Origin of the sequence: Arenivirga flava (assembly GCF_030161575.1) — a bacterium.
Lineage (GTDB): Bacteria > Actinomycetota > Actinomycetes > Actinomycetales > Microbacteriaceae > Arenivirga > Arenivirga flava.
The window spans coordinates 2,653,763-2,873,004 of sequence record NZ_BSUL01000001.1; the positions used below are offsets into that span (position 1 = coordinate 2,653,763).

Here is a 219,242-nt window from a genome sequence, read left to right on the forward strand (position 1 = left end):
GTCGCGGGCGAAGCGGCCGCCCGCGTACTCCCCGCGCCGGGCCGCCTCGAGCTGCGCGCTCGCGAGCGCCACCCGGTCGGGATCGATCTCCACACCGACGACCTCGACGTCGGGCCGCACGGCGGCGAGCCGCTCGTGCAGCTCGAGCGTCGTCACGGCGCTGCCGCCGAAGCCCAGGTCGACGACGAGCGGATGCGCGGCCGCCCGCAGCTGCGGCTGCGCGGCGATCCACCGGTCGATGCGCCGCAGCCGGTTCGTGCCGGTCGTCCCGCGCGTGACGTTCCCGATCGGCATGCACCCATCCAACCACCGAGCGGATGCGTCGCCCCGTTCGCCCGTTCGCTCGCTCGCTCGCCCGTTCGCCCGCTGAACGCGCCGTGCCGCACGTGCACCGCCCTCCTCCGTGCGACTCAGCACCGGAGCGACGACTCAGCGGTGTGTTCGATGCCGACTCGTCGCTTCGGTGCTGAGTCCTGCGCGCGCGGTCGTGCTGCCCGCGCGGTCGTGCTGCCCGCGCGGTCGTGCTGCGCGCGCGGTCGTGCTGCGCGCGCGGTCGTGCTGCCCATGCGCCGCCGCCGCGCCCGAGCCGTCCAACCTCGCTGGATAGGATGCGGGCATGACCTCCGCGCCCTACACCCTGATCCTGCTGCGCCACGGGCACAGCGAGTGGAACGCCAAGAACCTCTTCACCGGATGGGTCGACGTCGACCTCAACGAGCGCGGCGTCGAGGAGGGCCACCGCGCCGGCGAGCTGCTGCGCGACAGCGGCCTGCTGCCCGACGTGCTCTACACCTCGCGCCTCAAGCGCGCCATCCGCACCGCCAACCTGGCGCTCGAGGTCGCCGACCGCTCGTGGATCGACGTCAAGCGCAGCTGGCGCCTCAACGAGCGCCACTACGGCGCGCTGCAGGGCAAGGACAAGGCGCAGACCCTCGAGGAGTTCGGCGCCGAGCAGTTCCAGACCTGGCGCCGCAGCTTCGACGTGCCGCCGCCCGAGCTCGCCGACGACAGCGAGTTCAGCCAGGCGCACGACCCGCGCTACGCCGACCTCGGCGACGATCTGCCCCGCACGGAGGCGCTCAAGAACGTGATCGAGCGCATGATCCCGTACTGGGAGTCGGACATCGCCGTCGACCTCGCCGCAGGCAAGACGGTGCTCGTCACGGCCCACGGCAACTCGCTGCGCGCCCTCGTCAAGCACCTCGACGGCATCAGCGACGCCGACATCGCCGAGCTCAACATCCCCACCGGCATCCCGCTCGTCTACAAGCTCGACGAGCAGTTCCGCCCGGTCGAGCCCGCCGCCTACCTCGACCCGGAGGCCGCCGCCGCCGGCGCCGCGGCGGTCGCCTCGCAGGGCAAGCAGTAGTCGTCACCACGCACCGAGCGGAGGGGCGGGGCCGGCATCGGCCCCGCCCCTCCGGCGTCTCCGCGCTGATCGCGAAATCAGCGCGCATCGAGTTGCCGCGAATGGCGGTTTCGCGAGCACGATGGCCACCATTCGCGGCAACTCGAGCGTGCGACTGGGGTTCTCGCCGGGCGCGAGGGTGCACGCGGCGCCCGCTACCCCCGCACGAGCAGCAGCACCGCCAGCGCGAGCATCGTCACCGCGATGAGCCCGTCGAGCACCCGCCACGCGCCGGGCCGCGCGAAGAAGCGCCCCAGGGCGCGCGCGCCGAAGCCGAGCAGCGCGAACCAGGCCAGGCTCGCCGCCGCCGCGCCCGCCGCGAAGAGCCAGCGCCCCGGGTCGCCGTGCGCGGCGCCGAGGCTGCCGAGCAGCAGCACCGTGTCGAGGTAGACGTGCGGGTTCAGCCAGGTGAGCGCGAGCATGGTGAGCGCCGCCACGCCGAGCCGGGTGCGCGGCTGCTCGCCCGGTAACAGCGCCTGCGGCCGCAGCGCGCGCCGGGCGGCCAGCAGCCCGTAGCCGACGAGGAACGCGGCGCCCGCCCAGCGCAGCACCTGCAGCGCCCAGGGCGCGGCGCTGACGAGCGCGCCGACGCCGAGCGCCCCGAGCACGATGAGCAGGGCGTCGCTGATCGCGCAGATGAGCACGAGCGGCAGCACGTGCTCGCGGCGCAGGCCCTGCCGCAGCAGGTAGGCGTTCTGCGAGCCGATGGCGATGATGAGACCGGCGCCGCTGGCGAAGCCGGTGAGGATCGGGGTGATGGGCACGGATCGAACCTAGGCAGCGAGCGGATGCCGGTCCAGCTAACGTTCCTTCATGAGCGTTAGCGATGCTTCATCGACCGATCTGCCGCTCGAGCAGCTGCGCGCGATCGCCGCGGTGGTCGAGGCGGGCAGCTTCGAGGGTGCCGCACGCGCCCTGCGGCTCACCCCTCGGCGGTGAGCCAGCGCGTCAAAGCGATCGAGTCGCAGCTCGGCCGGGTGCTGCTGCGCCGCGGCAAGCCGGTCACGGCCACCGAGTCCGGGCAGGCGGTCGTGCGGCTCGCGCGCCAGGTCGAGCTGCTGCAGCGCGACGCGCGAGCGGCGCTGCAACCCGCCGAGGGCGAGCTCACGAGCATCGCGCTCGCGGTGAACGGCGACAGCCTGGCCACCTGGATCCTGCCGGCGCTCGCCCGGCTCAGCGCGGTGCATCCGCTCGTCTTCGACCTGCACCGGGAGGACCAGGCGCACTCCGCGGAGCTGCTGCGCCAGGGCGCCGTGATGGCCGCGGTCACCTCGGAGGCGGCGCCCGTGCAGGGCTGCGTCGTGACGCCGCTGGCCCGGATGCGCTACCGGCCGATGGCGACCGCGGCGTTCCGGCGGCGCTGGTTCCCGCACGGCGTCACGGCCGAGGCGATCTCAGCGGCCCCGGTGGTGGAGTTCGACCGCAAGGACGACCTGCAGCGCGACTTCGTGCGCTCGGTGCACCCCGGCGCCCGCCCGCCGCAGCACTTCGTGCCGGCGAGCGCCGAGTTCGCCGCTGCGGTGGCGCTGGGGCTCGGCTGGGGCATGGTGCCGGCGATGCAGGCCGAGGAGCACCCCGGGCTCGAGCCGCTCGCCGACGGGGTCGACGTGCCGCTCTACTGGCAGCAGTGGGCGCTCGACTCGCCGGCGCTCGCCCTGGTCGCCGAGGCGCTGCGGGAGGCGGCGCGCTCGGTGCACTGAGCGGAGACGACGAAGCCGCCCCGAGCGGATGCGCGGGGCGGCTTCGAGGAAGAGCTCAGTTGCCCTCTACCGGGATCCAGTCGCCGGTCTGCAGGTACTGCACCTTCTTGGCGATCGAGACCGCGTGGTCGGCGAAGCGCTCGTGGTACCGGCTGGCGAGCGTCGCGTCGACCGTGTCCTCGGCGCCTCCCTTCCAGGTCTCGCCGAGCACCTTGTCGAAGACGCTGAGGTGCAGGTCGTCGATGCGGTCGTCGTCGTTGCGGATCTCCTCGGCGATGCGCACGTCCTGGGTGCGCAGCAGCTCGGCGAGCTTCTTCGCGATCTGCACGTCGAGCTGGCCCATCTCGGCGAACGTCGAGCGCAGGCTCTTCGGCACCACCTTGTCCGGGAACCGGTAGCGCGCGAGCTGGGCGATGTGCGTGGCCATGTCGCCCATCCGCTCGAGGGAGGCGCTGACGCGCAGGGCGCTCACCACGACGCGCAGGTCGCGGGCGACCGGCGCCTGGCGGGCGAGGATGTTGATGGCCAGCTCGTCGAGCTCGACGGCCAGCTCGTCGATGGTCTTGTCGGAGGCGATCACACCCTCCGCGATGCTCACATCGGACTCGGTGAACGCGCGGGTCGCGCGCTCGATGGCCTCCGCGACGAGATTCGCGATCTCGACCAGACGCTCCTGGACCTCCTGCAGCTCCTGCTGGAACAACTCGCGCATGGGCTCCGCCTCTTCACTCTTCGGGATTCGGGTCGCCGTCGTCGGACGGCGCACCGCGAGCCATGCTCGTCAGCGCAGGTGAACGAACGATGACCCTTCGTCGAACAGCATCTAAAGTACCGTCGTCCGGTGGGCGAGTGGTTCGCGCCGCCCCGACGGGTTACTACGCTGAGCCTCATGGATACGCCCTGGCTGGTCCCGGTGGCGCTGCTCTTCGGGGCGGTCGTCGGCGGTGGGCTCGTCGTCCTCCTGCGTGCGGCCGCGCACCGGGGCGAACGAGCCGTGAGCGTGGCGACGGCCGCCGTGCCCGACGGCGTCGACCAGGTCATCGAGATCCTCGAGACCGCCGGCGTCGTGCTCGACGGCTCGAACAACGTGCTGCGAGCCTCGCCCGGGGCGATGGCCTTCGGGCTCGTCTGGAACAAGGCCCTCGTGCATCCGGAGCTCGTCGATATCGTCGACCGGGTGCGCCGCACGGGCGAGCCGGTCGACGAGGAGCTCGAGCTGGCGCGGGGCCCGTTCGGCGACGCGAGCGTCTACCTCGACGTGCGGGTGGCCATGCTGGGCTCGCGCTACGTGCTGCTGCTCGCCGACGACCGCACCGAGAGCTACCGGCTCGAGGAGGTGCGCCGGGATTTCGTGGCGAACATCAGCCACGAGCTCAAGACCCCGATCGGGTCGATCGGGCTGCTGGCCGAGGCGCTCGAGAGCGCCTCCGACGAGCCCGAGCAGGTCAAGCGCTTCGCCAAGCGGATGCGCAAGGAGGCCGAGCGTCTCGGTCGCCTCACGCAGGAGATCATCGAGCTCTCCCGCCTGCAGGCCAGCGACTCCCTCGACCACCCCGAGCCCGTCGCGCTGGACGGCGTGATCACCGCGGCGGTCGATCAGAACCGGGTGATCGCCGAGTCGCGGCGCATCCAGATCGTCTCGGGCGGCGACGACGGCGCAGTCGTGCTCGGCGATGCCCCGATGCTCACGATGGCCGTGCACAACCTCGTCAGCAACGCCATCAACTACTCGCCCGAGGGCACCCGCGTCGGCATCGGCGTGCACTCCCGAGACGGCATCGCCGAGATCGCGGTGACCGACCAGGGCATGGGCATCCCGGAGGAGGACCTCGACCGCGTCTTCGAGCGCTTCTTCCGCGTCGATCCGTCCCGGGCCCGCGACACCGGGGGCACGGGTCTCGGGCTCGCGATCGTCAAGCACGTCGTGCAGAACCACGGTGGCGACATCCGCGTCTGGTCCAAGGCCGGCAGCGGCTCGACCTTCACCATCCGCCTCCCCGAGGCCTCCCACGCGAGCGCGCCCGCGCTCGCCGCGACATCAGGAGAACAGCTGTGACCCGCATCCTCATCGTCGAAGACGAATCGTCGCTCAGCGAGCCCCTGGCGTTCCTGCTGGGCCGCGAGGGCTACGAGGTGACCGTGGCCGCCGACGGTCACGCCGCGCTCGCCGAGTTCGAGCGCCAGAGCGCCGACCTGGTGCTCCTCGACCTCATGCTGCCCGGCATCCCGGGCACCGAGGTGTGCCGCGAGCTGCGCACGCGCAGCTCGGTGCCGATCATCATGCTGACCGCGAAGGACAGCGAGGTCGACATCGTCGTGGGGCTCGAGCTGGGTGCCGACGACTACGTGACCAAGCCGTACTCGACCCGCGAGCTGCTGGCCCGCATCCGCGCCGTGCTGCGCCGCCGGGTGGAGGACCTCGACGACGACGAAGCGATCCTGCAGGCCGGCTCGGTGACCATGGACGTCGAGCGGCACACCGTGGCGGTCGACGGCAAGGAGGTGGCGATGCCCCTGAAGGAGTTCGAGCTGCTCGAGATGCTGCTGCGCAACGCCGGTCGCGTGCTCACCCGCGGCCAGCTCATCGACCGGGTCTGGGGCGCCGACTACTTCGGCGACACGAAGACCCTCGACGTGCACATCAAGCGCATCCGCTCGAAGATCGAGAAGGTGCCCGGCGAGCCTGTCATGCTCGTGACCGTGCGCGGCCTCGGCTACCGCTTCGAGGCGTGACGCCCTGACCCTCCGTTGCGGGGCAGCTGAGTCGGGAACCTTCTCGATATCCTGCATGCCCGACAGCTGACGGAGGAGGGGAGCGGATGGCGCGATCGCCGCGATCCACGCCGCCCCGGATCGCCGCCGCTCGCCTCCGCCCGCGGGCCCCGCTCGAGCCGTGACCGCGATCGCCGTCGCCGTCGCGGACCGTCGGGCCCCCTCGCGGCTGGTCCTCATGCTGCTGGTGGTCGCCCTCGTGGCCGGACTTGCCGGCCTGCTGCCCGAGCGCTTCGCCGGCGCTGCCGGGGTCGTGGGCTCGGTCGTGGCGGAGCTGGGGCGGCAGATGGCCGCCGTGCGACCGCCGACGCCGGCCCGGCTGCCCGCATCGGCGGCGCCGGAGGAGCTCATCCGGGCGCTCGACGCCGGGGCCGCCCCCGTCGCGGCCGAGGCCGCCGCGTACTGGGCGGGGCTCGCCGAGGAGGAGCGGGCCGTGCTGCTCGAGCGGATCCCGGGCGCCATCGGCCGTCTCGAGGGCATCGGCTACGGCGCCCGGGACGCCGGCAACCGCGCGGCGCTCGCCGGAGTGCTGGCCGGGCCGTCCGCAGGCACGGCGACCATGACGACGGCGAAGGCCGTGACCGAGGTGCTCGACGACGTGGAGGCTCGCGGGCTGACCGCCCAGCTGGTCTCCTTCGACGACTCCGAGGCGCTGGACGCCCGCGCCGCGATCGCGATCGGCGACCTCGACACCGCGGACTCGATCGCCTTCCTCGTGCCGGGCATGGACTACACGGTGGGACGGGATCTCGACACGCTGACCGAGGCCGCGCTCAACCTCTACGACGCGCAGACCGATCGGCTCCTGGCGCGGGGCTCCACCGCCTCGCACGCCGTCGTCTCCTGGCTGGGCTACCGCACGCCGGCCGCGGCACCCAGCATCGAAGTGCTGCTCGAGGATCGGGCCGTGGCCGGCGGGGCGCTGCTCGCGGCGGCCCTGGAGGGCGTGCGCGCGGTGCGCGGTGACGCGGCGGAGCTCGCGGTCGTGGCGCACTCCTACGGCACCCGTGTGGCCACCTACGCGCTCTCCGACGGCGCGACGGCGGATGCACTGGTGCTGATCGCCTCGCCGGGCGTGGCGGAGGAAGTCCGCTCGGTCGCGCAGCTCGACGTGCCGGCGGATCGCGTGTGGGCCGCCACGGCGCAGGAGGACGGCCCGGCCCGGCTCGGACTGGGCCTCGGCGCGCTCTTCGGCGGCAACGCCGACCCCGTGGCCGCAGCCTTCGGCGCGCAGGTGTTCGGGCAGTCGTTCGGCGCGGACTACGACCACGGCCTGCTCGAGGTGGAGCTGACGGACGGCGTCCGGGTCGGCTACCTCGACCAGGCCACGGAGTCGCTGCGCGAGATCGCGGAGCTCGCGCTGGCGGCCTGAGCCGGCACCTGAGCCGGGATCAGGCGAGCGCCGCGGCCGCCGCCTTCGCTGCAGCCGGCGCCGCCTCGAGGATGCGCCCGATGGCCCGCTCGTCGTGCGCGGCCGAGACGAACCAGGCTTCGAACACGCTCGGCGGCAGGTGCACGCCGGCGTCCAGGAACGCGTGGAACAGGGCGGGGTACGCCTCCTGCCGCTGCTGCTTGACCGTCGCGTAGTCGAGCGGGGCACGGTCGGCGAAGGCGAAGGAGAACAGCGTGCCGGCCCACTGCACGGTGTGGGGCACGCCCTCGGCGCTCAGCGCCGCGGACACGCCCTCGGCGACCGCGCGGGCCGTCCGGTCGAGCGCCTCGTAGACGTCCGCATCCGCCAGCCGCAGCGTGGTGAGGCCGGCCGCCACGGCGACCGGGTTCCCGCTCAGCGTGCCGGCCTGGTAGACGGGGCCGAGCGGCGCGAGCAGGTCCATCAGCTCGGCGCGACCGGCGAGGGCCGCGACCGGCAGCCCGCCGCCGACGACCTTGCCGAAGGTGACGAGGTCGGGGGAGTAGTCGGCCTCGAGGCCCCAGTAGCCGGCGGGGCCCGCGCGGAAGCCGGTGAGCACCTCGTCGACGATCAGCAGGGCGCCGTGCTCGTGCGCGAGGCGGCCGAGGGCGGCGTTGAAGCCGGGCAGCGGGGGCACGACGCCCATGTTCGCGGCGGCGGACTCGACGATGACGGCGGCGATCTCGTCGCCGCGCGCCGCGAAGAGCGTCTCGACCGCGACCGGGTCGTTGTAGGGCAGCACGATGGTCTGCGCGGCGACCTCGGGCGTCACACCCGCGGAGCCGGGCATCGCCTGCGTGGCCAGGCCCGAGCCGGCCTCGGCGAGCAGGCCGTCGGAGTGCCCGTGGTAGTGACCGGCGAACTTGACGAGCAGGCTGCGGCCGGTCGCCCCGCGGGCGAGGCGGATGGCGGTCATGGTCGCCTCGGTGCCGGTCGAGAGCAGGCGCACCCGCTCGATCGGCGCGAGGCCGTCGACCGCGAACCGCGAGCGGATGAGCTCCGCCAGCTCCACCTCGGCCTCGGTGGGCGCGCCGAAGGAGAGGCCCCGCGTCGCGGCCTCCTGCACGGCGGCGACGACCTCGGGGTGCGCGTGGCCCAGGATGGCGGGACCCCACGAGCCGACCAGGTCCGCGTACTCGTTGCCGTCCGAGTCCGTGATCCAGGCGCCCTTCGCCGAGCGGATGAAGGCGGGCGTGCCGCCGACGGAACCGAACGCCCGCACGGGCGAGTTCACGCCACCGGGGATGACGCCGCGTGCGCGGCGGTAGAGGCCCTCGTTGACCGTGGACTTCATCCGTCCTCCTTGATCCAGTTCGCGGCCTCGACCGCGTGGTAGGTGAGGATCGCGTCGGCACCGGCCCGACGGATCGCGGTGAGCGACTCGAGCACCGCGCGGCGCCGGTCGATCCAGCCGTTGCCGGCGGCGGCCTCGAGCATCGCGTACTCGCCGCTCACCTGGTACGCCCAGACGGGCACGCGGGCGGCCGCGGCGATCTCGGCGAGCACGTCGAGGTAGAAGGTGGCCGGCTTGACCATGACGATGTCGGCGGCCTCGAGCTCGTCGAGCTCGGCCTCGCGCAGCCCCTCGCGGCCGTTGCCGGGGTCGAGCTGGTAGGTGCGGCGGTCGCCCTGCAGCTGCGAGTCGACGGCCTCGCGGAACGGCCCGTAGAGCGCGGTCGCGTACTTGGCCGAGTAGGCCAGCAGGGCCACGTCGGCGAAACCGTGCGCGTCCAGCGCCTCGCGCACCGCGGCGGTCTGGCCGTCCATCATGCCGCTGAGGCCGAGCAGCGGGGCGCCGGCCTCGGCCTGGGCGACGGCCATGCGCTGGTACTGCATGAGCGTCGCGTCGTTGTCGACCCGGCCGTGCACGTCCAGCACGCCGCAGTGGCCGTGGTCGGTGAACTCGTCGAGGCAGAGGTCGGCCTGCACGACGAGCGCGTCGCCGACCTCCTCCTGCGCGATGCGGATCGCCCGGTTGAGCACGCCCTCCGGGTCGATCGCGCCGGAGCCCTGCGCGTCGCGCTCCGCGGGCACGCCGAAGAGCATCACGCCGCCGACGCCGGCGCCCGCCGCGCGCTGCAGCGCGGCGCGGAACGACGCCTCCGAGTGCTGCACGACGCCCGGCATCGACGAGATCGGCTGCGGATCGCGCAGACCCTCGCGCAGGAACATCGGCAGCACGAGCTGGGCGGGGTGCACCCGCGTCTCGCGCACGAGCCGCCGCATCGCCGGCGACGTGCGCAGGCGGCGGGGACGGATGGTCGGTGCGGTCATGCTGCGCTCCGTTTCGTCAGTCGCCGAGCGGCGCGATGTCGCGCGCGCCGTTCGCGAGCAGCTCGTCGGCCGCCCGCTCCGCGATCTCGATCGCGGGGTGCTCGGAGTCGGCGACGTACTGCGCGTGCGAGGCGGTCAGCTGCTCGCTGCCGTCCACGGCGTAGACGCGCGCCGAGAGGAAGATGAGGCCGTCGTCGAGGAAGGCGGTGGCGGCGACCGGCGCGGCGCATCCGGCCTCGAGGCGCGCGAGCACGGTGCGCTCGGCCTCGACGGCGAGGCGCGTCGAGAAGTGGTCCAGGCCCTTGAGGGCCGTGCGCAGCGCGCCCCTGGCGCCCTCGCGCACCTCGATGGCGAGCGCGCCCTGGCCGGGGGCGGTGGGCCACGGGCCGAGCTCGAGCAGCTCGGTCGCCGACTCGAGGCGGCCGAGGCGTCCGAGTCCCGCGGCAGCGAGCACCACGGCGTCGAGGTCCGCGTCCGGTCCCTGCGCACGGGCGAGCCGGGTGTCGATGTTGCCGCGGATGTCCACGACCTCGAGGTCGGGGCGGGCCTTGCGCAGCTGCGCCACCCGGCGCGGCGAGCCGGTGCCGACCCTCGCGCCCTCGGGCAGCGTCTCGAGCGTCAGGCCGTCGCGGGCGCAGAGCGCATCGCGCGCATCCGCCCGCTTCGGCACGGCGCCGATCTCGAGGCCGGGGTGCGGTGCGGTCGGCAGGTCCTTGAGCGAGTGCACGACGACGTCGCACTCCTCGGCCAGCAGCGCATCGCGCAGGGCCGAGGCGAAGACGCCGGTGCCGCCGAGGCTCGACAGCGAGGCGCGGCTCGTGTCGCCCTCGGTCACGACGCGCACGATCTCGATCTCCTCGCCGGTGCGGGCGGCGATCGAGTCGGCGATGGTCTGGGTCTGGGCGAGCGCGAGCGCGCTGCCGCGGGTGCCGACGCGGATCACGGGGCCACCCCCGCCACGGCCGGCTTGAAGCCGAGCCGCGCGTTCTCGCAGCAGCCCGGACGGCACACGTCGAACCAGGGCCCCAGGCCCGTCATCGCCGGCCGCTCGGCGGCAGGGGTGCCGTGCACGCGCTCGAGCACGAGGTCGACGAGGCCGGCGACGTAGGCCGGATGGATGCCCGGCGTCGGCGTGCGCAGCGCCTGCATGCCGTGCGACTCGGCGGTCTGCACCGCCTCGGTGTCGAGGTCCCAGAGCACCTCCATGTGGTCGCTCACGAAGCCGAGCGGCACGATCACGACCGCCTCGACGCCGTCCTGCGCCAGCTCGGCGATCTCGTCGTTGACGTCGGGCTCGAGCCAGGGCTGCGTGGGCGGGCCGCTGCGGGACTGGTACACGAGCTTCCAGGCCACGTCCGCGCCCAGCGTCGTCATGATGTGCTCGGCCACCGCGCGGTGCTGCGCGCCGTACGCGCCCTCGTCGCCGAAGTCCCGGTCCCGGGGTCCGCTCCTCAGGGCGTCGCCGGTCGGGATCGAGTGCGTCGCGAACAGCACGCGGGTACGCGAGGAGGCGATCCCCCGGTCGGCGAACGTCGCGAGCGCATCGCGCACGCCCTCCGCGAAGGGGGTCACGAAGCCGGGGTGGTCGAAGAACTGGCGCACCTTGTCGATGCGCAGCTCGCCTCGCAGGCCGGTGGCGTCCAGCGCCATCGCGAAGTCCTCACGGTACTGGCGGCAGCCCGAGTAGCTGGAGTAGGCGCTGGTGGCCAGCGCGATGATGCTGCGGAAGCCGCGGTCGTGCGCCTCCTGCACCGCGTCCTTCATGTAGGGGTCCCAGTTGCGGTTGCCCCAGAGCACGGGCAGGTCGATGCCGCGGCGCTCGAGCTCGGCCTCCAGGGCGGCCTTGAGCTGGCGGTTGTGCTCGTTGATGGGGCTCACGCCGCCGTAGTGACGGTAGTGGTGCGCCACCTCCTCGAGCCGCTCGTCGGGGATGCCGCGGCCGGCGGTCACGTTGCGCAGGAAGGGGATCACGTCGTCCTGACCCTCCGGCCCGCCGAAGCCGGCGAGCAGGATGGCGTCGTACGCCACCGGGGCCTCGACGTGCGGCGGGCCGCAGAGCGCCGGCTCCGAGGCCGCGAGCACGGCCTGGCCGTTGGTGATGCCGCTCACGCGAGCACCTCGGGCACCTCGGCGGCGGGGATGCGGCGACCCGTGTAGAACGGGATCTCCTCGCGCACGTGGCGGCGCGCATCCGTCGCCCGCAGATCGCGCATGAGGTCGACCAGGTCGGTCAGCTCGTCGGCCTCGAGGGGGAGCAGCCACTCCCAGTCGCCGAGGGCGAAGGACGAGACGGTGTTCGCGATGACGTCCGTGAACGCGGCGCCCTTGCGGCCGTGCTCGGCGAGCATCCGGCCGCGCTCGGCCGGGTCGAGCAGGTACCACTCGTAGCTGCGCACGAAGGGGTAGAGGCAGAGCCAGCCGCGCGGCTCGATGCCGCGCATGTAGCCGGGCACGTGCTGCTTGTTGAACTCGGCGTCGCGGTGCACGCCCATGGCGCTCCAGCTCAGCTCGAGGCGGTCGAGCACGCTGGCGCGGCGCAGCTCGCGCAGCGCGGCCTGCAGGCCCTCCGCGGTCGGGCCGTGCAGCCAGAGCATGAGGTCGGCGTCGGCGCGCAGGCCGCTCACGTCGTAGATGCCGCGCACGGTCACGCCGTCGAGCGCGTCGATGGCGGCCTGCAGCGCCTCGCCCTCGCCGCCGTCGAGGCGGAAGCCGGTCGGGCGGCGGTACACGGCCCACAGCGTGAACGCGCCGGGGGTGGCGGCGCCGGCGGAGGTGTCGATGTCGTTCATCGGTCGTCCATTCTTCCACTAGGTTCCTGCGAGGTGAGTCCGCGCTCGGCGAGCGTGCGGCGGGCGTGCGCGACGACCCGGGCGAGGCCGGTGCCGGCGACCGCGGTGCCGATGCGCACCACGTCCTCGGCGTCGTCGGAGGCGACCGGATGCGCCCCGGCGGGCGCCGGCGTCGCCCACGTCTGCAGGTGGCTGCTCACGAGCATCGTGCGGTCGAGCGCGATCCCGAGCAGGCGCCCGGCCTCCAGCAGCGCGAGGTCGACGAGCTCGTCGCCGTCGAGCGCGGGGAGGGGTAGCTGAGCCGCACGACGTGCCTGCCGGCGGGCAGCGCCTCGGCCAGCCAGGGCCACTTGGCGCTGGAGTGCGTGAGCGCCTTGGCCGCGGTGAGCCGGCGCGCCACGAGCACGCCGGTGCCGCGCGGCCGGGTGTCGAGCGCGGGGGCGTCGAGCAGCAGGGTGGCGATGACGAGCGACCCGGAGTCCGTCGTCGTCGGCGCGCCCGCGAGCACGGTGAGGTCCGCGGCGCCGGGGCCGGGCAGGTCCGAGCCGAGGTGCACCGTGGCGCCGAGCCGCTCGAGGTCGGCGGCGAGGGCCTCGACGAGCGTGTGCATGCCGCCGCGCAGCCCGGCGACGGCGGTGCCCGCGGCGGCGGCGCGCTGCCGGGCGACGGCGGCGCCCAGCGAGCCGGTCTCGCGCATCGCCTCGGCGAGACCCGGCGCGGCGACGGCGAGGGGCATCCGCTCGGGCGGGGTGGAGTAGACGCCGCCGGCGACCGGGGCGACCAGCCGGTCCAGCACGCGGTGCCCCATCCGGGCGATCACCACCTCGGCGAGGCTCGCGTCGTCGTCCACCCGCACGGGCAGGTGCCGGTCGAGGCGCGCACGCAGCACGCCGGCGCGGCCCAGCACGGCGCGCACGCCGGGCTCGGCCAGGTCGCCTGGGATGCCGAGCAGGCCCGTGCGGGGCAGCGGATGCGCGCCCGCCGGTCCCACGAGCCACGCGCCCTCGGCGATCGGGGCGACGCGCTCCAGACCGAGCTCCTCGGCCAGGCCGGCCACGGCATCCGTGCGGGTCGCGAAGCTCTCCGCGCCGACGTCGAGGGCGATCGAGCCGCCCGCGCCGTCGTCGAGGAGGGCGGATGCGACCGTGCCGCCGAGCCGCTGCGTCCGCTCGTGCAGGTGCACGCGCCATCCGGCGCGCGCGAGGTCGCGCGCCGCGACGAGACCGGCGATGCCGCCGCCGGCGACGGCGGCCGTGCGGGTCACAGGGAGTGCACCAGCTCGACGATCCGGGTGAGCACGGTCGGGTCGGTCTCGGGCGGCACGCCGTGACCGAGGTTCACGACGTGGGCGCGCGCGGCGCGGCCGCGCTCGACGACCTCGCGCACATGCGCCTCGACGACCGGCCAGGGGCTCCGAGCAGTGCGGGGTCGATGTTGCCCTGCAGGGTGACGTCCTGCCCGACGCGGCGGGCGGCCTCGTCGAGCGGCAGGCGCCAGTCGACGCCGAGCGCGTCCACGCCGATCGAGCGCATCGCGGGCAGCAGCTCGGCCGTGCCGACGCCGAAGTGGATGACGGGCACGCCGAGGTCGCGCACCGGCTCGAGCGCGAGCGCCGAGTAGGGGGCGACCGAGCGGGTGTAGTCGGCCACGCCGAGCGAGCCGGCCCAGGAGTCGAAGAGCTGCGCGGCGCTCGCGCCGGCGAGGATCTGCGCGCGCAGGAAGGCGCCGGTGAGCCGAGCGGTCCAGCTGAGCAGCGCGTCCCAGGCCTCCGGGTCGCCGTGCATGAGGGTGCGCGCGGGCAGCTGGTCCTTCGACGGGCCGCCGGCGGTGAGGTAGGCGGCCAGCGTGAACGGCGCGCCCGCGAAGCCGATGAGCGGGGTGGAGCCCATCTCGGCGACGGTGCGGCGCACGCCCTCCGCGACGGCGGAGAAGTCGGCGGCCTCGGGGTCGGGCAGCGCGGCGACCTGCGCGGCGGTGGTGATCCGCTCGGCGAAGACCGGGCCGCGGCCCGGCTCGATGGTCACATCGACGCCGGCGAGCTTGATCGGCACGACGATGTCGCTGAAGAAGATGCCCGCGTCCACGCCGTGGCGTCGGACCGGCTGGAGCGTGATCTCGCTCGACATCGCCGGGTCGAGGCAGGCGTCGAGCATGTCGGTGCCCATCCGCAGCTCGCGGTACTCGGGCAGTGAGCGCCCGGCCTGACGCATGAACCAGACGGGCGGATGCTCGGGCCGTTCGCCCCGCAGTGCGCGCAGGAGCGCGGAGTCGCCGGTGGCGGAGCGGAGGAGGGGATGAGCATCGCCGAGAGCGGAAGACGGCATGGTCACCAGGGTACATCGACAAGTCGTAGAAGGTTTAGACTCGTGCGGTGCTCGTCTCCCTGTCCGCCACGCACCGCCGTACGCCCTTCGAGACGCTCGAGCGCCTCTCGGTGACGTCGGAGGACTTCGCGGGCCGACTGGTCGCGTCGAGCGAGGCCGTCAGCGGCGCCGTCGTCGTCGCCACCTGCAACCGCTTCGAGGTGTACCTCGAGCTCGACGACCCGGTGACCGCCGGGCGCGCCGTGGCCCTCGAGGCGACCGCGAACGAGATGCACCGCAGCTTCGGCCTCGACGAGCGCGAGCTCGGCGAGCTGCTCGACGTGCGCACCGGCCCCGAGGCCGTGGAGCACCTCTTCAGCGTCACCGCCGGCCTCGACTCGGTCGTGATCGGCGAGGGCGAGATCGCCGGACAGGTGCGCCGCTCGCTCGAGGACGCCCGCTCGCGCGGCACGACCTCGCCCGAGCTGGAGCGCGCCTTCCAGCACGCCTCGCAGACCAACCGCGGCATCCGCAAGACCACCGCGCTGGCCCACGCCGGCCGGTCGCTCGTGCGCCTCTCGCTCGAGCTCGCGGCCAGCCGGGTGGAGGACTGGTCGGCCGCCCGCGTGCTGCTCGTCGGCACGGGCTCCTACGCCCGCGCCACGCTGGCCGCGCTGCGCGACCGCGGCGTCGTCGACGTCGCCGTGCATTCGCCCTCGGGCAACGGCGCGCGCTTCGCGCTGCCCCGCGGTCTGCGCGACGTGCCCGCCGCAGCGCTCGCGGCCGAGCTGGCCCAGGCCGACCTCGTCATCACCTGCACCTCCTCGGTGCAGGTCGTCGACCGCGCGCTGATCGAGTCCGGCCGGCTGCAGCACGGCGCGCGCCGCCAGCTCGTGATCGATCTCGGCATGCCACGCAACGTCAACCCCGACGTGCGCGGCCTGGAGCTGCTCGAGCTGCTCGATCTCGAGATCATCCGCCTGCATGCGCCGCTCGAGGAGCTCAACGCTACCGAGGACGCGCAGCAGCTCGTACGCCGCGCCGTCGACGACTACGCCGACGCCCGCGCCGAGCAGGCGCTCGCGCCCGCCGTCAGCGCGCTGCGGCAGCACGTGCACGGCGTGCTCGAGGAGGAGATCGCCCGGCTGCGCCGCCGCGGGGGCGACCCCGAGACGGAGGCGGCGATGCGCCACCTCGTCGGCGTGCTGCTGCACGAGCCGAGCGTCCGCGCCCGCGAGCTGGCCCGCGAGGGCGAGCCGGAGCGCTTCATCGACGGCGTCGAGGCGCTGTTCGGGCTCGAGGTCGAGCGTCGCGATCGGCGCGACGAGCGCGGCCCCGGCCTCCTCGCGGTCTGAGCCGCTCGGCTCAGAATCCGAAGGCCGACGCGATCCGCTGCAGCTCTCCCCAGGCGTAGACCGCGAAGAACACGATCGCGCCCATCGAACCGGCGATGAGACCGAGGGTGAGCAGCAGGTGCCGCCACTCGGGGCGGTTGCCGGATCGGGTGCGCTGCGGTGCCGTGGTCATGCGACCAGTCCACCGCGCGGGGTGCGATCCGCGCGTCGGGCGACGGTGCCATCCGCCATCCGCCGAAGGTTGTAGCGCACCCTGACGGGGCACCCTGAGACGACGATGGCGCCGACCCCGAGCGGGACCGGCGCCATCGCGCAAGCAGGGGCTATGCGGCGGGGGCGGCCTGCTCCAGCGCGTCGACCAGGGCGTCGAGGCCCCAGCTCACGCTGAGCGCGGTGGGCGGCGAGACCGCCGCCACGTAGGACGCGCCGACCAGCGGGGCGACCGTGCCGGCCGCGACCTGCGGCAGGGTGGCGGCGGTGCTGCTGGCGAGGTACGTGTCGGCCGTGGCCTGGTCGTCGAAGTAGAGCAGCAGCACGTCGCTCTCGAGCTGGTCGAGCTGCTCGTTGCTCGCGGTGAAGAAGAACGAGCCGTCGCCCGGGTCGAAGCCCTCGAGCGCCGGGGCGTTCTCGAAGCCGAGCTCGAAGAGCACCTCGACCCGCGGATCGGCCGGCGTGTAGCCGTAGAAGGCGCCCTCGAAGTCGGCGGCGGCGATGATGGTCTTTCCGGCGAACTGGGGGTGCTCCTCGGCGACGGTCGCGAGCTCGGCGGAGATGTCGTCGATGATCGCGTCGGCCTCGTCCTCCCTCTGCAGCGCGGTGCCGGCGGTCGTGATGACCTCCTGCCACGGCGTGGACCACTCCTTCTCCGGGTAGGCCACGGTCGGGGCGATGGCGTCGAGCAGGTCGTACTCGTCCTGCGTCACGCCCGAGTAGGTGGCGAGGATCAGGTCGGGCTCGAGCGCCGCGATCGCCTCGACGGGGGTCTCCTGGCTGTTCGGCAGCACGGTGGTCTCGCCGCCGAGGGCGTCGAGCTCGTCGACGACCCAGGGCTCGATGCCCTCCTCGTTCGCACCGTAGGACTGGTAGCTGATGCCGACCGGCACGATCCCGAGGGCGAGCACCGCCTCGGTGCTGCCCCAGCCGAGCGTCACGACGCGCTCGACGTCGGCGGGGATCTCGGCCGTGCCGAGCGCGTGCTCGATCGTGACGGACTCGGCGCCGGGCTCGGCGGCGCCGCCGGCGTCCGGGCCGGTCGTGGCGCAGCCGGTGAGGGCGAGGGCGGCGATCGCGCCGAGTGCGGCGATCGAGCGGATGCGGTTGGTCACGCGGGGTGCTCCTGTGCTGTGAGAGGGGTAGAGGCGAGGGTAGCCTAACCTCACGCTACGCGATCCTGCCGTGGAGCGGGACGGCAGGCGTCGTCAGACGCCGTGGAACCGTCCGATCGGCACGACCATCGGCGAGCCGCACACCGGATCGGCGACGACGCGGCTCGGCAGTCCGAAGGCCGTCTCGATGATCTGCGGCGTGACGACGTCCTCCGGGGCGCCCTCCGCGACGATGCGGCCCTCGTGCATCACCACCAGGCGGTCGGCGTAGCGGGCGGCGAGGTTGAGGTCGTGCAGCACCATCACCACGGTGCGGCCGTGCTCGCGATTGAGCTGCAGCAGCAGGTCGAGCACCTCGAGTTGGTGGGCGACGTCGAGGAAGGTGGTGGGCTCGTCCAGCAGCATCACGTCCGCGTCCTGCGCCAGGGCGAGGGCGATCCAGACGCGCTGCCGCTGCCCACCCGAGAGCTCGCCGACGGCGCGCTCGGCCAGTTCCGCCGTGTCGGTCAGGCGCAGCGCCTCCTGCACGGCGGCGTCGTCCTCCGCGCTCCAGCGCCGGAACAGCCCCTGGTGGGGGTAGCGCCCGCGGCCGATGAGATCGCCGACCGTGATGCCGTCGGGGGCGATGGGCTGCTGCGGCAGCATCCCGACGGCTCGGGCCAGCTCTCGGGCCGGCACGTCGGCGAGGGAGCGCCCGTCGAGCGTGACGGTTCCGCCGGTGGGCGCGAGCAGCCGACCGAGCCCTCGCAGCAGGGTCGACTTGCCGCAGCCGTTCGCGCCGACGATGACGGTGACCCCGCCCGCGAGCAGCTCCAGGTCGAGCTCGTCGACGATGGTGCGGTCGCGGTAGCCGAGGCTCAGCCCCTCCGCCCGCACGATCCGGTTCTGCGCGCTGCGCATCAGCGGCTCCTCTCGCGGTCGCGTCCCGTGGCGAGCAGCCACAGCAGGTAGGCGGCGCCGATCGCGCCGGTGACGATGCCGGCGGGGGCGGCGAGGTTCAGGGGCAGCGCGTGCTGCGCGACCACGTCCGCCCAGACCACGATGAGCGCCCCGACCAGCGCCGTCGCACCGAGCGACGGACGGCCGAGGCCGAGCACCCGCCGCGCGACGGGCGCGGCGATCAGGGCGACGAAGGCCATCGGCCCGGAGGCGGCGGTGCCGGCGGCGGCGAGCGCCACGGCGAGCGCGAGCAGCATCGGGCGCAGCCTGCGGGCCGGTGCGCCGAGGCCCGTGGCGAGCTCGTCGCCCGACTCGAGCAGGCCGAGCGGACGAGCGGATGCGGCCACCAGCGGCAGCAGCGCGGCGAGCACGATCGCGAGCACCGCGATCTCCGGCCACCGCGCGTTGCCGACGCTGCCGACCAGCCAGGAGAGCGCCGTCGCGGCTTCGCGCACGTCGCTCCGCGTCAGCACCCACTCGAGGGCGGACTTGCCCATGAACCCGATGGCGATGCCGGTGAGCACGAAGCGGTAACCGCTCACGCCGGTTCCGCCGCGCAGCGACAGGAGCGAGATGAGGGCCGCGATCACGAGCGCCCCCGCGAAGGCGGAGCCGGTGACGATCCACGGCGCCGCGCCGGCCATGAGGGCCGTGACCGCGGCGACGCTCGCCCCGGTGGTGATGCCGATGACGTCCGGGCTGGCGAGCGGATTGCGCAGCACGCTCTGGAACAGGCCGCCGGCGAGCCCGAAGGCGGCGCCGACGAGCACCGCGAGCACGAGGCGCGGCAGGCGCACGTCGATCACGATGAAGCGGTCGAGCCGCTCGCCCCCTCCGGCGAGCACCTGCAGCACGTCGAGCGGCGTGAGGCCGAAGTCGCCCAGGCAGAGGATGAGCAGCCCGGCGACGAGCAGCAGCGCGGCCATCACGGCGAGCGTCGCACGGGCTCGGCGGCGACGGCCGGAGCCGAGGCGCGCGGGGGCGGCGGTCACAGCCCCTCGCTCCGGTTGCGGCGCAGCAGCAGGATCATGACCGGCGCGCCCAGGAACGCGGTGACGATGCCGACCTCGATCTCGGAGGGGCGCGCGATCAGCCTGCCCGCCACGTCCGCCAGCAGCACGAGCGCCGGCCCGAGCAGCGCCGAAAGCGGCACGATCCAGCGGTAGTCCTGCCCGACGAGCCCTCGGGCGAGGTGCGGCACGACGAGGCCGACGAAGAGCAGCGGCCCGGCGAGCGCGGTGCCGCCGCCGGCGAGCAGCACGATGACGGCGAGCAGCAGCGCGCGCACGGCGCCGGTGCGCTGCCCGAGTCCGCGGGCGAGGTCGTCGCCGAGCGCGAGCAGGTTCAGGGTGCGCCCGCTGAGGAGCGCCACCGCCGCGCCGACGGCCAGGAACGGCCAGATCGAGGCCACGTTGTCGAGGTCGCGCCCCACGAGCGACCCGACCTGCCAGAAGCGGAACCGGTCGAGGGTCTGCTGGTCGCTGAGCAGCACGAGGCTGATCACCCCCTGCAGCCCGGCGGTGAGCGCTGCTCCGGAGAGCACCAGCCGGGCGGGGAGGTGCCGCCCTCGCCGCCGCGACCGACGAGGTAGACGACGACGGTCGCCACCGCAGCGCCCAGCAGTGCGCACCAGAGGTAGCCGAGGCTGGTCGAGACGCCGAGCAGCGCGATGCCGAGCACCACGAAGAGCGACGCCCCCGTGCTCACGCCGAGCAGCCCCGGCTCGGCGAGCGGATTGCGGGTGAGCCCCTGCATGACGGCCCCGGCGAGCGCGAAGGCGATTCCCGCGAGCAGCCCGATCACCGTGCGCGGCACCCGCAGGTCGCGCACGACCGTGTGGTCGTTGTCGCCCGTCACCGGGTCGAGCAGGGCCTGCAGCACGGCGGAGGGCGCTACGTCGCGGGCGCCGAGCGCCAGGGAGGCGAGCAGCGCCAGCGCCAGCAGCGCTGCGGCGAGCACGAGCACCAGCGTCCGCCGGCCGACCCCGATGCGAGCGGCGGATGCGGCGGGCGCCCCCTCGAGCGCGGTCGCCACCTCAGCCGGTCCGCTCGGCGACGCCGAGGCGCCAGTAGCCCATGAAGGCGACCCGCTTGCGGTCGATGCCGGTCTCGGTCACGAGCACGCGCCGCAGCGCCTTGATGGCGGCGGACTCGCCGGCCAGCCACGCGTAGAACGCCCCCGGGCCGTCCTCGGGGCTGTCCCAGAGGATCTCCGCGTCGACGTCGATCTCCTCGACCGGCTGCTGCCGGGCGCCGAGCGCGGGGGCGTAGGCGGCGCGATCGCTCGCGAGCCATCCGCGCAGGGCGGGCTCCAGCCTGCTGCCGTGCGGGCCGCCGTCGCGGGTCAGCCAGGTGATGCGCGCATCCGCTCGCGTGGGCAGATCGATCGGGAAGCCGTCGTCCGGCACCTCGAGCAGCACGCGCGCCACGGTGCTCTCGGGCAGCGCCTCGAGGATGCCGCCCACGGCGGGCACCGCGGTCTCATCGCCCACGAGCAGCACGGAGGTCGCCTCGCCCGGGTGCCAGTCGAGTCCGAGACGGTACCCCTCGCTGCGGTCGTCCGGTCCGACGATGGCGATCCGGTCGCCGGGGCGCGCCTGCGCGAGCCACTGCACGGCGGGCCCCTCGCCGACGTGCACGGCGAAGTCGACGTCGAGTTCGCGGGCGGACTGGTCGATGCGTCGCACCGTGTAGGTGCGGAAGGGGTTGCGGCGCTCCTCGGGCAGCTCGCGCCAGCGCGCGTACCAGCCGACGGGGTCGCCGCTGAGGAAGTCGGGGTCGCCCCAGCCGGTGCCCGGCAACGGGAAGACGAGCTTGATGCGCTGGTCGAGGCCGGCCGTGCCGAAGTACGCGAGCTGGTCGCCGGTGAAGGTCACCCGCACGAAGCCGGGCGCGATCGACTCGACGCGCGCGACGACGACCTCGAACGGGCGGTACGCGGGGCGGTCGTCGCGCAGCACGGCGCGCTCTTCGACTGAGGTAAGCATCACCTCAGTTTCACACACCGCGGGACCGCGGTGGGCGGCAGGGCCCTAGTGGCCCTCCTCCTCCGACTCCTCGGTGCGAGGGTCGTAGGACGGGTCGGTCACGCTGAGCACGTCGCCGTCGAAGTCGGCGGGCAGCAGCGCCTCGTACTCGGGCAGCGAGCCGTCGACCACGGGCACGGTGAGCACCTCGCCCTGCTCGGTGCCGTACTGCACGAACACGTCGAGGTAGCCGCCGATCGAGCCGTCGAGGTCGGTGAAGAGCAGCTGCTCGCGGTCGCCGAAGCTGGTCGTGAACGTCTCGCCCGCGGGGACCCAGAACTCCTCGGTGACGCGCTCGCCGGAGGCGGTCTCGTACTGGAGGCCGAGTCGCGCGGGGTCGTCGCCGAGGTTGGTCACGGTGCCCACGAAGGTCGCGGTCTCGCCGTCGCCCGTCACGAGCAGGGCGTTCTGGACGTCGACGGTGCCGACCGAGCCGGAGACGCCGTCGCTCGGGTCGTAGACCTCGGTGGTCGCCTGGTAGGTGACGAGATTGCAGGCCGAGGCGCCCAGCGCCACCGCGCCGGCGATGGCGACCGAAGCGGCGATGCGTGCTGTCTTCACTGAGCCCTCCCGAGCCGGAATGTGCTGCCCGGGCACGCGGAGGCGCATCGGGCGACGATGGTTCGGCGACAGTCTACGCGGCGTGGAGCGCGGGGCGCGCTTAGGGCACCCTAAAGAGAGGCCGGGGATGCTATCATGGCCTGCACTGGAAGGGACGTACCTACATGCTTTTTGAGGTCGGAGAGACCGTTGTCTACCCCCACCATGGCGCAGCCACCATCACCGAGGTGAAGAAACGCGTCATCAAGGGCGAGGAGAAGGTCTACCTCAAGCTCAACGTCACCCAGGGCGATCTCGTGATCGAGGTGCCCGCCGAGAACGTCGACCTCGTCGGTGTGCGCGACGTGATCGGCAAGGAGGGGCTCGACCGCGTCTTCGAGGTGCTCCGCGCCCCGTTCACCGAGGAGCCCACCAACTGGAGCCGCCGCTACAAGGCGAACCTCGAGAAGCTCGCGTCCGGCGACGTGATCAAGGTCTCCGAGGTCGTCCGCGACCTGTGGCGCCGCGACCAGGATCGCGGCCTCTCGGCCGGCGAGAAGCGCATGCTCGCGAAGGCCCGCCAGATCCTCATCTCGGAGCTCGCGCTCGCGGAGAAGACCGACGAGGACCAGGCTTCGACGGTTCTGGACGAGGTGCTGGCCTCCTGAGCACCGTGCATCCGGCGGGGTCGGTGCCGCCGGATGCGAACCGCTGTGCGCCCGCTGAAGATCGCCCGTGGCGCGCGGCCGCGGTCGACAGGCTGATCGCATGAGCACCCCGCCCGGCCCCCGCGTCGCGGTCGTCATCGTGGCCGCAGGTGAGGGCTCCCGGCTCGGGCTCGGCGAGCCCAAGGCCTTCGTGCCCCTGGCCGGTCGCAGCGTGCTCGCGCACGCGATCGCGCCGCTGGCGGAGCTGCGCGAGCATCCGCTGCTCGTCGTCGCGGTGCCGCGCACGCACGTCGCGCTCGCCCGCGAGATCGTCGCCGGGTCGCCCGCTGCGCACCTCGACGCCCGCGTGGTCGTGGGCGGCGCCACCCGTCAGGCCTCGGTCCGCGCCGCGCTCGACGCGCTCGACCCCGCTGTCGACATCGTGCTCGTCCACGACGCTGCGCGACCGCTCGCGCCCGTCGAGCTCTTCGAGTCCGTCATCGCCGAGGTGACCGCGACCGGTGCAGGCGTCGTGCCCGCGCTGCCGGTGGCCGACACGATCAAGCGGGCGGATGCGGGCGGCGCGGTCGTCGAGACGCTCGACCGCTCCGAGCTGGCCGCCGTGCAGACGCCGCAGGGCTTCCCGCGAGCGCAGCTGCTCGCCGCCCACGACGCCGCGGGCGCCGAGCGCACGGACGACGCCGCGCTCGTCGCCGAGGCGGGGCATCCGGTGCGCATCGTCGCCGGCCACGAGCTCGCCTTCAAGATCACCACGGGCGCGGAGCTCCGTCGGGCCGAGCAGCTCCTCGCCGTCGTGCCCGTCGCCGGCGTGCGGGTCGGCACGGGCGCCGACGTGCATCCCCTCGACGCCGGTCGCGAGCTGTGGCTCGCGGGCCTGCACTGGCCTGGCGAGGCGGGCCTGCGTGGTCACAGCGACGGCGACGTCGCCAGCCACGCGATCTGCGACGCGCTGCTCGCGGCCGCCGGCATCGGCGACCTCGGCTCGGTGTTCGGCACCGACGACCCCCGGTTCGCCGCCGCGCGCGGCGAGGTCTTCCTGCGCGCGACCCTCGACCTGGTGCGGGGCCGCGGCTTCTCGGTGGGCAACGTCACGGTGCAGGTCGTCGGCAACCGGCCGAAGCTGGCGCCCCGGCGCGACGAGGCGGAACGGGTGCTCTCCCGCATCCTCGAGGCGCCGGTGAGCGTCGCCGCCACGACGACGGACGGTCTCGGGCTCACGGGGCGGGGCGAGGGGGTCGCGGCGATCGCGACGGCGCTGCTGCTCGGCCCGCACCCGCTGCCCGCCCGCTGATCAGCCGCTCGCTCCGCTCGCCCCCATCCCGCCCGCCCCCGCCCTCACCCCGCCCGCCCTTCCGCCGTCCGCGCGATACCGAATGCAGGAACGCGCTACGACTCACCCCCGCCACTGCCGCAAAAGCGGCACCAAACTGCTCGCGGGCACGCAGATGCGGCGCTCCCGGCCTCTGTGCCGCCCGTGTTCCTGCATTCGGCACGGTACGCGGGCTGCGGGGGAGCGAAGCACGCGACGTGATGGACAAGATGGGGCGGGTGGAACGAGCCGGCGAAGCGTGAGCAGGGCGGCCTCTGCTGCGGCACGCGTCGAGGACGCGGGCCACGAGGTCGCCTGCGCCGGGTCGTTACACTGAGGCGGTGACGATCCGGCTCTACGACTCCGCGCAGCAGGCGCTGGTCGACTTCACCCCCGGGAGCCGGGTCGGGTGGGCCTGTACGTCTGCGGTCCGACGGTGCAGTCGGCCCCGCACATCGGCCACCTGCGCAGCGCCCTCGTCTACGACCTCTGGCGCCGCTGGTTCGAGCACCGCGGCCTCGCCGTCACGCTCGTGCGCAACGTCACCGACATCGACGACAAGGTGCTCGCGAACGCGACCGCCGACGAGCCGTGGTGGGCGCTGGCGTACCGCGTCGAGCAGCGGTTCGACGAGGCCTACGACGCCCTCGGCATCCGACGCCCGACCTACGAGCCTCGGGCCACCGCGTCCATCCCCGAGATGATCGCGCTCATCCAGCGCCTCGTCGCGAACGGCCACGCCTACGCGGCGGGCGGCGACGTCTACTTCGACACCGCATCCTTCCCCGCCTACGGCGCCCTCACCCGGCAGCGCGCCGACGACATGGAGGCCGCCGAGGACGCGGACCCGCGCGGCAAGCGCAGCCCGCAGGACTTCGCCCTCTGGAAGGGCCGCAAGCCGGGCGAGCCCGACAGCGCCGTCTGGACCACTCCCTGGGGCCCCGGCCGTCCCGGCTGGCACATCGAGTGCTCCGCCATGAGCACGCGCTACCTCGGCCCGGAGTTCGACATCCACGGCGGCGGCCTCGACCTGCGCTTCCCGCACCACGAGAACGAGCTCGCCCAGTCGCACGCGGCCGGCGACCCCTTCGCGCGGCACTGGCTGCACAACGGCCTCGTCAGCACGGGTGGGCAGAAGATGTCGAAGTCGCTCGGCAACTCCTTCTCCGCCGCCGACCTGCTCGCCGGCACCCGGCCCATCGTCGCCCGCTACCTGCTCGCGAGCGCCCACTACCGCTCCACCCTCGAGTTCAGCGAGGCGACGCTCGCCGAGGCCGCGTCGGCCTTCGAGCGCGTCGAGACGTTCCTGCAGCGGGCCGAGCGGATGCTGGGCGCCGTCATCGCGGGCGAGGTCCCGTCCGCGTTCGGCGCGGCCATGGACGACGACCTCGGCGTGCCGCAGGCGCTCGCCGAACTGCACGGCGCCGTGCGCTCCGGCAACGCCGCGCTGGACGCGGGGCGGATGGACGAGGCCCGCGAGCGCGCCGCCGAGACGGCCGCCATGCTCGGTGCGCTCGGCCTCGATCCGCGCGACCCCGCGTGGGCGGCCGGCGGAGCGGGGCCCGAGGCCGCCGCGCTGGAGGCGCTCGTGCGCGACCTGCTCGAGCAGCGGCAGGCGGCGCGTGCCGCCAAGGACTACGCCGGAGCGGATGGCGTGCGCGACCGCCTCGCCGCCGCCGGCATCACGATCGAGGACACCCCGTCGGGTGCGCAATGGAGGATCGATGGCTAAGCCAGGACGACCGGGAACTTCCAAGGGCAAGAAGGGCGCCACGAAGGGCACCGGCGGGAACGGCCGTCAGGCGCTCGAGGGCCGCGGGCCCACCCCGAAGGCCGAGGACCGCAGCTGGCACGTCGCCGGCAAGCGCAAGATCGCGAGGGAGCGCCTCGAGGCCGCCAAGGCCCGCCACGGCGGCGGCTCGGCGGGATCGCGTCCGAGCGGTGGCCAGCGGCCCCGCAAGTCGAACGACGAGAGCGAGATCGTCACCGGCCGCAACTCGGTCGTCGAGGCGCTGCGGGCCAAGATCCCAGCGACGACGCTGTACGTGGCCGCTCGCATCGAGATGGACGAGCGCGTCCGCGAGGCGCTGGCGCTCGCCACGAACCGCGGCGTCGCCGTGCTCGAGGTCATGCGCCCCGAGCTCGACCGCCTCACCGGCCCGGACGCCGTGCACCAGGGCCTCGCGCTGAAGGTGCCGCCGTACGAGTACAAGGACGTCCTGGACGTGCTCGACGAGGTGGAGGGCCGTGGTCGGACGCCGCTGTTCGTCGCCCTCGACGGCATCACCGACCCCCGCAACCTGGGCGCCATCATCCGCTCCACCGGAGCCTTCGGCGGCCAGGCGGTCATCGTGCCGCAGCGCCGCAGCGCCGGCGTCACCGCTGCGGCGTGGAAGACCGCGGCGGGCGCGGCCGCACGCATCCCCGTGGCCATGGCCGGCAACCTCACCCGCACCCTCGTCGCCCTCAAGGAGCGCGGCGTCTTCGTGATCGGCCTCGACGGCGGCGGCGACGTGTCGCTGCCCGGCCTCGAGCTGGCCGACCGGCCGATCGTCATCGTGGTCGGCAGCGAGGGCAAGGGCCTGTCGCGCCTCGTCACCGAGACCTGCGACGCCATCGTCTCGGTGCCGATCGACGCCGCGACCGAGTCGCTCAACGCCGGCATCGCCGCGAGCGTCACCCTCTACGAGATCAGCAAGCTGCGCGCCGCGAAGTAGCCGCAGACGCGAGGAGCGGATGCGGGATCCCGGTGATCCCGCATCCGCTCCGTCGTTCCCGGCCCTCGCCGGGGGGTCAGACCTTGTCGCGCCAGCTGCCGGGCTGCGGCTCGTCCTCCTCGAGCTGCGCGGCGGTCGGCAGGGTGATCGCCCCGGTCGGCGGCTCGATGATGGTGGCCTCGTCGCGCCGGTGCCGCAGCACGTTGTCGACGTAGCTGGTCAGCGCCTCGGCCAGCGGGATGTCGCGGTTCTGGTCCTGCGAGAGGTACCAGCGGTGATCGAGCAGCTGGTGGAACATCTCGGCGGCTTCGAGCTTCCCGCGCAGCTCGCGCGGGATGGAGCGGATCACCGGCTCGAACACGGTGCTGAGCCACTGGTGGGCCACCTGCTCCTCGTCGGCGTCCTCGAGCCCGCGGCGCGCGGCGAAGGAGTCGTGGTCGTTGAGCAGCCGGCGGGCCTGGTTCTCGCCGGCGTCGAGCCCGGTGAGCCGCAGCAGGCGGCGCGAGTGGTGGCCGGCATCGACGACCTTGGGCTGGATGCGCACGGTGGTGCCGCCCTCGTCGGTCTTGATCGCGAGCTCCTCGATGTCGAAGCCCAGGCGGTTCAGGCGCTCCACGCGCTGGCTGATCCGCCAGCGCTCGTTCGACGCGAACGTCTCGGCGCTGGTGAGCTCCTTCCACAGCATCCGGTACTGCTCGACGATGCCGTTGGAGACCTCGACGGGGTCGATCCCCTCCTCGAGGCGCCCGCCGGCCTCGAGGTCGAAGAGCTCGCCGGCGATGTTGACGCGGGCGATCTCGAGGTCGTTCTCGCGCTGACCGTTCGAGAGGCCGCCCTGGTAGAGCTGCCCCGTCTCGGCGTCCACGAGGTAGGCGGCGAAGGCGCCGGCGTCGCGCCGGAACAGGGTGTTCGAGAGCGAGACGTCGCCCCAGAAGAAGCCGACGATGTGCAGGCGCACCATGAGCACCGCGAGCGCATCGACGAGGCGCACGGCGGTGTCGGGGCGCATCGAGCGCGAGTACAGCGCACGGTAGGGCATCGAGAACTTCAGGTGCCGGGTCACGAGCGCCGACTGCAGCACCGCGCCGTCCTCCGTGTGGCGGTTCGTGATGACGGCGACGGGCTCGACGCAGGGGATGTCGAGGCGCTGCAGCGTGCGCAGCATCTCGTACTCGCGCCGTGCCATCTCCTCGTTCGTCTCCTTGATCGCCACGACGTACCCGGAGAGGTTGGCGAAGCGCACGAGGTGACGCGAGATGCCCTTCGGCAGCGCGGCGATGGTCTCGTCCGGCCAGCTGTCGAGCGGTGCGCTCCAGGGCAGGTCGAGCAGTGCGGGCTCGACCTTGGCGGCCGTGATGTTGAGGGATGCGGGCACGGAGGTGGTCTCTCTCGGTGAGCGGTGCGGGAACGGGACGAGCCCGCCCGGATCCGTGCGAAGCGGATGCGGGCGGGCTCGTCGTCAGCGACGGATCGCGGTCAGGCGTGGATCGCCCGGGTGAGACGCTGGCCGCTCTCGAGGTCGAAGGCGTGGATGTGCTTCGGCTCGGGGGTGATGAACACCGACTCGCCGGCGTTCGGGTGGGCGCGGCCGTCGACGCGGGCGACGACGTCGACGCGGTTGCCCGCGACGTCGGCGTGACCGTAGAGGTAGCCGTCGGCGCCGAGCTCCTCGACGAGGTCGACCTGCACCTGCAGGCCCTCGCCGGTGGTCGAGACGACCAGGTCCTCGGGGCGCACGCCCACCGTGACCTGCGAGAGGTTCGTGGCTGCCTGCACATCGCGGTCGAGCGCGGCGACGCCGGTGCCGAAGCGGATGCCGCCGTCGGTCAGGTCGGCCACGAAGAGGTTCATCGCGGGCGAGCCGATGAAGCCGGCCACGAAGACGTTGGCGGGGGACTCGTAGAGGTCGCGCGGGGTGCCGACCTGCTGCAGGATGCCGTCCTTGAGCACCGCGATGCGGTCGCCCATGGTGAGCGCCTCGGTCTGGTCGTGCGTGACGTAGACCGTGGTGACGCCGAGACGGCGCTGCAGCGAGGCGATCTGGGTGCGGGTCTGCACGCGCAGCTTGGCGTCGAGGTTCGACAGCGGCTCGTCCATGAGGAACACCTGGGGCTGGCGCACGATGGCGCGGCCCATCGCGACGCGCTGACGCTGACCACCCGAGAGGGCCTTCGGCTTGCGGTCGAGGTACGGCTCGAGGTCGAGCAGCTTGGCGGCCTCGAGGACGCGGGTGGCGCGCTCCTCCTTGCCGACGCCGGCGATCTTGAGCGCGAAGCCCATGTTCTCCGCCACGGTCATGTGCGGGTACAGCGCGTAGTTCTGGAACACCATGGCGATGTCGCGGTCCTTCGGCGGCACGTCGGTGACGTCGCGCTCGCCGATGCGGATGGCGCCGTCGTTGACCTCCTCGAGGCCGGCGAGCATGCGCAGCGAGGTGGACTTCCCGCAACCGGAGGGGCCGACCAGGACGAGGAACTCGCCGTCAGCCACATCGAGGTCGAGCGAGTCGACCGCGGGGCGAGTGGAACCCGGGTAGAGGCGGGTCGCCTTGTCGAACGTTACAGACGCCATGAGCGTTCTCCTTCTTCACCGGCAGGTACGTGCCGGACGATCCGTTGTGAATGGGAATGCGGGTCTTCATCGCGGGCGACGTCGACCACTGGTGCTCAGTATGGCACCTGCGCGGAAGGGCTTCGCCCACCACCCGTCGGCGAACGGCTCGCGGTGGGTTCCGGATGACGGCCCTGTCGATTCCCAGGCCTCTGCGACTACCATTCCCGGGTTGTCCTGCGCAGCCGGCGAACCCCACCCCTCCTTCCCGCCGGCGCCCCGCAGCAGGAGGAATTCGAGGTACGAGTGAGCAACGGCAATCCCGGCGAGCGCCACGGGCGCCGCGGCGGACACCGTCGCGCCGAGATGCGCGAGAAGGCCCGCGAGCTGCGGCACGCGCAGCGCAAGCGCGACCGTCGCGGGCGCGCGGCCGTCCTGATCTCGATCGTGACGGTCGCCGTCGCGATCGTCGTCGGCGTCACCCTGGTGGTGCTGCAGGGCATCCCGACGCCCTCCGCTGGACCGCGCAACATGGCCAGCGACGGCATCCTCATCAGCGGTGATCTGCAGGCGGTGCGCACCGACGCGCTGCAGCCCGGCGACGAGCCCAGCCCGGTCGCGTCCCCGAGCGCGAGCGCCCCCGCCGACGCGGAGGAGGAGGACGCCACGACCGAGGCGATCGCCGAGGACCCGGTCGCGATCCGCCTCTACTACGACTTCCAGTGCGAGGGCTGCGCCGAGTTCCTCAGCGCCAACGGCGAGCAGCTGGAGACGTGGCTCGGTCGAGGCGCCGCCACCTTCGAGCTGCACCCGATCGTGCTGCAGTCGCAGGGCACGCAATACTCGCAGCGCGCGGTGAACGCCGCGGCCTGCGTGGCCGACCTCGACCCCGACGGCTTCTGGGCGTTCAACGGCGCGCTGCTCGCGGCGCAGTCCGACGAGGGGCTCACCGACGACGAGCTCGTCGAGCTGGCTTCGGGCGAGGCGGTGGCGTCGGGCGAGCTGGAGACCTGCATCCGCGAGCGGCAGTTCCGCACCTGGGTGACCGACGTGAGCCAGCGTGCGCTGGAGGGGCCGATCCCCGACTCCGGCGTCGAGCGCATCACCGAGACGCCCACGATCCTCGTGAACGGGCAGCTCTACTCGGGCGGAGCGGACCCGGTGCAGTTCGCGAGCTTCGTGCAGCAGGCTTCGGCCGAGCGCTTCACGGACGAGTCGGCGACCACCCCGAGCCCTTCGGCCTCCCCGGCGGGCTGAGCCGCGGGCGCTGGCTAGGATGGACCGGTACCGGCCCGCCTCCTTAGCTCAGCTGGTAGAGCACCGCTCTTGTAAAGCGAAGGTCGCCGGTTCGAACCCGGCAGGGGCTCGAACGCCGCGCTCGTCAGAGGGCGGTGAGCCGCCCGTCGACGCGGCGCGGCTTGCGCGGCTTGTCCATCCGGTCCGGGTCCGGGCGGCCGCCGACGTAGAGCCAGCCCAGCAGGTCCTCGTGGTCGCCGAGGCGGTGGAAGCGGCGCACCGCATCCGTCCTCGTGGCGAGACCGGTGCGCCAGAACGCATTCCAGCCCTCGGCGTCGAGCAGCAGGCCGAGGTTGTGGGCGACGCCCGCGGCGGTGGCCTCCTGCTCCCAGGCCGGCACCTTCGGGCTGGGCCGCCGGCTCACGACGAGCGCCAGCAGCAGCGGCGCCCGCAACGGCTTCCGCGCCGTCGACGATGCCTTGTCGCCGACGAGGCCCAGGCCCTCGGCGAGCGCGGCGCCCAGGCCGCTGCGGGCCTCGCCGCGCAGCTCGACGACGCGCCAGGGCTCGTACTCCGAGTGATCGGCCACGTTCGCCGCGGCGGCGAGCAGCCGCAGCAGCTCGTCGCGCCCCGGGGCGTCGTCGGTGGTCTTCGATCGGGCCCTGCGGGCGGCGAGCGCAGCGACGAGGTCGGTGCGCTCGGCGCTCACTCTGCGGCCTTGAACGAGAGCGCGACCGAGTTCATGCAGTAGCGGTCGCCGGTCGGCGTGCCGAAGCCGTCGGGGAAGACGTGGCCGAGGTGCGAGCCGCAGGCCGCGCAGCGGACCTCGGTGCGCTGCATGCCCAGGCTGTCGTCCTCGAGCAGCTGCACCGCCTCCGGGCGCACGGACTCGTAGAAGCTCGGCCAGCCGCAGCCCGAGTCGAACTTGGTGCCGCTCTGGAAGAGCTCGTTGCCGCAGGCCGCGCACGCGTAGAGGCCGGCGCGGTGCTCGTCGAGCAGCTCGCCCGTCCACGGACGCTCGGTGGCCGCCTGGCGCAGCACGGCGAACTCCTCGGCGCCGAGCTGCTCGCGCCACTCGTCGTCGCTCTTGCGGATCTCGTACTCCATGGAGGCCTCCCGGCTCATCGGTGGTGGTCTCCCCAGTCAACACCGTCGCGGCCGCAGGCATTCCGTGCGTCGGATCGGCGCGGCCTGCACGCCGGGAGGGCGGGCGGGGCGCACACTGGGCGCATGCCCGAGAACGTCCCGCTCGCCGAGGAGGACCGCCGCCTGCTCGACTTCGAGGCGGAGTGGCCGCGGCACTCCGGGGCCAAGGAGCGCGAGATGCGCCAGCGCTTCGGGGTGGGGCCGGCGCGGTACTATCAGGCGCTCGACACGGTCATCGACTCCCCGGCCGCCCTCGCCGCGGAGCCGCTGCTGGTGCATCGCCTGCTGCGCTTGCGGCAGCAGCGCTCGCGCAGCCGTGCCGCGCGCATCCTCGGCCGCGTCGAGGACTGAGACCGAACCGCACCCGAGGACCATGACCGCTTTCGAGAAGGACCGCTTCGACGCGATCCCCGACGCCTACCCGCGCGTCGGCGTGCACCGCGCCCGGCCGAGCCGTCTGCGCACGGCGGCGCCGGTGCTCTGGTCCCTGGTCGCGACCGTCGCGCTCGTCGCCGTCGGGATCACCGGCGTGGAGACGTTCTCCGCGCGCTTCTCGGGCGCCGGCTCGACGGACGCTGCGCCGGCCGCGCCCGCCGAGCAGCAGCCGGTCGCCGAGGTGCCCGCGCAGGCGGTGTTCTCGGCGGACGAGAGCATCACCGTGCTGAACGGCTCGACGACCGACGGCCTGGCGACGACCGTCTCCGAGCGGCTGCAGGAGGGCGGATGGACGGTCGGCACCGCCGCCAGCGCGGTGCAGGACGACGTCGCCACCACCACCGTCTACTACGCGGATCCGCTGGACGAGGGCGCTGCCCGCGGCGTAGCCCGCGCGCTCGGCGTCGACGGCAGCGTCGAGCGCTCGGAGGCCTTCCCCGGCTCGTCGCTGACGGTCGTGATCGGCAACGACTTCCGCGTGTGAGCGGAGGCCCCGTGTTACGGGGCTGTTTCCGACGTGTTGAGATGTCGCGAAGCCTCGCCGCTGCGCCCCTCCGGAGCCGTTCCCGCCGGCCCGGCTCGGCTACTGTCGGCCCAGGTCGCGGCGACAGCATCAGCCGCGCCGAGGCGACATCGTGAGGAGCAGGGCATGGCGACGGGCACCGTGAAGTGGTTCAACGCTGAGAAGGGGTTCGGCTTCATCACGGTCGCCGACGGCGGGCAGGATGTGTTCGTCCACTACTCGGCGATCGACATGAGCGGCTACAAGGTGCTCGAGGAGGGCCAGCAGGTCGTCTTCGAGGTCGGCAGCGGCACCAAGGGCCCGCAGGCCGAGGCCGTCCGGCCCGCCTGATCGCCACGGCATCCGACACGCACGGCCCGGACGCCGTCCGCCGCGCGGCGGCCCCGCTAGTGTTCCCGGCGTGACGACCACGGCGAGACGGCGACCGACCACCGCGATCCTGACCGCGGTCCTCGCGCTCGGCCTCGTCGCGGCCTGCTCCGAGCAGCCGGAGCAGCCGGTGCCGACCGCGACTCCGGCCCCGGAGCCGCCCGCCCCCGTGCTCGCCCCGCTGCGCGGCACCGTCGTCGACGGCGAGCTCGGCCACCCGGCCCTGGCCGCCAAGATCGACAACCACGCGGCGGCCCGTCCGCAGATCGGGCTCGAGCGCGCCGACCTGGTGTTCGAGGAGCTGGTCGAGGGCGGCCTCACGCGCTACGTCGCCGTCTGGCACTCCGACGTGCCGGAGGAGGTCGGCCCGGTCCGCTCCATCCGCCCCATGGACCCCGACATCGTCTCGCCGTTCGAGGGGCTCATCGCCTACTCCGGCGGCCAGCCGCAGTTCGTGCGGATGATGGAGGAGGCCCCGGTGGTCAACGTCGTCCACGGCGCCCCGGGCACGGAGGGCCTGTTCTCGCGCACGGCCGACAAGGCGGCCCCGCACAACGTGATCCTGCGCGCGTCCGATCTGGTGGGTCGGCACGCGGACCTGGCCGCGCCGGCGATGCAGTTCTCCTACGCGGCGGACGGCGCTCCGGCCACGGCCTCCGAGGGCGGCGATCCCACGGGTCGGCTCGACCTGGTCTTCTCGCACGCGAGCGGTCCGTCGTGGTCGTGGGACCCGGCGGCCTCCGTCTTCCTGCGCGCGCAGGGCGGCGAGGTCGACACGGACGCCGCCGGAGCGCAGCTCGCCGCGGTCAACGTCGTCACCCTGCGCGTGCCGGTCACGGCGGGCGAGGTGCCGAAGACCGAGCTCATCGGCGAGGGCGAGGCGCTCGTGTCGACCGGCGGCGGCACCGTCTCCGCGACCTGGGTGAAGCGCTCGCCGACCGATCGCATCCGCCTGGTCGACGCCCTCGGGGTCGACGTGCGGCTCGCCGCCGGCAACACCTGGATCGAGCTCGTGCCGACCACCGGCAGCGCGGCCGTCGTCGCTCCGTGACGCCGCGGGACGCTCGTCCCGTGGGAGGTTGCACTCCCCAGAGTGGAGTGCCAGAATCGTCTGGCACTCAGTCATGCCGAGTGCCAAAGCTGTCACGACGTCCGGAAGGGACGAGAAACACACATGGCTAAGATCATCGCTTTCGACGAGGAGGCCCGCCGCGGCCTCGAGCGCGGCCTCAACACGCTCGCGGATGCCGTCAAGGTCACCCTCGGACCGCGCGGTCGCAACGTCGTCCTCGAGAAGAAGTGGGGCGCCCCCACGATCACCAACGACGGCGTCTCCATCGCCAAGGAGATCGAGCTCGACGACCCGTACGAGAAGATCGGCGCGGAGCTCGTCAAGGAGGTCGCCAAGAAGACCGACGACGTCGCCGGCGACGGCACCACCACCTCGGTCGTGCTCGCTCAGGCGCTCGTGCGCGAGGGCCTGCGCAACGTCGCGGCCGGCGCCGACCCCATCAGCCTGAAGCGCGGCATCGAGAAGGCCGTCGCGGCCGTCTCGGAGGAGCTCGTCGCGAGCGCCAAGGAGATCGAGACCAAGGAGGAGATCGCCGCCACCGCGAGCATCTCCGCCGCCGACTCGACCATCGGCGAGCTGATCGCCGAGGCGATCGACAAGGTCGGCAAGGAGGGCGTCGTCACCGTCGAGGAGTCGAACACCTTCGGCACCGAGCTCGAGCTCACCGAGGGCATGCGCTTCGACAAGGGCTACCTCTCGGCCTACTTCGTCACCGACGCGGACCGCCAGGAGGCCGTCTACGAGGACGCCTACGTCCTCATCGTCAACTCGAAGATCTCGAACATCAAGGACCTGCTCCCGCTGGTCGACAAGGTGATCCAGACCGGCAAGCAGCTGCTCATCATCGCCGAGGACGTCGACGGCGAGGCGCTGGCGACCCTGGTGCTCAACAAGATCCGCGGCATCTTCAAGTCGGTCGCCGTCAAGGCCCCCGGCTTCGGCGACCGCCGCAAGGCGCAGCTGCAGGACATCGCGATCCTCACCGGCGGCCAGGTCATCAGCGAGGAGGTCGGCCTCAAGCTCGAGAACGCGACCCTCGACCTGCTCGGCCAGGCACGCAAGGTCATCGTCACCAAGGACGAGACCACCATCGTCGAGGGCGCGGGCGAGGCGGACCTCATCGCCGGTCGCGTCAAGCAGATCCGCCAGGAGATCGAGAACACCGACTCCGACTACGACCGCGAGAAGCTGCAGGAGCGCCTCGCCAAGCTGGCCGGCGGCGTCGCCGTCATCAAGGCCGGCGCGGCCACCGAGGTCGAGCTCAAGGAGCGCAAGCACCGCATCGAGGACGCCGTGCGCAACGCGAAGGCCGCCGTCGAGGAGGGCATCGTCGCCGGTGGTGGCGTCGCGCTCATCCAGGCCGGCAAGACCGCCTTCGAGAAGCTCTCGCTCCAGGGCGACGAGCAGACCGGTGCGAACATCGTCAAGGTCGCCATCGACGCTCCGCTCAAGCAGATCGCCCTCAACGCCGGCCTTGAGCCCGGCGTCGTGGTCGACCGCGTGCGCAACCTCCCGGTCGGCCAGGGCCTCAACGCCGCGACCGGCGAGTACGTCGACATGCTGGCCGCCGGCATCAACGACCCGGTGAAGGTCACGCGCTCGGCGCTGCTCAACGCGGCCTCGATCGCCGGACTGTTCCTCACCACCGAGGCCGTCGTCGCCGACAAGCCCGAGAAGAACCCGGCCCCGGTCGGCGACCCCTCGGGCGGCATGGACTTCTGAGTCCCACGCCACCAAGCAGCACGGAAGGGCCGTCCCCGCGAGGGGCGGCCCTTCCGCCGTTCCCGGGCGGGGTGCCTACTCCCCGGCCCGGAGCTCCCGGATCAGCGCGCCGCGAAGAGGCGGGCGTTCTGCTGCTCCACCTCCTGGTACTGCTGCCCGGCGTGCTGCAGCGCGCGGCTGAGCTGGGCGAGGTTCTCCTCGACCCGCTGCTGAGTGGCCTTCCAATCGGCCACGAGCGCGCCGAAGGCGCTCGAGGCCTGACCGGTCCACGAGCCCTGCAGCCCGGTCAGCTGCGCGTGCAGCGCGGCGACCTCCGCCTGCACCCGCCCGATCGTGCCCTGTGCCGCGCTGGTGGCGGCGAAGACCGCCTCGCTGTCGACCTGGAACCGCGACATGTCATCTCCCGTCGTCCTGCGCCGGGTCGTCCGGCGACGGGAGTCACGCTACGGACGGCGCTCGCCCGCTTCCGGGCCGTCGGAGGCCTCGGTGGAGTCCGCTGCCGGGGCCTCCTTCGGGAGGAGGGGAAGGAGCAACCGGAAGGTCGCACCACCGCCGGGGGTCTCGAGCACCTCGACGCTGCCCCTGTGCTTCGCCACGAGCGCCTCGACGATCGACAGCCCCAGCCCGGTGCCGCCCGTCTCGCGGGCGCGTGACGTGTCGGCCCGCCAGAAGCGCTGGAAGATCTTCTCGCGCACCTGTTCGGGGATGCCCTCGCCGTGGTCGACGATGTCGAGGATCGCCACATGCCGGGTCGGGTCGGTGCCGATGGCGATCTCGATCGGGCTGCCCTCCGGCGTGTACCGGTTGGCGTTGCCGATCAGATTCGTGAGCACCTGCCGGATCTTGTTCTCCTCCGCCAGCACGACCGCCGGTGGCGGCGGCGGGGCGAGGTGCAGGGTGGGCAGCACGATGTCGTCGGTCGCGACCGGCCCGCGCCGTCCTCGCCGCGCGGCCCGCAGACGGGCGAACGTGGCACCCGCGAACGCGATCGGCCCGGTGACGTTCGGGTCGCGCGGCTTGCCGTCCGGGTCGGCGCCACCGGCCGACTCGGGAACGGGCATGCGCAGCGGCGCCGTCGCGGACGGGTCGAGCTCGACGACCTGCACGACGCGTCCGGGAGCGGCCGCCATCGTGTCCCGCGCAGCGTCCTGGGCCAGCGGCACCAGGTCGACGGGGGTCAGCTGCAGGGGCTTGTCCTCATCGATGCGGGCCAGCTCGAGCAGGTCCTCGACCAGCTCGCCCATCCGCTTGGCCTCGGATTCGATGCGGCCCATCGCCTCGGAGACCGCCTCGGGGGTCTGCAGCGCCCCCATCCGGTACAGCTCGGCGTAGCCGCGCAGCGAGACGAGCGGCGTGCGCAGCTCGTGCGAGGCGTCGCCGATGAAGCGGCGCATCTGCACGATGGTGCGATCGCGGTCGCCGAACGCGCGGTCGATGCGGCTGAGCATGATGTTGAGCGAGCGGTTGAGCCGCCCGACCTCGGTGTTCGGGGTCGCCCCGGCGAGGCGCTGACCGAAGTCGCCGCGCGCGATCTCCGCGGCGGTGCGCTCGACCGCGCGCAGCGGTTCGAAGGTCGTGGTCACGAGCAACCGGGTGAGGGCTCCGCCGAGGAGCACGACGGAGATCGAGAAGCCGAAGAAGATCGCGGCGAACTGCGCGATGGTGCTGTTGGTGTCGGCGAGGTTGACGCCGATGACCAGCGTGAGCACATCGGAGGTGCCGGGCACCTGGCGCGAGAGGGTCGTGACGCGCCACTGCGCGTTCAGCGTCTCGTTGCTGAGCGTGCGGGGCGCGCTGAGCTCGCCGTCCGGGGCGAGTCGCAGTTCGTCGAACGTGGGCCGCAGCCGCACCTCGTCGGGCTCATCCGTGAGGTTGTCCTGCACCAGCTGGCCCTGCGGGTCCAGCAGCGCCACGTAGTACGTCAACGGGTCCGACGGCTGGCGGTCGAAGAACTCCGGGTCCGAGATGTACGACGGCAGATCCTCGGCGTACGCGGCGATCTTCCGATCCGCCTCGTCGAGCAGGTAGCCGCGCAGCACCGTCATGGTGCCGACGCCGGCGACGATGAGGCCGAGCGTCACGAGCAGTACGGTCACGCCCGTGACCTTGGTGCGCAGGGAGATGCCCGACCACCAGCGGGAGAGTCCGTCGATCACTCACAACAAACTAGGGCACGGCATCCGACCGGATGCCGTGCCCTCGAGGTTCGCGCCTGGCGCTCAGCCCTTCGCGGCCTTGAGCATGTAACCGAAGCCGCGCTTGGTCTGGATCAACGGCTCCTCGGTGTGGCTGTCGAGCTTGCGGCGCAGATACGAGATGTAGCTCTCGACGATGCCCGCGTCGCCGTTGAAGTCGTACTCCCAGACGTGGTCGAGAATCTGCGCCTTCGACAGCACGCGGTTGGGGTTGAGCATGAGGTAGCGCAGCAGCTTGAACTCGGTGGGGGAGAGCTCGACCTGGGTGCCGCCGATGCTGACCTCGTGCGTGTCCTGGTCCATGCTCAGGTCGCCGGCGCGGATGATCGCGTCGTCCTCGTCGTGCATGGTGCGGCGCAGGATCGCCTTGATGCGCGCCACGATCTCGTCGAGCGAGAAGGGCTTGGTGACGTAGTCGTCGCCGCCGACGGTGAGGCCGGTGATCTTGTCCTCCGTGTCGTCCTTCGCGGTGAGGAAGAGGATGGGGGAGGTGTAGCCGGACGAGCGGAGTCGCTTGGTCACGCCGAAGCCGTTCATGTCGGGCAGCATGACGTCGAGGATGATGAGGTCCGGCTCCTCCTCGATGACTGCGGAGATCGCCTGGGCACCGTTCGCGACCGCACGCACGGCGAAGCCGGCGAAGCGGAGGCTCGTGGTGAGCAGGTCACGGATGTTCGGCTCGTCGTCGACGATGAGGATCTTGGGCCCGTTCATGCCCCTCAGTATTTGCGGGTTCGCTGCATGAATCCTGGGAGCACTTCGAGTGCGAGCGAGGACCGCGCCGAAGATGCGCTCCGCGGATTGTCGCTCAGGCCGCGAGGTCGACGGAGTCGAGGATCGTGTAACTGTACCCCTGCTCGGCGAGGAAGCGCTGGCGGTTCTGCGCGAAGTCCTGATCCACGGTGTCGCGGGCCACCAGCGTGTAGAAGCTGGCCGGGATGCCGCTCCGCTTCGGTCGGAGCAGACGTCCGAGGCGCTGAGCCTCCTCCTGCCGCGAGCCGAAGGAGCCCGAGACCTGGATGGCCACCGTCGCCTCGGGCAGGTCGACCGAGAAGTTCGCGACCTTCGACACGACGAGCACCTTGGTCCCGCCGTCGCGGAACGACTGGAACAGCTCCTCGCGCTCCGGGATCGGCGTCGCGCCGGTGAGCGTCGGTGCGCCGAGCGCTTCGCCCAGCTCCTCGAGCTGATCGATGTACTGGCCGATCACCAGGATGCTCTCGCCCTCGTGCTTCCGCAGCAGCGCCTTGACGGCGTCGATCTTGGCGGGCGCGGAGGCGGCCAGGCGGTAGCGCTCGTCGTCCCCGCTCGCGGCGTACTGCATCCGCTCGTCCGGCGGGAGGTCGACCCGCACCTCGAAGCACGCGGCCGGCGCGATGTAGCCCTGCGCCTCGATCTGCTTCCACGGGGCGTCGAAGCGCTTGGGGCCGATGAGGCTGAACACGTCGCCCTCGCGGCCGTCCTCGCGCACGAGCGTGGCCGTGAGGCCCAGGCGGCGACGCGCCTGCAGCTCGGCGGTCAGCTTGAACACCGGGGCCGGCAGCAGGTGCACCTCGTCGTAGACCACGAGTCCCCAGTCGAGGGCGTCGAGCAGCGAGAGGTGCGCGTACTCGCCCTTCCGCTTCGCGGTGAGGATCTGGTAGGTCGCGATGGTGACCGGCTTGACCTCCTTGAGCTGGCCGGAGTACTCGCCGATCTCGTCCTCGGTCAGCGTCGTGCGCTTGAGCAGCTCGGCGCGCCACTGCCTCGCGCTCACCGTGTTGGTGACGAGGATGAGCGTGGTCGTGCCGGTCGCGGCCATCGCCCCGGCGCCGACGATCGTCTTGCCGGCGCCGCAGGGCAGCACCACGACGCCCGAGCCGTTGGCGGAGAAGTGGTCGACCGCGTCCTGCTGGTAGGGGCGCAGCGTCCAGCCGTCCTCGGCGAGGTCGATCCCGTGCGGCGTGCCGGGGGTGAACCCGGCGTGGTCCTCGGCGGGCCAGCCGAGCTTCAGCAACTCCTGCTTGAGCTGCCCGCGCGCCCACGCCTCGATCGCGATCGTGTCGCCGCCGCGCCGTTCCGCCAGCAGCGGTGCGATGCGCTTCGAGCGCGACACCTCGCGCAGCACCGCGTCGTCCATCGAGCGCAGCACGAGGCCGCCCTCTTCGTCGCGCTCGATGACGAGGCGGCCGTAGCGGCGCACCGTCTCGGCGATGTCGACCTCGACGCTCTGCGGCACGGGGAACTTGGAGTAGCGACGCAGCACGTCGAGCATCTCCTCGGCCTCGTGGCCGGCGGCACGGGCGTTCCAGAGCCCGAGGCGGGTGATCCGATAGCTGTGCATGTGCTCCGGGGCGCGCTCGAGCTCGGCGAAGACCGCCAGCTCGTGCCGTGCCGTCTCGGCGAGCGGATGGGCGAGCTCGAGCAGGACGGTTCGGTCGCTCTGCACGATGAGGGGGCCGTCGGACATAGCGTTCGAGTCTACGCGCGGTGAGCGCCGCGACGGCCGAGGCTCAGTCGGCCGGCTCGACCGCGACGATACGGCTGAGCGGCAGCGTGCGCTCCAGGTCGGCGGCGCGGTCGCGGGCGCGCACGCGGCCACCGGCGATGCTGGTCGGCTCGAGCACGGCCTCGACCGTCCTGTCGTCGGGCATGCGGACGGTCAGCCGCACGAGGCCCTTGCGACGCACGGCGAGCTCGATGCGACGGGCGATCCACCCGGCCTCGTCCTCGGCGGCGTTCGGCGCCGGCAGGGCGGCGAGGCGCTCCACGAGCGCGGCGTACGGCGCGGTGCCGGTCGAGCGCCGCTGCGCCGGCACCGGCCGGCGCGGCGTGACGAGCGCTCCGGCCGCGTCCTCGAGGGCGACCGGGTAACGGGCGTCGCGGAGCGTCCAGTAGAGCACCTCGGGGTCGAAGCGGCTGAGCGCCCGGTGCGGTCCGCTCCGGCGCAGGGCGAGCGGAGCGACGGCCTGGTCGACGAGCACGGTGTCGAGCACGGACGGGTCCTCGGCGTGCAGCACCGAGACCGCGGGCTCGGGCCCCTCGGTCTCCTCGGCTGCGGGCGGGCCGGCGCGCAGGCTGCCGTGGCGACCGGCGGTCGAGCGGATGAGGTACTCCAGCGGCTGCGGTACGCCCGTCAACGAGAGCGCGCCCAGGAATGCGAGCAGGTCGTCCGCGGTCTCGCCGTCGACGAGCGCCTGCTCGACGGTCTCGGTCGTGATGCGGTAGCTGCTCGCGAGTCCGCCGCCCTCCGCGAGCGCGACGCCGCGCAGGCGCCGGTCCAGGTCGCCGCGCAGTGGGCCGGGGGCGATGACCGAGAGGTCGTGCTGCAGGTAGACGCGCTCGACCGGCGCGGGCATGGCCGCTCCGATCGCCGCCTCCGCGTCCGCGTCGCGGCGCTCCAGCACGGCCTGGCCCGCGGCTCCGATCGTGCCGTCGACGGCGATTCCGAGCAGCTCGGCCTCGCCGATCCGCTCCGCGAAGCGCTCGCGCTCCGCCCCGCCGAGCGGCAGCAGCCGCTGCAGCAGCGTCTCCGGCCCGTCGCGCCAGCCGTGCGCGAGGTCGTCGAGCGCGGCGGGAGGGAGTCGACCGCGCCATGCGGCGGCGAGGATGCGCCACCGCTCGGCGGGCCGGGCATCGAGCCAGGAGTCGGCCTCCGCGCCCCGTTCCCACGCGGAGTCGCCAGCGGCGAGCGCGGCCTCGTCGGCGAGCGAGAGCAGCGTCTCGATCTCGGTGCGCGGCCGACCGGTGCGCTCGGCGAGGCGGCGCGCCGCGGGCAGGGCGAGGCCGCCGTGCTGCAGACGGCGCGCGGGCTCGCGGGCGAGCTCGTGCAGCAGCTCGGCGACGCCGCTGACGAGCAGGAAGGCACGCTCGGTGGCCAGGCCGTCGGGCCGTTCCGACGGCTCGACGGCATCGGGGGTGCGAAGGGAGTCCGCTTCCACGCCGCGCTCCGCGAGGCGTTCGGCGACGGCGTCGTAAAGGTGCCATCCGTCGTCCGCCAGCTCGATCAGCGCGAGGTGGTCGAGCCGCTGCGGCACGTCGTGGCCGAGCGATCCCGCAGGGATGCCCGTCTCGGCCGCGGCGAGCTCGAGGGCGAGCGCGAGTTCCGGGCGGACGAGGCGATCGAGGGCTGCGTCGAGGTTGGGACGGCTCAGCAGCGCCTCGGCGAGGTCGGCGTGGTCCTGGACACCGGTGACCGCGGGCGCCCGGCGGAGCAGCAGCGCCCGCAGGTCCTCCGCGGGCAGGGAGCGCAGGCGCGCAGCGAGCGAGAGCGCGCCCCTCACCGGTTCACCGGATCACCCTCGACGCGCCGGCCGCTCAGCCGCGCTTCGCCCCGCGGCTGCGACGCACCATGTTGATGATCAGCAGCGCGAGCACCAGCACGAAGCCGATCGGCAGGCCCACGAGCGGCATGAGGATCACGGTCGGCCAGAGCCCGTCGCTGAAGCCGTCGTCGTTGCCGGCGCCGGTCGCGGTGCCGACGAGCAGGGCGATGAAGGCGAGCAGCGAGGCGCCGATCACCGTCACGATCATGACGGCGAGGATGCTTTCGATACGATTGGTGCTCTCCGGAGTGCTCTTCGCCACGGAGTCAAGGATAGGGGCAGGTACTTGCCCCCGGTGCGCCGCAGGCGCCGCGGAAGGACGTCAGGATGCCCACGGGCAAAGTCAAGTTCTACGACGAGGACAAGGGTTTCGGCTTCATCAGCGGAGACGACGGCCAGGAGGTGTTCCTGCACGCGACCGCGCTCCCCGCGGGGACGACGATCAAGGCCGGCGCCCGGCTCGAGTACGGTCTGGCGGACGGCAAGCGCGGCCCGCAGGCGCTCTCGGTGCGCGTCATCGAGGCCGCGAGCGTGACGCGGGCGAACCGGAAGCCCGCGGACGACATGGCGGTCATCGTCGAGGACCTCGTCAAGCTGCTGGACAACCTCGGCACCGGCCTCAAGCGCGGTCGGTACCCGGAGGGCGCGCAGGGGCGCAAGATCGCCGCGCTGCTGCGCAAGGTCGCGGACGAGCTCGATGTCTGAGCGCCCGTCGCCGCAGGAGGTGGAGATCGCTCGAGCCGGTCTGCTCGAGATCACCGATGCCAAGACGGTCGGCGACGCCTTCGCACGCGTGGACGAGGTGGACGGCGTCGTCTCCGTGCTGTTCCACTGCACGCTCGACGGCTACCCGGGATGGCACTGGACCGTCAGCCTCGCCGCGGTGGACGGGGATGAGCCGACCGTGCTGGAGGCCGAGCTGCAGCCCGGCCAGGGGGCGCTCCTCGCTCCCGACTGGGTGCCCTGGGCCGACCGCCTCGCCGAGTACCAGGCGTCGCAGGAGGCGGATGGCGACGACGCCGACGACGACTTCGACGACGCTTCGGATGAGGACGACTCGGACGACGACTCGGACGAGGACGACGACTCGGATGAGGATGACGACCTCGGCGACGCTGGGGACGACGTCTACGACGGCGTAGACGTGGACGAGCTAGCGCCGGGCTCGCAGGACGACGGCGAGCAGGGCGGCTCCGATGAGGACTCCGATACCGACGGTGACGAGCACCTCGACGCCGATGGCGACGCCGACGGCTCCCAGGACGACCAGCAGGATCAGCGCGGCTGACCAGCCGATGAGGCCGACGACGACCGGGGTCCGGTCGTCCGCGGCCTCGGGCGGCGGCGAGGGCCGCCGCCCGCGCTTGCGCCCGGCGATCATGCCGAGAGGCGCTCGACGACGTACTCGATCGACGCGATCAGCGCGCGGACGTCGTCCGGCTCGATCGCCGTGAAGGTCGCGACCCGCAGCTGGTTGCGCCCCAGCTTGCGGTACGGCTCCGTGTCGACGATGCCGTTCGCCCGCAGCGCCTTCGCGATCGCCGCCGCGTCGACGGCCTCGTCGAAGTCGATGGTGGCGACCACCTGCGATCGGTGCTCCGGGTCGGCCACGAAGGGCGTCGCGTAGCTGCTCGCGGTCGCCCAGCGGTAGAGCTCGCCGGACGACTCGGCGGTGCGCGCCGAAGCCCAGGCGAGACCGCCGTTGCCGTTGATCCAGTCGATCTGGTTCTCCATCAGCAGCAGCGTGCCGAGCGCGGGCGTGTTCAGCGTCTGCTGCAGCCGTGAGTTGTCGAGGGCCTGCTTGAGGCTCAGGAACTCGGGGATGTAGCGGTCGCCCGCGGCGATCCGCTCGATCCGCTCGATGGCGGCGGGGGAGACCAGGGCGAACCACAGGCCGCCGTCGGCGGCGAAGTTCTTCTGCGGTGCGAAGTAGTAGACGTCGGCCTCGGCGGCGTCGAAGTCGATGCCGCCCGCGGCGCTGGTGCCGTCGACGACGGTGAGCGCGCCGGCGTCGCCGCCGACGCGGCGGACCGGCGCCATGACGCCGGTCGACGTCTCGTTGTGCGGCCACGCGTACACGTCGACGCCGTCGAGCACCTCGACCTCGGCGCGCGATCCCGCCGGGGCGGAGACGACGTGCGGCGCGTCGAGCCACGGCGCCGCGGCGGCCTTGCCGAACTTGGCGCCGAACTCGCCGAAGGCGAGCTGCTCGCTGCGCCGCTCGATGAGTCCGAAGGCGGCGGCATCCCAGAAGGCCGTCGAGCCGCCGTTGCCGAGCACGACCTCGTAGCCCTCGGGGAGCCGGAACAGCTCGCCCAGGCCGGAGCGCACCCGCCCGACGAGGTCCTTGACCGGGGCCTGCCGGTGGGAGGTGCCGAGCACGGCGGCGCCGGCGCCCGCGAGGTGCGCGAGCTGCTCGGCGCGCACCTTCGAGGGGCCGCAGCCGAACCGTCCGTCGGCGGGCAGGAGGTCGGCGGGGATGGTGATCTGGGCCATGTCGGGATTCTATGGGCCGGGGCGCTCCGGCAGGCGCGGCGCAGGCGTCCCGCGTCGGTGCCGCGGGATAGGCTTGAGGCTTGTTCGCGCGCTCGACGAAGGGGACCTCCTGATGACCGACCTCATCGACACCACCGAGATGTACCTCAGGACGATCCTCGACCTGGAGGAGGAGAGCATCATCCCGCTCCGGGCGCGCATCTCGGAGCGCCTCGGGCACTCCGGGCCCACGGTCTCGCAGACGGTCGCGCGCATGGAGCGGGACGGTCTGGTGGTGGTCGAGGGGGACCGGCACCTCGAGCTCACCGCAGACGGCCGTCGCAAGGCCGTCGGCGTGATGCGCAAGCACCGCCTCGCCGAGCGGCTCCTCGCCGATGTGATCGGACTCGACTGGGCCTACGTCCACGACGAGGCGTGCCGGTGGGAGCACGTCATGAGCGAGCAGGTCGAGCGCCACATCGTCGAGCTGCTCGGCAACCCGACGGAATCGCCGTACGGCAACCCGATCCCCGGCGCGGACGAGCTGAACACCTGGCCGACCGAGGCCGTCACCACCGGCTACGTCAACCTGCACCAGCTCGTGCAGCGCAGTTCGGAGGCGACCGTCGAGGCGGTTATCAAGCGCCTCGCCGAGCCGGTGCAGTTCGAGCCCGAGCTGCTGGCCCAGCTGAAGCAGTCGGGTGTCGTCCCGGGTGCCACGGCCTCCATCTCGTCCTCGGGCGACTACGTGCTGGTCGAGGTCGCGGGCTTCGGCGACGGCCTGGAGCTGCCCGTCGAGGTGGCCGTGCACATCTACGTCGCGGGCTGACCATCCGCTCGGATCGGATGCGCGAGGAGCTGTCGGCGCGCATGATGCCGGCGTCCAGACTCGTTGTCAATACGCCTCCGGTCCCAGATTGAAGGTGACAGATTGGTAACGCTGGCGTACGATGGGCGAATACTCCCGGCATAGACCCCGTGCTGGAAGAGCTTCGTCGAGGCGTTCCCAAGACCCGTCCCTCGTCGTAGTACCCGTGATGAACGAGTGACGATGGATGGGCGCTGCCGCGGTGGCGTTGGAACGCTGGAGGACATGAGTGTGACGACCGATCACGGCAGAGATCTCGACCCGACGGATCTCCCCACCCCCGGCAGCTCGACCGAGCAGCCGACCGGCACCACCCCAGGCCGCGCAGCGGAGCTCGAGAGCTTCCGCATCGCCCCCGCGGCGGAGGTCGCCCCGACCAGCCGCCGTGCGGCCCGCGAGGCCGAGGCCGCAGCCGCCAAGGCGCGCCAGCGTCGCCAGCCGCGTGCCGCCGAGCGCCCCGCAGGCCGACCCGCTCAGGCGAAGGCGAAGCCGCGCGCCACGAGGAGCCAGCGCAACGTTCGCGGCATCGCCGTGATGCTCCTGATGGTTCCCGCGCTGTTCCTGACCGTCGCGCTCCCGCACACCGCCGGCAGCTTCGGCTCCGGCCCCTCGGCGGCGGCTGCTGCGGCCGACGAGCTCGCCAAGCTCAAGCTCGAGCAGGCGCAGGGTGTGACCGTCGCCTCCGGCGCTCCCGCGCAGACGGTCGAGCGCGACGACTACACCGCGACGAGCGGAGCCGAGCTGCGTCGCGCCGAGATCGCCCAGAACTACGAGGCGTACAGCGGCCCGACGGCCGCGCAGTACCTCGAGAACCCCGCCTACCCGAACTTCAGCCTCAGCGAGGTCGTCAACGTCGGTCTGCAGTACGTGGGCGTGCCCTACGTCTACGGCGGCGCGACGCCGGCCGGCTTCGACTGCTCCGGGTTCGTCAAGTACGTGTACGCCCAGTTCGGCGTGGATCTGCCGCACTCCGTGCCGGCCCAGGCCGCCAGGGGCACCGTGATCTCGGCTGCCGACGCCCAGCCGGGCGACCTCGTCATCTGGAGCGACCACGGACACGACGGCATCTACATGGGCAACGGCAACGTGCTGCACGCGCCGAACCCGTCGAAGAGCGTCATGGTCCGCCCGCTCTACTCCTTCGAGTCCGTGTACTACGTGCGCATCGGCATCTGACCGGTCGGCGTCTCGACGAGGGCCCGCGGCACTACAGTGTGCCGCGGGCCCTCGCGCGTGCGGAGGACCGCATCTCGACCTCGGAGGACCAGCATGAACGCGGGACGAGCGTGACGGAGCCGAGCCGCGATGCGGCGGAGGGGCGCCCGCCCGCGGTGGACCTGCCCGGCGATGGCCCGGTGGACGAGGCTCCCGCGCGGGTGCCGGTGCTCGGCGGCAACCGCGCCCTCGGGGCCGGTGTCGCGCTCGTCGGCTCGATCCTGTTCGCCCTGCTGCTCGCCTCCGGCGGCTCCCTGCTCATCGGGCTCGCCCGGCCGGGCGACGGCACCCGGCAGTGGATCGACGCCTACCTCGCGAACCCGCTGCTCGCGGTGCCGACACTGATCTTCCTGGTCGCGTTCCTCATCCTGACCGCCATCGCGAACCGGGCCGGCTGGTGGGCGTACATCTTCGGCGGCCTCATCGTGGCCGCAGTGGTGTACGCGGGATCGATCGCCGTGCTGCTGCTCCTGCAGGGCGGGTTGCAGATGTCGCTGCGAGGGGCGGTGGACGCCGCGCTGCGGTTGGCGGTGAACCCGGCGCTCGTGCTCGGCGGGCTGCTCGCGCGGGAACTGGTGCTCTGGCTCGGGCTCGGCATCAGCCGCTCGGGCGCGAGGCTCGTGCGACGTCACCGTGCCGCCTTAGACGACTTCGAGCGGCGTGCCGTGTCCGGCGCGTCGCAGCCTGCGGTCGCCGCGCCGCATGAGAGTGTTGACGGTTCCTCCGGTCGGCGGGGCTCATTTGACGGACCTCGGTACGACAGCTAATCTTCTTCAGGTGTGTGCTCTGCGGCGCGCCCGGAGTTCGTGCAAGCGAACCGGGCGGCAGGGCCTCCAGACTCAACAGGCCTCGTGCACCGGGCGGAAGCATCCGTCCGGCGGATGAGGCCGCACGCCAGCCAGCAGTGCAAAGCACGTGTGTACCGCCGGTGGCCGAGATGGCCGGACACGCCCGAGTGCGGGGGTGGGCTGGTCAGAGGAACGCAGCGGGCGCGAAGTCCGCCCGACACCGAGCAGTACGAATCCGAGGAGTAATTCAGTGCCCACCATTCAGCAGTTGGTCCGCAAGGGCCGCAGCCCCAAGGTCACGAAGACCAAGGCGCCTGCCCTGAAGTCCAACCCGCAGCAGCGCGGCGTGTGCACCCGCGTGTACACGACCACCCCGAAGAAGCCGAACTCGGCGCTTCGCAAGGTCGCGCGCGTCAAGCTGAGCAACGGCACCGAGGTGACCGCCTACATCCCCGGCGAGGGCCACAACCTGCAGGAGCACTCGATGGTGCTCGTGCGCGGCGGTCGTGTGAAGGACCTCCCCGGTGTGCGCTACAAGATCGTCCGCGGCGCTCTGGACACCCAGGCCGTGAAGAACCGCAAGCAGGCTCGCAGCCGCTACGGCGCGAAGATGGAGAAGAAGTAATGCCCCGCAAGGGACCCGCCCCGAAGCGGCCCGTCGTCGCCGACCCCGTGTACGGCGCTCCGATCGTGAGCCAGCTCGTCAACAAGATCCTCCTCGACGGCAAGAAGGGCCTCGCCGAGCGCGTCGTCTACGGTGCCCTCGAGAACGTCGCCAACAAGAGCGGCCAGGACGCGGTCGTCGTGCTGAAGAAGGCGCTCGACAACGTGCGCCCGACCCTCGAGGTGCGTTCGCGCCGCGTCGGCGGCTCGACCTACCAGGTCCCCGTCGAGGTCAAGCCCCACCGCGCCAACACGCTGGCGCTGCGCTGGCTCACCAGCTACGCCAAGTCGCGTCGCGAGAAGACCATGACCGAGCGTCTCACCAACGAGATCCTCGACGCCTCGAACGGCCTCGGTGCCGCGGTCAAGCGCCGCGAGGACACCCACAAGATGGCCGAGTCGAACCGCGCCTTCGCGCACTACCGCTGGTAGTCGCCCCGGCGGGATGCCGGCTCCCGGCATCCCGCCGATTCTCGTTCCACCCCTAGCCCCACCACTCCGGAGGACACCGTGGCACAGGACGTGCTCACCGACCTGAACAAGGTCCGCAACATCGGCATCATGGCGCACATCGATGCCGGCAAGACCACCACTACCGAGCGCATCCTGTTCTACACCGGTGTCAACCACAAGATCGGCGAGACGCACGACGGCGCCTCGACGATGGACTGGATGGCGCAGGAGCAGGAGCGCGGCATCACCATCACGTCGGCGGCGACGACCTGCTTCTGGAACAAGAACCAGATCAACATCATCGACACCCCCGGCCACGTGGACTTCACCGTCGAGGTGGAGCGCTCGCTCCGCGTGCTCGACGGCGCGGTCGCCGTGTTCGACGGCAAGGAGGGCGTCGAGCCCCAGTCCGAGACCGTCTGGCGCCAGGCCGACAAGTACGACGTGCCCCGCATCTGCTTCGTCAACAAGATGGACAAGCTCGGCGCTGACTTCTACTTCACCGTCGACACCATCATCAACCGCCTCGGGGCCAAGCCGCTCGTGATCCAGCTCCCGATCGGTCAGGAGTCCTCGTTCGAGGGCGTTGTCGACCTCGTCGAGATGCGCGCGCTCACCTGGCGCGGTGACGCCAAGGGTGACGTGAAGATGGGCGCCGAGTACGCCATCGAGGAGATCCCCGAGGACCTCAAGGAGAAGGCCGAGGAGTACCGCCAGGCCCTCCTCGAGACCGTCGCGGAGAGCGACGACGCGCTGCTCGAGAAGTTCTTCGGCGGTGAGGAGCTCACGGTCGCCGAGATCAAGGGCGCCATCCGCAAGATGACGATCAACTCGGAGCTCTACCCGGTGCTCTGCGGTTCGGCGTTCAAGAACCGCGGCGTGCAGCCGATGCTCGACGCCGTCATCGACTACCTCCCCACCCCGCTCGACGTGCCGGCCATCGAGGCCCACGACGCGCGCGACGAGGAGAAGGTCATCATGCGCCACGCGGACTCGGCCGAGCCGTTCGCCGCGCTCGCGTTCAAGGTCGCGGTGCACCCGTTCTTCGGCCGCCTCACCTACGTGCGCGTCTACTCCGGCAAGATCGACTCCGGCGCCCAGGTCATCAACTCGACCAAGGGCAAGAAGGAGCGCATCGGCAAGATCTTCCAGATGCACGCCAACAAGGAGAACCCGGTCGAGTCGGTGACCGCCGGTCACATCTACGCGGTCATCGGTCTGAAGGACACCACCACCGGTGACACCCTGTCCGACCCGAACGAGCAGGTCGTCCTCGAGTCGATGACGTTCCCGGAGCCGGTCATCGAGGTCGCCATCGAGCCGAAGACCAAGGCCGACCAGGAGAAGCTGGGCACCGCGATCCAGAAGCTCGCGGAGGAGGACCCGACCTTCCGCACCGAGCAGAACCAGGAGACCGGTCAGACGGTCATCAAGGGCATGGGCGAGCTCCACCTCGACATCCTGGTCGACCGCATGAAGCGCGAGTTCAACGTCGAGGCCAACGTGGGCAAGCCCCAGGTCGCGTACCGCGAGACCCTGCGCAAGACGGTCGAGAAGTACGACTACACGCACAAGAAGCAGACCGGTGGTTCCGGCCAGTTCGCGAAGGTGCAGATCTCGCTGGAGCCCATGGAGGTCACCGGCGACACGATCTACGAGTTCGTGAACGCCGTGACGGGTGGCCGCGTGCCGCGCGAGTACATCCCGTCCGTCGACGCCGGAATCCAGGACGCCATGCAGGTCGGCGTGCTCGCCGGCTTCCCGACGGTGGGCGTCAAGGCCACCCTGGTGGATGGCGCCGCGCACGACGTCGACTCCTCGGAGATGGCGTTCAAGATCGCCGGCTCGATGGCCTACAAGGAGGCCGCGCGCCGCGCGAACCCCGTGCTCCTCGAGCCGCTCATGGCGGTCGAGGTCCGTACTCCCGAGGAGTACATGGGCGATGTGATCGGCGACCTGAACTCGCGTCGCGGTCAGATCCAGTCCATGGAGGACGCGAGCGGCGTCAAGGTCGTTCGCGCCAACGTGCCGCTCTCGGAGATGTTCGGCTACGTGGGCGACCTGCGGTCGAAGACCTCGGGCCGCGCCGTGTACTCGATGACGTTCGAGACGTACGCGGAGGTCCCGAAGGCTGTCGCCGACGAGATCGTCCAGAAGAACAAGGGCGAGTGAGCTCCGGCTCACGCGCCTGTAACATAACGCAGTACCCAACCCAGTGGCGGCCCGGGAAGATCCCCGGGCCCGCCGCGACCGAGTCCTGAGGAGGACCCACAGTGGCGAAGGCCAAGTTCGAGCGGACCAAGGACCACGTCAACATCGGAACGATCGGTCACGTCGACCACGGCAAGACCACGCTCACGGCCGCGATCTCGAAGGTGCTTGCTGACAAGTACCCGTCCGCGACCAACGTGCAGCGCGACTTCGCCTCGATCGACTCGGCGCCGGAAGAGCGCCAGCGTGGTATCACGATCAACATCTCGCACGTCGAGTACGAGACCCCGAAGCGCCACTACGCGCACGTCGACGCCCCGGGTCACGCCGACTACATCAAGAACATGATCACCGGTGCGGCGCAGATGGACGGCGCGATCCTCGTGGTCGCGGCGACCGACGGCCCGATGGCCCAGACCCGCGAGCACGTGCTGCTCGCGCGCCAGGTCGGCGTCCCCTACCTGCTCGTCGCCCTGAACAAGGCCGACATGGTGGACGACGAGGAGATCCTGGAGCTCGTCGAGCTCGAGGTCCGCGACCTGCTCGCCGGCCAGGAGTTCGACGAGGACGCCCCCATCGTCCGCGTCTCGGGCCTGAAGGCGCTCGAGGGCGACGAGAAGTGGGTCCAGTCCGTGCTCGACCTCATGGAGGCCGTGGACAACTCGGTTCCGGACCCCGTGCGCGACCGCGACAAGCCGTTCCTCATGCCGATCGAGGACGTGTTCACGATCACCGGTCGTGGCACCGTCGTCACGGGTCGCGCCGAGCGCGGCACCCTGGCGATCAACTCCGAGGTCGAGATCGTCGGCATCCGCCCGGCGCAGAAGACCACCGTCACGGGCATCGAGATGTTCCACAAGCAGCTCGACGAGGCCTGGGCCGGCGAGAACTGCGGTCTCCTGCTCCGCGGCACCAAGCGCGAGGACGTCGAGCGCGGCCAGGTCGTCGTCAAGCCGGGTTCGATCACCCCGCACACGAACTTCGAGGGCAACGCGTACATCCTCTCGAAGGACGAGGGCGGCCGTCACAACCCGTTCTTCACGAACTACCGCCCGCAGTTCTACTTCCGCACCACGGACGTCACCGGCGTCATCACGCTGCCCGAGGGCACCGAGATGGTCATGCCCGGCGACACCACCGAGATGTCGGTCGAGCTCATCCAGCCGATCGCCATGGAGGAGGGCCTCCGCTTCGCCATCCGTGAGGGTGGTCGTACGGTCGGCGCCGGCACGGTGACGAAGATCATCAAGTAAGTCCCCTCGAGGACTTCCGGCGACAGGGGTCGGGCCTTCGGGCCCGGCCCCTTCGTCGTCTCTCCGCGTCCTCGCGGTGCGGCCCAGCGGGCCGGGATGGAGCAGCGCTCCGTTCCGGCCCGCTTCGTCGTTTCCGCGTGAGCTCCCGCGATCTGCCGCGCGAGGGGTCCTTGCGCATTTCTTGAGGAACTCGACCGCGCTTGCGCGTGTCCTTGAGGCGCAGGAGTGCCGCAATGGCGGATGGACGGCCCCCATCCGCGGTACGTGGCGCGCGGCCCGCTCGCTGGTAAAACGACGTAGTGGGTCCGGGCGTCGCCAACCTGCTGGACAGGCGTCGTCCAATCCCGCCTCCAGCGCGCTCATGCCTCCGACGCTCCCGAACGGGGGCTCCCATGCGTTTGCGGCGTCCCCGACCGGGTACGTACCTTCTCCTCCGCCGAGAACCACGGCGATGCAGAAGGACCTCGGATCAGATCTTGAGGAACGGCTGGATCGCCCCGAGCAGGAGATCCACGACCATGCAGGCCACCCGACGCGCACGCACCGCGGCACGACGCACCCGGCGGCTCATCGCCGCCGCCGTGTCGGCCGCGCTCGTGGCCAGCGTCGTCGCGCTCGGTGTGCCCGCCTTCGTGCAGACGGATGGCAGCGCCCCCGCGGCCCGAGCGGTCGAGCAGCCGGTCGCAGCGGCACCGGCGGAACCGACCCCGGTGTTCGTCGAGGACTTCGAGCGCGGGGGCGGCACGCTCCCCGCGCGTCTCACGAACTACGTCGGCGCCGGCGGGAACGCCTATCGTGCGACGGGCAACTGGGCCGCCATCGCCGACTGCAACGGCGTGATCCTGAACTACGCGACCGCGAGCTTCACCAGCAACGGCACCCGGTACTGCTCCACCGAGAACGCCGTGCAGGCGCAGAACAACGCTCGCCGACTGGCCGACGTGCTCGGCCAGGTCGCCGCGGGAACGAACGGTTCCACGTCCGCCACGCAGTCCAACCGCGCGCTCGTGGACTGGACGACGAGCTCCGCGGGCAGCAGCAGCGACGCGGTGCTCGAGACCACCGCGAACGTGGGCGGACCCGCGGCGACCGGCTACTACGTGGTCAGCCTCGACGTCGCCGAGGCCTCCTGCGACTACGGGGGCGGCGCCAACGCCTCCAAGCTCTGGGTCACGGCGAACGCCGGTACGACGACCGCGCAGCGCTTCAACGCCGACGCCATCGCGCTCTGCGCGACCACGGGAGCCGGTTCCTACACGTCGCCGATGGGGAGCATGACGCGGCCGACGGGCGCGAGCTCGGTCTGGGGCGGCGGCGGCGCCTCGGTCAAGGCGGGGCGCGTGTACGGCGACACCGCACTCCTCCTCTCCGCCGCCGAGCGCCGGTCGCTCAAGCTCACGGTCACCAACGCGACGACGACCGGCGACGGCAACGACTTCGCCGTCGACAACCTCCGCATCGCGGACGGCACGCCGACGCTGACGAAGGCGTTCTCGAGCGAGACGGCCTTCACCGGTGCGCGCACGACCCTCACCTTCACCGTCACGAACACCAGCGAGCGCGCGGCGAAGTACGACTGGGGATTCACCGACACGCTCCCCGCCGGGATGAAGCCGGTCGCGGGCTCCTTCGGCGGCACCTGCGTGAACAGCTCCGCGGGCAAGGTCGCCTTCAGCCGGAACGCGGATGCGGCAGCCGGCACGATCACGATCGCCGGCGGCGACCTGCCGCGCAACGCGTCGAGCTGCACCATCACCGTGGACGTGACGGCCGCCGCCGCCGGCACCTACACGAACGGCGCCGCGAACATCGGCAACTCCACGCTGCGTCCGCCGCAGGACGCGACGCTCATCGTGCAGCAGCCGGCCTCGCTCTCGGTGCGCCACGTGCTCCAGCGGGCCGCTGCCGGCGACCAGTTCACGAGCAGCGTGTACTCGGGCACCGAGGCGCTGGCGACCTCGACCACCTCGGGCTCCGCCGACGGGCTCCAGTCGGCGCAGATCTCCGCGCTGCAGGTCCGGCCCGGCGCGGCCTACACGATCCACACCACGCTCGCCGGCGGCGGCGCGGGACTGGGCTACACGACCTCCTACAGCTGCGAGCGCGACGGCGTCGTCATCGCATCCAACCCGGCAGCCGCCTCGGGCTCGATCACCGTGCCCGACGAGCCCGGCGCGCAGATCGTCTGCACCTTCACGACCGCGCCGCGCACGGCGCAGTTCAACTGCGACCCCAACCACTTCTACTCGGTCACCGAGAACGGGGCGCTCGTGCAGGGCGACATCGTCACCGGGACCGCCAGCCAGCTGCGCGCCGGCGCGGACGATGTCTCCGGCATCAACGCGCTGGCCGTGGCGCCGAACGGCTCGGCGGTGTGGGGGCTCTCCCGGACGGCCGACTCGACGGACGTCGCCTACGTGGCGAGGGTCCTGCCGGACGGCTCCTTCTCGGTGCCAGGCGGCGCGTGGACGACCGTCGACAGGAGCGGTGCGGAGGTGCCCGGCGGCATCGTCGCCGGCGCCATCGACCTCGAGTCCGGTCGGTACCTGTTCGGCAAGTTCAACGGCGGCAGCTTCTACCTCTACAGCTTCACCGAGGCGACTCGCGCCTACGCCTTCGTCGGGTCCTTCCCGACCGGCAACGCCGCCGTGGGCAACGGCGACATGGCTTTCGACGCCAAGGGCAACCTCTCCGTGCTCGGAGCCGCATCGAACGGCAGCTCGAACTCGGCCACCATCTACACGGTCACCAAGCAGAACCTCGCCGCCCCGGTGAACGGGGTGCTGACGGTGGGCGCCTCGGTGACCGCGAACCTGACCGGCGCCGAGGCCGGCGGGTTCCCGAACGTCAACGGCCTGGCATTCTCGCCGCGCGGGACCGTGTACCTCTCGAACGCGTCGGGCACGCACGAGTTCGACCCCACCACCTGGAAGCGCGTCGAGGGCACCCGGTTCGTCGGCAGCCCCTCGGTCGACCTCGCGAGCTGCTCGTCGCCGTCGACGGTCACCGTGCAGAAGAACGTGATCGGACGCTCCGCCCCGGCCGACCAGTTCACGCTCGCGGTGCGGAACGGCTCGACGACGGTCGCGACGGCGACGACGACGGGATCGGCCGCGGGGCGCCAGAAGGAGCAGATCGGCCCGTACCCCGCACCGATCGGCACGACCCTGTCGATCGCCGAGTCGATGGCTGCGGGCAGCCCGACGGCCCTGGACGTCTACACCGTCCGCTACGAGTGCTGGGTCGACGGCGAGCGGGTGGCCGACGGCTCGACCCCCGCCGCCGACGTCGCCATGCCCGACCGCTACAGCGCCGCGCTCAACTGCACCTTCTTCAACGCGCCGAAGCCGGCGACGGTCGTCACCGTCCGGAAGCTGGTGCAGGATCCTGCGACCGGTGCATCCACTGCTGCAGCCGGTTGGCGGCTCGGTATGGTCGCGACGGCGACCGCGGGCGTCGCCACCGCGCTGCCGAGCGACACGCCGCAGCAGACCACCGGCCCCGACGGCACCGTCTCGTGGACGGTGCTGCACAGCGACGGCGGCGTCGCCACCGTCCGGGTGTCGGAGGTGCAGCAGGCCGGCTACGAGGTGGTCTCGCTCGCGTGCACGGTGAACGGCGGCGCGGCGACCTACGGGGCCGTGACCAGCCTCGACCTGACCGGCATCGCCGCGAACTCCTCCGTGGACTGCTCGTTCACGAACCGCCCCGTCGCGACCCTCGCCCTCGTCGTCGAGCGGTCCTCGGGCAGCAAGGCCACGACCACGTGGACCGCCTCGGCGACCGGATCGCGCACGGCGCTGGCCGGGCCCGCGGGCGCCGGTGGTGCGCCGTCCAAGACCGTGTCGGCGGGTGTGCCCTACCGTCTCGCCTCGACCGGTCCGGCCGATGCCTCCGACGCCGCGTACGTGGTGACCAGCCCCTGGTCGTGCACCGACGCCGCCGGCGCGGCCGTCGCGGTCAGCGCATCCGGCGACGTCACGGCGACGCGCGGCAGCTCGGTGACCTGCCGGATCGCCTACGGCACCGCGCAGATCACCCTGCTCAAGCAGGTCGTCGACCCCCAGCCGGGCTTCGAGGCCAGGAACTGGACGATCACCGCCACCCCGAACGCCTTCACCGGGCTCGGCGCGCAGTCGAGGATCGGCGCCGAGTACTCGGCCGCGACCGGCGGCAACGCGGCGAGCACCGTCGAGGTCCGCCCCGGGCACGGCTACGCGCTCACGGAGGCGCTGACCGACCAGGGCAGCAAGGTCGCCTACCAGGAGCTGCGCCTCGAGCAGCTCGTCAACGGCGCCTGGGTGACCGTGAGCTCGGCCTCGATCACGGCTCCCGCAGCCGGTCAGAGCGCCGTCTACCGCTTCGTCAACGCACCGATCCCCGGAGTGGTGCTCCCGTTGACGGGAGGGATGAGCACCGACGCCTTCATGATCGCAGGCGCCATCATCCTGCTCCTCGCCCTGTCTGGCGCCGTGGTGCACGGCTCCCGACGCCGACGGAGGAGCACCGCTTGACCCGACATCCGTCATCGCAGCCCCAGCCCCACCACCTCTCATCCCGCAGCAGAACCCGAACCCTGAAGGGGAATCCCATGTCCCGCAAGACCTTCGCCGCCCGAGCGGCGGCCACCCTGGGCGCCGTCGCCATCGGTGCCCTCGCGATCTTCGGCACCGCCGTCCCGGCGAGCGCCGCCGGCGCCAACATCGACGCCTCGCAGACCCGCACCCTGACCGTCCACAAGCACGAGCGCACCGCGTCCAACGGCACCACGCCGGGCACCGGTCAGCAGATCACGGATGCGAACAAGAAGTCCGCCCTCGGCGCGCCGCTCGCGGGCGTCACCTTCAAGGTGCAGCAGATCGCCGACATCGACCTGAACACCACGCAGGGCTGGGCGACCGTCCAGAACCTCACGGCGCAGCAGGCGGCCAACCGCGCGCTCGCCGCCGGCACCTCCGTCGTCACCAACGGCAACGGCGAGGCCGTGTTCTCGAACCTCCCGATCGGCGCCTACCTCGTGACCGAGACCACTGCGCCCAACACGGTCACCGACCGCACCGCGCCGTTCCTCGTCACCGTCCCGACGGCGACGGGCAAGGCGGGCGCTCCGTCCAACACCTGGGTGTACGACGTGCACGTCTACCCGAAGAACGCGACCTCGTCGCTCAGCAAGGTGCGCGTCCCGGCGGCGGCCGGCACCGCTGAGGCGGCGAACGCCGACCTGCAGCGCTGGAGCGTCGCGGCCCGCGTGCCGCAGATCGCCTCGAACGACTCCCTCGAGACCTTCTCCGTGGTCGACACCATCGACACCGCCGTCCTGAAGTTCCTCACCACCGACGCGCCGACGGGCGTGGCCGCGGGCGGCACCGTGAGCCTGACCAACGCCTCGGGCGCCGCCGTCACCCTGACTGCCGGCACCGACTACTCGGTCGTGAAGAGCACCGACGGCAAGACGCTCACCCTGACCTTCACGCAGGCCGGTCGCACCATCCTCGCGGCCAACAAGGGCGGCACCGTCAGCCTCAACGTCCTCACCAAGGCCGTCGCCGTCCCGACGACGACCCCGGCCGGCACCGTCACCAACAACGCCAGCAGCATCATCAAGGCCGCGAACAGCCCTGCCGTGACGAACACCACGTCGGCCACCGCCACGGTCGCCTCGTTCCAGTTCTTCACCTACTCGCCCGTCACCGACAACGGCACGACCACCAAGTCGCCGCTCGCCAACGCCTCGTTCGAGATCTACCCGTCCAAGGCCGACGCCGAGGCCGGCACGAACAAGATCGTCATCGACGGCAAGTCGAGCTGGACCACCGACGCCAACGGCCAGTACACCTTCCCGGTGCTGAACTCGGGCACGTACGTCATCAAGGAGACCAACGCGCCGGTCGGCTTCGAGCTGCCCACGCTGAACATCCCGGACACCACCGCGGGCACCGGCACCACGTACTACGCCGAGCTGCCGCACAACCAGCAGCTCCCGACCTGGGCCCTGCCCTTCACGGGTGGCAACGGCCCCGTGCTGTTCGCGACCGGCGGCGGCGCGCTGCTCGTGATCGCCCTCGGCGCCGCCCTGGTGGCCGCCCGCCGTCGCCGCGGCGCTGCCGAGATCGCCGCGTAAGCTGCACGCATCATGAGCGCGGAGGGGTCGGAGCGGGGTCATCCCGCGACGGCCCCTCCGTCGCTCCCACCGGGCTCGGCGCCGGCCCACACAGGACGGGGCCGCCGCCGGGCCCGCTGGCGTCTGCCGAAGCTGGCGCTCGCCGTGGCGGTCGTCGCCGTGCTGGGCGCCGGTGTCGTGCTCTTCCCCTCCATCGCCGGCTGGCTGAGCCAGGTGCAGCAGGCCGCCGAGATTGGCGCGATCGACGGGGAGATCGAGGACCTGGGACCGGACGCGGTGCAGCAGGCCCTCGCGGGCGCGCGCGCGTACAACGCCGCGCTCGTGGGCGGCGCGGCAGAGCTGCCCGCGAACGAACGGCTGCCGCAGGCCGTCGCGCCGGACCAGGAGGGCGATTACGCCGCGCTCCTCGACGTCGACTCCTCCGGGCTGATGGCCCGGGTCAAGGTGCCGAGCATCGCGGTCGACCTGCCCGTCTACCACGGCACCAGCGAGGCCGTCCTGGAGGAGGGCGTCGGCCATCTCGAGGGCACGGCGCTGCCCGTCGGCGGCGCCGGCACCCACGCGGTGCTGACGGGGCACCGGGGGCTCGCGACCTCCGAGCTCTTCACGAACCTCGACCGGGTGCAGGTGGGGGAGACCTTCACCGTCGAGGTCTTCGGCGAGGTGCTCACCTACCGGGTGACGGACACGCGGGTGGTCGAGCCGGAGGACACCGAGACGCTGCTGCCCGTGCTCGGCGAGGACCTCGTCACCCTGGTGACGTGCACGCCGCTGGGCGTGAACAGCCACCGCATCCTGGTGACGGGGGAGCGCATCCTGCCGACGCCGGCGGCGGATGTCGAGGCCGCGGGTCGGCCGTCCGAGCTGCCGGGCTTCCCGTGGTGGGCCGTGATCCTCGGCGCGGTGCTCCTGCTCGGCACCGTCTACGTCTGGTGGTCCGGTCGCCCGGTGCTCGCCGCAGGAGCGCGCAAGCGCCGTCGACGGGATGCCGAGCACCGCCTGGAGCACGCGCGGGAGGAGCGGATGAACCCCCGGACCCGCCGCGCGGAGCCCCGCCCGGGAACCGCCCCCGCTGAGCGCCGACCGCCCCGCGGAGCGCGACACGCCCGGCTTGCACGGAGTGCGAGCCTGTGGCAAACTTCTTGAGTTCAAGACGCCACCGCTCCGCGTGTGGCTCACTCCCATGGACAGTGCACAATCCAGCGCCTCGAGCGCGAGAGGTTGGGCCGCGGGGAGCAGGACGCAGATTCAATCGACAACCGATGGGCCTGTGGCACCGCCATGCGCTCACCGGTGTGCTCGCCCGTCAGGACGACACGCCCGAGCGCGGGGGTCGGTGAAGAGGACCGGGGAACCGGTTGCTCGAGAGCGGGGCCGGAGCGATCCGGGCCGGCTTTGACAGAAGAACAGTGTGCGAAGCAGAAGTGCTGCAGCAATCCCCTCCATCCGGCCGGATGGAACGGGTACGAAAGAGAGAGAGTCAGACATGGCGGGACAGAAGATCCGCATCCGACTGAAGTCGTACGACCACGAGGTCATCGACTCCTCGGCGCGCAAGATCGTCGACACGGTCACCCGTGCGGGCGCGCAGGTCATCGGTCCGGTGCCGCTGCCGACCGAGAAGAACGTCGTCGTCGTGATCCGTTCGCCTCACAAGTACAAGGACAGCCGCGAGCACTTCGAGAAGCGCACGCACAAGCGTCTGATCGACATCATCGACCCGACGCCCAAGGCCGTCGACTCGCTCATGCGCCTCGACCTGCCTGCTGACGTCAACATCGAGATCAAGCTCTGAGGAACAACGCACTGATGTCTACCGCTACCAAGACCGTGAAGGGCCTGCTGGGCACCAAGCTCGGCATGACCCAGGTCTGGGACGAGAACAACAAGCTCGTTCCCGTGACCGTCATCGAGATCGCGCCGAACGTCGTGACCCAGCTGCGCTCCGAGGAGACCGACGGCTACGTCGCGATCCAGATCGCCGCCGGCCAGATCGACCCGCGCAAGGTCAACAAGCCGTCCGCCGGCCACTTCGAGAAGGCCGGCGTCACGCCGCGCCGCCACCTCGTCGAGATCCGCACCGCCGACGCCGCGGAGTACGCGCTCGGCCAGGAGCTCACCGCCGAGGGCACCTTCGAGGCCGGCCAGAAGGTCGACGTCGTCGGCACCTCCAAGGGCAAGGGCTTCGCCGGTGTCATGAAGCGCCACAACTTCAAGGGCGTCTCCGCCTCGCACGGTGCGCACCGCAACCACCGCAAGCCGGGCTCGATCGGCGCCTCGTCGACCCCCAGCCGTGTCTTCAAGGGCATGCGCATGGCCGGCCGCATGGGTGGCGAGCGCGTCACCGTCCAGAACCTGACCCTGCACGCGATCGACGCCGAGAAGGGCCTGGTGCTCGTCAAGGGCGCCGTCCCCGGTGCTCGTGGCCGTCTGGTCTTCGTCCGCACCGCAGTGAAGGGAGCCTGATCACCATGGCTACCATCGACGTCCTCGACGCGAAGGGCAAGAAGACCGGCACGGTCGAGCTTCCGGCCGACATCTTCGACGTCCAGACCAACGTCCCGCTCATCCACCAGGTCGTGACCGCCCAGCTCGCCGCCGCGCGCCAGGGCACGCACAAGACCAAGAACCGTGGAGAGGTCTCGGGCGCCGGCCGCAAGCCCTTCAAGCAGAAGGGCACCGGCCGCAGCCGCCAGGGCTCCGTCCGTGCTCCCGAGCACACCGGCGGTGGCGTGGTGCACGGCCCGACGCCGCGCGACTACTCGCAGCGCACCCCCAAGAAGATGATCGCCGCCGCTCTGCTCGGCGTCATCTCCGACCGCGCTCGCGGCGAGCGCATCCACGTGGTGGAGGGCTTCGTCGTCGACGGCGCCCCGACCACGAAGGCCGCCGCCGCGCTGCTCGCCCAGGTCGCGACCTCGAAGAACGTGCTCATCGTGCTCCAGCGCGACGACGAGCTCAACCTCAAGAGCGTCCGCAACCTGCCGTCGGTGCATGTCATCTCCGCCGACCAGCTCAACGCCTACGACGTCGTCGTGAGCGACGACCTGGTCTTCTCGAAGGCCGCGTTCGAGGCCTTCGTCGCCAGCAAGTCCAAGAAGGAAGAGGTCAGCGCATGACCGGCTACAACAAGGACCCGCGCGACGTCGTGATCGCTCCGGTCGTCTCCGAGAAGAGCTACAACCTGATCGACGAGGGCAAGTACACGTTCATCGTGGACACCCGCTCGAACAAGACGGAGATCAAGCTCGCCATCGAGAAGATCTTCGGCGTCAAGGTCGCCTCGATCAACACGCTCAACCGACAGGGCAAGACCCGTCGCACCCGCTTCGGCACCGGCAAGCGCAAGGACACCAAGCGCGCCATCGTGACCCTGAAGTCGGGCTCCATCGACATCTTCACCGCGGTCAGCTGACCGGCGGATCGAGAAGGACACGAGAATGGCTATTCGCAAGTACAAGCCCACGACCCCCGGTCGTCGCGGTTCGTCGGTCGCCGACTTCGCCGAGATCACCCGGTCGACCCCCGAGAAGTCGCTGCTGAAGCCGCTGCCGAAGACCGGTGGCCGCAACAACACCGGCCGCATCACCACCCGCCACATCGGCGGTGGGCACAAGCGCCAGTACCGTCTGATCGACTTCCGTCGCAACGACAAGGACGGCGTGGACGCCAAGGTCGCGCACATCGAGTACGACCCCAACCGCACCGCGCGCATCGCGCTGCTCCACTACGTGGACGGCACCAAGCGCTACATCCTGGCCCCGAACAAGCTCTCGCAGGGCGACATCGTCGAGTCGGGCCCGGGCGCGGACATCAAGCCGGGCAACAACCTCCCGCTGAAGAACATCCCCGTGGGTACCGTCATCCACGCGATCGAGCTCCGTCCCGGTGGCGGCGCGAAGATCGCCCGCTCGGCCGGCGCCTCCGTGCGTCTCGTCGCGAAGGACGGCCCCTACGCCCAGCTGCGCCTGCCCTCGGGCGAGATCCGCAACGTCGACGTGCGCAACCGCGCCACGATCGGCGAGGTCGGCAACGCCGAGCAGTCGAACATCAACTGGGGCAAGGCCGGCCGTCTGCGCTGGAAGGGCGTCCGCCCGACCGTCCGCGGTGTCGCCATGAACCCGATCGACCACCCGCACGGTGGTGGTGAGGGCAAGACCTCCGGTGGTCGCCACCCGGTGAGCCCGTGGGGCCAGAAGGAAGGCCGCACGCGTCGTCCCAACAAGGAGAGCGACAAGCTCATCGTCCGCCGGCGCACCGTCGGCAAGAAGCGCAAGTAGGAGTAGAGGAAGATGCCGCGCAGTCTCAAGAAGGGCCCCTTCATCGATGACCACCTGCTTCGCAAGGTCGTCGCGCAGAACGAGGCCAACAGCAAGAACGTGATCAAGACCTGGTCGCGCCGCTCGATGATCATCCCGGCGATGCTGGGCCACACCATCGCGGTGCACGACGGTCGCAAGCACATCCCGGTGTTCGTCACCGAGACCATGGTCGGTCACAAGCTCGGCGAGTTCGCGCCGACCCGCACCTTCCGCGGTCACGAGAAGGACGACAAGAAGGGTCGTCGCCGCTAACGCGGCGACGTAAGGAGGAGAAGAGAATGGTGGAGTCGATCGCACGCGTGCGTCACATCCGCGTCACGCCTCAGAAGGCCCGTCGTGTCATCAACCTCGTCCGCGGCAAGCAGGCGCAGGAGGCACTCGCCATCCTGAAGTTCGCCCCGCAGGCGGCCAGCGAGCCCGTCTACAAGCTCGTCGCGTCGGCCATGGCCAACGCGCGCGTCAAGGCGGACAGCACGAACACCTACCTCGACGAGCAGGACCTCTACGTGTCCCGCATCTTCGTCGACGAGGGCACCACCCTGAAGCGGTTCCAGCCGCGCGCCCAGGGCCGTGCCTTCGCCATCCGCAAGCGCACCAGCCACATCACCGTCGTGCTCGCCACGCCGGAAGAGGCTGCTGCGGCCACGACTTCCAAGAAGGCGGCCAAGTAATGGGACAGAAGGTCAACCCGTACGGTTTCCGTCTGGGCATCACCACCGACCACGTGTCGCGCTGGTTCTCGGACAGCACCAAGGCCGGTCAGCGCTACGCCGACTACGTGGCCGAGGACGTCAAGATCCGCTCGATGCTCAAGACGAGCCTCGACCGCGCCGGCGTCGCCCGCATCGAGATCGAGCGTCAGCTCGGCCGCGTGCGCGTCGACATCCACACGGCCCGCCCGGGCATCGTGATCGGCCGCCGCGGCGCCGAGGCCGAGCGCATCCGCGCCGACCTGGAGAAGCTCACCAAGAAGCCGATCCAGCTCAACATCCTCGAGGTCAAGAACCCCGAGGCCGAGGCCCAGCTCGTCGCGCAGGGCATCGCCGAGCAGCTCTCCGCCCGTGTCGCGTTCCGTCGCGCCATGCGCAAGGGCCTGCAGGGCGCGCAGCGCGCCGGCGCCAAGGGCGTGCGGATCCAGGTGTCGGGCCGTCTCGGCGGCGCCGAGATGAGCCGTTCGGAGTTCTACCGCGAGGGTCGCGTGCCGCTGCACACCCTGCGCGCGAACATCGACTACGGCTTCTACGAGGCCAAGACCACCTTCGGCCGCATCGGCGTGAAGGTCTGGATCTACAAGGGTGACATCACCAACAAGGAACTCGCTCGCGAGCAGGCGAACCAGCGTTCGTCGCGCCCCGAGCGCGGTGACCGCCGTCGTGGCCCCCGTGCCGAGGCGGTCGGAGCAGGAGCTGAGGCCTGATCATGCTGATCCCCCGTCGCGTCAAGCACCGTAAGCAGCACCACCCCAAGCGCAGTGGCCAGGCCACCGGCGGCACCCAGGTGTCGTTCGGCGAGTTCGGCATCCAGGCGCTGACCCCTGCCTACGTCACCAACCGTCAGATCGAGTCCGCTCGTATCGCCATGACCCGTCACATCAAGCGTGGCGGCAAGGTCTGGATCAACATCTACCCGGACCGCCCGCTCACCAAGAAGCCCGCCGAGACCCGCATGGGTTCCGGTAAGGGCTCGCCCGAGTGGTGGGTCGCCAACGTCAAGCCGGGCCGCGTCCTCTTCGAGGTCGCCGGTGTCGACGAGACCCTCGCCCGTGAGGCCCTCACGCGCGCAATCCACAAGCTGCCCCTCAAGGCACGCATCATCAAGCGTGAGGACGGTGACGCGTAATGTCCATCGGATCGAAGGAGCTCGCTCCTGTTGAGCTCGACACCTTCGAGGACGAGCGCCTCGTCGACGAGCTGAAGAAGGCCAAGGAGGAGCTGTTCAACCTGCGCTTCCAGTCGGCCACCGGTCAGCTCGAGAGCCACGGCCGTCTCCGCGCGGTCAAGCGCGACATCGCGCGCATCTACACGGTGATCCGCGAGCGCGAGCTCGGCATCCGGGCCACCCCCGCTCCCGTCGAGAAGGCCCCGGCCAAGGCGAAGAAGAGCACCAAGAAGGCCGAGGCCGCCGAGGCCGAGACCACCGAGACTGCCGAGGAGGCGAAGTAATGGCTGAGACGAAGCAGACCGCCGGACACGAGTCCGCGGAGCACGACGTCAAGGACGCCGACGCCCGCGGTTACCGCAAGACGCGTCGCGGCTACGTGACCAGCGACAAGATGGACAAGACCATCGTCGTCGAGGTCGAGGACCGCGTGAAGCACCCGCTGTACGGCAAGGTCATCCGCCGCACGTCGAAGGTCAAGGCTCACGACGAGCTGAACACCGCCGGCATCGGCGACCTCGTGGTCATCAGCGAGACCCGTCCGCTGAGCGCCTCCAAGAACTGGCGCCTGGTCGAGATCCTCGAGAAGGCCAAGTAGACCCCGGTCTGCTTGAGGAACTAGGAGAACAGCAGTGATTCAGCAGGAATCCCGGCTCAAGGTCGCCGACAACACCGGCGCCAAGGAGCTCCTGACGATCCGCGTGCTCGGTGGCTCGGGCCGCCGCTACGCGGGTCTCGGCGACATCATCGTCGCCACGGTCAAGGACGCGATCCCCGGCGGCAACGTCAAGAAGGGCGACGTCGTCAAGGCCGTCATCGTCCGTACCAAGAAGCAGACGCGCCGTCCCGACGGCTCGTACATCAAGTTCGACGAGAACGCCGCCGTCATCCTGAAGACCGATGGTGACCCCCGTGGCACCCGCATCTTCGGACCGGTCGGTCGTGAGCTCCGTGACAAGAAGTTCATGAAGATCGTCTCGCTCGCCCCGGAGGTGCTGTAAGCCATGGCGAACATCAAGAAGGGCGACCTGGTCCAGGTCATCAGCGGTGCGTCGCAGGCGCGCGGCGGTGACAAGGGCAAGCAGGGTCGCGTCATCGAGGTCCTGGTCGAGCGCAACCGCGTCATCGTCGAGGGCGTCAACTACGTCACCAAGCACGTGCGGGTCGGCCAGACCCAGCGCGGCGCGAAGACCGGCGGCATCGAGACCCACGAGGCCCCGATCCACATCTCGAACGTCGCGCTCGTCGACCCCGAGACCAAGAAGCCGACCCGCGTCGGCTTCCGTACCGAGGACGTGGTGAAGGACGGCGTGAAGAAGACCGTCCGCATCCGCTACGCCAAGAAGTCCGGAAAGGACCTCTGATGACCGACACGACTGCCGCGCCGGCTGGCAAGATCCAGCCGCGCCTCAAGCAGAAGTACCGCAACGAGATCACGGCTGCCCTCACCGAGCAGTTCGGCTTCACCAACCCGCACCAGGTTCCGCGACTCGTCAAGATCGTCGTGAACACCGGTGTCGGCGAGGCCGCCCGTGACAGCAAGATCATCGACGGCGCCATCAAGGACCTCGTCGCGATCACCGGTCAGAAGCCGCAGGTCACGCTGGCCCGCAAGTCCATCGCGCAGTTCAAGCTCCGCGAGGGTCAGGCCATCGGCGCGCACGTCACCCTCCGCGGTGACCGCGCGTGGGAGTTCATGGACCGCCTCGTCACGCTCGCGCTCCCGCGCATCCGCGACTTCCGCGGCCTGAGCCCGAAGCAGTTCGACGGCAACGGCAACTACACCTTCGGCCTCACCGAGCAGTCGGTGTTCCACGAGATCGACCAGGACAAGATCGACCGCGTCCGCGGCTTCGACATCACGGTCGTGACCACGGCGAAGAACGACGACGAGGGCCGCGCGCTCCTGCGCGCGTTCGGCTTCCCGTTCAAGGCCGAATAAGCTCTACCCAAACCCCATCGATCGCACAGGCCGTCATTCGCGGAACGGATGCCGGAACCGGGCGAGAATAGGAACGAATCATCATGACGATGACAGATCCGGTCGCTGACATGCTGACCCGTCTGCGCAACGCCAACCGGGCGTACCACGAGACCGTGTCGCTCCCGAGCAGCAAGCTCAAGTCGCACATCGCCGAGATCCTCCAGAAGGAGGGCTACATCTCCGGCTGGAAGGTCGAGGACGCCCGCGTCGGCCAGACCCTCACGATCGACCTGAAGTACGGCCCCAGCCGCGAGCGCTCGCTCGCCGGCATCAAGCGCGTGTCGAAGCCCGGCCTCCGCGTCTACGCGAAGTCGACGGAGATCCCCCAGGTCCTGGGCGGCCTCGGCATCGCCATCCTGTCCACCTCCTCCGGTCTGCTCACGGACCGCCAGGCTGTCGAGAAGGGCGTGGGTGGGGAAGTCCTCGCCTACGTGTGGTGACCTGACATGTCTCGTATCGGTCGTCTCCCCATCGACATCCCCGCCGGCGTGACCATCGCGGTGGACGGCTCGGCCGTCTCCGTGAAGGGCCCCAAGGGCGAGCTCGTGCTGAACGTCGCGAGCCCGATCCAGGTCGCCGTCGAGGAGAACCAGGTGCTGGTCACCCGCCCGGACGACGAGCGCGAGTCGCGTTCGCTCCACGGCCTGACCCGCACGCTCATCAGCAACAACATCGTGGGCGTCACCCAGGGCTACACCAAGGGCCTCGAGGTCGTCGGCACGGGTTACCGCGTCGCGGCCAAGGGTTCCGGCGTCGAGTTCGCGCTCGGCTTCTCGCACCCGGTCTACGTCGAGCCGCCGGCCGGCATCACGTTCGCGGTCGAGGGCAACAACAAGCTCACGGTCTCGGGCATCGACAAGCAGGCCGTCGGTGAGGTCGCCGCCAACATCCGCAAGATCCGCAAGCCGGAGCCCTACAAGGGCAAGGGCGTGCGCTACGCCGGCGAGGTCGTTCGCCGCAAGGCCGGAAAGGCTGGTAAGTAAGCCATGGCTCTGGGAATCAAGGGCAAGAGCAAGTCGGCGGCCCGCGGCCGTCGTCACCTGCGCCTGCGCAAGAAGATCACGGGTTCGGCCGAGCGTCCGCGCCTGGTCGTCAACCGCTCCTCGCGTCACGTCTTCGTGCAGATCGTCGACGACACCAAGGGTCACACCCTGGCGTCGGCCTCGACGCTCGAGGCCGACCTGCGCGCCTTCGACGGCGACAAGACCGCCAAGGCCCGCAAGGTCGGCGAGCTGCTCGCCGAGCGCGCCAAGGCCGCCGGCGTCACGGCTGTCGTGTTCGACCGCGGTGGCAACAAGTACGCCGGTCGCGTCGCCGCGATCGCAGACGGTGCTCGAGAGGGTGGATTGGACCTGTGAGCGAGATCAACAAGGACCAGCAGGAGGTGGCCACCGTGCAGGAGGCCCCCGTCGAGACCGCGGCTGCCAGCCAGCCCGCGACCGACGACCGCGGCGGACGCCGCGGCGGCGGCAACGGCGGACGCGGCGACCGTGGCGGTCGCAACGACCGTGGTGGCCGTGGCGGCAACCAGCGCGAGGAGAGCCAGTTCCTCGAGCGCGTCGTGACCATCAACCGCGTGTCGAAGGTCGTCAAGGGCGGTCGTCGCTTCAGCTTCACCGCGCTCGTGGTCGTCGGTGACGGCAACGGACTCGTGGGCGTCGGCTACGGCAAGGCCCGCGAGGTGCCGCTCGCGATCTCGAAGGGCGTCGAGGAGGCGAAGAAGAACTTCTTCCGCGTCCCCCGCATCGCCAGCACCATCCCGCACCCCGTGCAGGGTGAGGCCGCCGCCGGCGTCGTGCTCCTCCGTCCGGCCGCCGCCGGTACCGGCGTCATCGCCGGTGGCCCGGTTCGCGCCGTGCTCGAGTGCGCCGGCATCCACGACGTGCTGAGCAAGTCGCTCGGCTCGTCGAACACCATCAACATCGTGCACGCCACCGTCGAGGCCCTCCGCGGTCTCGAGGAGCCCCGTGCCGTCGCCTCGCGTCGTGGCCTCGCCATCGACCAGGTCGCGCCGGCCCGTCTCCTGCGTGCCGAGGCTGCGGCGGCCAAGGCTGCCGCCGACGCGAAGGCAGGTGCCTGATGGCCGCGCGCCTCAAGGTGACCCAGACCAAGTCCGTTATCAGCGAGAAGCAGAACCAGCGTGACACGCTGCGGAGCCTGGGCCTCAAGCGCATTGGCGACTCCGTCGTCAAGGAGGACAACGCCCAGAACCGCGGCTACGTCAACACGGTCGCGCACCTCGTCAAGGTCGAGGAGATTGACTAATGGCTGAAGAGAAGAAGGCCGCGGAGGAGACTCCGAAGGCCCCCGCCAAGAAGCCTGCGGCCAAGAAGCCGGCCGCCGCGAAGGCTGAGAAGCCCGCCGCCGAGAAGGCTCCGGCCAAGAAGGCCGCCGCCTCGACCGCGTCGAGCACGAAGGCCGAGAAGGCCGCTGCGAAGCCGGCCGCCGAGACCGAGCCCCGCATCCAGGTCCTGAAGGCCCACCACCTGCGCCCCGCTGCGGGCTCGAAGACCGCGCGCACCCGCGTCGGTCGCGGTGAGGGCTCGAAGGGCAAGACCGCCGGCCGCGGTACCAAGGGAACCAAGGCCCGGTACCAGGTCAAGGTCGGCTTCGAGGGTGGGCAGATGCCGCTGCACATGCGCACCCCGAAGCTGCGCGGCTTCAAGAACCCGTTCCGCGTCGAGTTCCAGGTCGTGAACCTGGACAAGCTCGCGGAGCTGTACCCCCAGGGCGGCGATGTGACCATCGCCGACCTGGTCGCCAAGGGCGCCGTTCGCAAGAACGAGAAGGTCAAGGTTCTCGGCCAGGGTGACATTGCGGTTAAGCTGAACGTCGCGGTCGACAAGGTCTCGAGCTCTGCGGAGCAGAAGATCGTCGCCGCGGGCGGCTCCGTCAAGTAATACGTCGGAGGGCGGTCCCCATCATGGGGACCGCCCTTTCGCTCGTCGTCAAACGATCTCCCCTGGAGGACTCCGTGTTCCGTGCCATCGCGCGCATCTTCCGCACTCCGGATCTGCGCAGGAAGATCGGCTTCACGCTGGGCATCATCGCCATCTTCCGGCTGGGATCGTTCATCCCCGCCCCGTTCGTCGACTACGGGAACGTCGAGGCCTGCCTCGACCAGAGCTCCACCACGTCGGGCCTCTACGAGCTCGTCAACCTCTTCAGCGGCGGCGCGCTGCTGCAGCTCTCCATCTTCGCGCTGGGCATCATGCCGTACATCACGGCCTCGATCATCACCCAGCTGCTCCGCGTGGTCATCCCGCACTTCGAGAACCTCCACAAGGAGGGGCAGACCGGGCAGGCCAAGCTGACGCAGTACACCCGCTACCTGACCATCGGTCTCGCGGTGCTGCAGTCGACCACGCTCATCACCGTCGCGCGCAGCGGCCAGCTCTTCCAGACCGCCTCGGTGGTGGAGTGCCAGAACCTGCTCACCGACGACGCCTGGTACGCGATCCTGCTCATGGTCATCACGATGACCGCCGGCACCGGCCTCATCATGTGGATGGGCGAGCTCATCACCGAGCGCGGCATCGGCAACGGCATGTCGCTGCTCATCTTCACGTCGATCGCGGCGACCTTCCCGACGGCGCTCTGGACCATCCAGCAGACCAACGGCCTCGAGGTCTTCATCGTCGTCATCCTGATCGGCATCGTCATCCTCGGCGCCGTCGTCTTCGTCGAGCAGTCCCAGCGGCGCGTGCCCGTGCAGTACGCGAAGCGGATGGTGGGACGCCGCACCTACGGTGGCAACAACACCTACATCCCTATCAAGGTCAACATGGCCGGCGTGGTGCCCGTCATCTTCGCGTCCTCGCTGCTGTACCTGCCGCTGCTGGTGACCCAGTTCTTCCAGCCGGCACCGGGCGAGGAGGTCACGCCCTGGGTCGCGTGGATCCAGAACAACCTGGCCTCGGGCGACAACGCGCTCTACATGGCCGTGTACTTCCTGCTCATCGTCGGCTTCACCTACTTCTACGTCGCGATCACCTTCAACCCCGAAGAGGTCGCCGACAACATGAAGAAGTACGGCGGCTTCATCCCCGGCATCCGCGCGGGCCGCCCGACCGCCGAGTACCTCGACTACGTGCTGACCCGGGTGACCCTGCCCGGCTCGCTGTACCTCGGCCTGGTCGCGCTCATCCCGCTGATCGCCCTCGCCACCGTGCAGGCCAACCAGAACTTCCCGTTCGGTGGTGCCAGCATCCTGATCATCGTCGGTGTGGGTCTCGAGACGGTCAAGCAGATCGACTCGCAGCTCCAGCAGCGGCACTACGAAGGACTCCTGCGTTGACCCGTCTCCTCCTCATCGGTCCCCCCGGCGCCGGCAAGGGCACCCAGGCGGTCCGCCTGGCGGACGCCTACGGCATCCCCGCGATCTCGACCGGCGACATCTTCCGCTCGAACGTCAAGAACGGCACCGAGCTCGGCAAGCAGGCCAAGGCCTTCATCGATGCCGGCGACAACGTGCCGGACTCGCTGACCAACGCCCTCATCCGCGACCGCCTGGCTCAGGACGACGCGAAGGACGGCTTCCTGCTCGACGGCTACCCGCGCACCATCGACCAGGTGCGCGAGCTCGACGAGTTCCTGGCCTCGCGCGAGACCGCTCTCGACGCCGTGGTGGAGATCACCGCCGACATCGACGAGGTCGTCGCGCGCCTCGGCAAGCGCGCCCTCGAGCAGGGCCGCAGCGACGACACCGAGCAGGTCGTGCGCCATCGCCTCGACGTCTACCGCGAGCAGACCGCTCCGCTGGTCGACGTGTACAGCGAGCGCAAGGTCCTCGTGAAGGTCGACGGCATCGGCGACATCGACGAGGTCACCGAGCGCATCACCGCCGGCCTCGCGTCGCGCGGGATCGGACCGCGCGACGCGGCATGAGGCCGTTCCGCCGGTCCATCTACAAGAGCCCCGCTCAGCTGCGGCTCATGGTGGAGCCGGGGCTCGTCACGGCGCGTGCGCTGCGCGCAGCGCTCGACGCCGTCGCACCCGGCGTCTCGACCCTCGAGCTCGATGCGATCGCCGAGCGGAGCATCCGCGACGCCGGCGGTGCGCCGAACTTCATGAAGGAGCCCGGCTACCACCACACGCTCTGCGTCTCGGTGAACGACGAGGTGGTGCACGGCGTGCCGGGCGGGCGCGTGCTCGAGGCCGGCGACGTGGTCTCGATCGACTGCGGCGCCGAGGTCGGCGGCTGGAACGGCGATTCGGCCGCCACCGTCGTGGTGCCGGACCCGGGCGGCGACCTCCGCGCCGGGCAGGAGCTCAACCGCGTGACCGAGCAGTCGCTCTGGCACGGCATCGCGGCGCTCTCCCGCGCCGAGCACCTGAACGAGGTCGGCGCGGCGATCGAGTCCTACGTCCGCTCGCAGGAGCGCGACGGCGTGCGCTACGGCATCCTCGAGGACTACGTCGGCCACGGCATCGGCCGATCGATGCACGAGGACCCGCCCGTGTTCAACTACCGCGTGCAGCAGCGCGGGCCGGAGGTCAAGCCCGGCCTGGTCGTGGCCATCGAGCCGATGATCACGCTCGGCACCATCGAGACGGTCATCGAGGACGACGCCTGGACGATCACGACCGAGGACGGTTCGCTCGCCGCCCACTGGGAGCACTCCGTGGCGGTGCACGAGCGCGGCGTCTGGGTGCTCACCGCCGAGGACGGCGGTGCAGCGGCGCTCGCCCCGCTCGGTGTGAGGCCCGTGCCCCTGCACTGAGCGGTCGCCGCCCAGCATCGCCCGCCCGCCCGCTGCCTAGACTGGTGCGGTGAGCTTCTTCCCGCGCCGCGGACGCGCCTCCGAACCGGATCAGGACCCGCGCTCCACGGTGCCCGAGGGCGAGCTCGTCACGCCCGGGATGCGCATCGCGGGCGCCTGGTCGTGGCGCATCCTGGTGGTGCTCGGCGTCGTGGGCGTCGTCATCTTCCTGGTCATGCAGCTGCGCGCCGTGGTGATCCCGGTCTTCGTGGGCGTGCTCCTGGCCGCCCTCCTGAACCCGCTGGTCGACTGGCTGCACCACCGACGCGTGCCGCGCGTGCTGGCCGTCGTCGCCGCGGCGCTCACGCTCATCGCCGTGGTCGGCGGACTCGGCTACCTCGTCACCACCCAGGTGTCCCGGGGCGCCGAGGACCTCAGCGCCCGCTCGATGACGGCCTACGCGGACTTCCAGGAGTTCCTGCTCGACTCCCCGCTGCACGTCACGTCCGAGCAGTTCCAGGAACTGCTCGACCAGGGCGTCGCCTACGTCGAGGCCAACTGGCAGAGCCTGCTCGGCGGCGTCGTGAGCTTCGGCTCGGGGTTGACCGCCTTCCTCAGCGGATTGCTGCTCGCGCTCTTCACCCTGCTGCTCGTGCTGTACGACGGCCGGAACATCGGCAGCTGGCTGGTGCGCCTCTTCCCGCGCCGCGCCCGTGCCGCCGTGCACGGCGCGGCACGCGCCGGCTGGACGAGCGTGAGCGGATTCGTGCGCGCGCAGATCCTGGTCGCCACCGTCGACGCGGTGGGCATCGGCCTCGGGGCCGCGATCCTCGGGCTTCCGCTCGCGATCCCCATCGCGGTGCTCGTCTTCCTGGGCTCGTTCATCCCGTTCTTCGGCGCGATCATCACCGGCACCCTCGCCGTCTTCATCGCGCTGGTGTACCAGGGCCTCTGGCCCGCGGTCATCATGCTGATCATCGTGCTCGGCGTGCAGCAGTTGGAGGGGCATGTGCTGCAGCCGCTCATCATGGGCAACGCCGTGAAGGTGCATCCGCTCGCCGTGGTGCTCGCGGTGGTCACCGGGACCATGCTCGCCGGCATCGCGGGCGCCCTCTTCGCGGTGCCGATCGTCGCAGCGCTCAACAGCATGATCGCATTCATCGCCTCCGGACGATGGCGCCAGCAGTCGAAACCGCTGCCGACGCCGACCGCCGAGACCCGACCCGAGCTGGGCCGTTCATGAGCAAGGGAGCCGCAGCACCATGACCATCGCCCCGAACCCCACGGAGCGGACCACCGCCCCGGTCTTCCCCGGACCAGACCTCGCCGCCTTCGAGCGCGCTCGCAGTGTCGTCGCGGAGGTGGTTCAGCCCACGCCGCTCGAGCACTCCCGCATCCTCGAGCAGCAGATCGGCTCGCCGGTCTGGCTCAAGTGCGAGAACCTGCAGCGCACCGGCTCGTACAAGATCCGCGGCGCGTACCACCGGATGTCGCGGCTCAGCGACGAGGAGAAGGCGCGCGGCGTCGTCGCCGCCTCCGCCGGCAACCACGCGCAGGGCGTGGCGCTCGCGGCCCGCGAGCTCGGCATCGCGGCGACCATCTTCATGCCGATCGGCGTGGCGCTGCCCAAGCTGCAGGCGACGCGCGGTTACGGCGCCGAGGTCGTGCTGCGCGGCCACACCGTCGAGGAGCCGCTGCGCGCGGCGGCGGAGTTCGCCGAGTCGACCGGCGCCGTCTTCATCCATCCCTTCGACCACCACGACGTGGTCGCCGGCCAGGGGACGGTGGGCCTCGAGATCCTCGACGAGGTGCCGGACCTCGACACCCTGGTCGTGCCGATCGGCGGCGGCGGGCTCATCTCGGGCGTCGCGAGCGCCGTGAAGCAGAAGGCCGCGACGCTCGGGCGCACCGTGCGGATCGTGGGCGTGCAGGCGGCCAACGCGCCCGCCTACGCGGTGAGCATGCAGGCCGGTGCGCTCACCGAGGTCGCCGTCACGCCGACCATCGCCGACGGGATCGCCGTGAGCCGCCCGGGCGCCCTGAACTTCGCGATCGTGCAGGAGGCGGTCGACGAGGTCGTCACGGTGAGCGACGACGACACCGCGCGGGCGCTGCTGATGCTGCTCGAGCGGGCCAAGCAGGTCGTCGAGCCGGCCGGCGCCGTCAGCGTCGCGGCGCTGCTCACGGGGCAGGTACGGGACGCCGGCACGACCGTGGCGATCCTCAGCGGCGGCAACATCGACCCACTCATGATGAACCGCGTGATCAGCCACGGTCTCGCCTCGACCGAGCGCTACCTCAAGCTGCGCATCCCGCTGCCCGACCGGCCGGGTCAGCTGGCTCGCACCGCGCAGATCGTGGCGGAGGCGAACGCCAACGTCGTCGAGGTGCTGCACACACGGCACGGCAACGGCCTGCAGATCAGCCAGGTCGAGCTGGAGCTGCACATCGAGACGCGCGGACCCGATCACGCCGTCGAGGTGCTCGAGCATCTGCGCGCGGCGGGCTACGAGCCCCGGATGGACTTCTGACCGCGACGACGGAGGGCCGGATGCGATCGCATCCGGCCCTCCGTCGTCGCACCCCGTCTCAGGGCGTGTAGGTCGCGACCTTGACGACCTCGACCTCGATCTGCTTGCCGTTGGGGGCGGTGTAGCTGGTGCTGTCGCCCTCCTTGACGCCGATGATGGCCTGGCCGAGCGGGCTCTGCTCGCTGAAGACCTGCAGGTCGCCGTCCGCGATCTCGCGGCTTCCGAGCAGGAAGGTGCTCTCGTCGCCGGCGATGCGGGCGGTGATGAGGCTGCCGATGCCGGCGATGCCGTTGCTCTCCGGCGCCTCGCCGACGGTGGCGTCGCGCAGCAGCGCGGTGAGCTGGCGGATGCGGGCCTCCATCTTGCCCTGCTCGTCCTTCGCAGCGTGGTAGCCGCTGTTCTCCTTGAGGTCGCCCTCCTCGCGGGCGGCCTCGATGCGCTTGGTGATCTCGGTGCGCGCCGGGCCGCTGAGCTCGTCGAGCTCGGCCTGCAGGCGGTCGAAGGCCTCCTGGGTCAGCCAGGTGACGTTGTCGTTGCTCATGGTGATGCTCCTCACAGCGCGACCGCGTCGTCCGCGTGCGCTGACCAAAGAAGAGGACCGGTCGAATCCGACCGGTCCGCGGGTTGATCCTTCAGGCTACGGCAGCCAGCACCGGTAGATCAAGGCCGTGTTGGCCGGCGCGGTGGTGCGCAGCGACTCCTGCAGCACCCTCGTGTACCGATCCGAGGCGGGCACGTCCACGACCTTCCAGCCGACGATGCCGTGCCGCTCGTCGAGGGCCTGCACGGCGCAGGACGTGTCGGTGCCGGGGGCCACGGAGAGCTCGAAGGTGATCGACGACTCGCGGTCGGTCGAGACGTGCGCGATGTCGCGCACCTCCATGGTGGGGGAGGTGCCGTCGAAGGCGACCCAGACGACCCACACGAGGGCGGCGAGGATGATGGCTCCGCCGGCGCCGAAGCCGATCAGCCGGTTGGTGCGACGATCGCGGGCGGTGCGGCCGTAGCGGCTCTCGAGCGTGGGGCTCGGCTCGGTCACTGCGCATCCTCGAGGGTTAGGGTTGAGCCCTCAGTGTACGACCCACACCCCCGGAGCCCGCCGCATGCACCCGATCGCCGTCCTCGCGGCATTCCCCACTCCGACCACGAGCCCCGGCTTCGACGAGAACACCGTCACCCCGGGCGTGCAGGGCTTCTTCGCGATCTTCCTGCTCGCCGTCGCCGTGGTGCTGCTCGCGGTCAGCATGGTGCGCCGCATCCGCCGTGTGCGCTACCGGGAGGACGTGCGCCTGCGCCTCGAGGCCGAGGCGGCCGAGGACGACTCGACGCGTCGGGACGAGCAGCAGGGCTGAGCCGGGCGCGCGCCGCGACCGCGCTGACGGCCGAGCGGATGCGGTGCGCAGCATCGCGCATCCGCTCGCTCGGATCGCGGCTCAGCCGCCGTGGTAGGCCGGCTCGATCGCGATGAGCAGGATTGCCGTCCAGTGGCAGAGGAACGCGAGCACCGTCGCGGTGTGGAACAGCTCGTGGAAGCCGAAGACGCCCGGCACCGGGTTCGGGCGCTTGAAGCCGTAGAACACCGCGCCCGTCGTGTAGAGCAGCCCGCCCACGATGACGAGCACCATGGTGGCGGGGTTCGCGTCGAAGAGATCGACCATGTACATGACGGCGGCCCAGCCGAGCAGCACGTAGAGCGGCGTGTAGAGCCAGCGCGGCGCGCCGGTCCAGAAGATGCGGAAGCCGATGCCGAGCGCGGCGCCGGACCAGACGAGCGCGAGCAGCAGCATGCCCTTCTCAGGCGGCAGCGCGAGCACGCCGAGCGGCGTGTAGGTGCCGGCGATGAGCAGGAAGATGTTCGAGTGGTCGAGGCGGCGGAAGAGCTGCTTGGTCTTCGGCTTCCAGTCGATGCGGTGGTAGAGCGCCGAGATGCCGAACAGCAGCATCGAGGTGGCCGTGAACACCGCGGAGGCCAGCTTGGCGGCGGTGCCGTCGGCGAGCACGATGAGCACGATGCCGGCCGCGACCGCGACGGGGAAGGTGCCGGCGTGCAGCCATCCGCGCCAGGTCGGCTTGACCTCCTTCGCGGGCGTCGAGAGCGCCTCGTCGAGCAGCGGGAGGTGGGGCAGGTCCGCGGCCGGCTCGGCCTCCGCGCGCTGAGCGGATGGGCGGTCGTCGGGCCGGGACATGGCGCCAGTGTACGGGAGCGGCAGAGCCCCTCGGCCGGGGTCGATGGGCTAGCGTGAGCCCGTGCCGAACCGCCGCGACCCCGGATTCAGGGGCCTCCTGTACCGGCTCTACCTGCGTCGTCTGCGCCACGCGCTGACCGGCCAGAGCCGGCCCCACCACGTCGCCATGATCATCGACGGCAACCGTCGCTGGGCGCGTCTGCAGGCGCTCGAGACCGCGGCGCACGGGCATCGCGCCGGCGCCGCGAAGATGCGCGAGTTCCTCGAATGGTGCGAGCAGCTCGATGTGAACGTCGTCACCCTGTACCTGCTCTCGGTCGACAACCTCTCCTCCCGGGAGAGCGCCGAGCTCGGCGAGCTCTGCGAGATCATCGCCGACCTGGCGGAGGAGCTCTCGCACGTGCGCGGCTGGCGGGTGCAGCACGTCGGATCGGGCGAGGGCCTGCCCGAGCCGCTGGCGCTCGCCCTCGAGGCGGCGGAGTCGCGCACCACCGGCAACGGCGGTCTGCACGTCAACCTCGCGGTGGGCTACGGCGGGCGGCGCGAGATCGTCGACGCGATGCGCGCCATCGTCGATCACCACGGCCGCGAGGGCGGCAGCCTCGAGGATCTCGCCGAGCGCCTCACCCCGGAGCTCATCGGCGAGCACCTCTACACGGGAGGGCAGCCCGATCCGGATCTCGTGATCCGCACCTCCGGCGAGCAGCGGCTCAGCGACTTCATGCTCTGGCAGAGCGCGCACAGCGAGTTCTACTTCATGGAGGCGCTGGGGCCGGACATGCGGGAGGTCGACTTCCTTCGCGCCCTGCGCGACTTCGCGCGCCGCAACCGGCGCTTCGGCGGCTGATCGCCTCGCACCTCCGTCCCGGACGTTCCCCGGGCGGCGGTGGGAGACTCTCGGCATGACCACGATCGAGGAGTACGCGGGCGGTTTCGACGACGACCCGGGCTACCTGGACTTCGCGGGCTTCGGTCCGCTCGCCGTGGCGGCCGTCGCCGAGCAGGCCGCGTGGGACGAGCTGCTGCGCCGGGGCCGGCACGGGAGCCTCGACGCGCTGCACCGGCAGGACGTCCGGATGCGCGCGGCCGCGTCCGCCCTGACCGGCTTCCGGCCCGACCAGATCAGCTTCCAGCAGAGCACCACCTCGGGGCTCATGCACGCGATGTTCGGGTTCACCGGCGGCGTCGCGCTCGGCGCGGGGAGTTCCCGAGCGTGCGGATCGCGATCGCCCGGGCCGCCGAGCACCTGGGCGGCATCGTGCCGCTGTGGATCGCCGAGCAGTACGGCCAGATCACGCCCGGCACGATCCGCGAGCAGCTCACCACCACGACCCGGGCGGTCGTCGTGAGCCTGGTCGACTACCGCACCGGTGCCGTCACCGACATCGAGGGCGTGCGGCAGGTGATCGGCGACCGGCTGCTGATCGTCGATGCCGTGCAGGGCTTCGGCGTGGTGGATGCGCCCTACGAGCTGGCGGACGTCGTGGCGACGGGCGGCCGCAAGTGGCTGCGCGCCGGGCACGGCACGGGGCTGCTCGCGCTGAGCGACCGCGCGCTCGACGAGCTGCGCCCCGTCTTCTCGGGCTGGAACCGGCTCGAGTTCGTGCCCGGGCAGGACCTCGCCCTCACCGCGCCCGGCGCCGCCGGGTTCCAGGTGGGCACCCCCGAGCCGGTCGCCGAGGCGCGCCTGGCTGCGGTGCTCGAATCGCTGGCGGAGGTCGGCGTGGGCGCGGTGCAGGCCGCCGTGCTCGAGCGCTCCGCTCGGCTCATCGCCCTCGCCGACGAGTTCGGCGTGCCCGTCGTCTCGCCGCGCAGCGAGGTCGAACGCGCCGGCATCGTCGTGCTCGACCCCGGCGCGGAGCGGCTCGCCGCGCTCACCGCCGCCCTGCACAACCAGGGCGTGACGGTCACCGTGCGCGACGGCCGCGTGCGCCTCTCCGCGCACGTGAGCACCGGCGAGGAGACCTTCGGCATGCTGCGGGATGCGCTGCGCGGATACGCGGCGTCGCTCGCGATCGGCGGCCGTTGACCGGGCGTTCCGGTGACGGCGGGCGAATTCATCCGATCGTAACGAGCGCTGGCGCGTCGGCGTCCGGCGATGTCCGCGGCAGGGCGTAGCGTCGCATCCATCAGGCAGGGTGCCTGGTCGAGACGGCCACGCAAGTTCATCTCGATACGCCCCGTGGTCGTCAGGATGACCGGTTCCGGGATGCGGACTCCGCTCCCCGGGAAGGGAGCGGTTGTGTCCGAGCTCGAGAAGTCCACCACCCGAATCCAGGAGATCGGCGGGGCTTCGAGCCCGATCGCCGCGCAGACCGCCGAGCGCACCTACGTGCTCGACACCTCGGTGCTGCTCTCCGACCCGCGCGCGATCTACCGCTTCGCGGAGCACTCGGTGGTGCTGCCCGTCATCGTCGTCACCGAGCTCGAGGCCAAGCGCCACGACCCCGAGATCGGCTACTTCGCCCGCCAGGCCCTGCGGCTGCTGGACGAGCTGCGCGTGGAGCACGGCCGCCTCGACGCCCCCATCGAGGTCGGCGACGGCGGCAGCCTGCGCGTCGAGCTCAACCACTCCAACATGACGGTGCTGCCGAGCGGGCTGCAGCTGAACGACAACGACTCCCGCATCCTCGCCGTGGCGCTGAACCTGGCGCACGAGGGCTTCGCCGTCACCGTCGTCTCGAAGGACCTGCCCCTGCGCGTCAAGGCCTCCTCGATCGGCCTGGCGGCCGAGGAGTACCGCGCCGAGCTGGCGGTGGAGAGCGGATGGACCGGCCTCGGCGAGGTGCACCTCAGCGCGGAGCGCATGGCCGACTTCTACGAGCGCGACGCGCTGCCGCTGCCGGAGGGCGAGCACTTCCCGATCAATACCGGCCTGGTCGTGCAGTCGGACCGCGGATCGGCGCTCGCCCGGGTGACCTCGCTGGGGCGGATGAGCATGGTGCGCGGCGACCGCGAGGTCTTCGGCCTGCGCGGCCGCAGCGCCGAGCAGCGGCTCGCCATCGACCTGCTGCTCGACCGCGAGGTGGGCATCGTGTCGCTCGGCGGCAGCGCCGGCACCGGCAAGAGCGCCCTCGCGCTGTGCGCCGCGCTCGAGGCGGTGCTCGAGCAGCAGCAGCACAAGAAGATCATGGTGTTCCGGCCGCTCTACGCGGTGGGCGGCCAGGAGCTCGGCTTCCTGCCCGGCGACGCGCAGGAGAAGATGAACCCCTGGGCGCAGGCGGTGTTCGACACGCTCGGCGCGGTCGTCAGCGACAACGTGCTCGAGGAGGTCATCGAGCGGGGCATCCTCGAGGTGCTGCCGCTCACCCACATCCGCGGTCGCTCGCTGCACGACGCCTTCGTGATCGTCGACGAGGCGCAGTCGCTCGAGCGGAACGTGCTGCTCACCGTGCTCAGCCGCATCGGCCAGAACTCGCGCGTCGTGCTCACCCACGACGTCGCCCAGCGCGACAACCTGCGGGTCGGGCGGCACGACGGCATCGCGAGCGTCATCGAGACGCTGAAGGGGCACGCCCTCTTCGGTCACGTGACCCTGACCCGGTCCGAGCGCAGCGCGATCGCCGCCCTGGTGACCGGGTTGCTGGAGGGCGGCGACATCGCCTGATCCCGAGCCGACGGGCTCGCGGGGCAGCCCTCCGGCACGACGCCGGAGGGCTGCCCTGCACGTTGTGGAGACGGCGGATGCGGCGCGCCGATCGCGCCTAGCCTCTCGGCATGAGCGCAGCGCCACCGTTCCCCGCCGCGGACGGGGGTCGGCGGGCGTCCCGTCCCGTGCCGGCCCCGCGCTCCCGGCCTGCCGGGGACGAGCGGATGGGCGCGGCGGCACTCCTCGTCGCCTCCGCGCTCGCCGCCTCCGCGCTGCTCGCGCTGGGCGGGCGGGGCGCCCTCGTGCCCGCCCTGCACCTCGCCGCGGTCACGCCGCTGCTCTGGCGCACCGACGTGCGCGAGCACCGGCTGCCCAACCGGCTCCTGCTGCCGAACCTCGCCCTGGCGCTGGCCGCGGCGCTCGCGGCGGGGGCGCTCGGCGACTGGACGCCCCTGCTCGCGGGCTTCGTCAGCGGCGGCGTGCTCATCGCGCTGAGCCTGGCCGGCGGGCTCGGCATGGGCGACGCGAAGCTCGGCGCCGCCCTCGCGCTGCTGCTCGGAGCGCTCGGCGCGGAGGCCGTGGCGCTGGCGATGCTCCTCGCGCTGCTCGGCGGCGGGGCCGCCAGCCTGATCGGTCTGCTCGTCCGGCGGCTGCGCCGGGGCAGGCCATCGCCTTCGGGCCGTTCCTGCTCGCCGGGGCGTGGGCGGTGCTGGGGATGCAGGCGCTGGCGGCGCTGCGCTGAGCGGACGACCGCATCCGCTCGACCGGCGGCGTCACACGGGCTGCGGCGCTCGTACGATGTGGTCGTGACCAATCCCAGCCCCGCCGACCAGCAGTACCTGCACGGCCACCACGAGAGCGTGCTGCGCGTGCACGCCCGCCGCACCGTCGAGAACTCGGCCGCCTACCTCGCGCCGCACCTCAGTCCCGAGCTGCACCTGCTCGACGTGGGCAGCGGCCCCGGCACGATCACGAAGGACTTCGCCCGCCGGCTGCACGCCGGTCGGGTGGTGGGCATCGACGCCGGCGCGGAGATCGTGGCGCGCACGCAGGCCGAGGCGCTCGCCGAGGGGCTGACGAACCTCGAGTACCGCACCGGCGACGTCTACGCCCTCGACTTCGCGGACGACACCTTCGACGTGGTGCACGCGCACCAGGTGATGCAGTACATGGCCGACCCGATCGCCGCGCTGCGCGAGATGCGGCGCGTGACCAAGCCCGGCGGGCTCGTGGCGGTGCGCGACGTCGACTACGGCGGCGTGCGCTGGTTCCCGTGGATCGACGGCATCGAGGAGTGGCGCGACCTGTACGAGAAGGTGGCGCGGCGCGGCGGCGGCGAGCCCGACGCCGGCCCGCAGCTGCTCGACTGGGCGCTGCGCGCCGGCTTCGAGGACGTGACGGCGACCGCGACGATCTGGTGCTTCGCCGACCCGGCGGAGCGGGAGTGGTGGGGCGGCAGCTGGGCGGACCGCGCCCTGCACTCCGACTTCGCCCGCCAGGCCGTCGAGTGGGGACTCGCGAGCACCGACGACCTGCAGCGCATCTCGGACGCCTGGCGCGAGTGGACGGCGGCGCCGAACGGCCTGTTCAACATGCCGCACAACGAGATCCTCGCCCGGGCCTAGCCCGAGCACGGCGGAGGGCCGCACCCCGTGGGGAGCGGCCCTCCGCGTCTGCAGCTCAGTCCTGCGGTTCCACGACCACGGCGAGGTCGCGGGCCTCGTCGTAGCGGATGCTCGTGCCGTCGTCGAGGTCGACGATCGGCCGGCCCTCGAGCCAGGTCAGCGTCCAGCGCCAGCCGTCGGTCGAGTGGCCGGCCGCGCGGTACTCCGCGAGCTCCGCCTCGACGCCGCGGACAGCCTTGACGACCGCCTCGGGCAGCTGGGCCGGCGGGGTCGCGTCGAGCGCCCAGCGCGTGCCGAGCTGCATCAGCCCTGCTCCTCGGCCGGTGCCAGCTCGATCGCGGTGACCGCGACCTCGTCGCCGGCGACGAACTCGAGCTGCTCGATGCGGCCGACCGCGGCGAGATCGCCGGCGGCCCGTGCGATGAGCGGCAGCTGCTCGGTGGGCACCTGCACCGTCGCCGAGGTGACGGGCGTGCGCTGCGAGGCCTTCGCATCCGTCTTCGCCCGGCGGATGCCGATGAGCGCCTGGCCGGTCAGGCCCAGGAGACCGCTCGGCTCGGTCGCCGGCACCTCGTCGACGCTCGGCCAGGCTGCGGCGTGCACGCTGCCCTCGTGGGTCCAGCTCCACACCTCCTCCGTGGCGAAGGGGATGAACGGGGCGAAGAGGCGCAGCAGCACGTCGATCGCGAGGCGCAGGGTCGTGACGGCCGAGGCCTGCGTGGCCTCGTCGGCCCCCTCCGCCGTGCCGTAGGCGCGCTCCTTGACGAGCTCGAGGTAGTCGTCGCAGAAGGTCCAGAAGAACTGCTCGGCGGTCTCGAGCGCGCGCGCGTGGTCGAACTCCTCGAAGGCCTTCGTCGCGGTGGCGACGACCTTCGACAGCTCGGCGAGCAGGTCGAGGTCGAGCGCCTCCGTCGGCGCGACGGGCTCGCCGCCGGTCGACGGCGCGAGCACCGGGAAGGAGTAGACGAACTTGGCCGCGTTGAGCACCTTGATCGACAGGCGGCGACCGATCTTGATCTGCTTCGGGTTCTGCGGGTCGAACGACGCGTCCGTGCCGAGGCGCGAGCTGGCGGCCCAGTAGCGCACCGCGTCGGAGCCGTGCTCGACGAGCAGGCCAGCCGGGGTGACGACGTTGCCCTTCGACTTCGACATCTTCTTGCGGTCGGGATCGACGATGAAGCCGGAGATCGCGGCGTGCTGCCACGGCGCGCGGCCCTCGTGCTCCTGCAGCGAGCGCAGCGCGGTGGAGAAGAGCCAGGTGCGGATGATGTCCTGGCCCTGCGGGCGCACGTCGTAGGGGAACACCAGGTCGAAGAGCTCGGGGTCGCGCTCCCAGCCGCCCGCGAGCTGCGGGGTCAGCGAGGAGGTGGCCCAGGTGTCCATGACGTCGAGCTCGCCCTGGAAGCCGCCCGCGACGCCGCGCTGGCTCTCGTCGTAGCCGGCCGGCGCATCCGACGACGGGTCCACCGGCAGCGAGGCCTCGTCGGGCACGATCGGGCGGTCGAAGACGGGGTTGCCGTCGCCGTCGAGCGGGTACCAGACCGGGATCGGCACGCCGAAGAAGCGCTGGCGCGAGATCAGCCAGTCGCCGTTGAGACCGTTGACCCAGTTCTCGAACCGCACCCGCATGAAGTCGGGGTGGAAGTCGATGCCCTTGCCGAGCTCGACCAGGCGCTCCTTCACCGAATCGTCGCGGCCGCCGTTGCTGATGTACCACTGGCGGGTCGAGACGATCTCGAGCGGCTTGTCGCCCTTCTCGAAGAACTTGACCGGGTGGGTGATCGCGCGGGCGTCGCCGATCATCTCGCCCGAGGCCTGCAGCAGCTCGACGATCGACTTCTTGGCGCTGAAGATCGTCTTGCCGGCGAGCTCGGCGTAGGCGGCGCGGCCGGCCTCGCTCTCGATGGCGGCGGGGGCCTCGCTGACGATGCGGCCGTCGAAGCCGATGATCGCGCGGTTCGGCAGCTGCAGCTCGCGCCACCAGATCACGTCGGTGAGGTCGCCGAAGGTGCAGATCATGGCGATGCCCGAGCCCTTGTCGGGCTGCGCGAGGTGGTGCGCCACGACGGGCACCTCGACGTCGAAGAGCGGGGTGCGCACGGTCGTGCCGAAGAGGTGCTGGTAGCGCTCGTCGTCGGGGTGGGCGACGAGGGCGACGCAGGCGGGCAGCAGCTCCGGGCGGGTCGTCTCGATGTGGATGTCGCCGTCCGCCGCGTGGAACGCGAGGCGGTGGTAGGCGCCCGGCTGGTCCTTGTCCTCGAGCTCGGCCTGGGCCACGGCGGTTCGGAAGGTCACGTCCCAGAGGGTGGGCGCATCCGCCTGGTAGGCCTCGCCACGGGCGAGATTGCGCAGGAACGCCTTCTGCGCGACGGCCTGCGACTCCGGGCTGATCGTGCGGTAGGTCTGGGTCCAGTCGACCGAGAGGCCGAGGGTGCGCCAGAGGTCCTCGAACTGCTGCTCGTCCTCGACCGTGAGGCGCTCGCAGAGCTCGATGAAGTTGCGGCGCGAGATCGGCAGCTGGTCGGCGGCCTTCGACGACTTGTTGTCGCCGCCCTCGAACGGCGGGGTGAAGTCGGGGTCGTAGGGCAGCGTCGGGTCGCAGCGCACCCCGTAGTAGTTCTGCACGCGGCGCTCGGTGGGCAGGCCGTTGTCGTCCCAGCCGATCGGGTAGAAGACGTCCTTGCCGCGCATCCGCTGGAATCGGGCGACCACGTCGGTGTGCGTGTAGCTGAAGACGTGGCCGATGTGCAGCGAGCCGGAGGCGGTGGGCGGCGGCGTGTCGATGGAGAAGACGTTCGCCTTCGTCGCGCGGTCGCGGGGAACAGGTAGGTGCCGCGGTCCTCCCAGACCGGCCCCCACTTCTGCTCGAGGCCTTCGAGGGCGGGCTTCTCGGGGATGGACGACATGGCGGCACTCCTGTATTGGCGGCACCGGGTGTGGGTGCCTGGATGGGGGATCGGCGTCCATGCTACCGGCGGATGCGGGGAGCGGTCATGCGGCTCCGGTAGCGTCGGCGGGCCGACCGAACCACCTTCCGAGAGGACCCGCATGGCCGAGACCATCGCCTTCCCGAGCGAGCTCTTCCCCGCCTACCCCGCACTGACGCTGGAGCTGCCCGAGGGATGGGCGCCCATCGCCGTGCCCCAGACGGTGCTCGCCGCGGGAGCTCCCGTCGAGCCCGACGCCTTCCGCGCGAACGTGTGCGTGACGGTGCAGCGCACGCCGGGCGCGCGCACGCTCGAGGAGGCGATCGCCGCCGTGGTCGGGCCGCTCTCGCAGGCGCCGGGCTTCGCCGAGCTCGCGCGGCGCAACGAGCCGGTGCTCGACCTGCCGGGCTTCGCGCTCGAGGCGGTCTTCGACAGCGCCGAGGCGGGACGCCTCGTGCAGGCGCTGCGGATCGTCGTGGTGCCGCACGCCTACTTCGCCGACACCATCATCGCGGTCGGCTCGGTCGACGAGCCGTCGGCCGAGGAGCTGCTGCCCGCACTGCGCGCCTCGCTCGACGCGCTGGCGCTGCAGCAGGGCTGAGGTCGGACGCGCTCAGGAGTGATCGAAGCCGTCCGCGAGCGGCGCCAGCGCGCGCACGAGGAACGGCTCGATCGGGCCACGGGCGCTGCCCGCATCCGCCCAGGCCATGACCGCGGCGGTCACCGCGCCGATCGCGGTGGCCGCCATGGCGCGCGGCAGGATGCTGCCCGCATCCGCTCCGAGGCGCGACGCGGCGAAGTGCCGCAGCAGCAGCTCGGCGCGGGTGATGCGGTGGATGGCGCTCGCCCGCACCTCCTCGGCGCTGCCGACGAGCGAGACGTGGCCGAGCAGCCACGGCACCCGGTCGGGGCCGAAGGCGAGCGCGGCGTCGGCGAAGGCCTCGCCCATCGCGCGCACGGGGCGCAGGGCGGGATCGGTGGCCTCGAGGTGCGCGGGCAGCCCGTCGAGCGCGTCGTCGATCTGGGTCCAGAAGACGTCGCTCTTCGCGGTGAAGTAGTTGAAGAAGGTGCCCCGGCTCACGCCGGCGCGGCTCGCGATCTGGTCGACGGTCGTGCCCGCGTAGCCCTGCTCGAGGAACAGCTCGTAGGCGGCCTCCTCGAGGATGTCCCGGCTCGCGCGGCGCGGCCGGCCGCGGCCGGGACGGGATGCGGAGGGGGCGGGCATGATGCCTCCAGTATGTCGACCGGGTGGGGCGCGGGAATATCTGCACCGGGTTCAGATATTGTCTGCAGTGCACCCGCATCCGCTCCCCTCGGAGGACCCCCATGCCCCGCCATGCCCGCAGCACCGCAGCCGTCGCCCTCGTCGTGGCCGCAGGATTCGGCCTCGCCGCCTGCGCCGCGCCCTCGGGCGACGACGCCGACGGCGGCACCGTGACCTTCGCCATCGAGGGCGGCAACATCGCCAACGGCCACATGAACCCGCACCGCACGCAGCTCGACTCGAGCGCCATGGTGCTGCGCAACGTGTTCGACTCGCTGGTCGCCCAGAATCAGGACGGCAGCTTCTCGCCCTGGCTCGCGGAGTCCTACGAGGTCGCCGACGACGGGCTGAGCTACACCTTCACCCTGCGCGACGACGTCACCTTCAGCGACGGCGAGGCGCTCGACGCCGAGGTCGTGAAGGCCAACTTCGATCACGTGATCGACCCCGAGACCACCTCGTTCCGCGCCGCGGCCCTCATCGGCTACAACACCGAGCAGCCGGAGGACAGCGCGTACCGCGAGGCCGTGGTGGTCGACGACCGCACCGTGCGCTTCGAGTTCGACCGGCCCTTCGCGCCGTTCCTCTCCGGTGTCGCGACCCCGTTCCTCGGGCTGTACTCGCCCGCATCCCTAGAGCTCGACCAGGCCGACCTCGCCGCCGGCAGCCCGGAGGCGACCGTCGGCAGCGGCCCCTTCGTGCTCACCGAGTACGTGCCCGACCAGGAGCTCGTGCTCGAGCGCAACGACGACTACGCGTGGGCGCCGGAGGGCGCCGAGATCGGCACGGCGCAGACGCTCGACATCCGCATCCTGCCTGAGGCGTCGGTGCGCAACGGCGCGCTGACCAGCGGTGAGGCGCAGGTGATCGCCGACGTGCTGCCCACCGACGTCGACCAGCTCGGCGACGCCGAGACCGAGGTGTGGGAGCTGCCGGGCGTGCCCTACTCGCTGTACCTCAACGTGAACCGCGGCGCGCTGCAGGATGTGCGCGTGCGCGAGGCCATCGCGCGCGGCATCGACGTGGAGGCCGACGTCGAGAGCGTCTACGGCGAGGGCTACCCCCGCGCCTGGAGCGCGCTGACCTCGACCACCCCCGGCTACGACGCGGCGCTCGAGGGCTCCTGGGACGTCGACGCGGCCGCCGCCGAGGCGCTGCTCGACGAGGCCGGCTGGACCGGAACGGATGCGGAGGGCTTCCGCACCAAGGACGGCGAGCGCCTCAGCGTCGAGTGGGTCGCGTGGACCCCGCAGCCGGACGACGCGGCCGCGCTCGCGGACCTCATCCAGCAGGACCTGGCCGGCATCGGCGTGGAGCTCGTGCGCAGCGTCGTCGAGCCCGCCGAGTACAACGCGCGCTACGGACCCAAGGAGATCGACATCACCGATTGGAGCTTCGCCGGCACGGGCGGCGAGGTGCTCGCCAACCACCTGCGCACCGGCGGATTCCAGAACGCCTCGGCCGTCTCCGATCCGTCCCTCGACGCGATCCTCGACGAGGCCGCGGCCTCGACCGACCCCGCCGAGCAGGCCGCGCTCTACGAGCAGGTGCAGCAGTGGAACGCCGAGCAGTGGGCCATCGTGCCGCTCTACTCGCCGGCCCGCATCACCGCCTCGTCGAGCGATGTCGAAGGGCTGAGCTACGACATCTACGGGCGCCCGCTGTTCCTCGGGGTGTCGGTCTGACATCGTCGAGGGCGTGACCGCAGCCCCGACCCAGCGCCGCCGCACCGCTCCCGGTGCGGCGGCGCTGCTGCGTGCCCTCGCGAGCCGCCTCGGGGCGGTGCTCATGGTGCTCTGGGGCGCCGCGACGCTCGCCTTCCTCGCCCTGCAGCTCGTGCCGGGCGATCCGGTCGACACGATCATCGGGGTGGACGCGCAGGTCGGCGAGGAGACCCGCGCCCGGGTGCGCGAGGACCTCGGTCTCGACCTGCCGCCCTGGCTGCGCTACCTGCAGTACCTCGGCGGTCTGCTCGTCGGCGACCTGGGCACCTCGTTCCAGGCCCGGCAGCCCGTCGCCGAGGTGATCGGCTCCGCCGTCGGCCCGACCCTGCAGCTCGCCGCCGCGGCGCTCGGCCTCGCCGTGCTGCTCGCGCTCGTCGGCGCCGTGCTCTCCCGCGGGGTGCTGCGCGGGTTCGTCTCGGCTGTCGAACTGGTGGCCGCGAGCACGCCGACCTTCTGGTCGGGGCTGCTGCTCATCACCGTCTTCTCCTTCGGTCTCGGCTGGTTCCCCATCATCGCCACGCGCGATGCCGCATCCCTCGTGCTGCCGGCGGTCACGCTCGCGATCCCCGTCGCCGCGATCCTCGGGCAGGTGCTGCGCGAGGGGCTCGACGCGGCGGCCGCGGAGCCCTTCGCGCTCACGGTGCGTGCCCGGGGCGCCGGTCCCATCCGCCTGCTCGGCCACACCCTGCGGCATGCGGGCGTCGGCACGCTCGCGCTGGCCGGGTACCTGCTCGGCTCGCTGCTCGGCGGAGCGGTGCTCGTCGAGACCGTGTTCGGTCGGGCCGGGCTCGGGCGCATGGTGCTGGCCGCGATCCTCAACCGCGACCTGCCCGTCGTGATGGCCCTCGTGGTGCTGTCCGGCCTCGTCTTCGCCGTGCTGTCGCAGGTCGCCGACCTCGGCGCCCGCGCGCTGGATCCGCGGCTGCGATCCTCTGAACGGGCGAGCGGATGAGCGTCGTGCCCGGCGCCCGTCGCGCCATCCTCGCCCCCCGCTGGCGGCCCGGCGCGGTGCCCGCGCTGATTGCCGCCGCGGTGCTGCTCGTGCTGCTCGTCGCGGCGCTGGCCCCGACGCTCATCGCGCCGGGATCGCCGACGGCGACGGATGCGCGCGCCGGCACCCTGCCCCCGAGCCCCGAGCACTGGTTCGGCACCGACCGCTCCGGCCGCGACGTCTTCACGCGCGTGGTGCACGGCGCCGGCGCCTCCCTCGGCCTCGGGCTCGGCGCCACGGGCCTCGCGCTCGTGGCCGGCGGCCTGCTCGGCACGCTCGCCGGGCTCGCCCCGCGCCGCGTCGACGGCGTGCTCGCCCGCGCCGTGGACGTGCTCATGGCGCTGCCCGAGTTCCTCGTCGCGCTGCTGCTCATCGCGATCCTCGGCCCGGGCACCGGTTCGGTGCTCGTCGCCGTCGCGCTCGCCGCGGTGCCCGCCTACGCCCGCGTCGCCCGCGTGCGCACGCAGCAGCTCGCCCGAAGCGCCTTCGTCGAGAGCGCGCTCGTGCTCGGCCAGCGGCCCTGGCGACGCGTGCTGCGGCACGTCCTGCCGAACCTGCTCGGCCCGCTGCTGACCATGGCCGCGCTCGGCCTCGGCACGGCGATCGTGTCGGCGGCGGGGCTCGGCTTCCTCGGCCTCGGCGCCACCCCGCCCGCGCCCGAGTGGGGCGTGCTGCTCTCGGAGGGCCGCAACCTGCTCGGCACCGCGTGGTGGGTCGCCGTGTTCCCCGGGGCCGCGATCACCGCGTCGGTGGTGTGCGCGAGCGTGCTCGGCCGGTGGCTCGGAGGGCGGCGATGAGCGGGGCGGGCGCGCTGCGTGTGCGGGACCTGCGCCTCGCCGTCGACGGCCACGAGCTGCTGCGCGGCGTCGATCTCGACGTGGCGCCGGGGGAGTGCCTCGCCATCGTCGGGGCATCGGGCTCGGGCAAGACGCTCACCGCGCGGGCGCTGCTGGGGCTCGCACCCGGGCGGGTGAGCGCATCCGCTCTGCAGATCGGAGGGACGGATGCGCGCCGCCTGCCCGAACGCGCCTGGCGCCGCCTGCGCGGTCGCCGCATCGCCCTCGTCAACCAGGACGCGCTGAGCGCCCTCGACCCGCTGCGCCGGATCGGCGCGGAGGTGGCCGAGCCCCTGCGCATCCACCGCAGGCCCCTGGACACGGTCGACGCGCTGCTCGCGCGAGTGCACCTGCCGGGGCGCGCTGCCGCGTACCCGCACGAGCTCTCCGGCGGGCAGCGCCAGCGCGCGCTCATCGCGTCGGCGCTCGCCGCGGGCCCCGACGTGCTCGTCGCCGACGAGCCGACGACGGCGCTCGACGCGACCGTGCAGGCGCGCATCCTCGACCTGCTCGCGGAGCTCAAGACGGCCGGCACCGCGATCGTGCTCGTCAGCCACGACCTCGGCGCCGTCGCGCGCATCGCCGACCGCGTCGCCGTGATGCACGAGGGCGCGCTCGTGGAGCAGGGGGCGACGGCGACGCTGCTGACGGCGCCCGTGCATCCGGCGACCGTGGCCCTCGTCGAGGCCGCCCGGCCGTCGGCGGTGCGGGGTTCGGTGGTGGGTGGAGCCGAGCCGCCGCGCGATGCGGGCGACTCGGCGGACCACGTCGGCCGGGGGCCGAGGCGGGGCCGGTCGTGCTCGAGGCGCGCCGGCTCGCGAAGCACTTCGGCGGCACCGTCGCGGTCGCCGGCGCCGACGTCGCGCTGCACCGCGGCGAGGTGCTCGGGCTGCTCGGCGAGTCCGGTTCCGGCAAGACGACGCTCGCCAGGCTGCTCCTGGGGCTCGAGCGAGCGGATGCGGGCGAGGCGCTGCTGCACGGCGCACCGTGGAGCGCGCTGTCCGAGCGGAGGCGGCGCGCCCGCCGCGGTCGCATCCAGCTGATCGGCCAGGACCCGCTCGCCAGCTTCGACCCGCGCTGGACCGGGCGCGCGATCCTCGCGGAGGCGCTCGCCGAAGCGGGGGTGCCGCGGGCGGGACGCGCGCAGCGCATCCGCTCGCTCGCCGCGGACGTCTCGCTCGACGCGGCACTGCTCGAGCGCCGGCCGCGCGAGCTCTCGGGTGGGCAGCGGCAGCGTCTCGCGATCGCCCGCGCCCTGGCGAGCGAGCCGGACGTGCTCGTCGCCGACGAACCGGTGTCGGCGCTCGACGCCGCGGTGCGCGGCACGATCCTCGACCTGCTCGACCGGCTGCGCCGCGAGCGGGGCCTCGCAGTGCTGGTCGTGACGCACGACCTCGAGGTCGTGCGGCGCATCGCCGACACGGTCGCGGTGATGCGCTCGGGCGAGCTCGTCGAGCAGGGGCCCGCGGCCCGGGTGCTGCTGGAGCCGCGGCACGCCTTCACGCGGGAGCTACTCGCGGCGGCGACCTGAGCACCTGGCGGGGTCAGAGGGTGCTCGCGGTCGCGGTGGCGCCTGGGGATGCTCGTGGTGGCGAGAGAGGGTGCGCGCGACGCGCTCCGCTGCAGCGAGTTGGGGCAACCCACCCGCCCCAGGCCCGCAACCGGCGCGCGCACGCACCAGCAGTTCGGCGTGATGCTGCCGCTATCGACCGCCCGATGCGGCAGGAAGCCGCCGATCTGCGAGCTGGTGAGGGCACGGGGCCCGGGCGCGATGCGCCCGGGCCCCGTGCGCGGAAGCGGCTCCTTCCCGCGCGAGTCAGCCTCGGCGGCCTCGCATCTTCCGCCCGATGAGCAGGGCGGCCCCGGCGAGCAGCGCCAAGGCTGCGCCGATGAGCAGCGGCACGGGCAGGTCGGCGCCGGTGGTGGAGAGGCTGCCGGTCGCCGCGGTGCCGGCGCCGGCGCCAGCGCTCGCTCCGTCGTCGTCCTGCTCGGTTCCGCCGCCCGGCCCGTCCCCGCCGCCGTCACCGGGCGCGGGGGTGTCGGCGATGGCGAAGGTCCAGCTGGCGGTGGCGTCCGCGGCCAGGCGGTACCAGCGCTCCGCCTCGGCCGTGACGGTCACCTCGCGCGCCGCGACCGCGGCGAGCGCGACCCCTCCGGTGCCGGACGTGCCGGAGGACGCGGTCTCCGCATCCGCTCGAACGTCGATCTCGCCCGCCTCGACCGGTTCGCCGTCGAGCAGGTACCGCACCCCTTCGGTGTCGGGGATGGTGACGATGCCGTCGGCGGAGACGACCTCATCCGGCGTCACCGCGGTGGTCGGCAGCGGCACGGTCGACCAGTCGGTGTCCGAGGCCAGGTGGAAGCTCGGGTACGCCGGCTGATTGTAGGAGGTCTGCTGGCGCGCGACGTCGGCCCGGTACTGCGGGTCGTGCAGCAGCGTGTACAGCTTGATGTGCGTCTCCTCCGTCGACGTGTAGATGCGCAGCGCGCTGCTGTCGGCGGTGCGCACCACGAGCTCCTCGCGCCAGTCGCCGAGCACATCGGCGACGAGGGACGGGTTGCCCTTGGTGCCGTTGTTGGTGAGCGTGCCCTCGGCGGTCAGGAGGGTCCGACCGGGATGGCGGACGATCGACGGCGAGCTGGGCGGCACGTCGGCCGCGACCACGCCGCCGGAGACCAGCTGCGTCGTGCCGTCGCCGGCCCAGCGGATGCTCGCGTTTGTGCCCGGGATCGCGTCGCCGAGGCGCGCGCCGGCCGCCGAGTAGAGCCCGCTCGCGGCGGGGTCGGCCTGGTTCGGCGGGTTGCCCGACCAGACCTCGATGCCGGGCGTCTTCTTGTCGACGTCGCCGACCATACCGCGCCCGGTGTCGCGCCCGGTGTACTCGCCGAAGAGGATCTCGCCGTCCTCGGCGGCGCGCATGACCCAGCCGTAGGGGGCGTAGGTGCCGCCCTCATGCACGGTGAAGATCTCGAGCCCCGGGCGATCGGGATCGAAGTCGCCGACGTGCATGGCGTCGCCGTGGCCGAGCTTGGCCGGCTCGCCGGGCGTCGCGCTGCCCTCGGGCATCGTGTCGTAGCTGCTGTAGAGCAGCGAGCCGTCGTCGAGCGTCGCGGAGCCGTAGACGATCTCCTGCCGGCTGTCGCTGTCCACATCCGCGACGCTCAGCGAGTGGAAGCCCTGGGTGGTCAGCGTGCCCCACTCCTCCGAGGTGCCCTCGACGCCGTGCGGCCCGTCGTCGAAGGGGTTGCTCATCGGCGCGTGACCGCTGTCGGCGTGGAAGCGCTGCGTCAGGTTCTCGCCGTCCCAGTCGTAGGCGACGATGTTCGTGCGCGTGTAGTAGCCGCGGGCGAAGATCGCCGAGGGCCGCTCGCCGTCGAGGTAGGCGGTGGCCGCGAGGAAGCGGTCCACCCGGTTGCCGGGCTCGATGCGGCCCATCGCGTAGTCGCCCCAGAGCAGCCCGTCGTCGCCGCGCTCCGGCGTGTAGTGCTCGGTATGCAACTCGGCGCCGGTCGCGCCCTCGAAGACGGTCAGGTACTCGGGGCCGCTGATGACGAAGCCCTCGAACTGCCGCAGCACGTTGCGAGAGCTGCGGGAGGGCGCGTAGACGTCGATGAAGCGGTCGACCAGGGTCGCCGCATCCGCTTCGGAGAGCGGGTAGTCGAAGGAGGCCTCACCCCATCCGATCGCCTCCTCGATCGTGGCGGGCCACCGCCCGGCCACCACCTCGGGGTGCTCGTGCCAGCCCCGGAACACGTCGGCGAGGTGCTCGGCGTACTGCTCGGCGGAGTACCGGTAGTCGTCCTCGTTCGAGAAGCCGGCGTCGATGTCCTGCTGCGGCATCGTCACGTACTGCGCCGAGGCGGCGTCGCCGGCGGGCAGGATGCGGGTGCCGGGCGCGGTCTTCAGCATCACCTCCGCCTTGCCGTCGCCGTCGAAGTCCTGCGCGAGGAACTGCGTGTAGTGCGCGCCGGCGCGGATGTTCACGCCCAGATCGAGCCGCCAGAGCAGCTCGCCGTCGAGTTCGTAGGCGTCGAGGTAGACGGTGCCCGTGTAGCCGACCTGCGAGACGTCCTTGCCGTTCGACGGGTCCCACTTGACCAGGTACTCGAGCTCACCGTCGCCGTCGAGGTCGGCGACGCTGGCGTCGTTGGCGTGGTACTCGTAGGCCTCGCCCTCCGGGTGGATGACACCGGGCGGGGTCACGCCCCCGGCGGGCCGCTGCAGCGGGATGTCGAGGAACCCGTCCGCGCTCGGCACCACGGGGTCGCTGACGTCGCCGTCGCTCGAGACGACCGTGTACTCGCTGCTCGCGGTGCCGTCGGCGTCGAGGTAGGCGGTGCTGTCGGTCACCGTCGCGATGGGCTCGCCGTCGCGCAGCACGGTGAAGTCGGCGCCCGTCACACCGCTCGCCGAGTGGCCGGTGACCTCGTGACCCAGCAGGCGCCAGCTGAGGTGCACGCCACCCTGGGCGGTGACCGCGATGAGCCCGCGGCCCAGCTCCTCGAGCTGCGGGCCGGGACGGTCCGCGGGTCCCGCCGGTACCTCCTCCGCGCTCGCCGGCGATGCGCCGCCGAAGAGGCCGAGGGCGATCACGGCGCTGCCGACGAGGGCTGTCGCGCGCATCCGGGCAGGGGGTCTCGATCGATTCGTCATTGAATCCTCCGCGTTAAGGAAAGCGTTTTCCGGCGAGCCTAGCCAGATTCCGACCCCCGTCAAGGGGGTGGCGTCGAGCGGATGCACGTGTCGGCGGCCCCTGCCAGGATCGAACGCATGCCCCGTCTGAGCCCTGCCGCCGCGCGCCGGATCGCCCTGGCCGCGCAGGGCTTCGGCGCCCCGCAGCCCGACGTCGTGAACCTCGGCCACCTGCGCCGCACGATGCGCAGGCTCGCGGTGGTGCAGCTCGACTCGGTCAACGTGTTCAGCCGCTCGCACTACCTGCCGTTCTTCTCTCGGCTCGGCGCCTACGACCGAGGACTGCTCGACCGCCTCACGGCGCACGCCCCCGGCCGACGCAAACCGGAGCTGCTCGAGTACTGGGCGCACGAGGCGTCCATCCTCAGCCCCGAGGCGTACGCGCAGTTCGGCTGGCGCAAGCGGCTGGTGCGCGAGCAGGCGTGGGGGTCGATCCGCCGGTTCCCGTCGGAGCACCCCGAGGCGCTCGCCTCCATCCGCGCGCAGATCGCCGACCGCGGCCCGCTGCGATCGAGCGAGCTCGGCTACGAGCGGGCGCCCCGCGAGCAGCGCGAGATGTGGGACTGGCACCTCGGCAAGACCGGGGCCGAGTACCTGTTCTGGGCCGGCGAGGTGGCGGCGGCGCGGCGCATCAACTTCGAGCGGCACTACGACCTCGTCGAGCGCGTGGCGCCGCCCGAGCTGCTCGTCGAACGGCCGGCCGCCGATTCGCACCTCGAGCTCGTGCGGCTGGCCGCGCGCGCCCTCGGCGTGGCCTCGGAGCCCGACCTGCGCGACTACTTCCGCATGTCGCGCGCGGAGACCGCGTCGGCGATCGCGGCGCTCGTGGGGCGCGGCGAGCTCGAACCGGTCGAGGTGAGCGGATGGAGGGACCCGGCCTATCTGCACGCCGAGGCCCGCAGGCCCCGCCGCATCGAGGCGAGCACGCTGCTGACCCCGTTCGACAACCTCGTCTGGTTCCGCCCCCGCACCGAACGGCTCTTCGGCTTCCACTACCGTCTCGAGATCTACACGCCCGCCGAGCAGCGGGTGCACGGCTACTACGTGCTGCCCTTCCTGCTCGGCGACGAGCTGGTGGCGCGCGTCGACGTGAAGAGCGACCGGCGGGCCGGGGTGCTGCGGGCGCACCGGGTCGGCATCGAGCACGGCGCCGACCCCGCCCGGGTCATGGCCGAGCTCGAGGCCGCGATGGAGCGCACGGCCGCGTGGCTCGGGCTCGGCGCGGTCGAGCTGCCCGGCACGGGCCCCGTGCTGCTCGGTCCGCGCTGAGCCGGGGCCGCGGCGCGCCGAACGGGCGCGCCCACGGCCGGCCTGCGCTCGCCCACGGCCGGCCTGCGCTCGCCGGACGGGGCCCCGCTCGGAGGGCGGCTGACTTGCGCTTCGCTGTACCGGAGCGACGATGCGGCACGGGGAGGTCTACTGCCTTGTCGTTGAGATACCGCAACGTCAGGAGAACCGAGCGCGAGCGCGAGCGCGAGCACGAGCACGAGCCGAGCCGCGCCGAGCCAAGCCGCGTCGAGCCGAGCCGCGTCGAGCCGCGCCGAGCCGCGTCGAGCCGCGCCGAGCCGCGCCGAGCCAAGCCGCGTCGAGCCGAGCCGCGCCGCGCCGCGCCGAGCCGAGCCGCGTCGGGCCGAGCCGCGTCGGGTTGCTCCGCTCGCTCGGCGGCGTGACTCCGCTCGTAGGGCGGCTGACTTGCGCTTCGCTGTACCGGAGCGACGATGCTGTACGGGGAGGCCTACTGCCTTGTCGTCTCGGTACGGCAACGTCAGGAGAGCCGTGCCGCGCGGAGCCGTGCCGCGCGGAGCCGAGCCGCGCCGTGCCGCGCGGAGCCGCGCCGCGCAGCGCCGAGCCGCTCAGCCCTGCACGCCGCGCAGGCGGTGCCCGAGCGCGATCTGCTCGCCGCTGATCGCCGCAGCCTGGCGCGAGAGCAGGAACACGATCGCCGCGGCGACCTCCTCGGGCGAGGAGTCGCCCGGCTCGGCCGTGCCGGGGCGACCGTGCGCGGCGGCCTCGCGCACCGGCCCGGGGTTCACGACGTTGACGGTCGTGCCGGTGCCGGCGTGCGCATCCGCCAGGATCTTCGCGATCGTGATGAGCACCTGGTTGCGCACGGCTCCGGTGACGGATGCGGTGAGCCGTGCGTTCTGCCCGCTCACGCCCACGATGCGGCCGGCCCCGGCGGCGTGCAGGTGCGGTGCCACCGCTTCGGCGACGCGCAGGAAGCCGAGCGCCTTGCCGTCCAGCGCCTCGAGGATCTGCGCGGGGTCGCGGTCGCGCGTCGCGTCGAGGGTGGAGGCCGAGGGTGCCGCGGTGACGACGGCGGCGTCGAGCCGGCCGTGCTGTGCGACGACCGCGGCGACGCCGGCGGCGACCGCGTCGGCGTCGCGGGCGTCGAACGCCACCGACGTGGTGCCGAGCTCCGCTGCGGCCCGCTCGAGCCGATCGCCGCCGCGGGCCGCGAGCACCACCGTCGCCGCCTCCGCGATCAGGGTGCGCGCCGTCGCCCTGCCGATGAGTCCGCTGCCGCCCACGACGAGCACGACCTTGCCTGCGAGTCCGAGGTCCATGGCCTCATCCTGCCGCGGTCCGGTCACTCCCAGCTGAAGAACGTGCGCCACCAGCTGCGCTTGGGCGGCACCTCGATCATCGGCTGCTCGGGCGGCGCACCCGGCGGGTGCTCGAGCAGGAGGGCCAGGTCGTCGGCGACCCGCCCCATCCGCTCGTCCCGGTGCTCGGCGTAGTCCCGCTCCGGCTCGCGGGGCGCGCTGGCGAGGTAGCGGGGGCGGAACATCTCCTCCATCGCCGAGGCGCGAGCCTCGTCCACGATCGCCTCGACGGCCGCCTCGTCGTCACGGGCGGCGCGAAGCCGTTCCGCGAGGGCGAGCTCGATGGCCCGCCGCAGCTCGATGGCGCCGGCGTCCGCGCGCCGGTAGTCGCTCTGGTGCAGCGCGTCGCCGCGCCGCGTCGACGCGCGCGTCGCGATCGCCACGAGCCGCTCCGCCGTGCGCTCCTTCTCGGCGATCAGGGCGTCGATCTCCTCGCGGACGGCGTCGGCCAACCCCTCCTCGTCGTAGGAGCCGCGGTCGCGCAGCACGTTCACGATGAGGCGGTTCTTGGCGCTCATGCGCAGCGCGGCGGCGACGACGAGCATGCCCTCGTCGACCTGGCGGTCCACCTCGGGACCGGTCACGGGCGCGGCAGGCTCGGTCGCCTGCCGCTGCTTGCGCCGACCCGGGGCCACGTCCGCTCCTCACGCCCGTTCGTCGGGTGCGCCGGGCAGGGTCAACGCTACCCGGCGGCACCGACGCCGCTCCCACCCGGCGTCGAGTCGAGCCGCAGGCCACCGGCAGTCGGGGAACGCAGGATCGCCCTATGACCGAGCCGAAGAGGATCACCGACCCCGCCGAGCGCGAGGAGCAGTTGACGACCGCCCCGAACGCCGTGCCCGAGGACGCGAACGAGCGCATCGAGCTGAGCGAGGGCACGGGCGGTGCCACGCGCATCGACTGGAGCGATGACGCCGCGGTGCGCCCCGGCGACGCCGACGACTGAGGCTACTCGCAGGCGGCGCCCACAGCACGTGCGGGCGCGGCTGCGACCGTGGTCGTGACCGAGAGAGGAGCTCGCATGAGCGACAAGGCGAAGCACGAGGCCGAGGACCTGGGCGGCAAGCTCAAGGAGACGGCCGGAGCCGCGACCGGCAACCGCGACCTCGAGAACGACGGCAAGACGGATCAGGCCGGCGCGAAGCTCAAGCAGGTCGGCGACGACATCAAGAACGCCGTCAAGGGCGACTGACCAGACGGCGCCGAGGGCCGGTGGAGCGACGCTCCGCCGGTCCTTCGTCGTGCGCGGCCCCGGCGGCGGCTGAACGGCAGCGCAGCGCCTCGCCTCGCCGTGCGGCGGCGGCCTAGCGTCGCCCGCATGCGAATCGACGACGTGCAGTGGAACGAACCCGCCCGAGCCAAGATCCTCGAGGACGCCGACCGCGTGCTCCGCGAGGCCGTGACCGAGGTCGCCGGCTCCCACGCGGGCGAGGACTCCGACGCGATCTACGCCGAGCTCAACAAGCGGCTGAAGGGCCGCTTCATCGACTACGAGCCCGGCCCCGACGTGCGCGAGTACGCCGACGCGATCGCCTCCGGCGAGCTGACGACGGACTAGCGGATGGGCAGGGCCGTCACCGAGGACCCGGAGCACCCGGACCGCTGGCTGGTGATCGACGGCCGCCGCTGGCGGCGCACCGACCCGGCCCTGCCGCATCCGCTCGTCGAGGCGTTGCAGTCGCAGCTCGGGCGGGCGCGCGCGGCGGTGCGGGCGGCCAAGCGCGACGGGGACGACGCGGCGCTCGCCGCGGCCCGGCACCGGGTCGGCCTCGCGAAGCACGGCCTGGGCGAGCGGGGCGAGGCGTGGTGGGAGCGCGGGGAGCCCGAGCGGCTGGCCGCCGCCGAGGCGGCGCTCGCGGAGCTCGAGCAGCGCTGACGGCGAGGGCGCCCTCCGTCTCGGATTCGGCGTGCCGAATACCCCGGTTCCGCTGGGTCCACGACCCTCCGGGGGACAGGATGGGGCGTCCCGACCGCCCGGCGGGACGGCCAGCGCCGGCGTGCCGTCCGGCGCGCCGTGCCCCACCGGAAGGCTCCCGTGCCCGTCGCCGAGCTGCTCCTGATCGCCGTGGGCGTCTCCGCCGACGCCTTCGCGGTCGCGCTCACCCAGGGCGTCGCGATGCGCCGCCGCTTCGACTGGCGGCGCGCGCTGCTCGTCGCCGGTCTCTTCGGAGCGTTCCAGGCCGTCATGCCGCTCATCGGCTGGACCCTCGGCGCGAGCGTGATGTCGTTCATCGAAGACTACGATCACTGGGTCGCCTTCGGGCTGCTGCTGCTCATCGGCGGCAGGATGCTCTGGGAGGCGCTGCGCCGTCAGGAGCACCACGAGCCCGCCGCCCCCGGACTGCGGGCCCTGCTCGTGCTGTCGCTCGCGACGAGCGTCGACGCGCTCGCCGTCGGGGTCAGCCTCGCGGTGCTGCCGCTGTCCATCTGGGCCGCGATCCTGGTCATCGGAGCGACGACCCTGCTGCTCTCCTTGCTGGCGACCTGGCTCGGCCAGCGGGTGGGCGACCGCCTGGGGCGGCCGGCCGAGCTCATCGGCGGCGTCGTGCTGATCGCGATCGGCTCGAAGATCCTGCTGGAGCACCTCGGCGTGCTCTAGGCTGCCTGCAGGATCGGATGGGGGAGCACCGTGCACATCGTCGTCTCGCTCGTGTACCTGGTCCTGACCATCGGTCTGCTCGTCGACATCATCTCCCGGGACGACAGCCAGGTGAAGCACCTGCCGAAGGTCGCGTGGGCGATCATCGTCGCGCTCGTCCCCCTGCTCGGCGGAGCGCTCTGGCTCGTCCTCGGCCGTGAGTGGTCTGGCGGCAGTCCGCGCGCCGCGATGGATCTCCGGCAGCAGCGTCGGTCGCAGCCCGCTCCACGCCCCGCATCCGCCGTCGACACCCGCAGCACCGAGCAGCAGCTGGCCGACCTCGAGGCGGAGATCGCGTTCTACGAGCGCCTCGAGGCCCGTGAGGACAACGACCGCCGCTGAGCCGTCATCCCCGAGGCTGACATCCGCCTCGCGGTCACCGATCGCGCAGGTGCGGGACGTAGCCTGGAGCCTGCCCGATCGCGTGACGGGGGCCACGCGAAGCACTTGGAACGACGGGGGAGCCGGACTCGATGGAAGAAGAACCGCGCATCGGCGGAGTGTTCGGCGCGATCGCCGGGCTGCTGGGCATGAGCGTGATCGCCGGAGCCCTCGTCGCGGCCCTCGGCATGCCCGCCATCGCGGTGTCGACCGGAGCGGCCAGCAGCGCGGCCGGGTACTGGGACGTGCTGCCCGACTACATCACCATCGGCGAGCAGTCGAACCGCACGCGCATCTTCGCGACCCAGAACGGCGAGCCCGTGCAGATCGCGACGATCTTCGAGCAGAACCGCGAAGAGGTCGCCTACGAGGGCATCAGCGAGAACGTGCTGAACGCCGCGATCGCCGCCGAGGACCCGAACTTCTGGGAGCACAACGGCGTCTACCTGCCGTCGCTGCTGCGAGCCACCGCCGAGGTGCTCGCCGACCGCGACGACGCCGGCGGGTCGACCATCACGATGCAGCTGGTGCGCAACGAGCTCGTCGCCGAATCGCAGCGCTACCTGCAGAGCGACCCCGAGCTCGCCGAGCGCCTCTTCACGGAGGCCACGGAGACCACCCCGGCGCGCAAGCTGCAGGAGGTGCGCTACGCGATCGCCCTCGAGAAGGAGTACTCGAAGGAGCAGATCCTCGGCGCGTACCTGAACATCGCGACCTTCGGCAACAACCTCTACGGCATCCAGACCGCGGCGCACTACTACTTCGGCGTCGACGCCAGCGAGCTCGACGTCAACCAGTCGGCCGCGCTGCTGGCCATCGTGCAGAGCCCGAACGCCCTCCGGCTCGACGTCGAGGAGAACCTTCAGCGCAACGACGTCCGTCGAGGCTACATCCTCGACAACATGGCCGACGAGGGCATGATCACCGCTGAGGAGGCCGCCGCGCTGAAGCCGGAGCGGCCGGCGCTGAACATCCAGCAGGTGCAGAACGGATGCATGGCGTCGCGGCTGCCCTGGATCTGCGACTACGTGCGCAACACCGTCGAGCAGGACGAGGCCTTCGGCGAGAACGCCGCGGAGCGCCGCGCCGAGTTCCGGCACGGCGGCTACGACATCTACACCACCATCGACGTCGACGTGCAGGAGCGGGCCCAGCAGATCATGCAGGATCGGGCCCCGGCGACCGCCGAGGGCTACGACCTGGGCGCCGCGTCGAGCGGCGTGGAGCCGGGCACCGGGCGCATCCAGTACATGGTGCAGAACCGCGCCCTCGACGCCAGCGAGAACGCCGCCCCGGGCACCACGGCCCTGAACTACAACGCGGACCGCTGGATGGGCGGGTCGAGCGGCTTCCAGTCGGGATCGACCTACAAGGCCTTCGTGCTGCTCGAGTGGCTGCAGGAGGGGCACTCGCTCGACGACAACCTCGACTCCCGGCGCCGCGCGTTCACGGACTTCCACGCCAGCTGCCAGCCGGGCAGCATGGAACCCTGGGACCCGAAGAACTTCACGACCCAGCCCGACCGCATGAACGTGCGCTACGCCACGACCAACTCGTCGAACACCGGCTACGCGGCGATGGCCGAGCAGCTCGACCTCTGCGGCATCCGCGACATGGCGCAGTCGCTCGGCGTGCACCGCGCCGACGGACGGGACCTCGAGTTCTACGCCCCGACCATCCTCGGCACCAACGAGATCGCGCCGCTCACCCTCGCCGCGGCCTTCGCCGGCATCGCCGCCGAGGGGCGGTACTGCGACCCGATCATCATCGACCGCGTCGAGCGCGACGGCGAGGAGATCGAGCGGCCGGATGCGAACTGCCGCCAGGCCTTCGACCCGCAGGTCGCCGACGTGGCGATCGGCGCGCTGCAGGACGTCTACAACGGCACCGGCCGCCAGGCCCGTCCGTCGGGCGGCACCCCGGTGTTCGCCAAGACCGGCACCGCCGACGACTACCGCCAGTCGTGGATCGCCGCGGCGAGCTCCAAGATGGCCACCGCATCGTGGGTCGGCAACGTCACCGGCGGCGAGAACGGCCAGAACCTGTCGCGGGCGTCGATCAACGGATCGTCGGCGCGACTGGTCTCGCACTACTTCTCGCGGGACATGCTGAGCTACTCGAACGAGCGCTTCGGCGGCGACGCTTGGCCGGCGGCGGGTCCGCGCGTCGTGCAGAGCGCGCAGCCGGGGGCGCCCGCAGGCCCCGAGCTGCAGCAGGGCGTCGTGCCCGACCTGGCCGGCCTCACCGCCGACGAGGCGGGTCCGCTGCTCGACAGCCTCGGCTTCTCGATGGTCGTCGGCGAGCCGGTGAACTCGGGCTACTCGGCGGGGCGCATCTCCTTCACGAACCCGGCGGCGGGGTCGTCGGCGCCGGAAGGCACGCCGGTGACCGTCTACGCCAGCAACGGCGTGCCCCGCTCCTGAACCGGCGCGCTCCGGTGCGGTCGGCGCGGCGGTACCATCGGGCGTCCCCTGAACGAGAGCCGCCGCCATCAGCACCGAGACCACCGACCAGCACGATCGCGACCGCGACCGTCGCAGCCGCCGCACGACCGTGCTGCAGGGCGCGGCCGTCGTGGTGCTGCTCGTCGTCGTCGTGGTGTTCTGGCTGGTGCTGCCCGTGCCGACGGTCGACGAGATCCGCGACATGGTCGCCGCGTTCGGGTTCTGGGGCGGGCTGGTCTTCGTAGTCGGCTACGGGCTCGCGAGCCTGGTGCCGATCCCGAAGAGCGTGGTGAGCATCGCCGCCGGTCTCGTCTGGGGCCTGGGGCTGGGCGTGCTGCTCGTCACGGTGGCCTCGATGCTCGGCGCGGCGCTCGCCTTCTTCATCGGTCGAGGGCTCGGGCAGGACCTGCTGCGGCGCATCATGGGCGACCACCTCCGGCGCGCGGACGAGGCGCTCAGCGACCACGGCTTGAAGGCCCTCATCCTGCTGCGGCTCATCCCCGTGCTCCCGTTCACGGTCATCAACTACAGCGCCGGCCTCACCCGGGTGAGCCGGCGCGACTACGCGCTCGGCACGCTCATCGGCACGATCCCCGGCACGGTCGTCTTCGTGGCGATCGGCGCCTACGGCTTCCACCTCGGCTGGCCGTTCTTCGCCGCGGTGGCCGCCGTGGCGGCGGTCGGCGGAGCGGCGTGGCTGCTGGTGCGCCGCCGGCAGGCGGCGACGGCTGCGGCCTGAGCGCATCCGGTCCGCTCGCTCACTCGGCGAGCGCGGCCACCTCGGCGATGACGCGGGGGTCGGCGAGCACACGGAAGTGCCCGCCGGTCGCGAGAGGCACGTTCTTGGCGCCGGCCAGCTCGCTGCCCTCGGGGATGTGCGGGTCGAAGGCGGGGTAGACCGACACGATGCGGGCGTTGACGTCGGCCGAGCCCGTCAGGGCGACGATCGTGGCGTCGCGCGGGGAGAACGCCCGCAGGGTCGCTCCCGGCATGAAGCGCCCGTAGCGCGAGCCGCCGAACGGCGTCGCCACGGCGACCATGCCGCGCACCCGGCGTCCCGCGGGGGAGAGCATGACCTGCTTGCCGATCAGCCCGCCCTTGCTGTGCGCGGCGATCACCGCGTGCTGCAGGTCGAGCCGGTCGAGCTCCGAGGCGACGAGCGCGGCGCCGTCGCGCACGGGCGCGCGGTTGCCCTGCAGCGCCGTGACGACGTGCACCGGGTGCCCGCGCTCGTGCAGCGCGCGGACGAGCGGATGCAGGAACCGCCAGGTCTCGTAGACCCCCGGCAGCACCACCACGGGCGCCAGCGGCCCGGTCGCGTAGCGCTGCGGGTCGGTGCGGTCGAGTGCGGCGGCGAGCTGCCAGCGCAGCGCGTAGGCGTAGTCGGCCGCCCACCAACCGAGCCGGCGCAGCGGCCCGCTCACCGCCGCCGCTCCAGGAAGCGGTCGATCGCGTCGGCGACGGCCCCGGGCGCCGTGAACTGCGGGTTGTGCGCGGCGCGCGGCACGATGGCGAGCGGGCCCCGAGCCGCATCGCGCAGGCGGCGCAGCCAGGGGCGGCCCACGACCGTATCGCGCGCGCCGCCCACGACCAGCACCGGCGGGTCGAGCTGGGCGACGCGCTCGAGCAGGGGGTAGCGCAGCATGCGCTCCGCCTGCGCGAAGAACCAGCGCAGGTCCGTGCGCAGCACATCGGTGACCATGATCGTCACGATCGAGGGCGGCTCGCGCAGGAAGTCGGCGAGGATGGCGAGCGCGAGCGCCGCCCGCGAGGTGCGCCGTTCGTCGACGACGGGGCTCACGAGCACGACTGCCGAGGCCAGGCCGGGCCGCTGCGCCGCGAGCTCCACGGCCCACTGCGCGCCGAGCGAGTGCCCGACGACCACGGCGTCGCGCACCCCGAGCAGGTCGAGCGCTCGAGCCAGGGCCGCGATCATCGAGTCGACGGGCACGTCGCCCAGCGGTGCCGGGCGGCCGCCGAAGCCGGGCAGCTCGACGACGTGCACCGGGCGGCGCAGGGCGAGCCGGTCCTGCAGCGGCGCGAGCGGTCGCTGCGACATGCCGAGCCCGTGCAGCAGCACCGCGGGGCGCGCGTGCTCCGCGCCGGCCGGTACCGGGCTGGAGCGGATGCGGAACGCCAGCGCGTCGATGACGACGTCGCGCACGGTGCTCGGCAGGGGCATCCGCTCACGGTAGTGCCGCCCGCCTCGACCGCATCGTCGCGATGGCTGGATGCGGACCGACGATCGCGGCGGGTCGCGGGCGGCTGTGGGCGGGACCGCGCCGTCCGCTGAACGCGACCTCGGTGCGCATCGTGCGCTCGGTGGCAACGGGCTGACCGCAGGCGGAGCGGATGCGGCGGGGCGTGCATCCGCTCGTAGCGTTCTGCGTGCAGCGCGCGATCGTGCGCCGCCCCAAAGCAACGAGGGAGGCATCATGCCCCAGGTCATCGAGACGATCGACGTGAACGTGCCCGTGAACGTCGCCTACAACCAGTGGACGCAGTTCGAGGAGTTCCCGCGCTTCCTCGACGAAGTCGAGTCCATCACCCAGCCGACCGACGTGCTCACGGTTTGGGCCGTCAAGGTCGGCCCGGTCGAGAAGACCTTCGAGGCCGAGATCACCGAGCAGCACCCGGATGAGCGGGTCGCCTGGACGAGCACCGGCGGCGAGGTCGACCACGCCGGCGTCGTGACCTTCCACAAGCTGAGCGACAGCGAGACGCGCGTGACCGTGCAGCTCGACTGGGAGGCCGCCGGCCTGCTCGAGAAGCTCGGCGGCGCGCTCGGCGCCGACAACCACGCAGTGAAGAAGGACCTGAAGAACTTCAAGGAGTACATCGAGTCGCAGGGTTCGCCGGACGGCGCCTGGCGCGGGGACGTGCAGGCGTAAGCCGCTTCCGAGGGCCGCGGCGGGTGCCGCGGCCTTCGTGCTGCCGTCGAGGGGTTGCTCAACTCGGTGGCAAGTGATTGACTCAACCGCATGGAAAGCGAATCTGCACGAGCCCGGGAGACGCTGGCCGCCCTGGGTGAGGACCGGCGCCGGATCGGCGAGCGGATGACCGCCGAGACGTGGTGGGCGGCGCCCGCGCAGGGCTTCGGCTCGGCGCTGCTCGTCGCCGCGCCCGTAGCGGGTCTGCAGTGGGCCTGGGTGCCGTTCATCGCCGGGGCCGTGGTGTTCACCGCGGTCGAGGCGCTGTTCCGGCGACGTTCGGGCGTGGCCATCGGCCGCCCGGCCGGTCCTCTCGGAGTGCTGCTGCTCGTGGCGATCGGACTGCTGCACGTCGCCGCCGTCGGCGGTACGGTCGTGCTCTCGGTCCTCGAGCTGCACGGCTGGGCGGTCGCGCTCGCCGCCCTCACCGGCGTGGTCATGGCGCTCGGCGTCGTCGGCTACGACCGCGTGTTCGCGCAGGAGGTGCGCCGTGCGCGATGAGGCGGGGTTCCGCGACGCGCGGGAGGCGCTCGACGCGCTCGAGCTCGACCGGCGGCGGGTGCGGCGGCGGGTGCGGGCGGCGAGCTGGTGGTTCTACCCGGCGCTGTCGCTCATGGTGGCGCTCTGCGTCGCAAGTCCTGCGATCGAGCGCGCTGACGTCGGCCTCGATGGGTACTGGCTCGTGCTCGCGGTGGTCGGAGCGGTCAGCGGACTCGGTTTCCTGCACCGACGGCTGACCGGCCTCGCCCCGCGGATGCAACGTGATGCCGCCACCATCCTCACGACTGCCGTGATGCTGTCCGTGATGGTCGGCCTGTACCTGGCTTCGCTCGTCTCCGAGCGCTTCGGTTTCGCCTCGATCGCCGTGTGGTTCCCTGCGATCGCATTCGTGACGACGCTCGCTTGCTGTATCGCGCTGGACCGTCTCGGCAGCATGGGCACCTCCCGTGCCCGCTGAACCCCGCTTCGACGAGGCCATCCACGCGCCGACCCGCCTCCGCCTCTGCGCCATGCTGCGCCCGCTCGACGACGCCGACTTCGCGGCCATCGCCGCCACGCTCGAGCTCAGCGAGGCCAACCTGTCGAAGACCGTGCGCAATCTCGTCGAGCTCGGCTACGTGAGCACCAGCAAGCAGGCTTCGCCGGGTCGAGCGGATGCGCGCCGCACCACCACGGTCAAGCTCACGCCGCAGGGCCGTCGCGCGTTCGACGGCCACCTCGCGGCCCTGCGAGCGATGGCGGGGGAGGCGTCGTGAGCCTGGACCCGCGCTACCTGCGCTCGCGTCAGCGGCTGCGCGCCGCCGTGCTCGAGCTCGCCGCCGGCCGCTCGGCGGAGTCGATCACGGTCGCCGAGCTCTGCAGGGCCGCCGGCGTCACCCGTGACACCTTCTACCGGCACGCCGAGTCGCCGGTGGCGCTGCTCGTCGCGGCGCTGGGCGAGCGCTTCGAGGCCGCTGCGGTCCTGCATCAGGATCCGGACGGCGGGGTGAGCGCCGAGGGCGGCTTCCCCCGCGCGGAGCGCGCCGTGCTCGAGCACGTGCTGCAGCACCGGGACGTCTACCGCGCGGCGATCGACCCCGTGCTGCTGGCGCCCCTGCGCTCCGCGCTCGAGTCGTCGATCGTCGAGGTGCTCGTGGCGCACCTGCGTCGGCACCCCGGCACGTTGCCCGTGGGCGTCGACGCGGACGACGACGAGGCGCTCGCGCTCGTCGCCGGCTACGCGGCGGCCGGCACGGTCGGCGCGATCGAGCGCTGGGTGCAGGGGCCCGAGCCCGATGTGGAGCGCGGGGTGCGCCTCATCCTGGCGGCGTCGCCCTCCTTCTGGTTCCGTGCGCACGAGGGAACTGTCTGACAGCAGTCAGATACTTGCCCTAGGCTCCGGGTGCCGGCACTCGGCTCGGCAGCATTCGACGAGGAGGGCAGCCATGACTGCATTCGAAGGACGGTTCGACGGCAAGGTCGTGTTCGTGACCGGAGGGGTCTCCGGCATTGGCGGAGCGGCGAGCGCTCGCCTGCTGGAGGAGGGCGCCACGGTCGTGGCGGCCGACGTCTCGGAGCGCAGCATCGCCGCGTTCGCCGACGCGCATCCGAGCGACCGGCTGCACACGGTCGTGCTCGACGTCACCGACGCCGCCGCGGTCGACGCCGCCGTCGCCGAGGTGGTCGACCGCCACGGCAAGCTCGACGTGCTCGTCGCCAACGCCGGGATCGGCGCCGGGGGCGCGGTCGGCGACACCGACGACGCCACCTGGCGACGGGTGCTCTCCGTCGACCTCGACGGCGTCTTCCACACGGCGCGCGCGGCCCTGCCGCATCTCGTGGCGAGCAAGGGCTCGATCGTCAGCACCGCATCCATCTCCGGTCTCGGCGGCGACTCGGCGATGGCCGCCTACAACGCCGCGAAGGGCGCGGTCGTCAACCTCACCCGCAGCATGGCGGTGGACTACGGCCACCAGGGCGTGCGCGTGAACGCCGTCGCGCCCGGACCCGTCGCCACGCCGCTGCTGCAGCCGGTGCTCGACGCCAGCGAGCAGGTGCGCGACACCTACGCCGAGCGCATCCCGCTCGGCCGGGTCGGGCAGTCGGAGGAGATCGCGGCCAGCATCCTCTTCCTCGCCAGTGACGATGCCTCCTACATCAGCGGCGTCACCCTGCCGGTCGACGGAGGCCTGACGTCCTGGACCGCGCAGCCCGCGCTCGGCTGATCCGCCGCTACGGTGGGCCGGTGCTTCACACCGGCTCACCGAACGCGCTCGTCACGACGATCGTGCGCAGCGCCGAGCGCGTCACGCCCGGTTTCGTGCGCCTCGCGCTGCAGGGCCCCGAGCTGCGCCACCTGCCGGCGCGCGGGCTCGACCAGCGGATGAAGCTGCTCATCCCGCAGGGCGCGTACCCCGCCGAGCTGCTCGCACCGATGCTGCCCGAGCTCGAGTGGCGCCGGCGCTGGCGCGCGCTCGACGCCGCCACGCGGCCGGTGCTGCGCAGCTACACCGTCGGCGAGGCGCGCCCGCACCTCGGGGAGCTCGATGTCGACGTCTACGTGCACGCCTCGCCCGGGCCGGCCAGTGCCTGGGCGCTCTCGGCCCGACCCGGCGACCGGCTGCTGCTCTCGGCCCCGGACGCGCGACGCGACCCCCGCCTGCACGGCGTGCAATGGCGGCCCGGTGCGGCCGAGCGGATGCTGCTGGCCGGCGACGAGACCGCCTACCCGGCGATCGCCGGGATCCTGCGCAGCCTCGATCCGACGTTCCGCGTCGACGTCGTGCTCGAGGCGGGCGACCGCGTCGACGCCGCGCTCGTCGAACCGTTCCTGGCCGGCGCGCACCTCGACGTGCGGATGCGCGCACCCGGCCGCCCGGGCGGTGCGGCCCTCGAGGGCGGCGTCGCCGACTGGGTGCGGGAGCACGCGGCGGATGCGGTCGCGCTCGGGCACCGTTTCCACGCGTGGGCGGCGACGGAGACGGGGCGCGTGGCACGCATCCGCTCGCTGCTGACGGATGCGGGCATCCGCTCGGACCACGTGCACGCGCAGGGCTACTGGAACGACCGGGCGCGCGTCGACTGAGGTGAGGATAGGCTGTCCTGACCAGCTGCCCTCGAACGGGTGGCGCGACCCCTGGAGCAGCATGCCGAGCCTCACCCCAGCCCGCGGCGCCGTCGCCGCACTCGCCCTCACCGCCCTGCTCGCCGCGGCCGGCTGCGCATCGACGCCCGCCGCCGAGACGGGTGAGCCCGCCGACGACGCCACCCGCAGCGTCGAGCACGCCCGCGGCACCGCCGAGGTGCCCGAGGCGCCGCAGCGGGTCGTCGTGCTCGAACCCGTGCAGCTCGACACCGCGGTGGCCCTGGGGGTGACGCCGGTCGGCGCCGCGGTGCTGAGCGATGCAGCGGGCATCCCGGCCTACCTCGGCGAGGCGGCGGCCGGCATCGAGAGCGTGGGCACCGTGATGGAGCCGAGCGTCGAGGCGATCGCGGCGCTCGAGCCCGACCTCATCATCGGCACCGAGTCGCGCCACGCGGCTCTCTTCGACCAGCTCGAGACCATCGCGCCGACGGTCTACATGGCCACCCAGACCGACCCGTGGCAGCAGAACGTCGCGCTCGTCGCCGAGGCGCTCGGCGACGCCGAGGGCGCCGACCGGCTGCTCGCCGACTACGAGGCGCGCTGCGCGAAGATCGCCGAGCAGTTCGACACGGCGGGCTCGACGGCGCAGCTCGTGCGGCCGCGCGACGGCATCCTCACCCTCTACGGCCCCGACTCCTTCGCGGGCAGCGCCCTCGAGTGCGCCGGCTTCACGACGCCGGAGCGCGCGTGGGAGGACATCTCGCTCGACGTCTCGCCCGAGAACGTGCTCGACGCCTCCGCCGACCTGGTGCTGGTGACGACCACCGACGTCGACGACCCCGCCACGCTGCCGCGCGTCATCGCCGACAACGCCGCGGCGTTCCCCGAGCTGCACCTCGTCGACCAGTCGTTCTGGATCACCGGGGTCGGTCCGCTCGGTGGCATGACCGTGCTCGACGACCTGGAGCGCCTGCTCGCCGGCTGAGCATCCGCTGAGCGCGTTCCGGGTCGACGCGACCCACGGCCGGGGGATAGGAAGGGGTATGACCGGCATCCCCTCCGTGCTCCAGCTCAACCGGGAAGACGCCATCGCCGCGGACGTCGTCTCCGCGTACCTGCTCGACGATGGTCCGCAGCAGGGCATGACCGTGGTGGAGATCTTCGACGCCCATCAGGTGGTGCTCGGGCGCACCATCACCGATGCCGTCGGCCCGCGCGAGCAGGTCGCGGACGCGGTGCTCGATCGCAGCGAGCTCGAGCGCTGCTCCGAGTACGCGGTCGAACCGTTGGGCCAGCGCAAGCGCGTGACCGCCTCGGTGATCGTGCGCGTCTCCCCGCGGCGCAGCGCCTACGAGACCGAGCGCGAGGCCGGCGGGTACGGGGTCGCCGGCTGAGTTGCGGCCCGCGCCCGGCCCGGCGAGCATGGCCGGCATGAGCGGACTCCCCGACGGCTACCGGCTGCAGGACGCGGCCCCCACCACCGCCGAGTACCGGGCGCTGCGCGAGCGGTCCGGCCTCTCGCCGAAGAGCGAGGGCCAGGCGCGCGGCGCCATCGCGAACTCCTGGACCTTCCGCACGGTGACGGGCCCCGACGGCGGCATCGTCGCGATGGGGCGCATCGTCGGTGACGGCGGCTGGTACTTCCTGGTCGCCGACATGGCCACGTTCCCCGAGCACCAGGGTCGCGGTCTCGGCGCCGCGGTGCTCGATGCGCTGCTCGCGGCGATCCGCGAGCACGCGGAGCCGGGCGCCTATGTGACCCTCACCGCCGACCCACCCGGGCGCAGGCTCTACGAGTCGCGCGGCTTCGCGGACGTCGCCCCCGAGCGCACGGGCATGTCGCTGCTGACCTGAGCGCGGCGGGCCGCCCGCGTGTCGGGGGCCGCGCGTAGCCTCGCTGCGTGCATCCGCTCCGCCTCGTGCCCGACTGCCTCGTGCCCGACTGCGGCGAGCCGGCCGCGACCGGCGCGCTCGTCGCGCTGTGCGCCGATCACCTGGCGCTGGCGGCCGACTCCGCGGCGGCGAGCGGATGCGAGGACGTGCTGCCCTCCCCGTGCCCGGCCTGCGCCTCGCGCCTCGGCGTGCGCTACCCGAGCGGCTGGCTCTGCGCGCAGTGCGAGTGGCGGCACGGCGAGCAACCCGACGCCGACCTGCCGCCGCCGCGCGTCGACGTCGTCTACTACCTGCGCTTCGACGAGCGCTTCAAGATCGGCACCACCGCCAACCTGCGCCAGCGCCTCGCCGCGATCCGGCACCACGAGCTCGTGGCTCTCGAGCGCGGCGACCGCCTGCGCGAGCGGATGCGCCACGCCCAGTTCGCGCGCACCCGGCATGCCGGCACCGAGTGGTTCGCGCCGTCGCCGGAGCTCGCGGCGCACCTCGCGTCGCTGCGGGCCGGCGTCGACGACCCGTGGGCGCAGCTCGCGCGCTGGCGCAGCGAGGCGGCGGCGCTGCGCGGCTAGGGTCGGGGCATGGCGCAGACCGCCATCATGAGCTGCCGGGCCGCCCTCGACCGGCGGTGACGGCCTCTCCTCAGTCGACGCGGCATGCCACTCGCGCGGCCCACCACACGAGCGGCAGCTGCAGCGGCAGGCGCGCCGCCGTGATCCAGCGCTCGGCGCCCGGGCGGCGGCTCGCGCGCCGGAATTGCTTGACGTTGGCCGGGAACACGGCGACGAAGAGGGCCACGGCGCCCCAGGCCGCGAGCCTGCGGGTGCGGCGCGGCAGCAGCGCGGCGCCGAGCGCCGCCTCGGCCGCGCCGCTGACGAGCACGACCTGGCGCGGCGTGCCCGGCACCCAGCCCGGCACCACGCGCTCGTAGACGGACGGCTTGGCCAGGTGCAGGGCGCCGGCCGCGCCGAGGAGCCCGGCGAGCAGGGCGGTGGATGCGCGCATGGGGCGATCCTCGCATCCGCTCATGCGCGTCGGCCGTGGCAGCGGTGCGGTTCCGCGCCGCGCCGCGCCGCGCCGCGCCGCGCCGCGCCGCGCCGCGCCGCGCCGCGCCTCGCGGGTGCGACTCAGCGTCGTGACGACAAGTCGGGGTCGGATGCGGTGCTGAGTCGTCGCTTCGTTGCTGAGTCGTGCGTGGGATGTGCTCGGCGCCGTGGCGGCGGCGGTGCCGCTCCGCGCCGGCGCGGACGACGGAGGGCGGCGCGACCGTCGTCGCACCGCCCTCGGCCGCTCATCCGCCGGAGCGGATCGAGCCCCGGATCACTCCGGGTCGCGCTCCCCGCGCCGCTTCGGCAGCTCGGGGTCGGAGACGCCGCCGGGAGCCGCGCCCTCGGCCGCGCTGCGGTCGGCGTCGGCCCGTCCGGGCAGGCCGATCGCCCCGGTGCTCGGCTCGATCGCCGAAGCGGAGCGGCGTCCGTGCACCTTGGGCGGCGCGGCGGGCTGCTGCGCGGGGGCGCCGCCCATCGTCGTACCCGTGGTCTCCGCCGGTTCCGTCGCGTCGACGGGTGCCTCCGCGCCCGAGTCGTCCGCCGGCTCGATCACGTCGATCGCCGCCGTGTAGGTCTCCACGAGCGCCTCGTCGACCTTCGGCTCGACCCAGGCGAGGTCGTCCTGCGAGTGGTCGTACTTGACGGCGGCCAGGGCGAAGTCGTCGCCGTGCTCCTCGAGGCCGACGCGCACCGAGTGGCGCACCGCGCGCTCCGCGTAGGCGTCGCGCATGATGAGCGGATCGCTGCGCAGGTCCTTCGTGAAGGCGATCATCATGAAGGCCATGATGATCGCGAACGGCAGCGCGGCGACGATCGTCACGTTCTGCAGGGCCTGCAGTCCGCCGCCCTCCTCGCCGCCGGCGACGAGCAGCACCGCCGCGATCGCGCCGACCAGGGTGCCCCAGACGATGGTGACCCAGCGCGACGGATCGGGCTTGCCCTGCTGCGAGAGCGTGCCCATCACGAGCGAGGCGGAGTCCGCCCCGGTGACGAAGAAGATCGCCACCAGCACCGCCGCGATGACCGTGGTGATGCCGGCGAGCGGCAGATCGGCGAGCACGTTGAAGAGCACCTCCTCGGAGGGGCTCACGGGCAGGTTCGCGCCGTTCATCTGGTCGTCGATCGCGGTCGTGCCGAAGATGGCGAACCACAGGAACGAGACCGCCGACGGCACGATGACGACGACCGAGACGAACTGGCGCAGGGTGCGTCCGCGCGAGACCTTCGCGATGAACATGCCGACGAAGGGGGACCAGCTGATCCACCAGGCCCAGTAGAAGATCGTCCAGGCCGACAGGAACGCCTGCGCCTCCTCGCCCTGCGACCCCGAGCGGGCGATCATCTGCGGCAGGTCGCCGACGAACTGCGCCGCGACGGAGGGGATGACCTGCAGGATCAGCATGGTCGGACCCACGAAGAAGACGAACAGGGCGAGCAGCATCGCGACCGCGGCGTTGATGTTCGACAGCGCGCGGATGCCGCGGGAGACGCCCGAGACCGCCGAGATGATGAACGCGATCGTCAGCACGGTGATGACGCCGATGAGCAGCCCGTTGCCGACCGGTCCGACACCGGCGATGATCTCGACGCCGTGGCCGATCTGCAGCGCGCCGAGACCGAGCGACGCGGCGGTGCCGAAGAGGGTGACGATGATGGCGAAGATGTCGATCGTCTTGCCGATCGGGCCGCTGGTGCGGTGCTCGCCGAGCAGCGGGGCGAAGATCGACGAGATCAGCGGCAGACGTCCACGACGGTACGCGCCGTACGCGATCGCGCCACCGATGAGCGCGTAGAAGGCCCACGCCTGCGGGCCCCAGTGGTAGAGCACCTGCGTGAGCGCGGTGTGCATCGCCTCGACCGTGCCGGCCTCGGCGCTGCCGGGCGGCGGCGACTCGAAGAAGGTGAGCGGCTCGGCGGCGCCCCAGAAGACGAGCCCGATGCCCATGCCGGCGGCGAAGAGCATCGAGATCCACGAGAACATCGAGAACTCGGGCTTCTCGTCGTCGGTGCCGAGGCGGATGCGCCCGAAGCGACCGAAGCCGACCCAGAGCATGAAGACGAGCACCACGGTCGCGATCGAGGTGAAGAACCACCCCGTGTAGGTGATGACCCAGTCGAGCGCGCCGCTGGCGAAGGACGCCAGGCTGTCGCCGGCGACGATGCCCCAGGTGATGAAGCCGACGGTGAAGAGGAGCGCCACGGTGAACACGACGCGGTCGGTGCGGAAGACCCGGTTGGTTTGCTCCACGCCGAGACCGGGGATCAGCGCGGGGTGGATACCGTCGGGCGCGGGGTCGACGAGCTCCTTGGCGATGCGCCGGGCGCCCTTACCGGCGCGGTTCGCGGGGTGGCGCTTCGGTGGTGGGCCGTCCGGGGCGGGACTCTGGGTCTTCTCGGGTTCGTCCATAACCTCCAATCGTGCCGATGCGCCTCGAACGGGGCCAATCCCTGCACACCTTCCCACCTCGCGTCCATGTTCGACGAGCGGATGCGGGCAGCGCCCGCCCGCATCTGCTCGCTACGCTGCGGGGATGCGCGAACCGGCCGAGACCACCGTGCTGGGCTTCCACCGGGACGTCGTGCGCGAGGGCATGCTCGCCGCGATCGAACTGCGCGGTGGCGACGTCGCCCCCGTGCTGGAGGCGCTGGAGGACCTCGGTCTGCTCGATGCGGCGCGGCACCTGCGCGCCGTCGTCGCCGAGCTGGAACGGCAGGACCCGGAGAACCGGCCCGTCATCGACATCGCCGCCGAGGACGGGTATCTGCTCGACGAGGCGACGATCACCGACGCCGACCGCTAACCGTCGCGGCGCTTGCGCATCGACGCGAGCGGCCTCGCCATGCGGTGGTTCTCGGCGAGGCGCTCCTCGTGCCGCTCGAGGAAGGCCCAGTAGGCGTCGGTGAACGGGGAGTCCTTCGCCGCCTGCGCGTTCGGCCACCAGCGTCCCATCCGCTGCAGGTAGGCACCGCCGGAGACGTAGGGCTTCGTGCCGACGAGTCCGCCGTCGGCGTACTGGCTCATGCCCATGACGTTCGGCACCATGACCCACTCGTAGGCGTCGACGAACAGCGCGAGGAACCAGTCGTTGACCGAGCGCGGCGCGTAGCCGCTCAGCAGGAACCAGTTGCCGAGCACCATGAGCCGCTCGATGTGGTGCGCGTAGCCGTGCCGGTGCACGCGCTCGAGCACGGTGCGCACCGGCACCGGCAGGTCGTCGGGCACGCCGTCGAGGTCGTACCACCAGGGCTCCAGCTCGCGTTCCAACTCCAGCTCGTTGACCGATTCCAGGAACGGATGCGCCCGGTACATGCCGCGCATGTACTCGCGCCAGCCGATCACCTGCCGGACGAAGCCCTCGACCGAGTTGATCGGCGCGTCCTCGGCGTCGAGCACCGCCTCGAGCACCTCGTCGACGGTCACGAGGCCGATGTTGAGCATCGGCGTGAGCACGGAGTGGAACAGGTGGGGCTCGTCGGCGGCCATCGCGTCCTCGTAGCGGCCGAAGTCGCCGAGCCGCTCGGCGACGAACACCCGCAGCCAGTCGCGGGCGTCGGCCGGGGTCACCGGCAGGTTGAAGTCGCGGGCGTCGCCGGGGTGGTCGGCGAAGCGCGCGGCGACCTCGTCGATGACCGCCGCCGTGATCGCATCCGGCTCGAGCTCGGGCAGCGGCGGCACGTCGAGGCCGCCCTTCGGCAGCGGCTCGCGGTTGTCGTGGTCGAAGTTCCACTGCCCGCCGGCCGGCCGCTCGCCGTGCATGAGGATGCCGGTGCGGCGGCGCTGCCAGCGGTAGAAGTCCTCCATGATCGGCGTCGGATGCTCGGCGAACCACGCGTCGGCGAGCTCCGCCGGCGTGAGGAACAGGGCGTCGCGGTAGACCTTGGAGCGGATGCCGAGGCGCTCGCAGAGGCGCCGCATCCGCTCGTCGACCCCACGATCGGTCGCGCTCATCCAGGCGAGGCCGTCGATGCCGTGCTCGCGCACGAGGTGCTCGACGCCGGCGGCGAAGCCGAGCTCCTCGTCGAGTCGCACGACGCGCACCGTGCGGCCGTCGGCGTCGAGTCTCGCGACGAGCTGGCGCAGGCCGGCCAGCAGCAGCACGATCTTGTGCTGGTGGTACGGCAGCTTCTCGAAGCGGGCGGCGGACTCGACGACGAGGATCTCGTCGATATCGGGGTCGTCGAGCGCGGGGTGCCGCTCGAAGAGCTGCGTGGCCAGGATGAGGGCGGCGTTCGTCATGCACGCCGCCGCTCGCGGGCGGCCGCCGACCGGCAGGCGCGCGAGCAGTAGCGCACGGCGTCCCACTGCTCGCGGCCGTCCCAGCGCTTGCGGTTCTCGAAGGGGCGGCCGCAGTGGGCGCAGGGCTTCGACTCGCGGGGCGTGCGGACCATGCCTCCATGCTGCGCGGCATCACCCGCGGCGCTCGCAGCGGCGGGCTCGCGCCCAGGAAGGCGTGAGCCCGGACGCACCGTGGCTCCTCCGCCGACGCCCCGTCCGGCTGACGCGAAGTTCACACGATCGCAACACGGCGTGACCTGTTCGGGGGTCACCGTCGATAGGGTCGGAGGACGCCCCGCGGCGGCCCCGACGGCCGCCGTCACGATCGTGAGGACATCGATGCCCGCTCGCTCCGCCACCCGTCCGCTCATCGCCCTGGGGGCCGGAGCCCTGCTGGTGGCCGGCCTCGCAGCCCCGGCGCAGGCCGCCCCGTCGCCGAGGCTCGAGACGACCGGAGCCGATGTCGAAGAGCAGCGCCTGCCCCTCGTCCGGCCGCGGGACTCGGAGCCCTTCTCGCAGCGGATGATCGACGGGACCGGGCTCGCCGGCACGGTCGACGGCTTCGCCGCGGCGCTCGCCGCGGCCGAGCCGGCGTCGGTCGACGAGCTCGTGCGCAGCACCGGTCGGGAGCTCTGGAGCGGTGCGCTCGAGCACGCGCAGGATGCGGATGCGGCGATCCGCTACGAGGACCGCGGGCTCTACTGGGCCCGCCTCGCGCTGCGCGAGGACCTCAAGGCCTGGGCCGCCTCCGGCGGCGTCGACCAGCAGCGGCTCACGGACCTGCTGCAGGTGCTCGAGGAGGCCTCCCGCGGCCTCGACGAGCTCGGCTTCGACGCCGACCCGGGCGTCACCAAGGTGATGATCAGCGGCTTCGACCCGTTCCAGCTCGACGACCTGCTCGAGCGGTCCAACCCGTCCGGCGCCGCCGCGCTGTCGCTCTCCGGCCGGATCATCGAGACGGATGCGGGGCCGGTGCAGATCCAGGCCGTCGTGCTGCCGGTCACGTGGTCGCGCTTCGACGGCGGCATCGTCGAGGACGCCTACGGCCCGCAGCTGCAAGCCGGCGACGCCGCCCCGCAGATGGCCATGACGATCAGCCAGGGCCGCAGCGGCTACGACATCGAGCGCTGGGCGAGCATCTGGCGCGGCGGCTTCGCCGACAACCTGAACGAGGAGTTCGAAGGCGAGGCGCCCGACGCCCCCGGTTGGCCGCAGACCGTCGACGGGGCGCAGTTCATCGAGACCACGCTGCCGGCGGATGCGATGCTCGCGGCGGGCACGGGGCCGTTCGCCGTGCAGCTCAACCACGGGCACGCCTACTCGTTCGCCGAGGACCGCACTCCGTTCGTCGAGGTCGGCACCACCGACACCACCCCGCCGCCGGCCGGCGCCTTCGCCGTCTCGGGCGGCGGCGGCGACTACCTCTCCAACGAGAGCATGTACCGCGTGAACCGCCTGCGTGTCGGCCTCGGCCTCGACGAGGTCGCGGGCGGCCACCTGCACGTGCCCGTGCTCGACTACATGGATCTCGCGGCGAACCGCGCCACCAACGTCGAGCAGACGCAGCAGCTGATCCTCGCGGCCGCGGCGGCGCTGACGCCCGGCGACGACGAGGCGGCGCCGGCGCCCGTGCCCGCGCCCTCGAGCGGGCAGCCCGCCGCACCGGCCGAAGCCTCGGGCGAATCGCTGCCGGCCGTGGGAGCGGCCACCGCGCCGCTGCTCGCCGCCAGCGCGGCGATGCTGCTGGCCGGTGCCGCGCTGCTCCTGCGCCGCCGACGGGCCTGATCGGAGCGGGCCGGGCGCTGCGGCGTCCGGCCCGCGCGGCGGCTCAGCCGATCCGCCCCAGCTCCTCGCCGGCGCGCACCGTCGCACCCGCATCCGCCGTCCGGGTCAGCGTGCCGCCCGCAGCGGCGGTGACCGGGCTCTCCATCTTCATCGCCTCGAGCACGAGCAGCGTCTCGCCCTCGGCGACCTGCGCGCCGTCCTCGACGAGCCAGCGCGCCAGCACGCCCGGGAAGGGCGCGAGCACGGCCCCTGGTGCGATCGCAGCCGATGCGGGCGCGGCCGGCGCTGTCCCCGTCGCCGCCCCGAGGGCGAGCCCCGCGGGCAGGCCGAGGCGCACGCGGCGTCCGTCGATCTCGATCCAGGTGCGCTCGAGCTGCGGCTCCGCCGGGAAGGACGCGGGCTGCGGCTCGGCGGCCCAGTCCATCTCGGTCTCGATCCAGCGCGTGTGCACCGCCAGCGCATCCGCTCCCGCGAAGGCGGGGTCGTCGACGACGGCGCGATGGAACGGCAGCACGGTGGGCACGCCGTCGATGCGCAGCTCGGCGAGCGCGCGGCGGCTGCGGGCGAGCGCGGTCGCGCGGTCGGGACCCCAGACGACGAGCTTGGCGATGAGCGAGTCGAAGGCGTCGGGCACGACGGTGCCGTCGGTGACGCCCGCGTCGACCCGCACGCCGGGGCCCGACGGCGCGTGGAAGCGCTCGACGAGGCCGGGGGAGGGCAGGAAGCCGCGGCCCGGGTCCTCGGCGTTGATGCGGAACTCGATGGCATGGCCGTGCGGCGCGCGCACGAGGTCGGGGTCGAGGGCCTCGCCCTCGGCGATGCGCAGCTGCCAGGCGACCAGGTCGAGGCCGCTCGTCTCCTCGGTGACCGGGTGCTCGACCTGCAGGCGGGTGTTCACCTCGAGGAACGACAGCTCGCCGTCGGGGCCGAGCAGGAACTCGACCGTGCCGGCGCCGACGTAGCCGGCCTCGCGGCAGATGTCCGCGGCGGCGCCGAGCAGGCGGTCCCGCTGCGCGTCGGTGAGGAACGGCGCGGGTGCCTCCTCGACCAGCTTCTGGTTGCGGCGCTGCAGCGAGCAGTCGCGGGTGCCGAGCGCGAGCACGGTGCCGTGCGCATCCGCCAGCACCTGCACCTCGACGTGGCGGGGGCGGTCGAGGAAGCGCTCGACGAAGCACTCGGGCCGGCCGAAGGCCTGCTGGGCCTCGCGCCGGGCCTCGTCGAAGCGCTCGGCGACCTCCTCGGCGCGCCAGGCGACGCGCATGCCGCGGCCCCCGCCGCCGTGCGCCGCCTTGATCGCGACCGGCAGGCCGTGCTCCGCGGCGAAGGCCTCCGCCTCCGCCGCCGAGTCGACCGGGCCGGGGGTGCCGGCGACGAAGGGGGCGCCGACCCGCTCGGCGATGCGGCGCGCGCTGACCTTGTCGCCGAGCGCCTCGATGGCCTCCGGCGACGGGCCGATCCACACGAGGCCGGCGGCCTGCACGGCGCGGGCGAACTCGGCGCTCTCGGAGCGGAAGCCGTAGCCGGGGTGCACCCCGTCGGCACCGGCGGCGACGGCCGCGGCGACGAGCTTGTCGATGTCGAGGTACGTCTCGGTGCCCGTCGTGCCCTCGAGGGCGACGGCCTCGTCGGCGAGGCGCACGTGCGGCGCGTCCGCGTCCTGGTCGGCGTAGACGGCGATCGCGGTGCGGCCGGTGTCGGCGCAGGCGCGCGCGATGCGCACGGCGATCTCGCCGCGGTTGGCGATGAGGATGCGCTGCATGAGCGTCCTTCCGGTGGTGGTGCGGGTGGGGTGCCGCTCAGCGCGGCGGGGGATCGATGACGAAGCGGATGCGCGTGCCCGGCCGGGCCTGCGCGAGCGAGGCCAGCGCGACCTCGCGCACGACCGCGACGATCGGGTAGCCGCCGGTGCTGGGATGGTCGGCCAGGAAGATCATCGGCTGGCCGGATGGCGGCACCTGCACGGAGCCGGTCGCGGCCCCCTCGCTCGGCAGCTCGCCGTCCACGGCGCGCGACAGCGGCTCGGCGCCCTCGAGCCGCAGCCCGACGCGGTCGGCGAGCGGCGTGATCGTCCAGGGCTGCTCGACGAGACGCTCGAGCGAGGCGGTGTCGAACCAGTCGTCGCGCGGGCCGAGCAGGACGGGTACGCGCAGCTCCTCGTCGGGGTCGGCGGGCCACGGCTCGGGACCCGCAGTGCAGCCGACGGGCTCCGCGCCGACGGGCAGCGCGTCGCCCGCCACGACCGGGTCGGGGCCGAGGCCTGCGAGGGTGTCGGTGGCGCGGCTGCCGAGCACGGCGGGCACGCCGATGCCGCCGCGCAGGGCGAGCACCGCGAGCCGGCCGGCGGCGGGCTCGCCCAGCTCGAGCACGTCATCGTCGTCGAGTGCGACGGCGCGCTGGTCGAGCACCTCGCGCCGCCGCTCGCCGCGCAGCACCGCGATGGGCAGGCGGGCGCCGGTGACGGCCACGACCAGCGGGCCGCGGGCCCGAAGGCGCACGCCGCCCAGGGGGATCTCGAGCACGGCCGCGCCGGGCGGGTTGCCGACAAGGCGGTTCGCGAGCCGCATGGCCGGTCCGTCGAGCGCGCCGCTGGCGGCGACGCCGAGCGCCTCGAGGCCGGGGCGGCCCGCATCCTGCACGAGGGTGCGCAGGCCGGGGCGCTCGACGACGAGCGCCGGGCCGTCCTGCTGCAGGGGCGCGGCGACCGGAGCGGCGGCCCGCAGGGGTTCGTCGCGGGCCGGCACGAAGCGCACCCGGTCGCCGGGGCGGATGGCGGCGGGCGCCTCGCGGGCCGCATCCCACATCCGCAGCGGGGTGCGCCCGATCAGCTGCCAGCCGCCGGGGCTCTCGCGCGGGTAGACGCCGCTCCAGCGGCCGGCGAGCGCGACCGAGCCGGCCGGGATGCGGGTGCGCGGGGTACTGCGCCGCGGCACGTCGAAGACGGGGTCGCCGTCCACCAGGTACACGAAGCCGGGCGCGAAGCCGGCGAAGCCCGCCGTCCAGTCGGTGCCGCTGTGGCGGCGGGCGAGCGCCTCGGGGCTCATGCCGAGCAGCTCGGCCATCTCGGCGAGGTCCTCGCCGTCGTAGACGGTGGGCACCTCGACGACGGCGCCGTCGGCGCGGTCGACGGGCGCAGCGCTCACTGCATCGAGGCGCTCCAGCAGCTCGCCGCGTCGGATGCGGCGCGGGTCGAAGCCGACGAGCAGCGTGCGTGCGGCGGGCAGCAGCTGCTCCAGGCCCGGCATCTGCAGCGCCTCCAGGCGGGCGTGCAGGCCGAGCGCGGCGGCGAGGTCGGGCAGCTCCACGAGCACGGCGCGGTCGCCGGCGGGCAGCACGCGCCGCGCGGCCGCCACCGGGACGTCCATCAGCGCGCCGCGAACGGAGCGAGCTGCACGCCCGCCGCCACCAGCCGCTCGCGCACCGCCAGGGCCATCGCCTCGGCGCTGGGGCTGTCGCCGTGCACGCAGATCGAGTCGGCCTCGAAGCGGATCACCGAGCCGTCGACGGCGACCAGCTCGCCGGTCTCGACGAGGCGCAGCATCCGCTCGGCCACCGTGTCCGCGTCGTGCAGCACGCTGCCCGACTCGCGGCGCGAGACGAGTCGGCCCTCGGGCGTGTAGGCGCGGTCGGCGAACGCCTCGCGCGCCGTGGGCAGGCCGGCCTCCTCGGCGAGCCGCAGCACGACGCTGCCCGGCAGGCCGAGCAGCGTCAGCGTCGGATCGACCTCGCGCACGGCGCGCACGACGTCGGCGGCCTGCCGCTCGTCGTGGGCGATGCGGTTGTAGAGCGCGCCGTGCGGCTTGACGTACGAGACGCGCCCGCCGACCGAGGCGGCCAGCGCCTGCAGCGCCCCGATCTGGTAGATCACGTCGGGCACCAGGTCGTCGCTGGCGACGTCGAGGTCGCGGCGGCCGAAGCCGGCCAGGTCACGGTAGCCGACGTGCGCGCCGATCGCGACGCCGCGCTCGGCGGCGATCGCGGCGGTCGAGCGGATGGCGCGGGGATCGCCGGCATGGAAGCCGCAGGCGATGTTGGCGCTCGACACGATGCGGAGCATGGCCGCGTCGTCGCCGAGCGTCCACCGTCCGAAGCCCTCGCCGATGTCGCTGTTGAGGTCGATGGCGGTCATGTGCGCCCCTCCTGTCGTGGGTGGTCGATCAGCCGAGCACCAGGCTGAAGATCGGGCGGATGGAGAGGGCGCCCATGTAGAAGCTCAGCAGCGTGGCCAGCGTCCCGATGATCAGCAGCCACTTCGGGTAGCGGTAGGTGCCGAGCAGGTCCTTGCGGAACCACCCGATGAACATGAAGATCGCCAGCCCGATGGGCAGCACGAGGCCGTTGAAGCCGCCCACGAAGACCAGGATGTTCGCGGGGCGGCGCCCCAGACCAGGAACAGCGCGAGCGAGACCGCGATGAAGCCGATGGTGATGAAGTTGCGGCCGCGCTGCTGGATGTCGCGGAAGAACACGGCGAAGAACGAGCTCGACGTGTACGCGGCGCCGATGACGCTGGTGATGGCGGCGGCCCAGAACACCACGCCGAAGACGCGGAAGCCGATGTCGCCGGCGGCGGCCTGGAAGGCCTGCGCGCCGGGGTTGCCGGCCGTGTCGAGCGCCACGCCGCTCGCGACGACGCCCAGCACGGCGAGGAAGAGCACGTAGCGCATGAGGCCGGTGACGAGGATGCCGTTCATGGCCGCGCGGTTGACCTCGCGCACGTTCTCGGGCCCGGTCGTGCCCGAGTCGAGCAGCTTGTGGGCGCCGGAGTAGGTGATGTAGCCGCCGACCGTGCCGCCGACGATGGTGGTGATGGCTGCGAAGTCGAGCACGTCGGGCAGGACCGTCTGCCGCAGCGCGTCGCCGACCGGCGGTGCCGAGACGACCGCCACGTAGACCGTGAGGGCGATCATCACGAGGCCCAGCACGATGAGCACCTTGTCGACGATCGGGCCGGCCTTGCGGGCGAGGAAGATCGCGATGGCGATCACGGCGCTGATCGCGCCGCCGAGGTTCGGATCGAGGCCGAAGAGCACCTGCAGCCCGAGGCCGGCACCGGCGATGTTGCCGATGTTGAAGGCCAGGCCGCCGACCACGATGAGCACGGTGAGCACGTATCCGGCGCCCGGGATCGCCTTGTTGGCGAGGTGCGGCGCGAACATGCCCGTGATGGTGACCATGCGCCAGACATTGAGCTGGATCGCGAAGTCGATGAGCACCGAGACGAGGATGCCGAAGGCGAAGGCCGCGCCGAGCTGCGCCGTGAAGGTGGCGGTCTGGGTGATGAAACCGGGTCCGATGGCGCTCGTGGCCATCATGAAGATGGCGCCGATGAGGGCGGAACGGCGCTTGCGGGCGTAGGCCTTCGTGCGCTCGGCGACGGTCAGCGAGTCGTCGGCGGGGTCGGGGGTGGTGCTCGGTACGGATGCGTCGTGCTCGGCCACCGGGGCTCCTCGAGGTCGACGACCCGTCCCGTGACGGCGGCACCGGCTTCGCGAGTCGTTCAACGATCCACGCTAGATCGTTCACATGTCAACCATGTTTCGTCCGCGGGTCGGTCCGTCGAGCGCTCCTAGGATGAGCGCATGAGCCCGCGCCCCGCCGAGTCCGACGGCGCCGACCTGGTGGAGCGCACGGCGCTCGCGATCCGCGACCTGCTCATCGACGGGCGCCTGCGGCCCGGTCAGCAGCTCGTCGAGCCCGCCCTCGCCGCCGCCCTCGGCGTCTCCAGGAACACGCTGCGCGAGTCGTTCCGCATCCTCATGCACGAGGGCCTGCTGCTGCGGCACCCCAATCGCGGCGTCTTCGTGCACGCGCCCGATGTCGCCGAGATCCTCGACATCTACCGGGTGCGGCGCATCATCGAGGAGCAGGCGGTGCGCGGGGCCGCCCCGAAGCACCCGGGTCTCGCCGCGGTGCGAGCGGCCGTCGGGCAGGCCGTGCGCCTGCGCGACGCCGGCGACTGGAACGGCGTCGGCACCGAGAACATGCGCTTCCACGCCGCTCTCGTCGCGCTCGCCGACAGCCCCCGGCTCGCCGAGCTCTTCGCGCGGCTGCAGGCGGAGCTGCGCCTGGCCTTCGTCACCCTCGACAGCCCCGAGTACCTGCACGACCCCTTCGTCGACGAGAACCGGCGCATCGTCGCGCTGCTCGACGATGGGCGCATGGGCGAGGCCGCCGATGCGCTCGACGCCTACTTCACGCGTTCCGAGCGCACGGTGCTCGCCGCGATCGAGCGGGGGCGCGCGACGCGACCGCGCTGATCGACGCCGAGGCGCTCCGGGAGGAGTAGCGTTCCGGCAACGACGGGAGGCCCCAATGCGAGCAGCGGATGCGGCGGACACCCTGGGTGCGGACGGCCGCTTCTCCGACCCCTCTGGCGCGTCGACGTCGCCCTCACCGATCTCGAGCGCGAGCTGCTGCGCACCTGGCACGTGCGCCGACTCGCCTTCATCGCGCACGCCGGCGCCGCCTCGATCACCACGACGCAGCGCTACTCGCGCCTCGAGCACTCGCTCGGGGTGCTCGCGCTCGTGGCGCACTTCGCGCCCGACGATCATGCCGCCCGGGCCGCGGCGCTGCTGCACGACGTGGGGCACCTCGCGTTCAGCCACAGCGTCGAGGGGTTCGCGGGGCTGAACCATCACGCGATCGGCCGGGCACGCATCCGCTCGCTCGATCCGGTGCTGCGCGAGCACGGCCTCGACGCCGAGACCGTCATCGCGATCGACGAGGGTCGCGTTCCGTCGCCGCTGTTCGCCGTCGCCGGCGGGCTCAAGCTCGACCACCTCGACTCCTTCCTGCGCAGCGGCCAGGCGCACGGCCGCACGGTCTCGCCGCCGTGGGAGCTGCTGCGTCGCCTGCGCCTGCGCGGCGGCACGGTCGATGCGGATGCGGCCACCGCCGCCGAGCTCATCGACCTCATCGTCGGCGAGGCGCGCGGTCACCGCGCGAGCGCGAACGTCGCGGCCGTGGCGGTGCTGCGCAGCCTCGTCGCCGAGCTGCTGGCGGATGCGTCCGGCGAACTGCTCGACCGCTTCGCCGCGTGGACCGACGACGAGCTGTGGGCGGCGCTGCTCGCCGACCCGCGCACGGCGGAGCGCACCCGGGCGTTCCGGCGCAGCCCCGACGCCTGGCGCGCGCTGCTGCGACCGGCGGATGCGGTGCCCGGCCCCGCGCAGATCGAGCACGTCATCGCACGCGGCTACCTCGACCTGCCGATGGTCGACGGCGAGCTGCGCGGCAGCGCGGAGGTGCTCGAGCTGCGCGCCGGGCTGCCGCTGCGGTACCTCGTCGAGCCGTACTGAGCGTCTGCTCGCGAGCCGTGCCGAGCATCCGCTGTGTTCGCTTGTGCGCAATCAGATTGTGTGCGACCGTTTGTGCATGCCCGTGACCGACGACATGGTGTGCTTCAGCCTCTACGCCGCCACCCGCGCGACGACGCAGGCGTACCGCGCCCTGCTCGAGCCGTGGGGGCTCACCTACCCGCAGTACCTCGTGCTCGCCGTGCTCTGGAACGACGGCGATCAGAGCGTCAAGACCCTCGGCGAGCGACTGCAGCTCGACTCCGGCACCCTGTCGCCGCTGCTGCGGCGCATGGACGAGGCCGGACTCGTGACGCGGGCTCGCCGGGCGGACGACGAGCGGGTCGTCACCGTCGCCCTCGGCGACCTCGGCCGCGATCTGCGCGGCGAGCTCGCGCACATCCCCGCGCGCATCGCAGCGGGCACCGGGCTCGACGGGCCCGAGGCGGCGGAGTCGCTCATCCGCACCCTGCAGGAGCTCACGCGCACCATGCAGGCGACGGCGGCCGCCGCGACCGCGCAGCCGACCCGGGAGGGTGCGGCCGCGACCTGACGCGGCCCGCCGCATCCGCTCGCCCGCTCGGGCGGGCCATGAACCGCGCCGCCCACCCCTCGGGTGGCGTCGACCGAAGGAGGAACATCCATGGACGTGCTCTACACCGCCGAAGCGCTCTCGACCGGCTCGGGTCGCGACGGCCACGTCGCCACGGGCGACGGCATCATCGACCTGGACATGGCCGTGCCGAAGGAGATGGGCGGCTCCGGCGCCGGGGCCAACCCCGAGCAGCTGTTCGCCGCGGGCTACGCGGCCTGCTTCCACTCCGCGCTGCACGCCGTGGCGCGCCAGTCGAAGGCGAACCTCGAGGGCTCGAGCGTCGGCGGCCGCGTGCAGATCGGCCCGAACGGCGAGGGAGGCTTCCAGCTGGCCGTGCTGCTCGAGGTCGTGATCCCCGAGCTGCCGCACGACGAGGCGCAGAAGCTGGCCGACGCCGCGCACCAGGTGTGCCCGTACTCGAACGCGACGCGCGGCAACATCGACGTCACGATCACGGTCTCGGACGACTGATGCGCGCCGTCATCCAGGATGTCTTCGGCGAGCCGCAGGACGTGCTCGCCACCCGCGAGATCGAGCGCCCCGAGCCCGGCGCCGGCCAGGTGCGCCTGCGCGTGCTGCTCTCGCCGATCCACAACCACGACCTCTGGACCGCCCGCGGCACCTACGGGTTCAAGCCCGAGCTGCCCGCGCAGGCCGGTACCGAGGCGGTCGCCGTGATCGATGCGCTCGGCGAGGGCGTCGAGGGCCTCGAGCTCGGGCAGCGGGTCGCCACCGGCGGCAGCTTCGGCGCCTGGGCCGAGTTCGTCGTCACCCCGGCCGCGGGGCTCATCCCCGTGCCCGACGCGCTGCCCGACGAGGCCGCCGCCCAGCTCGTGGCCATGCCGTTCAGCGCCATCAGCCTGCTCGACTCGCTCGGGCTCGAGGCCGGCGACTGGCTCGTGCAGAACGCCGCCAACGGTGCGGTCGGCCGCATGGTCGCCCAGCTCGGCGCCGCCCGCGGCATCAACGTGCTCGGCCTCGTGCGCCGCGCCGAGGGCGTCGAGGAGCTGCGCGAGCAGGGCATCGAGCGCGTCGTCGCGACGGATGCCGAGGACTGGCGCGACCGGGTCGCCGAGATCACCGGCGGTGCCCCCATCCGCGTCGGCATCGAGTCGGTCGGCGGACGCTCCGCCGGCGACGTGCTCTCGCTGCTCGCGGAGGGCGGCGAGCTCGTCGCCTTCGGCGCCATGGCCGCGCCGATCATGGAGATCGCCTCGGGCGACGTCATCTTCAAGCAGGCCACCGTGCGGGGCTTCTGGGGCAGCAAGGTCAGTGCGGCGATCGGCCCCGACGACAAGCGCCGCCTCTTCGGCGAGCTGCTGCAGCGCATCGGCTCCGGCGAGCTGACCCTGCCGGTCTCGGCGATCTTCCCCCTCGAGCGGGTCGCCGAGGCGTCTGCGGCCAGCCTCACCGCCGGTCGCGTGGGCAAGGTGCTGCTCAAGCCGTAAACGGGGCGCCCTGCGGGGCGTCCGCCCCGAGTGCGGGAGCGGATGCGACGACGTGCCTGGCGTGCGCGAGGCACGACGTCGCGTCCGCTCCCGCTCCTCGGGGTCGGGCCGGGGCGCGACCCTCAGCTTCGCCGCGGCGAGCGGATGCAGGATGGACGCATCCGTCCGCCCCTCCCGAGAGCGCAGCCATGAGCACCCCCGACCCCAGCCCCGCCCCCGATCAGGACCGCGTGCCCGAGACCGGCATCGACAACGGGCAGGACCTCTCGACCCGCAGCGGCAGCAGCCCGCTGCCGATCCTGCTCGGCGGCCTCGGCGTGGTCGTGGCGATCGTGCTGAGCTTGATCGGCCTGTCGCTGAGCCGCTGAGCGCCCCGTCGGGCCCTGCAGCGAAGCGATGGCGAGCGCTCAGCCGAGCAGCGCCGCGACGGCGAGCGCGATCAGCGCCAGGCCGGGCGCCGAGAGCTGCTTGAGTGCGGCCCCGCGCTTGTCGGGCGAGGTCAGCAGCAGCACGATCGCGGCGGCGGCCATGCTGCCCGTGCCCGCGACGACGAGGGTCAGGCCGACGGTGGTCGAGCCCGCCGCGACGACGATCACGCCGACGCCGGCGAGGATCGCCAGGAACAGGTTGTAGAAGCCCTGGTTGAAGGCCATCTCCTTCGTCGCCTCGGCGCCCTCCGCGGTGGAGCCGAACACCGCGCGGGCGCGCGGGGTGGTCCAGAGCACCGACTCGAGCACGAAGATGACGACGTGCACGAGCGCGGCGAGGGCTGCGAAGACGAGGGCGACGATGAGCACCTGCTCATCCTGCCTCAGGCGAGGCTCTTGAGCACGCGCATCGTCTGGTGCGAGATGACCCGGCTCACCGCAGGCAGGCGCGTGAGCTTCTCCATCGTGAAGCGCTCGAAGGCGTTCACGTCGGCCACGTTGATGCGCAGGAAGTAGTCCGGCACGCCCAGCAGCCGCCGCGCCTCGACGACCTCGTCGAACGCTATGACGGCCGTCTCGAACTCGGCCACCGTCTGCGCGTCGCTCAGCGTGATCTCCACGGAGACGATCACCTCGAAGCCCCGCCCCGCCGCGACCGGGTCGATCACCGCGCGGTAGCCGCTGATCACCCCGTCGCGCTCCAGCCGCTGCACCCGGCGCAGGCACGGGGCGGGGGTGAGGCCGACGCTGCGGGCGAGCTCGGTATTGCTCAGTCGGCCGTCCTGGCTCAATCGCTCGATGATTGCGTGATCGATGCCATCGAATGTGGTCGCGTTGCGCATCCGCTCATTCTGCAGCCATGCTCGGCAATCGGGAAGTGTCTCGGGTTCCCTATCCTTGCTCTGTTCGAGGCGAGCGGATGGAGGAGCAACGTGCACACGGACCCGACCCCGACGGTGGACCCGCCGGTCATCGGCACCGCGCAGGGTCCCTCGGCGGTGACCGCTCCCGTGCCGGTCGTCGGCGCGGCAGACGGCGGCTTCCTCGCAGGCCTGCGCGATGCGACCCCAGCCGGCCTCGCCGCCGTGCCGCTCGGCCTGGCCTTCGGCGTGCTCGTGGCGCAGGCTGGACTCGACTGGTGGTGGGGCGCGCTGTTCGCCGCGGTCGTGTTCGCCGGCTCGTTCGAGTTCCTGCTGCTCGGTCTCGTCACGGCCGGCGCGGCGTTGCCGACGATCGCGCTCACCGCGCTGCTCGTCAACGTGCGGCACGTCTTCTACGCGCTCTCGTTCCCGCTGCACCGCCTGCCCGGCGCTGCGAAGATCTACGGCACCTTCGCGCTCACCGACGAGGCCTGGGCGCTCACCGCCTCGCCGCAGGCGCAGCGCTGGCGGGCGGCGCGCATCCTCGCGATCCAGGGCGGCTTCCACCTGGCGTGGGTCGCCAGCGTGACCGTCGGCGCCCTGACCGGGGCGCTCGTGCCCGACTGGATCGTGGGCCTCGACTTCGCGCTCACCGCGCTCTTCATCGTGCTCGGCATCGACGCCGCGCGCGCCCGCCGCGACCTGCCCGCGCCTTTCGTCGCGGTCGCCTGCGCGGCGATCGCCGGCCTGCTCGTGCCCGGCGGCATGCTCGTCGGCGGCATCGTCCTGTTCGTCGCGTTCCTGCTCGTGCGCATCGCGGTGCGGCGGCGACGTGCAGCCCGCTCCGCTGCGACCGAGGAGCGGATGCGGGCTTCGTCGGGTGTCTCGGGGGAGCGCGGGCGGGTCGTGTCGGGTGTCGCGGGGGAGCCCGGGTCGGCCTCGCCGGGCGTCGGGGACGACCGCCCGTGACCGAGACCGCCTACCTCGCCGCCGCCGTGATCGTCAGCGCCCTGGTCACATGGGCGCTGCGGGCGCTGCCCTTCCTCTTCCTGCGCCGGCTGCGCCACAGCCCCGTGCTGCAGGAGATCGGCGCCGCGCTGCCCGTCGGCGTCATGACGGTGCTGGTGCTCCACACCGTGCACGAGGTGCCGCCGCTCGACCCGGCCCGCAGCATCCCCGTGCTCGTCGGCCTCGTCGCCACCGCGGGCCTGCACCTCTGGCGCGGCAACGCCCTGCTGAGCATCGGCGTCGGCACCGGGCTGCACGTCCTGCTCGCGAGCACCCTGCCCGGGGTGCTGGCGTAGGGGTGCTCCACGCGGGCCCCGATGGTGCGCGAGATGGCTCGCGAGCTGCGCGACTCAGCGCCCAAGCGACAAGTCAGCGGCGTCACCGGCGCTGAGTTGTCGCCTCGAAGCTGAGACGTCGAGCCGTCACCGGACACGGTGCCCGGGCATGGTGCACGTGCGGCTCGGTTCAGGAAGCGGGCGCGGCGCCGGCTCGGCAGCCGGACGACGACGGCGCCCGGCGTGGCCGGCGGTGCTCGGTGTGGCCCGCGGTGCTCGGTGTGGACCGCGGTGCTCGGCGTGGACGGTGGCGCCCGTGCGGGACTCAGCGCCCTGGCGACGACTCAGCGCATTGCGCGCTGCTGACTTGTCGCTTGGGCGCTGAGTCGTGGAGCCGCGTCCATCGTGACCAGGATGTCGGGCGCACATCCGGTTCGGCAGCGGGGCAGCGAGTCGTCGACCAAGGTGAGCGGATTCGGGATGCCACCTCGCGCGCGTCGCCGGGATAGCGCCGCGACTCAGCACCGAAGCGACAAGTCAGCGGCGGACGAACTGCTGAGTTGTCGCTTCGATGCTGAGTCGAGTGCCGCGCACCGCGCACCGCGCACCGCGCACCGCGCATCGGGCACCGGGCGCCGCGCGCTGCGCGCCGGGCGCGCCGAGTGCCAAGTGCCGAGTGCCAAGTGCCGAGTGCCAAGTGCCGAGTGCCGAGTGCCGAGTGTCGCGTGTCGCGTGTCGCGTGTCGCGTGTCGCGTGTCGCGCGCCGCGCGCCGCGCACCGCGCACCGGGCGCCGCGTGCCGCGTGTCGCGCACCGCGCACCGCGCACCGGGCGCCGCGTGCCGCGTGCCGCGTGCCGCGTGTCGCGTGCCGCGCACCGCGCGCCGCGCACCGGGCGCCCGGCACCGCACCCCGGCGCAGCGCGGCAGACTGGCTTCGTGACCACCCTCGACGAGCTGCGCGCCGAGATCGCCGCGCACGAGAGCAACGCCTGGGCGACTGCGCGCGGCTGGAAGCCGCTCGTGATCGGCGAGTCGACGGCGCGCATCCTCATCCTCAGCCAGGCGCCCGGGCGGCTCGCGCAGGAGTCGGGCATCGCCTTCGACGATCCGAGCGGACGCCTGCTGCGGTCGTGGATGGACGTGACGGATGCGGAGTTCTGGGACCCGGCGAAGGTCGCGATCCTGCCGATGGACGCCTACTTCCCAGGCAGCCGGGGTGCTCCGTCCGGCCCGGGCGCCCGCGCTCGGCCGGACGTCGTGACGGGCACGGGGGCGGAGTCCGGCACGCCCGCTCCGGCGAGGGGCGGAGGGGACCTGCCGCCTCGCCCGGATTTCGCCGACCGATGGCACCCGCGCGTGCTGCAGCAGCTTCCCGAGGTGCGGCTGCGGCTCGTGATCGGCGCGCACGCGCAGCGCCGCTATCTCGGGCCCGGCAGCGTCACCGAGCACGTCCGCGATGCCGAGGCGTTCCTGCCGTTCTTCCCGCTCGTGCATCCGTCGCCCCTGGCCCGCGGATGGCGCACTGCGAACCCCTGGTTCGCCCACTCGACCGTGCCGTTGCTGCGACGCCTCGTCCGTCGAGCCCTCGACTGATCCGCGCGCGGAGACGGCGTCGCGCGGACACCACCGAGCGGGGAGATGAGGTTGCCTCAGCGACCGAGGACCTCTACGGTGAAGTCCAGACGTCGACAGAGAGGCAGTGCAGGTGCGGAACCGATGGGCCATCGCCACGCTGAGCGCCGTATTCGGCCTGACCCTTGCGGCCTGCACTGCGCCCTCCGCGAGCGAGCCGTCGCCCTCCGCGAGCGAGCCGTCCCCATCCGTCTCGGCGATGCCCGAGCCGAGCGACGACTGCGCGAACGTCGCCGACCCCGTGCTCGCGATGCACGCCGATCTGATCGTGGTGCTCGAGGCGGCCTCGCATCAGGGCAACGCCGAAATCCCTGCCGAGCAGCTCACACCGTCGCTCGCGGATCTGCGCACCGCCACCGAGAGCATCGAGTCCCCCGAGCTCGCAGCCTCGGTGTCACGTCTGTCCGCCGCTGCGGAAGGCTTCCAAGGGGTCGCGACCGAGGTCGCCGCGGCTCGCCTCGTGGTGCAGGCGGCCGGCCTGGTCGTCGATTCCGTCCCCCTGCCCGATCTGATCGAGAGCAGCGACGAGGCCGTTCGCGCCGCGGGGGAGCTCATGAAGACCAATCTCGATCGCATCCCGCTCCTCACCGACGACCTCACCGCATCCCTGCAGGAGATCCAGCAGCACTGCGGTCCGCTGACCGAGATCGGCTGAACCGGGCGTCTAGCGTCGTCGCGCGGCTCGCCCCGGGCTGCGGAACATCGCTATCGGACGGGCCGTCGGCAGGCCCAGGATCGTCGCGCCCGTCACGAAGCCGTGGCGCTCGTAGAGGGCGCGCATCCGCTCGTCCGGCGCTTCGACGTAGGCGGCGACGTCGTCCCCATCGAGTCGGGCGGTGCGATGCCGCAGCAGGGCGTCCGCAACCTCCTCGGGACCCGCGGAGGTCATCAGGTACCAGTGCGGTTCGATCGGGCGGAAGCGCTCGAGCCGGCCCTGCACCCGCAGCCCGCGCACGGTGCCGACCGCGCCGAGCGCGCGCAGGAAGGGCAGCGCGTAGGGGAGCTGCCCGACGACCGCGCTGTCGCGCCCGATGCCCGAGCGCTCCCAGACCGCGGCGCCGAGCAGCGTGCCGTCGTCGTCCACCGCGACCTCGGCGACGAGCCGGTGCGGGGGCGTGGAGCGCAGGTAGGCGCGCAGGAAGCGGCGCAGCGCATCGCTGCGATCGGGTCGCTCGCCGAGGAAGTCGGCGTAGACGGGGTCGTCGTGCAGGTGGCGTGCCAGCAGCTCCGCGACCGCGGGGAAGGCGGCACGGCGTGCCGCTTCGATCGTGATGCCCATCGGTGTCCCTCCGTGCGGCGCCGCGTCGTCGCCGCGTCCGATCGTAGGGAGGGGTCGTTCGCCGAGCGAACTCTCTCGTCTCGCTCCCATCCGCGCGGGGTGCGGGAGATCACGCGGCGGACGGGCCGCACGTCGTGCAGCATCGCGGGGATCAGCGGCACGTAGCGCGAACGAGAGCGGATGAGGGCGGCCTGCATCCGCACGATCTTCGGCTGCAGGTGCGCTGCGGCGAACGTTCTGCGTGAATGGAGCTGCTCGCCGATCGACGGCGACCGAGAGTCACGGAGTCCGTCATGCGCATCGGAGTGCCCACCGAGATCAAGAACAACGAGAACCGGGTCGCCGTCACCCCGGCTGGCGTGCACGAGCTGGCGGCGCGCGGCCACGAGGTGCTCGTGCAGTCGGGCGCAGGCCTCGGGTCCGGTATCGCCGACGACGAGTACCGCCTCGCCGGCGCGACCCTGGTCGACGGCGCCGAGGCCACCTGGGCCGCCGCCGAGCTGCTGCTCAAGGTGAAGGAGCCGGTCGCCGCCGAGTACGCCCATCTGCGCCCCGACCTCGCGCTGTTCGCCTACCTGCACCTCGCCGCCGACCGCCCGCTCACCGACGCGCTGCTGCGCTCCGGCGCCACCGCGATCGCCTACGAGACGGTGCAGTTGCCGAACCGGCAGCTGCCCCTCCTGTCGCCCATGAGCGAGGTGGCCGGACGGCTCTCGGCGCTCGTCGGGGCGTACCACCTGATGCGCGCGAACGGCGGCCGCGGGGTGCTGCTCGGCGGTGTGCCGGGCGTGCCGCAGGCGAAGGTCGTCGTGATCGGCGGCGGCGTCGCGGGCGAGCACGCGGCGGCGAACGCCCTCGGCATGGGCGCGGACGTGACGATCATCGACGTCTCGATCCCGCGACTGCGCGAGCTCGACGCCCGCTTCGACGGACGTGTGCGCACCCGCACCTCCTCGGCCTACGAGATCGCGGCGCAACTCGCCGACGCCGACCTCGTGATCGGCTCCGTGCTCGTGCCGGGCGCGTCGGCGCCGAAGCTCGTCACCGACGCCATGGTGCGCTCGATGCGCCAGGGCGCCGTGCTCGTGGACATCGCCATCGACCAGGGCGGCTGCTTCGAGGGATCGCATCCGACCACCCACGACGCGCCGACCTTCGCGGTGCACGACACCCTCTTCTACTGCGTCGCCAACATGCCCGGCGCCGTGCCCGAGACCTCGACCCGGGCGCTCACCAACGCGACGCTGCCGTACCTGCTGCGGCTCGCCGACGCCGGCGTCGATGCGGCGCTGCTCGCGGACCCGGCGCTGGCGGCGGGCCTCAACGTGCGCGGAGGCGCCGTGACGAACGCCGGCGTCGCCGCCGCGCACGGGCTCGCCCTCGCGGAGGGCTGACTCAGCGCGTCGGCAGCCACACCCGCATGCCGCCCGGGGCGCGGTTGCCCCAGCGGTGGTACGGCACCGCGATCAGGCCGAAGGCCGAGCTCGACGGGGCGTGCCCCGCATCCGTCCGCGCGCTCGGCATCGCCCGGTAGAGCTCGTGGCGGTGACCGCCGCGCACCCGTGCGCCGGCGATGAGCAGCCGCGGGCCCGTCACCGGATCGACGCCGGCCGGGCGCACCTCCGGCGCCTCGGGCACCACGACGTCGTCGCTGAGCACGCCCTCCGGCAGGTCCGCCTGCTCGATCGCGTAGAGCACGGGGCCGCGCGCGACGGCGACGCAGCCGCGCACTGCGTCGATGCGCGGGTGCGGCCGCAGCACCTCGGGCTCCATCGGCAGGTCGAGCACGACGCGGGAGAGCGGATGCGCGGAGCCGTCGACGACCAGGTAGCCGTCGCGCGCCTCCGTCGGCACGGAGCGCCCGTCCGCCGTGAGGATCGCCCCGCGCGCCCAGCCCGGCCGGCGCAGCAGCAGCTCGCCCTCGAACGGCTCGTCGAAGGCGACCTCGACGCGGCCGTCCCAGGGGTAGCCCGTGCGCACGGTCGCGGTGCCGCCGCCGGGGAGGGCGATCGTCGCGTCGGCGTAGAGGTGCAGCTGCAGGCCGTCGGCCGAGGTCGTGGCGACGTAGTCGTGCAGCGAGGCGACGAGGCGGGCGAGGTTCGGCGGGCAGCAGGCGCAGCGGAACCAGGGCTGGCGCGTCGTCGGCGCGTTCTCGCCGCCGCCCGACGCGTCGCTGCGCAGGTGCAGCGGGTTGGCGTAGGTGAAGGCGCAGCCGTCGGTCGAGGTGGAGACGGCGATGGCGTTGTAGAGCCCGCGCTCCATCTCGTCGGCGTATCTGCTGCCACCGGTGAGCAGCAGCATCCGCCAGTTCCAGTGCAGGTTCGCGATGGCGGCGCAGGTCTCGGCGTAGGCGCGGTCCGGCGGCAGCTCGTAGGCGTCGCCGAAGGCCTCGTCGCGGTGCCGCGACCCGAGACCGCCCGAGACGTACTGCTTGCGCTCGTGCACGCTCGACCAGAGCCGGTCGAGCGCCTCGGCGAGCTCGGCGTCGCCGGTCTCGGCGACCACGTCGGCGACGCCGGCGGCGAGGTAGAGCTGGCGGACGGCGTGCCCGGTCGCCTCGCGCACCGCGCGCACCGGCTCGTGGTCCTGGTAGTACTGCGGGCCGAGCGCGTCCACGCCGAGCAGGCCGCGCCCGCGCAGGTCGACGAAGCGGCGCGCGAGGCGCAGCCAGCGCTCGTCGCCGGTCTCGCGGAAGACCTCCACGAGCGCCGTCTCGATCTCCGGGTGCCCGTCGACCATGTCGGAGCCGCCCTCGCCGAAGCGGCGCTCGATCAGCTCGGCGAAGCGCAGGCCGATGGCGAGCAGGTCGGTGCGGCCGACGGCCCGCGACCAGGCGACGCCGGCCTGCAGCAGGTGACCCAGGCAGTAGAGCTCGTGGCTCCAGCGCAGCTCGGTCAGCTCGCGTTCCGGCTGGTCGACCTGGAAGTACGAGTTGAGGTAGCCGTCGTCGTCCTGCGCGCGGGCGAGCAGGTCGACGGTCGCGTCGACGAACGGCAGGAACTGCTCCGCGCCGCACCGGCCGGCCTCCCATCCGATCGCCTCGAGCGTCTTGTAGACGTCGGAGTCGGCGAACCAGAACCCGACGAACTCGCCCTCGTGCTCACCGGTGATGCGGCGGAGGTTGTCGAGCGCGTGCGAGGCCTCCAGCTGCTCGATCGCGTGGGGGATGGTGCCCTCGCGGTTGCGGAGCTGCCAGTCGGCGAGGAAGCCGCCGTCGAGCGTGACGGCGGCGTGGCCGAGCGGATGCAGCGCCGAGCGGGCGCCGTCCGTCGGTGCGGCGGGTCCGCGGCGTGCGGCGGTCGACGTGGACGTCATGGTGCCTCCCGGCAGTACATCGTTGTAACGATCAGGATGGGCGCGCGACCCGACCGCGGTCAAGGAGACCGCGCCCCGGGCCGATCAGATCGTCAGGGTGATCGCCGCCAGCGCGAGATCCGCCACGAACAGCAGGATCGCGGCGCCGGCGAGCGCGGTGGGCAGCCGCCGCCGGGTCGCGCGCCGGACGAGCACGAGCGCGACGATGGCGAGTCCCAGCCAGAGCAGTCCGCTCACCCCGAAGCCGACGAGCGGGTTCAGCAGCAGCACGCGGTCGCCGCCCTCCAACGTCAGCAGCATCTGCAGCCACACCCCGGTGAGCGCCAGCAACGGCAGCAGCGCCGCGGAGGCGCAGAGCACGGCGGCGAGGCGACGGCGGTCCTTCGGCGCGGGGGAGACGATCATGCGCCGATCGTGCAGGAACGGCGTGCGAGCGGGTGCGGTGCCCCCTGGACGCGCCGTGCGAGCACTGAGCGGTGGGAATGCCCGGGGCGCCGCGTGCGCTGACCTCACCCGTGAACCTCTTCGATCAGCTGACCCTCGGTCGCACCGACCTCGACAACCGCGTCGTCATGGCGCCGCTCACCCGCCTGCGCGCCGGCCAGCACGGCGTGCCCGGCGACCTCCTCGTCGAGCACTACGCGCAGCGCGCGGGCATGGGCCTCGTCATCACCGAGGGCACCTACCCGGTGGCCGAGGGCCGCACCTGGATGGGCCAGCCCGGCATCGAGACGCCCGAGCAGGTCGCCGGCTGGGCGCGGGTGGCGGATGCGGTGCACGCCGCGGGCGGGCGCATCGCGATGCAGATCATGCACGGGGGCCGCATCGGGCATCCGTCCATCACGGGCACCGGGCGCGTCGTCTCGGCGAGCGCCCTGGCCGCCCCCGGCGAGGTGCGCACCGCGGACGGCGGCAAGGCCGAGCACCCGGTGGCGCACGCCCTCAGCGAGCGGGAGATCGCCGAGGTCGTCGACGGCTTCGTCGCGGCGGCCCGCAACGCGATCGAGGCGGGCGTCGACGCCGTCGAGCTGCACGGCGCGAACGGCTACCTGCTGCACCAGTTCCTCTCCCCGGCGTCGAACCGGCGCACCGACGCGTACGGCGGCAGTCCCGAGAACCGGGCGCGCATCGTGATCGAGACGGTGGCCGCGGTCGCCGCCGCCATCGGGGCCGACCGCACCGGCATCCGCCTCTCCCCGCAGCACGACATCCAGGGTGCCGTCGAGACGGACGACGCCGAGACGGCCGCCACCTACGCGGCCCTCGCCGAGGGCCTCGCGCCCCTCGGGCTCGCCTTCGTCGACGTGCTGCAGGCCGACCTGCGCGGCGAGCTCGTGCAGCGCATCCGCTCGACCGTCGGAGCACCCCTGATCGGCAACAGCGGCTTCGGCGTGCAGACCACCCGCGAGGAGGCCGCCGCGCTCGTCGCGGAGGACGTCGTCGACGCCGTCGCGGTCGGTCGCGCCGCGATCGCCAACCCCGACCTCGTCGCGCGCTGGCGAGCGGATGCGGAGGAGAACGCCCCCGACGCGTCGACCTTCTACGCCCCGGATGGCCGCGGTTACACCGACTACCCGGCGCTGCAGCCGGTCGGGTGAGGGGCGGCGGCGAGTCGGATGCGCGGTCTTGAGACTCGTGCGGCGATCCTGAGGCAGTCCAGCAGCAACCCCGCGGCTGCGGCGTGGAGCGCCTTGCGGTAGCGCGCATACCGTCGAACACGACACAGATCCCCCCAGGATCGAACCGGAGGCGACCCGAACGCAACCGGCTCACCCCGGGATCGAGCCCCGCCGGGAACACCCCCTCTGCCGGCGGGGCTCTCGTGCGTTCCGGGGGCGCTCTCGGCTACGCGGCGCGCCCCGCCCGCTCGCCTCGCGCCTCTGCTTCGAGCCGCTTACCGCGGGTTTGGGGCGCTTCGACGACAACGGGGCATGCGCCCGCACGCCCCAGTGTCGCTAATGCGCCCCAAAGCCGTCGTTCCGGTGCCAGGGCAGTCGGCGTGAGGTGCCCGGCGCCTGTCACCCCGGCGTGAGGCGCCCGGCGCCAGGGGTACCGGTGACGGGTGTCCGTCGAGGCAGGGCCCCGGCGCCTCAGACGCCCGGCAGGGTCAGCACTTCCGCGCCGTCCTCCGTGATCGCGACGGTGTGCTCGCTGTGCGCGGTGCGGCCGCCGTTGACGCTGCGCAGCGTCCATCCGTCCTTGTCGGTGACCAGGGTCTTCGTGCCCTGCATCACCCACGGCTCGATCGCGATGAGCAGGCCGGGGCGCAGCGCGTAGCCGCGGCCCGCCTTGCCGTCGTTCGCGATGTGCGGCTCCTGGTGCATCGTGGTGCCGATGCCGTGGCCGCCGAAGTCGAGGTTGATCGGGTAGCCGCGTTCGCGCAGCACGGTGCCGATCGCGTTCGAGAGGTCGCCGACGCGCTTGCCGGGGCCCGCGACGGCGATGGCGGCGGCGAGCGCGACCTCGGTCGCCTCGATGAGGGCGAGGTCCTGAGCGGATGCGGTGCCGACGATGAAGCTGATCGCCGAGTCGGCCGCGACGCCGTCGAGCAGCACCGCGAGGTCGAGGGTGAGCAGGTCGCCGTCCTGCAGTGCGTAGTCGTGCGGCAGGCCGTGCAGCACCGCGTCGTTGACGGAGGTGCAGATGTAGTGCCCGAAGGGGCCACGGCCGAAGGAGGGCGCGTAGTCGACGTAGCAGCTCTCGGCGCCGGCCTCGAGGATCATCGCCTTGGCCCACTCGTCGATCTCGAGCAGGTTCGTGCCGACGACGGCGCGTTCCTTGACGCTCTGCAGGATGCGGCCCACGAGGGCGCCCGTGCGGCGCGCCTTGTCGACCTCGGCGGGGGTGAGGATCTCGATCATGCCCTCAGCCTAGCGGTATGATCATCCCGGTATTAGAATCGGATGCATGGTCCGCTTGCCGCTCAGCTCCGATGACCTCGCGCGGGGTCGACGCCTCGGCGCCCTGCTGCGCGACGCCCGCGGCGACCGCCCCATGCTGCAGGTGGCGCTCGAGGCCGGCATCTCGCCCGAGACCCTGCGCAAGATCGAGACCGGCCGCATCGCCACCCCGGCCTTCCCGACCATCGCGGCGCTCGCCACGGTGCTCGGCCTCTCGCTCGACCGGCTCTGGGCGGAGGTCGCGGCTGGCGATCGAGCGGATGCGGCCCGCCTGGTCTCCTAGGACCCCTCGGCCGAGTAGAGCACCAGCATTCAAGCGCTCGGCGCGGAGCTGGCGGAGCCGGTCGCGGAGACGGCGTCGAGTGCCCTCACCGCGGAAACGTCCTCGACGACGCGCGGGCCGTCGCCGCAGCGCAGATCGTCGAGCCCCGTGCCGGTGACGATCGAGCCCGACCGCAGCTGCACCCCGATGCGCATCGTGCCCTCGCCGAAGCAGCTGACCTCGATGCGGTCGAACGATACGGGCTCGCCGAACGTCATCCGCACTCCGTCGCCCTCCGGTTCGTCGTGCGAGGCCTGGCTGGAGAGCGAGCTCGCCCCTCGGACAGCGAGGCCTGCAGCTCCTGGCTCCACGCCTCGATCGCCGCGGCGGTCTCGGGCGTGTGCTCGGGCTCGCCCGTGCATCCGCTCAGCACGAGGGTCAGCGCGGCGGCGGCGAGCAGGGGCGCGGCGGTGCGCGGCATGGTGTCGAACCTAGCGGGCGGCCCGCCGCCGGTGAGGTCGCAGATCGGACGGTTCGGCTCGCAGTGCACGCCTAGGAGCGACCCGACCTGACCGATCTGCGCGGCTCAGGGCCCGCCGACGCCCTGGTGCGGCGTGAGGGTGCGCAGGGTTCCGTCCTCGTCCTCGGAGAGATAGAGCCGCACCTGCTGCGCGCCGAGCATCGGGTCGCCGTCGGGGTAGGTCCCGCCCGAGCAGGTCTCGGGCGTCGAGAGCACCTGCACCTGCATGCCGATCTCTTGGATCGACCCGTCGGCCAGCACCGGTGAGCCGCTTACGTCGTATCGATTCGCCTGCACCCCGCTCCAGGTCGTCGTGCCCGCCGGCTCGATGCGCCCGGCCGCGACGACCAACGAGGCGTCGGCGTGCATCCGTTCGACGCTGTCGTAGACGACCCAGTCGTAGCAGGTCTCGCCCGCCGTGCATCCGCTCAGCAGCGGCGCCGCCAGCAGCAGCGCGGCGGCCGTCCTCATGGTGCGCATCGCATCCCTCCCCATCCCTCATCGAACACGACGCGCGCCTCGCTCGGAACGTTGGGGTGCGGCGTGCGTCGCGCAGATCGGCCAGCTTCTGTCGCTTCGTGCCCCGCATTGCGAACGAAAGCGGCCGATCTGGATCGGGGCAACGAGAACGGGGCGGCGGTGAGCAGGGGGCGCTCGCAGATCGGACCATCTGTGCCGCTCTGCGGTGGGCATTGCGGCAGAACGTCGCCGACCTGGGCGGGGAGCGCAGGGCCCAGGGCGCAGGGCGCAGGGCGCAGAGTCCAGGGGCCAGAGCTCAGGGCGCAGGGCTCGGAGCCCAGCCGGCGGAGGGGGAGGACGGCGGACGGCCGGGGGAAGTGCGCGGCGTCGCTGGGGCGCGCGGAGCGCTCGAGTCCGAGGGCGCTCAGCTCGCGGCGGCCCGGCGGCGCCGGCCGCGCACGACGGGCGCGGAGGCGGGCAGCTGCGCGGCGAGCAGCGGCATCGACTCGATGCGCCCGCGCTCGACGTGGGCGGCCGTGAGCAGCTCCGCCACGTCGGGCTGGCCGGCCACGATCGCGTCGACGATCTCGCGGTGCTCGACCCACATGCCCGTCGTGTCGCGTTGCGGGGTGAGGCGGAACAGCCAGCGCACGCGTCCGCTCATCAGCTTGGTGACCCGGCGCAGCAGCGCGTGGTCGGCCAGCGCGATGATCTCCTCGTGCAGGTCGGAGTTGCGGGTCGAGGGGGAGCGTCGGAGGGCGCGTCCGAGCGCTCATCCAGGGCGGCGGCTCCGCGGGCCGAGTCGGGGGCGGCGGCTCCGCGGGCCGAGTGCAGGGCGGCGAGCATCGGCCCGACGTCGGCGCCCGCGGCGGCCCGCCGGGCGGCGAACCCGGAGGCCATGGGCTCCAGCTGGCGGCGCAGGTCGAACACCTCCGCCGCATCCCTCACGGTCAGCACGTGCACGACCGCACCGCGGCGGGGCTGCGACGTGATGAAGCCCTCCGACTCGAGGATCGGCAGCGCCTCCCGCACCGGGATGCGGGAGACCTCGAGCCGCTCCGCGATCTCGCGCTCGTTGAGCTTGGAGCCCATCGCGAGCTCGCCCGTGATGATCTGCTCGCGCAGGGCGTGGGCGATGCGCAGCGGCGAGCTGGGAAGGGTCATGGGCACCATCCTGGCACGTCCGAGAAGCGGCTTTTGGAATGCCAAAACGCCCGTAAAGCGGCACAAGAGGAGGATTAAGGCCGTTTTTGGTATGCTAACGTGACGCTGGCGTAAGAAGTGTGTGACGAGCGTGTTACACCGTCGCCGAGCGGATGCGCGGTCGCATAGCGTCGCCGACGTGCTCCTGTTCATCGCCCGCCGACTGGCTCTCGCCGTCGCCACCGTGCTCACCGTGGTGACCGTCGCCTTCGCGCTCGGCCGCGCCACCGGGGAACCCGGCGCGCTGCTGCTGCCCGACAACGCGACGCAGGCCGAAGTGGATGCGCTCAACGCGGCGCTCGGCTTCGACCGGCCCCTCATCGTGCAGTACCTCGACACCCTGCTCGGACTCGTCACCGGCGACTTCGGGGACTCCTACCGGCTGCGCGAGTCGGCTCTCGGGCTCGTGCTGGAGCGGGTGCCGGCCACCGTCGAGCTCGCCTTCTGGGCCTTCGTCATCGGTCTGGTGCTCGCCGTCGCCGCCGCCCTCACGATCCAGCTCACCGGCAGCCGGGTGCTCCGGGCGATCGCCGGATGGGCCGGGGCGGTGCGGCAGTCGGTGCCCGACTTCTTCTTCGCCCTGCTGCTGGTGCTGGTGTTCTCGGTGCTGCTCGGGGTGCTGCCCTCGCTCGGGCGCACCAGCTATGCCAGCCTGGTGCTGCCCGTGCTCACCCTCGCCACCGGCCAGTTCGTCATGTACCTGCGCCTGCTCGACTCGGCGCTCAGCGAGCAGGCGGAGCAGGACCACGTGCGCACCGCCATCGCGCAGGGGCAGCGGCGCTCGAGCGTGCTCTTCACCCGCATGCTGCCGAACGCGGCGCTGCCGGTGCTCGGCATGGCCGGCCTCAACCTCGGCGGGCTGCTCGGCGGCACGGTGGTCGTCGAGGTCGTCTTCGCCTGGCCGGGTCTCGGCCAGCTGCTCACCTCCGCCGTGAGCCAGCGCGACTTCCCGATCGTGCAGGCGGGCCTGGTCTTCGTGGCCCTCGCCTTCGTGATCGTCAACACCGGGGTGGACGTGCTCGTGCGCCGCATCGACACGAGGACGGCCGCCGCATGACCGCTCAGCTCGCCACCGTCACCGCGCCCGCCCCGCGCCGGTGGCGTCCGCGCCCCGGCGCCGTCGTCGGCGCCGTCATGCTCGGCGCGGTGCTGCTGCTCACCGCCGTCGTGCCGCTCCTGCCCGGTTTCGATCCGATGGGGCAGGACCTGCGGGCGGCGCTGCTGCCCCCGTTCACCGACCCCGCGCATCCGCTCGGCACGGACGCCCTCGGTCGCGACCTGCTCAGCCGCATCGCACTGGCCTCGGCGGTGACCCTCGGCATGACGCTGCTCATCGTCGCCATGAACGCGGTGATCGGCACGACGATCGGCATCCTCGCCGGGTACTTCGGCGGCCGCCTCGAGGCGCTCGTGACGCTGCTGAGCAACGTCACGCTGGCCATGCCGGTGGTGCTGCTGCTCATCGCGATCTGCGCCGTGCTGCGCCCCAGCGCGGGCCTCACGATCCTGGTGCTCGGCTGCACCTGGTGGGTCGGCTACGCCAGGGTCACCCGCAACGTGGCCGCGTCGCTGCGCCGGCAGGACTTCGTCGTCTCGCCGCTCACCCAGGGCGCCGACACCCTCTGGGTGCTGACCCGGCACATCGTGCCGAACGTGCGGCCGCACACGCTCATCATCGCCGCGACCGACATCGCCACGATCGTGCTCATCACGTCGTCGCTCGAATACCTCGGCCTCGGCGTGCAGCCGCCCGTGCCCAGCTGGGGCTCCATGATCTTCGACGGTCAGCGCCACCTCGGCGCCGACCCCTGGCTGTCCCTGCTCCCCGGCATCGTCATGCTGCTCGCCGTCGGCGGCGCGCAGTTCCTGAGCCAGCAGTTCACCGCCGAGACCCGCGGCGGGCTGCTGCGGAAGGGAGGCATGCGATGAGCGCCGTGCTGCGCATCGACGACCTGCGCATCGAGACCACGGGGGAGGCGCCCCGGGCGCTCGTCGACGGCGTCTCGCTGCGCGTCGATCGGGGCGAGGCCCTCGGCGTCGTGGGGGAGTCCGGGTCGGGCAAGAGCCTCACGGTGCTCGCCGCGCTCGGGCTCCTGCCCGCGGGCACCCGCATCGCCGGCGGTCGCATCGCGATCGACGATCGCGTGCTGGTCGATGCGGAGGCCGGCGCCTGGGCGGGGAGCGCGAGCTGCGCGCCCTGCGCGGACGCACCGCCGCGATGGTGTTCCAGGACCCGATGTCGTCCCTCGACCCGCTGCGGGCCGTGGGCGCGCAGGTCGCCGCCGCCGTGCGGGTGCACGCGCCGATGAGCCGTCGTGCCGCCCGCGAGCGCGCCGTCGAGCTGCTCACCGCGGTCGGCGTGCGCGATGCCGCCGAGCGCGCGGGCACCCGTCCGCACCAGTGGTCGGGAGGGATGCGCCAGCGCGCGATGATCGCGATGGCGATCGCCCACGATCCGCTGCTGCTCGTCGCCGACGAGCCGACGACCGCCCTGGACGTCACCGTGCAGGCGCAGGTCATGGACCTGCTCGCCGAGGTGCGCGGACGCACCGGCTCGGCCCTGGTGCTCATCACCCACGACCTGGGTCTCGTCGCCGAGAACAGCGACCGGCTCGCGGTCATGCACCACGGCCGCGTCGTCGAGACCGGCGTCACCCGCGCCGTGCTCGACGCCCCGGCGGAGCAGTACACGAAGCGCCTCATGGCCGCGATGCCCGCTGAGACCGAGCGCACCGCATCCGCCGTGCGGACGGGGAGCCGGATGCGCTGGTCGCCGACCGCATCGTCGTCGAGTACCGGGTCCCCGGCCGCAGGGCCCCGGTGCGGGCCGTCGACGGCGTCTCGCTGCGCATCGCCGCCGGCGAGACGGTCGCCGTGGTCGGCGAGTCCGGCTGCGGCAAGAGCTCGCTCGCCAAGGCGGTGCTCGGCGTGCAGCCCGCGGCGGAGGGCGCGATCGTGCTCGGCGGCGAGCCGGTGCGCAAGGAGCTCGCCGCGCGCACCGCGGTGGAGCGGGAGCGCGCGCAGATCGTCTTCCAGGACCCGTACTCCGCGCTCGACCCCCGGCTGACGGTGCACGAGCTCGTCGCCGAGCCGCTGCGCATCCGCCGGGCGTACACGCGGGCTGCGGTGACGCGGCTGCTCGCCGACGTCGGGCTCGACGAGGGGCAGGCCGAGCGGCTGCCCGGACAGCTCTCGGGCGGTCAGCGGCAGCGGGTCGGCATCGCCCGCGCGCTGGCCCTGCGGCCGAGGCTGCTCGTGCTCGACGAGCCCGTCTCGGCGCTCGACGTGTCCATCCAGGCCCAGGTGCTCGAGCTGCTCGACGGCCTGCAGCGCGAGCACGGCCTGGGCTACCTCTTCATCTCGCACGACCTGGGCGTGGTGCGCAGCATCGCCGACCGGGTCGTCGTGATGCAGCACGGGCGGGTGGTGGAGGAGGCGCCGACGGCGCGGATCTTCCGAGATCCGCAGCACCCCTTCACCCGCCAGCTGCTCGCCGCGGTGCCGCGCCTCGACGGGCCGCGCCGCGGCGCCCATCCGCTCGCCGTCTCCTGACCGCCCCGCCACCACAGAAACCGAGGACCTCCATGCCCCAGCACGCCCTCCGCCGCCGTCTGCTCGCCGCCGGCGCCCTCGCCGCCAGCGGCACCCTGCTGCTCACCAGCTGCGCCGGCGGCTTCGACGACGCCGCCGGCGACGGCGGGACGCCCACGTCGATCATCGCCGCGATCCCCACCGACCCGACGTCGATGGACCCCATCCGCTCGGGCGCCCTCGTCGTGCTCTCGGTGTTCTTCCACACCTTCGATCAGCTCGTCACCATCACCGCCGACGGCGAGCTCGCGCCGAAGCTCGCCACCGAGTGGACGTCCAACGACGACCTCACCCAGTGGGACTTCACCCTGCGCGAGGGCGTCGAGGCCAGCAACGGCGAGGCCATCACGGCCGAGGACGTGGCGTTCTCGTACCAGGCCATCCTCGACGACCCGACGAGCGAGAACTTCGCCTACCTGAGCTCGGTCGCCTCCGTCGAGGCCGTCGACGACCTCACCGTGCGCTTCACGCTCAACTCGCCGTTCTCGGCGTTCCCGCGCAACACCTCGCTGATCTCGATCGTGCCCGCGGACACCTACCAGGAGGTCGGCGCGGACGCGTTCGCGCAGGAGCCGATCGGCTCGGGCCCCTACGTCTTCGACGGCATCGAGACCGGCGTCTCCTACGACCTCGCGCGCAACGAGGGCTACTGGGGCGACGCCCCGGCGATCGAGCGGATCTCGCTGCAGCCCGTCTCCTCCGACGAGTCGCGCGTCAACGGGGTGCTCTCCGGCAGCCTCGACGTGGCGCCCATCGGCCCGACCCAGGTCGCCTCGGTCGACGGCCAGGGGCGGCGCAGGTCTTCTCGGCGCTGTCGAACGGCGTCGTCTTCCTCGGGGTGAACTCCACGAGCGGCGTGCTGGCGGATGCGCGCATCCGCGAGGCGATCGGCCACGCCATCGACCAGGAGGCCATCACCGAGGGGCTGCTGAACGGTCTCGCCGAGCCGGCGAGCGCGATGCTCGCCCCGGCGGTCGAGGGCTACAGCGACGACGTCGCGGGCCCGGAGTTCGACCCGGAGCGCGCCCGCGAGCTGCTCGCCGAGGCGGGCTACGCCGGCGAGCCGATCCCGTTCGACTACGCGACGGACGGCCGCATCCCGCTCTCGTCGGAGGTGGCCCAGACGATCCAGGCCTCCCTCGCCGACGTCGGCATCGTCGTCGACCTGCGCGGCGCCGACCAGCAGGCGCACACGCTGAAGGTGCGCGGCCGGGAGATGCAGGGCATCTACCTCAACACCTGGGCGCCGTCGACGGTGGACGGCGACCTGCCGCTGACCGACTTCTACGAGCCCGCCGGCAACAACAACTACGCGCAGGACCCGGTGACCGCCGAGCTCGCCGCCGAGCAGCGCGGCGTCACGGGCCAGGACCGGCTGGACGTGTTCGCCGAGCTGCTGAACTACAGCAACGAGCAGGGCTACTTCGTGCCGCTGTACGTGCCGATGAACAACTACGCGGCCGACCCGGACCTCGACTGGACGCCCCGCGCCGACGGCCTGTTCGACTTCTCGCGGACGGTGTTCGAGTGAGCGGCGCCGTCCTCGTCGCAGGGGCCCGCCCCTGGGGCGGTCCCGCCGTCGACGTCCGCCTCATCGACGGTGCGATCGCCGAGATCCTGCCGAGCGGATCGACGCCCCGGCCCGGCGAGACGGTGGTCGAGGGGCGGGACCGCATCCTGCTCCCCTCCTTCGCCGACGTGCACGTGCACCTCGACTCGACCCGCATCGGCCTGCCGTTCCGGCCGCACACCGGCGCGCCGGGCGTCTGGAGCATGATGCTCAACGACCGCGCGAACTGGCGCACCGCCGAGGCGACGATCGCCGAGCGCACCACGGAGACGCTGGGGCGGATGATCGCCCGAGGCACCACGAGCGCGCGCAGCTACGCGCAGGTGGACGTCGACGCGGGCCTCGAGCGGCTGCACGGGGTGCTCGCCGCGAAGGAGACCCACGCGGAGCGAGCGACCGTCGAGGTGATCGCGTTCCCGCAGGCCGGCCTGCTGCGCGAGGAGGGCTCCTTCGAGCTGCTCGAGGAGGCCATGCGCCAGGGCGCCGACGTGGTCGGCGGCATCGACCCGTGCCAGCTCGACCGCGACCCGGCGAAGCACCTCGACCTGGTGTTCGGGCTCGCCGAGCGCTTCGACGCGCCCATCGACATCCACCTGCACGAACCGGACCAGCTGGCCCGGTTCTCGGCCGAGCTGATCGTCGAGCGCACCCGCGCGCTCGGCATGACCGGTCGGGTGACCGTCTCGCACGGTTACGGCCTCGGCGAGCTGCCGCGCGAGCAGCTCGTGCCGCTGCTGGAGCAGTTCGCCGAGCTCGACATCGCCTGGGCGACCATTGCGCCGGCGAAGCCGCTGCCGACGCTGCTGCTCGCCGAGCACGGCATCCGGCTCGGTCTCGGCGAGGACGGCCAGCGCGACTACTGGACGCCCTACGGCAACGCCGACATGCTCGACCGCACCTGGCAGCTCGCCTTCACGAACGGCTTCCGCCGGGACGAGGACATCGAGCACTGCATGGCCGTCGCGACGGTCGGCGGCCGATCGGTGCTCGGCACGGCGCCGGCGCTGCGGGGCCGCCTCGACCGCCCCGGCCTCGCCGTGGGCGACCCGGCCGATCTGCAGCTCATCGCCGGTGAGACGGTGACGAGCGCGATCATGGATCGGCTGCCCGACCGGACCGTGCTGTTCCGCGGCGCGGTCGTGGCCGACGGGCTCGACCTGGTGGGCGCCGCATGATCGTGCTCACCGCCTCGCAGCTCGAGGGGCTCGTCGACCGCCCCGCCACGGAGCGCGCCGTCGCGCAGGTCTTCGCCGACATCGCCCGCGGCACGGCCGATCAGCCGGCGCCGACCTCGATGAGGACGGATGCGGGCACCGGCCGCTACGTGCTCATGGCCGCGCTGTCCGAGTCGACCGGCACCGCCGCGGTCAAGCTGCTCGCCGACGTGCCCGACAACGCGCGTCGCGGTCTGCCCACGCAGCGCTCGATGATCGCCGTGCTCGACCGCGAGCTCGGCGCCCCGGTCGCACTGCTGCACGGCGGGGTGCCCACCCGGGTGCGCACCGCCGCCGCCAGCGCGGTCGCCACCCGGGCGCTCGCCCGCGAGGACAGTCGCGTGCTCGGCCTCGTCGGCGCGGGCGGGCTGGCCCGCGAGCACGTCGAGGCGCTGCGCGGCGTGCGCGACTGGAACCGGCTCGTCATCTGGTCGCGCACCCGCGCGCGGGTGGCGGCGCTCGCCGAATCGCTGCGCTGGGACGGGCCGATCGAGGTCGTCGGCGACTGCGCATCCGTCTTCGAACGAGCGGATGCGATCTGCACGCTCACCCCCTCCGTCACCCCGATCGTCAGCGGGCACTGGCTGCGGCCGGGCCAGCACCTCAACGTCGTCGGGGCCAGGCCCCGCTCCGACGAGCGCGAGGTCGACGGCCTCACGATGTCGCGGGCCGACGTCTGGGTGGATGACCTGGCCACCGCGACCACGAAGTCCGGCGACCTCATGCTGGCCGTCGCCGAGGGCGCCATCGCCCTCGACGACGTGGTCGGCACGGTCGGCCAGGTGCTCGCCGGACAGCGCCCGGGCCGCACGAGCCCCGAGCAGATCACCCTGTTCGACTCGGTGGGCATCGGCGCGCAGGACCTGGCGATCGCCGACCTGCTCGTGCGCGAGGCGCGGGTGCGGGGCGTGGGACTGGAGCTCGACCTCAACGCCTGAGCTGCTGATTCCCGCGCGCTCCCCGCAGTTCGGCGGATTCGTGTCGCTTCGCCGAGCCCGGAGCGGCAGGAATCCGCCGATCCGCATCCGCCGGACGCGTCCAGGCTGCCGATGCCATGATCGACCCATGCCCGAGACCGCGCGCCCCGTCGACGTCGTGGTGGAGCACGTGCGCTTCGCCGGGGCCATGACGCGGGTCACGCGGATGCAGGCCGACGACGCCTCGCACGAGCGCGCCTTCGTGCTCGTGCCCGGCGTCGGGGTCTCGGCCACCTACTTCGAGTTCCTCGCCCCCACGCTGGCGCAGCGCGGGCCCGTGTACGCGCTCGATCTGCCCGGCTTCGCGGGCATGCCCCGTCCGCACGAGCAGCCCACGCCCCAGTACTTCGCCGACCACGTCGAGGCCGTCGTCGACCGCTACGGACTGGTCGACCCCGTGCTGCTCGGCCACTCCTTCGGCACCCAGGTGGTCACGGAGGTGCTGGCCCGGCGCCCGGAGCTCCGCCACGCCGTGCTCGTCAGCCCCGTGGTGAACGAGGCCGAGGCCACGCTGGTGCGCCAGGGGGTGCGCTTCGTCCAGTCGAGCGCCCGCGAGTCGCTGCACCTGGCCCTCACGGCGCTCAGCGCGTACATGCTCTGCGGCGTCGTCTACTTCGCCACCGTGCTGCCGCACATGCTGCGCTACCGGCTCAGCGACCGCATCCGCTCCGTCGACGCGGCGGTGCTGCTCCTCCGCGGTGAGTTCGACCGCTCCTCGCCGCGCCGGTTCCACAACCGCCTGTTCGAGTCGGCGGCGGATGCACGGCGCTGGGAGATCCGCGGCGCCGCGCACTCCGTCATCAACGCGCACGCGATCGGCGTCGCCGAACTCGTGCAGCGCCACGTCGACGGACGCCTGCCTCGCACCGGGCGCATGCCCGAGCACGAGGCGCGCGTGCCGCCGGCGCATCACGCCGACACCGTCATGCTGCTGCGCGCCTTCGGCAGCCGGGTCTCGGAATGGATCAGCGCGGTGCGACGGGACGAAGGCGGCGTAGCGGATGCGAAGGCCGAGCACGCGCGCCTGCTCTGGCGCGCGTACCGCGGCGACCGCTGAGCCCGCGCCCAGCCCGCTGACCGCCCGATGTCGGTGGTGCGCGCGACCATGGGCGCATGCGGCAGCTCCTCGATATCCGGCGCATCTACGCGGAGGACGAGGCGGTCGCGAGCGAGCGCGGGCAGGAGATCCTGGCGCGCTGGCCCGACGCCGAGGTGGTGCCGGTGGCGAGCCACTGGAACATCCCCGAGGTGCACGGCGACGAGCGCAATGTCTCGCGCTGGGTGCGGATCAAGACCGAGGCGCTCGTGCTGGGCGTCAAGAAGTCGGTGGTCACGCGGCCGAACGGCCGCTCAGCCGATTTCATCGCGCCCTCGACGGCGAACGGCTGCGCCATGGCGTGCGCCTACTGCTACGTGCCGCGGCGCAAGGGCTACAGCAACCCGGTGACGGTCTTCACGAACATCGACCAGATCGCGAGGCACCTCGCCCGCCACGTCGCGAAGCAGGGGCCGAAGACCGAGCCGAACCAGTGCGATCCCGAGGCCTGGGTGTACGACATCGGCGAGAACAGCGACTGCTCGGTCGACGCGATGCTCAGCGGCAACGTGCGCGAGCTCGCCGACCTGTTCCGCATGCTGCCCACGGCCAAGGCCTCCTTCGCCACCAAGCACGTCAACCGCGACCTGCTCGACTGGGACCCGATGGGGCGCACCCGCATCCGCTTCTCGCTGATGCCGCACGAGACGGCGAAGGTCACCGACATCCGCACCAGCCCGATCGCCGAGCGCATCGCGGCCATCGACGACTTCGTCGAGGCCGGCTTCGAGGTGCACGTCAACTTCTCGCCGATCGTCCTCACCCCCACGTGGTTCGAGGACTGGACCGAGCTGCTGCGGCAGGTCGAGGCCGGCATCGGCGCGAAGGCGAAGGCGCAGCTCGCCGCGGAGGTGATCTTCCTCACCCACAACGAGCAGCTGCACGAGACCAACCTCGGTTGGCATCCGAAGGCGGAGGAGCTGCTCTGGCGCCCCGACCTGCAGGAGCCGAAGGTCTCGCAGAACGGGCAGCTGAACGTGCGCTACCGCGCCGAGCAGAAGCGGCGGCACCTCGACCGCTTCCAGGCGCTGGTCGCTCGGGAGCTGCCGTACTGCCGCATCCGCTACGCCTTCTGAGCAGCGGATGAGCGGACGTCAGAGCGCCAGGTAGCTCAGCTCGTCGCCCATGTCGATCTTCTGCGTGGGCTCGGCGGGCTCGGCCGCGGTGAGCGGCGGCAGCTGGAGGTCGCGTTCGGTCATGACTGGCACTCCCTGGAGACGAGGTCGGTGATGCGGTCCATGAACCCGGCGAGCAGCTCGGCCTCGGTATCGCTGAGGTCGGCGGCGAGCTCGCGGATGCCCGCGGTGAGCGGGTCGATCAGGTCGGGATCGTCCGTGCGATCGATCGGGGTGACGAGCTTCCTGCGACCGTCGCTCGGATGCGGCCGCACCTCGATCATCTGCCCGTCGCGCAGTCGGTCGAGCAGGGCGGTGACGGAGGCGGAGGTGACGCCGAGGTGGTCGGCGAGGTCGCGAGGCGTGACCGGCTGCTCGGCGTCGGCCTGCTCGAGGATGAACCGCATGGCGATGCGCTCGGTGTCGCCGGGGCCGCAGGCCGTCTGGCGGCGGCGGGAGAGCTGCGCCTCGGCGCGGCGCAGCTCCTCGATCGCGTCCGCGGCGCGCTGCGCGTGAGGTTCGGTCAGGGTCGTCGTCATGGTCGCTCATCCCGTATCGCGTGGCGTCGTCCTGCCAGTATGCGAGCGGGTCTGAGCGGGGGTGGGGCCGCAGCTGAACGGCAGCGCAGCGACGGGCCAGTGCAGCGACGGGCCAGTGCAGCGACGGGCCAGCGCAGCGACGGTCAGAGCGTGGCGGTGCCGCCCTCGCGGTCCTCGCGGATCACCTGGCGCAGCTCGTCGTCGAGGCTCTTCGTCGGCTGCACGGCACCGATCATGCCCGCCAGGAACCGGGCCACGACTTCGAGCTCGCCGGGCTGCAGGTCGTCGACGACGTCGACCATGCGCCGGTGCATGTCGCCGAGGGTCTCGCGCACCTCGCGCTCGGACTCCTCGGTGGCGACGATCACCGTCGCACGACGGTCGGTGGGGTGCGGGGTGCGCTCGACGTGGTGCCCCTTCACGAGGCGGTCGATGAGCGTGGTCGTCGAAGCGGATGAGATGCCGAGGAACTTGGCGATGTCGCGCTGCAGCACCGAGCGGCCCTCGCGCTGCGCCTTGAGCACGTAGCGCAGGGCGAGCAGGTCGGTCTCGCCCATGCCCATCGAGTCGCGGGTGCGGGCGCGCATCGACGCCTCCTCGGTGCGGTAGCGCCGCAGCAGGTTCAGCACATCGACGCTCGAGGGGGAGTGGTGGTCCGGATACCAGTAGCCCGAGGTGCCGTGCTCGCCGTCGCTCATCCTCCGACCGTACGCCGTCCGGTCGCTCGAACGGTGAAGGAATCGGCTCGGCTCTCGAAGAGGCACGCGTCCGCTCTCACCTGGGGGGAGATGAACGACGATCGGTCGGGTTCGTGTCGTCCAGGTCGCCGCTCAGGTTTCACCGAGTCCGCGCCCGGCACTCTCACGGCTCCGAGGCGTGACGAATGCGCCGTGCGGAGCGTCACAGTAAGCGAGAACCACAGGAACGCCCCCGCTCGGGGCTGACGAGAGGAAGAACACCATGGCTCAGACGACCCCCACCCCCAACACCGCCGCCGCGGCCGCCGGAGCGACCACCGGCAAGACGACGATCGCCGACAGTGTGGTGTCGAAGCTGGCGGGCATCGCGGCCCGTGAGGTGCCGGGTGTGCACGCGCTCGGTGCGGGCGCGGCGCGTCTGGTCGGCAACATCCGCGAGGCGATCGGGAACAAGGACCTGTCGCAGGGTGTGAAGGTCGAGGTCGGTGAGACCGAGGTCGCCGCTGATGTGACGATCGTCGTGGACTACCCGGAGGAGCTGCAGAAGGTCGCCGAGGCGGTGCGTCAGTCGGTCTCGCGGGCGATCACGGAGCTGGTGGGGATGAAGGTCGCCGAGGTCAACGTCATCGTCACGGACGTGTTCATCCCGGGCGAGGACGACAAGGACGAGGCCGAGGAGTCGCGAGTCCAGTGAACGGCGCAGCGTCCATGAACGGTGTGGTGCTCGGCGCGTCGGCGGGGGTCGTTCTGGCTCTCGCCGGCCTCGCCTACGGGTTCTGGGGTGTCGTGCTCGTCGCCGTGCTCGGTGCCATCGGTGCCGTGGTCGGTGGTGCGGTGACGGGCCGGTTGGATGTGCGTGCCGCGTTCCGTGCGGCGCGCGGGCGCAAGGTCGGTTGATGGTCGGCGCGTCGCCGGCGGGCCGGGTCGTGTTGAGCAGTCGGGCGATCGAGCGCACGCTCGGTGCGTTGGCGGCCGAGGAGCTCGGCTCGCCCGCGCACCGCAGCGGCGTGCGGCTGCACGACGACGCCGGCCGGCTGGCCGTGACCGTCACCGCGACGGCCGCGATCCGTCCGGGCAGGACCGTGCTCGATGCGGCCGAGTCCGCGCAGCGGCGGGTCCTCGCGGACGGGCCGGTCCTCACCGGCGCGCAGATCACGACCGCGCGCATCCGCGTCACCGGGGTGCACGACGTCAAAGCTTCGAGGAGGGTCCGATGAACGCTCGCACGCGACGCCGACTCGGCAACCGCATGCGGCACCGGTCCCGCTCCGTCGCGGTGTCGATCGGACTGTGGGTCGCGGCGCTGCCGCTGGCCTACCTCGCCGTCGAAGCGGTGCTCGAGCTCGTCGGTGCGCCAGCGCTGTGGCAGCGTCCGCTCGACGTCGTGGGCACGATCACCGGCGCCGAGGCGGTCCGCTACGCCGTCGCCGGCGCAGCGATCCTCGCCGCGGTCATCCTGCTCGTGCTGGCGTTCGCGCCGGGGCGCCTGTCGCGGCATGAGTTGGCGGACGAGCGGATGCTCGTGATCGTCGATGACGAGGTCCTCGCCGGTGCGCTCTCCCGTGCGACCGCGACTGTGGCCGGGGTGCCGCGCGACCGGGTCAGCACCTCGGTCGGTTCGCGCAGCGCCGAGGTGACCGTGCGCCCGACCTCGGGGTTCGGCATCGACCGAGACGAGGTCGCGGCCGCCGCCGAGCGCGAGCTGGAGCGCCTCGCGCCGAGCCCGCGGGTGCGGCAGAAGGTTCGCATCGAGACCGCGGGGGTGATCGGGCGATGACCACCAGCAACCGCGCCCTCAACCGCATCCTGCTGATCCTGCTGGGCCTGATCGCCCTGGCCGGCGCGGCCCTGCTGCTGCGACCCGAGATCGACCAGCTGCTCGAACCCGCAGGCCTCGTCACACCGACCCTCGGTCTCACCGAGGCGCCGGCGCCGTGGCTGCAGGGAGGCATCATCGCCCTCGCAGCCCTCGCTGTGATCATCGCGTTGGCGTGGACCACGACCCGGGGTCGCGGCGCGGACGGCACCGCGATCGAGCGCGACGGCATCAGCATCGACGCGAACCTCGTCGAGGGGATGCTGCGCCGCCAGCTCGACGACGCGACCGAGATCGCCCACGTGCGCCTGCGCGCGTTCCGCCCGAAGGACCGCGTCCTGCTGGCCGAGATCCAGGTCACCCGCGGCGCCGACCTCGCCGACATCCACCACCGCGTGCAGGACGCCGTCGCCACCACCGACCAGCAACTCGGCACGCCGCTGCCACTGGTCGCCCACATCACCACCGGGCTCCGCTCACGCCTCGCCCACGAACGCCGCACCCACTAGAGACCACGCTCCCGCCGGGAGCGCGAACGAAAGGAAGAGATCATGGCCACGGATGACATCAAGAACACCGCGCAGGACCTCCTCGGCAAGGCCAAGGAGAAGGTCGGCGAGGTCACCGACAACGACAAGCTCGCTGCCGAGGGCAAGAAGGACCAGGCCGCGGCCGACGTCAAGAAGGCCGGCAACGCCGTTGGGGACGCACTGAAGAGCGATCGCTGAACCGTCGAACCACGAGGGCGCGCCGGCCGAGCCGGCGCGCCCTCGTCGTCGCTGCTCCGCGTCACACCGCGCGAACTCGCACCCGACGGGCAGGTGGGCAGCTTGCTATCCTCTCCCGGCGCCGGCGGTCCTCCCACCGGCGTCAGTGTCGCTAGCCTCCGACCTCCTCCTCAGCCACGGCGGCGCCCCAGCACGATCGCGCCGGCGATAGCCCCGGCCACGCCCAGCGCGGAGCCGATCACGGCGATCGGCCGTCGCCGCACGGTCAGCTTCGCGGACTCCAGCAGCTCCCTCGGCGCGAGGCGCCGCTCCAGCTCGTCCACGGCGGCTGCCAGCTCGTCGCGGGTTCGCTCCGCGTCGAGCCGGGTCACCTGCTCGCCGCCCTGCTCCTCGGTCATGATCCGCTCCCGGTGATGGTGCGCACATCCGCGCGCACGCTGTCGATGGTGTCGCGGGGTACCGGAGGCACCCCGCGTTTGACGGCCCGCACGCCGAGGAGCGCGAGCGCGGCGATGGCGAGCAGCAGCGCGCCGGCGACGACGAGCGCCGCGAGCCAACCGGGCACCGTGCCCGCGAGTCCGGCGACGGCCGCAGCGACGAGCACGCCGAGGGCGAAGAACCCGAGCACCGCGGCACCGGCCAGCAGCCCGAGACCGGTGCCGGCGGCCTTCAGCTTGCGCGCCATCTCGAGCTTGGCCGCCCGGATCTCGTCGCGGATGAGCCGGGTGACCAGATCGGTCACCCGGCCCGCGAGGTCGAGGAGGCCCCGCCGCTCGCTCACGGCGTCCTCAATCCTGGTTCGAGGGGCCGGGCTTCGGCTGCGCGTCCGACTGCGCGCCCGACTGCGCCGCCGATGCGCCCTGCTCCGGCGACTCGGCCTCCCGTGCCGCCTCGTCCGCCTTCTCGGCGGCCTTGCGGGTCGCCGCGGCGATCCTCTCGCCGCCGGGCAGCTTGTCCTTGGCGAGGTCCGCGGCCTTGGCCACGTTGTCGCGCACCTTCGGGTCGGTCCACACGTCGGCGGCCTTCGTCTTGAGGCGGTCGTAGGCCTGGCGGCCCTGCCGCGATCCGATGACGAATCCGACCGCCGCGCCGGCGATGAAGATCAGCTTGCCTCGCATGATGACGTCCCTTCCGTCGCCGCGACGTTCGCGGCGTCAGGGTCCTGACGTTAGGGAGTCGAGGGGCCCGCTTCGGCGAGGCCGACTCGGCGCCCAGGGCGCGCACAGGCAGCGCTCGGTCCCGGGGCTCGGACATGCGGCCGGCGCAGCGGATGCGGACAGCCCGCACCCCGGTGCGGCCCCTACGCTCACCGGCATGACCGCCCCGCATCCGCTCTCCGATCCGACGACCGGCACCGGCATCCCGCAGACCGTCGAGCGGATGCGACGCGTCTTCGACGGCGGCACCACCCGGCCGTACGCGTGGCGCCGCCGCCAGCTCGAGGGTCTCGGGCGCCTCCTCGCGGAGCAGCGCGTCGCGCTCGCGGAGGCGATCGACGCCGACCTGCGGCGCGGCCGCTTCGAGTCCGCGATGTTCGACGTCGCGCCGACCGCGGCCGAGGTGCGGCACGCGATCAAGCATCTGCGCGGATGGATGCGCCCGCAGCGCGTGCCGACCCCGCTCGCGGTGCAGCCGGGCAGCTCCCGGGTACTGCGCGAGCCGCTGGGCGTCGCGCTGATCATCAGCCCCTGGAACTACCCCGTGCACCTGGCGCTCGCCCCGCTCGTGGCCGCGCTCGCCGCCGGGAACTGCGCGGTGCTCAAGCCGTCCGAGCTCACCCCGACGGTGTCGGCCGTCCTGGCCCGGCTGCTGCCGGAGTACGTCGAGGGCGTGGCGGTGGTCGAGGGCGGCCCCGACGAGACGATGCAGCTCATCGACCAGGGCCTCGACCACGTCTTCTTCACCGGCAGCCCCGGCGTCGGACGCATCGTCGCGGCGGCCGCGGCGCAGCACCTCACGCCGGTCACGCTCGAGCTCGGCGGCAAGTCGCCGGCCGTCGTGACGCGCTCCTCCAACCTGCGGGTGGCGGCGCGGCGCATCCTCTTCGGCAAGCTCATCAACTCCGGGCAGACCTGCATCGCCCCCGACTACGTGCTCGTCGAGCGCTCGGTCCGCGACGAGTTCCTCGGGCACCTCGACGCCGTCGCCACCGAGTTCACCGAGCGCCGCGCGCTGCCGGTGCTCAGCGCGAAGCACGCGGAGCGCCTCTCCGACCTGCTCGCCGGCGCCGACGGGCAGCTGCTGCGCGGCGGCCCGGCCGACGCCGATCTGCTGACCATGCCGTTCAGCGTCGTCGTCGACCCCGCCGCCGACTCGGCGCTCATGTCCGAGGAGATCTTCGGGCCGATCCTGCCCGTCGTCACCGTCGACGACCTCGACGACGCGATCGCCCGCATCCGCTCGGGCAGCCGGCCCCTCGCGGCCTACCTGTTCACCCGCGACGGGCGCCAGCGCGAACGCTTCCTCGCGCGGGTGAGCGCCGGCGGCGTCGCGGTCAACCACACGGTGCTGCACCTGCAGGTGCCCGGCCTGCCGTTCGGCGGCGTCGGCACGAGCGGCACCGGCAGCTACCACGGACGCTGGGGCTTCGAGGCGTTCAGCCACCGCAAGGGCGTGCTGCGGCAGACCGACCGCATCGATCCGCCGCTGCTCTACCCGCCGTACGTCGGCCACAAGCGACGCCTCCTCGAGAAGGCCCTCTGAGCGAGCGGATGCGCTGAGCGGCCGGATGCGCTGAGCGAGCGGATGCGCTGAGCGGCTAGTACGGACGGGCTTCCAGCAGGGTCCGAGCGTACGGGCGCATCCTGCTCCTCACCAGCGGGGGTCGGGAAGCGGGAGCCGGCGATGCAGACGAACTTGGTGACCTCGACGCGGATCGCGTCCGTCGCGTACGAGCTGCGCACACGCCACCTCATCCTCGAGTTCAAGGACGGCACGGTGCGCGACTACGCCGGCGTCGACATCGGGCTCTACCACCAGGTGCTGCTGCCGCATCCGTGGCGTCGGGTCGGGGAGCAGCTCGATGCGCTGCCCCACCGCGACCTGCACCTGGTGGCGGAGGAAGCCTGAGGAAGACCTGTCCTGCTCCGCTCGCCTCGCGGCGGCGGCGGCGGCGGCGGTGGCGGCGGTGGCGGCGGCGGCGATGCAGTACGCGAGCGACAGGGCGGTACGCGCCTGCGTACCGCCCTGTCGCTCGCGTACTGCCGCGCGCTGCGGGAGGCGCGCTGCGGGAGGCGCGCTGCGGGAGGCGCGCTGCGGGAGGCGCGCTGCGGGAGGCGCGCTGCGGGAGGCGCGCTGCGGGAGGCGCGCTGCGGGAGGCGCGGCGCGGGAGGCGCGCCGCGGGAGGTGCGCCGTCGTCCCGCGGAACCTGACGCCGCCGGCCGCCGCTAGAGGTCGACCTTGGCGTTGTCGCCCTCCATCCGCTCGCCCGTGATCTTCGACTTCACGAACGAGAAGACGGTCGAGACGCCGCCGCCGGGGCTGTCCCAGTACTCGGCGCCCTCGGCCTCGAAGCGCACCAGGCCCGCGTTCGGGTCGCCGGGACCGTCGGGGAACCACGCCTCGACGCCCGCGCTCCACAGCTCCTCGAGCTTCGCGTGGTCGTCGACGACGGCGGCCGTCCCGGTCAGCGACAGCCAGTTGCCGTTCCTGCTGAAGGTCACGCCGACGCGCTCGTCCTGACGCAGCTGCGCGACGGCGGGGGAGTCGAGGGCGACGATGAACCACAGGTCGCCGTCGAACTCGCGCTCCTGCACGGTGAAGGGGCGGCCGACCAGCTGGCCGTGCTCGTTCCTCGTGGTGAACATGGCGAAGCGGTGCTCCTTCAGCAGCTCCGCGACCTTGGCCTGGTGATCCTCGTGCGACATGACGTGCTCCTCTCGTCGGGCTCCCGACGCTAGGCCGGGTGCCGAGCGGATGCGCGGATGCAGCGCTGAGGCACAGCCCGCGGACAGGGCACGAGCGGACACGCGCGTTGACTCCGCAGAGTGGTTTGCGGTACAAAGTTAACCGCCGGGCGAAGGGCGCCCGAGACGGAGGCCGCACGATGTCCGAGACCGAAGCGCCGCTGACCGCCGAGCAGGCGCTCGCGCTCGCGGGACAGCAGCAGCGGCGTATGGACGCGGTGGCCCTGCGCCCGGTGATGCTCATCCTCAGCGCGTGGGGCCTCGCGTGGGGCATCGGGTTCCTGGCGGTGTGGCTCTCGCGGGCGGAGTCCCCGGTCATCGCGCCGGGCGCCGCTTGGGCGGTCTTCGGGGCGCTGCTGATCGCCGCCGTCGTGACGAGCGGCGTCGCCGGCGCGCGCATCGGGCGCGGGGTGCGCGGAGGCGACGGCGGCTTCGTCGGCGGCGTGTACGGCTTCAGCTGGGCGATCGCCCCCTCGCCATCACCGCGATGGGCGTCGCCTTCGCCCGCGCCGGCGCCGATGCCGCGGTGCTCGACCTCTTCTACCCGGCCGCCTACTCGCTCGTGGTGGGCATGCTCTACATCGTCGGCGCCGCGCTGTTCCGCGCCGTGCCGATGCTGTTCCTCGGCGGATGGATCCTGCTGGTTGGCACCATCGCCCCGTTCTTCGGCACGCCGACCCACTACCTCGTCATGTCGGTCGCCGCCGGTGGCGGTTTCCTCGCCGGAGCCGTGGCCATGGCGATCATCTCGGCCGCGCGCCCGAGGGTCGCCCGTGGCTGAACTCGACCCGATCATCCACGCCCAAGCGCGTCTGCGCATCATGGCGACGCTGGCGACGCTCGGCCCGACTGAGTCGATCTCCTTCCCGCGTCTGCAGGAGCTGCTCGAGATGACGGCGGGCAACCTCTCCACCCACCTGCGCAAGCTCGAGGAGGCCGGGTACTGCTCGCAGGAGAAGGCCTTCAAGGGCCGTACCCCGGTGACGTACGTCGCCACCACGAAGGCCGGCCGTCGCGCCTTCGAGGACTACATGGAACAGCTCCGCACCCTGCTGGGAGGCACCGCGTGACCACCGCTCCGCTCGCCGTGCTCGATCGCGTGACCCGACGCTTCGGCGCATCCGTCGCCCTCGACGACGTCTCGCTCGCCATCGAGCCGGGCGTCGTGCTCGGCCTGCTCGGCCCGAACGGCGCCGGCAAGAGCACCGCCCTCTCGCTGCTGCAGGGGCTCCGCCGCCCGACGAGCGGCACCGTGAGCCTCTTCGGCGGCGATCCGCAGCACGCGCGCTCGCGGGCCGGGCTCGGCTCGACGCCGCAGCAGACCGCGCTGCCGCCGACGCTGCGGGTCGGCGAGACCATCGACTTCATCGGCGCCCACTTCGACGACCGCATGCCCACCGCGCAGCTCGCCGACGAGTTCGGGCTCACCGTCCTGCTCAAGCGGCAGAACGGCGCTCTCTCCGGTGGCCAGCGGCGCCGCCTCGCCGTGGCCCTCGCCTTCGTCGGGCGCCCTCGGCTGGTGCTGCTCGACGAGCCCACGACCGGGCTCGACGTCGACGCCCGCCGCTCGCTCTGGGACGCGGTGCGCCGTCAGCACGAGCTCGGCACCACGGTCGTGCTCACGAGCCACTACCTGGAGGAGATCGAGGCGCTCGCCGAACGCGTGGTGGTGCTCGGCGAGGGGCGCGTGCTCGTGGACGACCGCCTCGACGCCGTGCTGGGAGTCGTCGACCGCCGCCGCGTGCTGCTGCGCACCCCGCATCCCGAGGCGCTCGCGGGCGTGCCCGGCATCGACCGGCGCGTCGACGACGACGGGCTCGTCGTCATCGACACCGCGGACTCGGATGCGCTGATCCGCGAGCTCGTGCTGCGCGGCATCCCCTTCAGCGACCTGCGCGTGCACGGCGCGAGCCTCGAGGAGGCCTTCCTCGCCCTCACCGCCGAGCCGTCGGCCTGAACCGGAGGTCCGCTCCCGTGTCCACGATCGGCATCGCCGCCACCCACCTCAAGTACTCGCTCATCGAGACCGCCCGCGTACCGATGGCCATCATCGGTGCGCTGGTCTTCCCTGCCATCTCGCTGCTGTTCTTCGTCGTGCCGCAGGCGGCCATCGCCGAGGACCCGCGGCTCGCCACCCACGCCGTGATCGCGGTCAGCATCTTCGCGGTCATGGCTGGCTGCCTCTTCAACGTCGGGCTCGACCTCGCCGAGCGCCGCGAGGGGGCCTGGGATCCGTACCTGCGCACGATGCCGGTGCCCGGCCTCGCCCGCGTGCTCGCCCACGGCGCGCGGGTGCTCATCATCGCGATCGCGGCCGTGCTGCCGGTGCTGGCCATCGGCGCGCTGCTCACCGCTGCCGAGGCGTCGGCCGCGGGCACCGTCGCCGGGCTCGGCATGCTCGTGCTGACCGCGGTGCCCTTCGTGCTGCTCGGCACGGTGATCGGCTACGGGCTGCCGCCGAAGGCCGCCATCCCGGTGATCATGGTCGCGATGATGTCGCTCGCCTTCGGCGGTGGTCTCTTCCTGCCCCCGCAGCTGTTCCCGAGCTGGCTCGCCGACGCCTCGGCGTTCCTGCCCACCCGCCAGGCCCGCGAGCTCGTGATCTGGGCGGTGCAGGGCGGCGAGCTCGCATGGTGGGCGCCGATCGGGGTGCTCGCCTGGTCGGGGGCGCTGCTGCTCGTCTCCGTCGCGCTGCTGCGGAGGGATGCGGGCCGGCGCTTCCGCTGATCGGCGCCTCGCGCGGCTGGCGCTGCGCAGCATCCGACAACCGGGGTGAGCGCGCCCCGACGAGCGCTGTGCGAACTGCCCCGTATCCCTCCGCCGGCCGTACGCTCGCCCGGTGCCGCTGCATCCGCTCTCAGCCGACCCCGACCCGCTGCCCGGCGCGCAGGTCGCGGCGCAGCGATGGAGCGACCTGGCCTTCGTGCACTGGCGTGCCGACCCCGCCGCGGTCGCGCCGCTGCTGCCGCCGGGCACCGAGCCCGACCTCTTCGACGGCTCGACCTGGGTCGGCCTGATCGCATTCCGGCTGCAGCGGGCCAGTCTCGGCCCGCTGCCGCCGTTCCCCCTGTTCGGCGACTTCACCGAGATCAACGTGCGGCTCTACGCACGCGACGCCTCGGGACGGCGCGGCGTCGTGTTCCGCTCGCTCGAGGCCGGCAGCCTGCCCGCCGTGCTCGCCGCGCAGGCGCTGTTCGGCCTGCCGTACCGCTGGGCGCGGGCCGCGCAGCGGCGTACGGCGGACGGATGGGAGTACGCCTCCGCCCGCCTGCCGCGCGGGCCCCGCACGCGCCTGCGCATCGCCGTGGAACCGGGTGAGGCGGACGATCCGTTGAGCACCTTCCTCACAGCACGATGGGGCCTCTTCGAGCAGCGCCTCGGCGCCACGCGCTGGCTGCCGAACAGCCACGAGCGCTGGCGGCTGCAGCCGGCCCGGCTCGTCTCGCTGCGCGACGAGCTCGTCCAGGCGGCGGGTCTGCCCGGCATCGTCGACGGCCCGCCCGAGTCGGTGCTCTTCAGCCCCGGTGTGACGACGCGCTTCGGCGTCGGTGCCAGGCTCTAACGCCTCCGCGCCTCCCGCATCGTGTCCCTCGGGCGCTCGCCGAAGCGCTCGCCGTAGTATTGCGCGAAGCGGCCGAGGTGCGTGAACCCCCAGCGGTTGGCGACGGCGCCCACCGTGCTGCCGCCGTCGGGGGACAGCAGATCCTCGCGCACGCGGTCGAGCCGCAGCAGGCGCAGGTACTCGAGCGGCGGCATGCCGTGCCGCCGCTGGAACGCGTCCTGCACGCCCCGTACCGACAGGCCCGCGGCCTCGGCGATCCGATCGATCGTCAGCGGCTCGTGCGCGCGGGCGCTCATGAACTCGATGGCGTGGCCGATGCGCGATGCGCGGACGACGCCGACCTGTGCGCGCGCCGGCGTCGAGACGTGCTCGAAGGCGTGCAGCAGCGCGGCCACCGCGCTGCGCTTGGTCTCGGCGATCGCCAGCGGCGACGCACCCGGCGCGTGCAGCACGCGTCCGACGGATGCGGCGGTCGACGCCCAGAGCGTCGCCGTCGCGCGATCGGGCTGGCTGAGCGCGAAACGCAGGCTGCCGGGCTCGGCGTTCTCGAGCGCCGCCGCCTCGGCGTCGACGAGGGCGGAGCTGAAGAGCATGTTGCTCTCGCGGTAGTCCCGGGCGCTGAAGTGGCAGGAGCGGTCGACGGGCACGACCACGGGCAGGCCGGTGCCGACGGAGACCCTGTCCGCACCCGCGGTCATCGACCCGGTGCCGTCCGTCAGCCAGGCGACGATGACGACGCCCGTGAGCACGAACGACCCGCTCATCGCCCCGTCGACCGTGGTGCTGCGCAGCTGCAGTTGGGCGTCCCCGACCGATGAGCAGCGCCAGGCGAAGGGACGGTCGGTCCGCTCGAGTCGGTAGTCGCGGCCGTTGTAGCCCTGCTCGAAGAACGTCCGGGCGCTCTCGAGATCGTCGCCGCCGACGCTCCAGCGGTGCTCGGAGGCTGCTGGCATGGTCACGCTCCCACGTTCCCGCGTCCGGACGCATCGGCGGAATCGATCATCCGGAAACTGCGGGTCCGACGCGGGCGACGAGGCCCAGTGCGGCGGCCGTGGCGCCGATCACCGCGGCGGCGGTGAACGCTGCGGCGTAGCCGAGCGCCCCGACCGTCGCGCCGACGGCCGCGGCACCGATCGCCTGCCCGAGCACCAGCAGCACGAAGAGCAGCGCCGTGCCGCTCGCCGCGCGGTCCCGGTCGACGCCGGCGGTCCAGGCGATGAGGGCGCCGGTCGCAGCGGTGTACCCCCACCCGAAGGCGAAGCACGCGGCGAGCGACCCCGGCGTCCAAGCTGGCGTCGCGACGAGCGCGAGCGTCGAGAGCGTCAGCGCCGCGGCGCTCAGCGACCAGGCGCGGCGCGGCGCCAGGGCGCTCATCAGCTGCGCCGTCGGCACGACCGCGAGCCCGCCGGCGCCGAGCGCGACCCAGGCGAGCACTGAGGCCTGCGGGGCCGTGCCGGCGTCGGCCAGCAGGGCGCGCCCGGCGTTCCAGACCGCGGCGGATGCGGCGCCCGCGAGCAGAGCGGCGGCGATGACGAGCCGGTGCGAGCGGAACCAGTCGCGCGGCGGCAGCGCGCCGTTCGCGCGGTGCGGTCCCGTCACATCCTCCGCGCCGCCCGCGTCGGGCCGGTCGAGCAGCAGCACCGCGGCCGCAGCCGCCACCGACACCGCGGCGGCCGCCCACCAGGCGAGCCGCCATTGCGGCACCAGCAGCAGCGCGAGCAGACCCGCGGCCACCAGCCCGGGACCGGTGCCTGCGTTGACGACGGCCTGCGCCCGGTCGACCGCGCTGGAGCGCATCCCACGTTGCACGATGCGCACGAGCGCCGGTGAGGCGAGGCCCGCCGCGGCCGAGGCGAGCACCGCAGCGGGCGCGAGCGCGGAGGTCGAGGCGGCGAGCGCCATGCCGATCGAGCCGAACGCGCCGGTGGCGCCGGCGAGCAGTACCAGCGTGCGAGCCCGCCGCGACGCGAGCAGGAACCCCGCGAGGGCGCCGACGCAGTAGGCGATCGACGCGGCCGATGAGATCGCCCCGGCGGCGCCCGCGTCGAAGCGCAGCTCGTCCTGCATGTCGGGCAGGTGCAGCCCCCAGGCGAGGCGCACCAGGCCGTAGGTCGCGGCGACGAGCGCGGAGGAGGCCACGACGAGCGCGGTCGATAATGAAAACGTACGTTTCACTTTTGCGAGTCTAGGGTGCAGGCATGGCATTGCGCGAGAGCACCGAGCGCCGCATCCTCGACGCGGCGGAGGACCTCTTCTTCTCGAACGGCGTCGCCGCCACCCCGATCGACGCCGTCATCGACCGCGCCGGCGTCTCGGCTGCGACGCTCTACCGCGGCTGGGCCAGCAAGGAGCTGCTGCTGGCCGCCGCCCTCGACCGCCGTCAGCGCGCCTGGATCGCCGAGTGGGATGCGCGCATCGCCGAGGCGCACGACGACCAGGGCAGGCTGCTGGCCGTCTTCGACGCGCTGGAGTCGTTCCGCGAGCAGCCGCGCGGCTCGCGCTGGTGCGCCTTCCTCGGCGCCGCGGCCGAGTACGCCGATGCGCCGCAGCAGGTCGCCGACGCCGTGCGTGCCGACACCGAGGCGCTCCGCTCGCGGCTCACCGACCTCGCGCGCCCCGTCGTCGGCGACCGCGCCGCCGAGCTCGCCGAGCAGCTGCTGCTCGTCGTGAGCGGCGACCTGGCGATGCGCCTTCGCGAGCCCGGCGGCTCCACGGCGACCGCGCGCTCCGTGGCGCGGGCGCTGCTGGCGGAGCGCTGACGACCCTGGACGAGCGGATGCGTTGACGCACCGCATCCGCGCGCGCCAGGCTGACACGATGCGCGACGAAGCACATCCGCTCCTCGGCCAGACCGCCCTCGTCACCGGGGTGTCCCGCCGCAAGGGCATCGGCTTCGGGGTCGCCCGCCGCCTCGCCGAGCTGGGCGCCAGCGTGGTCATACACCACTTCCGCGCGCACGACCTCGACCAGCCGTGGGGCGGCGACGACCTCGAGAGCGTGCGCGGCGAGCTCGAGGCGGTGCTGCATCCGTCCGCCCGCCTGGCCGACCTCGACGCAGACCTCGCCGACCCGCAGCAGCCGCAGGCGGTCATCGACTGCGCGCTGCAGCTCACCGGGCGCCTCGATGTGCTCGTCTGCAACCAGGCGCGCAGCGGCGGTGACGGCGGCATCCTCGACCTCACACCCGAGCGCCTCGACGGCCACTGGTCGGTCGACGCTCGCGCCACGCTGCTGCTGACCGCCGCCTTCGCCAGAACCAGAGCGGATGCGCCCACCACCGCCCAGCGTCCCGGCGACCGCCCCGAGCGGGTCGCCTTCGACGAGCCGACGGGACGGGTGTTCTGGATGACGAGCGGCCAGGGCCACGGCCCGATGCGCGGCGAGGTCGCCTACGCCGCGAGCAAGGCGGCGCTGGCCGGCGTCACGCGCACCGTCGCCGCCGAGCTGCTCGAGCTCGGCATCGTGCTCAACACGATCAACCCGGGTCCGGTCGACACCGGCTACCTCGACCCTGCGACCACCGACCGCGACCTCACCGAGACGCTCGAGTACATCGCCTCGACTCCGTTCGGCCGCTTCGGCCGCCCCTCCGACCCCGCCGAGCTCATCGCGTGGCTGGCCTCCGACCGCGGCGCCTGGGTCGTCGGCCAGGTGCTCACCAGCGACGGAGGGTTCTCGCTGGGGTGAGGGCACACGACGGAGCCGCGCGTCGGCTCGTGGCCGGGGAACGCGGAGGACTCCAGCGTCAGCGCGCCGCGGTGCAGGATCCGCCGCTCGTCGCTGCGGTGGCCGACCGTGAAGCCGAACGCCCCGTAGCAGGCGTCCGAGGCGTCGACGTCACGGGAGGGCAGGTCGGGCACCGCGCGATCGGTCATGGCGCGAGACGCCGCGTGCCGTCGATCAGGTCGTCCAGGCTGCACTCCGGCAGCACGATCCTTCCTCGCGGCGGGCGCGCGCCAGCTGCTCGCCCGGCGCCGGGGCGCGGTAGCGTCCGAGCACCGCGGCGCGCGTGGCGAGCGCCGCGATCACGGCGTCGAACGCATCCGCCGACCTGATCATGAGGTCGCGGTGCTCGCCGAGGTCCAGCCGGCGAGCGGATGCGGTGAGCGCGTCGAACAGCACCGCGCGCGCCTGCGCGTCGACCCGGTACCCGCGGGTGTCGAAGCCCCACAGCCGCAGCGCCCCGCCCGGGTACACCTCGGCGATGCCGCCGCCGCCGGAGCGGTCCACATCGACGCCCGCCTCGCCGAGCCGGCGCAGCAGCCCCGCGCAGCGCAGCGCCGTCACCCCGAGCCGGTCGGTCGCGACGCTCAGCGGCCAGCGACCGGTGCGCTCGCGCGTCAGCCGGTCGGTCTCGCGGTACGCGAGCCGCGAGCGCCACGCCTTGCCGCCGTCGACCTCCAGCTCGGGCTGCCCGCCATCCGCGTGCGCCTGCACGAAGTCCACGAAGTCGTCGGGCCACCCGAAGGCGCAGTCGATGCCGATGCGGGCGCCGGAGTCCGACGCCGCGACGATCGCGGTGTCGTCGACGCCGAGCTGCAGCTCGATGAGGTGCGCACCCGCATCCGTCCACTCGACGACGGCGAGCGCGGTGCCGGCCGGCTCGGCGGCGAGATCGACGCCGATGGTGCGGGAGGGATGCATCCGACCAGTCTGCGGGGCGCGGCTGGGGCGTTGCGTGGGCAGGGTGTCGCCCACCTGTGAACGACGCTGCTCTGCCGCGCTTCGTGGGCGCGCGGAGCCGGCTCATGCCCACGTTGAGCTCCCGCCCCGCCCCCGCCCCCGTTCCCGCATCTGCATCCGCATCCGTGCCCGCGCCTGCACCCGCTTCCGCGCAGATCGGCACACTCCTGCCGCATCGAGCACCTGTAAGCGGCAGGATCGCGCCGATCTGCGAGTCCAGGCGCGCGCAGAGGTGCTTCGCCGACCGGACGCCTCACGAGCGGCGGCACGACGCTGATCGCATCGGCGACGTCTGGCGCCACGTGACCGTGCGCGCTGCGAGCTTCTCCCGCGCGAAGGGGTGAGCGGAGAGGGCCGGCCGGCCCCATCCGCTCGTCCACTCAGTCCTCCGGAATCGGGAACAGCGACTTCTTGTCGAAGTCTCGTGCCGGAGCGGGCCCGCTCGGCGAGCCGGTGTCGAGCCCGTCGATGGTGGCCAGCTCGGCGTCCGAGAGCGTGATGTCGAACACGTCGAAGTTCTGCGCGATCCGGCCCGGGTTCGTCGACTTCGGGATCACCTGCCGGCCCTGCTGCAGGTGCCAGGCCAGGGCGATCTGCGCCGGCGACTTGCCGTGCGCCTCCGCGATCCCGCCGAGGGCCGGGTCCTCGAGCACGCTGCGACGTTCGTCGCCCCAGGGACCCGGGTAGAAGGTGATGCCGCCGATGGGCGACCAGGCCTGGGTCAGGATGCCGTGCTCGCGATGGAAGGCCTGCAGCGCGGGCTGCGAGTGGTACGGGTGCAGCTCCACCTGGTTCAGTGCGGGCACGACGTCGGTCTCATCGAACAGCCGGTCGAGCGCGCGCTCGTCGAAGTTGCTGACGCCGATGGCGCGCACGCGGCCGTCGGCGAGCAGCGTCTCGAGGGCCTTGTAGGCGGCGATGGTGCGGTCGAAGAGGTTCCAGGCCTGCTGGTGCAGGATGAGGATGTCGATCTGCTCGAGCCCCAGCTTGCGGCTGCTCTTGTCGAAGGCGTGCAGGGTCTCGTCGTAGCCGAAGTCCGTCGCCCAGACCTTGGTCTCGATCACGACCTCGTCGCGGGGCACGCTGCTGACGCGCAGCCCCTCGCCGACCTGCCGTTCGTTGCCGTAGGCGGCCGCCGTGTCGATGTGCCGGTACCCGCCGCGCAGCGCGGTCTCGACGGCCGCGGCCGTCTCCTCGGGGCTGGACTGGAAGACGCCGAGGCCGAGCGCGGGCAGCGTGACGCCGCTGTTGAGCGTGAGGGTGGTGGTCATGCGTCCGACGCTACGAGCGGATGAGCGGATGCGGCAGGGTGCGCTGGTACCCGTCAGCCAGCCGGGCGCTATCATCGGTGATAGCACTTCGGGTCGGAAGGACGGATCATGGCCTCCATCGTCATCCGCGGTCTCGACGACCGTGTCAAGCGGTCGCTCGCCGCGCAGGCTGCTCGTCATGGACGCTCGATGGAGGCGGAGGCGCGCATCCTGATCGAGGCCGGCACGAGCGCTCCGGTCGCCAACATCGGTCTCGCGCTGCTCGCGGCGGTCGGCGCCGTCGGCGGGGTCGACGAGCTGCCGCTGCCGGGCCGCGACGACGAGGCGCGTACCGCGGACTTCGGATGATCGTCCTCGACACGAACGTCGTCTCCGAGCTGCTCCGCCACGCTCCCGAGCCGCGCGTGGTCGCCTGGCTCACCGCGCTCGACGACGAGGTCGCGATCACCTCCATGACGCTCGCCGAGCTGCTGGCCGGCGTGGGCGCGCTGTCGGACGGCCGACGGCGGGATGCGCTCCGCGCCGCGATCGACGGGGTCGTCGCGCAGTATCGCGGACGCGGCGCCATCCTCCCGTTTGACGATGCCGCGGCCGCGGAGTACGCGCAGGTGCTGGCGCAGCGCCGTGCGGCGGGGCTCGCGGTCTCGACGGTCGATGCGCAGATCGCCGCGGTCTGCCGCGCGCACGATGCCGTCTGCGCCACCCGCAGCACCCGGGACTTCGTGGAGACCGGCGTCGCACTCGTCGACCCGTGGTCGGCGAGCTGAGCCCCGTCCACCACCCGGATGACCCCACCCGGCACCGCGGGCCGACGCGGACGTCGGCGGCTGTCCCTACGCTCGAGTCATGAGCAGTCGACCGGCCAGCAGGTGGGCCGCCGTCGGCTTCTGGCTGGTGGCGGTCGCCGCGGTGCCCGCGCTGACGCTCGCCTGGTTCCAGTTCGGCCTGTCGTTCTCCGGCCGCCCCGATGGCCGCTGCTCGCTGCTCGAGGTCGGCGCGGCCGTGGTCACCGACCTGCCGCTCGTGCTCGGGCACCTCGGGGCGCTGCTCGTGCTGATGCTGCTCGCGCTGCCGGCCACCCGCACGCGCGCCGCCGCGGTGTGGGCGACGGTGGCGGGCGTCGTGGTGCCGTCGCTCGTCGGCATCCTCGCCGCGCAGTGGTTCTGGCGCGGCGAGCTGTTCGCGACCGGTCCGGCCGGCGGGTTCTGCGGCCTCTGAGCGCCGTGCGATGAACTCCGAGCCCCCCACGGCTAGGCTGGCGGCCGGCTCCTCCGTCCTGCTGGCGAGCCGCGGACGGGAGTGCAGCATGACCACCATCCGCGCGCTGTGGGGCAGCACCCATCCGGGCCCGGCCCTCGTCGTCACGGTGCTGTCGCTCGCCATCGGCATCGCCTCGGGGCTGGACCTCTGGCGCCTCGTGCTGCTCGTCGCATCCGTCTTCGCCAACCAGCTCTCGATCGGCCTCTCGAACGACGCGATCGACGCGGCCCGCGACCGCGCGGTCGGCCGCCAGGACAAGCCGATCGCGATGGGTGTGCTCTCGCGCCGGCTCGCGTTCGGCGTCGCCGCGGGCGCGGTCGTCGCGGCGCTGCTGCTCTCGGCGCCGCTCGGCCCGGGCATGCTGGCCGCCCAGGCGCTCGTGATCGCCGGCGGCTGGGCGTACAACGCGTGGCTGAAGTCGACCGTCCTCTCGCTCGTGCCGTTCCTCGTCAGCTTCGGCCTCTTCCCCTCGCTCGCGACGCTCTCGGCGCCGGAGCCTGCGCTCGCACCGCTGTGGGCGGGCATCGCGGGCGCCGCGCTCGGCGCCGCCGTGCACCTCACCAACGTGCTGCCCGACCTCGACGACGACCGCGCCACCGGCGTGCGGGGCTTCGGCCACCGCATCGGGGTGCGCGCGTCGGCGGTGCTCGCGGTCGTCGGCATCCTGGTCGGTGCCGCGGTCGTGCTGCTCGGACCGGTCGACGGCGACCTCGCCGCGGTGCCGTGGCACGGCTGGGCGTTCGCCGGCGCGGTCGTGCTCGTGGCCGTCGCCACGGGCGTCCGCTGCATCGTCCGCACCCCCGACCGCACGGTGTTCCGGCTGGTCATGCTCGCCGCGCTGCTGCTCGCGGCGCAGCTCGTCGCGACGGGGTCGGCGCTCACGGGTTGAGCACGGAGCGAGCGGATGCGGTGGCCGCCGAGCGAGCGAGCGGATGCGCTGGCCGGCTGCCCCCCGACCGAGCGGATGCGAGCACCCGGCCGTCAAGCCGCCCGATCGAACCCCATCGCGTACGCCTTCGCGAGCACCCCGCCCGCCGGCGACCGCAGCACGCCGCCGAGCACCGCGCGCCGCCACGCATCCGCCGTCTGCCCGAGCGGACGCCCCAGCGCCGTGTTCATCGTCGCGAGCCGTGCGGCCGTGCGGGCGGAGGTGATCCGGTCCCGCTCCCAGCGCGCCAGCTCCGCATCCGGTCGCCGTCCGCTGCGCAGCCAGGCGGCGACGACCGGCGCGAGGGTGGCCGCGTCGAGCAGCCCCAGGTTCATGCCCTGCCCGCCGATCGGGCTCACCTCGTGCGCGGTGTCGCCGATGACGATGACGCCGCCGCGCACCAGCGAGGGCGCGACGACCCTGCGCACCCGGAACGCGGTGGCGAGCTCGAGGCCGGCCGCCGCGGTCCGCTCGCCGCGCTGGTCGAGCGCGACCCGCATCCGCTCGGTGCGTGCGTCGGGGGCGTCGTCGGTGGGCGAGGCGTCCCAGGCGACGAAGCGGCGCCGACCGTCGGGCAGCGGGAACGACTCGAGCACGCCGCCGCCGTCGAGGTGCACGACGGCCACCGGCCCGCCCGGCGCGGCGAGGTCGGCCATGAGGTACTGGTCGGGGTAGCGGCGCACGCGCAGCGCGCCCGGACGGTAGACGAGGTCGCGCGCCCGGGTGCCGGCGGCGACGATCGCCACGCGGGCGAGCAGGGCCTCGCCGTCGGTCTCGACGCGCACCCGGTCGCCGTCGTTCCGCACCGAGGTCACGGCGACGCTGCGGCGCACCTCCGGGGCGTCGGCCGCGAGCGCCGCCTCGGTGGCCGACTGCGGCAGCGTCGCGACGAACGGGAACCGGGTCGGCAGCCGGTCGAAGCGCACGGTACCGAGCAGCCGCCCGCCCGAGCGCGCCTCACCGCGGTCCACTCGCAGCGCCCCGTCGAGCAGCCGCTCGGTCAGGCCGGAGGACTCCAGCGCCGCGAGCACCGGGGCGTGGATGCCGATGGCCCGCGACCCCGGCGCGGCCTCGGCCCGCCGCTCCAGCACGACCACGTCGAGGCCGGCGCGGTGCAGGCGGCCGGCCGCGAGCATCCCGACCGGCCCGCCGCCGATCACGATGACGTCATGCACGTCCCGCTCCCGTCGCGAGCACGCGGAACGGCGCAGGTCGATCCACGCGCCACGCGTCGCCGAGCGCCGCCGCGAGCTCGTCGACGCGGTAGCTGCGGCGGATGGAGCGCAGCCCGTCCGTGTGCAGGAACGTGCCCGGCGCGAGCGGCAGCACCCCGGCGGCGTAGAGCCCGTAGGCGAGCCGGCCGCGCTCGATGTCGGCGTGCAGCACGGAGCCGGTCGCGAGGTCGAGGGAGTCGCGGGCGAAGCCGGCGAGCGCCTCGGGGGAGAGGTGGTGCAGCACGTGGTTGGAGACGACGGCGTCGAAGCGCTCGCCGGCCGCGAGCAGCGCGGTCGAGTCGGATTGCACGAAGCGGATGCGCGGGGACGCCGGCCGCCGCAGCGCCGCCTCGTGCGCGCGCGGGTCGGGGTCGGCGCCGGTCCACTGCACGTCGAGCCCGTCCCGCGTGGCGAGCCGGTCGAGCCGCACGAGCAGGTCGCCGCCGCCGCTGCCGAGGTCGAGCACCCGCGCCGGCCGGCCGAGGCCGCGCAGCAGCGGTGCGAGCCGCGCGCGGTAGACGGTGCCCCACCCTGAGACGAGGCGGTTGACCGCGCCGAAGCGCCGGTAGGTCGCCGCGAGGCGCACCGGGTCGCAGGCCGGGTCGTCCATGATCTCGGTCAGGCCGACCGCGCGCTCCCGCAGCGTCATCGCAGCGTCATCGCAGCGCGGAGCCGGCGAGCTCGCGCGACGGCGCGACGGCGCCCGCGGCGGTGCGCACCGTCATCCGCGCCGCCTCGACCGTCAGGCCGGGGCCGAAGGCGAGCACGGCGAGGCGTTCGCCGTCCGGGTGCTCGGCCTCGAGCATCCGCTGCAGCACGAACAGGATCGTGGCGCTCGACATGTTGCCGAACTCGCGCAGCACGGCCCGCGAGTCGGCGAGCGCGTCGGGGTCGAGGCCGAGGCCGTGCTCGACGCGGTCGAGCACGCTGCGTCCGCCCGGATGCACGGCCCAGGCGTCCACGGCCGCCACCCCGCCGAACAGGTCGACGGCGACGGCCTCGATGGTGCGACCGACGATGCGCGGCACCTCCGCGGTGAGGGTCATCTCGAAGCCCTCGTCGCCGATGACCCACACCATGTCGTGCTCGCCCTCGTCGGCCAGCCGCGTGCCGAAGCCCTCGAGGTCGAGCCGCGCGCCGTGCTGCCGAGCGGGGTCGGCACTGACGACCGCCGCCGCGGCCCCGTCGGCGAAGATCGAGGCGGCGACGATCTGCTCGGGGTCATCGGAGCTGCGGATGTGCAGCGAGCACAGCTCCGCGCACACGACGAGCACGACGGCCTCGGGCTGCGCGGTGGCGATGCGGTGCGCGGCGCGCAGCCCCGGGATCGCGGCCGCGCATCCGACGAAGCCCAGGTGGTAGCGCTCGGTCGCGGGCGAGAGGCCGAGGTCGCGCACGAGCCGGTAGTCGGGGCCCGGCGCGAACATGCCGGTGCACGAGACGGTGATGAGGTGGGTGACCTCGTCGGGCGCGGTGCTCGATCGTCTCAGCGCATCCCGCGCGGCGGCCTCGAACAGCGCCGGAGCCACGCGGCGGTACTCGTCGTTGCGCTCGCCGGTCGATGGCACCCGCAGCCCCGGCCCGCCGTCGTCGAGCCCGAGCCCGGAGGACGCGCCGCCGCCGAGCTCCCCGAGCACGCTGTAGCGGGTGTCGATCGAGGCCGCATCGAAGGCGGCGCCGAGCAGCCGCTGCGCGCGCCGATCGATGCCGGGCTGGGCGGCGAGCAGATCGCGAACGTCGTCCTGGCGCAGTCGGGTGGCGGGTACGGCCGTGCCGATCCCCAGGATGCTCGAGGTCATGCTTCACCGTAGTTGCGCGGGCCGGGGGTTCGCAGTGAGCGGGGGCCTGGCGTCCAGGTGGGGTGTCCGGCGAGCGTGCTCGGTTCTCACCTCCCAGGCTCGACTCACCCGACGTCTCTGCCGCTGCGGTGCGAGTCGTGGTGAGCTGAGCAGATCACTGCGCACCAGAACTCGCACCGCTGAGGGGTGGTCCAAGAGGACTATGGATGCCATGACAATCTTTGCCAAGCAGCGTACGATCACCGCATGGCGACGATGAACGTGTCGCTGCCCGATTCCCTCAAGGACTTCGTCGAGGAGCAGGTCGGCCAGCGCGGCTACGGCACCAGCAGCGAGTTCGTGCGCGAGCTCATCCGCACGGAGCAGGCGCGCTCGCAACTGCGCGCGCTGATCACCGACGGGCTGGCTTCAGGCGAGGGGGAGCCATTCGATAGCGCCTACTTCGACCGACTCCGTCAGCGCGTCCGCGGCTCGTCCGAGGGATGAGCCGGCGGGTCGTCCCCACCGCGCGAGCGAGAGAGGACGTCGAGCGCGCTATCAATCACTACGCCAGCGAAGGAGCTGATCTCGCGGCGCTGGGCTTCATCGATGCCCTCGCCGACGCGCACGCGCTGCTCGCCGACCACCCGTCGATCGGCTCGACCCGGCTGACCGCCGAGGTCGGGCTGCCCGAGTTCCGAACGCTGCCGCTGCAGCGCTACCCCTACCTGCTGGTGACTGCGGACGAAGCGGATGCGGTGCGCATCATCCGCGTGCTGCACACGAGCCGCGACATCCCGGCCGAGTTGCGTGCAAGAAGCTGAGAGTCGCAGTCGGCCCTCCGGCAGGAGGGCTGCGCGGGTCAGAACACGATGTCGTTTGACGTGCCCGTGGGCTCTCCGCACAAATCGCTGTCCTCACCGTCGACGCTGAGCGCCGCATACCAGCTGATGCCGTCCTGGTAGTTCTGCAGGTCGGCGATCGGGAACCTCATGCTGACCGTCCCGTCGGCGAAAACGTAGCCGTTGTCGAGATTTTCCTGAGACGCGGACTCGTTATCAAATGCGTAGATCGCCGATGTTCCGTTCATGAACTTGGCGCCCAAGATGTAGCCGCCGTAGCCGTCCAGGCCGTAGGAGATGATCTGGAATGTGCTCGACGGCAGGTCGCTCTCGCTCAATGGACTCGCGAGTTCGAAGACGACGTGCAAGAGCGTTCCATCGTTCCTCATCGAGACCGTCTTCAGATCGGCATCCTGAAGAACGCTGTCGCCGATCTCGTCGGAGCAGGTCGACTCGAAACTCGGCAACGTCGATTGCACGGGCTCCCGAGCGGTCGTGGATGGGGTGGACTGTGGTCCGTCCGATGCATCGTCGCCGCTGCATCCTGTCATCGTCAGCAGCCCGCTCAGCAGAGCGGTACAGGCCACTACCCGAAACCGAACACGCATCGGATCAGGCGAGATATCCGGCGATCGCCCCACGGATCGCATCCGCGTGCGCGTAGATCTCATCGAGCGAGTCGATCGGGTGCCTGGTCTCGACCTTCTCCGCGTCGAAGACGCCGAGGTACTTCTGCTTCTTGCCGTTGAAGTGCAGGCGTGCGATCGGCTTGCGGTTGTTGTCGTCGAGCAGCACGGCGAAGTACGACTTCGAGTCCCGGTGCACGACGCGCTGCGGCTTGACCTCGCTGCAGGCGATGGCCTTGACGATCTGGTAGCCCTCGAGTTCCTCGAGCGTGGTCTCGATCTCCGTGTCGCGATCGAGGTCGGCCTGCGCGGCTGGCTGGCTGGTGACGGCCTCCTCTGCTGCGGCGGTGGGCGTGACCGGGATGGCGCTCGTGCCGAGCGCGGTCTTGAGCCGGTCGTTCACCTGCTCGGTGAGGAACTGCTTCGACGCCTTCGCCACGAGCGAGGTGAACTGCTCACGCACCTTCTGCGTGTACGAGCCCTCGTAGACGCGGGTCGCGAAGAACTTGATCCAGTCGTCGCTGGGCTCGCGGAACTGCGCCGCGATCGCGCGCTTGAGCGCGCCGACGTACTTGAGCTCTTCGGCCGCATTGACGATCGAGTCGAGGTCGAAGACGTCCTTCGAGAGCTTGAGCAGCTCGGGCAGCAGTGTCTCGTCGATGTCGCCGAGGTCGAGCACGAGGAACGGCTTCTCGTCCATGCGGTTCGGCGCGTCGAGATCGGTGTAGAAGTGGTAGACCTCGCCGTTGGTGAGCACCGCGATGCGGGCGTTGGTGACGGCGAAGTAGCGGAACAGCTGCGATGCGTGCTCGATGCGCAGCGGCTCGGTCGACTTCTTGCACTCGATGAGGATCTGCACCTCGCCATCCCGCAGGATCGCGTAGTCGATCTTCTCGCCCTTCTTGACACCGACGTCGGCCGTGAACTCCGGCACGACCTCGAGCGGATTGAAGACGTCGTAGCCGAGGATCGTCGAGATGAACGGCATCACGAATGCGTTCTTCGTCGCTTCCTCGGTCTGAATGGCCTCGCGCTGGTTCTCAACCTTGAGCGCGAGCGCGGCCAGGCGCTCTGCGAATTCCATCGGGTACCCCTCCTGCGTGGATCGCGGTGACGATATGTCGGATTCGCGTTCCGGAGAAGAGTGGGAGCACCCAAGTGCCTCGTTCTGGGTGCAGCTGACCCTCGGTCTTTGTCCGCAGGGCGCGGTGAGGCCCCTCGAGGCTCCTACACCGACCGCCGCCCGGCCCGCTCCGCGAACGCGTCGATCGCGGCGAGCACCTCGTCGCTGCGCCAGAACGGTCCGAGCCCGTGCTCGTTCTTCGACTTCGCGATGCCGGCCTCCACGAGCGCCTTGAGTGGCGGATAGACATTCGGCTGCCGCACACCGATCTCCGCGGCAGCCGCGGCGCTGTTCAGCACCGGGCGACGCGCCAGCACGTCGAGCAGCTTCCACGCGTTCGACGACCGACGGACGGTGAGCCGGTCGTCCCAGCTGGAGCGGATGGCGTCGATCTCCTCCACGAGCTGCCGCGCGTTGCGCACCGCTCGCAGTGACGCAGCGGCGAAGGCGCGGATGATCGGGGCGATGTCACCCTCGCGATAGGCGTCCAGCGCGCGGTGGTACCCCTCGACGTCGGCGAGCAACCCAGCCGATACCGGGATCGCCACGTTGCGGGTCACCCCTCGGCGCCGGAGCATCGACTGCGCGAGGGCCCTGCCCGTGCGGCCGTTGCCGTCGCTGAACGGATGGATCGTCTCGAACTGGGCGTGCGCGACCGCCACCGAGACCAGTGGAGGGATGGACGGAGCGCCCGCGAAGCGCACCAGATCAGCGATCAGGTCGTCGATGTGCTCGTGAGCCGGCGCCACGTAGCTCGCTCCGACGGGTGAATCGGACCTCGTCCCGATCCACACCGGTTCGTCCCGCCACCGCCCCGGGGTGTGACGTGGTTGACGCTCCATGAGCACCGCGTGCATCCGCTGGATCGAGCGTGCGGAGGGATCGTCGGCCAGGTCGATGGCGGCCTGCATCGCGCGCGTGTTCGCCGCGATCTCGTCGGCGTTGCGGCTGGTGCCGCCGCCCAGCTCGGCGCTGAAGATCGCGCGCGCCGACGCGGTGAGGTTCTCGATCTGCGACGACGATGCCGCCTCGCTGCGCAGCAGCACGGGCGCGAACGCCGCAACCCTGCCGCCCAGCTCCGCATCGAAGCGGGTGAGCTCGCGCTCGGCTTCATCCGCAGCCTCGAGGGTGGTGGCGTCAGGTTCGGGGGAGAGGCCGGCGATGTGCGAAACGACGGCTTCGTCGTAGCTGCCCCCGGTGGCCGAGCTCTCTGCGCCGACCCCCAACGAGCGCTCGCCGCCGGCACCCATCGACGCCGCCGGAGCTCGATGGCGGGCCACGTCGAAGTCATAACGCCCTCCGCCCAGATTATGAATAAGGCTATTCACTCATAATTCTTGCGGCAGCGCTTCTGATGAACAACGGGCGCTCGACTGGTCCCTGCCGGAGCAGATGCTGGGCGGGGCCATGCACACGCTCGCATCGCTTCAACTCGTCCGGACGGTGCTCGCCCTGCGGCGGCTCTGCCGGGCGGTGGTCCAGCGCCGGTCGATCGCAGACTGGCAGTCAAGCCGCAGGCACCCCGATCGCCGCGACCGCCTGCTCGGGTGCGGCGCTGCGCACGACGTAGCCCTTGCCATCCGTCGCGGTGATGCGCAGCACGGGGCCGGCGTCGAAGAGCATCGCGAAGCCGCCGCCGCTCAGCCGCCGCAGCCCGAAGCCGCCGTAGGTGGCGAGGTCGGCGTCGACGCGCTCGATGCGCGCGACCTCGTCGCGCGCCAGCCGCACGGTTACGAACGGCAGGTACCGCAGCACGATGCCGTCGGGGGAGTAGGACGAGCGGATGCGCGACAGCAGCGGCAGCAGCGCCACCGCGAGCAGCAGCAGGCCGGGCACCGCGCAGACCAGGAGCACGACGGTCCGCACCTCGCCCGCGAGCCCGAACGCGAACCAGGCCGCGGCCGCGAGCACCACGGCGAGCAGCGCGACGCCGCAGAGCCTCCAGATCGCGGGCGGACGGAAGCTTTCGTGGTGCGGGGTCACCGGTCGAGGGTAGCGGCAGCGGCGTGTCCGAGCGGATGCATCGCTCGGCCGACGCCGGCACCGTCGCCTCTGCATACGGTCGAACCATGACCACGACCGAGCGGACGAGTGGATGGACGCGCCCCGCGTTCTGGATCTGGACCGCCGCGGGCGTCGTCCCGATGCTCCTCGCCTGGATGTGGTTCGGCCTGTCGTTCATGGAGGAGATGACCGAGCATTGCAGAGCGCTGTCGGCGCAGACCTCGATGGAGGGATGGGGCGCCCTGCTCGGCCTGCCGCCCCTGCTGCTCGCCCACGCGATCGGACTCCTCATCCTCGTGCCGATCGCGCTCGGCTCGTGGACGTCGAGAACTCGAGCAGTGCTCGCCGCCATGTGCGCCGTGGCGATCGCCTCGTTGCCGGGCATGCTGCTGGCGCAGTGGTTCTGGTCCGGTCAGCTCTTCGCCATGGGCGCTTCGGCGGCGTACTGCGGGCGGTGAGGAGCGCTGAGCGGGCGAGCATGCGGGAGTATGGCGTCATGACGACTCCGTGGACCCGGCTGCTGGCTTCGAACCGGCTCTTCCGGCGTGACGGCGACGACTTCGTGTGGCCGTACGAGATCACGGTGTCGCTGCGCGAGTCCGGCCCTGTGATCGGCATCGGCGAAGGCGTGGGTCATGGTGCCGCCGGCGGCATGTTCTCGCCGCAGGAAGCTCTGGGCAGGCGCGCCCACTTCGCCAAGGCCCAGGGTGAGTGGCTGATTCCTCACATCGAGCGGATGGCTCGCGGCGAGCGCGTGACCGCGGAGGAGCTCGTCGAGCAGTTCGAGCAGATCCACGGCCGCACGCCGCCGCTCGGCTGAGCCCAGCGACGCGCAGACGTCGGCGCTCCGCCCCGATGTCGAAGCTCCGCGGAACACCGGACAAGCGGATGAGGTGCCGCAGGGGACGTGCATCCGCCAGACTGGCGCGGTGAGGGACGACCAGGGCATGACTGGGCGCGCGTTGCGCCTCGCGTCGACGCGGCTGTTCCGGAGAACAGGCGACCCCTACGTCTACCCCTACGAGGTCGATCTGTACTTCGACGATCTGGGCGTGAGGGTCGCGATCGGCGAGGGCGATGCGCACGGCGCCCACGGTGGCGTGTTCAGCGTCATCGAGGCGCTGGCCCCGCACTGGGTAGAGCACTTCCGCAAGGCGGGCGCCGAGTGGCTGCGCCCCTACCTCGAGCGCATGGTGCTCGGCGAGCAGGTGCTCGAGCGGGAGATTGTCGACCATTTCGTGAGACTGCACGGACGGGCTCCCGACTCGAGCCCGCTTCGCAGCCGCGGCGGCCACGACGACCTGGCGGGGCGCATCGAACTGCATCCGCGCCGCTCGCTGGCCGGATCGATCGCCGTGTGGGGAGCTTTCCGCGGTCGCCCCTTCGACGATTCGCACGCCATCCTCTCCGCCGGCGCGAGGATGGACGGTTCGGTGCGCATCGAGCTCGACGGCGACGAGAGCCTCATCCTCTGGCAGCCGGAGGGCTTCGTGATCGGCGCCGACGGGCTGACCGTCGAATGAGCGGAGCGCGTGCGCCGCGAGATGCTGGCCCCGGACCTCTCGGTGCGCTCGTTCCAGGAGTACACGGTGGTCCGGCGCGACGGCTCCACGCTGCTGCAGGTCGCGGACGAGCGCGGCCAGCTGCTCGACCTCGGCGACCCCGGCGACGCACCCGCGCTGCGACTGCACTCGTGGTGAGCGATGAACGACTCAGCGAGCGTCCTGCTCGAACCGGTCGAACGCGCGCTGCGTGACCGCCTCGACGCTCATCCGCTCAGAACGTGGCCTTGTACCCGGCGATCAGCAGCTCGATGACGCCGACGCCGCCGCCCGCGTTCAGCACGAAGGCTCCCAGAGCGATGCTGGAGGCTGAGCCGGCGTCGCCTGGCGAACCCCGCCGCTGCCCGTAAGCCAGTTTCCTGCCGCGCGGCGTTGAGCGCGCTGACACTCATGGGGCCGGGGCGCTTGAGTGATGAAGCTGTCAGGTCAGCCTCATCGATCAGCGCTAGCAATGTGTAGCACGGTGCTACATTCAGGACATGACTCGGAGCAGCCAACCCACCCGGCTTCCCGCCGATGTGTACGACTGGGCGCTCGTCGCGGCCCAGGTCAACTCCCGGACGGTGCCGCAGCAGATCGCGCACTGGGCGCGCATCGGGCGAGAACTCGAGAGGTCTCCGCAGGTCAGTCATCGTTCCATCAGCGAGGTGCTCGAAGGCAGTCGCGTGTATGACGCCTTGAGCGAGCCGGAGCAGGCGATCGTGCGCCAGGAGTGGGCCGAGCGAGCGACGGCCGCGCGTGGCGCGCTCGACTACGCGGCGCGGTTCGCCGCGGACGGCGAGTCGTACTCGGAGCTCGACGAGCACGGCGCGGTCGTCGTGCATCCAGCCCACGACTGATGCCGCTGCTGCACCTGCTCGCAGGACCGAACGGTTCCGGCAAGTCCAGCTACGTGGCCGACGTGCTGGCACCCATGACCCGGTTGCCCTTCATCAACACCGATGAGATCGCTGCGGCGCACTGGCCCGACTCGGCCGCTCAGCACGCCTACGAGGCGGCGCAGCTCGCCGAGCAGCTTCGTAGGCAGCACATGGCCGATGGCGCCTCGTTCATCTCGGAGACGGTGTTCTCGCATCCGAGCAAGGTTCAGCTCGTCGCCGACGCGTCGAGTGCCGATTACCTCGTGCATCTGCACATCGTCATCGTGCCCGTCGAACTCACCGTGCAGCGGGTGCGTGAACGGGTGCGGCGCGGCGGTCACGAGGTGCCCGAGCAGAAGATCCGCGATCGCTACGAGCGTCTCTGGGGCCATCTCGCCGAGGCGATCCGCATCGCCGACGTGACCGAGGTGCTCGACAACAGCAGCGCGCGTGCCCCCTTCCGGCTCTGCGCGTCCTTCGAGCGCGGCAGGCTGGCCTCGGCACCGAGCTGGCCGACCTGGGCCCCGCCCGAACTGGTGGCGGCGGGGCGCTGAACGGACGAGGGCCAGCGCGTGCCGGTCAGCCGTCGCGCGTAGCGTCCCTGCATCCGGCAGGATCAGCGGAGGGGCGCCACGAGATCGCAGACCGCTCCGTCGACGTCGCAACCCACCGGATGAAGAGAGCACGATGACCAGCGCAGCCCCGCGAGTCCGCACCAAGACCCCGTTCTGGGCGAAGGCGCTCGTCGCGCTCATCCTCATCACGGTCATCGGCGCCGTCGCCTTCTTCGCCGGCAAGTTCTTCGGCGCCGACGAGGAGCGCACCGTGCAGGTGGTCCGCTCGGTCGAGGTCGAGGAGCAGGTGATCCTGCTGACGGCTGGGCTGGCGGATGACATCCCGCTCGAGCGCGAGGCGTTCAGCATCTTCGACCTGTTCGATCTGCCGGGTTCGGAGCGTGCGACGGATCTGCGGGTCGACTTCGACGGCAAGTTCGGCATCGAGGGCGGCGAGGTGCAGATCGAGCAGCGCGGCGAGAACGCGTACCTGATCCGCATCCCCGAGTTCCAGTACCTCGGCTACGACAACCCGGAGTTCACGGTGGCGTCGGAGCGCAACGGCGTGCTCAGCTGGACGACCGAGGAGATCGACACCCTCGAGGCGGCCGAGTACGCGCTGTCCGATGATGCCGCGCAGCGGCACATCGACGGATTCCGCCCGCTGCTCGAGCAGCAGGCCGAGCAGTTCTACACCCGCATCGTCTCGGGCATCGATCCGGAGATCACGCTCGAGTTCGAGTTCGCGGGCTGACGCTCGTGCTCGGTGGGCTCACCCCTGAGCGGCGGTGCTGACACCCTCCAAAGTTTCGGCCTGCCCGAGCGCCACCAGGAGTCGCCCCCGGATCCGTTGCTTCCGCTGCTCGAAGAAGAGCGCGAAATCGGACAAGCCGAGCGGTAGGCCGTCGAGGTCGTTCTCGCTCAAGTAGGTCGCTCGTTTCTCAAGGTTCGCGAACGCGCCGTTGATCCACTCGGCGGGCAGAGCATCCTGCTTTTCGATGTTCGCGGTGCCGGCGAGCAGCTGGAGGTTTGGAAGCAAGTTGATTGCTCCGATGAAGTCATCGATTTTCTCTAGATCTACCCCCGCACTCAACAGCTTCTTCTTTGTGAATCTCGATTTCGGGAAAATGTGATCCTCATGGAACTTCTTGCCGAGATCGAGGCCCGGGTACAGCACCGAGAGCACAGAGAATGTTCGTTGGCCGGCGTATTTGAGATTGAGCAGTTCATCGATCTCAGCCTCGTCGAACACGAGGCTCTTCCCTGCCGCCGCCATGGCGCTTTCGACCGAGTTGAGCGGGAAGCCTCCCTTAGCCTCCTCGCTGATCACGTCGCGGATGCGGAGGAGGAGGGTGTCAAGACCGGACCCCCAGATGCCACGCTTCACCAGCGATCGCGTAACCCATCGCTGTAAGGCCAGGCGATCGGCAGCGTCGACCGAGGAGTCGAGATAGGAATCAGTGGCGCCTCGACGGTGTAGATAGTAGGCGACGGGCACGATCACACTGTTCGCCGTGAGGTTGCGTTCGTTGTATCCGAACTGCTGCAGGAGCGTCGCGGCGCGAAGTAGGGCGCCCTTGATCTCGTGCCAGGCAGATTCGACCTTCTCCATGTTCTCCTGGGTGAAGTTGCTCACGGTGAAACGAACGTCCACGTCGGCGATCGTGAGCGCGGTCTTGAGAACGACGTCCTTCGAGAACGAGAACTGCCGTCCGGCGTTGCTGTTGATCTCCGAGACGAGTGAGCGAACTTCCTCGCGCGCGTCGAGATCGCGCCATTGATTCGTCGCCATGGAGAGCAGTGGATCCGAGTAAGAGAGCGTGGTTCCGCCGCTGTTCACACGGACAAAGATCTCGAGAACCTTGTCAGCATCCTGGTCGGTGACCAGGAAGTAGTTCATAGGCTTCAGGATCCGCATGGCCTGAAAGAGTTCGTACAGTCGCTGAAAAGCATCAGTGGTGTTCGCAATCTCGCGCCGGCTGAGCTCCTGCATAATTGCGGGCCCTGCATCAGCGAGGTCGAGCACGGCGCCGACGCGGAACCACTTGTCTGCCTCGCCCTCGGAGGGTGCAGCTTCGCGCTCCGACAGAAAACGCAGGTCGTACCTGGTGCCGAGTTCCTCGTCGTCTGGCGCATCGACGAGGTTGAGGTACAGACGCTTGCTGGGGAACGCGTCGGCGCTATTCCACCATGCGTACTTTCGCTTCTCGGCGTAACTGCCGTACAGCGCTATGTTCAGCGAGGTGAGTCGCTGCTGTCCGTCAAGAACCGCGACGGTGCCACTTCCCGAAGGTACGGTCGCCTTGGCGGCGTAGGGGTTGTCGCGCTCGTGGTAGTTGGTCAAGAATTCGTAGAACGTGTACGACTGAGCGGTTTCGGGCTTCACTTCCCAAAGCAGGAAGGAGCCGACCGGATAGCCCCGCATCAGGCTGTCGACGAGCTTGACTATTTGATCCGAACTCCATACGAACTCGCGCTGGATTGCGGGCATGAGGTAATCCCGCTTGTGGATAGCGGTGAGCACATCCTCGATACTGCGGGGGGTCTGAAACGACATGTGAGACGGTTTCCTTCGTCTGGGGGCGAGCTGCGGATTCGTTGATCAGTTAGGAGCGACATCTACCGAAGTGGCGGAGCACGGAGTCGGCGAGGTCGGCATCGACTTCCCACCGACCGCCCTTGCCTGGAGCGGTTTGGGGGCTGAGCCTGCGCAGCTCTGTACGGACCTTCTTGCCACCATCCGTGTGACCGAGATGCGCGGCAAGCTGCGGGGGAGTAGTGGGGAGGTTCATCGCTTCTCGTCTTCAGGGGTCGTGTCCGTCGCCTGCCTCAGCCGTCGTGCCCGTTCGGCCAGTCCGGTCGACACCTTCTCGGTGACGCCGAGCGCCCCTCCAAAAGCCTTGAGCCCGAACCGGCGAACGTTGTCGGCCGTGTCGGCCCCGGTCTCGACTGCCTTATCCCGTGCTTCACCGACCGCTACGAGCCAGCGCTTCGCCTCGATCGCCTCGTGCTTGCCGTCGATGCCGATCCGATCATGGAACTCGATCACATCTGTCGCGACCTCGCCGATCGAACGGACAGCTGCACTCGAACTGAATGGATTGAACAGGGCACGAGCATTGGCCGTGTCAGCGGTCGCCTCGATCCGCTCCAGGAGCCGGAATGTCGTCTGAGAGACGAGGGCGCGGCGATGCGCGCGCGCAGCGTCGAGCGCGTTACGGTGCTGGTCCAGCTCCTCGGGCTCCGTATCGAAGACGCGATCGAGTTCGAGCACGCCGAGCCCGTTGAAGAGCTGGAAGCAGCGCGCCAGCACGACGAGCCACTCTTCGACCGTCGCCTCCGCCGCTTTCGATACATCGGCAAGCTCCGAGGCATTCGAGCGCTTCTCCAGCTTCGCGGCGATCGCGTCGAGCTGCCGCAGCGCATAGGACTGCACAGAGCTGATGATCATCGGGCCGCTCTGGACCTTCGACCAGGTGATGTCGCTGACGCGCCCCGTGTGCTCGCGGACGATCATCGCTTCATCGATCATGAGGCCGACGCCGATCATCTCGGCGAGTACCGCGTCCTTCTGAGCACGGAGGATGTCGTCGACCTTTTCCTCGATCACGGCGAGGTACTCGGAGATCTCATCCATTGCCTGCTGCATGGCGATCTGCGACATGATGCCCGCTGCTCCGGCAAGCGCCGCCGGATTGGTCAGAATGGCCATGGGCGTCTGGACGATCTGCAGGATGTGCTGTGTCTTGCTGCTGCCATCGACCACGATGGCGCGGCCGATGCTGCCGGTGGGTCCCTTCATGAGCTGGCCGAGACGCATGACCTGCGCGGACTCTTCGGTCAGCTTGACCCACCTGCCTGCGTTGGCAGCCACTTCTGCGGCAGTCTGCGCCGTTCCGGCGCCCGCGCTGAGCGTGCTCGCGAGCTTTCGCCGGTCGATGGCTCGGGACTCGAGGCCGCTTCGAGCGAAGAACTGCTCGACCGCAGTCGACGAACCGAAGACTGCGACGCCCTCGCCGTCGCTCACCAGCTCGATCTCGTTGCTCATGCTCTTCCTTCGACCAGGCAGGCAACTACCAGCCGGATTGCACCGCGGTCGTCCTGCAACTCTGAAACGGAGGCGCCCAGTGCGTCGAGGAGCCCCCAGCTCGACTGCGCTCAAACTAGCCCAGGCTTCAGACTTCGCGCTCCGCCCAAATCTGGGGCAACAGTCCAGACAGCCGGTTCAGCGCGAACTGTCCGCATGGGTCTACGTCATCGGCGAGAACAGCAATGCTCAGCGGATGTGCTGGTCAGCGGCAACGTGCGCGAGCCCTGCGACCTGTTCCGCATGCTGCCGACCGCGAAGGCGTCGTTCGCCACCAAATTCGTCAACCGCGAGCTGCTGCAGTGGGACTCGATGGGCCGCACCCGCATCCGCTTCTCCCTCATGCCGCACGAGACGGCGAAGGTCACGGACATCCGCACTTCCCCGATCGCCGAGCGCATCGCGGCGATCAACGACTTCGCGTGTTGATGCAAGCGCCGCCGGCCACGAGGTGCACGTCAACTTCTCGCCGATCATCCTGACGCCGACCTGGTTCGAGGACTGGACGGATCTGCTGCTCCAAATCGACGCCGCGCTCTCCCCGGCCACAACGGCGCAGATCGCCGCCGAGGTGATCTTTCTCACCCACAACGAGGCGCTGCACGAGACCAACCTCGGCTGGCACACCAAGGCCGAAGAGCTGCTCTGGCGCCCTGACCTGCAGGAGCCTAAGCTCTCGCAGAACGGCCAGCTCAACGTCCGCTACCGCGCGAACCAGAAGCGGATGCACCTCGACCGTTTCCTCGCGTTGGCCGACCGCGTGCTGCCGTACTGCTGCATTTGCTACGCATTTGGACTCGGCATTGATCGACTCCGGCGGAGCGTGATCGCGATGTCGGGAATGAAGTAGGAGGAGGGCCTCCGCAACCCACTCCGCGCCGCGGAACCTGGTCGATCGACGTGTACCGGCTCTGACCGATCCGGGTGACGGATGACCTCCGTCAAAGGCTACGCGGGGTCGTTCTCGGGCTGAACCCATAAATCGCTTTGGACCAATGGATCATTAATCCCCGTTTGAGGGGCAGCGTTCCGTTCACCCTGCGGTTATTCTTCCGGCATGGCGGGGGTCAGTCTTCAGTGAGCACATCAGTTGAGTCCGAAGCGTTGGCGCGAGGACTCGAAAAGCAAGTTCGTTCGTATTTCCACTTGCTCGGCGAACAGCAGGTGCTCGATACGCGTGTGCGATTCCGAGTCCATTGGCTCGCCTTCGACGCCAATGGGCGTGACCGAACTAAAGCTCTGGCCAACCACCTCTACGCTCGCATCATCGACTTCTGTATTCCGCGTTCACGAATCCTTGAAGCTCAATTCTTGGACCGTCAGGAAGGTGGCAACGCGCATCTTTCGATGCTCCAAGAAGAGGCTCGGACACTTTTCCTGAATTCCACAAAGTCAGGTGAAGGAGGCGAGTTGTTGCTCTTTTTCCTACTAGAGGCAGAACTGAAGCTGCCTCAGATCCTCTGCAAAATGGACCTCAAGACTAGTCCCGAGATGCCGATTCACGGCGTAGACGGCGTCCACGCTGGCTGGACTGACGATGGCAAGGTGGCCGTTTACTGGGGTGAGTCGAAACTTTACGAGGATGCACCAGCAGCGATGTCGGCTTGCTTCAAAAGTATTGCGCCTTTCCTTCTCGATGATGGATTTGGCCCGGCTCGTAAGGACTTCTTGCTCGTTCGCGACAACCTAGACGCGGGCGAGCGTGAGATTTCGTTGCGTCTCGTGAAGTATTTTACGGATGACGAGCCTGAGCGCCTTGACCTGGAAATCCGCGGTGCTTGCTTAGTTGGATTCAGTCATGATTCTCATGTCGATCCATTCGAACCCGACGGTGAAACTCTTCTGGAAGAGGTTAGCTCGCAAGTCGACGCGTGGGCTGCCGGTGTCCAAACGCGAGTCAAAAATCGCAAAATCTCAAACTTCGAAATTGAGTTCTTCTGCGTGCCTCTTCCTTCTGCGCAGCGGCTTCGTGACGCGTTCAACGAGAAGCTCGGTCATGCTTCATGAGCTCCGAATACTGGGATGAGGTCGGGCGTCTCGAAGCTTTCGCAGCTGGTGTTCGCCAGTCGACTATTCTAACGACAGTCAACTTTTTCGATTCCGCTCTTGTTGCTCCCAGAGTGGAACCGCCTGACTGGGCCAGGGCTCTATTTGCGGCCAGCCTTGTTTCCATGGATGCTCCGGAGGCGCTACAGAGCGGGGCGATACGCATCGTGCAGGGCTGTCTGCAAGATAGGAACACATCGACGGAACTGCGCCGGGCGTCCACTTATCTACTTCGACGTTTGGGAAACTCGAGGGCTGTTGGGCTCGCCATCAAACGTGGACTCATTGACGAGGACCTCCGCAGCGGCCAAATCGATCCACTTGGCCTAGACCTCGCAAGATCACGCCTCGAGATGACTGTAGGCTTCGGAAGCGAAGCGATGCCGGTTAATCCGTTTCAGCGTCAGTTTTGGGACGCCGCATCGCGCGATATGAGGGTTAGCGTTTCGGCCCCGACCGCCGCTGGGAAGTCCCACATCGTGAAGATGTGGATAAAACATCGCGCGTCCATGTCGAGCAACTTCTCCGCCGCCTATGTGGTCCCCACGCGTGCATTGATCGATGAAGTCTCCGCCGAACTCCGAGAGGTGCTGGCTGGTGTCGCAGAGGTTCTCACGCTCCCATGGGACGCGCGGGTTGGCCAAAGCGCAAAAGAGGTGTATGTCGTAACTCAAGAGCGTCTCCATCTGATTCTCAATCAAGACAGAGAGCGGACTTTTGATGTCGTTTTCATCGACGAGGCGCAGAAACTAGGCGATGGTCGGCGTGGAATCCTGCTTCAGAGAGTGATCGACCAAGTAACAGTTCGGGGCAATCCGCAGCTAATATTCGCGAGTCCGCTGACGGAGAACCCAGAGACACTGGTGTCGCTCGGAGATGGAACCTCGAGTTCGCTCCTGAGCGAGACGGTGACGGTCAATCAGACACTCCTTCATGCGAACCAGATACCGCGCAAGCGCCAGGACTGGACGCTCGACATAGTCATGGATGGCGAAACACATAAGTTAGGTACTTTTGCGCTCCCCGCGAGGCCAATACCTGAAAGTAAGCGCTTGCCATTAGTGGCAGTGGCTCTCGGTCGTGAACATCCGGGGAACGTGATCTACGCGAACGGTGCAGCGGAGGCCGAAAAATACGCCGGTCAGGTCTACGACGCGCTTGGTCCCAGCAGCGACATCTCCTCGGGCGGTCGCATAGACGCGCTAATCGAGCTGGTCCAGAAGACCATTCATCCGAAGTATTTGCTCGGGCAATACTTGCGCCGCGGAGTCGCGTTCCATTACGGGAACATGCCTCTCATCGTGCGAGAGGAGATTGCGTCCCTGTTCAAAAATGGCGAGATTCATTTCCTGGTCTGCACTTCGACGCTCCTTGAGGGAGTGAACTTGCCCTGCCAGAACCTGTTCGTCCGTGCGCCGAGGAAAGGGCAAGGTAACCCGATGTCACCCGCGGACTTCTGGAACCTCGCTGGCAGAGCTGGCCGATGGGGAGTGGAGTTCCAAGGAAACATTATCTGTGTGGATGCCGATAAAGACGCCTGGGAGTTCGTCCCATTGCGGCGAACTCGTCAAGAGATAACCCGCGCAACTGACCGGTTGACGCGAGAGCACGATGACCTGGTTGAGTATGTCCTAGCTGGAACTCCGGTAGCGACTTCGAAGGCTGATCCCGAGCTCGAGGGCCTCTTCGCTATCCTTGCGAGTGCGTATTGGTCGGATGTTGAGCTAGAAAACTTGCCGTGGTTGCGCGTTGACGAATCGGTGCGTCGACGGCTTGAGGAAGCGACGTCGAGCGCGCTCTCCAGCGTTTCAGTTCACCAAGAGATCTTGAGAAAGCATGCTGACATCAGCCCGCTTTCAATACAGCGATTGAGCGACGCCCTCCAGTCCTCTGGAAGGCCTGTAGAGCACTTCGCGCTTGCCGCGCCCGAATCCGAAGAGTCGTTGCCGCAGATCATCACCGCGCTGGGCTACATCGATGCGTTCCTGGGTGGCGATTTCACGGACAATGAAGCTCGACACTACGGGCTCGCGCTCTTGTTCACGGATTGGATGCGGGGACGACCGCTTTCGATGCTCATCGCCAGTCGTATCTCATGGCTGAATAGGACGGGAAAGGACTATAAGCTGCCGGCAGTAATCCGTGATGTCCTGGCTGATGTTGAGACCTACGCGCGCTTCATGGGACCACGTTACCTGGCCTGTTACTCGGATGTCGTCACCTCAATCTGGCCCCCGGTGAGTCCCGATGAAGAGATTCCAGATATTTCCATGATGATGGAACTGGGCGTCTCCCGCGTAACCGAGTTGTCGATGATGAGCATTGGAGTAAGTAGAACTAGTGCCGTCGTTCTTTCTGAGTACATCGTCGATGATGGTTTGAATCCACAGGAATGTGTCGAATGGCTGCTGTCGCGCGACCTTTCCGCGCTTGGGCTGCCGTCGCTGATCGAAGACGAGTTGGGGCGCATACTTCTTCGGCATGTAGGGCTTAGCTAACGAGCGACAGGCCCGTGACGCTGCGGGCCTGGTGAACTGACGCGTACAATCGACCCCAACGACACAGATCCGGCCATCACCGGGGAGTCTTCGGAAGAACAGGTCCCATCCGCTCGTCCCTTCACCGGGCAGCGCGGTATGAGCCCCCAGTAGACCCGAACGGGCCAGGCCCGTCACAGCCGCAGGGAGAGCGGCCTCGTAACGCAAGGGACGAGGTAAGCGAGGTGGTACCGCGCCACCCGGACGACGTCCGGGCGGCGTCCTCGCAACGGAGAGCGCCGGCACGAGCAGCCGGACGGACCAGGGCGAACAACCCAGGAGCAGCCACCGATGTACCCCAGCATCCCCGCGTCCCCGAACCTCCCCGAGGTCGAGCAGGGCATCCTCGCGTTCTGGAAGGGCGACGGCACCTTCCAGGCGTCCGTCGAGCAGCGGGAGGGCTGCGCCGAGTGGGTGTTCTACGACGGGCCGCCCTTCGCCAACGGCCTGCCGCACTACGGGCACCTGCTCACCGGCTACGCCAAGGACCTGTTCCCGCGGTTCCAGACCATGCGCGGCAAGCAGGTGCACCGGCGCTTCGGGTGGGACACCCACGGGCTGCCCGCCGAGCTCGAGGCCATGAAGCAGCTCGGCATCACCGAGAAGAGCGAGATCGAGGCCATGGGCGTCGAGGCGTTCAACGCCAAGGCGCAGGAGTCCGTCCTGGCGTACACGCAGGAGTGGCAGGAGTACGTCACCCGCCAGGCGCGCTGGGTCGACTTCGACAACGACTACAAGACCCTCGACATCACCTTCATGGAGTCCGTCCTGTGGGCCTTCAAGACCCTGCACGACAAGGGCCTCGCCTACGAGGGCTACCGCGTCCTTCCCTACTGCTGGCGCGACCAGACCCCGCTCAGCAACCACGAGCTGCGCATGGACGACGACGTCTACAAGATGCGTCAGGACCAGACCGTCACCGTCACCTTCCCGCTGCGCGGCGAGCGAGCGGATGCGCTGGGCCTGGCCGGAGTGCAGGCTCTCGCCTGGACGACCACGCCCTGGACCCTGCCCACCAACCTCGCCCTCGCGGTCGGACCCGAGATCACTTACGCCGTCGTGCCGGCGGGGGAGAGCGCGGTGCTCGAGGGCAGCTTCCTGATCGCGGAGAATCTGCTCGGCAACTACGCCAAGGAGCTCGGCTACGCCAGTGCCGACGAGGCCAAGGCGGCGGTCACCAAGACGGTCATCGGCGCGGACCTGGAAGGCATCGAGTACGAGCGCCTCTTCGACTACTACGCCGACGTCGAGACCTACCGCACCGAGAACGCCTGGCGCATCCTCGTGGCCGACTACGTCACCACCAGCGACGGCACCGGCATCGTGCACCAGGCCCCCGCCTACGGTGAGGAGGACCAGAAGCTCAGCGAGGCCGCCGGCATCCCCACCATCATCAGCCTCGACGACGGCGGGCTCTTCCTGCCGAACGTGCCCGACTTCGCCGGTCAGCTGTGGTCGGATGCGAACAAGCCGATCACGAAGGCCCTCAAGGAGCACGGGCGCCTGCTGCGCCAGGCCAGCTACGAGCACAGCTACCCGCACTGCTGGCGCTGCCGCAATCCGCTCATCTACAAGGCCGTCTCGAGCTGGTTCGTCCGTGTGACGGAGTTCAAGGACCGCATGGTGGAGCTCAACGAGCAGATCACCTGGGTGCCCGAGAACGTCAAGCACGGCCAGTTCGGCAAGTGGGTCGAGAACGCCCGCGACTGGTCGATCTCGCGCAACCGCTACTGGGGCTCGCCGATCCCGGTGTGGAAGAGCGACGACCCCGAGTACCCGCGCGTCGACGTCTACGGTTCCCTCGCCGACCTCGAGCGCGACTTCGGCCGGCTGCCGCTCGGCGCCGACGGGCAGCCGAACCTGCACCGTCCCTACATCGACGACCTCACGCGTCCGAACCCCGACGACCCCACCGGGCGCTCCACGATGCGCCGCATCGAGGACGTCTTCGACGTGTGGTTCGACAGCGGCTCGATGCCCTTCGCGCAGGTGCACTACCCGTTCGAGAACGCCGAGTTCTTCGAGCAGCACAACCCCGCCGACTTCATCGTGGAGTACATCGGCCAGACCCGCGGCTGGTTCTACGTGATGCACGTGCTCGCCACCGCGCTCTTCGACCGCCCGGCGTTCAGCAACGTCATCAGCCACGGCATCGTGCTCGGCAGCGACGGCCAGAAGATGTCCAAGTCGTTGCGCAACTACCCCGACGTCAGCGAGGTCTTCGACCGCGACGGCTCGGATGCGATGCGCTGGTTCCTCATGTCGAGCCCCGTCATCCGCGGCGGCAACCTGGTGGTCACCGAGGAGGGCATCCGCGAGGGCGTGCGCCAGTTCCTCCTCCCCATCTGGAGCACCACCTACTTCTTCACCCTCTACGCCAATGCGGCCGGCAAGACGGGCTCCATCACGACAGGATCGGCGGATGTGCTCGACCGCTACCTGCTGGCCAAGACCCGCAGCATGGTCGAGGCGCTGGCAAGCGACCTCGAGTCGCTCGACAGCACCACCGCATCCGCTCGGCTGCGCGACTTCGCCGACGTGCTCACCAACTGGTACGTGCGCCGCAGCCGCGACCGCTTCTGGGAGGGCGACCAGGACGCGGTCGACACCCTCTACACGGTGCTCGAGACCGTGCTGCGCGCCGCCGCGCCGCTCGCGCCGCTCGTCAGCGAGCACCTCTGGAAGCACCTCACCGGTGGACGCTCTGTGCACCTCGCCGACTGGCCGGACGTCTCCGGCTTCCCGGCCGACGATGCGCTCGTGACCGCGATGGACGGCGTGCGCGAGGTCGCCTCCTCCGGCCTGGCGCTGCGCAAGGCGACCAGCCGTCGCGTGCGCCTGCCGCTCGCGACGCTCACCGTCGTGACCGCCGACCCGGCCGCGTTGGAGCCGTTCGCCGCGATCATCCGCGACGAGCTCAACGTCAAGCAGGTCGTGCTCGAGGCCCTCGAGGAGGACAGCCTGGAGCGCTTCGGCATCACCCGCACCCTGCGCGTCAACGCGCGCGCCGCCGGCCCGCGCATCGGTAAGCAGGTGCAGGAGGCCATCAAGGCCTCCAAGACCGGCGACTGGTCCGCCGATGGCGGCCAGGTCGTCGCCGGCGGCATCGCGCTCGAGCCGCACGAGTACGAGCTCGACCTCGCGGCGTCCGACCCGGCCGCGGCGATCGGGTTCCTGTCGTCGGGCGGCTTCGTGCTGCTCGACACCGCCACCACGCCCGAGCTGGAGGCGGAGGGCCTGGCCCGCGACGTCATCCGTGCCGTGCAGCAGGCGCGCAAGGAGGCGGATCTCGACGTGAGCGACCGCATCCGTCTCTCCCTCGGCTCCGATGACGACGGGCGCGCGGCCATCGAGCGTCACCGGGAGCTCATCGCGGGGGAGACACTGGCAGTGGACGTCTCCATCGGCGTGGCCCTCGGCGGCGTGCCCGTGGGCGACGGCAGCAGCGTCGTGATCGGAGTGGTGAAGGCATGAGCGACCTGACGGCAGAGGACCTGTTCGAGGCCGACGAGGCCCGCGAGCGAGCGGATGCGGCGTACCAGGAGATGCTCGCGCGTCTCGGCGAGGCGAACCCGCAGCCGCGGCTCGACGCGACGCGCAAGGTCGTGGAGCTGCTCGGCGACCCGCACCGCGCCTACCCGGTGATCCACGTCGCCGGCACCAACGGCAAGACCTCGACGAGCCGCATCATCGAGTCGATCCTGCGGGCCACCGGCCTGCGCACCGGCCTCGTGACGAGCCCGCACCTCGAGCGCGTCAACGAGCGCATCGTCATCGACGGCGAACCTGTCGACGACCAGCGCTTCGCCGACGGCTGGGACGACGTCAAGCCCTTCATCGAGATGGTCGACGCCGAGCTGACCGCCGCGGGCGAGCCCGCGCTCACCTTCTTCGAGGCGCTCACCGTGCTGAGCTTCGCGATCTTCGCCGACGCGCCCGTCGACGTGGCCGTGATCGAGGCCGGCATGGGCGGGGAGTGGGACAGCACCAACGTCGCCGACGGCGCCGTGGCGGTCTTCACCCCCATCGACCTCGACCACACGAAGCGCCTCGGCTCCACCGTCGAGGAGATCGCCCGCACCAAGAGCGGCATCATCAAGGACGGCGCGATCGTCGTCACCGCGCAGCAGCGAGCGGATGCGGCCGCCCCCTCGTCGAGGCCGCCGTGCGTCACGGCGCGACGATCCACGCCGCGGGGGAGGACTTCGGGCTGCAGCGCACCGTGCCCGGCGTCGGCGGTCAGCTCATCACCGTGCAGGGCCGCGCCGGCACCTACGACGAGGTCTTCCTGCCCCTCTACGGCGAGCACCAGGCGCACAACGCCGCGCTCGCGATCGCCGCGGTCGAGTCGTTCCTCGGCGACGGCAGCGTGGCGCTCGACGCCGACCTGCTCGCGCAGGGCCTCGGCGAAGCCACCTCGCCCGGACGCATGCAGCTGCTCGGCATCGAGCCGAGCGTGCTCATCGACGCCGCCCACAACCCGCACGGCGCCGCCGCGCTCGTCGAGGCGGTGCGCGCGAACTTCAACTTCGAGGAGATCGCGGTCGTCGTCGGCATCCTCGGCGACAAGGACGTGGACGGCATCCTCGCCCCGCTGGCGACCATCGCCACCCGATTCTACGTGACCGCATCCGGTTCCGACCGCGCGGTCGAGACCGAGGACCTCGCCGAGCGCGCCGAGCAGGCCACCGACCCCGACCGCGTCATCGCGGTGAGCGACCCGGTCGAGGCCGTGGAGCTGGCCCGCGAGTGGGCGGATGAGGGCTCCGGCCGCGGCGTGCTCGTCACCGGCTCGATCACGCTGCTGGGCGAGGTGCTGACGGCGGCGAAGCAGAGCGGATGGGCGCTGTGACCTCGCAGGAGCCGCTGCCCGAGGGCCTCTCCTACGACGAGAACGGCGACATCGTGAACGCGCAGGGACAGCGGATGCGCCTCAAGCGCCGCCGCGGACTGCGCGAGAGCCTCGTGTCGATCGTGATGGGCTGCGAGATCTTCGTGGCGTTCCTCGTCGCGATCGGCCTCGCCGGGCTGCGCGCCGTCGACCCGGTCACCGCCTACGTGGGCGGCGGCGTCTTCATCCTGCTCGCCCTCGTCGCCGCGGCACGCGCCCGGTACACGTGGGCCGTCGCGCTGAGCGGTTCGCTTCAGGTCGTCGCGGTACTGTCGGGGCTGCTCGAGCCCATCCTGTTCCTGGTGGGTGCCGGGTTCCTCGCGTTCTGGCTCTACGCCGTGATCATGGGCACCCGCATCGACCGCCGCAACGCGAAGCTCGCCTGAGTCCATCCCCTTCGAAAGAGGAGCACCCATGTCGGTCGAAGAGACCCTCGTCCTGATCAAGCCCGACGGCGTCGCCCGCAACCTCACCGGCGAGATCCTGCGCCGCATCGAGGCCAAGGGCTACACGCTCGTCGACCTCAAGCTCGTGCAGCCGGAGCGCGCGCTGCTCGCCGAGCACTACGCCGAGCACGAGGGCAAGCCGTTCTTCGAGCCGCTCGTCGAGTTCATGCTCTCGGGCCCGGTCGTCGCCGCGCGCGTTGCCGGCAACCGCGTCATCGAGGGCTTCCGCGCGATGGCCGGCGTCAGCGACCCGACCATCGCCGCCGCCGGCACCATCCGCGGCGACCTCGGCCGCGACTGGGGCGAGAAGGTGCAGAAGAACCTCGTGCACGGCTCCGACTCCGCCGAGTCGGCCGAGCGCGAGCTCGCCCTCTGGTTCGCCTGAGCGACCCTCCACGAAGGCCCGGCCCCTCGGGGCCGGGCCTTCCCCGTGCGCGGGGGAGAGCGCATCCGCTCGCCCTCGCGCTCACCCGCTTCGCATTGGGGCGCTTCGGCGACGCTGGGGCATGCGCCCGCACGCCCCGACGTCGCTCGAACGCCCCAACGGATGGCCCCGACCTGCGGCGCGACCCTCGACGAGTGCGCGGGCGACGCGTGTCGAGCATCTCGGAGGTGAACGGCAGCACGCTCCCAGAACGCGTTCCTAGACTCCCTCCGACCCCGACCCCGGCGCCGCACCCGAGCGGTGAGAAGGAAGAGCCCCATGCCCGTCGAACCCCGCGGCGTCAGCGCGCCCGAGCGCATCCGCTCCCGGCGCATCGTCGGCGGTGCGGGAGCCGCGCTGCTCGTCGTGGTGGCCGTGGCGGTCCTCGTCGCGGCGATGACGGCTCCGGCCGACGGGCCCCGCAACATGGGCGCCGACGGCATCCGCATCGGCGCCGATCTGCACGCCGTGCCCACCAAGGCGCTGGCGGCCGGGGAACCCGCCATGCAGCTGACCGCCGCCGACGGCGCGGTCGACGTGCGCGTCTACGTCGACTACCGCTGCGTGCACTGCGCCCGGTTCGACGACGTGAACGGCGCCCTGCTCGCCGACCTCGCGGATGAGGGGGCGATCGTGCTCGAGATCCATCCGCTGGGCTGGCTCGGCGCCGACTCGGTCGTCGCCGGCAACGCTGCGGCCTGCGTCGCCGACCTCGCGCCGAACGCCTACCTCGCCTATCACCGCGACCTGCTGGAGCACGCCGGCCAGCACCTCGACGCCGAGCAGCTCACCGCGCTCGCCACCGACTCGGGCGCCCCGCCGACTCGCCAGGTCGCCTCCTGCATCGGCGACGGCGAGTTCGACCACTGGGTCCGCGACACCACGCGCCGCGCCCGCACCCAGGCCATCGACGGCCTCGGCTCGCCGGTGCTCGCCGCGCCGACCGTGCTCATCGACGGCGAGCAGTACACCGGCCCGCTCGACGACCCCGACGCCTTCGCCGCGGCCCTCGACAAGCACCTCGCCCCCGCGGCCTGACGGGCACGACGTCTCTGCGGCCGACCGCTGACGGTTCGCATCCGTTCGTCCAGGTCGTCCGCATCCGCTCGTCTGCATCACGGCGCGGCGTTCCGCATGCGACCTTCAGCGGCGGCTGCAGCTCCGCAGCGTCCGACATGCACCGTCCGTCGTTCACCTCGAGCTGCTGCCCTCGGCTCGCAAGCTCGCAAGCTCGCAGGCTCGCAGGCTCGCAGGCTCGCAAGCAGGGGCCGAGCGGATGCAGCCCCGACCGCCGCCCTCGATCCCGAATGACGGAGCGGATGCGACCCGCCCAAGCAGGGCGGGCTCGCTCCCGCGCTGAAGGCCCGAAACTCCGTCATTCGGGACAGGCGGGCGGAGCGCTTCCGCCCCAGTGCAGGTGCAGGTCAGCGCGGCCGCGGAGGGAGAGGATGCGACACCGAGCGGATGCAGCCCCGACCGCCGCCCTCGATCCCGAATGACGGAGCGGATGCGACCCGCGCAGCTCGTACGGGCAACGACACGCGCTGGAAGCTCGGAACTCCGTCATTCGGGATCGGAACGGATCAGAGCTGATGTCGTTCGAACGGCCGCGAAGCGAGCCGACGCCGCCCTACGCGACGCGCCGCGAGCTCACCCCAGCAGCAGCCCCGGCAGGGTCGGGAACTGCACGAGGATCGCGACGATCACGAGCAGGATGTTGACCGCCGGCACCAGCCAGAGGTACGGCCCCGCGGCCTTGAGCGCTCGGCGCACGCCGGCCGGGGCGGGCAGCGCGCCGGAGGAGGCGCCCCAGGTGAGCGTGGTCCAGAACAGCGGGATCTGCACGAGCCAGACGAGCATGCACCACGGGCAGAGCGAACCGAGCACGAAGATCGCCTGCGTCTGCAGCCAGGTGACGAAGACCCAGCCGAGCAGCAGGCCGCCGGTGAAGAGCATCCAGAACCAGCGCTGGAAGCGCGCGCCGGCCAGCAGGGCCATGCCGACGACGATCGGGGCGACGAAGGCGGCGACCCCGAGGAAGGGGTTCGGGAACCCGAACAGGGCCCCCTGCGCGCTGCCCATCGAGACGCCGCAGTCGACGAGCGGGTTGATGCTGCAGCTCGGGATGTAGGTCGGATCCGCCAGCACCCGCACCTTCTCGATGGAGAGGTCGAGGGCTGCGATCCACCCGAGCACGCCGCCGACGATGAGCAGCAGGGCGATGCCGACGGGGCGCTTGGCGGGGTGCAGGGTGCTCACGCGCACGATCCTGCCACCCGCCGCCTGTGCGTCATGCGGCGCACGGCGCGTCGGCGCGTGCGATACTGGGGGCTGTCGTCCGAGCCGCGTTCGGATGACGCCAATGAGGGCTTACCGGGCAGCGTCCGGGCCAGGTCTGCGACGGGGATCGTCGCAGCGGAGTCGGATAGCCAGTTCCGAGGCGTCGTGAGAGGGCGCTGCGACCAGAGCCGAGCGCCGGTCGCGAAGACAGAGTTTCATCGAGCGGATCTCGCGAGCGAGGTCCCTGGAGAGCACCCGGAGGGGCGGCGCGGTTGCCCCGAACCGGCGAGGAGCACGCCAGCGATGGTGGAGAACACGCAGAACACGAACAGCAACGACGACGGAACGGCACGCAAGCGCAGGGGCCTCTTCGGCTCGCGCCGCCGCGCGACCAGCGCGGTCGTCACCCCTGAGGCGGCCCCTCAGGCGGTCGCCCCGGAGACCGAGCCCGCAGTCGTCGCACCCGAGCAGCAGGTGCCCGAACAGGCCGCGTCCGAGCAGCAGCCCACTGCCCAGGAGGCGCCAGCGGAGCAGGCCCCCGAGCAGCAGCCGGCCCCCGAGCAGCAGCCGGCCGACGAGCAGCGGCCGGCCGGCGAGCAGGCCCCCGAGCCCGCTCCCGAGCAGCAGTCCGCGCCCGCCCGCAAGCGCACGGCCCCGCGCCGCGCCACGGCGAAGCAGTCCCAGCCCGACCTCGTCGAGCAGGCCGAGTCGGCCGCCGCGAGCACCGCGGACCCCGCAGCAGCAGCGGATGCGCCGGCCGCCGCCGACGACGCGTCCGCCGAGCAGGCTCCCGCGGCGCGCAACCGCCGCGGCTCGCGCACCCCGAAGGCCGCCGCCGAGCAGCCCGCCGCCCAGCAGCCCGCCGCCCAGCAGCCCGCCGCCGAGCAGCCCGCCGCCGAGCAGCCCGCCGCCGAGCAGCCCGCTGCGGAGACGCCCGCCGAGCCCGAGGCCGCCGCCGAGCAGCCCGCGAAGCAGCCCGTCGTCCTCAAGGCGGAGTCGACCACCTCCCTCCTCTTCCACGCCCCCGACATCCCCGCGCACCTGCTGCGCCCGGCACCGGGCCGCGGCGAGCGCATCGACGTGCGCGACCAGGAGGACGACGACCGCGAGGGCTCGACCTCGAACGTGCGCCGCCGCAACCGCCGCCGCAGCGGCGAGGACTCTGGCCAGCAGCAGAACGACCCCAACACCGTCACCAAGGTGCGCCAGCCGCGCCCCGCGCCCGAGCCCATCACCGAGCCGCAGCGCATCAAGGGCTCGACTCGCCTCGAGGCGAAGAAGCAGCGCCGCCGCGACGGCCGCGACGCGGGCCGCCGCCGCACGGTCGTGACGGAGAGCGAGTTCCTCGCCCGTCGCGAGGCCGTCGACCGCCAGATGGTCGTGCGCGCCCAGGGCGACCGCATCGAGATCGCGGTGCTCGAGGACAAGGTGCTCGCCGAGCACTACGTCACCAAGAACCAGAACGTGTCGCTGCAGGGCAACGTCTACCTCGGCCGCGTGCAGAACGTGCTGCCGTCGATGGAGGCCGCCTTCGTCGACATCGGCCGGGGCCGCAACGCCGTGCTCTACTCGGGCGAGGTCGACTGGGAGGCCGCGCAGGCCGAGAGCGACACCAAGAACCAGCCGCGCCGCATCGAGCTCGCGCTCAAGAGCGGCGACCGCGTGCTCGTGCAGGTCACGAAGGACCCGGTCGGCCACAAGGGCGCCCGCCTGACCAGCCAGGTGAGCCTGCCGGGCCGCTACCTCGTCTACGTGCCGGGCGGCTCGATGAACGGCATCAGCCGCAAGCTGCCCGACACGGAGCGCGCGCGCCTCAAGAAGATCCTCAAGGAGGTGCTGCCCGAGAGCGCCGGCGTGATCGTGCGCACCGCCGCCGAGGGCGCCACCGAGGAGCAGCTGACCCGCGACGTCACCCGCCTCAAGGCGCAGTGGGAGGACATCCAGAAGAAGGTCGCCTCCGGCAACGCCCCCGCGGTGCTGCACGCCGAGCCCGACCTGCTCACCAAGATCATCCGCGACGTCTTCAACGAGGACTTCCAGAAGCTGATCATCGCCGGCGCCGACGCGCACCGCACGATCGAGCAGTACCTCTCCGCGGTGGCTCCCGACCTGCTCGACCGTGTCGAGCAGTACACGGGGATGCGGACGTCTTCAGCGAGTTCCGCATCCAGGAGCAGATCCAGAAGGCGCTGGACCGCAAGGTCTGGCTGCCCTCGGGCGGCTCGCTGGTGATCGACCGCACCGAGGCGATGACCGTCGTCGACGTCAACACGGGCAAGTTCGTCGGCAGCGGCGGCAACCTCGAGGAGACGGTGACGAAGAACAACCTCGAGGCCGCCGAGGAGATCGTGCGCCAGCTGCGCCTGCGCGACATCGGCGGCATCATCGTGGTCGACTTCATCGACATGGTGCTCGAGAGCAACCGCGACCTCGTGCTGCGCCGCATGATCGAGTGCCTCAGCCGCGACCGCACGAAGCATCAGGTCGCCGAGGTCACGAGCCTGGGCCTCGTGCAGATGACCCGCAAGAAGATCGGTCTCGGTCTGGCCGAGTCGTTCACCGACCAGGGCGCGGCCGGCGGCGGCGGCAACGGCGGCAGCGGAGGCGGCAGCCGGTCGAACGACGGCGGACAGCAGCAGTCGTCGCGCTCGAGCCGTCGCGGCAAGAAGGGCGCGGCCGCGAACGGCCAGCCCTCCTCGCAGGGCAACGGCGGCGGTAACGGCAACGGGCACAACGGCACGCACGCGATCACCGAGGACGTGAAGAGCGCCCTCGCCCAGATCGCCGCGAGCACCATCCCGCACGACGAGGCCGCGCCCGCCAAGGCGGGGCAGCCCGAGCAGCCGGCCAAGGTCGTCTTCGAGCCGCGCATCGAGCAGGCGGCCGAGGCCGCTGTGGCGATCCTCGACATCCCGGTGGCCCGCGCCGAGAGCCGCAGCAAGCGCGTCACAGGCAAGGCCGCCGACGACCTGCTCGGCTCCGTGCTCGACGCGCTGCCCGAGCCCAAGCAGCCCGGCCAGGGCCGCTCGCGCTCGCGCCGCGCCTCCTCCAACGGCGTCACCTCGGCCCCGGTCCGCGAGGACTCCACCGAGGGTTGACGTCCCGCCGTTGCCGCGCCGATCGCGGTTATGGCAGAATGAGCGCTTGTGCCTCGCACGACCCTGCCGCAGGGGGTCCGCGATCACGGGCACGAACACCTCCCCTTTCTTACCCCGTCATCGACCTGCGCGCGGTGACAGAGAGCGAACATCATGAGCAACCGCCTCGCAGCCGTCGACGCTGCCAGCCTCCGCACCGACGTCCCGGCCTTCCGCGCCGGCGACACCGTCAAGGTGCACGTCAACATCATCGAGGGCAGCCGCTCCCGTGTGCAGGTCTTCCAGGGCGTCGTCATCGGCCGCTCGGGCGACTCGGTCCGCGAGACCTTCACGGTCCGCAAGGTCAGCTTCCAGGTCGGCGTCGAGCGCACCTTCCCCGTGCACTCCCCGATCATCGACAAGATCGAGCTCGTCACCCGCGGTGACGTGCGTCGCGCCAAGCTCTACTACCTGCGCGAGCTGCGCGGCAAGAAGGCGAAGATCAAGGAGAAGCGCGACGCGTAAGCATCCGCTCTCCAAGGGGCGCCCGACCGACATCGGCCGGGCGTTCCGTCGTTAACGGCGGGACGCGGCCGAGCGGATGCGCACGGCCCGACGAGCGGATGCGCACAGCCCCGATGAGCGGATGCGGGCGGCCGTCCATCCGCGCATCCGCTCGCATCGAATCCCCAGCGCCCGCGCGCGCCGCGCACGCCGCCGCCCGGCACCTGCGCCCTAGACTGAACCGACGAACGGCGGAGGCATGACGACCGAGAACGACGAGCACGCGCGGCGGTCCCGCCTCGACACGGATCGACGGCGCCGCAACAAGGGCGTGGGGATGTTCCTGCGCGACATCGCGGTCATCGTCGTCGCGGCGCTGCTGATCTCGTTCCTCATCAAGACGTTCCTGGTGCGCTCGTTCTTCATCCCCTCCGGATCGATGGAGAACACGCTGCAGGTCAACGACCGCATCATCGTCAACCAGCTCGAGCCGCGCTTCTTCGCGATCAGCCACGGCGACGTGGTCGTGTTCAAGGACCCCGACGACTGGCTGCCGGGCCAGCCGCGCATCTCGCAGGGCCCGCTGCTCGACGGCGTCGAGACCGTGCTCTCGTTCATCGGCCTCGCGCCCGCGCCCGACAGCGACGAACACCTCATCAAGCGGGTCATCGGACTGCCCGGCGACACGGTCGAGTGCTGCGACGAGCAGGGCCGCCTCATCGTCAACGGGGTGCCCATCGACGAGCCGTACCTCAAGAACCCCTCCGCGGGCGCCTCGCCCGGGGGCGGGATGATCCCGAGCGAGTTCTCGGTCACCGTGCCCGACGACTCGATCTGGGTGATGGGCGACAACCGCGAGAACTCCGCGGACTCGCGCGCGCACATGGACGACGCCACCGGCGGATTCGTGCCGATGGACGACGTCGTGGGCCGCGCCATCCTGATCACCTTCCCGTTCGACCGCTTCGGCTGGCTCGACGACCACCCCGAGACCTTCGCGGTCGTGCCGCGCTCGGACTCCTCCGACTGATGGCCGTCGCCGACCCCACCCTCGAGGTCGAGCGGCAGCTCTGGGCCGCGGGCGCCCCCGCCGTCATCGGCATGGACGAGGTCGGTCGCGGCGCGATGGCCGGGCCGGTCGCAGTAGGCGCCAGTCTGCTCGCACCGGACTGCGGCCCGATGCCGGTCGGACTGCGCGACAGCAAGATGCTCAGCCAGGCCAAGCGCGAGCTGCTCGAACCGCTCACCCGCGCCTGGGCGCCCTTCTCGGCCGTCGGCCTCGCGAGCCCCGCCGAGGTCGACGAGCACGGCATCACGCACTGCCTCGCGCTCGCTGCGAAGCGCGCGCTCACCGGGCTCCACGAGCTGGGCGCCGACGTGGCGGCCAGCACCGTGCTGCTCGACGGCCACCACGATTGGCTCAGCCCGCACCTCGCCTCGCCGCTCACCGTCGTCACGCGGGTGAAGGCCGACCGCGACTGCGCCTCCGTCGCGGCCGCCAGCGTCGTCGCCAAGGTGCACCGCGACGCGATCATGGCGACCGCGCACGGCGCGCATCCCGGCTACGGCTGGGACGGCAACAAGGGCTACGGCAGCCCCGCGCACATGGCGGCAATCGCCGAGCTCGGCGCCACCGAGCTGCACCGCCGCAGCTGGATCAAGCAGCCCGGCCTGTTCTGACGCATCCGGTCGATACCGAGGTCGGATGCGCGTCGCGCCCCACCGGCGGCAGGCTGCTCCCATGATGCTCATCGAGACCGCCGTGCCGTACCACCGCCTGGCGCGACTGCATCGGCGCAGCGCGCGCTGGTGGACCCCGCTGAGCACGCTCGGCGTCGCCCTCGGCCTCTACGCCGCCATGCTCGGTCTGCTGCTGGTCGCCTCGGTGGTCTGGGCGCTGCTCCCCGGCATGCCGAACCCCAGCGCGTGGTTCGACGACCCGCTGAACCCGCTCGACTGGCTGATGATGCTCGGGCCGCTGGCGATGATGCTGCCGGCGGTGCTGCTCGGCGTGCGCTGGGGCGGACGCCGACGCGGCACCATCCACTCGGTGGCCGGGCGGTTCCGCTGGGACCTCATGCTGCGCGCCGCCGTCGTGGTGGTGCCGGTCTACGTCGTCGTGCTCGCCGGGTGGCGGCTCATCTCGCCGCCGGAGGACTTCGCCTGGCCGCCCCTCGACGCCCGGCTGCTGATCATCGCCGCGATCGTGCTGCTGCTCGGCCCGCTGCAGTGCGCCGCCGAGGAGTACGTGTTCCGCGGCCTGCCGCAGCAGCTGCTCGGCACCTGGCTGCGCTCGCCCGCCTGGGGCATCCTGCTGCCGGTGCCGCTCTTCGTGCTCGGCCACGGCTACGACTGGGCCGGCCAGGTGGGGATCGGAGCCTTCGCGCTGGCCACCGGGGTCCTGGTCTGGAAGACCGGAGGGCTCGAGCTGGCGATCCTGCTGCATACCGCGAACAACATGGTGCTGTTCGCCTTCGCGCCCACCAGCCCATCGTCGCTGCAGCAGGGTCCGATCGATCCGTTCTGGCTGCTCATCGACCTGCCGCTGGTCTTCGGCGTGACGCTCGGGTTGTGCGTCTGGGTCTCGCGGCGGCACGGCCTGCGCTGGAACGAGCCGCTGCGCTCCTCCACAGCCGCCCCATCCTCCGCTCCCGACAAGCGTTCGCTGTCGGCGGGCGAGGAGGGCAGCGCCGTCGCCGTAGGATGAAGCGGATGGACGACGACGATTTCGAAGACTACGACCGCGAGGTCGAGGTGGCGCTGTACCGCGAATACCGCGACGTCGTCAGCATGTTCCGCTACGTGGTGGAGACCGAGCGTCGCTTCTACCTCGCCAACGAGGTGGAGCTCGTGCGCAAGGACACCGAGCACGACTTCTACTTCGAGCTGACGATGAGCGACGTCTGGGTCTGGGACGTCTACCGTTCCGACCGCTTCGTCAAGAGCGTGCGCGTGCTCACCTTCAAGGACGTCAACGTCGAGGAGCTCAGCTCGAAGGAGCTGGAGCTGCCCAAGGAGCTCGCGCTCGACGAGTAGTCGGTCCTGTTCTGAAAGCAGGAGCCCGCGGCCGTGCATCCGCTTCGGAGCGCGGTGCGCCAGGATGAGCGGATGACCGTGCATCCGATCGGCGCCGAACCGGCCGACGACGACCTGCCCGAGGTCGTGCGCCTGGCCCGCGCCCTCATCCGCATCGACACCTCGAACTTCGGCCGCCGCGCCGAACCCGAGCGACCCGCCGCCGACCTCGTCGAGGCCGAGCTCGCCGCGGTGGGCATCACGGCGCAGCGCTTCGAGCGCGAGCCCGGCCGCACGAACCTCGTCGCCCGCTGGCGGGGCAAGGACCCCGCGCTGCCGGCCCTGCTGCTGCACGCCCACCTCGATGTCGTGCCCGCCGACCCGCACGCCTGGACGCATCCGCCGTTCGCCGGCCGCATCGAGGACGGCATGCTGTGGGGTCGCGGTGCCGTCGACATGAAGGACTTCGCGGCCATGATCGTCGCGGCCGTGCGGCGCCTCGTGGGGGAGGGGTTCCAGCCCGACCGCGACATCGTGCTCGCCTTCCTCGCCGACGAGGAGGCGGGCAGCGACCTCGGCTCGGTGTGGCTGGTCGAGGAGCACCCCGAGGTGTTCGCGGGCGTCGACACGGCGCTCGGCGAGGGCGGCGGCTACAGCATCGACATCGCCGGCGGCCGCGCCTACTTCATGAACACCGGCGAGAAGGGCGTGCTGACGCTCGAGCTCACCGCTCGGGGCACCGCCGGCCACGGCTCGCTGCCGGCGATCGACAACCCGAACCTGCGCATCGCCCGCGCGGTCACCGCGGTCGGGGGATCGAGTGGCCGCTCGTCATGACCGACACCACGGCAGCCCTGCTGGAGCGGCTGCGCGAGCTCGGCGGCATGCCGTCGGATGCGACGCCCGAGGAGCTGGCGGAGCTCGCCGGACCCAGCGCGGTGCGCATCCGTGCGGGCCTGCGCGACGTCTCGAACGTCACGATCGTGAGCGGCGGCTACAAGGACAACGTGGTGCCCGAGACGGCGACGGCGACCGTCGACCTGCGCTACATCCCCGGTCGGGCGGAGGCGGCCATCGCCGCCGTGCGCGAGGCGGTCGGCGGCGACATCGAGGTGCGCCCGACCATGGAACTGCCCGCGTTCGAGACGCCCTTCTCCGGGCGGCTGGTGGACGAGCTGCAGGCCGTCATCGAGGAGGTCGACCCGGGCGCCGTCGTGCTGCCGCACCTCGTGCCCGGCGGCACCGACAACAAGGCGCTGCGCCGGCTCGGCATCGACGGCTACGGCTTCATCCCGCTGCGTCTGCCGGCGGGCTTCCCGTTCCCGCGCATGTTCCACGGCGTCGACGAGCGCGTGCCGCTCGAGTCGCTCGTCTTCGGCGAGGACGTGCTGGCACGCCTGCTGCGCCGGGCGTAGGCGCTGCGCAGCTCGGCCCGCCGCCTGCGCGCGTGCGCGGGGCGCCCTGCGGGTGCGCGGCACCGTGACTCCTGCCCCGCGACTCAGCATCGAGACGACGTCTCAGCCCGGTGCCCGCCTCTGACTCGTCGCTTCGATGCTGAGTCGCGCTGAGGTCCTGCCTGGGCGCGCTGCCGTGCTGCCCGCGTCGCATGCAACTGGTCCCCCTGCACCCCGGATCCCGAAGTGGGATGCGCGAGGCGCCACGGCTCCTGCCCCGCGACTCAGCGTCGAGACGACGACTCAGCACCGCGTCCGCTGCTGACTCGTCGCTTCGATGCTGAGTCACCCGGACGCAGGCACGCCGCGACCGCAGGCACGCCCACCCGTCCTCCACCGCCGAAGCCGCACCCCGCACCCCACCGATCGAGCGGATGCACGCCCGCCGCCCCGCCCCCGGCGCGAGCCTCGAGGCGTGAACAGCCCATCCGCTCCAGTCCCCGGACGCGCCGGTCGCGCGCCCACCGGCCGCGCCGGAAGCGCGCCGCGCAACGACCCGCGGCACGAGCTCGGCAGGCTCGGCGAGAACCTCGCGGCCCAGCACCTCGAGCGGGCCGGTTGCACGGTGATCGAGCGCAACTGGCGCTGCCCCCTCGGCGAGCTCGACATCGTGGCCCGCGACGGCGGCGAGCTCGTCGTCGCCGAGGTCAAGACCCGCGCCGGCACGGGCTGGGGCCATCCGTTCGAGGCGATCACGCACACGAAGCTCGCACGCCTGCGGCGGCTGGCCGGGGCGTGGTGCGAAGCGCATCCGCTCGACTGCGAGGGCCTGCTCGTGCGCATCGACGCGATCGCGGTCATCGCGCCGCGCGGTGCCGCCGCCACCGTCGAGCACCTGCGGGGCATCGGCTGATGGCGCTCGCGCGCACGACATCGGTGGCCCTGCTCGGGCTGCGCGGAGCCCTCGTCGAGGTCGAGGCCGACCTCAGCGCCCAGCTGCCCGGCTTCGTGCTCATCGGCCTGCCGGACGCCGCGCTGGGGGAGGCTCGCGATCGGGTCCGCGCCGCGGCCTCCAACGCCGGCTGCCCGCTGCCGAACCGCAAGCTCACCGTCAACCTCTCGCCGGCCTCCTTGCCCAAGCACGGCAGCGCCTTCGATCTGGCGATCGCGCTGGCGGCGCTCGCCGCGGCGGGAGCGGTGGAGCCCGCATCCGTGGCGAAGGTCGTGCACCTCGGCGAGCTCGGTCTCGATGGCCGGCTGCGCCCGACCGAGGGCGTGCTCGCCGCGGTGGCCGAGGCCGCGCGGCTCGGGGCCGAGACGGTGATGGTGCCGGCAGGCAACGCCGAGGAGGCGCAGCTCGTGCCGGGCGTGCGGATCGTGCCGGTGGTGTCCTTGCGGGAAGCGGCCATCTGGCACGGTGCCGAGATCGAGTCGGAGCATCAGGAGCCGCTGCTCGCAGCGCCGATCGAGCAGCGCGAGCTCGACGACACCGATCTCGCCGAGGTGATCGGCAACGAGGAGGCGGTCCACGCCCTGCTCGTCGCGGCGGCTGGTGGCCATCATCTGCTCATGCTCGGCCCGCCCGGCGCAGGCAAGAGCATGCTCGCCGCGCGGCTGCCCGGCCTGCTGCCCGACCTCGACACCGCGACCGCGCTGGAGGTGAGCGCACTGCGGTCGCTCAGCGGTATCGCCCTCTCCCGCGGATTGGACCGCAGGCCGCCCTTCGAAGCGCCGCACCACAGCGCCACGGCGCCCGCGCTCATCGGCGGCGGCAGCGGTCAGCTGCGTCCCGGTGCCGCGGCCCGGGCGACCGGCGGGGTGCTCTTCCTCGACGAGGCGACCGAGTTCCCGGCCAGCGTGCTCGACACGCTGCGGCAGCCGCTCGAGACCGGGCGCATCCGCATCCACCGGGCGCGCGCCACTGCCGAGTTCCCCGGACGCTTCCAACTGGTGCTCGCCGCGAACCCGTGCCCCTGCGGCCTCTACGGCGCGCCCGGCGACGAGTGCACCTGCAGCCCGGCGCTGCGCCGACGCTACCTCGGTCGCCTCTCGGGACCGCTGCTCGACCGCATCGACCTGCAGCTGCGCCTGCGCCGCATCACCGCGGCCCAGCTGCGCATGTCGCGCGAGCGGCCCGGGCTCGGCACCGACGCCGCCCGCGCCCTGGTCGTCGACGCCCGGGCGCGCGCCGAGCGACGCCTCGCGGGTTCCGGCTTCAGCCGCAACAGCGAGCTGCCCGGCTCGTGGCTGCGCGGCGAGGGCCGCCTGCCGCGCGCCGCCACCGCCGACCTCGACCGCGCCCTCGAGCGCGGCCTGCTCACCATGCGCGGCTACGACCGCGTGCTGCGCGTCGCCTGGACCGTCGCCGACCTCGACGGCGCATCCGCGCCAGGAGCGGATGCGGTCGGCCGCGCCCTCGCGCTGCGCCGCCCCGCGTAGACGCACGGCCCCATGCCCGCCCCGACGATCGGATGAGGAACGAATGACCCAGCGACCCCCGCTCCCGCAGACCCCGGCCCTTCCGGCGCGCCCGGCTCATCCGCCCCCGCGGGCCGCGCCCCCGCCGACCCCGGCCGTGCGGACCCCGACCCCGGCCGCGCCGCACCGACCGCACCCCGCCCCACCCTCTACGGCCTCGACCGCGACCAGCTCCGGCGAGCGGTCGGCGCCATCCGCTCGGACCACGCACCCGACGAGCTGCCCGAGCTCGTCGCCCGCGCCGCCTGGACCGGCCTCGCCGAGCCCGGCGACGGCGCGGCCGGCCTGCTCGTGGAGACCCTCGGCGCCGAGCCCGCGCTGCGACTGGTGCTCGACCGCGCCACTCCCGCGCAGCTCGTCGCCGAGGTGCAGCGCGGAGGGGCCCTGCCCGCGCCCGGGCTCGAGCAGCTGCTCGGCCAGGGCATCGAGCGCTGGTCGGCCAAGCTCGATTCGCGGCTCCTGCTGCGCTCCCTGCGCAACGCCGCCACGCTCGGTCTGCGCCTGCTCGCACCGGGCGACACCGACTGGCCCGAGGGGCTGGACGACCTCGGCGTGCACGGTCCGCTCGCCATGTGGAGCAGAGGCCGCCCCGAGCGGCTCGCCGCCCTCGGCCGCTCGATCGCCCTGGTCGGAGCGCGCGCCGCGACCACCTACGGCGAGCAGGTGGCGATGGAGGCCGCCGCAGGGCTCGTCGACCGCGGTTTCGCGGTGCTCTCGGGGGCGGCGTACGGGATCGACGGCATGGCGCACCGCTCCGCGCTCGCCAGCGAGGGTGTGACGGTGGCGGTGCTGGCCGGCGGCCTCGACCGCTACTACCCGAGCGGGCACGAGCAGTTGCTGCGGCGCATCGCCTCGGAGGGCGCGGTCGTCTCGGAGCTGCCGCCCGGTGCCGCACCGACCAAGTGGCGCTTCCTGCAGCGCAACCGCCTCATCGCCGCGATGTCGCAGGCGACGATCGTGCTCGAGGCCGGCCGGCGTTCGGGCTCGCTGAACACCGCCGGGCATGCCTCGGCGCTGGCGAGGCCGCTGGGAGCGGTGCCGGGGCCGGTGACGAGTCCCGCATCCGCCGGCTGCCACCGCCTGCTGCGCGAGTACGACGCGGTCTGCGTCACGACCGCCGAGGAGATGGCGGAGCTGGCGCCGCCGGCGCCGCCCGAGTGAGGGCGTCGCAAGAGTCGCCCGGGTGAGGGTGTCGCAGGAACCGCCGAAGTGCTAGCGGTTGGCTGCCTCAGCGCACGACGTCGTAGACGAGGTGCGCGAACCGCCCGCGCTGCTCCACCGAGACCAGGCGCAGTGACGACGGCGCGATCGTGCGCGGCAGCAGCGGCCGGCCCGCCGCCACGGTCGCCGGCGCGAACGACAGCTCGAGGCGGTCCAGCGCTCCGGCGTCGAGGAATTGCCCGGCGAGGTCGCCGCCGCCCACGATCCAGACGTCCTTCCCGTCGGCGGCCTCGCGCAGCTCGTCGAGGTGCTCGGCGACGTCGCCGAAGCGGAAGCGCACATCCGCTCCCTCCGGCGCCGGCAGCTCCCGGCTCGTGAACACGTAGCTCGGGCGCTCCCCGTAGTGCTTCGACCAGTCGGCCACCTCGTCGAGCAGCTTCGCCTCGCGCAGCACCCACTCGTAGGTGGTGGAGCCCTGCACGAGCACGCCGACGCCCTCCATGAAGTCGGCCTGCGGCTGCTCGGTGCCGGCCGGATCGACGGCGAAGAGCCAGTCGAGCGAGTCCTGCTCGTCGGCGAGGTGACCGTTCAGCGTGGTTGCGGTCAGGAACACGAAGCGGGTCATGGCGCGACGGTACCGCCGACCGCCGTCACGTCGACGAAGTGCTCGACGGTCGGGAACGGCTCGTAGAAGCGATGCAGCAGCTCCTTCCATCGCGCGTACTCGGACGAGCGCCGGAAGCCGTCCGTGTGGGCCTCGACCGAGTCCCACACGACCAGCAGCAGGTAGGTGCTCGGCGACTCGATCGAGCGCGAGAGCGACAACGACCGGAAACCCGGCTGCGCCGCGATGAGGGCACGCGCCTGGTCGAAGGCCGCCTCGAAATCGGCCTCAAGGCCGGGGCGGACGGGCAGGAGGGCGTGCTCGCGGATCATGCCGCCCATCCTGCCGCGCCTAGACTCGATGCCCTCATGCAGTGCGACTACTTCGATGCCGGCCTGTGCCGCTCGTGCACCCTGATGGGCGTGCCGTACGGCGAGCAGCTGGCGGCCAAGGAGGCGCACTGCCGCGAGCAGCTGGCCGCCCACGAGGGCATCACCTGGCTGCCGGCGGTGGCGAGCGCGGAGCGCGGCTTCCGCAACAAGGCGAAGATGGTCGTCGGCGGCACGGTGGACGCCCCGACGCTCGGCATCCTCGACGCCGCCGGGCACGGTGTCGACCTCCAGCGCTGCGGTGTCTGCGATCCGGGACTGCACGCCGCCTTCCCTGCGCTGGTGGACTTCATCCGCCTCGCCCGCATCCAGCCCTACGATGTGCCGGCCCGACGCGGCGAGCTGAAGCACCTGCTCGTCACGATCTCGCCGGACGGCGAGCTCATGGTGCGCTTCGTGCTGCGCTCGCAGGAGTCGCTCTCGCGCATCCGCAAGCACCTGGCGACGCTGCTCGCCGCGCTGCCGAACCTCGTCGTGGCGAGCGTCAACCTGCAGCCCGAGCACAAGGCGGTGCTCGAGGGGGCCGACGAGATCGTGCTGACCGAGCGGCAGACGATGCGGATGCGCGTCAACGACGTCGAGCTCGGGCTGCGGTCGCGCAGCTTCTTCCAGACGAACACGCCCATCGCCGCCGCGCTCTATGCGCAGGCGCGCGAGTGGGTCGCCGAGACCGCGCCGGCCAGCGTCTGGGACCTCTACTGCGGCGTCGGCGGCTTCGCTCTGCATCTCGCCGCACCGGGTCGTGAGGTCGTCGGCATCGAGACGAGCGCCGAGGCGGTGCGCACCGCCGAACGCAGCGCCGCCGAGGCAGGCCTGCCGGGCACCCGCTTCCTCGCCGACGACGCCACGGCCTTCGCGCTCGCCAGCACCGTTCCGCCCGAGCTCGTGCTGGTCAACCCGCCCCGCCGCGGCATCGGCACGGCGCTCGCCGAATGGCTCGAGCGCAGCGGCGTCGAGCGCGTCGTCTACTCCTCCTGCAACGCGGTCACCCTCGGCCGCGACCTGCGCTCGATGCCGAGCCTGCGCCCCACCCGCGCCCGCGTGCTCGACATGTTCCCGCAGACGAACCACTACGAGGCCATCACCCTCCTCGAACGCGCCTGACCGCCCCCGCCCGAGCACCCCCCCGCCCGAGCACCCCTGCCCGAGCACCCCTGCCCGAGCACCCCTGCCCGAGCACCCCTGCCCGACTGCCCCGCCCGCCCCCGCCCAACTGCTCCCGCCCGACTGCTCCCGCCTGACCGCCCCCGCTCGACGCGACCGCCCGCCGTCCTCTCGAACCGTGCGCTCGGCACTCCGCCCATCCCGAATGACGGAGGTTCTGAGCTGCGCCGCGCCGCGCCGCGGCGGTCGCGCCCCGTATCGACGAGATCTCCGTCATTCGGATGAGGGATGCGCGGTCACCCCCGCTCTCCGCCGTCGCTGCCCACCGCGCCGGACGGACGATGGCATCCGCTCCGCCGTCGCTGCGCCCCGCGCCGGACGGACGGCGGCGACCGCTCCACCGTCGCTGCGTACCGCGATGCGCGGCGCTCCACCGACGCAGCCCGCCGACGGGGCAGCATGGAGCCATGACCCTGCGCGAGAGCCTGGCGCCGTTCGCGGCGCACCTCGACGCCGAGCGCGGTCTCAGCGCCAACACCCGCCGTGCCTACCTCGCCGACCTCGAGGAGCTCGTCGGCGCCCTCGAGGCGAGCGGATGCACCGAGCCCGCGACCCTGGACCTCGAGCGCCTGCGCGATTGGCTCTGGGAGGGCGCGCAGCGCGGCCTCGCCGGCGCGAGCCTCGCACGGCGCTCCGCGGCGGCGCGGGCCTGGACGGCGTGGCTGTCGAAGCGGGACGGTCTGGAGGCCGACCCCGGCGCCCGCCTGCGCGCGCCGAAGGCCGAGCGGCGCCTGCCGCGGGTGCTGAGCCGCGGGCAGATGGACGGCATCCTCGAAGGGCTCGCCGTCCGAGCGGCGGGCGACGACCCGGCGGCCCTGCGCGACCTCGCGGTGATCGAGCTGCTCTACGCGAGCGCCCTGCGCGTCGGCGAGCTGGTCGGCATCGACCTGGCGCACGTCGACGCCACCAGGCTCACGGTGCGGGTCACGGGCAAGGGCTCGAGGGAGCGCGTGGTGCCGTTCGGCGTGCCGGCCTCGCGGGCGCTGCAGGCGTACCTCGACCGCGGACGCCCCGCGCTGGCCGCGGCGTCGCGTCGAGCCACCTCGGAGGCGCAGCGGGGCCCGCAGGCGGAGGAGCTGCGGGTGGCGCCGCGGGAAACTCGTCCCGAGCCTCCGGCAGCAGGTATCGCCGCGCACACCGGCACCGAAGCCCTCTTCCTCAACTCCCGCGGCGCCCGCATCGGGACCCGCACGGTCTACGGGCTCGTGGCGGGCCTGCTCGAGGGGGTGCCCGGCAGCGGCCCGAGCGGCCCGCATGCGCTACGGCACACCGCGGCCACGCACCTGCTCGACGGCGGCGCCGACCTGCGCGCGGTGCAGGAGATGCTCGGCCACGCGAGCCTCGGCACCACGCAGATCTACACGCACGTGTCCACCGAGCGCCTCCGCGACGCGTACCGCACCGCCCATCCGCGCGCCTGAGGTCGACGCAGATCGGCGTGAATCCGCCGGTCCCGCGCGGTCGGAGCGACCGATCCGCGCCGATCTGCTGACGGGTTCGTCCCTGTGGCGCTCGAGGTCGACGCAGATCGGCGTGAATCCGCCGGTCCCGCGCGGTCGGAGCGACCGATCGGTGCCGATCTGCTGACGGGTTCGTCCCTGTGGCGCTCGAGGTCGACGCAGATCGGCGTGAATCCGCCGGTCCCGCGCCGTCGGAGCGACCGATCCGCGCCGATCTGCGCGACGAATGCGCGCTGATGGCGCGACTGCCCCGCGCGACGGCTCCGCGCGACTGACCCGCGCGACTGCTCCCCGCGACGGCCCCGCGCGACGGCCCCGCGCGACGGCTCCGCGCGACGGCTCCGCGCGACTGACCCGCGCGACTGCCCCGCGCGACGGCTCCGCGCGACTGCAGCGCGTTCGCGAGCGCGACGCCCTCATCCGATCGGCCGTGTGGGCAGCAGCACGGCGCGCGGCACGCCGCCCAGGAACAGCAGCGGCGACACGTACTCGGTGCCGTCGAGTCGGGCCCCGACGTGCAGGCAGCCGCCGGCGCAGTGGCCGTCGTCCGCGACCGTGCCGATGACCTCGCCGGCGCGCACCGCGTCGCCCGCCGCGAGCGCCGTCGCCACGGGCTCGAAGCTCGACAGCAGCCCGTCGGCGTGCCGGATGCTCAGCACCGGCCGGTCCACGACCACGCCCGCGAAGTGCACGACGCCGTCCTCCGGCGCGAGCACCTCGGTGCCGGCCGCCGCACGCAGATCGATGCCGCGGTGGCCCGCCTCGTAGGGCGTCGGCGGCGCCTCGAAGTCGCGCACCACCGTGCGCGGCGGTCCGATCGGCCACGACCACCTCGATGCCTCCGCTCCGTTCGCCAGCGACGCGGCAGCGGGGCCGCCGCCGGGCGCGACCGCGCCGAGCGCCACCAGCAGCAGAGCGGATGCGCCGAGCACCTTGAGCAGACCTCTCACGCCCACAGCGTCCGTCGCGGTGGCGCAGCGCGGTCCCGTCGGAGCCGTCCTGTGGACGGCTCAGCGGGGTGGAGGAGACGACCCGGTCACGTGACGACGAGCGCCGAACCACGAGCGCCGAACCACGAGCGCCGAACCGCGAGCCACGACCCGCGAGCCAACAGCGGCGAGCAACCGGCAACGAGCTGCAAGCGACCAGCAGCGAGCAACCAGCGACCAGCGACCGACAGCAACGGGCAGCGGATCGACTCGACCGCCGAAGCGCGCCCGTCAGCCCTCGATGCCGAGCTGCTCCCGGTACACCGCCGCGATGCCCGAGAGGTAGCGGGTCACCACGGCCCGCTCGTCCTCGTCGAGCTCGTCGAGCACGCCCTGGGCCCCGCGGGTCAGCGGCAGCAGCCGGTCGAGGGCGCGGCGCACGCTCTCGGGCTCGGGCACGACCAGGAGTCGGCGCCGGTCGTCCGGGTCGGGCTCGCGGCGTGCATGGGAGAGGCCCTCGAGGCGGTCGATCACGCCGGTGACGGCGGCGGTGCTCACGCCGAGTCGGCGTGCGAGCTCGCCGGGGCTGAGCGGTCCCGACTCCATGAGGTGCTGCATGGCCGCGAAGTCGGTGGGGTTGGTGCCGAGCGCGGCGCCCATGTCGAGCTCCATCGACTTGGTGAGCTTGAGGATCTCGCGCAGCAGCAGCGTCGCCTCGCCGAACGCGAAGTCTGGTCGAGGAGCGGTGGCCATGCCGGAAGCCTACCGCCAGCTGGCTAAGACGGTTATTAGCTAACCAACTTAACGATATGCTCGAGGGCATGACCCGCTTCGTCACCGGCCGCGCGCCGGCCTGGATCGTCCTCGTGCTCACCGTCCTCGTCGCGGGCGGCCTGTTCGCCCTCGGCACGGGGGCGAGCGGCACGCAGACACCCGAGAGCGGGCTGCCCGACGCCTCCGAGTCCGCCCGCGCCGCCGCGATCGTCGACGACCTCGACGACGGCGACTCGAGCACCGCCCTGCTCGTCTACACCCGCGAGGGCGCCGGGCGCGAGGGCGGCACCGTCGACGAGGCGGACCTGGCCGCGATCCGGCAGACCCTGCCGGCGCTGGGAGAGTTCGGCCAGCCGGTGCCCCCGCAGCTGGCCGAGGACGGCAGCAGCGCGCTCGTCGTGCTCGTCCTCGACGCCGAGCCGGACGTCGACCTGCAGGCCGAGCGGGCCGCCGGGATCCGCGACGCCGCCGCCGTCGACGGACTCACCCTGTACCTCTCCGGCCCCGAGGGCTTCGCCGTGGACGTCGCCGGCATCTTCGCCGGCGCCGACGTCACCCTGCTCATCTTCACCGCCGCGGTCGTCGCGGTGCTGCTGCTGGTCACCTACCGCAGCCCCGTCCTGTGGCTGGTGCCGCTCGCCGTCGTCGGTCTCGGCGACGCCCTGGCGGGCATCGTCGCGACCCGGGTCGCGGCGCTGTTCGAGATCACCCTCGACCCGTCCGTCAGGGGCATCCTCTCGGTGCTCGTCTTCGGCGCCGGCACGAACTACGCGCTGCTGCTCATCGCCCGCTACCGCGACGAGCTGCGCAAGCACGAGGACCGCCGCGAGGCCATGCGCCGCTCGCTCCGGGGCGCCGGCCCGGCGGTGCTCGCGAGCGGCTCCACCGTCGTGCTCGCCCTGTTCACGCTGCTGCTCGCGAGCCTCGGCTCCAACCGCGCGCTCGGCCTCGCCTGCGCGATCGGCGTGCTCGTCGCGATGGCCTTCGCGCTCATCGTGCTCCCGGCCGCGCTCGTGCAGTTCCCGCGCGGCATCTTCTGGCCGCTGGTGCCGGAGGTCGGCACCGAGCCCGCGGTCGAGCGCAGCGTCTGGGGCCGTCTCGGCCGTGGCGTCGCGAAGCGGCCCACCGCGGTCGCCGTGCTCGGCGTGCTCGTGCTGCTCGGCCTCGCGGCCGGCGGCCTCGGCGCGAAGACCGGCCTGTCGCAGACCGAGCGCTTCCTCGACACCCCCGACGCCGTCATCGGCCAGGAGCTGCTGGCCGAGGGCTTCAGCCAGGGCGGCAGCGGCTCGCCGACCACGGTCGTCGTGCGCGCGGACGAAGCGGATGCGGCCGTCACCGCCGCCGAATCCGTCACGGGCGTCGTCTCCGTCGCCGAGCAGGCCGAGGGCACGAGCGGCGGCGACGACTGGACCGAGCTCTCTGTCGCCATCGAGGGCGAGCCGGAGTCGGATGCGGCGTTCGCGACGGTGGCCGACCTGCGCGAGGCGCTCCCCGCATCCGCTCTGGTGGGCGGTCTCGACGCGGAGGCGCTCGACGTCGCCGACGCGACCGCCGCCGACCAGGCGCTGCTGATCCCGCTCATCCTGGCGCTCGTCTTCGTCGTGCTCGTGGTGCTGCTGCGCGCGCTGCTCGCGCCGGTGCTGCTGCTCGTCACGGTGGTCGGCAGCTTCTTCGCGAGCGTCGGCGCCAGCTGGCTGCTCTTCCAGCACGTGTTCGGCTTCCCGGCCCTCGACGGCAACGTGCTACTGCTGAGCTTCCTGTTCCTCGTGGCGCTGGGCGTGGACTACAACATCTTCCTGGTGACCCGGGCGCGCGAGGAGGCGGCGGAGCACGGCACCCGCGAGGGCATGGTGCGCGCGCTCGCGGCCACCGGCGGCGTCATCACGAGCGCGGGCGTCCTGCTCGCGGCCGTCTTCGCGGTGCTCGGGGTGCTGCCGCTCATCACGCTCACCCAGATCGGCATCATCGTCTGCGTCGGCGTGCTGCTCGACACCCTGCTGGTGCGCACGGTCATCGTGCCCGCGCTCGCGTTCCTCGCGGGCGAGCGCTTCTGGTGGCCCCGCAAGCGCCCGGCCTGATCCTGCGCCATATGGTCCGGAGGGCCGGGCCCGATCGCGGCGGGCTGATCGGGTCCGATCCGCGGAGCGCGTCGCTCACATGCGCGATCTTCTCCGACCCGCCGCACACCTTCCGTGCGATGGATCGCCCCGTGCACCGGAGCCGGTCCGCCGACTCAGCTCCCGTGGGCCGACTCAGCACCGAGGCGACAACTCAGCATCGCGTTCGCTGCTGACTCGTCGTCTCGATGCTGAGTCAGCGCGATCCGTCCCGATCCGCCGGGTCCTGTCGGCGCCCCGGAGGCGGCGCCCCGCGGCATCCGCCCACGCCACGCGGGTGCTACCATGCCGGTAGCACCCCGCGTGTCGGGGTGACTTCGCGTGCCCACCAGGCTCACCGCATCCACCGGTCTCCTCGAACGAGGAGCGGATGCGCGCCGGGCACCAGGATCCGCGGCCGTTCGGCCCGGGTAGACAACCGCAATCGACGCGCGAACGCGCGCGTCCAGAACAGGAGGCACGGCCATGGCCGTCGTCACGATCCGCCAGCTGCTCGACAGCGGCGTCCACTTCGGACACCAGACCCGCCGGTGGAACCCGAAGGTGAAGCGTTTCATCCTCACCGAGCGCTCGGGCATCCACATCATCGACCTGCAGAAGTCGCTGGGCTACATCGACAGCGCCTACGAGTTCGTCAAGGAGACGGTCGCCCGCGGCGGCACCGTGCTCTTCGTCGGCACCAAGAAGCAGGCCCAGGAGGCCATCGCCGAGCAGGCCAACCGCGTCGGCCAGCCCTACGTGAACCAGCGCTGGCTCGGCGGTCTGCTCACCAACTTCCAGACGGTCTCCAAGCGCCTCGCGCGCATGAAGGAGCTCGAGGAGCTCGACTTCGAGGGCACCACGAGCGGCTTCACCAAGAAGGAGCTGCTGATCAAGAAGCGCGAGCTCGACAAGCTGCACAAGACGCTCGGCGGCATCCGCAACCTCACCAAGACCCCGTCCGCGATCTGGGTCGTCGACTCCAAGCGCGAGCACCTCGCGGTCGACGAGGCCAAGAAGCTCGGCATCCCCGTGATCGGCATCCTCGACACGAACGCCGACCCCGACGAGCTGCAGTTCCCGATCCCGGGCAACGACGACGCGATCCGCTCGGTGGGCCTGCTCACCCGCATCATCGCCGACGCCGCCGCCGAGGGCCTCATCGAGCGCCACCAGAAGCCGGAGGAGGGCGGCAACGTCTCCGCCGTCGAGCCGCTCGCCGAGTGGGAGCGCGAGCTCCTCGAGACCCCCGCCGAGTCCGAGGCGCCGGCCGCCGAGGCCACCCCGGCCGCCGACGAGGCCCCGGTCGGTGCGACCGTCGCCGAGAACGACGCCGACGCCCAGGTCGCGGCGAAGGCCGACGAGGCCGCGGACATCACGCCGGACCACGCTCCCGAGACCGCGGAGCAGGTCGAGGCGGCCGCCGAGGCCGAGGCGAAGTAATCCAGTCGTCATGACGACGGATGCGGCCGGTCGGGGAGCATCCCCGGCCGGCCGCATCCATCTCAGCCATCAGAACGAATCATCAGAGTTAGGGAAAGCCGAATGGCAAACTTCAACGTCGCCGACGTCAAGGTCCTGCGCGAGCGCACCGGCGCCGGCATGGTCGACAGCAAGAACGCCCTGGTCGAGGCCGAGGGTGACATCGAGAAGGCCATCGAGATCCTGCGCCTCAAGGGCCTCAAGCAGGTCTCGAAGCGCGAGGACCGCTCCACGAGCGAGGGCCTGGTCGCCGCGAAGACCGTCGAGGGTGCCACCACGATCATCGAGCTCGGCACCGAGACCGACTTCGTCGCCAAGAACGAGAAGTTCATCGCCCTGGCCGACAAGGTTCTCGAGGCCGTCGCCGCCGCCGGCGCCGGCTCGCTCGAGGAGGCGCTCGCTGCCCCGGGTGGCCGCGGCACCGTCGCGGACCTCATCACCGACGAGGCCGCGATCCTCGGCGAGAAGATCGAGCTGCGCAAGGTCGCCCGCGTCGAGGGCCAGGAGTTCGCGGTCTACCTGCACAAGACCAGCAAGGACCTGCCCCCGCAGGTCGGCGTGGTCGTGGCCTACACCGGCTCGGACGCCGACACCGCTCGCGGCATCGCGCAGCACGTCGCCATGTTCGACCCGGCCTTCCTGTCGCGCGACGAGGTGCCGGCCGACGCCGTCGAGAACGAGCGCCGCATCGTTACCGAGATCGCGACCGCCGAGGGCAAGCCCGAGGCCGCGCTGCCGAAGATCATCGAGGGTCGCCTGACCGGATTCTTCAAGGAGCGCGTGCTGCTCGACCAGGGCTACGCCAAGGACAGCAAGGTCGCCGTTGCGAAGATCCTCGACGACGCCGGTCTCGCCGTGCAGTCGTTCGTGCGCTTCAAGGTCGGCGCGTAAGCGACGTCCTCACGAGGGCCCGGCAGCGTCTCGCTGCCGGGCCCTCGTCCGTCCCCGCAGCGTCGTCGGGGCGGTGCTGCGAGCGGATGCGCGGACCCCGCATCCGCGACCCCCTATCCTTGTGAAGGTGCCCGCGGCAGCGGCGCCCCAGTTCGACCAGGAGGAG

244 protein-coding genes, 1 tRNA gene and 8 pseudogenes (1 of these 253 cut by a window edge) are annotated in these 219,242 nt (G+C 72.0%); 168 read left to right on the forward strand and 85 right to left on the reverse strand.

Features of this window, described 5'->3' with window-relative positions; all coding sequences use genetic code 11:
- Positions 1-294: the start of a class I SAM-dependent methyltransferase gene (locus QQK26_RS12840; RefSeq protein ID WP_284233383.1), read on the reverse strand. 519 nt of this gene lie to the left of the window's left edge; the window shows 294 of its 813 coding nt (coding positions 1-294); its start codon is at positions 292-294; its stop codon lies off the left edge, out of view.
- A gap of 322 nt (positions 295-616) precedes the next feature.
- Between QQK26_RS12840 and QQK26_RS12845 the strand changes: the two genes are divergently transcribed.
- Entirely contained in the window at positions 617-1,369 is a 753-nt protein-coding gene (locus QQK26_RS12845; protein ID WP_284233385.1) for a phosphoglyceromutase, read from the forward strand.
- A 194-nt stretch (positions 1,370-1,563) separates the two neighbouring features.
- Here the strand turns inward: QQK26_RS12845 and QQK26_RS12850 are convergent, their stop codons facing one another.
- Complete coding sequence (locus QQK26_RS12850; RefSeq protein WP_284233387.1) at positions 1,564-2,172, reverse strand: LysE/ArgO family amino acid transporter; 609 nt, start codon at positions 2,170-2,172, stop codon at positions 1,564-1,566.
- Between the two features lie 49 nt (positions 2,173-2,221).
- Here QQK26_RS12850 and QQK26_RS16280 point away from each other — a divergent pair, with 49 nt between their 5' ends.
- Both QQK26_RS16280 and QQK26_RS12855 read left to right on the forward strand, forming a co-directional pair.
- Positions 2,222-2,347: a LysR family transcriptional regulator gene (locus QQK26_RS16280; protein WP_348520019.1), complete on the forward strand. Its 126-nt coding sequence runs from the start codon at positions 2,222-2,224 to the stop codon at positions 2,345-2,347.
- Positions 2,344-3,108: an ArgP/LysG family DNA-binding transcriptional regulator gene (locus QQK26_RS12855; RefSeq protein ID WP_348520020.1), complete on the forward strand. Its 765-nt coding sequence runs from the start codon at positions 2,344-2,346 to the stop codon at positions 3,106-3,108. The genes QQK26_RS16280 and QQK26_RS12855 overlap by 4 nt, the downstream gene beginning before the upstream one ends.
- Positions 3,109-3,163: 55 nt before the next feature.
- Here the strand turns inward: QQK26_RS12855 and phoU are convergent, their stop codons facing one another.
- Positions 3,164-3,820, reverse strand: coding sequence for a phosphate signaling complex protein PhoU (phoU, locus tag QQK26_RS12860; protein WP_284233390.1), 657 nt, complete (start codon positions 3,818-3,820; stop codon positions 3,164-3,166).
- A 177-nt stretch (positions 3,821-3,997) separates the two neighbouring features.
- Here phoU and QQK26_RS12865 point away from each other — a divergent pair, with 177 nt between their 5' ends.
- The 3 genes from QQK26_RS12865 (at position 3,998) to QQK26_RS12875 (ending at position 7,252) form a co-directional block, all read left to right on the forward strand.
- Positions 3,998-5,164 (forward strand): sensor histidine kinase, encoded by a 1,167-nt coding sequence (locus tag QQK26_RS12865; RefSeq protein WP_284235332.1) that lies wholly within the window; start codon positions 3,998-4,000, stop codon positions 5,162-5,164.
- Positions 5,161-5,841 carry a response regulator transcription factor gene (locus tag QQK26_RS12870; protein WP_284233391.1) on the forward strand — a complete coding sequence of 227 codons (681 nt, stop codon included), beginning with the start codon at positions 5,161-5,163 and terminating at the stop codon, positions 5,839-5,841. The genes QQK26_RS12865 and QQK26_RS12870 overlap by 4 nt, the downstream gene beginning before the upstream one ends.
- 160 nt (positions 5,842-6,001) lie before the next feature.
- Complete coding sequence (locus QQK26_RS12875) at positions 6,002-7,252, forward strand: alpha/beta hydrolase (RefSeq protein ID WP_284233394.1); 1,251 nt, start codon at positions 6,002-6,004, stop codon at positions 7,250-7,252.
- Positions 7,253-7,271: 19 nt separating this feature from the next.
- Here the strand turns inward: QQK26_RS12875 and hemL are convergent, their stop codons facing one another.
- The 8 genes and pseudogenes from hemL to hemE form a co-directional block, all read right to left on the reverse strand.
- Positions 7,272-8,585, reverse strand: coding sequence for a glutamate-1-semialdehyde 2,1-aminomutase (gene hemL / locus QQK26_RS12880; protein WP_284233395.1), 1,314 nt, complete (start codon positions 8,583-8,585; stop codon positions 7,272-7,274).
- Positions 8,582-9,565 (reverse strand): porphobilinogen synthase, encoded by a 984-nt coding sequence (gene hemB / locus QQK26_RS12885; RefSeq protein ID WP_284233397.1) that lies wholly within the window; start codon positions 9,563-9,565, stop codon positions 8,582-8,584. Before hemB ends, hemL begins: the two co-directional genes overlap by 4 nt.
- Positions 9,566-9,581: 16 nt before the next feature.
- Entirely contained in the window at positions 9,582-10,508 is a 927-nt protein-coding gene (gene hemC / locus QQK26_RS12890; protein ID WP_284233399.1) for a hydroxymethylbilane synthase, read from the reverse strand.
- Positions 10,505-11,674: a ferrochelatase gene (locus QQK26_RS12895; protein ID WP_431308014.1), complete on the reverse strand. Its 1,170-nt coding sequence runs from the start codon at positions 11,672-11,674 to the stop codon at positions 10,505-10,507. The genes hemC and QQK26_RS12895 overlap by 4 nt, the downstream gene beginning before the upstream one ends.
- Complete coding sequence (gene hemQ, locus QQK26_RS12900) at positions 11,671-12,354, reverse strand: hydrogen peroxide-dependent heme synthase (protein WP_284233402.1); 684 nt, start codon at positions 12,352-12,354, stop codon at positions 11,671-11,673. The genes QQK26_RS12895 and hemQ overlap by 4 nt, the downstream gene beginning before the upstream one ends.
- Complete coding sequence (locus QQK26_RS12905) at positions 12,351-12,554, reverse strand: hypothetical protein (protein WP_284233404.1); 204 nt, start codon at positions 12,552-12,554, stop codon at positions 12,351-12,353. The genes hemQ and QQK26_RS12905 overlap by 4 nt, the downstream gene beginning before the upstream one ends.
- Positions 12,551-13,618, reverse strand: a complete 1,068-nt coding sequence (locus QQK26_RS12910) for a protoporphyrinogen/coproporphyrinogen oxidase (protein ID WP_284233406.1) — start codon at positions 13,616-13,618, stop codon at positions 12,551-12,553. The genes QQK26_RS12905 and QQK26_RS12910 overlap by 4 nt, the downstream gene beginning before the upstream one ends.
- A pseudogene (gene hemE, locus QQK26_RS12915) lies at positions 13,615-14,678 on the reverse strand (uroporphyrinogen decarboxylase). Before hemE ends, QQK26_RS12910 begins: the two are co-directional and overlap by 4 nt.
- 47 nt (positions 14,679-14,725) lie before the next feature.
- Here hemE and QQK26_RS12920 point away from each other — a divergent pair.
- A complete protein-coding gene (locus tag QQK26_RS12920; protein WP_284233409.1) occupies positions 14,726-16,012 on the forward strand; it encodes a glutamyl-tRNA reductase in 1,287 nt (428 codons plus the stop codon).
- Between the two features lie 10 nt (positions 16,013-16,022).
- Here the strand turns inward: QQK26_RS12920 and QQK26_RS12925 are convergent, their stop codons facing one another.
- The 8 genes from QQK26_RS12925 to QQK26_RS12960 all read right to left on the reverse strand — a co-directional run bounded on the left by QQK26_RS12925 (position 16,023) and on the right by QQK26_RS12960 (position 21,862).
- A complete protein-coding gene (locus tag QQK26_RS12925) occupies positions 16,023-16,184 on the reverse strand; it encodes a hypothetical protein (protein ID WP_284233411.1) in 162 nt (53 codons plus the stop codon).
- A gap of 151 nt (positions 16,185-16,335) precedes the next feature.
- Positions 16,336-17,337 carry an iron-siderophore ABC transporter substrate-binding protein gene (locus QQK26_RS12930; protein WP_284233413.1) on the reverse strand — a complete coding sequence of 334 codons (1,002 nt, stop codon included), beginning with the start codon at positions 17,335-17,337 and terminating at the stop codon, positions 16,336-16,338.
- A 93-nt stretch (positions 17,338-17,430) separates the two neighbouring features.
- A complete protein-coding gene (locus QQK26_RS12935; RefSeq protein ID WP_284233415.1) occupies positions 17,431-18,237 on the reverse strand; it encodes an ABC transporter ATP-binding protein in 807 nt (268 codons plus the stop codon).
- The gene (locus QQK26_RS12940; RefSeq protein WP_284233417.1) at positions 18,237-19,268 is read right to left on the reverse strand and encodes a FecCD family ABC transporter permease; all 1,032 of its coding nucleotides are present in this window, start codon (positions 19,266-19,268) and stop codon (positions 18,237-18,239) included. Before QQK26_RS12940 ends, QQK26_RS12935 begins: the two co-directional genes overlap by 1 nt.
- Entirely contained in the window at positions 19,265-19,819 is a 555-nt protein-coding gene (locus QQK26_RS12945) for a FecCD family ABC transporter permease (RefSeq protein WP_284233419.1), read from the reverse strand. The genes QQK26_RS12940 and QQK26_RS12945 overlap by 4 nt, the downstream gene beginning before the upstream one ends.
- Positions 19,777-20,310, reverse strand: coding sequence for a FecCD family ABC transporter permease (locus QQK26_RS12950; RefSeq protein ID WP_284233421.1), 534 nt, complete (start codon positions 20,308-20,310; stop codon positions 19,777-19,779). The genes QQK26_RS12945 and QQK26_RS12950 overlap by 43 nt, the downstream gene beginning before the upstream one ends.
- Position 20,311: 1 nt before the next feature.
- Positions 20,312-21,262 (reverse strand): siderophore-interacting protein, encoded by a 951-nt coding sequence (locus QQK26_RS12955; RefSeq protein WP_284233423.1) that lies wholly within the window; start codon positions 21,260-21,262, stop codon positions 20,312-20,314.
- Positions 21,263-21,307: 45 nt separating this feature from the next.
- Complete coding sequence (locus QQK26_RS12960; protein ID WP_284233425.1) at positions 21,308-21,862, reverse strand: hypothetical protein; 555 nt, start codon at positions 21,860-21,862, stop codon at positions 21,308-21,310.
- Positions 21,863-22,026: 164 nt separating this feature from the next.
- Between QQK26_RS12960 and QQK26_RS12965 the strand changes: the two genes are divergently transcribed.
- The 4 genes and pseudogenes from QQK26_RS12965 to rlmB all read left to right on the forward strand — a co-directional run bounded on the left by QQK26_RS12965 (position 22,027) and on the right by rlmB (position 26,535).
- Positions 22,027-22,509, forward strand: coding sequence for a CarD family transcriptional regulator (locus QQK26_RS12965; protein ID WP_284233427.1), 483 nt, complete (start codon positions 22,027-22,029; stop codon positions 22,507-22,509).
- A 100-nt stretch (positions 22,510-22,609) separates the two neighbouring features.
- The gene (gene ispD, locus QQK26_RS12970) at positions 22,610-23,800 is read left to right on the forward strand and encodes a 2-C-methyl-D-erythritol 4-phosphate cytidylyltransferase (RefSeq protein WP_284233429.1); all 1,191 of its coding nucleotides are present in this window, start codon (positions 22,610-22,612) and stop codon (positions 23,798-23,800) included.
- A gap of 359 nt (positions 23,801-24,159) precedes the next feature.
- Positions 24,160-25,550: pseudogene (cysS, locus tag QQK26_RS12975) on the forward strand (cysteine--tRNA ligase).
- Positions 25,543-26,535 carry a 23S rRNA (guanosine(2251)-2'-O)-methyltransferase RlmB gene (gene rlmB, locus QQK26_RS12980; protein WP_284233431.1) on the forward strand — a complete coding sequence of 331 codons (993 nt, stop codon included), beginning with the start codon at positions 25,543-25,545 and terminating at the stop codon, positions 26,533-26,535. The pseudogene cysS and the gene rlmB overlap by 8 nt, the downstream one beginning before the upstream one ends.
- 76 nt (positions 26,536-26,611) lie before the next feature.
- Here the strand turns inward: rlmB and QQK26_RS12985 are convergent, their stop codons facing one another.
- Entirely contained in the window at positions 26,612-27,910 is a 1,299-nt protein-coding gene (locus QQK26_RS12985; protein WP_284233433.1) for a DUF4032 domain-containing protein, read from the reverse strand.
- A gap of 101 nt (positions 27,911-28,011) precedes the next feature.
- The gene (locus QQK26_RS12990) at positions 28,012-29,106 is read right to left on the reverse strand and encodes an ABC transporter ATP-binding protein (RefSeq protein ID WP_284233435.1); all 1,095 of its coding nucleotides are present in this window, start codon (positions 29,104-29,106) and stop codon (positions 28,012-28,014) included.
- Between the two features lie 285 nt (positions 29,107-29,391).
- Between QQK26_RS12990 and QQK26_RS12995 the strand changes: the two genes are divergently transcribed.
- Entirely contained in the window at positions 29,392-30,342 is a 951-nt protein-coding gene (locus tag QQK26_RS12995; RefSeq protein WP_284233438.1) for a DsbA family protein, read from the forward strand.
- Between the two features lie 37 nt (positions 30,343-30,379).
- Positions 30,380-30,451: transfer RNA gene (locus QQK26_RS13000), tRNA-Thr, on the forward strand.
- Between the two features lie 15 nt (positions 30,452-30,466).
- Here the strand turns inward: QQK26_RS13000 and QQK26_RS13005 are convergent.
- Both QQK26_RS13005 and msrB read right to left on the reverse strand, forming a co-directional pair.
- Complete coding sequence (locus QQK26_RS13005) at positions 30,467-31,030, reverse strand: nitroreductase family protein (RefSeq protein WP_284233439.1); 564 nt, start codon at positions 31,028-31,030, stop codon at positions 30,467-30,469.
- A complete protein-coding gene (msrB, locus tag QQK26_RS13010; RefSeq protein ID WP_284235336.1) occupies positions 31,027-31,428 on the reverse strand; it encodes a peptide-methionine (R)-S-oxide reductase MsrB in 402 nt (133 codons plus the stop codon). The genes QQK26_RS13005 and msrB overlap by 4 nt, the downstream gene beginning before the upstream one ends.
- A gap of 123 nt (positions 31,429-31,551) precedes the next feature.
- Here msrB and QQK26_RS13015 point away from each other — a divergent pair, with 123 nt between their 5' ends.
- The 5 genes from QQK26_RS13015 to groL all read left to right on the forward strand — a co-directional run bounded on the left by QQK26_RS13015 (position 31,552) and on the right by groL (position 35,588).
- Positions 31,552-31,818, forward strand: coding sequence for a DUF3263 domain-containing protein (locus QQK26_RS13015; RefSeq protein WP_284233441.1), 267 nt, complete (start codon positions 31,552-31,554; stop codon positions 31,816-31,818).
- Positions 31,819-31,840: 22 nt separating this feature from the next.
- Positions 31,841-32,386 carry a LytR C-terminal domain-containing protein gene (locus QQK26_RS13020; protein ID WP_284233444.1) on the forward strand — a complete coding sequence of 182 codons (546 nt, stop codon included), beginning with the start codon at positions 31,841-31,843 and terminating at the stop codon, positions 32,384-32,386.
- A gap of 165 nt (positions 32,387-32,551) precedes the next feature.
- On the forward strand, positions 32,552-32,755 hold the full coding sequence (locus QQK26_RS13025) for a cold-shock protein (RefSeq protein ID WP_284233446.1): 204 nt from the start codon (positions 32,552-32,554) through the stop codon (positions 32,753-32,755).
- A 70-nt stretch (positions 32,756-32,825) separates the two neighbouring features.
- Positions 32,826-33,845, forward strand: a complete 1,020-nt coding sequence (locus QQK26_RS13030) for a DUF3048 domain-containing protein (protein WP_284233448.1) — start codon at positions 32,826-32,828, stop codon at positions 33,843-33,845.
- A gap of 123 nt (positions 33,846-33,968) precedes the next feature.
- Entirely contained in the window at positions 33,969-35,588 is a 1,620-nt protein-coding gene (gene groL / locus QQK26_RS13035; RefSeq protein ID WP_284233451.1) for a chaperonin GroEL, read from the forward strand.
- 101 nt (positions 35,589-35,689) lie between these two features.
- Here the strand turns inward: groL and QQK26_RS13040 are convergent, their stop codons facing one another.
- From QQK26_RS13040 to QQK26_RS13065, 6 genes are all read right to left on the reverse strand, one after another.
- Positions 35,690-35,983, reverse strand: a complete 294-nt coding sequence (locus QQK26_RS13040) for a WXG100 family type VII secretion target (RefSeq protein ID WP_284233454.1) — start codon at positions 35,981-35,983, stop codon at positions 35,690-35,692.
- Positions 35,984-36,031: 48 nt separating this feature from the next.
- The gene (locus QQK26_RS13045; RefSeq protein ID WP_284233456.1) at positions 36,032-37,744 is read right to left on the reverse strand and encodes a sensor histidine kinase; all 1,713 of its coding nucleotides are present in this window, start codon (positions 37,742-37,744) and stop codon (positions 36,032-36,034) included.
- 63 nt (positions 37,745-37,807) lie between these two features.
- On the reverse strand, positions 37,808-38,497 hold the full coding sequence (locus QQK26_RS13050) for a response regulator transcription factor (RefSeq protein WP_284233458.1): 690 nt from the start codon (positions 38,495-38,497) through the stop codon (positions 37,808-37,810).
- Between the two features lie 94 nt (positions 38,498-38,591).
- On the reverse strand, positions 38,592-40,232 hold the full coding sequence (locus QQK26_RS13055) for a DNA repair helicase XPB (protein WP_284233460.1): 1,641 nt from the start codon (positions 40,230-40,232) through the stop codon (positions 38,592-38,594).
- A 43-nt stretch (positions 40,233-40,275) separates the two neighbouring features.
- Positions 40,276-42,045, reverse strand: a complete 1,770-nt coding sequence (locus tag QQK26_RS13060; protein ID WP_284233462.1) for a helicase-associated domain-containing protein — start codon at positions 42,043-42,045, stop codon at positions 40,276-40,278.
- A 34-nt stretch (positions 42,046-42,079) separates the two neighbouring features.
- A complete protein-coding gene (locus QQK26_RS13065; RefSeq protein WP_284233470.1) occupies positions 42,080-42,349 on the reverse strand; it encodes a hypothetical protein in 270 nt (89 codons plus the stop codon).
- 65 nt (positions 42,350-42,414) lie between these two features.
- Between QQK26_RS13065 and QQK26_RS13070 the strand changes: the two genes are divergently transcribed.
- Positions 42,415-42,792, forward strand: a complete 378-nt coding sequence (locus QQK26_RS13070) for a cold-shock protein (protein ID WP_284233472.1) — start codon at positions 42,415-42,417, stop codon at positions 42,790-42,792.
- Positions 42,785-43,375, forward strand: coding sequence for a DUF3027 domain-containing protein (locus QQK26_RS13075; protein ID WP_284233474.1), 591 nt, complete (start codon positions 42,785-42,787; stop codon positions 43,373-43,375). The genes QQK26_RS13070 and QQK26_RS13075 overlap by 8 nt, the downstream gene beginning before the upstream one ends.
- 89 nt (positions 43,376-43,464) lie before the next feature.
- Here the strand turns inward: QQK26_RS13075 and serC are convergent, their stop codons facing one another.
- Positions 43,465-44,583: a phosphoserine transaminase gene (serC, locus tag QQK26_RS13080; RefSeq protein ID WP_284233476.1), complete on the reverse strand. Its 1,119-nt coding sequence runs from the start codon at positions 44,581-44,583 to the stop codon at positions 43,465-43,467.
- 112 nt (positions 44,584-44,695) lie between these two features.
- On the opposite strand from serC, the gene QQK26_RS13085 reads away from it, so the two are divergent.
- From QQK26_RS13085 to ilvA, 35 genes are all read left to right on the forward strand, one after another.
- Positions 44,696-45,391 carry an iron-dependent transcriptional repressor DtxR gene (locus QQK26_RS13085; RefSeq protein ID WP_284233478.1) on the forward strand — a complete coding sequence of 232 codons (696 nt, stop codon included), beginning with the start codon at positions 44,696-44,698 and terminating at the stop codon, positions 45,389-45,391.
- Between the two features lie 270 nt (positions 45,392-45,661).
- On the forward strand, positions 45,662-46,606 hold the full coding sequence (locus tag QQK26_RS13090; RefSeq protein ID WP_284233480.1) for a C40 family peptidase: 945 nt from the start codon (positions 45,662-45,664) through the stop codon (positions 46,604-46,606).
- Between the two features lie 110 nt (positions 46,607-46,716).
- On the forward strand, positions 46,717-47,412 hold the full coding sequence (locus QQK26_RS13095; protein ID WP_284233482.1) for a hypothetical protein: 696 nt from the start codon (positions 46,717-46,719) through the stop codon (positions 47,410-47,412).
- A gap of 271 nt (positions 47,413-47,683) precedes the next feature.
- Positions 47,684-48,058 carry a 30S ribosomal protein S12 gene (rpsL, locus tag QQK26_RS13100; protein WP_055811472.1) on the forward strand — a complete coding sequence of 125 codons (375 nt, stop codon included), beginning with the start codon at positions 47,684-47,686 and terminating at the stop codon, positions 48,056-48,058.
- On the forward strand, positions 48,058-48,528 hold the full coding sequence (gene rpsG, locus QQK26_RS13105; protein WP_284233497.1) for a 30S ribosomal protein S7: 471 nt from the start codon (positions 48,058-48,060) through the stop codon (positions 48,526-48,528). The genes rpsL and rpsG overlap by 1 nt, the downstream gene beginning before the upstream one ends.
- 78 nt (positions 48,529-48,606) lie before the next feature.
- Positions 48,607-50,721: an elongation factor G gene (gene fusA, locus QQK26_RS13110; protein ID WP_284233499.1), complete on the forward strand. Its 2,115-nt coding sequence runs from the start codon at positions 48,607-48,609 to the stop codon at positions 50,719-50,721.
- Positions 50,722-50,822: 101 nt separating this feature from the next.
- A complete protein-coding gene (tuf, locus tag QQK26_RS13115) occupies positions 50,823-52,013 on the forward strand; it encodes an elongation factor Tu (protein WP_284233501.1) in 1,191 nt (396 codons plus the stop codon).
- A 518-nt stretch (positions 52,014-52,531) separates the two neighbouring features.
- Positions 52,532-56,527, forward strand: coding sequence for a DUF7933 domain-containing protein (locus tag QQK26_RS13120; protein ID WP_284233503.1), 3,996 nt, complete (start codon positions 52,532-52,534; stop codon positions 56,525-56,527).
- 77 nt (positions 56,528-56,604) lie between these two features.
- Positions 56,605-58,134: a SpaH/EbpB family LPXTG-anchored major pilin gene (locus tag QQK26_RS13125; RefSeq protein ID WP_284233505.1), complete on the forward strand. Its 1,530-nt coding sequence runs from the start codon at positions 56,605-56,607 to the stop codon at positions 58,132-58,134.
- Positions 58,135-58,278: 144 nt separating this feature from the next.
- Positions 58,279-59,280: a class C sortase gene (locus QQK26_RS13130; RefSeq protein WP_284233507.1), complete on the forward strand. Its 1,002-nt coding sequence runs from the start codon at positions 58,279-58,281 to the stop codon at positions 59,278-59,280.
- Positions 59,281-59,620: 340 nt separating this feature from the next.
- A complete protein-coding gene (rpsJ, locus tag QQK26_RS13135) occupies positions 59,621-59,929 on the forward strand; it encodes a 30S ribosomal protein S10 (RefSeq protein WP_284233509.1) in 309 nt (102 codons plus the stop codon).
- Between the two features lie 14 nt (positions 59,930-59,943).
- Positions 59,944-60,600: a 50S ribosomal protein L3 gene (rplC, locus tag QQK26_RS13140; protein ID WP_284233510.1), complete on the forward strand. Its 657-nt coding sequence runs from the start codon at positions 59,944-59,946 to the stop codon at positions 60,598-60,600.
- Positions 60,601-60,605: 5 nt separating this feature from the next.
- Entirely contained in the window at positions 60,606-61,253 is a 648-nt protein-coding gene (gene rplD / locus QQK26_RS13145; RefSeq protein WP_284233512.1) for a 50S ribosomal protein L4, read from the forward strand.
- Complete coding sequence (gene rplW, locus QQK26_RS13150) at positions 61,250-61,549, forward strand: 50S ribosomal protein L23 (RefSeq protein ID WP_284233516.1); 300 nt, start codon at positions 61,250-61,252, stop codon at positions 61,547-61,549. Before rplD ends, rplW begins: the two co-directional genes overlap by 4 nt.
- A gap of 25 nt (positions 61,550-61,574) precedes the next feature.
- Positions 61,575-62,414, forward strand: coding sequence for a 50S ribosomal protein L2 (gene rplB, locus QQK26_RS13155; RefSeq protein WP_284233518.1), 840 nt, complete (start codon positions 61,575-61,577; stop codon positions 62,412-62,414).
- Between the two features lie 12 nt (positions 62,415-62,426).
- On the forward strand, positions 62,427-62,708 hold the full coding sequence (rpsS, locus tag QQK26_RS13160; RefSeq protein WP_284233520.1) for a 30S ribosomal protein S19: 282 nt from the start codon (positions 62,427-62,429) through the stop codon (positions 62,706-62,708).
- 26 nt (positions 62,709-62,734) lie between these two features.
- The gene (gene rplV / locus QQK26_RS13165; protein ID WP_284233522.1) at positions 62,735-63,127 is read left to right on the forward strand and encodes a 50S ribosomal protein L22; all 393 of its coding nucleotides are present in this window, start codon (positions 62,735-62,737) and stop codon (positions 63,125-63,127) included.
- Entirely contained in the window at positions 63,127-63,873 is a 747-nt protein-coding gene (gene rpsC / locus QQK26_RS13170; protein WP_284233524.1) for a 30S ribosomal protein S3, read from the forward strand. The genes rplV and rpsC overlap by 1 nt, the downstream gene beginning before the upstream one ends.
- Before the next feature lie 2 nt (positions 63,874-63,875).
- On the forward strand, positions 63,876-64,295 hold the full coding sequence (gene rplP, locus QQK26_RS13175; protein ID WP_284233526.1) for a 50S ribosomal protein L16: 420 nt from the start codon (positions 63,876-63,878) through the stop codon (positions 64,293-64,295).
- Complete coding sequence (gene rpmC, locus QQK26_RS13180) at positions 64,295-64,618, forward strand: 50S ribosomal protein L29 (protein WP_284233528.1); 324 nt, start codon at positions 64,295-64,297, stop codon at positions 64,616-64,618. The genes rplP and rpmC overlap by 1 nt, the downstream gene beginning before the upstream one ends.
- Positions 64,618-64,932 carry a 30S ribosomal protein S17 gene (rpsQ, locus tag QQK26_RS13185; protein WP_284233530.1) on the forward strand — a complete coding sequence of 105 codons (315 nt, stop codon included), beginning with the start codon at positions 64,618-64,620 and terminating at the stop codon, positions 64,930-64,932. Before rpmC ends, rpsQ begins: the two co-directional genes overlap by 1 nt.
- A gap of 34 nt (positions 64,933-64,966) precedes the next feature.
- On the forward strand, positions 64,967-65,335 hold the full coding sequence (gene rplN / locus QQK26_RS13190; RefSeq protein ID WP_284233532.1) for a 50S ribosomal protein L14: 369 nt from the start codon (positions 64,967-64,969) through the stop codon (positions 65,333-65,335).
- Between the two features lie 3 nt (positions 65,336-65,338).
- A complete protein-coding gene (gene rplX, locus QQK26_RS13195; RefSeq protein ID WP_284233536.1) occupies positions 65,339-65,698 on the forward strand; it encodes a 50S ribosomal protein L24 in 360 nt (119 codons plus the stop codon).
- A complete protein-coding gene (gene rplE, locus QQK26_RS13200) occupies positions 65,698-66,276 on the forward strand; it encodes a 50S ribosomal protein L5 (protein WP_284233538.1) in 579 nt (192 codons plus the stop codon). Before rplX ends, rplE begins: the two co-directional genes overlap by 1 nt.
- An 83-nt stretch (positions 66,277-66,359) precedes the next feature.
- A complete protein-coding gene (rpsH, locus tag QQK26_RS13205; protein ID WP_284233540.1) occupies positions 66,360-66,758 on the forward strand; it encodes a 30S ribosomal protein S8 in 399 nt (132 codons plus the stop codon).
- Positions 66,759-66,764: 6 nt separating this feature from the next.
- Positions 66,765-67,301 carry a 50S ribosomal protein L6 gene (gene rplF / locus QQK26_RS13210; RefSeq protein ID WP_284233542.1) on the forward strand — a complete coding sequence of 179 codons (537 nt, stop codon included), beginning with the start codon at positions 66,765-66,767 and terminating at the stop codon, positions 67,299-67,301.
- A gap of 3 nt (positions 67,302-67,304) precedes the next feature.
- Positions 67,305-67,676, forward strand: coding sequence for a 50S ribosomal protein L18 (rplR, locus tag QQK26_RS13215; RefSeq protein ID WP_284233544.1), 372 nt, complete (start codon positions 67,305-67,307; stop codon positions 67,674-67,676).
- Entirely contained in the window at positions 67,673-68,398 is a 726-nt protein-coding gene (gene rpsE / locus QQK26_RS13220) for a 30S ribosomal protein S5 (protein ID WP_431308015.1), read from the forward strand. The genes rplR and rpsE overlap by 4 nt, the downstream gene beginning before the upstream one ends.
- Complete coding sequence (gene rpmD, locus QQK26_RS13225; protein WP_284233547.1) at positions 68,398-68,583, forward strand: 50S ribosomal protein L30; 186 nt, start codon at positions 68,398-68,400, stop codon at positions 68,581-68,583. Before rpsE ends, rpmD begins: the two co-directional genes overlap by 1 nt.
- A complete protein-coding gene (rplO, locus tag QQK26_RS13230; protein WP_284233549.1) occupies positions 68,583-69,218 on the forward strand; it encodes a 50S ribosomal protein L15 in 636 nt (211 codons plus the stop codon). Before rpmD ends, rplO begins: the two co-directional genes overlap by 1 nt.
- Positions 69,219-69,292: 74 nt before the next feature.
- Positions 69,293-70,615, forward strand: coding sequence for a preprotein translocase subunit SecY (gene secY, locus QQK26_RS13235; RefSeq protein WP_284233550.1), 1,323 nt, complete (start codon positions 69,293-69,295; stop codon positions 70,613-70,615).
- On the forward strand, positions 70,612-71,205 hold the full coding sequence (locus tag QQK26_RS13240) for an adenylate kinase (RefSeq protein WP_284233552.1): 594 nt from the start codon (positions 70,612-70,614) through the stop codon (positions 71,203-71,205). The genes secY and QQK26_RS13240 overlap by 4 nt, the downstream gene beginning before the upstream one ends.
- Positions 71,202-72,041 carry a type I methionyl aminopeptidase gene (map, locus tag QQK26_RS13245; RefSeq protein ID WP_284233554.1) on the forward strand — a complete coding sequence of 280 codons (840 nt, stop codon included), beginning with the start codon at positions 71,202-71,204 and terminating at the stop codon, positions 72,039-72,041. Before QQK26_RS13240 ends, map (QQK26_RS13245) begins: the two co-directional genes overlap by 4 nt.
- A 49-nt stretch (positions 72,042-72,090) precedes the next feature.
- Positions 72,091-73,263: an AI-2E family transporter gene (locus QQK26_RS13250; RefSeq protein ID WP_284233557.1), complete on the forward strand. Its 1,173-nt coding sequence runs from the start codon at positions 72,091-72,093 to the stop codon at positions 73,261-73,263.
- A gap of 19 nt (positions 73,264-73,282) precedes the next feature.
- A complete protein-coding gene (ilvA, locus tag QQK26_RS13255; protein WP_284233559.1) occupies positions 73,283-74,551 on the forward strand; it encodes a threonine ammonia-lyase in 1,269 nt (422 codons plus the stop codon).
- Positions 74,552-74,609: 58 nt separating this feature from the next.
- Here the strand turns inward: ilvA and greA are convergent, their stop codons facing one another.
- Positions 74,610-75,092 (reverse strand): transcription elongation factor GreA, encoded by a 483-nt coding sequence (gene greA / locus QQK26_RS13260; RefSeq protein WP_284233560.1) that lies wholly within the window; start codon positions 75,090-75,092, stop codon positions 74,610-74,612.
- Positions 75,093-75,188: 96 nt separating this feature from the next.
- A complete protein-coding gene (locus QQK26_RS13265; RefSeq protein ID WP_284233566.1) occupies positions 75,189-75,590 on the reverse strand; it encodes a DUF4307 domain-containing protein in 402 nt (133 codons plus the stop codon).
- Positions 75,591-75,654: 64 nt separating this feature from the next.
- Here QQK26_RS13265 and QQK26_RS13270 point away from each other — a divergent pair, with 64 nt between their 5' ends.
- Positions 75,655-75,903 carry a hypothetical protein gene (locus QQK26_RS13270; RefSeq protein WP_284233568.1) on the forward strand — a complete coding sequence of 83 codons (249 nt, stop codon included), beginning with the start codon at positions 75,655-75,657 and terminating at the stop codon, positions 75,901-75,903.
- An 81-nt stretch (positions 75,904-75,984) separates the two neighbouring features.
- Here the strand turns inward: QQK26_RS13270 and trhA are convergent, their stop codons facing one another.
- Positions 75,985-76,737 (reverse strand): PAQR family membrane homeostasis protein TrhA, encoded by a 753-nt coding sequence (gene trhA, locus QQK26_RS13275; protein WP_284233571.1) that lies wholly within the window; start codon positions 76,735-76,737, stop codon positions 75,985-75,987.
- Between the two features lie 61 nt (positions 76,738-76,798).
- Here trhA and QQK26_RS13280 point away from each other — a divergent pair, with 61 nt between their 5' ends.
- The 6 genes and pseudogenes from QQK26_RS13280 (at position 76,799) to QQK26_RS13305 (ending at position 81,951) form a co-directional block, all read left to right on the forward strand.
- Entirely contained in the window at positions 76,799-77,584 is a 786-nt protein-coding gene (locus QQK26_RS13280; protein WP_284233573.1) for an isoprenyl transferase, read from the forward strand.
- A gap of 55 nt (positions 77,585-77,639) precedes the next feature.
- Positions 77,640-78,086, forward strand: coding sequence for a hypothetical protein (locus QQK26_RS13285; protein WP_284233575.1), 447 nt, complete (start codon positions 77,640-77,642; stop codon positions 78,084-78,086).
- The gene (locus QQK26_RS13290) at positions 77,996-78,766 is read left to right on the forward strand and encodes an aminotransferase class V-fold PLP-dependent enzyme (RefSeq protein WP_284235340.1); all 771 of its coding nucleotides are present in this window, start codon (positions 77,996-77,998) and stop codon (positions 78,764-78,766) included. The genes QQK26_RS13285 and QQK26_RS13290 overlap by 91 nt, the downstream gene beginning before the upstream one ends.
- Before the next feature lie 165 nt (positions 78,767-78,931).
- Positions 78,932-80,344: an RNA 5'-3' helicase PhoH2 gene (gene phoH2, locus QQK26_RS13295; protein WP_431308039.1), complete on the forward strand. Its 1,413-nt coding sequence runs from the start codon at positions 78,932-78,934 to the stop codon at positions 80,342-80,344.
- A gap of 206 nt (positions 80,345-80,550) precedes the next feature.
- A pseudogene (locus tag QQK26_RS13300) lies at positions 80,551-80,931 on the forward strand (prepilin peptidase); the annotation flags it as partial.
- A 201-nt stretch (positions 80,932-81,132) separates the two neighbouring features.
- The gene (locus QQK26_RS13305; protein WP_284235343.1) at positions 81,133-81,951 is read left to right on the forward strand and encodes a methyltransferase domain-containing protein; all 819 of its coding nucleotides are present in this window, start codon (positions 81,133-81,135) and stop codon (positions 81,949-81,951) included.
- A 55-nt stretch (positions 81,952-82,006) separates the two neighbouring features.
- Here QQK26_RS13305 and QQK26_RS13310 read toward each other — a convergent pair whose 3' ends face one another.
- Both QQK26_RS13310 and valS read right to left on the reverse strand, forming a co-directional pair.
- Positions 82,007-82,255, reverse strand: coding sequence for a hypothetical protein (locus QQK26_RS13310; protein WP_284233579.1), 249 nt, complete (start codon positions 82,253-82,255; stop codon positions 82,007-82,009).
- Positions 82,255-84,857, reverse strand: a pseudogene (gene valS, locus QQK26_RS13315) (valine--tRNA ligase). Before valS ends, QQK26_RS13310 begins: the two are co-directional and overlap by 1 nt.
- Positions 84,858-84,999: 142 nt before the next feature.
- Between valS and QQK26_RS13320 the strand changes: the two are divergent.
- Positions 85,000-85,479, forward strand: a complete 480-nt coding sequence (locus QQK26_RS13320; protein WP_284233582.1) for a hypothetical protein — start codon at positions 85,000-85,002, stop codon at positions 85,477-85,479.
- Between the two features lie 12 nt (positions 85,480-85,491).
- Here QQK26_RS13320 and QQK26_RS13325 read toward each other — a convergent pair whose 3' ends face one another.
- A complete protein-coding gene (locus QQK26_RS13325) occupies positions 85,492-86,103 on the reverse strand; it encodes a TetR/AcrR family transcriptional regulator (RefSeq protein WP_284233583.1) in 612 nt (203 codons plus the stop codon).
- Positions 86,104-86,204: 101 nt separating this feature from the next.
- On the opposite strand from QQK26_RS13325, the gene QQK26_RS13330 reads away from it, so the two are divergent.
- The 5 genes and pseudogenes from QQK26_RS13330 to QQK26_RS16290 all read left to right on the forward strand — a co-directional run bounded on the left by QQK26_RS13330 (position 86,205) and on the right by QQK26_RS16290 (position 91,224).
- Complete coding sequence (locus QQK26_RS13330; protein WP_284233585.1) at positions 86,205-87,827, forward strand: ABC transporter substrate-binding protein; 1,623 nt, start codon at positions 86,205-86,207, stop codon at positions 87,825-87,827.
- A gap of 13 nt (positions 87,828-87,840) precedes the next feature.
- Positions 87,841-88,818, forward strand: a complete 978-nt coding sequence (locus tag QQK26_RS13335) for an ABC transporter permease (RefSeq protein ID WP_284233587.1) — start codon at positions 87,841-87,843, stop codon at positions 88,816-88,818.
- Positions 88,815-89,654, forward strand: coding sequence for an ABC transporter permease (locus tag QQK26_RS13340; RefSeq protein ID WP_284233589.1), 840 nt, complete (start codon positions 88,815-88,817; stop codon positions 89,652-89,654). Before QQK26_RS13335 ends, QQK26_RS13340 begins: the two co-directional genes overlap by 4 nt.
- Positions 89,651-90,202: pseudogene (locus QQK26_RS16285) on the forward strand (ATP-binding cassette domain-containing protein); the annotation flags it as partial. The gene QQK26_RS13340 and the pseudogene QQK26_RS16285, both read left to right, overlap by 4 nt.
- Before the next feature lie 371 nt (positions 90,203-90,573).
- Entirely contained in the window at positions 90,574-91,224 is a 651-nt protein-coding gene (locus tag QQK26_RS16290) for an ABC transporter ATP-binding protein (protein ID WP_348520021.1), read from the forward strand.
- 285 nt (positions 91,225-91,509) lie between these two features.
- On the opposite strand, the gene QQK26_RS13350 is transcribed toward QQK26_RS16290, so the two are convergent.
- Entirely contained in the window at positions 91,510-94,317 is a 2,808-nt protein-coding gene (locus QQK26_RS13350) for a rhamnogalacturonan lyase (RefSeq protein ID WP_348520022.1), read from the reverse strand.
- A gap of 147 nt (positions 94,318-94,464) precedes the next feature.
- Between QQK26_RS13350 and QQK26_RS13355 the strand changes: the two genes are divergently transcribed.
- Positions 94,465-95,655, forward strand: coding sequence for a winged helix-turn-helix domain-containing protein (locus tag QQK26_RS13355; RefSeq protein WP_284233591.1), 1,191 nt, complete (start codon positions 94,465-94,467; stop codon positions 95,653-95,655).
- A 584-nt stretch (positions 95,656-96,239) separates the two neighbouring features.
- On the opposite strand, the gene QQK26_RS13360 is transcribed toward QQK26_RS13355, so the two are convergent.
- Both QQK26_RS13360 and QQK26_RS13365 read right to left on the reverse strand, forming a co-directional pair.
- On the reverse strand, positions 96,240-96,953 hold the full coding sequence (locus tag QQK26_RS13360; RefSeq protein ID WP_284233593.1) for an SDR family oxidoreductase: 714 nt from the start codon (positions 96,951-96,953) through the stop codon (positions 96,240-96,242).
- A gap of 23 nt (positions 96,954-96,976) precedes the next feature.
- The gene (locus QQK26_RS13365) at positions 96,977-97,627 is read right to left on the reverse strand and encodes a hypothetical protein (protein ID WP_284233595.1); all 651 of its coding nucleotides are present in this window, start codon (positions 97,625-97,627) and stop codon (positions 96,977-96,979) included.
- Positions 97,628-97,758: 131 nt separating this feature from the next.
- Between QQK26_RS13365 and QQK26_RS13370 the strand changes: the two genes are divergently transcribed.
- The 8 genes from QQK26_RS13370 to QQK26_RS13405 all read left to right on the forward strand — a co-directional run bounded on the left by QQK26_RS13370 (position 97,759) and on the right by QQK26_RS13405 (position 103,194).
- On the forward strand, positions 97,759-97,938 hold the full coding sequence (locus tag QQK26_RS13370) for a hypothetical protein (protein WP_284233597.1): 180 nt from the start codon (positions 97,759-97,761) through the stop codon (positions 97,936-97,938).
- Positions 97,939-98,013: 75 nt separating this feature from the next.
- Positions 98,014-98,184: a CsbD family protein gene (locus QQK26_RS13375; protein WP_284233599.1), complete on the forward strand. Its 171-nt coding sequence runs from the start codon at positions 98,014-98,016 to the stop codon at positions 98,182-98,184.
- A 126-nt stretch (positions 98,185-98,310) separates the two neighbouring features.
- Complete coding sequence (locus tag QQK26_RS13380; protein WP_284233601.1) at positions 98,311-98,550, forward strand: hypothetical protein; 240 nt, start codon at positions 98,311-98,313, stop codon at positions 98,548-98,550.
- Between the two features lie 3 nt (positions 98,551-98,553).
- Entirely contained in the window at positions 98,554-98,868 is a 315-nt protein-coding gene (locus tag QQK26_RS13385; RefSeq protein WP_284233604.1) for a biopolymer transporter Tol, read from the forward strand.
- A gap of 159 nt (positions 98,869-99,027) precedes the next feature.
- Positions 99,028-99,591: a manganese efflux pump MntP gene (locus tag QQK26_RS13390; protein WP_284233606.1), complete on the forward strand. Its 564-nt coding sequence runs from the start codon at positions 99,028-99,030 to the stop codon at positions 99,589-99,591.
- Positions 99,592-99,621: 30 nt separating this feature from the next.
- On the forward strand, positions 99,622-99,972 hold the full coding sequence (locus QQK26_RS13395; protein WP_284233608.1) for a PLD nuclease N-terminal domain-containing protein: 351 nt from the start codon (positions 99,622-99,624) through the stop codon (positions 99,970-99,972).
- Positions 99,973-100,103: 131 nt separating this feature from the next.
- Positions 100,104-102,434 (forward strand): penicillin-binding protein, encoded by a 2,331-nt coding sequence (locus tag QQK26_RS13400; RefSeq protein ID WP_284233610.1) that lies wholly within the window; start codon positions 100,104-100,106, stop codon positions 102,432-102,434.
- A gap of 130 nt (positions 102,435-102,564) precedes the next feature.
- Positions 102,565-103,194 carry a TVP38/TMEM64 family protein gene (locus QQK26_RS13405; RefSeq protein WP_284233612.1) on the forward strand — a complete coding sequence of 210 codons (630 nt, stop codon included), beginning with the start codon at positions 102,565-102,567 and terminating at the stop codon, positions 103,192-103,194.
- Positions 103,195-103,213: 19 nt separating this feature from the next.
- Here QQK26_RS13405 and QQK26_RS13410 read toward each other — a convergent pair whose 3' ends face one another.
- Together QQK26_RS13410 and QQK26_RS13415 are read right to left on the reverse strand one after the other, a co-directional pair.
- Complete coding sequence (locus QQK26_RS13410) at positions 103,214-103,879, reverse strand: esterase/lipase family protein (RefSeq protein ID WP_284233614.1); 666 nt, start codon at positions 103,877-103,879, stop codon at positions 103,214-103,216.
- A complete protein-coding gene (locus tag QQK26_RS13415) occupies positions 103,876-104,637 on the reverse strand; it encodes an alpha/beta fold hydrolase (protein ID WP_284233615.1) in 762 nt (253 codons plus the stop codon). Before QQK26_RS13415 ends, QQK26_RS13410 begins: the two co-directional genes overlap by 4 nt.
- 253 nt (positions 104,638-104,890) lie before the next feature.
- Between QQK26_RS13415 and QQK26_RS13420 the strand changes: the two genes are divergently transcribed.
- The 11 genes from QQK26_RS13420 to QQK26_RS13470 all read left to right on the forward strand — a co-directional run bounded on the left by QQK26_RS13420 (position 104,891) and on the right by QQK26_RS13470 (position 111,412).
- The gene (locus tag QQK26_RS13420; protein ID WP_284233617.1) at positions 104,891-105,346 is read left to right on the forward strand and encodes an SRPBCC family protein; all 456 of its coding nucleotides are present in this window, start codon (positions 104,891-104,893) and stop codon (positions 105,344-105,346) included.
- Positions 105,347-105,436: 90 nt separating this feature from the next.
- On the forward strand, positions 105,437-105,886 hold the full coding sequence (locus QQK26_RS13425; protein WP_284233619.1) for a hypothetical protein: 450 nt from the start codon (positions 105,437-105,439) through the stop codon (positions 105,884-105,886).
- Positions 105,876-106,343, forward strand: a complete 468-nt coding sequence (locus QQK26_RS13430; RefSeq protein ID WP_284233621.1) for a hypothetical protein — start codon at positions 105,876-105,878, stop codon at positions 106,341-106,343. The genes QQK26_RS13425 and QQK26_RS13430 overlap by 11 nt, the downstream gene beginning before the upstream one ends.
- Complete coding sequence (locus QQK26_RS13435; RefSeq protein WP_284233623.1) at positions 106,333-106,641, forward strand: transcriptional regulator; 309 nt, start codon at positions 106,333-106,335, stop codon at positions 106,639-106,641. Before QQK26_RS13430 ends, QQK26_RS13435 begins: the two co-directional genes overlap by 11 nt.
- Complete coding sequence (locus QQK26_RS13440; protein ID WP_284233624.1) at positions 106,638-107,237, forward strand: TetR/AcrR family transcriptional regulator; 600 nt, start codon at positions 106,638-106,640, stop codon at positions 107,235-107,237. Before QQK26_RS13435 ends, QQK26_RS13440 begins: the two co-directional genes overlap by 4 nt.
- Positions 107,238-107,310: 73 nt before the next feature.
- Complete coding sequence (gene budC / locus QQK26_RS13445) at positions 107,311-108,090, forward strand: meso-2,3-butanediol dehydrogenase (RefSeq protein WP_284233630.1); 780 nt, start codon at positions 107,311-107,313, stop codon at positions 108,088-108,090.
- Positions 108,091-108,110: 20 nt separating this feature from the next.
- On the forward strand, positions 108,111-108,950 hold the full coding sequence (locus QQK26_RS13450; RefSeq protein ID WP_284233632.1) for a siderophore-interacting protein: 840 nt from the start codon (positions 108,111-108,113) through the stop codon (positions 108,948-108,950).
- A gap of 61 nt (positions 108,951-109,011) precedes the next feature.
- Complete coding sequence (locus QQK26_RS13455) at positions 109,012-109,935, forward strand: ABC transporter substrate-binding protein (protein WP_284233634.1); 924 nt, start codon at positions 109,012-109,014, stop codon at positions 109,933-109,935.
- A gap of 58 nt (positions 109,936-109,993) precedes the next feature.
- Complete coding sequence (locus tag QQK26_RS13460) at positions 109,994-110,344, forward strand: hypothetical protein (protein WP_284233636.1); 351 nt, start codon at positions 109,994-109,996, stop codon at positions 110,342-110,344.
- 37 nt (positions 110,345-110,381) lie between these two features.
- Positions 110,382-110,804 (forward strand): GNAT family N-acetyltransferase, encoded by a 423-nt coding sequence (locus QQK26_RS13465; RefSeq protein WP_284233638.1) that lies wholly within the window; start codon positions 110,382-110,384, stop codon positions 110,802-110,804.
- A 47-nt stretch (positions 110,805-110,851) separates the two neighbouring features.
- Positions 110,852-111,412 (forward strand): GIY-YIG nuclease family protein, encoded by a 561-nt coding sequence (locus tag QQK26_RS13470; RefSeq protein WP_284233640.1) that lies wholly within the window; start codon positions 110,852-110,854, stop codon positions 111,410-111,412.
- A gap of 70 nt (positions 111,413-111,482) precedes the next feature.
- On the opposite strand, the gene QQK26_RS13475 is transcribed toward QQK26_RS13470, so the two are convergent.
- Both QQK26_RS13475 and QQK26_RS13480 read right to left on the reverse strand, forming a co-directional pair.
- Positions 111,483-111,845, reverse strand: a complete 363-nt coding sequence (locus QQK26_RS13475) for a DoxX family protein (RefSeq protein WP_284233642.1) — start codon at positions 111,843-111,845, stop codon at positions 111,483-111,485.
- 315 nt (positions 111,846-112,160) lie between these two features.
- Complete coding sequence (locus QQK26_RS13480; RefSeq protein WP_284233644.1) at positions 112,161-114,296, reverse strand: BCCT family transporter; 2,136 nt, start codon at positions 114,294-114,296, stop codon at positions 112,161-112,163.
- Between the two features lie 124 nt (positions 114,297-114,420).
- On the opposite strand from QQK26_RS13480, the gene QQK26_RS13485 reads away from it, so the two are divergent.
- Positions 114,421-114,690 carry a death domain-containing protein gene (locus tag QQK26_RS13485; protein WP_284233646.1) on the forward strand — a complete coding sequence of 90 codons (270 nt, stop codon included), beginning with the start codon at positions 114,421-114,423 and terminating at the stop codon, positions 114,688-114,690.
- Here QQK26_RS13485 and QQK26_RS13490 read toward each other — a convergent pair.
- Together QQK26_RS13490 and QQK26_RS13495 are read right to left on the reverse strand one after the other, a co-directional pair.
- Complete coding sequence (locus QQK26_RS13490; protein ID WP_284233648.1) at positions 114,687-116,126, reverse strand: cryptochrome/photolyase family protein; 1,440 nt, start codon at positions 116,124-116,126, stop codon at positions 114,687-114,689. The genes QQK26_RS13485 and QQK26_RS13490 overlap by 4 nt on opposite strands.
- Entirely contained in the window at positions 116,123-116,278 is a 156-nt protein-coding gene (locus tag QQK26_RS13495) for a DUF2256 domain-containing protein (protein ID WP_284233650.1), read from the reverse strand. The genes QQK26_RS13490 and QQK26_RS13495 overlap by 4 nt, the downstream gene beginning before the upstream one ends.
- A 226-nt stretch (positions 116,279-116,504) precedes the next feature.
- Here QQK26_RS13495 and QQK26_RS13500 point away from each other — a divergent pair, with 226 nt between their 5' ends.
- Entirely contained in the window at positions 116,505-117,950 is a 1,446-nt protein-coding gene (locus tag QQK26_RS13500) for a hypothetical protein (protein WP_284233652.1), read from the forward strand.
- Between the two features lie 43 nt (positions 117,951-117,993).
- Here QQK26_RS13500 and QQK26_RS13505 read toward each other — a convergent pair whose 3' ends face one another.
- The 5 genes from QQK26_RS13505 to QQK26_RS13525 are packed head-to-tail and all read right to left on the reverse strand — an operon-like array spanning position 117,994 to position 123,387.
- Entirely contained in the window at positions 117,994-119,709 is a 1,716-nt protein-coding gene (locus QQK26_RS13505) for an acetyl/propionyl/methylcrotonyl-CoA carboxylase subunit alpha (protein WP_284233653.1), read from the reverse strand.
- Between the two features lie 37 nt (positions 119,710-119,746).
- The gene (locus QQK26_RS13510) at positions 119,747-121,312 is read right to left on the reverse strand and encodes a 5-oxoprolinase subunit B/C family protein (protein WP_284233655.1); all 1,566 of its coding nucleotides are present in this window, start codon (positions 121,310-121,312) and stop codon (positions 119,747-119,749) included.
- Positions 121,312-122,076, reverse strand: a complete 765-nt coding sequence (locus QQK26_RS13515; protein ID WP_284233657.1) for a LamB/YcsF family protein — start codon at positions 122,074-122,076, stop codon at positions 121,312-121,314. The genes QQK26_RS13510 and QQK26_RS13515 overlap by 1 nt, the downstream gene beginning before the upstream one ends.
- Positions 122,077-122,104: 28 nt before the next feature.
- A complete protein-coding gene (locus QQK26_RS13520; RefSeq protein ID WP_284233659.1) occupies positions 122,105-122,251 on the reverse strand; it encodes a hypothetical protein in 147 nt (48 codons plus the stop codon).
- Positions 122,188-123,387, reverse strand: coding sequence for an NRAMP family divalent metal transporter (locus QQK26_RS13525; protein ID WP_284233661.1), 1,200 nt, complete (start codon positions 123,385-123,387; stop codon positions 122,188-122,190). The genes QQK26_RS13520 and QQK26_RS13525 overlap by 64 nt, the downstream gene beginning before the upstream one ends.
- Positions 123,388-123,528: 141 nt before the next feature.
- Here QQK26_RS13525 and QQK26_RS13530 point away from each other — a divergent pair, with 141 nt between their 5' ends.
- From QQK26_RS13530 to QQK26_RS13555, 6 genes are all read left to right on the forward strand, one after another.
- Entirely contained in the window at positions 123,529-124,206 is a 678-nt protein-coding gene (locus QQK26_RS13530; RefSeq protein ID WP_284233663.1) for a GntR family transcriptional regulator, read from the forward strand.
- Positions 124,207-124,377: 171 nt separating this feature from the next.
- Positions 124,378-125,250 (forward strand): HD domain-containing protein, encoded by an 873-nt coding sequence (locus tag QQK26_RS13535; protein ID WP_284233666.1) that lies wholly within the window; start codon positions 124,378-124,380, stop codon positions 125,248-125,250.
- Between the two features lie 76 nt (positions 125,251-125,326).
- Positions 125,327-125,800 (forward strand): MarR family winged helix-turn-helix transcriptional regulator, encoded by a 474-nt coding sequence (locus QQK26_RS13540; protein ID WP_284233668.1) that lies wholly within the window; start codon positions 125,327-125,329, stop codon positions 125,798-125,800.
- A 90-nt stretch (positions 125,801-125,890) separates the two neighbouring features.
- Positions 125,891-126,313, forward strand: a complete 423-nt coding sequence (locus QQK26_RS13545) for an organic hydroperoxide resistance protein (protein WP_284233670.1) — start codon at positions 125,891-125,893, stop codon at positions 126,311-126,313.
- Positions 126,313-127,290 carry a zinc-binding dehydrogenase gene (locus tag QQK26_RS13550; RefSeq protein ID WP_284233672.1) on the forward strand — a complete coding sequence of 326 codons (978 nt, stop codon included), beginning with the start codon at positions 126,313-126,315 and terminating at the stop codon, positions 127,288-127,290. Before QQK26_RS13545 ends, QQK26_RS13550 begins: the two co-directional genes overlap by 1 nt.
- Before the next feature lie 188 nt (positions 127,291-127,478).
- Positions 127,479-127,658, forward strand: a complete 180-nt coding sequence (locus QQK26_RS13555; protein ID WP_284233674.1) for a hypothetical protein — start codon at positions 127,479-127,481, stop codon at positions 127,656-127,658.
- A 39-nt stretch (positions 127,659-127,697) separates the two neighbouring features.
- Here QQK26_RS13555 and QQK26_RS13560 read toward each other — a convergent pair whose 3' ends face one another.
- Together QQK26_RS13560 and QQK26_RS13565 are read right to left on the reverse strand one after the other, a co-directional pair.
- Positions 127,698-128,087: a DUF1304 domain-containing protein gene (locus QQK26_RS13560; RefSeq protein ID WP_284233676.1), complete on the reverse strand. Its 390-nt coding sequence runs from the start codon at positions 128,085-128,087 to the stop codon at positions 127,698-127,700.
- A gap of 14 nt (positions 128,088-128,101) precedes the next feature.
- Positions 128,102-128,560, reverse strand: a complete 459-nt coding sequence (locus QQK26_RS13565; RefSeq protein WP_284233678.1) for an Lrp/AsnC family transcriptional regulator — start codon at positions 128,558-128,560, stop codon at positions 128,102-128,104.
- Positions 128,561-128,650: 90 nt separating this feature from the next.
- Between QQK26_RS13565 and QQK26_RS13570 the strand changes: the two genes are divergently transcribed.
- From QQK26_RS13570 to QQK26_RS13585, 4 genes are all read left to right on the forward strand, one after another.
- Positions 128,651-129,547 carry an AzlC family ABC transporter permease gene (locus QQK26_RS13570; RefSeq protein ID WP_284233680.1) on the forward strand — a complete coding sequence of 299 codons (897 nt, stop codon included), beginning with the start codon at positions 128,651-128,653 and terminating at the stop codon, positions 129,545-129,547.
- Positions 129,544-129,882, forward strand: a complete 339-nt coding sequence (locus tag QQK26_RS13575; protein ID WP_284233682.1) for a branched-chain amino acid transporter permease — start codon at positions 129,544-129,546, stop codon at positions 129,880-129,882. The genes QQK26_RS13570 and QQK26_RS13575 overlap by 4 nt, the downstream gene beginning before the upstream one ends.
- 915 nt (positions 129,883-130,797) lie before the next feature.
- Complete coding sequence (locus QQK26_RS13580; protein WP_284233684.1) at positions 130,798-131,454, forward strand: uracil-DNA glycosylase family protein; 657 nt, start codon at positions 130,798-130,800, stop codon at positions 131,452-131,454.
- A 238-nt stretch (positions 131,455-131,692) separates the two neighbouring features.
- Positions 131,693-132,148 carry a hypothetical protein gene (locus tag QQK26_RS13585; RefSeq protein ID WP_284233686.1) on the forward strand — a complete coding sequence of 152 codons (456 nt, stop codon included), beginning with the start codon at positions 131,693-131,695 and terminating at the stop codon, positions 132,146-132,148.
- 9 nt (positions 132,149-132,157) lie between these two features.
- Here QQK26_RS13585 and QQK26_RS13590 read toward each other — a convergent pair whose 3' ends face one another.
- Positions 132,158-132,772 (reverse strand): hypothetical protein, encoded by a 615-nt coding sequence (locus QQK26_RS13590; protein WP_284233688.1) that lies wholly within the window; start codon positions 132,770-132,772, stop codon positions 132,158-132,160.
- 293 nt (positions 132,773-133,065) lie between these two features.
- Between QQK26_RS13590 and ald the strand changes: the two genes are divergently transcribed.
- On the forward strand, positions 133,066-134,166 hold the full coding sequence (gene ald, locus QQK26_RS13595) for an alanine dehydrogenase (RefSeq protein WP_284233690.1): 1,101 nt from the start codon (positions 133,066-133,068) through the stop codon (positions 134,164-134,166).
- A 1-nt stretch (position 134,167) separates the two neighbouring features.
- On the opposite strand, the gene QQK26_RS13600 is transcribed toward ald, so the two are convergent.
- Positions 134,168-136,087, reverse strand: coding sequence for a glycoside hydrolase family 127 protein (locus QQK26_RS13600; protein ID WP_284233692.1), 1,920 nt, complete (start codon positions 136,085-136,087; stop codon positions 134,168-134,170).
- Between the two features lie 84 nt (positions 136,088-136,171).
- Entirely contained in the window at positions 136,172-136,492 is a 321-nt protein-coding gene (locus tag QQK26_RS13605) for a hypothetical protein (RefSeq protein ID WP_284233694.1), read from the reverse strand.
- Positions 136,493-136,602: 110 nt separating this feature from the next.
- On the opposite strand from QQK26_RS13605, the gene QQK26_RS13610 reads away from it, so the two are divergent.
- Positions 136,603-137,685 (forward strand): alkene reductase, encoded by a 1,083-nt coding sequence (locus QQK26_RS13610; RefSeq protein ID WP_284233696.1) that lies wholly within the window; start codon positions 136,603-136,605, stop codon positions 137,683-137,685.
- A gap of 492 nt (positions 137,686-138,177) precedes the next feature.
- Here QQK26_RS13610 and map (QQK26_RS13615) read toward each other — a convergent pair whose 3' ends face one another.
- The gene (map, locus tag QQK26_RS13615) at positions 138,178-138,948 is read right to left on the reverse strand and encodes a type I methionyl aminopeptidase (protein ID WP_284233698.1); all 771 of its coding nucleotides are present in this window, start codon (positions 138,946-138,948) and stop codon (positions 138,178-138,180) included.
- 46 nt (positions 138,949-138,994) lie between these two features.
- Between map (QQK26_RS13615) and QQK26_RS13620 the strand changes: the two genes are divergently transcribed.
- Positions 138,995-139,270 carry a helix-turn-helix transcriptional regulator gene (locus QQK26_RS13620; RefSeq protein WP_284233700.1) on the forward strand — a complete coding sequence of 92 codons (276 nt, stop codon included), beginning with the start codon at positions 138,995-138,997 and terminating at the stop codon, positions 139,268-139,270.
- Between the two features lie 29 nt (positions 139,271-139,299).
- On the opposite strand, the gene QQK26_RS13625 is transcribed toward QQK26_RS13620, so the two are convergent.
- From QQK26_RS13625 to QQK26_RS13645, 5 genes are all read right to left on the reverse strand, one after another.
- Positions 139,300-139,527 (reverse strand): hypothetical protein, encoded by a 228-nt coding sequence (locus tag QQK26_RS13625; protein ID WP_284233702.1) that lies wholly within the window; start codon positions 139,525-139,527, stop codon positions 139,300-139,302.
- A complete protein-coding gene (locus QQK26_RS13630; protein WP_284233705.1) occupies positions 139,524-139,730 on the reverse strand; it encodes a hypothetical protein in 207 nt (68 codons plus the stop codon). Before QQK26_RS13630 ends, QQK26_RS13625 begins: the two co-directional genes overlap by 4 nt.
- A 105-nt stretch (positions 139,731-139,835) precedes the next feature.
- Positions 139,836-140,249 (reverse strand): hypothetical protein, encoded by a 414-nt coding sequence (locus QQK26_RS13635; RefSeq protein ID WP_284233706.1) that lies wholly within the window; start codon positions 140,247-140,249, stop codon positions 139,836-139,838.
- 403 nt (positions 140,250-140,652) lie between these two features.
- A complete protein-coding gene (locus QQK26_RS13640; RefSeq protein WP_348520054.1) occupies positions 140,653-140,952 on the reverse strand; it encodes an FCD domain-containing protein in 300 nt (99 codons plus the stop codon).
- Positions 140,892-141,392: a GntR family transcriptional regulator gene (locus tag QQK26_RS13645; protein ID WP_284233709.1), complete on the reverse strand. Its 501-nt coding sequence runs from the start codon at positions 141,390-141,392 to the stop codon at positions 140,892-140,894. The genes QQK26_RS13640 and QQK26_RS13645 overlap by 61 nt, the downstream gene beginning before the upstream one ends.
- Before the next feature lie 178 nt (positions 141,393-141,570).
- On the opposite strand from QQK26_RS13645, the gene QQK26_RS13650 reads away from it, so the two are divergent.
- The 11 genes and pseudogenes from QQK26_RS13650 to QQK26_RS13700 all read left to right on the forward strand — a co-directional run bounded on the left by QQK26_RS13650 (position 141,571) and on the right by QQK26_RS13700 (position 150,955).
- The gene (locus tag QQK26_RS13650; protein WP_284233711.1) at positions 141,571-142,488 is read left to right on the forward strand and encodes an ABC transporter permease; all 918 of its coding nucleotides are present in this window, start codon (positions 141,571-141,573) and stop codon (positions 142,486-142,488) included.
- Positions 142,485-143,360, forward strand: a complete 876-nt coding sequence (locus QQK26_RS13655; RefSeq protein ID WP_284233713.1) for an ABC transporter permease — start codon at positions 142,485-142,487, stop codon at positions 143,358-143,360. Before QQK26_RS13650 ends, QQK26_RS13655 begins: the two co-directional genes overlap by 4 nt.
- Positions 143,357-143,740 (forward strand): ATP-binding cassette domain-containing protein, encoded by a 384-nt coding sequence (locus QQK26_RS13660; protein WP_284233715.1) that lies wholly within the window; start codon positions 143,357-143,359, stop codon positions 143,738-143,740. The genes QQK26_RS13655 and QQK26_RS13660 overlap by 4 nt, the downstream gene beginning before the upstream one ends.
- A pseudogene (locus QQK26_RS13665) lies at positions 143,668-143,859 on the forward strand (ABC transporter ATP-binding protein); the annotation flags it as partial. The gene QQK26_RS13660 and the pseudogene QQK26_RS13665, both read left to right, overlap by 73 nt.
- A 392-nt stretch (positions 143,860-144,251) precedes the next feature.
- On the forward strand, positions 144,252-144,983 hold the full coding sequence (locus QQK26_RS13670) for an ATP-binding cassette domain-containing protein (protein ID WP_284233717.1): 732 nt from the start codon (positions 144,252-144,254) through the stop codon (positions 144,981-144,983).
- Positions 144,984-145,015: 32 nt separating this feature from the next.
- Positions 145,016-145,864 (forward strand): ABC transporter substrate-binding protein, encoded by an 849-nt coding sequence (locus QQK26_RS13675; protein WP_284233719.1) that lies wholly within the window; start codon positions 145,016-145,018, stop codon positions 145,862-145,864.
- Positions 145,861-146,553 (forward strand): ABC transporter substrate-binding protein, encoded by a 693-nt coding sequence (locus QQK26_RS13680; protein WP_284233722.1) that lies wholly within the window; start codon positions 145,861-145,863, stop codon positions 146,551-146,553. The genes QQK26_RS13675 and QQK26_RS13680 overlap by 4 nt, the downstream gene beginning before the upstream one ends.
- Positions 146,550-147,767: an amidohydrolase family protein gene (locus tag QQK26_RS13685; RefSeq protein ID WP_284233724.1), complete on the forward strand. Its 1,218-nt coding sequence runs from the start codon at positions 146,550-146,552 to the stop codon at positions 147,765-147,767. Before QQK26_RS13680 ends, QQK26_RS13685 begins: the two co-directional genes overlap by 4 nt.
- Entirely contained in the window at positions 147,764-148,744 is a 981-nt protein-coding gene (locus tag QQK26_RS13690; RefSeq protein WP_284233726.1) for an ornithine cyclodeaminase family protein, read from the forward strand. Before QQK26_RS13685 ends, QQK26_RS13690 begins: the two co-directional genes overlap by 4 nt.
- Positions 148,745-148,871: 127 nt before the next feature.
- Positions 148,872-149,840 (forward strand): alpha/beta fold hydrolase, encoded by a 969-nt coding sequence (locus QQK26_RS13695; RefSeq protein WP_284233728.1) that lies wholly within the window; start codon positions 148,872-148,874, stop codon positions 149,838-149,840.
- A gap of 56 nt (positions 149,841-149,896) precedes the next feature.
- Positions 149,897-150,955, forward strand: coding sequence for a spore photoproduct lyase family protein (locus QQK26_RS13700; protein ID WP_284233730.1), 1,059 nt, complete (start codon positions 149,897-149,899; stop codon positions 150,953-150,955).
- 119 nt (positions 150,956-151,074) lie between these two features.
- Here the strand turns inward: QQK26_RS13700 and QQK26_RS13705 are convergent, their stop codons facing one another.
- A complete protein-coding gene (locus tag QQK26_RS13705; protein ID WP_284233732.1) occupies positions 151,075-151,533 on the reverse strand; it encodes a MarR family winged helix-turn-helix transcriptional regulator in 459 nt (152 codons plus the stop codon).
- Positions 151,534-151,676: 143 nt separating this feature from the next.
- Positions 151,677-152,231 (reverse strand): MarR family winged helix-turn-helix transcriptional regulator, encoded by a 555-nt coding sequence (locus QQK26_RS13710; protein WP_284233734.1) that lies wholly within the window; start codon positions 152,229-152,231, stop codon positions 151,677-151,679.
- Positions 152,232-152,493: 262 nt separating this feature from the next.
- Between QQK26_RS13710 and QQK26_RS13715 the strand changes: the two genes are divergently transcribed.
- The 6 genes from QQK26_RS13715 to QQK26_RS13740 all read left to right on the forward strand — a co-directional run bounded on the left by QQK26_RS13715 (position 152,494) and on the right by QQK26_RS13740 (position 154,775).
- Positions 152,494-152,925 carry an Asp23/Gls24 family envelope stress response protein gene (locus QQK26_RS13715; protein WP_284233736.1) on the forward strand — a complete coding sequence of 144 codons (432 nt, stop codon included), beginning with the start codon at positions 152,494-152,496 and terminating at the stop codon, positions 152,923-152,925.
- Positions 152,922-153,128: a DUF2273 domain-containing protein gene (locus tag QQK26_RS13720; protein ID WP_348520023.1), complete on the forward strand. Its 207-nt coding sequence runs from the start codon at positions 152,922-152,924 to the stop codon at positions 153,126-153,128. Before QQK26_RS13715 ends, QQK26_RS13720 begins: the two co-directional genes overlap by 4 nt.
- 68 nt (positions 153,129-153,196) lie before the next feature.
- Positions 153,197-153,448 (forward strand): hypothetical protein, encoded by a 252-nt coding sequence (locus QQK26_RS13725; RefSeq protein ID WP_284231845.1) that lies wholly within the window; start codon positions 153,197-153,199, stop codon positions 153,446-153,448.
- Positions 153,445-154,008: a DUF6286 domain-containing protein gene (locus QQK26_RS13730; RefSeq protein WP_284233738.1), complete on the forward strand. Its 564-nt coding sequence runs from the start codon at positions 153,445-153,447 to the stop codon at positions 154,006-154,008. Before QQK26_RS13725 ends, QQK26_RS13730 begins: the two co-directional genes overlap by 4 nt.
- Entirely contained in the window at positions 154,005-154,556 is a 552-nt protein-coding gene (locus QQK26_RS13735) for a hypothetical protein (protein ID WP_284233739.1), read from the forward strand. Before QQK26_RS13730 ends, QQK26_RS13735 begins: the two co-directional genes overlap by 4 nt.
- 42 nt (positions 154,557-154,598) lie before the next feature.
- Positions 154,599-154,775, forward strand: a complete 177-nt coding sequence (locus QQK26_RS13740; protein ID WP_284233741.1) for a CsbD family protein — start codon at positions 154,599-154,601, stop codon at positions 154,773-154,775.
- A gap of 170 nt (positions 154,776-154,945) precedes the next feature.
- Here QQK26_RS13740 and QQK26_RS13745 read toward each other — a convergent pair whose 3' ends face one another.
- From QQK26_RS13745 to QQK26_RS13755, 3 genes are read right to left on the reverse strand one after another with little or no spacing between them, the layout of a single operon-like run.
- Positions 154,946-155,173 carry a DUF3618 domain-containing protein gene (locus QQK26_RS13745; protein WP_284233743.1) on the reverse strand — a complete coding sequence of 76 codons (228 nt, stop codon included), beginning with the start codon at positions 155,171-155,173 and terminating at the stop codon, positions 154,946-154,948.
- The gene (locus QQK26_RS13750) at positions 155,170-155,556 is read right to left on the reverse strand and encodes a phage holin family protein (protein ID WP_284233745.1); all 387 of its coding nucleotides are present in this window, start codon (positions 155,554-155,556) and stop codon (positions 155,170-155,172) included. The genes QQK26_RS13745 and QQK26_RS13750 overlap by 4 nt, the downstream gene beginning before the upstream one ends.
- Before the next feature lie 7 nt (positions 155,557-155,563).
- Positions 155,564-155,893 carry a hypothetical protein gene (locus tag QQK26_RS13755; protein WP_284233749.1) on the reverse strand — a complete coding sequence of 110 codons (330 nt, stop codon included), beginning with the start codon at positions 155,891-155,893 and terminating at the stop codon, positions 155,564-155,566.
- A 196-nt stretch (positions 155,894-156,089) separates the two neighbouring features.
- On the opposite strand from QQK26_RS13755, the gene QQK26_RS13760 reads away from it, so the two are divergent.
- Entirely contained in the window at positions 156,090-157,478 is a 1,389-nt protein-coding gene (locus QQK26_RS13760; protein WP_284233751.1) for an aldehyde dehydrogenase family protein, read from the forward strand.
- 141 nt (positions 157,479-157,619) lie between these two features.
- Complete coding sequence (locus QQK26_RS13765) at positions 157,620-157,844, forward strand: KTSC domain-containing protein (protein ID WP_284233753.1); 225 nt, start codon at positions 157,620-157,622, stop codon at positions 157,842-157,844.
- A gap of 317 nt (positions 157,845-158,161) precedes the next feature.
- Here the strand turns inward: QQK26_RS13765 and QQK26_RS13770 are convergent, their stop codons facing one another.
- The gene (locus QQK26_RS13770) at positions 158,162-158,641 is read right to left on the reverse strand and encodes a pyridoxamine 5'-phosphate oxidase family protein (RefSeq protein WP_284233754.1); all 480 of its coding nucleotides are present in this window, start codon (positions 158,639-158,641) and stop codon (positions 158,162-158,164) included.
- Between the two features lie 526 nt (positions 158,642-159,167).
- Here QQK26_RS13770 and QQK26_RS13775 point away from each other — a divergent pair.
- From QQK26_RS13775 to QQK26_RS13795, 5 genes are all read left to right on the forward strand, one after another.
- The gene (locus QQK26_RS13775; protein WP_284233756.1) at positions 159,168-159,461 is read left to right on the forward strand and encodes a hypothetical protein; all 294 of its coding nucleotides are present in this window, start codon (positions 159,168-159,170) and stop codon (positions 159,459-159,461) included.
- On the forward strand, positions 159,454-159,750 hold the full coding sequence (locus QQK26_RS13780; RefSeq protein ID WP_284233758.1) for a transcriptional regulator: 297 nt from the start codon (positions 159,454-159,456) through the stop codon (positions 159,748-159,750). The genes QQK26_RS13775 and QQK26_RS13780 overlap by 8 nt, the downstream gene beginning before the upstream one ends.
- Positions 159,747-160,637 carry an ABC transporter ATP-binding protein gene (locus QQK26_RS13785; RefSeq protein WP_284233760.1) on the forward strand — a complete coding sequence of 297 codons (891 nt, stop codon included), beginning with the start codon at positions 159,747-159,749 and terminating at the stop codon, positions 160,635-160,637. The genes QQK26_RS13780 and QQK26_RS13785 overlap by 4 nt, the downstream gene beginning before the upstream one ends.
- 17 nt (positions 160,638-160,654) lie before the next feature.
- On the forward strand, positions 160,655-161,407 hold the full coding sequence (locus tag QQK26_RS13790; protein WP_284233762.1) for an ABC transporter permease: 753 nt from the start codon (positions 160,655-160,657) through the stop codon (positions 161,405-161,407).
- Positions 161,408-161,519: 112 nt separating this feature from the next.
- Positions 161,520-162,242, forward strand: a complete 723-nt coding sequence (locus QQK26_RS13795; protein ID WP_284233766.1) for a YqjF family protein — start codon at positions 161,520-161,522, stop codon at positions 162,240-162,242.
- On the opposite strand, the gene QQK26_RS13800 is transcribed toward QQK26_RS13795, so the two are convergent.
- Both QQK26_RS13800 and QQK26_RS13805 read right to left on the reverse strand, forming a co-directional pair.
- Positions 162,239-163,195 (reverse strand): helix-turn-helix domain-containing protein, encoded by a 957-nt coding sequence (locus QQK26_RS13800; RefSeq protein WP_284235349.1) that lies wholly within the window; start codon positions 163,193-163,195, stop codon positions 162,239-162,241. The genes QQK26_RS13795 and QQK26_RS13800 overlap by 4 nt on opposite strands.
- Before the next feature lie 46 nt (positions 163,196-163,241).
- Positions 163,242-164,417: an MFS transporter gene (locus QQK26_RS13805; protein WP_284233769.1), complete on the reverse strand. Its 1,176-nt coding sequence runs from the start codon at positions 164,415-164,417 to the stop codon at positions 163,242-163,244.
- A 23-nt stretch (positions 164,418-164,440) separates the two neighbouring features.
- Here QQK26_RS13805 and QQK26_RS13810 point away from each other — a divergent pair, with 23 nt between their 5' ends.
- Positions 164,441-165,001, forward strand: coding sequence for a TetR/AcrR family transcriptional regulator (locus QQK26_RS13810; RefSeq protein WP_284233771.1), 561 nt, complete (start codon positions 164,441-164,443; stop codon positions 164,999-165,001).
- A gap of 58 nt (positions 165,002-165,059) precedes the next feature.
- Positions 165,060-165,929, forward strand: coding sequence for an SDR family oxidoreductase (locus QQK26_RS13815; RefSeq protein WP_284233772.1), 870 nt, complete (start codon positions 165,060-165,062; stop codon positions 165,927-165,929).
- A gap of 213 nt (positions 165,930-166,142) precedes the next feature.
- Here the strand turns inward: QQK26_RS13815 and QQK26_RS13820 are convergent, their stop codons facing one another.
- Together QQK26_RS13820 and QQK26_RS13825 are read right to left on the reverse strand one after the other, a co-directional pair.
- Positions 166,143-166,886 carry a DUF429 domain-containing protein gene (locus QQK26_RS13820; RefSeq protein WP_284233775.1) on the reverse strand — a complete coding sequence of 248 codons (744 nt, stop codon included), beginning with the start codon at positions 166,884-166,886 and terminating at the stop codon, positions 166,143-166,145.
- A 419-nt stretch (positions 166,887-167,305) separates the two neighbouring features.
- On the reverse strand, positions 167,306-168,196 hold the full coding sequence (locus QQK26_RS13825) for an aldo/keto reductase (protein WP_284233777.1): 891 nt from the start codon (positions 168,194-168,196) through the stop codon (positions 167,306-167,308).
- A gap of 108 nt (positions 168,197-168,304) precedes the next feature.
- Between QQK26_RS13825 and QQK26_RS13830 the strand changes: the two genes are divergently transcribed.
- The 4 genes from QQK26_RS13830 (at position 168,305) to QQK26_RS13845 (ending at position 170,345) form a co-directional block, all read left to right on the forward strand.
- Positions 168,305-168,544, forward strand: a complete 240-nt coding sequence (locus QQK26_RS13830) for a FitA-like ribbon-helix-helix domain-containing protein (protein WP_284233779.1) — start codon at positions 168,305-168,307, stop codon at positions 168,542-168,544.
- Entirely contained in the window at positions 168,541-168,963 is a 423-nt protein-coding gene (locus QQK26_RS13835; RefSeq protein ID WP_284233781.1) for a type II toxin-antitoxin system VapC family toxin, read from the forward strand. Before QQK26_RS13830 ends, QQK26_RS13835 begins: the two co-directional genes overlap by 4 nt.
- A gap of 79 nt (positions 168,964-169,042) precedes the next feature.
- A complete protein-coding gene (locus tag QQK26_RS13840; RefSeq protein WP_284233782.1) occupies positions 169,043-169,414 on the forward strand; it encodes a hypothetical protein in 372 nt (123 codons plus the stop codon).
- 88 nt (positions 169,415-169,502) lie between these two features.
- Positions 169,503-170,345 carry a UbiA family prenyltransferase gene (locus QQK26_RS13845; RefSeq protein ID WP_284233784.1) on the forward strand — a complete coding sequence of 281 codons (843 nt, stop codon included), beginning with the start codon at positions 169,503-169,505 and terminating at the stop codon, positions 170,343-170,345.
- 92 nt (positions 170,346-170,437) lie between these two features.
- Here QQK26_RS13845 and QQK26_RS13850 read toward each other — a convergent pair whose 3' ends face one another.
- The 3 genes from QQK26_RS13850 to QQK26_RS13860 are packed head-to-tail and all read right to left on the reverse strand — an operon-like array spanning position 170,438 to position 173,397.
- A complete protein-coding gene (locus tag QQK26_RS13850) occupies positions 170,438-171,559 on the reverse strand; it encodes an FAD-dependent oxidoreductase (protein ID WP_284233786.1) in 1,122 nt (373 codons plus the stop codon).
- Positions 171,552-172,247, reverse strand: coding sequence for a methyltransferase domain-containing protein (locus tag QQK26_RS13855; protein ID WP_284233788.1), 696 nt, complete (start codon positions 172,245-172,247; stop codon positions 171,552-171,554). Before QQK26_RS13855 ends, QQK26_RS13850 begins: the two co-directional genes overlap by 8 nt.
- A 7-nt stretch (positions 172,248-172,254) precedes the next feature.
- On the reverse strand, positions 172,255-173,397 hold the full coding sequence (locus tag QQK26_RS13860) for a type III polyketide synthase (RefSeq protein WP_284233790.1): 1,143 nt from the start codon (positions 173,395-173,397) through the stop codon (positions 172,255-172,257).
- Between the two features lie 255 nt (positions 173,398-173,652).
- Here QQK26_RS13860 and QQK26_RS13865 point away from each other — a divergent pair, with 255 nt between their 5' ends.
- Together QQK26_RS13865 and QQK26_RS13870 are read left to right on the forward strand one after the other, a co-directional pair.
- Complete coding sequence (locus tag QQK26_RS13865) at positions 173,653-173,883, forward strand: ribbon-helix-helix domain-containing protein (RefSeq protein ID WP_284233792.1); 231 nt, start codon at positions 173,653-173,655, stop codon at positions 173,881-173,883.
- Entirely contained in the window at positions 173,880-174,200 is a 321-nt protein-coding gene (locus tag QQK26_RS13870) for a type II toxin-antitoxin system RelE/ParE family toxin (protein WP_284233794.1), read from the forward strand. Before QQK26_RS13865 ends, QQK26_RS13870 begins: the two co-directional genes overlap by 4 nt.
- A 38-nt stretch (positions 174,201-174,238) precedes the next feature.
- On the opposite strand, the gene QQK26_RS13875 is transcribed toward QQK26_RS13870, so the two are convergent.
- The 4 genes from QQK26_RS13875 to QQK26_RS13890 form a co-directional block, all read right to left on the reverse strand.
- On the reverse strand, positions 174,239-174,859 hold the full coding sequence (locus QQK26_RS13875) for a hypothetical protein (RefSeq protein WP_284235396.1): 621 nt from the start codon (positions 174,857-174,859) through the stop codon (positions 174,239-174,241).
- On the reverse strand, positions 174,831-175,928 hold the full coding sequence (locus tag QQK26_RS13880) for a type I restriction endonuclease (protein WP_284233797.1): 1,098 nt from the start codon (positions 175,926-175,928) through the stop codon (positions 174,831-174,833). The genes QQK26_RS13875 and QQK26_RS13880 overlap by 29 nt, the downstream gene beginning before the upstream one ends.
- A 143-nt stretch (positions 175,929-176,071) precedes the next feature.
- Positions 176,072-177,247, reverse strand: a complete 1,176-nt coding sequence (locus QQK26_RS13885; protein ID WP_284233799.1) for a Fic family protein — start codon at positions 177,245-177,247, stop codon at positions 176,072-176,074.
- A gap of 226 nt (positions 177,248-177,473) precedes the next feature.
- Positions 177,474-177,950, reverse strand: coding sequence for a hypothetical protein (locus QQK26_RS13890; protein ID WP_284233801.1), 477 nt, complete (start codon positions 177,948-177,950; stop codon positions 177,474-177,476).
- Positions 177,951-178,036: 86 nt separating this feature from the next.
- Between QQK26_RS13890 and QQK26_RS13895 the strand changes: the two genes are divergently transcribed.
- The 7 genes from QQK26_RS13895 to QQK26_RS13925 all read left to right on the forward strand — a co-directional run bounded on the left by QQK26_RS13895 (position 178,037) and on the right by QQK26_RS13925 (position 181,701).
- A complete protein-coding gene (locus QQK26_RS13895) occupies positions 178,037-178,429 on the forward strand; it encodes a hypothetical protein (RefSeq protein WP_284233803.1) in 393 nt (130 codons plus the stop codon).
- 38 nt (positions 178,430-178,467) lie between these two features.
- On the forward strand, positions 178,468-178,791 hold the full coding sequence (locus QQK26_RS13900) for a hypothetical protein (RefSeq protein ID WP_284233805.1): 324 nt from the start codon (positions 178,468-178,470) through the stop codon (positions 178,789-178,791).
- A gap of 109 nt (positions 178,792-178,900) precedes the next feature.
- Positions 178,901-179,494 (forward strand): hypothetical protein, encoded by a 594-nt coding sequence (locus tag QQK26_RS13905; RefSeq protein WP_284233807.1) that lies wholly within the window; start codon positions 178,901-178,903, stop codon positions 179,492-179,494.
- Positions 179,495-179,503: 9 nt separating this feature from the next.
- Positions 179,504-179,671 carry a hypothetical protein gene (locus tag QQK26_RS13910; protein ID WP_284233809.1) on the forward strand — a complete coding sequence of 56 codons (168 nt, stop codon included), beginning with the start codon at positions 179,504-179,506 and terminating at the stop codon, positions 179,669-179,671.
- 341 nt (positions 179,672-180,012) lie between these two features.
- A complete protein-coding gene (locus QQK26_RS13915; protein WP_284233811.1) occupies positions 180,013-180,372 on the forward strand; it encodes a TA system antitoxin ParD family protein in 360 nt (119 codons plus the stop codon).
- The gene (locus QQK26_RS13920; RefSeq protein WP_284233813.1) at positions 180,372-180,947 is read left to right on the forward strand and encodes an ATPase; all 576 of its coding nucleotides are present in this window, start codon (positions 180,372-180,374) and stop codon (positions 180,945-180,947) included. Before QQK26_RS13915 ends, QQK26_RS13920 begins: the two co-directional genes overlap by 1 nt.
- Positions 180,948-181,080: 133 nt before the next feature.
- The gene (locus QQK26_RS13925; RefSeq protein WP_284233815.1) at positions 181,081-181,701 is read left to right on the forward strand and encodes a hypothetical protein; all 621 of its coding nucleotides are present in this window, start codon (positions 181,081-181,083) and stop codon (positions 181,699-181,701) included.
- Positions 181,702-181,719: 18 nt separating this feature from the next.
- Here QQK26_RS13925 and QQK26_RS13930 read toward each other — a convergent pair whose 3' ends face one another.
- Together QQK26_RS13930 and QQK26_RS13935 are read right to left on the reverse strand one after the other, a co-directional pair.
- The gene (locus tag QQK26_RS13930; protein WP_284233817.1) at positions 181,720-183,504 is read right to left on the reverse strand and encodes a DUF262 domain-containing protein; all 1,785 of its coding nucleotides are present in this window, start codon (positions 183,502-183,504) and stop codon (positions 181,720-181,722) included.
- Between the two features lie 231 nt (positions 183,505-183,735).
- A complete protein-coding gene (locus tag QQK26_RS13935) occupies positions 183,736-184,995 on the reverse strand; it encodes a hypothetical protein (protein ID WP_284233819.1) in 1,260 nt (419 codons plus the stop codon).
- A 195-nt stretch (positions 184,996-185,190) separates the two neighbouring features.
- Between QQK26_RS13935 and QQK26_RS13940 the strand changes: the two genes are divergently transcribed.
- The 10 genes and pseudogenes from QQK26_RS13940 to QQK26_RS13980 all read left to right on the forward strand — a co-directional run bounded on the left by QQK26_RS13940 (position 185,191) and on the right by QQK26_RS13980 (position 196,416).
- On the forward strand, positions 185,191-185,463 hold the full coding sequence (locus QQK26_RS13940) for a hypothetical protein (RefSeq protein WP_284233821.1): 273 nt from the start codon (positions 185,191-185,193) through the stop codon (positions 185,461-185,463).
- A 22-nt stretch (positions 185,464-185,485) separates the two neighbouring features.
- The gene (locus QQK26_RS13945; RefSeq protein WP_284233823.1) at positions 185,486-185,884 is read left to right on the forward strand and encodes a hypothetical protein; all 399 of its coding nucleotides are present in this window, start codon (positions 185,486-185,488) and stop codon (positions 185,882-185,884) included.
- Between the two features lie 227 nt (positions 185,885-186,111).
- Positions 186,112-187,041, forward strand: a complete 930-nt coding sequence (locus QQK26_RS13950; RefSeq protein ID WP_284233825.1) for a HamA C-terminal domain-containing protein — start codon at positions 186,112-186,114, stop codon at positions 187,039-187,041.
- Positions 187,038-189,578, forward strand: a complete 2,541-nt coding sequence (locus QQK26_RS13955) for a DEAD/DEAH box helicase (RefSeq protein WP_284233827.1) — start codon at positions 187,038-187,040, stop codon at positions 189,576-189,578. Before QQK26_RS13950 ends, QQK26_RS13955 begins: the two co-directional genes overlap by 4 nt.
- 330 nt (positions 189,579-189,908) lie before the next feature.
- Positions 189,909-193,091 carry an isoleucine--tRNA ligase gene (gene ileS, locus QQK26_RS13960; protein ID WP_284233829.1) on the forward strand — a complete coding sequence of 1,061 codons (3,183 nt, stop codon included), beginning with the start codon at positions 189,909-189,911 and terminating at the stop codon, positions 193,089-193,091.
- Between the two features lie 71 nt (positions 193,092-193,162).
- Positions 193,163-193,705: pseudogene (locus tag QQK26_RS16540) on the forward strand (bifunctional folylpolyglutamate synthase/dihydrofolate synthase); the annotation flags it as partial.
- A gap of 77 nt (positions 193,706-193,782) precedes the next feature.
- The gene (locus tag QQK26_RS16545) at positions 193,783-194,469 is read left to right on the forward strand and encodes a glutamate ligase domain-containing protein (RefSeq protein WP_431308016.1); all 687 of its coding nucleotides are present in this window, start codon (positions 193,783-193,785) and stop codon (positions 194,467-194,469) included.
- Positions 194,457-194,894: a DUF4233 domain-containing protein gene (locus tag QQK26_RS13970; protein WP_284233831.1), complete on the forward strand. Its 438-nt coding sequence runs from the start codon at positions 194,457-194,459 to the stop codon at positions 194,892-194,894. Before QQK26_RS16545 ends, QQK26_RS13970 begins: the two co-directional genes overlap by 13 nt.
- A gap of 28 nt (positions 194,895-194,922) precedes the next feature.
- Entirely contained in the window at positions 194,923-195,339 is a 417-nt protein-coding gene (gene ndk / locus QQK26_RS13975; protein WP_284233834.1) for a nucleoside-diphosphate kinase, read from the forward strand.
- Between the two features lie 318 nt (positions 195,340-195,657).
- Positions 195,658-196,416 (forward strand): DsbA family protein, encoded by a 759-nt coding sequence (locus QQK26_RS13980; protein ID WP_284233836.1) that lies wholly within the window; start codon positions 195,658-195,660, stop codon positions 196,414-196,416.
- A 612-nt stretch (positions 196,417-197,028) separates the two neighbouring features.
- Here the strand turns inward: QQK26_RS13980 and QQK26_RS13985 are convergent.
- Positions 197,029-197,637: a vitamin K epoxide reductase family protein gene (locus QQK26_RS13985; protein ID WP_284233838.1), complete on the reverse strand. Its 609-nt coding sequence runs from the start codon at positions 197,635-197,637 to the stop codon at positions 197,029-197,031.
- Positions 197,638-198,132: 495 nt separating this feature from the next.
- Between QQK26_RS13985 and QQK26_RS13990 the strand changes: the two are divergent.
- From QQK26_RS13990 to dprA, 11 genes and pseudogenes are all read left to right on the forward strand, one after another.
- Positions 198,133-200,756: pseudogene (locus QQK26_RS13990) on the forward strand (Rne/Rng family ribonuclease).
- A 153-nt stretch (positions 200,757-200,909) separates the two neighbouring features.
- Positions 200,910-201,260, forward strand: a complete 351-nt coding sequence (gene rplS, locus QQK26_RS13995; RefSeq protein WP_284233840.1) for a 50S ribosomal protein L19 — start codon at positions 200,910-200,912, stop codon at positions 201,258-201,260.
- Between the two features lie 238 nt (positions 201,261-201,498).
- Positions 201,499-202,269 (forward strand): signal peptidase I, encoded by a 771-nt coding sequence (gene lepB / locus QQK26_RS14000; protein WP_284233842.1) that lies wholly within the window; start codon positions 201,499-201,501, stop codon positions 202,267-202,269.
- Positions 202,269-202,919 carry a ribonuclease HII gene (gene rnhB, locus QQK26_RS14005; RefSeq protein ID WP_284233844.1) on the forward strand — a complete coding sequence of 217 codons (651 nt, stop codon included), beginning with the start codon at positions 202,269-202,271 and terminating at the stop codon, positions 202,917-202,919. Before lepB ends, rnhB begins: the two co-directional genes overlap by 1 nt.
- A 61-nt stretch (positions 202,920-202,980) precedes the next feature.
- Complete coding sequence (locus tag QQK26_RS14010) at positions 202,981-203,946, forward strand: CPBP family intramembrane glutamic endopeptidase (protein WP_284233846.1); 966 nt, start codon at positions 202,981-202,983, stop codon at positions 203,944-203,946.
- 5 nt (positions 203,947-203,951) lie between these two features.
- On the forward strand, positions 203,952-204,275 hold the full coding sequence (locus QQK26_RS14015) for a DUF2469 family protein (RefSeq protein ID WP_284233847.1): 324 nt from the start codon (positions 203,952-203,954) through the stop codon (positions 204,273-204,275).
- A 72-nt stretch (positions 204,276-204,347) separates the two neighbouring features.
- Positions 204,348-205,091: a M20/M25/M40 family metallo-hydrolase gene (locus QQK26_RS16295; protein ID WP_348520024.1), complete on the forward strand. Its 744-nt coding sequence runs from the start codon at positions 204,348-204,350 to the stop codon at positions 205,089-205,091.
- Positions 205,088-205,669, forward strand: coding sequence for a M20/M25/M40 family metallo-hydrolase (locus QQK26_RS16300; RefSeq protein ID WP_348520025.1), 582 nt, complete (start codon positions 205,088-205,090; stop codon positions 205,667-205,669). The genes QQK26_RS16295 and QQK26_RS16300 overlap by 4 nt, the downstream gene beginning before the upstream one ends.
- Positions 205,670-206,123: 454 nt before the next feature.
- Positions 206,124-206,561, forward strand: coding sequence for a YraN family protein (locus tag QQK26_RS14025; protein ID WP_284233849.1), 438 nt, complete (start codon positions 206,124-206,126; stop codon positions 206,559-206,561).
- The gene (locus QQK26_RS14030; protein ID WP_284233850.1) at positions 206,561-208,087 is read left to right on the forward strand and encodes a YifB family Mg chelatase-like AAA ATPase; all 1,527 of its coding nucleotides are present in this window, start codon (positions 206,561-206,563) and stop codon (positions 208,085-208,087) included. Before QQK26_RS14025 ends, QQK26_RS14030 begins: the two co-directional genes overlap by 1 nt.
- A 330-nt stretch (positions 208,088-208,417) precedes the next feature.
- A complete protein-coding gene (gene dprA, locus QQK26_RS14035; RefSeq protein WP_284233852.1) occupies positions 208,418-209,287 on the forward strand; it encodes a DNA-processing protein DprA in 870 nt (289 codons plus the stop codon).
- A gap of 67 nt (positions 209,288-209,354) precedes the next feature.
- Here dprA and QQK26_RS14040 read toward each other — a convergent pair whose 3' ends face one another.
- Together QQK26_RS14040 and QQK26_RS14045 are read right to left on the reverse strand one after the other, a co-directional pair.
- The gene (locus QQK26_RS14040) at positions 209,355-209,912 is read right to left on the reverse strand and encodes a dihydrofolate reductase family protein (protein ID WP_284233854.1); all 558 of its coding nucleotides are present in this window, start codon (positions 209,910-209,912) and stop codon (positions 209,355-209,357) included.
- Positions 209,909-210,223 (reverse strand): antibiotic biosynthesis monooxygenase family protein, encoded by a 315-nt coding sequence (locus QQK26_RS14045; RefSeq protein ID WP_284233856.1) that lies wholly within the window; start codon positions 210,221-210,223, stop codon positions 209,909-209,911. The genes QQK26_RS14040 and QQK26_RS14045 overlap by 4 nt, the downstream gene beginning before the upstream one ends.
- A gap of 36 nt (positions 210,224-210,259) precedes the next feature.
- Between QQK26_RS14045 and rlmC the strand changes: the two genes are divergently transcribed.
- Positions 210,260-211,384, forward strand: a complete 1,125-nt coding sequence (gene rlmC / locus QQK26_RS14050) for a 23S rRNA (uracil(747)-C(5))-methyltransferase RlmC (protein WP_284233859.1) — start codon at positions 210,260-210,262, stop codon at positions 211,382-211,384.
- Positions 211,385-211,851: 467 nt separating this feature from the next.
- Positions 211,852-212,865: a tyrosine-type recombinase/integrase gene (locus QQK26_RS14055; RefSeq protein WP_284233863.1), complete on the forward strand. Its 1,014-nt coding sequence runs from the start codon at positions 211,852-211,854 to the stop codon at positions 212,863-212,865.
- 455 nt (positions 212,866-213,320) lie between these two features.
- On the opposite strand, the gene QQK26_RS14060 is transcribed toward QQK26_RS14055, so the two are convergent.
- Both QQK26_RS14060 and QQK26_RS14065 read right to left on the reverse strand, forming a co-directional pair.
- A complete protein-coding gene (locus tag QQK26_RS14060; protein ID WP_284233865.1) occupies positions 213,321-213,854 on the reverse strand; it encodes a M23 family metallopeptidase in 534 nt (177 codons plus the stop codon).
- Positions 213,855-214,124: 270 nt separating this feature from the next.
- Positions 214,125-214,586, reverse strand: a complete 462-nt coding sequence (locus QQK26_RS14065) for a MarR family winged helix-turn-helix transcriptional regulator (RefSeq protein WP_284233867.1) — start codon at positions 214,584-214,586, stop codon at positions 214,125-214,127.
- 68 nt (positions 214,587-214,654) lie between these two features.
- On the opposite strand from QQK26_RS14065, the gene QQK26_RS14070 reads away from it, so the two are divergent.
- The 3 genes from QQK26_RS14070 (at position 214,655) to tsf (ending at position 219,076) form a co-directional block, all read left to right on the forward strand.
- The gene (locus QQK26_RS14070) at positions 214,655-216,685 is read left to right on the forward strand and encodes an MMPL family transporter (protein ID WP_284233869.1); all 2,031 of its coding nucleotides are present in this window, start codon (positions 214,655-214,657) and stop codon (positions 216,683-216,685) included.
- A 504-nt stretch (positions 216,686-217,189) separates the two neighbouring features.
- The gene (rpsB, locus tag QQK26_RS14075) at positions 217,190-218,146 is read left to right on the forward strand and encodes a 30S ribosomal protein S2 (RefSeq protein ID WP_284233871.1); all 957 of its coding nucleotides are present in this window, start codon (positions 217,190-217,192) and stop codon (positions 218,144-218,146) included.
- 102 nt (positions 218,147-218,248) lie between these two features.
- Positions 218,249-219,076, forward strand: a complete 828-nt coding sequence (tsf, locus tag QQK26_RS14080; RefSeq protein ID WP_284233873.1) for a translation elongation factor Ts — start codon at positions 218,249-218,251, stop codon at positions 219,074-219,076.
- Positions 219,077-219,242 lie beyond the last annotated feature (166 nt).

Bases quoted from the DNA above. Each gene is read 5' to 3' on its own strand.
- QQK26_RS12845 (WP_284233385.1), top strand. From the start codon at position 617: ATGACCTCCGCGCCCTACACCCTGATCCTGCTGCGCCACGGGCACAGC.
- QQK26_RS16280 (WP_348520019.1), top strand. From the start codon at position 2,222: ATGAGCGTTAGCGATGCTTCATCGACCGATCTGCCGCTCGAGCAGCTG.
- phoU (WP_284233390.1), bottom strand. From the start codon at position 3,820: ATGCGCGAGTTGTTCCAGCAGGAGCTGCAGGAGGTCCAGGAGCGTCTG.
- QQK26_RS12865 (WP_284235332.1), top strand. From the start codon at position 3,998: ATGGATACGCCCTGGCTGGTCCCGGTGGCGCTGCTCTTCGGGGCGGTC.
- hemL (WP_284233395.1), bottom strand. From the start codon at position 8,585: ATGAAGTCCACGGTCAACGAGGGCCTCTACCGCCGCGCACGCGGCGTC.
- hemB (WP_284233397.1), bottom strand. From the start codon at position 9,565: ATGACCGCACCGACCATCCGTCCCCGCCGCCTGCGCACGTCGCCGGCG.
- hemQ (WP_284233402.1), bottom strand. From the start codon at position 12,354: ATGAACGACATCGACACCTCCGCCGGCGCCGCCACCCCCGGCGCGTTC.
- QQK26_RS12925 (WP_284233411.1), bottom strand. From the start codon at position 16,184: ATGACCACGGCACCGCAGCGCACCCGATCCGGCAACCGCCCCGAGTGG.
- QQK26_RS12935 (WP_284233415.1), bottom strand. From the start codon at position 18,237: ATGCGCAGCGCGCAGAACCGGATCGTGCGGGCGGAGGGGCTGAGCCTC.
- QQK26_RS12955 (WP_284233423.1), bottom strand. From the start codon at position 21,262: ATGCTTACCTCAGTCGAAGAGCGCGCCGTGCTGCGCGACGACCGCCCC.
- QQK26_RS12965 (WP_284233427.1), top strand. From the start codon at position 22,027: ATGCTTTTTGAGGTCGGAGAGACCGTTGTCTACCCCCACCATGGCGCA.
- ispD (WP_284233429.1), top strand. From the start codon at position 22,610: ATGAGCACCCCGCCCGGCCCCCGCGTCGCGGTCGTCATCGTGGCCGCA.
- rlmB (WP_284233431.1), top strand. From the start codon at position 25,543: ATGGCTAAGCCAGGACGACCGGGAACTTCCAAGGGCAAGAAGGGCGCC.
- QQK26_RS12990 (WP_284233435.1), bottom strand. From the start codon at position 29,106: ATGGCGTCTGTAACGTTCGACAAGGCGACCCGCCTCTACCCGGGTTCC.
- msrB (WP_284235336.1), bottom strand. From the start codon at position 31,428: ATGGAGTACGAGATCCGCAAGAGCGACGACGAGTGGCGCGAGCAGCTC.
- QQK26_RS13015 (WP_284233441.1), top strand. From the start codon at position 31,552: ATGCCCGAGAACGTCCCGCTCGCCGAGGAGGACCGCCGCCTGCTCGAC.
- QQK26_RS13020 (WP_284233444.1), top strand. From the start codon at position 31,841: ATGACCGCTTTCGAGAAGGACCGCTTCGACGCGATCCCCGACGCCTAC.
- QQK26_RS13025 (WP_284233446.1), top strand. From the start codon at position 32,552: ATGGCGACGGGCACCGTGAAGTGGTTCAACGCTGAGAAGGGGTTCGGC.
- groL (WP_284233451.1), top strand. From the start codon at position 33,969: ATGGCTAAGATCATCGCTTTCGACGAGGAGGCCCGCCGCGGCCTCGAG.
- QQK26_RS13040 (WP_284233454.1), bottom strand. From the start codon at position 35,983: ATGTCGCGGTTCCAGGTCGACAGCGAGGCGGTCTTCGCCGCCACCAGC.
- QQK26_RS13050 (WP_284233458.1), bottom strand. From the start codon at position 38,497: ATGAACGGGCCCAAGATCCTCATCGTCGACGACGAGCCGAACATCCGT.
- QQK26_RS13055 (WP_284233460.1), bottom strand. From the start codon at position 40,232: ATGTCCGACGGCCCCCTCATCGTGCAGAGCGACCGAACCGTCCTGCTC.
- QQK26_RS13070 (WP_284233472.1), top strand. From the start codon at position 42,415: ATGCCCACGGGCAAAGTCAAGTTCTACGACGAGGACAAGGGTTTCGGC.
- QQK26_RS13075 (WP_284233474.1), top strand. From the start codon at position 42,785: ATGTCTGAGCGCCCGTCGCCGCAGGAGGTGGAGATCGCTCGAGCCGGT.
- serC (WP_284233476.1), bottom strand. From the start codon at position 44,583: ATGGCCCAGATCACCATCCCCGCCGACCTCCTGCCCGCCGACGGACGG.
- QQK26_RS13085 (WP_284233478.1), top strand. From the start codon at position 44,696: ATGACCGACCTCATCGACACCACCGAGATGTACCTCAGGACGATCCTC.
- rpsG (WP_284233497.1), top strand. From the start codon at position 48,058: ATGCCCCGCAAGGGACCCGCCCCGAAGCGGCCCGTCGTCGCCGACCCC.
- QQK26_RS13120 (WP_284233503.1), top strand. From the start codon at position 52,532: ATGCAGGCCACCCGACGCGCACGCACCGCGGCACGACGCACCCGGCGG.
- QQK26_RS13125 (WP_284233505.1), top strand. From the start codon at position 56,605: ATGTCCCGCAAGACCTTCGCCGCCCGAGCGGCGGCCACCCTGGGCGCC.
- rpsJ (WP_284233509.1), top strand. From the start codon at position 59,621: ATGGCGGGACAGAAGATCCGCATCCGACTGAAGTCGTACGACCACGAG.
- rplC (WP_284233510.1), top strand. From the start codon at position 59,944: ATGTCTACCGCTACCAAGACCGTGAAGGGCCTGCTGGGCACCAAGCTC.
- rplD (WP_284233512.1), top strand. From the start codon at position 60,606: ATGGCTACCATCGACGTCCTCGACGCGAAGGGCAAGAAGACCGGCACG.
- rplW (WP_284233516.1), top strand. From the start codon at position 61,250: ATGACCGGCTACAACAAGGACCCGCGCGACGTCGTGATCGCTCCGGTC.
- rplB (WP_284233518.1), top strand. From the start codon at position 61,575: ATGGCTATTCGCAAGTACAAGCCCACGACCCCCGGTCGTCGCGGTTCG.
- rpsS (WP_284233520.1), top strand. From the start codon at position 62,427: ATGCCGCGCAGTCTCAAGAAGGGCCCCTTCATCGATGACCACCTGCTT.
- rplV (WP_284233522.1), top strand. From the start codon at position 62,735: ATGGTGGAGTCGATCGCACGCGTGCGTCACATCCGCGTCACGCCTCAG.
- rpsC (WP_284233524.1), top strand. From the start codon at position 63,127: ATGGGACAGAAGGTCAACCCGTACGGTTTCCGTCTGGGCATCACCACC.
- rplP (WP_284233526.1), top strand. From the start codon at position 63,876: ATGCTGATCCCCCGTCGCGTCAAGCACCGTAAGCAGCACCACCCCAAG.
- rpmC (WP_284233528.1), top strand. From the start codon at position 64,295: ATGTCCATCGGATCGAAGGAGCTCGCTCCTGTTGAGCTCGACACCTTC.
- rpsQ (WP_284233530.1), top strand. From the start codon at position 64,618: ATGGCTGAGACGAAGCAGACCGCCGGACACGAGTCCGCGGAGCACGAC.
- rplX (WP_284233536.1), top strand. From the start codon at position 65,339: ATGGCGAACATCAAGAAGGGCGACCTGGTCCAGGTCATCAGCGGTGCG.
- rplE (WP_284233538.1), top strand. From the start codon at position 65,698: ATGACCGACACGACTGCCGCGCCGGCTGGCAAGATCCAGCCGCGCCTC.
- rpsH (WP_284233540.1), top strand. From the start codon at position 66,360: ATGACGATGACAGATCCGGTCGCTGACATGCTGACCCGTCTGCGCAAC.
- rplF (WP_284233542.1), top strand. From the start codon at position 66,765: ATGTCTCGTATCGGTCGTCTCCCCATCGACATCCCCGCCGGCGTGACC.
- rplR (WP_284233544.1), top strand. From the start codon at position 67,305: ATGGCTCTGGGAATCAAGGGCAAGAGCAAGTCGGCGGCCCGCGGCCGT.
- rpmD (WP_284233547.1), top strand. From the start codon at position 68,398: ATGGCCGCGCGCCTCAAGGTGACCCAGACCAAGTCCGTTATCAGCGAG.
- rplO (WP_284233549.1), top strand. From the start codon at position 68,583: ATGGCTGAAGAGAAGAAGGCCGCGGAGGAGACTCCGAAGGCCCCCGCC.
- map (WP_284233554.1), top strand. From the start codon at position 71,202: ATGAGGCCGTTCCGCCGGTCCATCTACAAGAGCCCCGCTCAGCTGCGG.
- ilvA (WP_284233559.1), top strand. From the start codon at position 73,283: ATGACCATCGCCCCGAACCCCACGGAGCGGACCACCGCCCCGGTCTTC.
- greA (WP_284233560.1), bottom strand. From the start codon at position 75,092: ATGAGCAACGACAACGTCACCTGGCTGACCCAGGAGGCCTTCGACCGC.
- QQK26_RS13270 (WP_284233568.1), top strand. From the start codon at position 75,655: ATGCACCCGATCGCCGTCCTCGCGGCATTCCCCACTCCGACCACGAGC.
- trhA (WP_284233571.1), bottom strand. From the start codon at position 76,737: ATGTCCCGGCCCGACGACCGCCCATCCGCTCAGCGCGCGGAGGCCGAG.
- QQK26_RS13285 (WP_284233575.1), top strand. From the start codon at position 77,640: ATGACCACGATCGAGGAGTACGCGGGCGGTTTCGACGACGACCCGGGC.
- phoH2 (WP_431308039.1), top strand. From the start codon at position 78,932: ATGACCGGTTCCGGGATGCGGACTCCGCTCCCCGGGAAGGGAGCGGTT.
- QQK26_RS13310 (WP_284233579.1), bottom strand. From the start codon at position 82,255: ATGCAGCTCGGCACGCGCTGGGCGCTCGACGCGACCCCGCCGGCCCAG.
- QQK26_RS13320 (WP_284233582.1), top strand. From the start codon at position 85,000: ATGGCCGAGACCATCGCCTTCCCGAGCGAGCTCTTCCCCGCCTACCCC.
- QQK26_RS13325 (WP_284233583.1), bottom strand. From the start codon at position 86,103: ATGCCCGCCCCCTCCGCATCCCGTCCCGGCCGCGGCCGGCCGCGCCGC.
- QQK26_RS13330 (WP_284233585.1), top strand. From the start codon at position 86,205: ATGCCCCGCCATGCCCGCAGCACCGCAGCCGTCGCCCTCGTCGTGGCC.
- QQK26_RS13340 (WP_284233589.1), top strand. From the start codon at position 88,815: ATGAGCGTCGTGCCCGGCGCCCGTCGCGCCATCCTCGCCCCCCGCTGG.
- QQK26_RS13350 (WP_348520022.1), bottom strand. From the start codon at position 94,317: ATGCGCGCGACAGCCCTCGTCGGCAGCGCCGTGATCGCCCTCGGCCTC.
- QQK26_RS13355 (WP_284233591.1), top strand. From the start codon at position 94,465: ATGCCCCGTCTGAGCCCTGCCGCCGCGCGCCGGATCGCCCTGGCCGCG.
- QQK26_RS13360 (WP_284233593.1), bottom strand. From the start codon at position 96,953: ATGGACCTCGGACTCGCAGGCAAGGTCGTGCTCGTCGTGGGCGGCAGC.
- QQK26_RS13370 (WP_284233597.1), top strand. From the start codon at position 97,759: ATGACCGAGCCGAAGAGGATCACCGACCCCGCCGAGCGCGAGGAGCAG.
- QQK26_RS13375 (WP_284233599.1), top strand. From the start codon at position 98,014: ATGAGCGACAAGGCGAAGCACGAGGCCGAGGACCTGGGCGGCAAGCTC.
- QQK26_RS13380 (WP_284233601.1), top strand. From the start codon at position 98,311: ATGCGAATCGACGACGTGCAGTGGAACGAACCCGCCCGAGCCAAGATC.
- QQK26_RS13385 (WP_284233604.1), top strand. From the start codon at position 98,554: ATGGGCAGGGCCGTCACCGAGGACCCGGAGCACCCGGACCGCTGGCTG.
- QQK26_RS13400 (WP_284233610.1), top strand. From the start codon at position 100,104: ATGGAAGAAGAACCGCGCATCGGCGGAGTGTTCGGCGCGATCGCCGGG.
- QQK26_RS13415 (WP_284233615.1), bottom strand. From the start codon at position 104,637: ATGCCCCTGCCGAGCACCGTGCGCGACGTCGTCATCGACGCGCTGGCG.
- QQK26_RS13420 (WP_284233617.1), top strand. From the start codon at position 104,891: ATGCCCCAGGTCATCGAGACGATCGACGTGAACGTGCCCGTGAACGTC.
- QQK26_RS13425 (WP_284233619.1), top strand. From the start codon at position 105,437: ATGGAAAGCGAATCTGCACGAGCCCGGGAGACGCTGGCCGCCCTGGGT.
- budC (WP_284233630.1), top strand. From the start codon at position 107,311: ATGACTGCATTCGAAGGACGGTTCGACGGCAAGGTCGTGTTCGTGACC.
- QQK26_RS13455 (WP_284233634.1), top strand. From the start codon at position 109,012: ATGCCGAGCCTCACCCCAGCCCGCGGCGCCGTCGCCGCACTCGCCCTC.
- QQK26_RS13460 (WP_284233636.1), top strand. From the start codon at position 109,994: ATGACCGGCATCCCCTCCGTGCTCCAGCTCAACCGGGAAGACGCCATC.
- QQK26_RS13465 (WP_284233638.1), top strand. From the start codon at position 110,382: ATGAGCGGACTCCCCGACGGCTACCGGCTGCAGGACGCGGCCCCCACC.
- QQK26_RS13475 (WP_284233642.1), bottom strand. From the start codon at position 111,845: ATGCGCGCATCCACCGCCCTGCTCGCCGGGCTCCTCGGCGCGGCCGGC.
- QQK26_RS13480 (WP_284233644.1), bottom strand. From the start codon at position 114,296: ATGGACGAACCCGAGAAGACCCAGAGTCCCGCCCCGGACGGCCCACCA.
- QQK26_RS13485 (WP_284233646.1), top strand. From the start codon at position 114,421: ATGCGCGAACCGGCCGAGACCACCGTGCTGGGCTTCCACCGGGACGTC.
- QQK26_RS13490 (WP_284233648.1), bottom strand. From the start codon at position 116,126: ATGACGAACGCCGCCCTCATCCTGGCCACGCAGCTCTTCGAGCGGCAC.
- QQK26_RS13495 (WP_284233650.1), bottom strand. From the start codon at position 116,278: ATGGTCCGCACGCCCCGCGAGTCGAAGCCCTGCGCCCACTGCGGCCGC.
- QQK26_RS13500 (WP_284233652.1), top strand. From the start codon at position 116,505: ATGCCCGCTCGCTCCGCCACCCGTCCGCTCATCGCCCTGGGGGCCGGA.
- QQK26_RS13505 (WP_284233653.1), bottom strand. From the start codon at position 119,709: ATGCAGCGCATCCTCATCGCCAACCGCGGCGAGATCGCCGTGCGCATC.
- QQK26_RS13510 (WP_284233655.1), bottom strand. From the start codon at position 121,312: ATGGACGTCCCGGTGGCGGCCGCGCGGCGCGTGCTGCCCGCCGGCGAC.
- QQK26_RS13515 (WP_284233657.1), bottom strand. From the start codon at position 122,076: ATGACCGCCATCGACCTCAACAGCGACATCGGCGAGGGCTTCGGACGG.
- QQK26_RS13520 (WP_284233659.1), bottom strand. From the start codon at position 122,251: ATGTTCATCGGGTGGTTCCGCAAGGACCTGCTCGGCACCTACCGCTAC.
- QQK26_RS13530 (WP_284233663.1), top strand. From the start codon at position 123,529: ATGAGCCCGCGCCCCGCCGAGTCCGACGGCGCCGACCTGGTGGAGCGC.
- QQK26_RS13540 (WP_284233668.1), top strand. From the start codon at position 125,327: ATGCCCGTGACCGACGACATGGTGTGCTTCAGCCTCTACGCCGCCACC.
- QQK26_RS13545 (WP_284233670.1), top strand. From the start codon at position 125,891: ATGGACGTGCTCTACACCGCCGAAGCGCTCTCGACCGGCTCGGGTCGC.
- QQK26_RS13550 (WP_284233672.1), top strand. From the start codon at position 126,313: ATGCGCGCCGTCATCCAGGATGTCTTCGGCGAGCCGCAGGACGTGCTC.
- QQK26_RS13555 (WP_284233674.1), top strand. From the start codon at position 127,479: ATGAGCACCCCCGACCCCAGCCCCGCCCCCGATCAGGACCGCGTGCCC.
- QQK26_RS13565 (WP_284233678.1), bottom strand. From the start codon at position 128,560: ATGCGCAACGCGACCACATTCGATGGCATCGATCACGCAATCATCGAG.
- QQK26_RS13585 (WP_284233686.1), top strand. From the start codon at position 131,693: ATGCCCGAGCCGAGCGACGACTGCGCGAACGTCGCCGACCCCGTGCTC.
- QQK26_RS13590 (WP_284233688.1), bottom strand. From the start codon at position 132,772: ATGGGCATCACGATCGAAGCGGCACGCCGTGCCGCCTTCCCCGCGGTC.
- ald (WP_284233690.1), top strand. From the start codon at position 133,066: ATGCGCATCGGAGTGCCCACCGAGATCAAGAACAACGAGAACCGGGTC.
- QQK26_RS13600 (WP_284233692.1), bottom strand. From the start codon at position 136,087: ATGACGTCCACGTCGACCGCCGCACGCCGCGGACCCGCCGCACCGACG.
- QQK26_RS13605 (WP_284233694.1), bottom strand. From the start codon at position 136,492: ATGATCGTCTCCCCCGCGCCGAAGGACCGCCGTCGCCTCGCCGCCGTG.
- map (WP_284233698.1), bottom strand. From the start codon at position 138,948: ATGATCGAGATCCTCACCCCCGCCGAGGTCGACAAGGCGCGCCGCACG.
- QQK26_RS13620 (WP_284233700.1), top strand. From the start codon at position 138,995: ATGGTCCGCTTGCCGCTCAGCTCCGATGACCTCGCGCGGGGTCGACGC.
- QQK26_RS13625 (WP_284233702.1), bottom strand. From the start codon at position 139,527: ATGACGTTCGGCGAGCCCGTATCGTTCGACCGCATCGAGGTCAGCTGC.
- QQK26_RS13630 (WP_284233705.1), bottom strand. From the start codon at position 139,730: ATGCCGCGCACCGCCGCGCCCCTGCTCGCCGCCGCCGCGCTGACCCTC.
- QQK26_RS13635 (WP_284233706.1), bottom strand. From the start codon at position 140,249: ATGCGCACCATGAGGACGGCCGCCGCGCTGCTGCTGGCGGCGCCGCTG.
- QQK26_RS13645 (WP_284233709.1), bottom strand. From the start codon at position 141,392: ATGACCCTTCCCAGCTCGCCGCTGCGCATCGCCCACGCCCTGCGCGAG.
- QQK26_RS13655 (WP_284233713.1), top strand. From the start codon at position 142,485: ATGACCGCTCAGCTCGCCACCGTCACCGCGCCCGCCCCGCGCCGGTGG.
- QQK26_RS13660 (WP_284233715.1), top strand. From the start codon at position 143,357: ATGAGCGCCGTGCTGCGCATCGACGACCTGCGCATCGAGACCACGGGG.
- QQK26_RS13675 (WP_284233719.1), top strand. From the start codon at position 145,016: ATGCCCCAGCACGCCCTCCGCCGCCGTCTGCTCGCCGCCGGCGCCCTC.
- QQK26_RS13690 (WP_284233726.1), top strand. From the start codon at position 147,764: ATGATCGTGCTCACCGCCTCGCAGCTCGAGGGGCTCGTCGACCGCCCC.
- QQK26_RS13695 (WP_284233728.1), top strand. From the start codon at position 148,872: ATGCCCGAGACCGCGCGCCCCGTCGACGTCGTGGTGGAGCACGTGCGC.
- QQK26_RS13700 (WP_284233730.1), top strand. From the start codon at position 149,897: ATGCGGCAGCTCCTCGATATCCGGCGCATCTACGCGGAGGACGAGGCG.
- QQK26_RS13705 (WP_284233732.1), bottom strand. From the start codon at position 151,533: ATGACGACGACCCTGACCGAACCTCACGCGCAGCGCGCCGCGGACGCG.
- QQK26_RS13710 (WP_284233734.1), bottom strand. From the start codon at position 152,231: ATGAGCGACGGCGAGCACGGCACCTCGGGCTACTGGTATCCGGACCAC.
- QQK26_RS13715 (WP_284233736.1), top strand. From the start codon at position 152,494: ATGGCTCAGACGACCCCCACCCCCAACACCGCCGCCGCGGCCGCCGGA.
- QQK26_RS13730 (WP_284233738.1), top strand. From the start codon at position 153,445: ATGAACGCTCGCACGCGACGCCGACTCGGCAACCGCATGCGGCACCGG.
- QQK26_RS13735 (WP_284233739.1), top strand. From the start codon at position 154,005: ATGACCACCAGCAACCGCGCCCTCAACCGCATCCTGCTGATCCTGCTG.
- QQK26_RS13740 (WP_284233741.1), top strand. From the start codon at position 154,599: ATGGCCACGGATGACATCAAGAACACCGCGCAGGACCTCCTCGGCAAG.
- QQK26_RS13745 (WP_284233743.1), bottom strand. From the start codon at position 155,173: ATGACCGAGGAGCAGGGCGGCGAGCAGGTGACCCGGCTCGACGCGGAG.
- QQK26_RS13755 (WP_284233749.1), bottom strand. From the start codon at position 155,893: ATGCGAGGCAAGCTGATCTTCATCGCCGGCGCGGCGGTCGGATTCGTC.
- QQK26_RS13760 (WP_284233751.1), top strand. From the start codon at position 156,090: ATGACCGCCCCGCATCCGCTCTCCGATCCGACGACCGGCACCGGCATC.
- QQK26_RS13765 (WP_284233753.1), top strand. From the start codon at position 157,620: ATGCAGACGAACTTGGTGACCTCGACGCGGATCGCGTCCGTCGCGTAC.
- QQK26_RS13770 (WP_284233754.1), bottom strand. From the start codon at position 158,641: ATGTCGCACGAGGATCACCAGGCCAAGGTCGCGGAGCTGCTGAAGGAG.
- QQK26_RS13775 (WP_284233756.1), top strand. From the start codon at position 159,168: ATGGGCGTCGCCTTCGCCCGCGCCGGCGCCGATGCCGCGGTGCTCGAC.
- QQK26_RS13800 (WP_284235349.1), bottom strand. From the start codon at position 163,195: ATGCCAGCAGCCTCCGAGCACCGCTGGAGCGTCGGCGGCGACGATCTC.
- QQK26_RS13810 (WP_284233771.1), top strand. From the start codon at position 164,441: ATGGCATTGCGCGAGAGCACCGAGCGCCGCATCCTCGACGCGGCGGAG.
- QQK26_RS13815 (WP_284233772.1), top strand. From the start codon at position 165,060: ATGCGCGACGAAGCACATCCGCTCCTCGGCCAGACCGCCCTCGTCACC.
- QQK26_RS13820 (WP_284233775.1), bottom strand. From the start codon at position 166,886: ATGCATCCCTCCCGCACCATCGGCGTCGATCTCGCCGCCGAGCCGGCC.
- QQK26_RS13825 (WP_284233777.1), bottom strand. From the start codon at position 168,196: ATGACCACCACCCTCACGCTCAACAGCGGCGTCACGCTGCCCGCGCTC.
- QQK26_RS13830 (WP_284233779.1), top strand. From the start codon at position 168,305: ATGGCCTCCATCGTCATCCGCGGTCTCGACGACCGTGTCAAGCGGTCG.
- QQK26_RS13835 (WP_284233781.1), top strand. From the start codon at position 168,541: ATGATCGTCCTCGACACGAACGTCGTCTCCGAGCTGCTCCGCCACGCT.
- QQK26_RS13840 (WP_284233782.1), top strand. From the start codon at position 169,043: ATGAGCAGTCGACCGGCCAGCAGGTGGGCCGCCGTCGGCTTCTGGCTG.
- QQK26_RS13845 (WP_284233784.1), top strand. From the start codon at position 169,503: ATGACCACCATCCGCGCGCTGTGGGGCAGCACCCATCCGGGCCCGGCC.
- QQK26_RS13855 (WP_284233788.1), bottom strand. From the start codon at position 172,247: ATGACGCTGCGGGAGCGCGCGGTCGGCCTGACCGAGATCATGGACGAC.
- QQK26_RS13860 (WP_284233790.1), bottom strand. From the start codon at position 173,397: ATGACCTCGAGCATCCTGGGGATCGGCACGGCCGTACCCGCCACCCGA.
- QQK26_RS13865 (WP_284233792.1), top strand. From the start codon at position 173,653: ATGAACGTGTCGCTGCCCGATTCCCTCAAGGACTTCGTCGAGGAGCAG.
- QQK26_RS13870 (WP_284233794.1), top strand. From the start codon at position 173,880: ATGAGCCGGCGGGTCGTCCCCACCGCGCGAGCGAGAGAGGACGTCGAG.
- QQK26_RS13880 (WP_284233797.1), bottom strand. From the start codon at position 175,928: ATGGAATTCGCAGAGCGCCTGGCCGCGCTCGCGCTCAAGGTTGAGAAC.
- QQK26_RS13895 (WP_284233803.1), top strand. From the start codon at position 178,037: ATGACCACGACCGAGCGGACGAGTGGATGGACGCGCCCCGCGTTCTGG.
- QQK26_RS13900 (WP_284233805.1), top strand. From the start codon at position 178,468: ATGACGACTCCGTGGACCCGGCTGCTGGCTTCGAACCGGCTCTTCCGG.
- QQK26_RS13915 (WP_284233811.1), top strand. From the start codon at position 180,013: ATGACTCGGAGCAGCCAACCCACCCGGCTTCCCGCCGATGTGTACGAC.
- QQK26_RS13920 (WP_284233813.1), top strand. From the start codon at position 180,372: ATGCCGCTGCTGCACCTGCTCGCAGGACCGAACGGTTCCGGCAAGTCC.
- QQK26_RS13925 (WP_284233815.1), top strand. From the start codon at position 181,081: ATGACCAGCGCAGCCCCGCGAGTCCGCACCAAGACCCCGTTCTGGGCG.
- QQK26_RS13930 (WP_284233817.1), bottom strand. From the start codon at position 183,504: ATGTCGTTTCAGACCCCCCGCAGTATCGAGGATGTGCTCACCGCTATC.
- QQK26_RS13935 (WP_284233819.1), bottom strand. From the start codon at position 184,995: ATGAGCAACGAGATCGAGCTGGTGAGCGACGGCGAGGGCGTCGCAGTC.
- QQK26_RS13940 (WP_284233821.1), top strand. From the start codon at position 185,191: ATGGGTCTACGTCATCGGCGAGAACAGCAATGCTCAGCGGATGTGCTG.
- QQK26_RS13955 (WP_284233827.1), top strand. From the start codon at position 187,038: ATGAGCTCCGAATACTGGGATGAGGTCGGGCGTCTCGAAGCTTTCGCA.
- ileS (WP_284233829.1), top strand. From the start codon at position 189,909: ATGTACCCCAGCATCCCCGCGTCCCCGAACCTCCCCGAGGTCGAGCAG.
- QQK26_RS13970 (WP_284233831.1), top strand. From the start codon at position 194,457: ATGGGCGCTGTGACCTCGCAGGAGCCGCTGCCCGAGGGCCTCTCCTAC.
- ndk (WP_284233834.1), top strand. From the start codon at position 194,923: ATGTCGGTCGAAGAGACCCTCGTCCTGATCAAGCCCGACGGCGTCGCC.
- QQK26_RS13980 (WP_284233836.1), top strand. From the start codon at position 195,658: ATGCCCGTCGAACCCCGCGGCGTCAGCGCGCCCGAGCGCATCCGCTCC.
- rplS (WP_284233840.1), top strand. From the start codon at position 200,910: ATGAGCAACCGCCTCGCAGCCGTCGACGCTGCCAGCCTCCGCACCGAC.
- lepB (WP_284233842.1), top strand. From the start codon at position 201,499: ATGACGACCGAGAACGACGAGCACGCGCGGCGGTCCCGCCTCGACACG.
- rnhB (WP_284233844.1), top strand. From the start codon at position 202,269: ATGGCCGTCGCCGACCCCACCCTCGAGGTCGAGCGGCAGCTCTGGGCC.
- QQK26_RS14010 (WP_284233846.1), top strand. From the start codon at position 202,981: ATGATGCTCATCGAGACCGCCGTGCCGTACCACCGCCTGGCGCGACTG.
- QQK26_RS14015 (WP_284233847.1), top strand. From the start codon at position 203,952: ATGGACGACGACGATTTCGAAGACTACGACCGCGAGGTCGAGGTGGCG.
- QQK26_RS16295 (WP_348520024.1), top strand. From the start codon at position 204,348: ATGACCGTGCATCCGATCGGCGCCGAACCGGCCGACGACGACCTGCCC.
- QQK26_RS16300 (WP_348520025.1), top strand. From the start codon at position 205,088: ATGACCGACACCACGGCAGCCCTGCTGGAGCGGCTGCGCGAGCTCGGC.
- QQK26_RS14030 (WP_284233850.1), top strand. From the start codon at position 206,561: ATGGCGCTCGCGCGCACGACATCGGTGGCCCTGCTCGGGCTGCGCGGA.
- QQK26_RS14040 (WP_284233854.1), bottom strand. From the start codon at position 209,912: ATGACCCGCTTCGTGTTCCTGACCGCAACCACGCTGAACGGTCACCTC.
- QQK26_RS14045 (WP_284233856.1), bottom strand. From the start codon at position 210,223: ATGATCCGCGAGCACGCCCTCCTGCCCGTCCGCCCCGGCCTTGAGGCC.
- rlmC (WP_284233859.1), top strand. From the start codon at position 210,260: ATGCAGTGCGACTACTTCGATGCCGGCCTGTGCCGCTCGTGCACCCTG.
- QQK26_RS14055 (WP_284233863.1), top strand. From the start codon at position 211,852: ATGACCCTGCGCGAGAGCCTGGCGCCGTTCGCGGCGCACCTCGACGCC.
- QQK26_RS14065 (WP_284233867.1), bottom strand. From the start codon at position 214,586: ATGGCCACCGCTCCTCGACCAGACTTCGCGTTCGGCGAGGCGACGCTG.
- QQK26_RS14070 (WP_284233869.1), top strand. From the start codon at position 214,655: ATGACCCGCTTCGTCACCGGCCGCGCGCCGGCCTGGATCGTCCTCGTG.
- rpsB (WP_284233871.1), top strand. From the start codon at position 217,190: ATGGCCGTCGTCACGATCCGCCAGCTGCTCGACAGCGGCGTCCACTTC.
- tsf (WP_284233873.1), top strand. From the start codon at position 218,249: ATGGCAAACTTCAACGTCGCCGACGTCAAGGTCCTGCGCGAGCGCACC.